The sequence below is a fragment of the Pseudogracilibacillus sp. SE30717A genome (assembly GCF_037071985.1).
GTDB lineage: Bacteria > Bacillota > Bacilli > Bacillales > Amphibacillaceae > Pseudogracilibacillus.
This window is the reverse complement of the sequence record NZ_JAXHDF010000002.1, coordinates 1-230686: the sequence shown is the minus strand read 5'-3', so window position 1 is coordinate 230686 and position 230686 is coordinate 1. Positions and strand designations below refer to the sequence as shown.

Sequence of the window (230686 nt, the reverse complement as noted above, 5' to 3'; positions counted from 1 at the left end):
TAATATGCTAATGGTTTTTAGTAGTTTTTGTCAACCCTCTCATTGCCTGTCTTGCAGCTCGTTGAATTGGATCCCAGCTGCCATTATAAGGAGGGGCATAACTTAAGTCGAGATCCTCAATCTCAAAGATTGTCATTTGATTGAAAAGGGCTGTAGTCAATACATCCACTCGTTTATCGACACCCTTTTCCCCGATAATTTGTCCGCCAAGCAATCGATAATTGTCACTTCTGTAAGTTAGCTTGATATGAATCGGTCGAGATCCTGGATAATAGTGGGCAATGTCCTTCGCCTCAATCTTTACAACGCCATAGGGGATGTTAAATTTATTGGCTTCCCACTCAGATAACCCGGTCTTTCCCAATGACAAATCCATGAATTTTATAATAGATGAACCAGTAATTCCTTTAAATATTCTAGGTTGTCCAGCCATATTCAGCCCAGCTATACGCCCTTGTTTGTTGGCCGTTGTCCCTAGGGGAATATAGTCATCCTGCTCTTTGACCATATGATATTGTAGCGTACAGTCCCCTGCTGCATAAATATCCTTTATATTGGTTTCCATGTAACGATTCGTTTGAATAGCTTCCTTAATCCCCGTAGTAATACCAGTCCCCTTAATAATAGATGTATTCGGCTTAATTCCAGCAGAAATTAATACAAGATCGGTTTTATAAAGATTTTGATCTGTTCGTATGTACTCAACAGACCGAAGACCTTCTATGGCAGTTACATTCTCGTTCAGAATCAATTCAATGTGATGTTTTTCAGCTTCATCGTGGATGTACTGTGCCATATCAGCATCAAACATTTTGGCAACATACGGTCTACTATGAATCAACCGGACATTTTTTCCAAGGGCTCTGAAACTTTCCGCCATTTCAAGGCCAATATATCCCCCACCAATAACTGTCACATTTTGAACTTCTTTAGTAAGATTTTGAATGATTTGATCGGCGTCTGGAATCGTTTTAAGCGTATGTACACCACTAAGACCAATTCCTTTCCAATCGGGAATTATAGGGTTCGCGCCACTGGCAATCAATAATTTATCATATGACATGCGAAACATTTTTCCAGATTGTGTATCCTGACCTGCAACGGTTTTTGTCTTGGGGTCAATGGATTGTACTTCATGATAAATCCTCGCATCGATACCAAATTTATTTTGAAAGGTTTCAACACTTCTTGCAATAAGATCATCGGTTGAAGGAATCAAACCGCTGATGGTATAGGGAAGTCCACACTGTCCATAAGAATAAATGCTACCTCTCTCCAATGTAACAACTTCTGCATCCCGATCATAATTTATAATTTGCATGGCCGCACTCATCCCCGCTGCATCTCCACCAATAATCACATATTTCATAAAATACACCTCGCTCCCTATGTAAAATTTAAAGTCATTAAAGTAAAAACAGTCCGATTATCACTCCCTTATCCTCTTGTTAATAATCCTATATGTCATGCATCAATCGCTATTGCGGAATGTACGGATCCAATTTTCAAATCGTCTCTAACTCTGCGTGATGAATCTTCCAATGTTCGAGTGCTATACGTTCAATGGTTCAATGCTGTTTAATAGTTTCCTATTGAACGAATCTTTACGTATACTACTGCAAATCATAGTAATTGTTAATTTTTCCGTCATTTAACCTTTCATTTTTATTTTACCAATAAAAAACTAAACTGCGAAGTAATAGCCATAGGCTGTCACTTACACAGTTCAGTTTATGCACTCTTTGAGAATCAGTATGATCAATTATGATAAATTTTCACCAACATAGTTATCTAATAGTCAATGATAAACTAATCTCGATAATGTTCAGCCAACGCGTTTGCAGATATAATCGCTTGATATACATCATCTGGAGTGACTGGATGTGGCATATTCTTCATCGTATCCCCTTCTGCACAAGCAATTTCAGCTACTTTCTGCCATTCTTCTTCTCGAAATTCATCAAGACCAAGATCTTTTAATGTTAATGGCAGACCGACCTCTTTTATAAAATTAATAACTGTTTCAATTTCTTCTTTTGGCGCACTTTCCAATACAAGTTGTGTGAGTACGCCAAATACGACTTTTTCACCGTGTTGTGCATGATGGAGTGATGGAACAGCAGTCATTCCGTTATGAATAGCATGGGCAGCAGCTAAACCACCTGCTTCGGCACCGACACCACTTAAATAAATAGTCGCTTCAATTATATTTTCAACTGCTGGAGTGGAAATTCCTTGGTCAACTGCAAGTTTAGCTTGTAAACCATACTCTAAAATTGTCTCATAGCACATTTTAGCTAATCCTAATCCCGAAAGTGATGGTTTTAAATTCGCTAAATTATCACCATTTTTACGGTAACATGCACGTGCTTCAAAATAAGTAGCTAGCGCGTCACCAATACCAGCTACAAAAAAGCGTGTCGGTGCTGCCGCTAATATTTTACTATCGGCTAATACAACGTCTGGATTTGACGGTAAGAACAAGTAATGATCAAATGAACCGTCTGTATTGTAAATAACAGCAAGTGCTGTACACGGAGCATCGGTTGAAGCAATCGTTGGAAAAATGACTACAGGCAATTGCTCATAATAGGCAGTTGCTTTAGCTGTATCTAATGTTTTTCCGCCTCCGATACCTACAATGACATTAGCTCCAGATTTTCTGACCGCTTCACGGTGTTTATCAATTTCTTCTTGGCTAATTTCATAATTGAACATCACAAATTCACTCTTATGTCCTTCTCTCTCAAAGGATTTACCAGCTTCTTCTTTTGCTCGCTCCAGTATAAATTCATCACATATAACATACGCATGGTCGCCATATGTTTTTGTATATATGGATAATTCCCCCAATAAGTCTTGACCCACGAGAAATTTTTTAGGTGATGTAACAGATTTTACTGTTCTTAACATTTAAAGCATTCTCCTTTTATTTTTTCATCTTATTGTTTACGTATAACATTAAAATAATCTAACTACCAATAAATATTCAGCACGAGCATCTTATGATAATTTTCCATCCAGAATAAACTATCCCGTCAAAGGAGATACCCTTCATTGGGACAATCAATCATCTACGTCACCAATCGTTACTTTTGTACTGAAATGTGCAAAATCCAGTGTAGTTGCACGTCCAACAACAATTGCAACTACAGTACTTAGGATAACACGGCCTTCAAAATCTTTTATGTTCATCAACGTTTATGCTTGATGTTTCTCAATTAAATCGACAAACGCATCGACGAAGGATTGTAAGAATTTAACCGTCCCATCATTTTTAATCTTATCGTTTTCATCCAATAAATCAGCCATGCCACCAATATAAGCTTCAGGTTGTTGAAGTATTGGCATATTTAAGAATACTAGTGATTGACGTAAATGGTGGTTAGCACCAAAGCCACTCAAGTTTCCAGGAGATTGGCTAATAATTGCTGCTGGTTTACCATTCCATACATTTGCTCCATAAGGACGAGAACCTACATCTAATGCATTCTTTAGTACAGCAGGTACAGAACGGTTATATTCAGGCGTCACAAATAAAACAGCGTCCATTCCCTTTATATTGTTACGGAAGGTCGTATATTCTGAAGGTACATTATGTTCATCGTCAAAATCCTGATTATATATAACCAAATTTCCTATTTCTATAAATTCTGCATCATATCCTTCGGGGAATAAAGATGCAACATTTATGCTAAGTTTTTTTGAAAAAGATTCTTTTCTAAGACTCCCGACCAAAATGCCAACTTTTGTCATTATACATTTTCCTCTCTGATTTTTATGAATTGGGTAATTACGTAGATTTCTTTTTTATTATCCCTTTAGTATTGCTAATCATTCAAAGAAGAAAAACAATACTCTTTAGTTCTTTTTTACCCACCCTAGCATGTTATTAAAAGTTGGAGTTGTTTCATTAGCTGATTCAACCTCCGTAGTAGTCAATTGATGACCTCTATCTTCCCAATAAAGTTCAACTTTTACATTTGCTTTTCCAATAATGAGTGCAGTTCCAATGATACAGATGGTGAACAAATTGGGTCGTTCGTTATACCCGAAATATAAACTGACTTACCCGTTAAATCAGGTAGTTCTAGCCCTCTTCTTGGAACCATTGAACGATGAAGAATTGCAGCTTTCGATGCATTTTCATAATGAAATAATAAACTTGCTGCAATATTTGCTTCATTTGAGTAACTAAGAGTAATTATCTTATCTCGATCAAATTCATTTTTTTGTTTCTGCTAATCGCCTTTACTATAATTTAACTCAAGTACTGCAAATTCAGTTGGATTAGGCTCCCAAGATTTTATATCCTTTTCGACATACTTTTTTTCTGAATTAATTGCTCTAGTTAAAACAACAAATAACTTCAATGACACTTTTTCTTCCGTTTTCTCTTTAGTTATCCAATACATTACCACTCTTGCCTATTTATAAATGATAGTCTAAGAATGTACATAATTGATGAGATACAATGAAAAAAGACGCTCATTTTAATTGAACGTCTAAAAAATATTATATCTGGTAATTCCATATCCCAGGTCAATTATCACTAAAACATATTTTTAGCTCAATGTTTTGCACTTTACGATTACTTTTAAAAATAGGATAATTAACTCAACTTTAGCTTATCACAAGCTGAAAATTAAAAGTTATGTTCTTAGTATTCTGTGAACATAACAAACGTTGATGTGCTAGATAATATATGAAGTTGTTCTAATAATAGCGTCATCCGAATCATAAACGTGCCTTTTTTCGGAATGAATATATATTATATAAACTAATATAATAAATAACACCACTCCTAAATTCCCATAATGTTCAATGACAAGAAAGTCTAACTTAATATCTCACTTCAACACTAACATAATGTTCGAATAATATTTGCTATCAAGTAAAGAAAAAGCTAATCAATTTAAGAACACCTTGATATACTCTTGCCCCAATTAATTGAGTAATGTTTTTTCAAGAACTATTTTTTGCAATCCGTTATCATCGGTATAAGTTTCAATAACATCAAATCCATTTTTTATGTTCAGTATCAACATATTCCGCCATTTATTCATTGTTTTTGTTTGGACAACTTTATAGCCATTTCCCCTTAAATATTCATGTTGTTTTTCCATTAGAGTTAGAGCAATTCCATGTTTTCTATAATCAGGATGCACTCCACCTAACCAACTATAGAATTTATTATTATCAAGTTCATATCCAATCTTAAATCCAACGACTTTTTGATCGTATAATGCAATATTAAACAATAATTTGGGTTTATTTTTCATTTTGATTAGCAATTCCTTATCATTACCACCAAATACATCACTGTATAGATTTATTATACCATTTAATAATTTGTTGTTTGGGATGGTGTCATAGACAAGGTATTTAATATCCAAAGATACCTCTCTTTTCTTAGCACCCATTAGTTTATTCATAACTGTTTCTTTGTTCTTAAAGCTCGATGCGACATAAAATTTTCTCATATAATCCTCCGCCTATGATAGAATACTTAGTTTAACTTTTTAGTTTTAGATACACCCTCTTAGATTTGAAAATCAGTTTTAATATTTAATTGTAATAGCTAAGACTCTCCATTCCCTGCGGAATCTAGTTCGAATCTCTTCATTTCAGCAACGATTAATCTAATAATCAATTCTTTTAAAGCACATTCACAATTCATAGTGATATCACCGCACCTTTTATTGAGAACAGTTTGTTTACAAAGGTTGAACTTTTCCAAAAACGCCCTGAACCCTGTGTGATTAATTAATAATTGGGGTAGATTCTTTTGGGGATAAGGTGTAATGATTAAAACGAAACCGTCTTAAGTAGGCTTAAGACGGTTAAGTAAGACGCTTATTATAAAGCAATTGTGCTTCAATGACACTGGAGCAAAATGAAACACTTACAAGTGGCTCTCTCTCACATTGCAACAGGAGCCCGAACCTTTAGAGTGATCGTATTCGTCATGGAGGCGCCACCACTCATACCGCGGGGTTTGCGGCCATCCCTCAGGCGAGTCCTCCCAGTCTTCCTGCCGGCCGAACGGTGTCATGTCAAGCCAGTTGTACGTGCCGAAAAGAATGTCGGTCCCGCGGTCCGTTGTGTGGTAAGTGTGAAAGACGTGGTCGTTATCCCAAAGGAAGACACTCACACCACCCTGCTCGCCACCTTCGTGGGTGGCCCCAAAGTCGTAGTTGAAATCGCTGCCGTACGAGGAATATCAGGGGACCGTCCAACCCATGCGCCGTTTATACGGCTTAATCTGCGACAGTGGAGCACGGGACATCAATACCAAGGTGGTGTCTCGGGCATGCATATGGGCTAAGTGGCCGATGTTGTCAACTAATAACGAGCAGCCTGGACAGCGGTGATCCGAACCCGGTTCCATCATGAAGTGATAGACGATGAGCTGGCGTCGCCCGTCAAATAGGTCGAGTAAACTTGCTTTGCCGTCCGGACCCTCAAATGCATAGTCCTTATCAATTCGAACCATCGGTAACCTGCGCCGCTCCGCGGCCAACGCATCTTGCGCACGTCTAGCTTCCTTCTCCTTGACGAGAAGCTCCTTACGCGCTGTGAGCCACTCGTCTTGAGAGACAACTTTTGGAAGTGCAATCTTGTTTTTTGCCAAATTAATGTTTTCCTTGTTCATTGTAATCGTCCTTTCTCTTATAAGATGTAGTTGATACCGAATACTTATGTATAGGGCTTGTAAAGTTCGGTCGAGTTGTCCGTCCGAATCGACGGATCTGCTGACCAGTACCATTTTCAAGGCTCCTTAGTTGCTGAAGTGGGGAAGACCATTCAGATCGCTTCAATGATTGTTAACCGCCCGACGTGTGCCGCAAAATGGCAGGTACGACCACGTCCCAGACCGCCCGAGGCAGTTCGTGTCCCATCTGTTCCAAGGCAATCAATTGGGCATCAGGAATCTCCTTCTCTAGTGCAAGGGCATTGCCGTAGGGAAAGAAGGGGTCCTCGGTGCCATGAATCACGAGTGTAGGGGCACTCACCTCTCCGAGTCGTTCCCTCCAACGATCTCCCTTGTCAATTAGAGGCGGGTTTTTCATACTCGAAACAATGTTTGCGGCTCGATCGAAGATGCGACATGCAAGGTCATATTTAGTCGCTTTGCCAAAGAACTGTGTATTGGAAAGTGCACGTTGAAAATCGACAATGTAATCGATCACTTCCGCCCGATTTGACCAGTCTGGCTCCAGCGCTGTTCCAATGTGTGCCATGAACTCCTCCGAATGTTCTGGAAGGTCGGGATCAGTAGGACCATGAGCGTTGGGTCTTGTTGAAATCAGAGTTAATGTTGTTACCCAATCAGGATAATCAAGTGCCACTAGTTGGCCAATCCATCCTCCTACTCCGAAACCTACGAGATTGGCGTTGGTCAGGCCGAAGGTGTCGAGCAGGCCGACGACGTCCGCAGCCAGGTCGCGGAGGCTGTACTGCGGATCCCCCGGCTCGTAGGTGACGGATCGGCCGAAGTCGCGGGTGTCATAGCGAATAACGAATCGGGAGCCTGCTGCGAGGCGCTCGCAGAACACGTCCTCCCACCAGTGCATTGAACAAGCCAACGGAGCGCCGCTAATAAGGATGATCGCCGGGTCCGCGGGATTTCCGAAAGTCTCGACGCAGAGGTCGACCCCGTTAGCTTGGACTATCCTTTCGTTGTTATATGTCATATCATTTCTCCTCCTTTGTATTGTTTGTCGGCTTGCTTCCTTTGGTATTGTTTTGATCATTTCTATCTAGATCAACCCTTTTCATAAGATTATCATATACACTTGTTGAATATTTCTTTTCGATTGCTCAGTTATAACCTTAGTATATAAAACGGTCGTTTTGTGTCCTTTATAGAAAATCACAAAAATTATTTAAAAAGCTATTTATTCAGTTTATAAACTCATCTATAATTCAAAGTGTATCAAATCATCTTAACAACCCTTTTATAGACGGAAGTGGAGGAAAATTGAAGTTAGGATACGCACGTGTTTCCACTCAGGAACAGTCATTAGAATTGCAAAAGGATTTACTTATTAAGGAAGGGGTTGAACCAGAATACATATTTGAAGAAAAGGTTACGGGCTTTAGTTGATAGTCGTTCAATTCCATTTATTGGACAGATGGCCCCAAAATTTCTGGATGCTACCTTTACCCCAAAAAAAACTAAAATCATCCCCTAAAACTGCGTTTAATAACTAAAATTGTTTCTCTTTTTTAAAGTTCCTTTTTATTGAACAAACTTTCCCTGTTACTATAATAAATTCGATAAAAATAGTGTAAACCTTCTTGGAATAACGCACCCAGTTGAATAAGTACCTTTTCTTCAATTGCATATTTTAGACGAACTAGGAAGTATAGGATTAATTTATTTTCTCTTATTTTTACCGAATTTCTCGTTCCCACGTTTAAAGTTACCTGTAATTTTAGCTAACAATAACTGCACTTCAGTTACATTATCTTCAACTGCTCTGATCCTTGCTATTAGACGCTCAGCCTCCTTATCCTTTACAATTTTAATTTGTTTACCTCTGTAAAATATTATTACCGTTCCATTTTTCGTTATTTGATAAGCGAATGGTTCTTCACTTAATCTGTTTCGTTTATCTATTTCGCTCACTTCACCATCTCCCTAATTAAGTTTCAATATTAATTCAAAAATCATTTGGTGCAATTGTTTTCTTTGAATATTATATTTCACAATATGTGTCAAATGCGATATAAAAAGAATTCATATCTCTTATTAAACTAACCTGCCCCGTTAGCTCAATATCTCTATTTCAATACTAACATAATATTCCAAAAATAATATTAGAAGTTTGTCCAAAAGAAAAAGGCGACCCTACTGTGATCGCCTTGTTTAACTTTTGCACCCTATAGTGTTGTAATAAGGGACGAGTTTCTATTAGCTGGTTAGTTGAAGGAAGACTTCTTCGATTCTAATTAGTACGACTAATGGAATAAATTGCTTGCTCAGCTCCAAACCTGCTAATTGTGCGTTCTAATTTCATACCTAATTTTTCTAAGAGCCTACACGAAGAAATATTTGCGGTTTGTGTTTCAGCAACTATTTTTGAAAGGTTTAATTCATTTAAAGCAAAAATAATTATTAACTGAACTACTTCTGTTGCATAACCTTTTCCCCACCAATTTGGCAAAAATTGATATGATATTTCTAGGAAATGGCCTTCGTGATGAGGGTCAAGAGAAACTAACCCCATAAAATTATCTGTATGTTTTTCTCTAACAACCCAATAAAAAGAGTCATCACTCGAATTAAGCATTTCGTCCAATACTACCTTAATTGAATCTTCCTGACGTATGCCACCAAGAAATTTTCTTACCTCCTGATTTACAAATAATTCTCTGACATCAACATAGTCAGATTTTAGAAAGGTGTTAATAAAACATCGTTTTGTTTTAAACAACTAAAATCATCCCCTAAAACTAAAGTTGTTTCTCTTTTTTAACGTTCCTTTTTATTGAACAAACCTTCCCCGTTACTATAATAAATTCGATAAAAATAGTATTAAACCTTCTGGATTAACGCACCCATTACTTTAAATACATTTATTCACATTACCTGGCAACTAATCAGTTTTATAACTTTTTTATTTATTTCTTATCTCGTTTAAATATGGAATACGTTTATAAATATCTGATACCTTTTCTACAACCTCTAATTTCACTTTATCTCCGCCATTTCCCGTCATAGCAGTATCGACAAATTCATAGATTAATTTTAACAATGATTTAGCATCATCTTCTGTAAGATGATTAACAGCATCTATCGTATTCTTAAACTCATTAGTATGAGTAGTTTCGTTCAACATAATCTCTCCTTTTTTAGGAAAGAATTTTAACTATATATCAGCATCGCTTTTTAATTGCATAAATTCAGGAGTTTGTATAATCTTGCTAAAGAAATCATTTTTCGCCTCCCTATAAACTTCCATATCTTGTCCTTCAAACTTCTTTTTCAATTCATCATACTCATTTCGATACTGATCATTTTGTAGTAAAATATCTCGAAACTTCCAGAAGAAATCAAATTCAGAGCCTATAACAGTCAGTTGTATACCTAAAGGAGGTGTAGCCGTATCATCTTTAAATGCTCTAAACTATTTGTTTTTATACTGCCCTCGTTGGATTCATACATAGCAGAGAGTGCTTTGACAGCTTTATTAAATTGAATTTCGGAAACACGAACCTGTATATCTAAATCTCCTTTAGTAAGACTGTGTGGTATTGCAGTGCTACCAACGTGTTGTACATCAGCATTCGGTATAAGCTCATGGATAAGATTCTTTTGGGAGATGAAAGTTTTCTCCGCATCACATTTAAAATTTCTTTGATTATAAAAGTTTACACGTTCCATCGTCGTCCTCTTTTCCTCACTATAATGCATTTTCACTCATTAAGAATATATGCGAATGCATCATGTTCATCTGTTAGAAGGTTTCTTTTATTACTGCTTACATCACTATAGTCCATTGGATTAGTGATAAACTCTACTTTAAATAAAAAAGATCCATTTTAACGATCTAATTATTGTATTAAAGCACTGTTAGAACAATAATTCTATTAGCTAGTATAGTAGAAGAAGCTCTCTCCTATTTCTCCCAAATATAATAAACAAAAGACAAATTGTTCCCATTCAATACTTCATCAGCGGTTTCTGAGTATTTAAATCCGTTTTTCTCCAAGACCTTCTGAGATGCTATGTTATTAGTTGTTGTCTTCGCTGATATCTGTCTTATACCTAGCTTTGTTGTCTTCTCTAATAATAGCTTCAAGGCTCTACTAGCAACGCCTCTTCCAATATATGCTTCTCCGATTCTATATCCGATCTGACAAACACCCCGTGGTTTTTCAATATCTACTAAGTTTATCCGTCCAATTATACCTTCTTTATTCTTAATTAAGTAAAAGTAGGATAACCCTTGTGCTTGTTCATCCAATAGTGCTTTGTTTTTTTGTTTAAAAACCTCAAAGTTATAGTAGTCATCTCCACGGCTCGGAACCATTTCTTCAAAGTAATCCCTGTTTTTATATTCGAATTCAAATAAATTATCAAAATCTTCAACTTGCAATTTCTTAATTATAATTTTCACCTAAATTACCACCTATCAGTGATTTAATTTAATGTCCTACTAAAAACAAATTTTCTACTGAACTACCTTTAATAATCAATATTATAGTAATTTTACTATTTAATAAAAATTTCCTTCTTTTAAGTACACTTTTTCTAAATCTTATTTAAAACATTTATATTTATCCATGAAACTAAAACCGTACTCCGTTAAGGTTGGAATTAATAAGAATAGGAACCAATCCTACTTGAGCGCTCTTTGTTATCATATATAATCGTCCCCATTATTTGAATAAGTTAATAAAGCTTCCTAATACCCCCTACCAAAAGCTTGCTGGTTTAAAGCCAAATTTGGGATAGTCATAAAAAAATATAGAATGGAGGCCCATTTCTTTCGCCTTTTTTGTCGCAGCACGAATTAATCGACCTCCAATCCCTTTTTTCTGATATACCGATATCACAGATATAGGGCAAGTTTTAAAGAATCCACCGTTTTGTCACCATTTACAATTATATTTTTAGATAAAAGGATATGACCAATAAACATAATTTTATTGATATACAGCAACTAATGAAAGTACTGGAATAAATCCATCAGACTGTCTGATTTACTATACAAGTATATCATCTTCTCTCCCATCACTGAATTCTTCATTTAAAAATGCATTTCTCACAACCTCTTCCGTTGCGTGATAATTGTTATATTCATTTTCCCTCAACCTCTACTATTTCTAATTTCTTTTTGTATTTTTCGAAGGGCTTTTTTTGAACCACGTTCAATATCATGCTGCATTTTCCGAGTTTGATGGTCAATAAACAAATTGTCTAAATCATAACCTTCCGGATACATTTTGCTCGCTGGTATATCTAGTGCAAGTCTTTTTACATTTACGTCAATAAATTCTCCATTAAAAAAAACAACAATATTATGCGAATGATCCATTTCCTTATATACTAAACCAAAATCATCATGTTCTAATAATTTTACACGATCTCCTTTTTTATAGTCGTACTTTTCTTCAATTTTCTTTTTAAGATGTTTGGATTTTGGCTTCCTTATTTTATCTTCATTCACAAGTCCCAAATGATAGTCTTTATTATTCATATATTCTTTTGCTCTCTTTAACACATTTTCTTGGACATTCATTTTTTTAGAAATCCAAAGTGCATTACTTTCACCTGACTCCCCTATCAGTAATTTATACAATGGTTCTAATGTTTCACTATTAAATTGCATTGCCGCATTCATAAAATCAGTATGCAACTCAGAAAAACGTTTAATTTCTCCATAGTGTGTTGTTGCGACTGTAATACATCCCATATGGTAAAATTGTTCTAAAATAGAAATTGCAAGTGCTGCACCTTCATTCGGTTCCGTCCCACTTCCTATTTCATCAAACAGTAAAAGTGTGTTATTATTTGAAGCTCTCATGATTTCTGAAATATTTTTCATATGGGATGAGAAAGTACTTAGTGCATTTTCTATACTTTGATCATCGCCAATATCAACATAAATATTTTCAAATATTGCTACTTCCGTTTCTTTTTTAGCATGAATATGGAATCCAGACATTACTGCCAATGTTAATAAACCTATTGTTTTTAGTACAATTGTTTTTCCACCAGCGTTCGGTCCTGTAATAATTAAACTCCGGTTCTCTTTCCCAATTTTAAAGTCTAATGGTACAACTTCCCCTGTTAATAGTGGATGTTTTGCACCAACTAACTTGATATAGCCATGATCATTTAATTTTGGTTCGATACCATCTATTTGTTTACTAAATTTTGCTTTTGCAAACACCATATCATATTGGCTGATAAGCTCCATATTTATCTTTATTTCATGAATGTGTTCCAATATCATTCCTGACAAAGTTGCTAATATTTGATATTCTTCCATTGCTTCTTCAGCTTTCAAATTTGCAAGCTCTCCATTTAGCTTTGTAACTGTATTTGGTTCGATAAAAACTGTGGAGCCTTTAGAAGAAACCTCTACAATTAATCCGGAAACTTGATTTTTAAAGGAAGCTTTAATTGGAATAGTATATTTATCATCTTTCTTAACTACTAAGAACTCTTGGATATATTTTTTATTAGCACCGCTTTTTAAAAATTTATCTAAACGTTCTTTAATTTTTTCTTCCGTTAAATCAATACTATGTCGTACCTTCTTTAATTGTTTGCTTGCACTAGAGTCAATCCTATTACCTTTAATGGAAAAATTAATTTCTTCTTCTGTTTTGCTAAAATCTGTCATTGAATTCGCATAAGATGCAAGTATGGGAGAAAAAAATTCTTTATCAAGCATAAATTCTTTAACTTTTCTGCAGCCTCTTAAAAAATCCGATATACGAAGCAAATCATTCGATTCTAAAATAACACCTTTTTCTAGTTTTTCAATAATATTTTCAATGTTAGAAACCCCTAAAAAAGGAGCTTGACTTCCTGTATCCAATATCGCTCGTGCCTCAGTAGTCTCATCTAAGCGATTTTGAACTACAGTTAAATTCGTACTTGGATTTAATTTTTCTATCATATTTTTTCCCAATCCGCTTACACAATAAGAACGTACAATTTTTTTCAACTCATTATATTGAAGCTTCTCAAAAGTTTTCTCGTTCATTTTTATTCTCCTCACGAAATGATTAAATTAACATCATACATGAAGATACCTTTATAATTGATTCCAATGAGTGTCGGTCGGTAGATAAAAGTTATACTTTGAAATTTAGATAAAGCAAAAAAACTACGGGGATACCGTAGCTTTTATATTTATAGGAATATGCAATATACACAGAAATAAGCTATTTATAATGTTTATAGCTTTCCTACAGTAATTGCACAATTTATAAAGTATAAAAGGTATCTTCACAGGATTCAAAATAAATCCATGCTGAAATAAAGGGTACACTTTTGTGAAAAAACCCTATTCCGCATTACATTTATTTCAATTTTAATTTTTTCCTATTTAGAACCTAATACACTCACAAAGACACCTCATATTTTATTGAATATTTTTTCTCATTGAAATCAATCTTACAAATAATATTGTACTCATGTTTAATAAAGAATGTCAACTTTATTTTTCATAATAAGAAGTGGCGTAAGGATCTCTTTGGTCTCTTATCAGTTTTTCAATATAGTCATCGGCATTCTTCCTATAAAAGTAACTTACATTGAAACACAACATATGGCAAAGATAATTAAAAACGAATTTGCTTTAGTTGTGTTTTAATCTTATCCCGTTTTTTCCTAACCTTATTCTCTGATCTGGAAGTATATGAATATTTGACATTGAAGCTATTGTTTCAGCAACCTTTTCAATAGTCATTTTTTCTGTATCTATACGATATTGAAATACGTCATTTGATAACCCTTCTATTCATCTATCTATTTGTTTTGCCCCCCATGAATTTTTTGTTTCTCCCCTACTTTTTAATCTCTTTTCTAAAGTTTCCTTAGTAGCCCGTAGCAGTTGACTGTAGTCCCATCAGATCTTAGTTTGCCAATTATTTCGTCAAAATACTGGGGATTAACTAGTCATTGGTACGATAATCCCTTCTATTCGCTATCCGTGTATTTAAGGATATTGTAATTTAACTCACGCCAGATAGTATAATCTTGAAAATCCCTCAAAGTTCTTTAGGAATATTTTTACCGATAAAAAATCCGATAATTTCTGGATCATACACAAATGAATTAGAAATCCTTCTATGTAATTCATAAGCAGTTTGTGTTTTCCCTGAACCAAAAGCCCCATTAACCCAAATAATCAACTAAATCACCTGTCTCTATTTAATTAGAGATCCAGTTAACTCTCTTTACATTTCTCCAAGTCTTTCTATACCCTTGTTTTATAGATACGTGAATTCTCTCCCCACGGGTGATAGCCTATACCAATATATTCAAATCCATATTTTTCATAATAACCGATATGATCTGTACAGAGATATAAATTGTAAAAACCGCCATTCTTTGCGTCTTTTTTCGCCTTTTCCAATAAAATAGCACCATAAGCATTCCCTCTGTATTCCTCTTCAATATATAAGGCACACAGCCAAGGATATAAGTCCATTCGGCTAATAAAATCATTAGTAATAAGACCCGCACAACCAATTATTTTATTGTCATCCATCAACAAATACCATTGTGGCAACGGATTATAAGGGTCAATACAATGTGTTATACTATCCTCATATAACATCATACTTTCTTCACTTGCCCATTTACTTTGAAAATATTTAATTGCTTTGTTCATAAATTCTGGATTTTCTTTTACCGAAATGAGTTTCATTTTTTATACCTCATCATTTAAATTTTCTTTTTAGAAGGAAAGCCTAATCTAATACCAGGCTACTAAGTGAATTGATATTTTTTTAAGGTACTATAATAATTCATTAATTGTATCTTTTAATGCAGTTATGTATGGTCTCCATTTATTGCAACCATGATAAAACGATGTTCATAATTTAATACATAGCCTTTTCTTACTATAGACATTCAACAGCTCATTTTAGAATAAAATAATTTTCATTTCTTAATAGAAGATAAAATTGAAACAAAGACAAATTAGGTGTCCATATTAAAGTTTTACATTAATTATCATTTTCTTCTGATCGTCTTTTCCGTAAATAGTAAAGATAAATTACAGGAATTAGACCACAAATGAATAATATTCCACCCATAATTAATCCATCACGAACATTAAATCCGTCGGTAATTGATACAAAAATTCCAATCACAGCAGAAATAATCACTAATATTAAAATCGAAATATTAAGTCCTTTTTTGGGGTGCTTTGAATTGGTTTCGTGTTCTACACTTATGCTCATGGATAAATATAAAGATACTACCATGGTTATCATAAAAACAAACCATAATGGATTTTCTGTCATTCCTTCCAGTCCTTTAGTGACCAAATCATACCCTAATATGCCTATAATTCCAATGTTTTGTACTAAAAATAATATCCTAATATTTTTCAAGTTTTGCAATTTTAATCGTTCATCGGTAATTTTTTTCAACATTCCGTTCGGTCCTCCTTATCCACCCAAAATAACTCATCTAACGTTTTATGTACGACATCACAAATCGCAAGACACAATTTCAAGGAAGGATTATATTTTCCTTTTTCAATTAAACTAACCGTCTGACGAGTGATACCAACTTTTTCTGCTAATTGCTGCTGGGTTAAGTCTATTTGAACACGAGCTATCTTTACATTATTTTTCATCTATACTAACCACCTCAATATTATTGTAACATATAAATTACAATATTCAATATATATATTACATAGTAAAAGTTATCTAATGGCATTTAAGTCAAAATTAAAAATACGATTATCCAATTCAGATATTATAATATCCCTCATGCACTAAAGATTTTCTACACGATAATTCAAATACGCTTTAATTGTTTTGTCGTCGTAATGCAAAGCATTCTATAGCCGAGGTCGCCTACTTGAATTTAAACTGATCTCTGATCCCATTTCCGAGAAATTTGCGTCTAGACATTGAGAAGCTAACACCTGGGTACCACCAGCAAAACGTGAATTTCAACGTTAAGGAAATTTGAGTAAAAAAATAACCGGTTTTCACCACTGTAAGGTGTAACCGGTAGCATTATTATTCCTGGCACTTCAACAGCCGTAATAACTCTAAGGTAGTTGCTCTCCCTATATAAACCACATCGCGAGCGTACGTATTATTACTTTTGAAGTTCTCCATTTATTGCAACCATGATAAAACGATGTTCATAATTTAATACATAGCCTTTTCTTATTAATTCATTGTAGGCTTTCATCAGTTCATTAAAGTTATCTTTTACTTTAAACTCTGGGAATTCCCACTCTATCACCTTTACATAGTAAATGAGAGCTTCCATGTTAAAAAATTTATGAAAAGGAAAGTATTCATCAGCGAATATAATCTCAAAATTATACTTTTTAAGATCTTCTACCGTATTTTCTAAATTTAATGTTTCGAATTGTGGCTGAAAGTTTGGAATAAGCATATTTGATAAACGGTTTCCATTTAATCCGCCTACCTGTTGTGTAATGAAAACGCCGTTTGGTTTTAGGACTCGTTTTACCTCTCCAACATTAAAAGATTCATGTCTATTGATAATAATATCAAAACTGTTATCGGCATAATCAATGAGGTCATCTTCACCTATTGGAGCCAGCTTTACTCCTAGTGGCTCTAAATTACTTCTTAAAAGTTCAATATTAGGTTGCCACCCTTCTGTAACCGACGTTTTCCTATAAGGATGATTTAAAGAAAGAAGAAATTCCCCTCCTCCATAATTTAAATTATCTATATTATTGCTCCTTTATGTAAAGGATTTTATTCAAGAAAGGCACCCGTTAGCGGAAAATTAAAAATAATGATTGCTATCTTATAATAAGTGGGAATTTTATTCACATTTCCCTCTCCGAATTAACTTAGGAAATTTGTTCTGCTATTTGTCTCAATTCACACACAATGCTACTTCAATAATTACTCTTTTTTGTTCAACAAAACTTTTTATAAAAAATAAGCGTTGCATTATCGTTTATCTTCTTACTAATACCGGTTTTGTTATAGCCCATTTTTTCATATAAATAACAAGTCCGCTTTTCCTCTGATATTGCAGCTAATTCCCAAGTTGTTGCTTGAGGATACATTTCTTCAATTAAAGTTATAGTCCTCTTAGCTATTCCTTTACTTTGATATAGAGGTAGAATAAACATTGGACTTATCCAATATTGTACTTTTTTCCTCCAAAAAACGTAGATCGCACCAACAAGTATATTGTCAGCAACTATTTTATAAAAATCGCCATTAGGATTATTAATTCTCGTTATCACTCTATTCAAAGTCTCATTTGCAGGATTTGTTTCGTAATCCTGGTACTTTTATAAAAGCTTCAACTTGCATGTCAAAAAGCACTTTTGCATCATTATTTGTTGCTTTGGTTAAGCTAACTTTCATTACCCCACCCACTTAATAAATTTAATTTTTTCAACAAGGTATTAATAGAAACCCACTTGTTCGGTAATTAGCCCGGGGATTGATCAGCGTTATTCGATACTATGTCCGATGGTGGTAACAAGGCTAAATTTTTTTATTTCATTAATTTATTCCTTATCCGTTCAAGCTTTAAGCCTATGTTTGATGTTAACTTAATTCTGCTATCTCGGCATGTTGAAAATCGTACTAAATCACGCAATAGAACAACATTTATTTTGGAAGATTCAGTTGCCACGAGACACCGTATCGGTCATTTATCCAACTAAATTTCTTGCTAAAACCGTGGTCACCTAAGGCCATAAGTTCTTGTCCATCTGTAATAAGCTGTTCATAAAGATGATTAATTTCCTTTTCGGAATCACAAGTGATATAGATTGAAAATGAAGGTGTAAAGGAAAACCCATGCTTTATATTACTATCAATGCACATAAATTCTTGTCCCTTTAAGGAGAAGGTCGCATGCATTACCGTTCCTTCTTCTCCAGTTTCATTTGCTCCATAGCGGTAAATCGTAGTAATTTCTGAATCCTCAATGAGTGATGTGTAATATTTCATTGCTTCTTCTGCTTTGCCATTTTGAAACATTAAAAAAGGTGTAACTTTTTTCATTTTTCCAGCTCCTTATATTTGATGGTGTCTACAATCAATTTGTTATATATTCTTTATCGTACTGGTAATGGATGGAAGTAAATCTTTACGAACATAGTATCGAAATGGATTATTTTTATCAAATTTTGTTATTCATAATTAATCTATCATTCAAATCATTCTGTAACAATATCATTTATTTTTCCATATTCGACATCTTCATTAAGTATTAAATACTGTAGATTTTATACATCGATCTCTATAAAAAAGTTTATCGCATTAAAAGGAATGTATTATATTATGTACAGCTTAAGATATACATATATTAACTAATAATTAACATGCTTTTTTTAAAACATTTTTTGCCTTTTAGATGAATAATATAAAAAGTTATTGGCACACTTCATATTGAAGAATTATTTAATAAGGTTGTGTAAAATGACTAAGACATATTCAGTTTTTATTCAAACTTTTCTCCTTTTTTCTATTTTATTTACAAGTAGTAATTATGCATATGCAGAACAAGATATTGTAATAAACATTGATTTATTTGAGAAGAAACTAACTGTGATTGAAAACAATAAGGAAAAAAAGAATTATGATATTGCAATTGGATCGGATCTCTCTCCTACACCAATCGGCACATATAAAATAACTGAAAAGGCATTGTCTTGGGGTGGCGGATTTGGCTCCAGATGGTTAGGGTTAAATGTTCCTTGGGGAATTTATGGAATTCATGGAACAAATAAACCTTATTTAATTGGAGAAAATGTTAGTAGTGGTTGTATTCGCATGCAAAACAAGGATGTAGAAGAATTATATGAAATGATTACTGTTAATACACCTGTATATATTAAAGGTCCGATAATGGGAGTTGGCGAGGGAGAATATAAAAATTTATCGGTTGGATCAAAAGGTAATTTAGTTCAGCTAGTACAACAACGATTAAAAGGTCTAACATTATATGATGGAGAAATTAATGGAATATTCGGGGTTAAAACAGAGGCAGCAGTCAGGGAATTTCAAAAAATGAAAAATTTATCTGTAAATGGAGTAGTCTCTTTTCGTGAATATTTTTTACTTGGATTATTAGAGTAATGTTGATTATTTAAAAATCAAAAAAAGTTTTAAGTATCTTCTATGTACGTAGATACTTAAAACTTTTTCTATTAAAAATTAGAATCAATTGGTCCTGTCCATCCTGCCATTCCGGGTAGTACATTATATACATCCTCAAAACCATTTTCTTGTAAAATGAAGCATGCTTGATTACTCCTGCCACCCGATTTACAAATAATAAAAATTTCTTGATCTTTGTTTAATTCATTACATCTTTTTTCCAATTGTCCCAAAGGAATTAATACTGAACCAGGTATATGGCCTTGAGCATATTCTTCTGTTTCACGAACATCAAGGATAACAATTGTATTTTCTTCTAGTTTCTGCTCTAGCTCCTCGTTTGTAATATGATTTATATATATTTCCATGCTTGAACCCCCAATTAAAATGCATTACAAACATATTTTAAAGGATATATATTTATTTGACCAGCACTTAAGCTTTAATCAATTCAGCCACTGGACGAAAACGTATTCCTAATGTTTTAATTTGCTCGTCAATAAATGGGATATCAAAATTTACTCTCGCATCTTCCAATATACAACTTAAAGAAAGATCACATTTAATTTCGGCTAATTGTCTTGATAGGTGAAACATTTCCATATTCTCTTTCAGTTTACTCTGAATTCCTTTAGTCAACTCTTCCATGCTGTCTAAAATAGTATCTATTGCGCCATACGTTTGTAGTAATTTTAAAGCAGTCTTTTCACCAATACCTTTGACGCCTGGATAATTATCTGCTGAATCTCCTGTAAATCCTTTAAAATCAACTATTTGATGAGGATAGAGACCTCTTTTTTCATAAAAGTTTTTATGGTCAAATACTTCATAATTACCGATACCTTTTTTCATAATGGCTACTTGCACATTATTTTGGACTAGTTGGAGCATATCAAAATCACCAGTTTGGATGATTAATTCGTGATCATCTTTGTACAGATTACACAGAGAACCAATTATATCATCCGCTTCATAGTTTATAAGTCCGATATTAGGTACATTAAATATATCTACTACTTCTTTTACTAAATCGAATTGAGGAATTAATTCTTCCGGTGGTGCTCCCCTATTTGCTTTATATTGATCGTATAATTCAGTACGAAACGTTTTACTTCCCATATCCCAACAACACACTACATGTGTAGGATTAAATGTGTTAATCCCATCTAAAAAATACCTTAAAAACTGATGGACTCCATTTGTCGGCATACCTTCACTATTTCTCATAAAGTTACCGCTATATGCCGTTGCATAATAACCACGAAATAATAATGCCATCCCATCAACCAATAAAATTTTATTTTTCACTTTTGTCATCCTCATATATAACACTCAGCATCGCTTCCAGCTGATTGTATTTTGATTTAAGCATATCTACATCGACTACTTCTGTTAATACTTTAATATTTTGATCGATGACTGAGTTAATTTCAGATTCAATTCGCTCTTTTAAAATATCTGTTTCTTGATCCCATTGACTTTCATATTTATCTTCCATCGTATATTTTTGTAAATCAAGATACTTTTTAGCTAAAGGCTGGAGTGCTTCATAAAATTTATCTTTCATTTTTTCCCGCTCGTTTTGTTCAAAAAATGATCTAGTATTCTTAAATACTTTTAATGCGTCAGTAAATAGTTTCATATCAATCCTATTAAATGCTTGCTCGTATTCAGGTGTATCGATAGAAGGCTCCTTAAAACTTGGGATAATAAATGTTTGATCTACTCTTGTAATCTCTTCTTGAATTTGTTCAAATGTATTTTTTAATAATTCTTTAATATAAGCTTCTATCCGTAAAGAAACAGCTCGAACTTCTTGCAATAACTCATATCCGACATGATCGATAAATTGATTTCTGTTATGCTCTAGTTCAGAAACTGCCTGTCTTCCCGATTTAGTAATTGTTGTCGGGTTAAAATGTTCTGTAAACATATCATGAAATCGAATATAAAGACGTTCAAGAACAAAATGTAATTGGCGCTCAATCCGTTCTTTTAATCGTTGTCCTGATACATCTGTATTTGTGTTATTAATAATATGTTTAAATGTTTCTCTTTTACTATTTAACTGCTCAATATGCTCTTTCTTTACACTTTGATCTAAGTTTGCTGAAGTAATAAAATTACTTAATGTTAATTTAGCACGATTAATATCCCAAATCGCTGCTTGGATTGTTAATGCAGCTAAGTCTTCTTCAATAAATGTATAAAAGTCATTTTCAAAGTTTTTCATCTCTTCATTTAATGGCAGATGATTCACTTTTTCTTCTAAAGAAGCTTTACTGGATACTGGGAAAATCTTTGGATGTCTGATCCCAAATTGTAATAATTGCTCTTCTACATAGTTTAATACAAGTGCTAATTCAGATTTATCTTGTGCAAGATCAGAAGCATTCACAATGAAAAACATTTTATCTAACTCAAATGCTTCTTTAACTCTTCCCAGCTGAATTAAAAAGTCTCTGTCAGCACTAGTAATTGCATGGTTATAATAGGTTACATAAATGATAGCATCAGCCTGTTTGATATAATCAAAAGCGACATTTGTATGCCTTGCATTGACGGAGTCTGCTCCAGGTGTGTCAACTAATGTAATCCCTTTTCTTGTTAAATCACAATCATAATATAGATCTACTGTCTCAATATAACATGCTTTGGATTCATCCGTAACAAAAGCAGCAAACTCTTCTAGTTGAATTGAAATTGTTTTTCCTAATTGATCTTTACGCAATTCATAACCATTTAAAATAGCGAGTAAATAAGATTGATATGTTTTAGTCAGCTCTGGATGTTCATGTATTTGATGTTGTTTAATCCAGTTAATGATCCCCTCGAACGAATCTTCTGTCGGTGATAAATCTTTTGTGATTGTTTTCAAATCATTTACTAATGTGTCTTCATCTTTTAGAGTGATGATGACATTACCGTGTGTATGTTTGTCATTTACCGGTGATATCCTACTGATTACCGCAGTCGTTGGATTAGGAGATACAGGTAAAATCTGTTCTCCAAACAAAGCATTTGAAAAAGAAGATTTTCCGGCGCTAAATGCTCCAAACAAAGCGATTGTCAGTTCTCTGTTTCCCAATTTGTCTTGCTTTTCTTTTAAATCGTTAACAATACTGATAAATCCATCTAATTCAATTAACTCATTTGTTACCTTTTCAATTGTTTCTACCACGTCTTCAATGGAGGTTGTAGAAACCCTTGGGATTTTTGCAGGTTCAATTGGTAAAACTTCTGTTTGCTCAGTTAATGGTTGTGGATCTTTTCTAGTAGGGGTTTTCTCTTTAGAAAATACCTTTCGTGCTTTGATTAATTCTTGTAATTGAGTGATTAATTCCCTATTGTTCCACGGATTTTCGAGTAAACTGTCTAGAAATGTAATTTGCTCATTTAACTGTTCATTTAACTTTTCTTTTGTTTCAGCTATTTGTTGGAGCCCTTCATATTTTGTTTTTTCGGTCTCATAGATTTCAATTTCTTGCTTCCAACTCTTACTAGATACTTCTTCAATGGTTTGAAGTAATTTATTAGCCTGCTGTCTGAAACGTGTTTTAATATCATTACTTATATCATTTGTATAGTTTAAAATATAGTTTCCATTTATTGTAGCACCATCTTTAAGGAAAGAAATCAAATGATCTTTACCGTATGCAACACCAATTTGCTGTGCTTTTTCCCTTAATGATTCATCATTGATATGATAATCATGTAACATCTGGATAAACTTATCTCTTAATTTCCATTGAATGGTTGATTCAATCGTTTTTTGTAATGGGTTTAAAAATGAATCTAAACGTATTTCCTTTTCTTCTTCTGTCTTCTTTTTAGAATTTAAAAAGCCAACTTTAAAATCTTTTTGCTGAGATTCCAAAAAAAGTCCGGCTTGATCACGCAGTTTTGCCGGCATTAAATATGCATTTTTCAACGTTTGGTTAATCTCATCTTCAAACTCTTTGCGAAATTCTATACTACGGTTTTTAATTTCTTTTATTTTTGAATTAATTGTTTCTAATTGTTGTACATCAAATGCATCCTTACTATCCATGTTTAACTCTGCTAATTCATTTGTATTCTCTTCTTCCAAAAACTTTTTATGGTCTTCAATAAGTTCATTCACAGCGACGTCTATTCGATCGGAAAAAGAAGAACGACTAGTTAATAATCCATATAAATCTTCTTTAATCATCTTGATCTGGTTATGTTCGGCTTGTTCATTGATAACAGAAGAGTAATAAATTTTATTCGGAAAAATATTCCATTGATCAAACGTTTGTTTAACTTTACTATCAAACTCTGTGAAAGAAAGTTCTTCATCATTATGTTTATCCACTTGATTTATAATGATATAAAAAGGGATATTTTTATTTTGTATTTCTTGTAAAAAGTAAAGATTTACTTCTGACTGAACGTGATTATAATCCATTACATAATAAAGGATATCAACAATATGAAGTGCAGATTCGGTCATTAAACGATCGGCATCATCTGCTGCATCTATACCAGGTGTATCTAATATCGAACAGTTTTTAGGTAAAATAGCATCAGATGTACTTATTTCGATTTTCTTAATTGTATCTTTATCCATCGCAAAGTCTTTAATCATGTCAATATCGTAAGGTTCTTCATACTCGACTGGAGATGTATTTGTAAAATATACTCGAGCTACTCCTTCACCTGATGTAATTTGAACGATATTTGCACTTGTCGGTATGGGACTTTTAGGTAATACATCCATTCCAAGCAGGTAATTAATCATGGATGACTTCCCTGCTGAAAAATGGCCCGAAAAGCATATATTAAATTGCTTGTTATTCTTTTTATCATATAAATCAATTATTTTATCTGCGTTTTTTTGATCGCCGTTATTTTTTAATGTATCATAGAGCGATGCAAAATGATTATCTGTTAGAGCTGTTAATTTCTTCTGTGCAACTTTCAACATACATTCCCCTTTAACTATCTATCATATGTCTTATTATACGAGAAGAATATGGCTTTTTCTAGTCCAATTAAAAAGAGTCTTTTAAACAAAGACTCTATAATTTATGTGGATTAACTGTTCGATAGTTTCCACCGAAATATAATATTGGTTCGCCGTCCTGAATATTTATATCTGTTACTTTGGCAATGAATATTAAATGATCACCAGCTTTTATTTGTTGTTCTGTTTCACAAGAAATGGTTGCTAATGAATTTTTAATTACGGGAACTCCGTCTTGTTCAATAAAGGCAATTTCTTGATCTTGCTCTTTTTGTCTGGCAAAAATCTTGGAGAGATCTTTTTGATCTTCCTTTAAAACACTGACTCCGAATTTTTTACTGCTTTTTAATTTATCGTACATCCCTGCACGTTCATCTATCGATATTGCAATTAACTTGGGATTTAAAGAAATTGACATAAATGCATTTACTGTCATCCCAGTATAACGATCGTTATCTTTTATAGAAACAACAGTAATACCGGTTGCAAATTTTCCCATAGCATCGCGAAACAATCTTTCATCCATTCAAATTCCCAACCCTTTCTAATCACACCTATTTATTAAAGAATACCATTGTTTATACATGTTTTAAATTTATTTGCTTTCTAGTTTACATAATAATATTATTGTAAATATAAAAAGACACCCTGTTTTATATAAAATCAAGGTGTCAAAACTGATAAAGTTATACAGGATATACTCCGTGCTTTCTTTCCGTAAACATTACGTTTTTGGATTCGTATATTGCATACCGTGCTGAAAGCTCTTCCCGAATTTTATCTGGATCGATAATTGCATCGACGACCAATTCAGAAGCAAGCCGGTATATATCAATATCATCTTTATATTCTTGTTGTTTCTGCTTAATAAAACTTGCTTTTTCCTCTTCTGGAAGGGAAGCAATTTTATTGGCATAAACCGCATTAATTGCTGCTTCCGGACCCATTACAGCAATTTGTGCGGTAGGAAAAGCTAGGGTTGCATCTGATTCAAATGCAGGTCCTGCCATTGCATATAAGCCCGCACCATATGCTTTTCGAACAACGACAGATATTTTTGGAACGGTCGCTTCACTCATCATCGCTAACATTTTAGCGCCATGGCGAATGATTCCTTGCTGTTCTACGCGTGTTCCAATCATAAATCCTGGTACATCCATTAAGAATAACAGTGAAATGTTAAAGGCGTCGCAAAGTTGGATGAATTTAGCAGCTTTATCCGCAGAATCTGGAAATAGTACGCCTCCTTTTACCCGAGGTTGATTAGCAATGATACCTACAACTCTTCCATCAATCCGTGCTAATCCTGTGATTAATTCGGGAGCAAATAACTTTTTAATTTCACAAAAGCTGTCTGCATCAACCATCCGTTCGATTAAATCATGCATATTAAAAGGTGCATTCTGGTTTTCAGGTACAATGTCTTTTATAGATTTTTCAAATGATTTTGCTTCATGAGCTGCTCGTTTGGGTGGCGTAGATTTATAATTTGGTGGGAAATATGTTAAATAAGTACGTGCAAAGTCAATGGCTTCTTCTTCCGTTTTGACCATTACATCCCCACACCCAGAGACAGAACAATGCATTTTTGCTCCACCCATTTCCTCAAGGGAAACTTTTTCACCGATAACCATTTCAGCCATTCTAGGAGACCCTAGATACATGGAAGCATTTCCTTCTACCATGACGACGATATCACAAAACGCCGGAATATAAGCTCCTCCAGCAGCTGATGGACCAAAAAGCAAACAGATTTGTGGAACTCTCCCCGATAATTTTATTTGGTTATGGAAAATTCGACCTGCTCCTCTTCGGCCTGGAAACATTTCGATTTGATCTGTAATTCTCGCTCCTGCCGAATCGACTAAATAGATCATAGGTATTTCTAATTTTAAAGCTGTTTCTTGAATCCGAATAATTTTTTCAACAGTACGCCAACCCCATGAGCCTGCTTTTACTGTTGAATCATTTGCCATCACACAGACTGATTGGCCATTAATCTTCCCAATTCCTGTAACAACCCCGTCTGATGGGAGATCATCTTCCATACAATTCGCAAAAAAAGCATCTTCAATTTCTATGTCTTCATCAAATAAGAGCTCTAATCGTTTACGTACGAATAATTTTCCCTTCGCCTCATTTGCATGATGATATTTTTCTTTCCCACCCTGCTTTATCTTATCTTGCTTTTCGTGAAATTCATTAATATATGACATAGGACTCCTCCTACTTTAATTCCCTTTATACTCAGGTCTTCTTTTTTCTTTAAAAGCTTGTAAACCTTCTAGTCTATCTTCTGTTGGAATTGTCTGTTTATAACATAAATGTTCTATATGTAAACCGGTACGTAGATCTGTTTCCATACCTAAATTAATAGATGCTTTTGCTTGTTTAATAGCAATTGGACCATTGGCAGCTATTTGATTCGCTATGTTTTTAGTTTCGATATCAAGTTGATCATTGTTTACAACAATTTCTACAAGACCAATTTTTTCTGCTTGTTTGGCATCTATAGGTTGTGCAGTATAGATAAGTCGTTTAGCTTGCCCGGGGCTAATTAATCGCGCTAATCGCTGTGTTCCTCCTGCTCCTGGTATAATGGCTAACGAAGTTTCAGTTAACCCCATTTTGACAGTATTTGTCGTAATTCGTATATCACAAGCAAGAGCTAACTCTAAGCCACCACCAAAAGCAACTCCATTAATAGCGGCAATTACTGGAATGGAAAGTTGTTCCACTCGAGTAATTGTCTCGCCGATATAGTTGACAGTTTGAATCACTTTATCGTCGGACATGCCACGACGCTCTTTTAAATCAGCACCCGCACAAAACGCTTTTCCTTTTGCCCCTGTAATAATGATACAGCGTAATGATTGATCGTTTTCAATTTGATAAAGAACATTATTTAATGCATTTAGAAGCTGGACAGATAGCGCATTAGCCGCTTCTGGTCGATTCAATGTGATGATGCCAATATAGTTATCCTCCTTAACAAAGGAAACGAGAGTAGACATCTTATTCCTCCCATCATTATTCGATAATAGCAATTACATCTCCTTCGTTAATAAAATCTCCTTCATTAACTTTAATTTCTTTCACTGTTCCTGCCTCTTCTGTTGCGATTGGAATTTCCATTTTCATTGATTCAAGAATTGCAACATCTTGACCTGCGTCAACTGTATCTCCTTCTTTTACAACAATTTTCCACATGTTTCCTGCCATACTTGCCTTTACTTCTGTCATCATAGCTCTCCTCCAATTTGTTCATTAAAAATATTGTTTAACAAAACTAGTCGGTGTATTACCTACTATAAATTGTTCATGGTTTATTACTTCTAGTAGCATAGGGATATTTGTCTTAATACCTTCAATTCTATAATTTAATAATGCTTCTTTCAAGCGGGAAATTGCTTCTTCTCTTGAACGTCCGTAGACTATCAATTTACTGATCATAGGATCATAAAAAGGAGTTACATTACTATCCTTTTTAACTGAAGATTCGATTCTAATATAGTCATTTACAGGCTCTTCATAAACAACAATTTTTCCAGGTGAAGGAAAAAATGTCTTAGGATCTTCTGCATAAATCCTAGCTTCGATTGAATGTCCTGTCTTCTTAATCTCGCTTTGAGTAACATCTAATTTTTTACCGCTGGCAATGTTGATTTGTTGTTCGACTAAATCAATCCCTGTAATTTCTTCAGTAATTGGATGTTCTACTTGAATTCTTGTATTCATTTCCAAAAAATAGAAGTTCTCTTGTTCATCAACTAAATATTCGATTGTACCTGCATTTGTATATCCAAGCTGCTTTACCGCATTAACAGAAACCTCTCCCATTTCTTCTCTTACTTGTTCAGATAAAAAGATGGCAGGCGCTTCTTCGATTACTTTTTGATTTCTTCTTTGGATAGAACATTCTCTATCAAACAAATGGATGGCGTTTCCAAATTCATCTGCTAAAACTTGTACCTCAACATGTCTCGCATTTTCTAATAACTTTTCAATAAACATAGAGCCATCACCAAAAAAAGTAGCTGCACGTTTAGAGTTATTTTCAAAGGCAGTTTCTAATTCTGACTCATTATTAACAACTTGCATTCCTACTCCACCACCGCCGGCGGATGCTTTTAACATTACAGGAAATCCAATTTGATTTGCAGCTTCTATTGCAGATTCAACATCAGCTACTGCCTCATCCATTCCAGGAATTACAGGTACACCAAATTTACTCATTAATTTTCTTGCGATAATTTTATCTCCCATTTTACTTAAAATATCTGTATCGGGACCAATAAAAATAATGTCTTCTTGTTTACACTTCGCAGCAAACTGACTATTTTCACTCATAAAACCATATCCGGGATGTATTGCACATACATTAGCCTTTTTTGCTATTTGAATAATTTTATCAATATTTAAGTAGCTCTCATTTACTTGGGAAGCGCCCAATAAATAATTTTCATCCGAAAGCTTTACATATGGAGCATATTCATCAGCTTCAGAGAAAACGGCGACCGTATTTATATTCATCTTTTTACATGTACGAATAATTCGACTAGCAATTTCTCCCCGATTGGCAATCAGTATTTTGTTAATCACTGCACACTCTCCTCTCTACACGGAAAAACAATTTGTGTAAGCGCGTTCAACATCAATTAAATGATCAAATATCATTTCCTAGCAACCAAGTTGCCTTGCTATAACAACTCGTTGAATCTCAGAAGTACCTTCACCAATAACAAGTAATTTGGCATCACGTAAATATCTCTCTACTTCATATTCACGCATATAACCATAACCTCCATGTATTTGTATCGCTTGATCTGCTGCACGCACAGCCGTTTCCGTTGCGAACAGTTTAGCGTAGGCGGCTTCTTTTGAATAGGATTTGTTATTATCTTTTAACCAGGCTGCTTTTATTACCATATTTCGAGCTAACTCTACTTCCATTGCCATATCGGCTAATTTAAATTGAATTGCTTGAAAAGAGGAGATCGGCTTACCAAATTGAGTTCTCTCCTTTGCATAACTTAGTGCTTTATCTAAAGAAGCTTGGGCTATTCCAACTCCCAATGCACCGATAGAAATTCTGCCCCCATCTAATGTCGTGAGAAATTGTTTGAAACCAGCCTGAGGATCACCTAATAGATTTGTTTTTGGAACCCGAACATTATCAAGCACTATTTCTGCAGTATCGGAACCACGTACACCCATTTTATCATAATTGCTAGTAATCGTTACGCCCTCTGCATTTGTAGGAACAATAATCGCTGAGATGATATTTCTACCTTTATCATTTTTACCTGTGACAGCAGTGATGATTAACGTTTCGGCAAAACTAGCATTTGTAATAAAGCATTTTTCGCCATTAATAATGAAATCGTCTTCATCCTCAACTGCAGTTGTTTTAGTGCCACCTGCGTCGGAACCAGCATTAGGTTCAGTTAACCCAAAAGATCCAAGTGCTTTTCCAGATGCTAACGGAACTAAGTACTGTTGCTTCTGCTCCTCTGTACCAAACATATAAAGCGGGCTTGCACCGAGTGAAACTGCCGCAGCATAACTTAGACCTGTACTACCACATACTCTAGCAATCTCCTCCGCTGCAAGAGCATAAGAAACCGTATCTCCCCCAGCTCCCCCATACTCTTCGGGAAAAGGAATACCCATGAGACCTAATTCACCCATTTGTTTAAAAATGTCTTCCGGAAATTTTGCTTCTTTATCAATTTCAATTGCACGAGGTTTGATTACGTTTTCTGAAAAATCTCTTACCATTTTCCGAATCATCTCTTGCTCTTTAGTAAATTCGAAGTTCATCTTTTTCCTCCTGTATATCATTTTTAACATTTTTAAAATGTTACCTATGTTATATAGCCTATCAATGAAATTATATTACTTTTTAATCTTCTTGTCACTTGGAGTAAGCCTGACCAATAAATAACGTTAGCATGATCGACATATTCAATAGCATATAATCAAGTGGAATAAAACTTAACGACGAATTAAAAAAAGAAGCCTATATAAGTCTTTATAACTGGAAAATACCTATTAGATCTTTGGTCTAACTGGAGGTTTTCAGAGACTTTAATAATTAGGCTTCTTTTATATAAATTTATACATCAAAAGGTTTTTCATGTTCCGCTTCTCTTATCGAATACTCAACATTTCCTTCGACATCAGAATCAATGATAAAAGAACCATTGCTATTACGATCACTAATTGGCAAACCGTAAGGGGCAACTTTTATCTTATTCTCTTTATCGGTCACTAGAGTAATTTGATCATCTTCACCAACAGAGAAAAATCCAATAATTCGATGTGGTTTAGCTTTTAATTCTCTTAACATCATCATTCCTCGTCGTGCCCTACTCGTTTTTTCAAAAGCGGATAATTTCATTCGTTTACATGCTCCACGCTGGGTTACAACAAATAAATCCGTATATTCTTGCGGATTAATTACTTGTCCGTTAATAACATAATCGTCATCTTTTAACTGAATGGCAATCACACCTAAAGCTCTTTGTCCAACTGGTGATATTTCTGATTCACTGAACCATAGACCGTACCCTCGGTTTGTTGCGATAAATATATCCTGATTTCCATTTGTTTCAAATACATTTACTACTTCATCATTTTTACGTAAGTTTAGAGCAATCAAACTTCGAGAATATCTAGTTGATTGATACAAATCTTGCTCTGTCTTTTTTATCATTCCTTGTTTAGTAACAAATACTAAAAACGAATTCTTTGTATAGTTTCTAACAGGAATACTTTGGACGATTGTTTCTTTAGAATCAAAGGTCGTCACATTGGACAAGTGTATTCCCGTATCCTTCCATCGGATATCGGGTAATTCATGAACAGGGATACAGATGTATTTTCCTGTGTTTGTGAATAGTAAGAGTTGATCGGTTGTATCAACTTCAATGAGACTGACAAGATGATCAGTAGATTTTATAGTCAAGTCTTCTTTATTGGAAGCGGCAAATGACCTCAAACTAGTACGTTTAATATAACCTTCTTTTGTAACTGATACTAATACAGTTTCACTTGGCACAGTTACTTCAATATTAATTTTTATTTCTTCAATTTCCGCCTCAATTGCAGTAATTCGCTTATCACCATAAGTACGTTTAATTCTCCGTAAATCTTTCTTAATCGTATTAAGCAATACTTGAGGATTATTTAAGATTTCTGTAAATATGTTAATTTTCTCTTCTAATTCCTCTTTTTCCTGACTAAGTAGGGTGATATCAGTATTCGTTAAGCGATATAACTGTAAGCTCAATATTGCTTCGGCTTGAGAGTCTGAAAAGTTATATTTTTCGATGATATTATTTTTTGCATCCGCCTTATTTTTAGACTCTCGTATTGTTTGAATTAACTCATCCAATATAGAAATTGCTTTAATGAGTCCATCAACAATATGAACTCTATCTTTCGCTTTATGCAAATCAAATTTAGTTTGTCGTGTTACTACATCGATTTGGTGCTTAATATAGGCATCTAAAATCTCAGAAAGAGAAAGGAGTTTTGGTGTTTTGTCCTGAATGGCAACCATATTGTAATGAAAAACTGTTTGTAGTTCTGTATTTTTATATAAAAAGTTTAAAATTCCTTCACCATCAGCATCTTTTTTTAAATCAATGACGATTCGTAAACCAGTACGATCCGTTTCATCTCTAACTTCTGCTATACCCTCTACTCTTTTTTCCGCATTTAATTCGTCAATTTTTCGAACTAAATTAGCTTTATTTACATCAAAAGGAATTTCTTCAATAACGATTTGCTCACGATTACCTCTCATTTTTTCGATCGTTGCTTTGCCTCTGACAACAACTCGTCCTTTTCCCGTTTTAAATGCTTGCTTTATTCCATCAATTCCTTGAACGATCCCGCCTGTAGGAAAATCAGGTCCTTTTATCTTTGTCATCAAATCATCGAGTGTAGCATTTGGTTTATCAATTTTTAATATGACTGCATCAATCACTTCTTCGATATTATGTGGTGGAATATTTGTGGCATAACCAGCCGAAATTCCAGTTGATCCATTAATTAATAAATTTGGTAATTTTGAAGGAAAGACTAGTGGTTCCTTATTTGTATCATCAAAGTTTGGAATGAAATCAACTGTGTTTTTTTCAATATCACTTAATAATTCCGTTGTAATTTTAGCAAGTCTTGCTTCTGTATAACGCATCGCCGCTGGTGGATCACCGTCTATACTTCCATTATTTCCATGCATCTCTACTAATTCATAACGCATTTTCCAATCTTGGCTAAGTCGCACCATCGCATCGTAAACAGATGTGTCACCATGGGGATGATAGTTACCTATAACAGTTCCTACTGTTTTTGCAGCTTTACGGAAGTTATTTTCATGTGTATTTTTATCTTCATGCATTGCAAATAATATTCGGCGCTGTACAGGTTTTAACCCATCTCTAACATCTGGTAACGCTCGGTCCTGAATGATATATTTACTGTATCTCCCGAATCGATCACCGATTACATCTTCTAAAGGTAAATCGACGTACTGTTTCATTTGAGACATAAAAATTCTCCTTTACTACTATTGGTCATCTATTTTTCTAAAATATTTTCTTCTTCTTCCAGACCAAATTGTACATTTTCTTCTATCCAAGTTCTCCGTGGGGATACTTTATCCCCCATTAATGTAGTCACTCTTCTTTCAGCTTGGGCAACATTATCCATTGTTACACGAATTAATGTTCTGGTTTCAGGATTCATTGTTGTTTCCCATAGCTGATCTGCATTCATTTCACCTAGACCTTTATAACGTTGTATCATATATCCATTTTTAAATGACTTAATCGCTTGTTCCAATTCATGCTCTTCCCAAGCATAGACAACCTGCTCCTTTTTACCTTTGCCTTTAGATATTTTATAAAGCGGTGGCAGTGCAATATATACCTTGCCTGCTTCAATTAAAGGACGCATATAACGATAGAAAAATGTGAGCAATAATACTTGTATGTGAGCGCCATCCGTATCAGCATCAGTCATAATAATCACTTTGTCATATCTTGCATCTTCAACATTAAATTCAGCGCCTACTCCGGCCCCAATTGTATGAATAATGGTTGATATTTCTTCGTTTTTCATAACATCTTCCAGTTTCGCTTTTTCCGTATTAATTACTTTCCCTCTCAATGGAAGAATTGCCTGGAAGACACGATCTCTTCCCTGTTTAGCAGAACCACCCGCAGAATCCCCTTCCACCAAAAACAATTCATTCTTTGAAGTATCTCTAGATTGTGCAGGAGTTAATTTTCCACTTAGTAATGTTTCTTTCCGTTTTCTTTTCTTGCCACCACGTGCTTCTTCTCTTGCCTTTTGAGCAGCTTCTCTAGCTTCTTTTGCTTTTAAAGCTTTATCGATTAGTTTTTTTGCAGTGTCTCGATTTTCCTCAAAAAAATAAGTTAATTTTTCGGATACAATCGAATCTACAACAGATCTCACTTCTGATGTGCCGAGTCTGCCTTTTGTTTGTCCTTCAAATTGGAGCAATTCTTCAGGAACACGTACGGAGACGACAGCAGTCAGTCCTTCTCTTATATCATGACCATCTAAATTCTTATCTTTATCTTTCAAAAATTCATTTCTTCTTGCATAATCATTAAATGTTCTCGTAATAGCAGTTCGTGCACCTACTTCATGAGTGCCCCCGTCCTTTGTACGAACATGGTTAACAAAAGAATGCATATTTTCTACATAACTATCACTAAATTGAAAAGCAAAATCAAGTTCAATTCCATTCTGCTTTCCACTAAAAGACTTTACTTCATGTAAAGCATCCTTACCTTCATTCAAATAATGAATGAAAGAGATTAAGCCATCCTCATAATTGTATATTTCTTCCACATTATCTCGCTCATCATGCAGAGTTATTTTGAGTCCAGGAAAAAGAAAGGCAGACTCTCTTAACCGTTCTGATATAGTATCAAATTTAAAAATAGTTGCAGAGAAGATAGTCGGATCTGGTTTAAAACGTATAGTGGTTCCAGACTTTTTTGTTTTCCCTTGATGTATTAAAGTATCAGTTGGTTTACCTCCATTTTTGAAGTGTTGGTAATATGTGTCCCCATTTCGGAATGTGGTAACTTCTAGCCACTCTGATAAGGCATTGACGACTGCCGCACCTACTCCATGCAGACCACCACTCGCTTTATAGCCTCCTTGTCCAAACTTTCCTCCTGCATGTAACACCGTGAAAATCACTTCGGTTGTTGGTTTACCAGTTTCATGCATGCCAGTGGGAATTCCTCTTCCATTGTCACTGACGGTTATGCTATCGTCTTTATGTAAAGTTACTTTAATTTCATTTCCATAGCCAGAAAGCGCCTCATCAACGGCGTTATCAATAATTTCATATGCTAAATGATGTAATCCTTTACTATCTGTAGACCCAATATACATAGCTGGTCTCTTTCTTACGGCTTCAAGACCTTCTAGTACTTGAATCGATTCTTCTGTATAATTTATGGATGTATCAACCAACGATCATCGACTCCTTTTATAAAAACAATGCTTCATACGCTCATATATTCGTATAAAAATATTATACGCATAAACACTTATTTATCAATCTCTTTTATCTTTATACATACAAACGAATAAAAAGAGATGACTCTCACGTCATCCCTTATACATGTAAATCTATGTAATACTACACTAAAACAGCTTGTGCTACTTTAATACATAGATCCATTATTACAGTATATCCATGATTTTTCAACATATCATATGCTTCGTCATTCTGAACACCCTGTTGTGCCCAAAATACGTTACAATCTAATGTAATAGCTTCTTTAGCGATGTCAGGTAAATACTCTGAACGTCTAAATACATTAATAATGTCTATCTTTTCAGGTATCTCACTTAAAGAAGCATACGCTTTTTCTCCTAAAACTGTGTCTACCTTTGGGTTGACAGGAATTATCTTATAGCCTGCTAATTGCATTGCTTTAGAAATTTGATATGAAGTTCGATCAGGATTATCTGAAAGACCTACTACCGCTATTGTTTTAGCATTATTCAAAACCGTCGCAATTGCTTCATTTGAAGGATTTGGCCTCATCAAATTTAACTCCCCCTAATTAACATGTCTTGTCTTATTTTAGCATAATTTCATAAGTAGAGAAAACGTTGTATAGACATTTATCATTTTCTCTACTATTTGAACATATAGTTTTATGACCATTTATGATAAACTAATAGAAAGAGAAAAATAAATGAAAGTAGGTCAGCTAGTGGATTATATCATTTTCATAATAATTGCTTATTTACTAGGTTCTATTCCGTTTGCATTAATAGTGGGGAAAGTTGGGTATAAAATTGATGTACGAGAGCACGGAAGTGGAAACCTGGGTGCGACTAATGCCTTCCGAGTGCTTGGAAAAAAGGCAGGTATTATCGTTACATTAGCTGACATATTAAAAGGTACGATCGCAACGTTGGTCCCTTTATTTGTTGGCTTGTTTTATGATGTTGAAGTATCACGTTTATTGGTTGGTATTTTTGCGGTGCTTGGGCATACTTACCCTATTTTTGCAAAATTTAAAGGTGGAAAGGCGGTCGCTACGTCGGGCGGTATTATTCTCGGGGTCAATCCACTACTATTTCTTGCAATTTTAGCGACATTTCTTTTGACATTATACTTATTTAAGTACGTCTCACTCGCTTCAATGGTTACGGGAGTTGTAGCAACGATCATTACTTTGTTTCTAAATGATTGGTTATTGTTTATAATGATCTTAAGTTTAACAATCTTTGTACTATACCGTCATAAAGATAATATTAAAAGAATTAAAAATAAAACCGAGCCTAAAATAACATGGATGTAGCTAAGCTCTTTTCATTGAATTTAAACCTTTTAGTAACGTATACTTTTACATAAGGGATAACACTTTAAAATCTTATATAATTTAAGATCCACTGTTATAGATCATATCTATGTGAAAGTATTTTTTAAGTTGAATATAAGTTTAGCTGTTAAATTAAAAGGATTAGTAAAGAAGGCATTAATGTGAAGTATTTATTTATTATGATGGTAAAATTTTATCGAAAAGCGATTAGTCCATTCACTCCTCCATCTTGTAGATTTTATCCAACGTGCTCAGAATATAGTTTACAAGCATATGAGCGATTTGGAGCGATCAAAGGGACTTATTTAACTATTGTTCGAATAGCTAAATGTCATCCGTTTCATCCAGGTGGAGTTGATTTAGTGCCTGAAGGACACAAACATAAAAGAGAACCAGAGAAAAAGTAAAGGATATGCGATTAGCTAATGTAGGAACTTCTACATCTACTAATTAATCAGTATTTCGCCTCTATCTTAAGGATGGCTAAAGTCTTCACATATTTATGAAAATGGAGACTTATAAGTAAAAATATACTCGTTAGAGAATTACTTAGGAGGAATCATTAGCATGGACATAATAATATCTAACGAAGCAGCTGAATGGTATAAAGCAGAATATGAACTGAAAAATAACGCTTCTTTACGCTTTTTTGTCCGTTATGGAGGAATTGGAGGAAATGTACCTGGTTTTTCTCTCGGGGTTAATTTGGAATCACCAATGAACATTCACACCTCTATAACCGTGAATGATATATTATTTTATATTGAGGAATCTGATGCCTGGTATTTTGATGATAAGGACTTATTGATCAAATTAGATGAAAGATTAAATGAACCACAATTTTCTTATGAATAAGAAATTGTGGTTCTTTTCTTATAGACTCAACTTTCGCACCTACAAAGTGAGTTTAAACAGATATATGGATTAACTCGAAAATGCTTCCATTTGATATTTTTACAACCTTACCCTGATAAAACTGTTTTGCACAAAAAACGTAAACTGTGCAGTATTTTATTTTAAGTTCCTCTTCTAAACTTAGATACTGCATCGTTGATTTTCGCTACGAACAATCGCTTTCCGCGGGCAACGCTTCAGCTTCCTCGGAAGCAAAAACCGCTTTCTGCGGGATCTTCAGCTGTTGCTTTTCCCGCAGGAGTCGATTGCCCTCTGCTTCAATCAACTATCTAAACAGAAAAATTTATTTGTATAGCAGAAAACGAATCCAAGCGAAGGAACTATGTTTCGCTCTCCATGAACGGATGTTGAGTCTCCTTGTGCTATGAACCTGCGTAGTCTCATCTAGGCCTATGCTCGAAGTGCTGAAAAAACTATCAACTTTTGAATCAAATGAAAATCGATTCTCATATTTTAAGTAATAATCGTCCGAGTGGGATTAACATACAGTTTTTTATCTAATTTACTATATAAAGTGGGAAAATAATTTTCCAAAATATGTTTTTCAGTGTCCTCACTATGCTCCCATATGAGTCTTCACATATTTCCTCTGCTAGGATGGTAACTATTGACTGAATATAGGAGCCGACTTTCTTTCTATTGAATAAATTTACATGCTAGCGTAGGAAAAATACGAAGACTCCTGCAGGAATAGCAACAGGGGAACACAGACTAAGTACGTCACGTCCTGTGGCAACGTCTGCACTAGTACATCCTGTACGTCGGAAGATCCCTGTAGCTTCTCGTTAACGAGAAGCTACAGAAGCAGATCGCCGTGCCTTCGGTAAAGAAGACACAGTGAAAGCAAGTGTAGCGTTGCTTGAACTGATGCCGCTCTTATGCCTGTGTTGAAAGCGAAGTATTTTTCCGAAGCGACTTCTGGAAATTAATAAAGTTGATGGAGTAATGCACAGTTTATATCAAATGCGAAGATCAAGTATATTAGAATATTCTAACAACCAGTTAATTGAAAATACAACTAAGGAAGTGAATCTCTAAACTTCCCAATACTACCAAGGTTTATTTATCTATTTCTCGCTGCCAAAGTTGAGTTAAAGATTAAACCGTTGGATGTGATTTACCAAGCCTTCTTTTTTTAAAATCTCTTTTTGTTTATTTCCGAAAAGATCAAAATGAGGATACTTATCTCTTTGATGCACCCATTTGATTTGCAACTCATATTGCCTTCCCCATTTCGATAATTTATCTATATCGATGCATCCTACCTTTGTTACTGTAAAACAGCCAGGGAAACGTTCATCCTGCCAATAATGAGTTAAAAAAGCAATTTCTCCATCAAGTACTAGTTGTTGCCATTGTCTAAGTTCTTGGCGATTAATACCGAAAGCCATTATTTTCCCTCATTTACTAAGCTCATGTAGATCGCATGCCACTCTGGATGAGTCTTTCGTAATAAAACGGGTCTAAAAGTATGTTTGTTCACTACTACATGAACTGTTGAGCCTGTAACAAGTATGTTTTCATTTGCATCAAGGACGTGATACCCATATGTAGTTCGAACACCATCATATTTTTCTAGCCATGTTTTAATAAGAACAGTATCTCCATATTTTGCTGGTTTTTTATAAGAAAGTTCAACATCTACTACAGGAGAAACTACTTCGCCTGCTTCCATTTCGGCATAATTAAGTCCGATTTGTTTAATAAAATTTGTTCGACCTACTTCGAACCATACCAAATAATTAGCATGATGTACTACACCCATCTGGTCAGTTTCTGCATATCTGACGTCAATCTCTGTAACATTGCTTTTCATTTTATTACTCCTCCAATACTTCTTATACATGCAATAGTTTAACATAATGTAGCAAATTAAATAAGAGTCTGTATGTAAAGAATAAAAATCGTTGAAGGTTTCTCAAAGAGACCATTTCAACGATTTTTATTAAACGATATATAATTTTACTGGGATCACTGAATTTTTTTAGTGCATTTGATTCCTATGCTCATCTTTTATTTCGTCACGAAAACCTTCAATAGATTCCTTACGCCGTTCGTTCTTTTCGCTTATTTCTTTCTTTTCATGTTCTGGTGCATTTTCCATTCGTTCTTCTGCTTCTCTATAATTTTCAATCGTATCTTGAACCATATCCTGTAGTTTTTCTACATTATCACTACGATCATCCGGTTTTGGTTCATTTTGATACCTTTCCATATAAAGATCACTCCTATTAGAAAATTTAATTATGTATAGCATCTCAACTTAATAAATAATTATGCATGAAAAAAACACCATATAATGAGTTATTTCTCATTATATGGTGTCATCAAACGAAATTATTGAGCCATTCTTTGGCGTAAAACCATTTGTAAAATACCGCCATGACGATAGTAGTCCATTTCAACTTCACTATCGAAACGAACAACGACATTAAACTTAGTTTCTTTTCCTTCTTCGTCTGTAGCAACTACTTCAACTGTATCATTTGGTTTAACTGATTCATCAATTTTAATATTAAGTGCTTCTTTACCTGTTAAACCTAGTTTTTCAGCACTTTGCCCTTTTTCAAATACTAAAGGAAGCACACCCATCATTACAAGGTTTGAACGGTGGATTCTTTCATAACTTTCTGCAATTACTGCTTTAACCCCTAATAAATTGGATCCTTTTGCAGCCCAGTCACGAGAAGATCCCATACCATAATCTTTTCCACCAAGAATGACTAAACCAGTATCTTCTTCTTTATATTTCATCGCCGCATCATAAATAGGCATAATTTCACCTGATGGCCAGTAAGTTGTATATCCACCTTCTGTACCAGGAGCAATTTTGTTTCTAATACGGATGTTTGCGAATGTACCGCGCATCATCACTTCATGGTTTCCTCGACGAGAACCATATGAGTTAAAGTAACGTGGAGTTACTCCTTTTTCTTGTAGATACTTTCCTGCTGGCATATCTTTCGCAATTGCTCCTGCAGGGGAAATATGGTCTGTTGTAATCGAATCACCGAAATATCCAAGTACACGTAAGTTATTTAATGGATCGATTGTTCCAGCCTCTTTTGATAAACCTTCAAAGAATGGTGGGTTCTGAATGTATGTCGATTCGTCTGACCATTCGTATAACGGTTCATCTGTCGTTTCAATTGCATTCCATTTATCATTTGACTCGAATAAATTATCATATTCGGAGCGGAAGATTTCTGGATTTACTACATCATTTACTACTGCTTTAATATCATCCATTGATGGCCAGATATCTTTTAGGTAAATATCATTGCCGTCTTTGTCTTTTCCGATTGGATCCTTATTCAAATCAGTATCAACCGTTCCAGCTAGTGCGTATGCTACAACTAGTGGTGGTGATGCTAAATAATTCGCTTTAGTTAGAGGGTGAATTCTACCTTCAAAGTTACGGTTACCGGAAAGTACAGATGCAACAGTTAGATCAGTATCTATAATAGCTTTTTCAATTTCTTCACGTAATGGACCAGAGTTACCGATACATGTTGTACATCCATAACCAACAGTGTTAAATCCTAAATGATCTAAATATTTAGATAAACCAGAATCATCCAAGTAGCGAGTAACTACAGTAGAACCAGGCGCTAATGATGTTTTTACATAAGCTGGGACATTAAGTCCTTTTTCAACAGCATTTTTCGCCAATAACCCTGCACCTAACATAACGTATGGGTTAGATGTGTTTGTACATGAAGTTATTGCAGCAATTGTAACAGCTCCAGCTTTCATCACGGATGTTTCGCCGTTAGGGTGCTTTACAACAGCTTCTTTATCGAATTCAGATTTATCTAATCCAAAGCCTTGGTTACCATTTGGAGCTGTAACTGCTTTTCTAAATTCTTTTTGCATATCTGTTAATGGAATTCTGTCTTGTGGACGTTTAGGTCCTGCAAGGTTTGGTACCAATTTAGATAGGTCAATTTCAACGACTTCTGTATATTCTGGGTCACCGTCTTCCGATGAGTACCATAAGTTATTTTCTTTACAGTATTTTTCAACTAATGCAATTTTCTCTTCGTCGCGTCCAGTTAAACGTAAGTAGTTTAATGATTCTTCATCAATTGGGAAGAAACCACATGTTGCACCGTATTCTGGAGCCATGTTAGAAATTGTTGCCCGATCTGCTAAAGGCATATCCTTTAATCCAGGTCCGAAATACTCAACAAACTTACCAACTACATTTTTATTACGTAGTGTTTCCGTTACTGTTAGCGCTAAGTCCGTTGCAGTTGTACCTTCAGGGAAACTACCGGTGAACTTAACCCCAATTACTTCAGGAGATGGGAAATAAGATGGTTGACCAAGCATTCCTGCTTCAGCTTCAATTCCACCTACACCCCAACCTAGTACACCAAGACCGTTAACCATCGGTGTGTGGGAATCCGTTCCTACTAATGTATCAGGGAAAGAATCATAACTGCCTTCTTCATTTTGATTCGCGTGAACAACATCAGCTAAATATTCCAAGTTAACTTGGTGAACAATACCTGTAGCTGGTGGTACCGCACGATAGTTTTTAAATGCTTTCTGTGCCCAATGTAAGAACTGGTAACGTTCAGCATTTCTTTCAAATTCTAATTCCATATTTGCTTGTAAAGCATTTTCAGAACCATATTGGTCTACTTGTACAGAGTGGTCAATTACTAGATCAACAGGAACTTCTGGGTTAATTTTGTCAGGATCTCCACCCATATCAACCATAGCTTTACGTAAAGATGCTAAGTCAACAACTGCAGGTACACCTGTGAAGTCTTGTAAAATAACACGGGATGGTTTAAAAGGAACGTCTGTGTTTGCCCCTTTTTTTGTTCCCCAATTTGCAAGCCCCTCTACATGTTCATCTTTAATTACTCTTCCGTCGTATTGGCGAATAACTGATTCTAACAATACACGAATGGAGAATGGTAGGCGCTTTACATTACCTAATTTTGCATCTTCAATTGCTTTTAAATCATAGTAATTATACTTTTTGCCATTTAGTTCAAAACTTTTCTTTGAACGAAACGCTTGTTTATTACTCATAAACTATTATGCCCCTTTCCTACATCAATAAAAGATTACTATTTTTGCGAACATAAATAGTAATCTAAAGGGAGTTACACATACCCTTTTCAATAATAGTTTATACGAAAGAGGGTTAGAAAACAAATGTTTAGGAAGATTATAGATATATTAATAACTTATTTGAATGGATAAAAAAATCTTATATTAAAAGTGGTATCGTAAAAGAAAAAGTTATTTATCATTTATTGATGGAAGGAAAATAGTAAATGTCGTCCCTTTGTCCTGACTAGATGTTACATTTAACATCCCTTGATGTATATCAAGAATATGGTGAGTAATTACTAATCCAAGACCTGTTCCATCTTGTTTAGTAGTAAAAAAAGGATTTTTAATTTGTTCAAGCATGTCATCTGGAACTCCTTGACCTTCATCTGATATATCAATGGCTACATAATTATTTTCCATTCGGGATCGAATCGTAATATTCCCTTCATTTTGCATCGCTTCTGCACCGTTTTTAATTAAATTTATTAAGACTTGTTTGATTTGAGATGCATTACAATTAGTTGTAAAATCTTCTTCCAAATCTAGTTTAAAATGTACGTTTCTCATATTAGTTTGGGTACTCATAATAAATAATACGTCATCGATCATCTTGTTAACGTGTTCCGTTCTTTTTTTACTTTTGAATGGTTTTGCCATATGAAGCAGTTCGGACGTAATTTTCTCTAACTTTTCTATTTCCCCTATCATTACTTTATAATATTCTTCTTTTTGTTGAACACCCGCCTGTACTAATTGCAGAAATCCTTTTAAGGATGTCAGCGGATTACGGATTTCGTGAACTAAACCAGCTGATAATTGTCCTGCAAGTATTAATTTTTCTGAATCTAGCAAGACTTGTTTTAATTCATTGATATAAGTAATATTCTTTAATTTACATATATAATAACATTCTCCTTCAATGGCAAGCTTATCAACAATTCCGTTAAAAAAGTAAGGTTTCCTTTGACTGGAATGTAAGACGATGTTTGGTATGTGCAGTTGGTCATTCCCTTCTTTAAAATGATTTTGTATCAATGTGACCTGCTCTTTAGGCATAAGACTAGTCCATTGCTTACCTATTACGTCACTTACACGCTTGACAAAATATTGTTCAATTAGTTGGGAAACGTAAATGATTTCATTCTTCTTATTCCAAATCACAACAATTGAATCTTTGTCGTTTGCATAGTACCAATTCATTATCTCAGTTGGAAACATCATGTTATGTGTTTCATATTGCTCTAATACATCTGAATCACTAACCATTTTTCCACATCCCCTTACCATAAGCTTTAGAAAATAACATATATCTCTATCTCTATGTTTAGTTGCTTGTATGTATGACTATTAATGTCTATAATTGTAATAACGATGGAGAATTATCTATTTCTCTGGATTATTTTCGTGAATATTGGAAGTATTCAAAATAAATCATATTATATTTTTATATTACCATTCAGATTAAAAAAATGAAATGGTAATCTTCATATTTGTTACATTTTTTAACAATTATTATGTAAAAGGAAGATAAAGATGGGAATCATAATGGATTACTTTATTATTTTTTGGGGCTTCTTATTAATTACCCTTCTAGGCATAGGAGGATTTTTCATGTTTCGCAAGTTTTTAAAACAGCTACCAAAAGAAGATGGCAAATCGGAAATGGATTGGCAACGTTACTATATTGAAAAAACAAAACATATGTGGAAAGAGGATGAAATTAAGTTACTTAACGAATTCGTTTCTCCTGTTCCGGAAATATTCAGGGATGTTGCTAAACAAACTATAGCAAGTAAAATTGGTGAACTTGCCTTAGCTAGAAATAAAAAAGAAATTACACAAGAACTACTAATCGAAGGCTATATTATTGGTACACCTAAAAGAGATCATCGTTTTCTAAGGCGTAAACTTCGTGAGAAAAATATCGACGTTAAGCCCTATGAGCAATTCTTTTCTTTATCCAGAAAAGATTATCGTGATGAATGGAAGTCAAGATATAATAAAAACATACGCTAAAAGCCGCGTATGTTTTTAATTTTTTAATTGATTTTTTAATTGGTTATATTTAAATAGCATTGTAAGTCGCCATGATACGATCATTGCAAAGGCAAGTAAAAAAAACATCCCACTTGTTTCTCCAAATGAAATTGTACCTCCAATAATAATTTTAAATACAGTTCTTACGATTAATAAGCTGAATAATATTATAATAAATGCTTTAGATGGTATTAAATAGATTTGGTTATCTCTAATTTCGAATTTTGTCGTTTTTATTAGAAATATAGAGAAAAATAAACCTACAATACACGCTTCTACTATTTCTATTGGTACTATTCTAAACTCAGGAATCAGGTACATTAGAGCTCCACTACTCATAAAAATAGGAGGTAAAATGATTTTTTTTGTAGTAGTTGGCTTTTTGGCTGCCTTTAAACGTATAAAAATCATTGCAATGGCCATGCCAATTGCACCCACCGAACTTGCTAGTAAAAATAACGGATTATCAAATAATGAAAAGGGCACTTGATGATTCAACTCCTATGATGACGACTTAAATAGATGTATGTATGATTTGATGAACAGTTTCCATCACTCTTTGTTCATCAAAAGGTTTAACAATAAAATCTTTTGCACCTAGTTCTATCGCCTCAACTACGAGCTTTTGTTGCCCCATCGCTGAACACATAATAACGTTAGCAGTCGGATCAAAGCTAAGAATTTCTTTTAAGGCTTGAAGACCGTCCATTACCGGCATAGTAATATCTAATGTAACAAGGTCTGGCGATGTTTTTTTATATAAATCTACACCTTCCACTCCATTTTCGGCCATACCGACTATTGAAAAATTGTTCTTTTGAAATAAATTTGATAATGTCATGCGCATAAATTTGGCATCATCAATTATAAGTACTTTTGCCACAACATTTCCCCCGAATCATTAATAATGTTGCTCATGACTGATCTCGAGCAATAGTAAGAATAATCGTCATCGTTGTCCCGAATACTGTAAAATAAACACCTAAATCAAATAACATTGCTGTAGCAAGTTCAATTTCCCCAATGAATGGTAAATGAAACACTCCGAATGTTTGTGTTAAGAAAGGAACATTAAATAAGAGAGCACCTAACCCTGTAAGTGTCGCGATTAAAAGTCCTAGCGGGATAAAAAATATAAAGTCCACTGGAATAATCTTTCGAACAGTTTTTTCGCCATATGCCATATACATTAATAAGATTGCCGCAGATGTTGTAAGACCGCCAACGAATCCCCCACCCGGAGAATTATGTCCTGCAAGTAATAAATATACAGCAAATCCTAGTAAGATAAATGTTATTAAGGATGCTGTGGAACGAAGTATTAGATCATTTGGTTTGTACATAGTGTAACCCCTTTTATTTAAAACTTATTACCACCATTGTATGCTATTTTCTTCCTGAAATAAAGAAAGTTATTAAAATCCATAAAATCCAGTCCATTCAGCAAGTAATGAGGTTAATTTTGTCATCCAATTAAAAAATAAAGCAACACCAAAGATGATCATAATATACCCCCCTATTTTTACCAACTTCATACTATGTTTTTTAATGAAGTTTAACTTACCTATAAAGAAAGAGAGTATAATAAACGGTATTGCAAAACCAAGAACATAACTTATCATTAAAACCATTGCTTGATCCGGGTTTGTTGCTGCCATAGTAATTACAATCATTAAAATCGGGCCTGTACAAGGTGTCCATCCCATTGAAAAAGCCATCCCGATAATAAATGAACCGAGATACCCTGCAGGTCTATTTTTAAATGTGATTTTCTTGTCTTTCATTAAAAACTCAAAGTTTAGTAAACCTACAATTACAAGACCAAAAAATATAATTAGTATAGCGCCAATTTGCCGGATAATATCTTGATACATCATAAAGAAATCGGCGATGTATGATGTACTAAATCCGATCATAATGAATACACTGGAAAAACCGAGCAAGAATAGAATTGTATGTAACATACTTTTTTTCGTAAGCATTTTATTATCATCATTTATTTCACTTACACTCATTCCAGTAATATAAGATAGAAAGGCTGGAAACAAAGGTAAAACACAAGGTGATATAAATGATAAAAATCCAGCTCCAAATGCTAAAAAGATATTAACTTCAGACATTGTCATCCTCCTTAACCTCTTCTACCATAATTGTAACAGATAAAATGGCAAAAGAATGTAGTTGCTTTTGACAGTTATCCGAACCTTTTTGGATGTTTTTCGTAAGAAATAGTGATAAACATTTCCCGGGTAACCGCACGATTCTGCAATTTTTTTGTTTCAGATGACTAAGTTTGTCGATGAAACATAGATTCTCAATAAACAACTTTTAATGTTATTGCTGTTCCATATATTCTAAATGTCTTTTTTGCTTTTTACGGTACACAATCGTTGATAAGTAAATACTTATTTCATACAAAATAAATAATGGGATCGCAACAGCTAATTGCAAAATAACGTCAGGAGGTGTAACTAATGCTCCGACAATTAGAAGTATGAAGTATGCATATTTTCTTGTTTTACGAAGAAATGCAGGTGTGATGACTCCTAAACTTGTTAAAAACATTATTATAATCGGTATTTCAAATAATATTGCAAACGGAATCGTAATTCTTAAAAGAAACCTGAAATATTTCTCAACGGTAAATAATTCATTAAACATTCCATCATTTAGTGATAATAGGAAAGGTAGTATTAGTTTGATAAACATTAAATATCCAAAAACGAGTCCTATGACAAATAATAAAAAAATAGCTGGAATGTAGGATAAAGATGCTTTACGTTCCGGTTTTGTCAGACCGGGTTTAATAAATAACCAAATTTGCAAGCTTAATATTGGTAATGTTGCAACAATTGCTATTAACCCTGCAATCGTAAAATAAATCCAAATAATATCCCCTGGACTTGTAACTGTTAATTTAAAATCAATATCATTTTCAAAAAAGGAATAAATATCTTTAATAAAGATAAAACCGATTATAAAAAATGCGATAAAAAATAATCCAGTTACGATGAGTCGATTTCTTAGTTCCGACAAATGTCCTACTATATTCATTTCTTTTTCTTGATTAGTACTAGACATTGTCTCCACTCCCTATCTTTACTCTAAGTATTGTTACTGATATAAAAAAGATGTAAGGTTTATTCCTTACACCTATTGATTATTATGCATTTATAGTATGCCATTTTCAGGTCAATTTAAGCCCTTATTATTGTTTACTATTGTTTTCTTTTGAGTCTTTCGCTGTTTCAGTTTCCTCGTCTCCGATAATACCTTTTGTTGCATTTTTAAATTCACGTAACGAATTTCCAGCTGCCTTCCCTATTTCAGGTAATTTAGACGGTCCAAAAATAAGTAATGCTACAACTAATATGAGAATTAAACTCGGTATCCCGATTTGTGCCATTATTTTTCACCCCATCGTGTAATTGTTTAAACAATACTATTCATTCAATCAGTTTTATTGTATAAAAAAGCTTAATAAACTAAAAGAGATTCAATGAAAAATACATAAATAATTCATAATTTATTATAGTAGAAGTGATTATATTAAACAACAAATACCTTTATATTGAATTGTTTCGAACATATTCAATAAAATAATAATCATAAGGATTAGACTCGTTTCTTTCTCCCTTTACCTTTGAAATTTCCTTCCATTGCTTAAGAGAGATTTCTGGGAAAAACACATCTCCTTTAAATGATTCATCGATTAACGTAACATATAGACGATCTGCATAAGGGAGTAATTGCTTAAAAATGTTTCCTCCACCTATGACGAAAAATTCTTCATCAATGTTCTGTTTATTTAATTCAATAATTTGATCAATATCGTTTATTATTTCAACTTCTTTTGGTAAATTCACATTGCCTTGGGACAATACGATATGTTTTCTATTAGGTAATACTCTTCCAATAGATTCAAATGTTTTTCTTCCCATTATAATCGTATGACCTGTTGTAGTCTCTTTAAAAAACTTTAGATCATTTGGTAAATGCCAAGGCATTTTATTATTAAAACCAATTACATTATTTTTATCCATTGCTACTATAAAAGAAATCATTTTTACGTACTCTCCTTTTTATACTGCTACAGGCGCTTTAATAGCTGGATGTGGATCATAACCAATTATTTCAAAATCATTTATATCATAAGCAAATATTGATTCTTTTTCAGTATTAATCTTCAATGTAGGCAAAGATTTAGGATTACGACTTAATTGTAATTTTACTTGTTCAACATGGTTAGCATAAATATGTACATCTCCAAATGTATGTACAAACTCTCCTACTTCTAATTGGCATTCTTTTGCAATTAAGTGAGTTAATAATGCATAACTAGCAATATTAAATGGAACACCAAGAAATACGTCGGCACTTCGTTGATAAAGTTGACAAGATAGAGCACCATCATCTACATAAAACTGGAATAATGTATGACATGGTGGTAGTGCCATATTTGGGATATCTTCAGGATTCCATGCCGATACAAGTAAACGTCTAGAATCAGGGTTTGTTTTAATCAATTCAATTACATCTTTAATTTGATCAATCGTTTCGCCTGTAGATGTCTTCCAGTGCCTCCACTGTTTCCCATATACAAATCCCAAGTCACCATAGTTTTGCGCAAACTGGTCATCCGTCAATATCTTATTCTTAAAAATATCCATCTGTTTTTCATATTCCATTTTAAAATCTTCATCTTTTAGACTTCTGTTTCCGAAGTCATCCATATTAGGGCCCTTATAATTATCGCTTTCCACCCATTTTTTAAATGCCCACTCATTCCATATATTATTATTATGTTGTAATAAATAACGTATATTCGTATCGCCTTTCAAAAACCAAAGCAATTCACTGGCAATTAATCGAAAAGGGACATGTTTTGTCGTTAATAGTGGAAAACCTTCTTTTAAATCAAACCTTATTTGTTTACCAAAAAGGGAATAGGTTCCTGTATTCGTTCGGTCGTTTTTAAAACAACCTTTTTCTAAAATTTCTTCACATAATTGTAAATAGGCTTGTTCATTTTTCATTTGATTTTCTCCTCATAAAAATATTTACTCGAAAAAAATGATAGTAAGATTTTTATTGTACCATATAAAAGATTTTTGTAACACAAACGTAAAGTATGATTACTAAAAATACTTCATATGAATTAACATAAAGCACCCTTAGAAAGGAGTATTTTGTATGCGAACTAAAACAGTTGAAAAAGTAATGAAGAATTCAATTGTTTGCGGGTATGCGATCACTCAGCCATTTGCATTTTATATAGATGCACAACCCATAATACAAGATAAACTCTTAACAGAAGCAGATGGTCTCGCCTATGGTGAAAATAGTAAAATTGTTCGTAATTTACAATACAAATTAACAAAGTTAGGTCATTATGATGATGGTATAGATGGAGTATACGGATTATTGACGGAACATGCAATAAAAGGATTTCAATCATCCCATGAAATTACAGTAACAGGAGCTGCAGATAAGCAAACGATGGAAGCGCTGATTATGGCTGAAAGGCAATCGGAAATCGATGAAATAGCTGAATTAGCACGTACAATTAACTATGATTCTACATATGAAGAAGTAAGAGCAGTGCAGGAGGTTCTTTTTTATTATGGCTATTATACTGGGACCGTAGATGGATTATACGGTCCATTGACAGAAGATGCAGTTAATCAAATTATAAACTTAAACTTGTTATCTCCTCCGCCCACTGATTCGGAAGTTTCCGAGCAGGTTGACAATGAATTGGCAGAACAAATCGCACCAAGCAAAGACAGCCAACTACAAAAAGACGAGGATATAGTCCAATTAAATGTTAATCATGATAACAGTTCTGTTATTCAAGTAGCAAAGTCATATATGGGCACCCCTTATGTTTGGGGAGGCACAACACCGAATGGATTTGATTGTAGCGGTTTTATCCAATTTGTTTATAAACAAAACGATATTATGATCCCGCGTACAGTAAATGAAATTTGGAACTTCTCAACAAATGTTGAATCACCCTCTATTGGCGATTTAGTGTTTTTTGAAACGTATCAGCCTGGACCTTCCCATTTAGGAATCTATTTAGGAAATGGTGATTTTATTCATGCTGGTAGCAGTAATGGTGTGCAAATAAGTAATTTAAGTGATTCCTATTGGTCACCTCGTTACTTAGGAGCAAAAAGGATAAAATAATAAATTGAAATCCATATTAGATGTTGTAGCGCTTGACTCCCTTCATAAAAACCGATATATTGGAAACAAGCAAAGAAGATGTATGGAATCATTAGGAAAGTAGCTTCACATGAAGGTACGTAGTGATCCCACCTTCTACGTGAAGTTACTTTTTTCGTTTTCACTATTTTCTTTGTATTAACACGGTTTTCGTGAAAGAATTTAGGAGGATTGGCTACATGCAAAACGGAGTAGTAAAATGGTTTAATGCAGAAAAAGGTTACGGCTTTATTCAATTGGAAGAAGGAGACGATGTATTCGTACATTACTCTGCTATCCAAGAAGAAGGATTTAAATCTTTAGAAGAAGGTCAAGAAGTAACATTTGAAATTGTTGAAGGCGAACGTGGACCACAAGCGGCGAACGTTACTAAAAACTAACATATTAAAATTTGGAGGCTCCTTTATAGGAAGCCTCCTTTTCATTTGATTTGAAATTACGGTGCTCAGCGTCCTAATGCTCTATCTTCACTCGGAATTCTAATGGAAAGTAACAAGATGTGTAAGATTGGGAATAGTATTGCTGTTTTATACGCGCCAAACATTGCTGGAATGACCAACAATTCAATAAATACTATGACATAATTAGGGTGTTTTATATACTTATATGGCCCTTTTTTTATGTGAATAACCTTCGGCAAAACGATAATTTTTGTATTCCAAAACTTCCCAAGCGATACTATGCACCAGATTCTCCCTATTTGTGCTAATAGGAAAATAAGAAAAAAGTAAATATTAAAAGCATAATTATTTTGCCAATACAGCAGTTGAACTTCCCAAATTAAACAAACAAAAAAAGCCATATGAAGTAGAATAAATAATTTGTAATGTTCTTTTCCTAGTTCAACTCCTCCCCGCTCTCTCATCCACAACTCATTTTTATTCGCAATATATAACTCTGTAAGCCTTTGTCCAATAATAAACAAGATAATTAGATAAAAATAAATCATAGATCCACCCACTCTAATAAGATTAATTCGGAACTAAACCCAGGACCGAGTGCACTTAGTATTCCCAAATCTTCCGAAAATGATCTATTTTGTGATTGTAATATCCATCTTTTTAATACGTAAATGACAGTTGATGAGGACATATTTCCGTGATTTTTTAATACATCGTAAGAAAATCTTAAAAGTTCACGATCAATTGCAAGGGCATGTTCCATTTCTTCTAATACTTTCCTACCACCCGGATGTGCTACGATGGAAGAAATATCTTCCATTTTTCTCCCTGTCTGTTTTAAGAAACGATGTACATGTTCTTTCCAAATTGTTTTTACTAACTTAGGAATTCGTTTTGAAAAAATAACTTCCAATCCATTTGATGTAACATTCCATCCCATTACATCTGTACTGTTCTTTTGTGTAAATGAGCTCGTTTCCTTAATAGTTAATCTTTTCTTTGGCAAAAAAGATTGCAATGGAGACTTCGAGCCAATTAATAAAGTGGCGGCAACACCATCCCCGAATAAGGCCGTTCCAACAATATTACTCGTTGATACATCTTTTTTTTGAAACGTAAGACTGCATAATTCACAACAAACGACAAGAGCTGATTTAGTAGGATGTAGTCGAATCCATTCAGATGCCCTTGCTAACCCCATTGCCCCTCCGGCACATCCTAATCCCCACATTGGTATGCGAACTATATCTTCTCTAAATGGCCGTTCATTTAATAAGTAAGCATCTAACGAAGGCGTAACAATTCCAGTACTTGATACAAATAAAATCATATCAATATCGTTGTAAGAAACAGGTTTATTTAATAGAGTTTTATTTTTTAAACAGTTGTCAATAGCCTCGATACACAGATTTTTTGCGTAGTTAAAATAGTATTGATTTGCCGTAGCAAATGAATGTTCATGCTTTATCCACTCTTCATCAACTACAAACTGCCTTTGCTCTATATTTGCGTTATCAAATACCGGTAGTAATCTATGTAACTTTTTCGTATTAAATATATTTTTGACTAAATGTTTGACTTCGTTTTGTCGTAAATTATTTGATGGTATTCCTAAACCGATCGATCCTATATACACCATTTTCTCACCTTTTTTTTGTTTAGTTTATGAATTATGTAACGTTTTATCCACGAGATCGTCATATTTTATTCACATACTTTTCTAACATAAAGGTTAGTAAATTCGATGGAAATTGAAGCCAAATAGGTTATTGAATAAATTGTGAAACGTTGTCATATAGGCTTTTTCGGCTATTATTTTTGTGTATGATGAATATAAGCAGATCGATTAATTAACCGATTTGCTTTGAAGAATATGATTAATTTATTTTGATGAATTTTTTACGAAAGGAGCGATAAACATGGCAAAGCCTGTCGAAAAAGAGCAACAAGTCGAACAACATGATAATTATGATTTACGGGGAACTTTATTTTCAGTAATTATATTAGCTGCAATTATTTTAATTTCTTGGTTAGGTGTTTGGTACTTATTTATTAGTCGATAAATCACGTATTTAGAAAGGAAGAAATCGTATGAACATGCACAAGTATGAAAAAATTTGGCTTTATCTCGGTTCTGCTACATTATTGTTCTTTTTAATTGTTGTTGGAGTTAGTGCTTTTTACATGGGAAATCAACCTCCTAGTTGCGCGGTTACTTTAGACCCGGAAAAAGTACGGGACCATGAACTATTTAAAGAACCGGGATTAAAACAAATTGGAGAAAATGAATATCAATTAACGATCGTTGCATCTGCTTTTAATTATGATGTGGGAACAGATGATAAGGTTATTGAAGTTCCCAAAGGGGCAACTGTTCATATCTCTTCAACAACGACCGATGTTATTCACGGATTTGAAATTGCAGGAACAAATGTAAATATGATGTTAGAGCCAGGTTATATAAGTACATTAACAAACACATTTAAAAATGCAGGCACATATACCCTTGTTTGTAATGAATATTGTGGTGTAGGTCACCATATGATGGCTGCAACGATTGAGGTGGTAGAATAATGAACTCATTAAAAAGTTTATCAAATAAAGACGCAAAACTTGTAATGGCTCATATGTATGTTGCTTTTATTGCGTTATTCGTCGGGGCAACATGTGGTCTGTTACAAACTTTAGAACGATCAGGAAAATTCACCTTACCTGCTGGAATCGGTTATTATCAGATATTAACTGTTCATGGTGTTGTACTAGGTCTTGTATTAACTACATTCTTCATTTTAGGATTTATGTTAGCTGCTCAAAGTAAAACAACAGGCGGATTTAATAAAACAGAAAGAACGATCTCTTGGATTGGATTTTGGATGATGTTAGTTGGAACGTTATCCGCAGCTACAATGATTCTTTTAAATGAAGCAACTGTATTGTTTACTTTTTACGCTCCATTACAAGCACATGTTTTATTTTATATTGGTTTAGCTTTAGTCATTGTAGGAACATGGTTTGATGGATTTGTAATGTTCAAGCGTCATGCTCGTTTTAAGAAAGAAAATCCTGGAGAAAGAACTCCTTTACTTAGCTTTATGGCTGTCGTTACGATGCTTATGTGGCAAATTGCTTCCATTGGTGTAGCGATCACAGTTGTATTCCAAATGATTCCATGGGCGCTCGGATGGGTTGAAACAATCGATGTATTATTAAGCCGGACATTATTCTGGTATTTCGGTCACCCACTCGTTTATTTCTGGCTCTTACCCGCCTACATGATGTGGTATGCTATTATGCCAAAAATCATCGGTGGTAAAATTTTCTCAGATTCACTTGCACGATTTACGTTTATATTATTGTTATTCTTTTCAATCCCAGTCGGATTCCACCATCAGTTAACTGAGCCTGGTATTGATCCTTTCTGGAAGTTTCTCCAAGTAATCCTGACAATGATTGTAGTTATTCCATCCATGATGACTGCATTTTCTATGTTTGCTACATTTGAATCTAGAGGTCGCGAACTTGGAGCAAAAGGATTATTCGGTTGGTTAAAGAAAATGCCTTGGAAAGATGCTCGCTTCCTTGCACCATTTATCGGAATGTTATTTTTCATTCCTGGTGGAGCAGGCGGTATCATTAATGCTTCTAACCAGATGAACCAAGTCGTTCATAACACGATATGGGTTACAGGGCATTTTCACTTAACGGTTGCAACAACTGTAATGCTTACATTTTTTGGGATAACATATTGGCTTGTTCCTTCTATTACAGGAAGAAAATACACGAAAACTATGAATAAATTAGCGATAGCTCAAACGATTTTTTGGACAGTCGGTATGACAATCATGTCTACGGCTATGCATTGGCAAGGTTTACTAGGTGGTCCTCGCCGTTCTGCTTACTCAGAATATGCTGGAAATGCCGATACTGCTGCATGGGGTAGCTATCAGATTGCACAAGCTGTTGGTGGGTCAATTCTTTTCATTGGAATGATCATCATGATTATTATTTTTATCAATCTTGCATTCTTTGCTCCAAAAGGTCAAGAAGAATTCCCGATTGCTGTTGTCAGCAATCAAGCAGAAAAGACGCCAAAAGTATTCGAAAATTGGCCGTTATGGATTGGAATTACTATTGCTCTAGTATTATTTGCATATACAATCCCACTTATCGACATTATACAAAGTGCCCCTCCGGGAGCAAAAGGGTATAAGCTCTGGTAAGGTTTAAATGTACTAGAACTCACAAAAATTAGAGAGGGGTTCTCCCCTCTCTTTATTTGGAGGTTATATAAATGAAAAAATTTTACATTGCATTTATTAGTATTCTTATTGTAGGAATTGCTGCTGGTGTTTTTTACTTACAAGTTTATCGTCCTGGTACTGCAGAACTTCCAAAAGACGTTGTAATGGAAACTGCTTTTGGTGAAGATTATAATTTTGCTGATATGCCAAAACGTGCACGATTAATTGAATTTATGTATACACAATGTCCTGATGTATGTCCGGTCACAACACTAGAAATGGCAAAATTAAAACATGAACTTGAAGAGGAAGGCGTATTTGGTGATGAAATTGAATTTATAACGATTACTATTGATCCAAAACGAGATACGCAAGATGTGATCAAGGAATATGCGGGAAGGTTTGAAGTTAATTCTTCAGACGATGGATGGATTTTCCTCACAGGTAGTGAAGAAGCTACAAAGGAAATTGCTGATGCTTTAGGTTTCTTGTACAGAGATCCAGGTTCAGGAGAAATTGTACATTCTACTTATGCTTATTTTATGGATGAGAACGATAATTTATTAGAAAAATTCACAATGGGCGAATCATTTGATCGCGAAAGAGCTTATAATCGAATTATGAGAACTATAAATTAAAAAGAACGAGGCTGGGACATCACTAGCCTCAAAATGATAAATACGGTTGTATTTATCAATAAAAGATAAACACAACCGTTTTTTCTCATATTTATATGAAAATGCCTCATTTTCATTGTTAATGACAGAGTGTTTTCTAATATTTACTACCATGTTATGCACCTTGGATTTTCCTCGTAAAGACATACGAGTGAAACCCAAATTAGCTTTCAACAATCAAAAATACCGGCTCCACATCTATTTTACATTTTCCAAAGATTTCACCTGTTTCTTCGTTTGAAAGCTTCTCTCTCACATATTTATTTTGATATTCCTATTATTCATTATAAAATATTTTCTGTTTTTCCCTTTTGCTGCCTATGTATATAAGGAACTTAATGTACATTCTGAACAGTTTTCGCTTTCATAGACTTTAAATATCTTTTAAAGCCATATTTATCTGTTCGGTTAAATCGTATATATAAAATAATCATTGATTATTTGGACAGATAAACGAATATGTTGTTTTCTCGTATTCCTAGTTCGCAGTTTTAAATGGATCATTTATAAAGGTATTTAGCTAAGTTTTCTCCCAGGCTCTTTTTATTAGCTAATTTTTAAGATTGGTTTAATTACTTCACCATTTTTTGAGTCTTCAAACGCATCATTAATTTGATCAAACGGATAGAACTTAACTAATTTATCGAATGGAAACAATCCTTGTTTGTAGTAATCGACCAACTCTGGGATAAATAGCTGTGGTACTGCATCTCCTTCGATAACACCTACCATTGTTTTACCCTCTGCCATAAGATCTTCATGGACATTTAATTCCATATTAGGAGTAAATCCAACAATAGCCAATACGCCAAGTGGGCGCAATGCCTGCAGTGCTTGGCGGACAACAAATGGTACTCCTGTTGTATCAATACCATAATGAGCTCCACCATTTGTAATTTCTTTAATCTTTGCGACAACATCCTCATGTTTACTGTTAATCGTATGGGTTGCACCAAGTTCTTTCGCGATCTCAAGGCGATTGTCATGAATATCCACAGCGATAATATGTTTACATTCTGTTATGTTTGCAGCCATTACAGCACTTAAACCAACTGCCCCGGTACCATAAATTACGATGGTACTTCCAAATTTAGGTTTTAACTTATTTAAAACAGTTCCGCTTCCAGTTTGGATTCCACATCCTAATGGTCCAAGTAACGCGAGATCCACATCTTTATCCACTTTTACGACGTTTCTTTCATTTGCTACAGCATATGTTCCGAAAGAGGACTGTCCAAAAAAAGTAGATAGTTCTTGATCGCCTTGATAGAGGCGGTGGGTACCATCTGCCATAATTCCACCAAAGTTTAATGTTGTAGTATGTACGCAAACTGTTGGGTGTCCAGTTAAACAGTTTTCACAATGCCCACAAGAGGCAAATGAAAGAACAACATGATCTCCGGGTTCAACTGTTTTTACACCTTCACCCACTTTTTCAACAATACCTGAACCTTCATGGCCCAGTACGAGAGGATATGGTGTTGTCGCCTCATCACGGGCAACTGCATCCGTATGGCATACACCCGAAGCGACAATTTTAATTAAAACTTCGTTCGCTGTGGGTCCTTGTAATTCCACTTCTTCGATCTGAAAATCTTCTTTTTGGCCATGGGTTACGGCTGCTTTAATCTTCATCTGATATCATCTCCTAAGAATGTAGTTGCACCAATATAATTGTAAGCCTAGAGTACGGTTATCCACTTTAATAGTCGGTGCTTTTTTGTGTGCCATTGAATCCTTTCTAGTTATCCCACGATGTAAGATGAATATTCCTAAATTAGCAAAAGATGCACTATTTTTATTAATTATTAGCAGAATAATTGATTGTTTTATAACCGAATAAAAAAAGGAATCCAGTATCTACTGAATTCCTTTATTGGTATCTAGCTGAGTTTTTGTCCACGTTCTTTATTTATTTTTTCCAAAATATTGATAATATGTTGTTTCAATAAAGCCGTTAAATAGTTTCCTCTTTTTTGTCGCTTCTTTTCCATACACTTTTTCAAAATTTTTAAAAGAAGTTAAAATATATATGTTCCACGTTTCGTGGTATTGCATTAGTTCTCCTAACGTCTTATATAGATTTGTTACATAGTTTTCGTCTTTTATCCGTTCTCCATAAGGCGGATTCCCAACTAAATAACCATTGTCTTGCTTAATTGACAAATCACTGAGTTGCATTTGTTTCCATGTAATTAAGTCCCCTAGGCCTGCTTCCAGTGCATTATTTTTACTGATTCCGATCATTTTATGGTCAATATCAGAACCAACTATTTCTAATGGTTGATCGTAATTTGCTAAATCTTCTGCTTCTTCAAATGCTTTTTCCCATAATTTATCCTTAATAAAATTCCACTGTTCAGATGCAAATTCCCGATTAAAACCAGGTGCGATATTTTGTCCAATTAAGGCTGCCTCAATTGGAATGGTTCCAGATCCGCAGAAAGGATCGATTAAAAGTTTATCTGGGTTCCAATTCGTTAATGAAATTAAAGCAGCAGCGAGCGTCTCGCGTAATGGTGCATCTCCTTGGCCGATGCGATATCCCCGTTTATGTAATCCAGGTCCAGTTGTATCTATTGTTAAAGTTGCAATATCTTTTAAAAGAGCTACCTCTACTTTGTATAATGGGCCGGTTTCTGGCATTTTATGAGCAATTCCATGTTTTAATTTCAATCGATCCACGATCGCTTTTTTTGTAATTGCTTGACAGTCAGAAACACTAAATAATGTTGATTTATGTGATTTACCAGTCACTGGAAAAGCTCCATCCTCCGGAATAAACCTTTCCCAAGGAAGTGCCTTTACTGCCTCAAACAGTTCATCAAATGTTTTTACCTTAAACTCTCCAACGACTAACTTTACACGATCAGCAACCCGTAACCACAGATTACATCGTGGAATTGCTGATAAAGGAGCTTGAAACGTTATCTTTCCATTATCAACTGTCGGGTTATATCCCAAGTTTCTTACTTCATTTGCAACAATAGATTCTAACCCCATTGCACTCGTTGCAATTAACGTTACTTGTTGTGTCATAAAATATTCCTTTCTACAGTTCATTTCATATTGACTAAAATAAAAAACCTACTAGCAGCTTATCTTTTACTGATAGATAGGTTCTCTAAACAACATATTTAGACCTTCCTGAATACTTTGTAAGCCATGTTCTGTTCCGTTGTACTGCAAACGGTGGTCAGCCTTGTACTTCGGTTGTAATCATTTATCTACAAGATAAACTTGTCCCTCTTTTCGTTCCTTTTTCCTACTAGGAGGATGCCCCTACCATTGTTTGGGTTGCTCACTCATGGGGTTTACCCGTTCCACTTCAGAATGTTTCCATTCGTTTTCGTCACTGTGGCACTTTCAAGGCTTTATTCCATATCTATACAGACTATAGGAATAAACTCCTGCCGTTAACCTAGTTTAGGTTACCTTGACTTATGACTTCATCAAGCATGAACACTACAAACATCTCAGTCTGTGTGAGCATGGACTTTCCTCTACGCAAAAATGCGCAGCGATTACACAAGTATTCATTTAATAGTATAACACAAGTTTACAATTTAATATACAGGAAATTATCCTTCTTTTTCATTTAATTTTTGTCCAAAAACTGCTTTTTCTAAATTTGATAACCGTTTTAGAACATCATAATTTGCTTGTGGTTGTGTAGTTTGCCGGCGAGTTACTGGCTGCTGATGGTCAGAGCTCTTTTTAAAACGCTCATTCTCTTGTCGAAGTCGTTCAATTTCTGCATTTAAAGCTTCGTAATCTTGAATGATAATATCTAAAAATTCGTCTACATCCTCTTCATTATATCCTCGCATCGATTTTTTAAATTCTTTTTCTAATATATCGTTCACACTTAGTTGAACTCTATTTACCGTCATAAAATCACCTCAATAATTTTGTAGGCCTTATTCTCATCCAAACTGCTCGTCTACTAGTCATTTTATTATTATATCTTAAAAATTATGCAAAGTGTCTTTCTATTATTATATCATTAAAAAAGAAAGCTTAAAACAAAGCTTCCTTTAAATCTTCATTTCAATTCTTATTTTCTTGTAATGAAAATGAATAAGGCAATAAATCTTTAACGGTTGTCTCCATTATATTACCTTGTAAATCTGATAAATATATTTGGGCATCGCTTGTGAAAAACTCTGTCATAACTTGACGGCATGCCCCGCAAGGACTTACAGGACCTTCTGTATCGGCTATTACTGCCATGGAGATCAGTTCTATTTCACCTTCAGATATTGCTTTAAATATGGCAGTTCTTTCCGCACAACATGCAAGAGAGAAAGAAGAATTTTCAATATTGCATCCTGAATACACTTTTCCTGACTTTGTAAGTAAAGCGGCACCCACTTTAAAGTTTGAATAAGGGACATATGCATTCTCCAGTGCCTCTTTAGCTGTAAGAATTAGCTTATTTTTCATGTTCAAACTCCTTTATTAACTGATGAAATATGTAACGGCAAGATTTATTCATTTCCATATATCTCCTCTTCCTGACATCTTTATAATAACTATGTAACATTAGAGCTTCCATATTTTCTTTTGTAGAATTGATTTGTTGAGGATGTAATAAATTTGATTTATTCTTTATAAAGATTAATGCAATTTTTTCCCATTCTTCGAGAGCTAAAAAATATGGTTCTGTCTCTTGTTTTACAAAAGTAAAAAATGTTTTATCGTCGCTAGGTTTCTTTCCTTGTTCAAATTCAGTTAGTAATTTATCTAAATAGTTATTTAATTGTTTTGTTAATATTTGAAGATGTTCCATCACTTGCTATCTCCATCCACTATTTTAAGTATTAATATGATTCTGCATTAATGATTGGTTAATAAATTTTTCAGAATAAGCAATTAATTTTGAACGGTCATCATACATATTATATATTTCTCTTCTAACCATTAAACCATATTTAATATCGATTTGTCTAAATTTAATCATTAAATTGGAAATCTCTCTTTCTAACTCTTTATCCGAATAAAGTGGCTTTTCTACTTGAAACTTCCGTAACTGAACAGCTTCCATATTCGACCACCGAACCTTTCTTTTATAGTATTACTAACATGTATTCGGCATTGCCCTACCCTATCCTTTCTATCCGACATAACTGGTTAATAAAATGCAAAATATTTGAAATTCCATACATTAGATTACTTTGTCGAAAATGTGTCCGAATATATTGCAACGATATTATTTAATAGTTAATTAAGTTTTAAGTTTGTTTCTAAACTTTTTTTTCAGTTATAATAAATATGGATACGTACTATAACTTTTTATTGAAAACTGGTATTATTATATGGCGGGCAGGAGGGATTTAATGAAATATCCTGGCGGGATTAGAAAGCAGGCTAATTTCAATAAACAACCTTCTTTGAATGTAGCAAATACGTATAGCAATCGTGGGATGAGTCTTGAGGAAGATATTAATGCTACAAATGAATATTATCTAGAATTAAATAAGGCAATTATTCATAAAAAACCAACACCGATTCAGATTGTTAAAGTCCACTATCCCAAAAGAAGTGCTGCAGTTATTACAGAAGGTTATTTTCAAGCTAAATCAACAACCGATTATAATGGTGTCTATAATGGAAAATATATTGACTTTGAGGCAAAAGAAACGAAAAATAAAACTCTGTTTCCATTGGCGAATATACATGAACATCAATTTAGGCATATGGAATCTATCCTCAATCATGGAGGAATTAGTTTCGGAATCATTCGATTTACAACACATAATGAAACATATTTCATTAAATCAGAAATATTATTATTATATTGGAAACAAATGTTAAAAGACGGACCTAAATCTATCCCTTATTCCATTTTTCAAAAAGAGGGTTGGTTGATCCCGTTTAAGTATCAGGCGAGAGTTGATTATTTAGAGATTATCGATCGGCTCTATTTTTAGAATGGAGGAAGTTTGAATGGCTACAAGTAATTCAAGAACAGCAAGAAGAAGAAAACAACAAAAAACTAAAAAGCCTTTATGGAAAAAAATAGCCACATCTTTATTGCTTATTATTTTGGTGATCGGATTAGCAGGAATGATTGTATTCGCGTATTTTATTGCAACATCTCCAAAACTCGATCCGGAGAAATTGGATGTCCCCTATTCTTCACAATTTTACAATAAAGATGGAGAGCCGTTTGCAGATATAGGTGCTGAAAATAGAATTAAAGTTCGATATGATGACTTACCAGAAGTATTGATCGATGCGGTTACTGCGACTGAAGATGCACGCTTTTTTGAACATAAAGGGATTGACTTACGAAGAATCGCTGGTGCAGTCAAAGCGAATATTCAACATGGTTTCGGATCTGAGGGAGCTAGTACCATTACGCAGCAAGTTGTAGAAAATATGTTTTTAACTCCTGAAAAATCAATTAAATTAAAAGTACAAGAACAATGGTTAGCTTTACAATTAGAACGTCAATATTCTAAGGAACAGATCTTGGAGATGTATCTAAATAAAATATTTTATGGTAGTAATGCATATGGGGTTGCAAAAGCAGCCGAAATTTATTTTGGTATTGAAGATTTACAAGATCTATCTTTAACTCAAGCGGCAATGTTAGCTGGTTTACCACAACGGCCTACTGCATATAATCCTTTTGAAAATCCTGATTTAATGCAGGAACGTGTAGATACAGTTTTAAAATTAATGGTTCGTCACGGGAAAATAACCCAGGAAGAAGCAGATGAAGCGAGAAAAGTCGATGTGGCAAGCGTATTGACAGATAAAAAACCAAAATCATTTCCATATGACGCATTTATTCAACAAGTAGAAAGAGAATTAGATGAAAAATTAGATGGTGTAGATATTAACTCAGCAGGTTTAAAGATTTATACTACACTGGATACTAGTGTTCAAGACCATGTAGAGTTTTTATTAACAGATGGCGATTCAAATCCGATAAATTATCCAGATGATGAATTATTAGCAGGTATGGTCGTTGTAGATACAAAATCTGGCGCAATACGAGCAGTTGGCGGGAGTAGAAACCGAGAAACACCTTTCGGCTCTAACTACGCAATTGATGCTTATAGACAACCAGGTTCAACGATCAAACCAATTTTAGCCTTTGGACCTGCAATCGAATATGAAAAATGGTCAACTTATCATCAAATTAACGATGACAAACCATATGAAGCGGGTGGATCCAATCCAATCCGTAACTGGAATCGACAGTATCAGGGTTGGATGTCAGCACGCTATGCATTAGCTCAATCATTAAACGTTCCCGCAGTTAAAACATTCGAAGAAGTTGGTGCAGATCGTGCAAAAGAATTTGCAGAGGGCTTAGGGATAGACTTTGCCGACGAACAGTTAAATGTAAGAGATGTTATTGGAGGCACAAAAACAAATGTCTCCCCTCTCCAATTAGCTGGTGCATTTAGTGCTTTTGGAAATGAAGGAATTTATATACAACCACATGCAGTGACAAAAGTAGAATTTCCAGATGGATCAGTAGTGGATTTAAAACCAGAACCTGAAGCAGCCATGTCAGATTATACAGCATATATGGTTACAGACATGCTAAAATCTGTTCTTAGCAGTGGAACAGGTACACAAGCAAATATTCCTGGAATGCCTGTAGCTGGAAAGACTGGAACAACAAATATAGAAGGTAAATCTGGAGCAAATAACTCATGGTTTGCTGGATATACGACAAACTATTCCATTGCCATTTGGACTGGATATGAAGAAAATAACCGAATAATCGAGAATACTAAAATTCCGCATGAACTTTTTAAAAATACGATGACGGAAATTTCAAAAGATATTGAGACACCGGACTTCACTAAACCGGAATCTGTTGTAGAGGTTGCAGTTGAAAAAGGATCAAACCCACCTGCATTGCCAAGCGATCATACGCCAAAAGAAAACATTGTAACCGAACTATTTGTTAAAGGAACTGAGCCAAAAACAGTATCTGAAAAATTTGATCAACTTGATCCTGTAAGTAATCTTTCAGCAGTTTACAGTGAGGATAAGCAAGCAATTGACGTTTCATGGGATTATAGTAAAGATGAAGAAAGTAACATATCTTTCGAAGTAGCTTATAAAGTCGGGGATGGTGACTTTAAACAGCTAACGACAACAAATGATTTAGCAGTAAGTATCACAGAACCTGAATCAGGTGAATCATACACAATTCAAGTAACTGCAATTGATAATGATAACAACATGAAAAGTGAACCGAAATCTACTTCAGTCACAGTATCGGGTGGAGAAGATGAAGACGACGACTCTGACGGTGAAGACTTACCTGCAGTAGATGGATTAAATGCAAGTTATAATTCTGCAAATAATTCAATTAAAGCATCATGGCAATATAATGGCCCGCCAGCTCAATTTGAAGTAGATATTAATGGACAAAAGCAGACAGTCCAATCGAATAATGTTCAAATTAATGGTGCTTCACCTGGAACAACTTATACTATAACCGTTACGCCAATAGCTGATGGGGCTCGAGGAGAATCGAGAAGTACGAGTATAACAGTTGAAGGAAATAAAGAAGATAATTCTGGAAATAATGACGAGCAAGAGAACAACGGAGGCAACGAGGATAACGAAGGCAATAGAGAAGAAGAAAATGACAACGAGGATAATTCTGATGAATAAATAAAGTATTCTCTGCTTATGAATAATTAAAATGGTTTCGAATATCTTATAACGATATTCGAAACCATTTTTTGTTTTCTATTATACTTAGGAAAATGATACTCATAGAAATTCTGCAATTTATTTTAGTGTACTCTTTATTTTATAATATTATTTTTTTGTTGCATGTTCAGTTTCTACTTTGTTAGCTCTTCTCATTCTTTTTTTGCCTTCCCTACATACCGTTAATAATGGACATTCTGGACAATTCGGATTTGCTGCTTTACAATGATATCGTCCAAAGAAAATAAAACGGTGATGTGAAACACTCCACTCATCTTCCGGTATTTTTTTCATTAATGTTTCTTCTACTTGCAATACCGAATCCTTCCATCGGCAAAAGGCTAATCGCTTTGCAACTCGTTCAACATGAGTATCCACTGCAATGGCAGGTTTATTAAAAGCAACTGACATAACTACGTTAGCTGTTTTCCTTCCCACTCCGGCAAGTTGAACTAGTTCTTCTCTTGTTTCTGGCACAATACCATTATAATCATGTATAAGTTTTTTACATAATTTTTGAATGTTTTTTGCTTTTGTTCGATATAATCCGATCGATCTAATATCTTGTTCCAATTCAGAAAGTTTTACAGCTAAAAAATCTTCAGGAGTTTTATATTTATCAAACAACTTTTCCGTAACTTTATTAACATTTACGTCGGTCGTTTGAGCCGATAACAAGACTGCTATTAATAATTCAAAAGGATTATCATGAATAAGTTCACAATGTGCGTTTGGAAACATTTCAGCCATTTGGTCTAAACAAAATCGTATTTGAGTCTTATTTAACATGGATTACTCTCCCCCTTCTAGCCAGTTAAAATAAACGGAAGTATCTCTTTTCTGTGTAGTATATTGCTTTTTAATTTGACGATTTCTAAATGACTTGCTTTCTTCTCTTGCTTGTTCTACCGTATGGATCCCTTTTCTTTTCCATTCGCGTAAAATTCGATCTATGTATTTAAAATTTAATTTTCCTAACAAAACAGATTCACGTAATGCCGCTTTAATTAATGAAGGGGCCAGATGATCCTCATCCAACCAAACGTTGATCGTTTCTATTTCAAATGGAGATAAAGGTCTTCCAAATTCTTGTTCGAATAGAATGAAGATTGTTCCCTCTGTTTGTTCAATATTAGTATTTTCAGTAAAAAGCTTTTCCCACAATGGATCTAAGCTATATGCTTCACTTAATTGATTTTGTTCATTTCGCAATTCTTTAATTTCTAAAACATTTCTTTGGATTAACTTACGTAAATTATTCACACATTCTGATTCTGAGATCGTTAACGTTGATGCAATTTCAGAAGGTGTTGGAAATTCATTATTTTCCTGTAAAAACCGATGTATTTGTAGGAGTAACACAACGTCTTGTTCATTTAACCCGATAGAACGATAATCGGTTAATAGTTGAATTGGTATGGATAATTGATTTATAAAAATATGTTGAAAGGAAAGTTTTTTTGTCATATCATACACCCCTGTTTATAAGTATAACATGAAAATCAAAATAAAAATTCCTTATAAACAATAAGGAATTTTTAAGATTTAATTATGTTGTAATGAGTTTTTTACAAAACGTTCAATTCGTATAGCCGCTTCTTCTAATAAATTCATTGATGTTGCGTACGATAAGCGAACATTGTTTGGTGCTCCAAATCCTGATCCAGGTACTAAAGCAACTTTTTCTGCTTCTAATAATGCTGCTACCCAATCATCAACTGAATCATATCCACCTAGGCTTGCCGCCCTCTCTACATTAGGAAATATATAAAATGCGCCTTTTGGTTTATCACATGATATTCCTGGTATTGAGGTAATTAATTGATAAAATTTATCTAGTCGCGATGAGAAAACTTCTTTCATTTCTTGATTGATTTCTTCATTCTCTTTTTTATTATTATACGCTTCTAGTGCTGCATATTGTGCAATCGATGTCGGATTCGATGTGGCATGGGAAGCATGATTTGTCATTGCTTCAATAATATATGCAGGACCTGCAGCATAACCAATTCTCCAACCGGTCATTGCATGCGATTTACTAACTCCATTAATAATCACAGTTTGTTCTTTTAATTCATTAGATAAAGAAGCGATCGATACATGTTTCTCTTCGGTATAGATTAACTTTTCATAGATTTCATCGGAGATAATTAATATATTATGCTTAACACAAACTTCTCCTAATTGTTGCAATTCATCTTTTGTATACATCATACCTGTCGGATTGCTCGGTGAATTTATAATGACTGCTTTTGTTTTCGACGTAATAACGGATTCCAATTGTTCTTTAGTAATTTTAAAATTATTGGCTTCTAATCCTTCGACGTAAACAGGATTTCCCCCCGCTAATTTAACATGTTCCGGATAACTTACCCAGTACGGTGTCGGTACAATCACTTCGTCACCTTCATTTAAAATAACTTGACATAATGCGTATAATGCATATTTTGCGCCGACTGTCACAATAATTTGGTTTAATTCGTACTCTAACTGATTATCAATCTTAAATTTATTTATAATAGCTTTTTTTAACTCAGGAATACCGCCTGATGGTGTATATTTAGTAAAACCTTTATCCATTGAAGTTTTTGCTGCCTTGATAATATACTCAGGTGTATTAAAGTCAGGCTCCCCAACACCTAAACCAATTACATCGTATCCCTGATCTTTTAGTTCCTTCGCTTTAGCAGAAATAGCTAATGTAGAAGATGGACTTAATGCTTGAACTCTATTTGATAATTCCAAAATTATTCAACCTCTCTTACTATACTTTCTAAGTAATTTTAACTGTTCAAACGTTGTTCCGTCCTTTAATGAGATGTACTCGATAACATATCGATTGGAATGATCTGTATAGGTAAGTTCCCACAAAGGATGTTCGTCAATCATCGCTGGAGAAGAATGAAGTAAAGTACATTGTGAACAATTTTTTTGCCATTCATTTTCTATTTGCTCTATTGACACCAAATCATTTACTGGAAGGATAATTAAGTCGTTTTTTGTCAAAGATTTCTTAAGTGGAACAAAAACAAATGATTGCTTTCCATTCCCATCGCTTCCTAATAGTATATGAAATGCTTCTTTCTCTTGAAATTGATAAATTTCATCAATTTTTGTTAAATCTGTTTCATTTAAAACAAATTGCTCCGTCTTTTCGCCATCTGTAATTTTTGATTTTTCAATTTGGATATACGTATAAATGAAAAACGTTAATATAAGTAAAAATAGTAAGACTGCAACTAATATGAATATTCGCTTCCAATTTAACCAATAATTGATTTGCTTCATAAACTATTCACCAAATGTCCACCTATCAATTTTATCACCACTATTTTATAAAGTAAAAGACATGTATGATAAGTACTTAAAAAACTCTTATCTGCTTTAGATAAGAGCTCTGTTTACAGAATAGTAAGCGGTGGTTCTTCTTCAATAAATTGTTCTATTTGATTTTTTTCATTCATAATAGCTATTTTAGGACGATGTGATGTTAAATTTTCTTCAGAAACAGTTGCGTAAGATATAATAATAATAATATCATCCTTTTGAACTAGTCTAGCTGCTGCTCCGTTTAAACAAATTATTCCGCTGCCTCTTTCACCCGGGATTACATATGTTTCGAGTCTCGCACCATTATTATTATTTACAATTTGAACTTTCTCGTTGGGCAAGATGTCCACTTGATCTAAAATATCTTGATCAATTGTAATGCTCCCAACATAATTTAAATTTGCTTCAGTTATACGAGCTCGATGAATTTTTGATTTCATCATTGTACGAAACACTTAAAATTTCCCCCTTAATTTATACGATCTAATTGTGAACCATCTGGATTGAGGATGATATTATCAATTAATCGTGCTTTTTTAAATTTAACCGCTACAGCTAGGATAATTTGCTCATTAATAATAACAACATTTTCTAAGTTTGGAAAACTTAACAATTCCACATAGTCTATTGAACCTTTTGTTGATGTACGAATGAAATTTTCTACTTCTTTTATAATAGTAACAGGATTTTTGATTCCGTCAACTATTAATTTCTGTCCCAACTTTAATGCTGAATATAGTGCCGTAGCGTCTGTTCTTTCCATAGACGATAAATAGACATTTCGACTACTTTTCGCTAATCCATCTGATTCTCTAACTGTTGGAAGACCGATTAATTGGATTGGAAAATTTAATTCTGAAATCAATGAATTAACCATCGCAAATTGTTGGGCATCTTTTAATCCGAAATATGCATTTGTCGGTTGAGTCATATGAAATAGTTTTGTTAATACAGTAATAACTCCATCGAAATGACCTGGTCTTGATTTTCCACATAATACATTTGACCCTTTACCAATAGTCATATTAATACTCATTTCATCCGGGTACATTTCATTAACAGTTGGAATGAATAAAATACTTACTCCTGCTTGTTTGGCAACTTCAGCGTCTTTTTGCTCATCCCTTGGATATTGATCAAAATCTTCATTTGGACCAAACTGGAGTGGATTTACAAAAATGCTCATTATGACGATATCATTTTCCTTTTTTGCTGTCTCAACGAGTGAAAGATGTCCTTCATGTAAATAACCCATAGTTGGTACAAAACCGACTTTTTTATCTTTTAATAATTCCATTTCTTTCATCATAGTTTGTACAGTACGTATAATTTTCATGACTTTTTCTCACTTTATCCTTTTGGTAATAAATCTTTTTTTTGAATACGGTATGAATGTTCTTCTAATGGAAAATTATTTCCTTTTACATCTTGTACATAATTTTCTAATGCTTGAGTGCCGTATAAATTAAAGTTAGCGTATGTCTTAACAAATTTAGGTAAATGACTTACTCCATATTGCAGAAGATCGTGATACACCAAAACTTGACCATCACAATCTGCTCCAGCTCCAATTCCAATTGTAGGAATATCTATTTCCTCTGTAACTAATTTTCCAAGTTCCTGAGGAATACATTCTAATACAAGTGCGACGGCACCTGCTGCAGCAAGCCTATTTGCATCTTCAAGTAATTTTTTACTTGCAGCTTCATCTTTTCCTTGAACCTTATATCCTCCTAAAACATTCACAGTTTGCGGAGTTAAACCTAAATGTCCTACTACTGGTATCCCACCATCTGTAAGCCTTTCTGTTAACGTTATGATTTCTTCAGAAGCACCTTCAATTTTTAATGCTTGGGCATCTGTTTGCTGAAAAATTTTCGTAGCATTCATGATAGACTGTTCTAAAGAAGCATGATAAGACATAAAAGGCATATCCACTACTACAATTGTATTTGTAGCTCCACGTCTTACAGATTTTGCGTGGTGGATCATATCATCAACCGTGACTTGTGTAGTAGACGAATAACCTAATACAACCATTCCAAGTGAATCCCCGACTAATATAACATCCGCTCCAGCCGCTTCGACATGTTTTGCCGACGGATAGTCGTATGCAGTGAGCATGGCTATCTTCTCTTTATTCATTTTCATTTTTGCTAAATCATTAATATTTAACATGATATCCTCCTTAAAACCATGAAATTTCACCGGAATACACTTTTTCAATTATTCCAGTGTCTGTTTTTGCTAAAAGAGCTCCATCTTCAGCTATGCCTAAAAACAAACCTTCCCATCGTTTATTACCTGAATTAATTTGAAGACGTTCATTTAATCTAAATCCATAATTTTCCCAGTTTTGTTTTACCTCTTTAAATCCATTGTCTATATAATGCATATACTTTGATTCAAATGTTTCAATAATTTGCTGAATCATTGGCAGCATTTCCCACTCTTGGCCTGTTTCAATCCGTAAAGATGTAGCTTTATTTAGAATATCGTCAGGTAAATCAGATTGATCCTGATTAATATTTATCCCCATACCTACAATAACATATAAAACATGGTCTTGTTCTGCTTGCATCTCTGTTAATATTCCAGCCATTTTTCGACTATCAATTAAAATATCGTTCGGCCATTTAATTTGTGGTTTTATTTTAGCATATTGGTCGATTACATTTGCTAATACAGTAGCCGTTAATAATGTTAACTGAGGGGCTAAATATGGTAAGATGGTTGGTCTTAAAATGACACTCATCCAAATACCTTTTCCTTTTTGGGAGTGCCAATTACGATCAACTCTCCCTTTTCCCTTAGTTTGTTCATCAGCAATTACAATAGTACCATGTTCTGCTCCATCCAGCGCTAATTCATGCGCTAAACGTTGAGTGGAAGTAATGGAGTCACGATAGACAATTTTTTTGCCTAACCAGTCAGTCTGTAAGCCCCAAGAAATAGTATTTTCACTTATTTTATTTGGATAGCTAATTATTCGATACCCTTTTTTAGCCTTTCCCTCAATCTCATATCCATCTTTTTTTAATTCGTTCATATGTTTCCATATAGCACTTCTTGAAATATTTAGTTGTTCAGATAAAAGTTGTCCTGAAATATATTGAGCCTCATTTTTTGATAATAATTCAATTAATTTATTTCGGGTGGATGACATATAATCCACTCCTTTATTTTAGGTTTTTTATTTTCCAAGTAACGCATTACAACACGATATTCTAAATCCTCTAATAGCTTGTTCATCCACGGTCCCTTTTTAAAATCGGGGAAAACAGTGTGTAAGTCATGTCCATCGAAATCTAAGTCTACTCTCTTTTGGATAGGTAATTGTTTTTTATACGTAGTTAATTCGTTGGATGAATAGTTTAAATCATTACTGATTATTTTAACTAGATGAGTAAAAGCTTTAACGTTTGAATAATGTAAACGATAAATTAGCCAAGCATCCAATCCGCTTTTGTAGTAGTATTCAATTGACTCGGATAAATTAATTGCTTCAGATCTTACCTTGTTTGAACATTTCCATTCTTTCACCCACTGTGAGATAGATATACTTTTATCTAAATAATGTAATAGTGCGATTACTTCCGCGAAAGAATGAAAAGCTGTTAATGGCGGAAGTTTTTTAATCAATGATTTATGATTTTTAAAAATGGGTAAATATTTGAAAGCTTCCACTTCGATCAAATAGTTTAACCCATTTTGAACATATTCTCCCTGAAATAACTTCGTGATTTCGATCGTTAATCTTTCGACCGCTACTGTTTCGATTTCTTTCTGTTGCTGTCTCATTTGGAGAAATGTATTCTTCTCAATTTGAAATCCGAGTTGACTTGCAAAACGTAATGCGCGTATGATACGTAAAGGATCTTCTAAAAATCGATCTTTTGGATTACCGACAGAGCGAATGATCCTTTGTTCAATATCAGCTCTCCCATTGAAAAGATCAATAATCTCGCCTTCTTTATTCATTGCTAAAGAGTTAATGGTAAAGTCCCTTCTTTTTAAATCATCGTCAATATTGTTAATAAAAATTACTTCGTCTGGATGTCTTTGATCGGAGTATGTTCCCTCTTTTCGAAATGTAGTCACTTCGTATGATTTTCCTTTGTATCTTACGACGACCGTGCCATGCTCTACACCTACAGGGATCACTTTTTCAAATAATTCTTGTACTTTTTCAGGTGAAGCAGATGTAGCGATATCTACATCTTTGATCTCTCTTTGAAGCAGCGAGTCCCTCACACACCCTCCGACAAAGTATGCTTCATATCCATTGTTTTCTAATCTAGTAATAACTTCAGCTGCCTCTTCAAAAATATTCATTAACATTGTTATTCACCTTTTATAGTATCTGACAGTAATTTTTTGTATAACATAATATATTGCTCAACAATATGTTCAGAATGAAATAGTGTCTGGGCTCTGTTCAACGCTTGCGCGGAAAATTTTTTTAATAACTTTTCATCATTTAATAAAGAAATAGCGTAATTAGCTGCAGTTTCTGTATCCCCAAGCTCCACGATATATCCTGTTTCACCATGGGATATTACTTCTGGAATCCCACCAATGTTCGTTCCAATCGTTGAAACTTCACAAGCCATTGCCTCTAGTAAAACTAGACCAAAACTCTCTTGTTCAGACATTAAAAGTTTTAAATCCGAAATGGATAGTAAATCACTAATGTTTTTTTGCCTTCCTAAAAAAACGACTTTTTCTGTCAGCGCTAATTTATTGACTAATTCAAATGCTGTTTGTAGCTCTGGTCCATCACCTACTAAAAGTAGTTTAGATTTAACATGCTTTTGAATCTTTTCAAACGTATAGATAACATCTTGAATACGTTTCACTTTTCTAAAATTAGAAATATGTATGATAACTTTTTCATCCGGATGAATTTCGTAATAATCTTTAATATAATCCTTGTCTTTTTTGTAATATTCTTTCTCATTCACAAAATTATAAATGACTTCGATCTTCTTTTTAACTTTTAATTGTTGTAACGTTTGTTTAACTAGCTCGTTTGATACAGCTGTAACTGCATCTGATTGCTCAATGCCATATGCAATCATCCTTTTAAATATGCGATCGATGCCAAGAACAGTGATATCCGTACCATGTAATGTGGTAACGATTTTAACGTCATGAGATGCAATATCTCTTGCTAGAATTGCACTAATTGCATGAGGCATCGCATAATGGACATGTAAAATATCAATTTTTTCCCTGTCTATTACATCAGCCATTTTCGCTGCTAATGCTAAATCATATGGTGGGTATTGAAAGACAGGGTAATGGCTAATTTCTACTTCATGGAAATAAATATCCGGATGAATGGAATCTAAACGAAAAGGTAAGCTGGAGGTTATAAAATGAATTTCAAATCCTCTTTCGGCTAACAACTTACCTAATTCAGTTGCAATGATGCCTGATCCACCTATGGTAGGATAACATGTAATACCGATTTTTTTCATCGTTTGGCACCATTCAGTTTCTTTTCTTTAATGATCTTTCTCCACGTAAAATCACCACGTTCTAACCCGTGAATCATTATTTCTGCCGCTGCAATATTAGTTGCAAGCGGAATGAGATGAACGTCACATAATCGCATTAATGCACTTACGTCTGGCTCGTGAGGTTGTGCAGTTAGTGGGTCTCTAAAAAATATAATCATATCCATTTCATTATTGGCAACTAATGCCCCAATTTGCTGATCACCACCTAGTGGTCCAGATTGAAACTTTTGAATGGATAATTTTGTAGCTTCTTCTATTTTAGTTCCTGTAGTTCCTGTAGCATATAAGTCATGTTCTTTCAATACATGTTCATAAGCAATACTAAATTCAATCATATCACTCTTTTTTTTGTCATGAGCAATTAATGCAATATTCATAAAAACCCCACCGATCATTATTTATTTAATCTAGATCCATCACCTGTTCTAGACCATAAACCAATTTATTTAATTTAGTAACTTCGTTCATTGCAAGTGCTAATCCATCCATAAAAGATTCTCGATGGAAAGAATCGTGCTTGATCGTAAGAAGTTGACTTTTGCTTCCAAAAACAACTTCCTGATGAGCAACTAATCCCGGTAACCTCATACTGTGTACACGAATGCCATCAATATTTCCACCACGAGAGCCTTGTATACTTTCATATTCCTCTGGGTGTCCTTGTGTTTTAGACTTACGGGATTCTTTAATCATTTCAATTGTTTTCATGGCTGTTCCGGATGGTGCATCTATTTTATTATCATGATGTTTTTCAATTATTTCTACGTCAGGAAAATACTTTGCTGCCATTTTAGAAAATAACATCATTAGGACAGCTCCCAATGCGAAATTAGGTGCAATGATACAACCAGTATTATTTTGTTCTGCTAAAATAGATAATTCATCTATTTGTTCTCCCGAAAATCCTGATGTACCGACTACTGCCGCAATTTTGTGTTCTAATGCACATTTTGTATGTTCGAACCCAATCTGAGGGATAGTCAGATCCACAAATATATCAGGCTTCAGCTCCTCAAAACATGTTTTCGCATCAACATAGATGGGAATATTATTTTCACATATATGATTAATTTCATTTAATGTTTTTCCATTATTCTTCCGATCGATACAAGCAACTAATGTAAATAGATGTTCATTTGTAATCATTTTGATTGCTTCCGTACCCATCTTCCCTCTCGGTCCTGCTAATACAACGTTCAGTGCCATAATAAATCCTCCTCAAGATGCTTGTTCATTGATCAATTTTTGTCCAACGATCTTTATCTCTTGTGTTTATTTTTGTAATAGTCTGGTGAAAAGCTTTCGAAAGATCTAAGTCTAAAGAATTTGTAAAACAAGCGAGAACAAATAAAATGTCACCAATTTCCTCTTCAATTGTTTTTGATTTTTCCGTTAGCTTTTTAGGTTTTTCACCATATGTATGATTAATTTCTCGAGCTAACTCTCCGACCTCTTCGGATAATCGGGCTACTAGAGCAAGCGGTGAAAAATAACCTTCTTTGAATTGTGAAATGTACTGATCTACTTCTTGTTCAATTTCTTTTGTCGAATATACTCGATTCTTTTTCATAGAAACTCCTTAAATTAATGGATAATTTATATTTATGTTAGCTAAAAGATCGTGATTTGACAAATTATTTAGCTGAATCATTTGATGTTACCATTGTATCATACCTATATTTTGACTATACTAATTTACGATGGTATGGAAGGAGAGAGACTATGTTTGGATTAAGATTAAAAAATATCTTTTTTATTCTCATAGGTGCTGCTATTTTTTCGTTCGGTATTGTACATTTTAATATGCAAAATCAATTAGGAGAAGGTGGTTTTACGGGGATCACTTTATTACTATATTTTTTGTGGAAATGGGACCCGGCTATTACGAATATTGTTTTGAACATTCCTGTATTTTTTGTCGGTTGGAAAGTGCTGGGGAGAACAACGTTTCTGTATACCCTAATTGGTACATTTTCGGTTTCATTCTTTTTGTTTGTTTTTCAAATAAATCCTTATCCAATTGATTTGGAATCAGATATGACGTTAGCTGCTCTTTTTGCAGGAGTATTTATTGGTGTTGGACTGGGAATAATTTTTCGATATGGAGGTACTACTGGAGGAGTTGATATAATTGCTCGGATAGTGAACAAATATGTTGGTTGGAGTATGGGAAGAACGATGTTTATGTTTGATTTTCTTGTTATCACGATTTCCATATTTACTTACTTGAACTTAGTAAAAGGTATGTATACACTTCTCATTGTTTATATTGGTGCCCGTGTAATAGATTTTATTCAGGAAGGTGCATATTCGGCGCGGGGAGCAACTATTATTTCTAAAAAATATACAGAAATTGCAGATAAAATTAATAAAGAAATGGACCGAGGAGTAACTGTTTTAAGTGGAAGGGGTTATTTCACACAAGATGAGCAAAACGTTATTTACTGTATTGTCGGAAAAAATGAAATTGTTAAATTAAAAAGCATCATTAATAATATAGATCCTTATGCATTTGTTTCTGTGACTTCAGTACATGAAGTGTTAGGAGAAGGATTTACCCTAGATGAAAAGAAACAACCATTGAATATGTAACTGAACAACAATATACATAATTGAACGTTATACTATAAATGTAAACGTTATTATCTACGTTCTTTTAATGTAGAATATAGATAGACCGTACAGTATTTTATAAAAAAGTTATGCGTATAACTCACTACGAAAATACACTGCGCTTTCCGTGGGCGGCTGTTGAGCCTCCTCGGGCTTTGCCCTGTGGGGTCTCACCGATGCCTTTCCTCCCACAGGAGTCTCCGTGTATTTTCTACGCTATATTACAGTAATTCTAACTAGTGTAGGCAGAATACGTAGACTCCTGTAGGAATAGCACGAGTCCGAAGACCCCGCAGGAAGCGGTATTTGCTTCCGAGGAGGCTGAGGCCGTGCCCACGGTAAAGGAGACACAGTGCAAGCAAGTGATAGCGTTGCTTGAACTGATGTCGCTCTTATGCCTGTGGTGAAAGCAAGTATTCTGCCGAAGCTGTTTATACCAAATTGTTTGGGTTACATCATAGTTTATATCATTGAACATTATTAATTAAAAATACTTATAAAAAAATCCGAAGTATTCATACTGAACTGCACCCTGTCAAGTAGACAGTGAAAAAACAAAAAATCTATGCAACAGTCTGGTACCGATATTCCAACGGTGTCAGGCTGTTTAATTTCTCCTGGTAACGTTCTTCATTATAAAATTGGATATACCGATCAATATCCTCTACTAAGTCATCGTAACTCTTGTATTGCCTCAGATCATAACGCTCACTCTTAAAATGCCCAAAAAAGCTTTCCACAAGCGCATTATCAATACATTTTCCAACACGGGACATACTGCGTGTAATCCCAGCTTCTGTCGTCACAAAGCGATATTCCTTCGATGTATATTGAGTGCCTCGGTCGCTATGTAGTAAAGGGGTGGCATCTGGATTTGCTTCCAGTGCTACTTTAATTGTTTCCATTACCAGCTTGTTATCATTATGGTGCCCAACTTTATAGGCAACAATCGAACCATCATAAAGGTCTTTGATGACACTTAAGTAAGCTTTATTGCTCAAACTATATTTTAAATGTGTAATATCTGTTACCCATTTTTGATTTGGTTTGTCTGCCGTGAATTCTCGATTAAGAATATTTTCCTCGATGTTGACATAACTTGTTTTGGTGGAATATCCATTGGAACGACGTATAAAAGATTTTAAGCCTAATGAAATCATCAAACGACGAATTCGTTTCAGATTATATCGTTTCTCGTACTTGCGCTGAATAACCATCCTTATTCGCCGATAACCATAGATCCCTCCGACCTGTTTAAAAATCTCTTGAATTTTCTTCATCAGCCATACATTTTCTTTTTCTTGATCCCCTGATGTATGATGCAACCATTTATAATATCCAGAGCGGGACACTTTTAAAATATCACATAATAATTGAATCGGAATGCCTGTTTCTTCATGATATTCATGAATCGCTTGAAATTCCGGGAGTTGTTTCCCTAATCGTGCGATCCCCTCCTTTCGATTTCCTTTAACTTTTTTATGAGACCATTTTCTGCCTCCAAATATTGATTACGGTGTTCTAGTTCCTTAATTCGAAGCTGTAATTTTTCCTCTTCTGTTAGATTAGGCTTGGATTCTAACGTTTTTCCGCGACGATCCTGAAGGGCCTGCTCTCCATCTTTTACATATTTACGAACCCAGCTGTATACTTGTTGATATGAAACGCCATATTTCTCCGCTGCTTGATGATAATTGGTATTATTTGCAATCGTATATTGTACAATCTCTACCCTTTCTTTGAAGGTAGTTTTACGCCCCTGACTCATTTTATCGCTTCCTTTACTCGTGGATTTTATCTCTTCTCCACTAGTATAAAGCTTTATCCAGCCACGTAAAACGGAATGCGTTGAAATGTTAAATTCCTTACACGTTGTTCTTAAACTATGCCCTTGGATAAGATGGTATTCTACCGCCTGTTTTTTCAATTCTGCAGGATATTGCTTCCAGTTTTTTGATTCTTTCAAGCCGTCTATCCCATCCGCTTGGTATTTACGAACCCACCATTCCATCGTATCTATATTCACTTCATATTCTCTTGCCAAAGCACTTATTGACTTTTTCTTTTCTATAACGCTTTGTACTCCTCGAATCCGTTCATCTAAAGTATGCTTCGTTGTCCTGTTAGACATATAAATACTCCCTTCATAGTAGGAGAGAATTTTTATTATTTCTCTGTCTACTATAAAGGGAGCATATCAAATCTTTCGGATTTTTCTTGAACTAAAATATATTTAGTTTTTAATTAATCATTATTTGCAAAGATAAAAATGAAACGGATTAATTCTGCTACTGCTACTAGTGCTGCTGCTACGTATGTTAAAGCTGCCGCATTTAATACTTTTTTCGTTTCACGTTCTTCGCTATTTTGAATTATTCCAGTCATTACTAATTGGTCCATCGCACGATTTGAAGCATTGAATTCAACAGGTAATGTAACAAGTTGGAACAATACTGCAAATGTCATAAAAATAATACCAATTAATACAAGATTCATCATACCAAATATGAAACCAGCTATTATGATAAATATTGCAGAATTGGATCCAAATGATGCTAATGGCACAAGAGAAGTTCTAAACTTCAAAAAAGCATATTCTTCTGCATCTTGAATGGCGTGGCCAACTTCGTGAGCTGCAACTGCAGCGGCAGCCATGGAATGTCCGTGAAAATTACCGCTTGATAATCGAACCACTTTTTGACGAGGATCATAATGATCAGATAATACCCCTTTGACTTCTTCAATCTGTACATCATATAATCCATTATCATCTAATATTTTTCTAGCTACTTGTGCACCAGTCATATGAGATGATGTTGCAATTTTTGAATATTTATTATACGTATTTTTAACTCTCATTTGTGCCCACATAGGAATTATAAGCAATAGAGCAATATATATTAAATAAGTTCCTAAAGACATCGCTAATTCCTCCAAATAGTTTTGATTGTTAGTTATATTTCCTTATAGTCAATATTAGTCAAATTATGAAAGTAAGTCAATTATTTGGACCTCTTTTTTTTGTTTTTTTCATATGCTCTATATTTTCTCCAACTTACATAAGATAATGTAATCATTATGAGGCCACCAATTAGCATAATCATCCAATAAAAAGGAACGATTGTAGATACGTGTACTTCATTAACTTGATTGCCACGTGCATACGTTTCATTTAGTTGGATTAGACTAAATAATATAATAATGACCCCTATGAGAAGAGAACATATAAATAGGACGAATTTATTATTAAAGAAAGAAATAGAGATCACCCCACTTTGAACTTAATGCTATCATTAAATATATGTGAGGTAATTTTAATATATGTAAAATCGTACTCAAAAATTAAATTCTTTTTTTTGATTTATAGTTAATTGATATGTAATCAAAATAGTGAACACAGATAACCAAAAAGTAAAATATCCTATTTCATTCATGTAAATAGTCAACTTATCATAAATAGGCATCATTCCAAACACATAGTCAATAATATCATTATGTAATAAAACTAATCCTGCGACGGTTAAATGCTTTAGTTTAATTTTATAATACGGTACGTAAAGTAATCCTTGTATAGCCATTGCTCCATGAGAAGCAATTAACATATACCCTTGCCATTCAAGTGAACCATTTATGATCAATGTAAATATATTCATGACAACAGCCCATATTCCGTACTTAAATAGAGATGTAATTGCTAAAGCTTCTATATAAGGAACGTTTTTATTGAATATAAAAAACAAGAGAAAAATAGTGAAAAATAAACTCGCCGTTGGACTGTCAGGTACAAATGGGATAAAAATTAGTGGGGTTATTTTTAATTGACTCTCATACCAAATATAACCATAAATAGTTCCAAATAAATTGATAATAAATAATAAAATTAAAAATGGTTTATATACAAGTAAATATTTAATATTCAAAAATCTCACCTTCTTTCAAAATAGGCTCATCATTCGATATGGATAGAAAAGCACCTTTGCCATTTGATTACGGCAAAGGTGCTTAACTAATTCATTATTCTTCTGCATCTTCATTTACAGAGATTATAAAATCAACTAACTGTTCTAATTCTTCATCTGTGCCAGAGAACATTCCTGGTGGCATGTCTCCAATTCCTTCTACAGCGATTGTAGCAATTTCATCCGGACCTTCTTCAATTCCTATTAATGATGGTCCAGAGGCTCCTCCTTCTAATGAGTCACCATGACATCCTAAGCAACTATTTTCATAAACAGCATACCCAGGATGTTCTACATCAATCTCAGCCATTTCATCTGGATGGATCGGTTTGTTATCAGCTGCTTTTTTCTCCCAATCAACTACAGATGCTGATTCGTATGTTAGCCACATGACAGAAGCTAAACCAAGAATCATCATTGCAACTGCAATTGGTCGTTTTGGTGGTCTTCTACCTGGTCCATTATCAAGGAATGGAGCGAGTAGAAGCCCGCCGAAAGCTAATCCAGGTAAAATGAGTATACCAAATAAAGTATATGGTCCACTCGCAAAGTCGTATTTTAATAATTCATATAAGAATAAGAAATACCAATCGGGTAGCGGAATATAACTAGCGTTTGTTGGATCAGCAACCCCTTCTAATGGAGGTGGTGCAGCAATTGTTGCACAAAGGAATCCAATCAAAAACACGGACCCAACGAGCCACTCTTTTAGTAAGAAGTTAGGCCAAAATGCTTCCGTCCGACCAGGATATTCTGAATAATCTTTAGGTACTGTTGACGTTTTATCAGCGGAAATTCGAGAGTCACCGACAAAACGCATCCCTTTACCTTTCTTCACAGCTTTCCCTCCTTTTATAGTGGTCCAGCAATACCTTGTCTACGTATTAAGATAAAGTGTACTGCAAGTAACGCAAATAATGCGCCAGGTAAGAAGAATACGTGAATTGCAAAGAACCTCGTTAACGTCTGTGCTCCTACAATTGTCGGGTCACCTGCTAACAACGTTTTTAGTTCTGAACCAATAAACGGTACTTGTTCAGCAATTTCAAGACCTACCTGAGTAGCAAAATATGCTTTGTTATCCCACGGTAATAAGTAACCTGTAAATCCAAGTCCAAGCATAACAAAGAAGATTAATACTCCTACCATCCAGTTTAACTCACGTGGCTTTTTGTATGCTCCTTGGAAAAATACACGCATTGTATGTAATAGTAACATGACAATAATTACACTCGCACCCCAGTGGTGCATCCCACGAACAATTTGTCCATGTGCAACTTGACTCTGCAAATAATATACTGATTTCCATGCATTTTCAATATCAGGTACATAATACATTGTTAAAAACATACCTGAGAGAACCTGAATGACTACAACGAAGAATGTTAGACCACCGAAACAATATACAAACGCAGAGAAGTGGTATGCTGGGTTAACATGTTCAGGTACTTCATGATCAGCAATATCACGCCAAATTGGCGCAACATCAATTCGTTCGTCAATCCAATCATATAATTTTTGAATCATACCTTATTATGCCTCCTTTCTTGGTATTGGATCGCCAAGGAACAACATTCCATTTTCAACTTTTTGTTCATATACATCTAGTGGTGCTAATGGTGGCGTATGCGGAACATTTGTACCGTCTTTATAATAGCGACCATCATGACATGGACAGAAAAATTCATTTGGATAATCTTCACTGCCTTCCCAAGAAACGAAACAGCCTAGGTGTTTACATACTGGGGAAAATGCTTGAATATCACCATTTTCATCTTTGAATACCCATGCTGTACGATTAATGTTAGACCGATACCAGCCATCAACTTGTTCAACTTCCCAGTCAACTCGTTGTGGTGTATCCGTAATATCATCTACAGATAGTTTAACATTTGCTAAATCTCCTTTTTCTCCTGCACTTTGAAGAACTGGATCAACAGCAAATCGTAACATAGGTACAAGCATACCTGCAGCCATAAAGCCACCTAAACCAGTTAAAGAATAGTTTAGAAATTGTCTACGGGATACTTGTTGCTTTTTGTCACTCATGGTTTTCCCCCCTCTTACTCGTTTTTCACGGACAGATTTTAAAATTTTATTACTAGGACAATTCAATAATAGCTTAAAGTTTAGAGTCGGTCAATTATTAATACAAAATGTAACAAATAATTTGTAATTCGTTCTTTGTTTAGTGTTATATAGTATAATTTACCAATAAGAACGAATCAATTCACTAATTTGTTCGACTTGGCTCCGAATGAGTTTAACCGCTTCTTCAGATTTTATATTACTTGGCTTCATAGCCGGTAACCAAAGCAATTCACAATCTAAATTTTTCTCGATCTTTTTCCATTGATTATCTAAGGTGATGGCAAAGATCAAAGTGAATGGTTGTTCTTTTATATCATTAATCCATTGGTTTAATCGTTCCGCTTCTTGTTCTAAATTAGCTTTTTTTAAGTACGAATACGTAGGTGATAAAAGAACCCTTCCACTTAACTCTTTTTCTATTTCATTTGTATAAATCGATAATACTTCTTTTTGAAATGCATCTTTCTCAAAACTCGCTTCTTGAGACATATGAAATGTTTCTAAAGGAATGATTAGCGTATCAATATATTCTTTAGCTTGTACATATTTTTTTAAATCATCAGTAATCCATTTCAATTTTATTTTCCTTTCTCATTTTATGCTGTCATTTAAAAGTGCCTTTAATTTAGTTGAGTAATAGAAAAAACTTTGTTTGTCACCCTTCTGTAATGCCTCATCAATTTTTTCTTCAAAATATTGTTTTTTACCTTTTACCAATAAGAATTGAAGAAGATCGTTTGCATATTGACTATCTTTTTCTGTTTGAATTTTTTCTTCTTCTAATACGCATTTATATAATGGGTGCGACTCACATTCAGGAAAATTGATTTGTACATAAAAAGCTTCTTCATAGTATAGATGTAATTCATGATAAGCAGTATATACGTCTTCTGTTTGAATCGCTCCTTTAAAAAACGTAAATGAGGTATTGTTTGATTCTTGAGTTGAAATGATTACTCCTTTTGGACAATGTTCAATATTTCTAACAAAATGAATATTTAATAATGCTTGTTCATCCTCTAGCAAATCTTCTAAAAACCAGTTAATGTCATCCGAGTGTATATCAAAATATCTGATAAACCATTTTAGAAAATACTTCTTCGCTTGGATCGAAATAGGTAATTGCATTAGATCATGTTCAACTCCTTTCTACCTGATAATCGTACCATATTTTAGTCATTTATTGAAAATTTTAATCGTTCTACAAATGAAATTGTTTCCTCATCCATAGGGTCAAGAGCAATGTATTGATCCAAAGTATTTATTGCTTCCCTTTGCATTCCTTCTTCAACTAAAAAGTAACCATATTCCTTTAGGAAATCTTTATCATATGATAATGGGATATATGCTTCTTCGTATGCATTTAGTGCTTTTGAAAATTCTTCTTCCTCTTTAAATGCTCTAGCTAATTCCCAGTCATATAAAGGATCACTTGCCCCCATCTTCTGTATATCATGAACTAAATCTATAATATTAGCGTATTGTCCATCTTCTTTATACAGCCTAATTAATAATAAGACCGCTTCACGATAGTCGCTATCTAATAAAATAGCTTCTTTTAAGAAATCAATACTTTCTTCTTGCTTTTGTAATGAGAGAGCTATTTGTGCCGCTAAGAAATATAATTCTTTATTAAATTCATCGTACATAAGGCCTTGTTGGATAATCGAATATGCATCTTCCATCAATCCTTCATCTTTTAAAGCTGTAGCAAGTTCAGTATATACCGTATGATAATTCGGATCTTTTTCAATTAATTGTTTCCAGATGTTAATAGCAATATCGTTTCTACCTTCTCGGAATGCTGTAAATCCATATTTAAATAATGTATCTGGATCTTTATTGTCTATTTTTTCATAGTAGGTTAAAGCAGTTTGATAATGCCCTAGAAGCGCATGAGATTCAGCTAATCTTTCATTAATGGAGACATTATTTATTTCTTCTTCTTTTACAATTACTTTTTCATAAAATGGGATTGCTCTATTGTATTGACCGATGGAAAATAACAATTCTCCTAAAGCAAAATCAATTACTATTTCATCAGGTGCCAACTGTTTTGCTTCAAGTAACTTTTGCTCAGATACTTCAAACAGTCCTTGGGTTTGATATAGGTCTGCCAAATGGAGTAAGGATTGTAAGTAATAAGAGTCATCTTCATTAATACCATTTAACAAATCAATGGCGGATTCATCTTTTTCTAAATCAATATACATCTCAGATAACTTAGTAATGAGCTGCCCTTCTTGAGGGTATATATCTAATAATTTCTTCAAAAGGACAACAGCATCTTCAATGAAACCCCAATCATAATACAATTCGGACACTATAAATTTTTCTTCGTCTGTTGCATCTAGAACAAAGCGTTTCAACGTATCACGTGCTTCATCAACATTTCCATTATTCATTAGTTGAATAGCATAATCTAATTCATCCATGTTTATTCACATCCTTTTACTACTTCATTATCATCATAAGACAAGATTACCCTCACGTAAAAGAAAAGCTTTTAAATAATGAAAAAGAGAATCTACATATGCAGATTCTACTTTTTTTCTCTTTTTATACGATTCAAATCTTGGAAAAAGTTAGGGTATGAAATTCCAATTGAAGCTGTTTCATCTAATATGACATTATTTTCTGATATTAATGAAGCAATCACACCCATCATAGCAATACGGTGATCACTATAACTTTTTATTTTACCGCCTTTAAGTGGTGTTTTTCCATGGATAATCAATCCATCAGGTTTTTCCTCTATGTTTGCACCTAAAGTCCGTAAGACGTCCATTACCGCTTTAATTCGATCTGTTTCTTTCACTCTTAATTCTTCAGCGTCTTTTATTATTGTAGTCCCCTCTGCCTGAGTAGCAAGCAAAGCAATAACTGGAATTTCATCAATTAGTCTAGGTATTAAGTTTTTTTCAATAATCGTACCATTTAATTGATTGTAAGTTATTGTTATATCTCCCAATAATTCTCCACCGATCTCCTTCTTATTTGAAATAGCAATATTTGCTCCCATGCTTTCCAAGACATCGATTATTCCAGATCTTGTTTTATTAAGTCCAACATTTTTAAGTGTTAAACGACTATTTGGCACGATTGCTCCTGCTACTAAGAAAAATGCAGCGGAAGAAATATCTCCTGGTACGGTAATATTTACTGGTGATAATTCGTTCTTATTCGTTACTTTGACGGTTAATCCTTCAATGCTAATATCAGCTCCAAAAGCACGCAACATATTTTCGGTATGGTCTCTAGTTTTTGCTTTTTCAATAATCGTAGTTTCACCATCTGTAAATATACCTGCTAATAAGATAGCAGATTTTACTTGAGCACTTTTCACTGGGAGTTCATAACGGATTCCCTTTAAACTTGTTCCTCGAATTGAAAGTGGCAAGTATTCCCCATTTTCTCTTCCATCTATTTTTGCACCCATCTCTCGTAAAGGGTTGACAACCCTATTCATCGGTCGAATAGTTAAAAAAGGATCTCCATATATAACAGAATAGAATGGAAGTGCAGATAAAATACCCAGCATTAAGCGAGCTGTAGTGCCAGAGTTGCCAAAATAAAGTGGTACAGTAGGTTCCTGTAAGGAGTGTGCCCCCTTACTAGTAATCAAAACATCTGTACCTGATTGCTCGATAGATACTCCCATTTTTCGAAAAATATCGATTGTATGTAAACAATCTTCTCCATCTAAAAAGTTTTTAATGACAGTTTTACCTTTTGCGAGAGAGCCTAACATGATTGCACGATGAGAAATTGATTTATCTCCAGGTATGTTCAATTCGCCTTGAATTGGTTTTTTTAAAGGTAAGAAGGATGTATTAGCCAAAATATCCATTCCTTTCATTTGTTATGCTTCGATCGTAACGTCATAGTTATTGTTCTTTAACACATTATATGCTCGTTGTTGATCTTTTTGATTTGTTACGCTTAAGCGAAGTGCTCCATTTATACTATCTCTGATTTCTAAAATTCTAATGTTTCGAATACTAATTTCCTCATCAGCTAATAGTTGTACAACTGAAGCAATAGCGCCTGGTTGGTCTTTTACATCAACATAAACATCATAAAATGAAGGCAAGGCACCTCTGGTCGTTTTTTCTCCAAGGCCATCGCGATATTTTTTAGCTTGATCCAAGTATACAATCATTTCTTCTTTGTTATTTTTGTCTAAGAATTCTTTTAAAGTGACCATTTCATTAATCCAATCTTGTAACAATCGCGACATTTGCTCTCCATTATGTTGAAAGATATCTTGCCACATCTTTGGATTACTTGACGCAATTCTTGTAATATCTCTAAATCCCCCTGCGGCAAGTTCAGGTAAATATTGATGCATTTGCTCCCACTTTTTTGCTTGATGTACGAGAGAAGAAGCGATTAGGTGGGGAAAATGAGAAATTACGCTCGTCATTTCATCATGTTCTTCAGGATTTAAGATAAGGAAATTGCTTTTGGTCTCTTTTAATACTTCTTTTAAAACTTCAATTTTACCATTAGAACACGATGTAGTCGGTGTCAGAACATAAATTGCATTTTCAAATAAATGTCCTTTTGCAGCTTGAATACCTGCTTTATGTGAACCAGCCATTGGGTGCCCACCAATAAAGGTTATTCGATTGTTTATCATTTCGTTTGCAGCTTGCAAAATTGAGCCTTTGACGGAACTAACATCAGATAAAATAATGTCATGATTTAGCTCAATTGTATCCATTTTTTTCATCAGTTTAATGGTTTCCGAAATGGGTGCTGCTAAAATGACAATTTTCGCTTGCTTTACTGCCTCTTCAAAATTAGTATAACTCTCGTCAATTATTTGCTCTTCTAGTGCAATTTGAAGAGTTTCTTTTTGTAAATCAAATCCTAAAATGTGGTTTTCAGGTGACTTTTTCATCGCTAACGCTAATGAACCACCAATCAAACCGAGTCCTGCTACTAATATCTTTCGCTTCATTTGATTACCCCATCATTTATTTCAGTGTGCAAATTGTAAATGACTATTTGCAAATCTTTCATATCATCTTCATTTCCGATCGTTATTCTTACTGTATTTGGATAACCTAGTAAATTTCCAGAACGTACGATGAATCCATTTTTTAATAAGTAAAAAGCAGTTTTATCAGCATCAACAGGTGTTTTAACTAGCAAAAAATTAGTGTGTGATTCATTATATTTCCATTGAATGGAATCTAAAAAATGTTGAAATTCTTGTTTTACTTTATTGTTTAATTTTCTAGTTTTTTCAATGAATTCATCGTCATTAAGCGCAGTTAAAGCAGCAAATTGTGAATAAGAAGTCGTATTGAACGGTCCCCTAACAATGTTCAATTTTTCTGCCAATTCTTCGCTTGCTACTCCATATCCCACTCGTAATCCTGCTAAACCATAAATTTTAGAAAAAGTTCTAAGTACAATTAAATTAGGATATTTTAATAAGTTCTCGTTTAATGATAGTCGGTCTTCGTAAGATACAAACTCATAATACGCTTCATCTAGTACGACGATAACATCATTTGGACATTTATTCATAAATAAATTAAAATCGTCTTTAGAAATTAATTCACCAGTTGGATTATCGGGAGAACAGAGCCAGACCACTTTAGTAGATGAATTAATAGCAGCTGCCATGCTTAATAGATCATGCCTGCCATTTAAAGTCGGTATTTCTCTTATTTCTGCCCCTTCAATAAGTGAATGATGCCTATATTGAGGAAAAGTTGGTCCGGCCATTACTGTATTTGTACCAGGATATAAGAAGGCACGACAAATAAAAGTAATTATCTCATCAGATCCACTTCCAAATACAAGCTGATCCTCTTCAATATGGAGCTTTTCCGCTAATTTTGTACGTAATTCATAGGAATAACCATCAGGATAAAACTCGTAATCTTTAAAATGTATATCTAATTCTTCTTTTACCTTATTTGAAAAGCCATATGGATTTTCATTTGATGCTAGTTTAACAATTTTTTCAATATCATATTTTTTTTGTACTTCTGAAATTTGCATTCCTTGCTTATAAGCTGACATTTGATTTAATATTTCTTTTCCAACCATTTAAACACCTTCTTCTTGAGTTAAATCTGGTCGCAATTTTATTGCCTCGTTAAAAAATACATGATGGATTTCATTTTGCGATAACTCTGTTTCTGCTACCATCATTACTCGAATACATAATGGTAAACTGTTTGGAACATTTATTTCCCTCATACACATTACAGGTACATGTGTCCAACCGTTCATTTGTCTAGCTACTTTGGCTGGAAATCCTGCATTTAAATCATCAGTAACTGAAAACAAAACATGGGAAATGTCTTCAGGCTCAATATTATTTTTTTCTACAATTTCTATGATGAGTTTTTTTGTCTCAGCCATAATTTCTGATTCTTTATTTTCAACTACTGTTGTAGCTCCTCTAAACCCTCGTATCATGTGGCATTCAACTCCTTTTTGAATGACTCTAGTGCTGTTTGTATTTCCTGATCGGTTAATTGTACTGCTTCTGGTTCAGCCACATTTTTTAATAATACCATTTGTATTTGTTGTTTCTCTGCTTTTTTATCTAGACGCATTACGTCGATAATATCCTCATTAGAGACATCATCAAATGTTAATGGATAGTTATTTTTCCTTAACCAGTTATATAGCTCTTTGTAAGGAAGTGTAGCTCTATATTTTTGTTCACTTACTCGTATAGAAAACAGCATACCTATCGCAACTGCTTCTCCGTGGGTGATTTTTCCGTACCCTAATTTCGTTTCCAATGCATGTGCTAACGTATGTCCGAAGTTTAAGAATTTTCGAATGCTGGATTCCTTTTCATCTTGTTCAACGATAGTTGCTTTAATTTTAATACCTAAGTAGAGAAATCTCATAAGTTGGTCTGAAGTAATTTTTTTCAGATCGATTGTAAGTAATTCATGTAAGAATTGCTCATCACTAATATAAGCTTCTTTTATTAGTTCAGCATATCCTGAGCGAATTTCATGTTCTGGGAGTGTACTCAATGTATTTACGTCATAAATAACAGCTCTAGGCGGATAAAAGTTGCCAATTAAATTTTTTCCCTTTTCATGATTAATTGCTACCTTACCGCCAACACTACTATCATGGGCTAAAATAGTTGTTGGTATTTGAATATAGTCAATCCCTCGCATAAACGTTGCTGCAACAAATCCAGCTAAATCTCCTACAACCCCACCACCTAGTGCTAAAATTAAAGAATTTCGATCTAATCCATTTTCAATAGCAATAGTTTGCAAGTGATAAAAACTATCAATATTTTTGGAAGCTTCACCACTAGGGATGATTGTAGAAAAAACATTCATACTATTTAGGTTATCCGTTATTTCTTCAAGATATAATGATGCAACATGATCGTCCGTTATTATTAAAATAGAAGAATAATCTTTCTTAATAAGCTCTTTAATTTTAAAACGTAAATTTTCCCCAATATATACAGGATATGAATGAGTTGATGTTTGAACGTTCAATTCATTCATTTAGAAACACCTGATTTCTTCTCGATAGTCATCTATAGCTTTCTTAAGTTGTGGAAATTGATTACTAGTAAATTCTTCAGTGAGCGCTTTTGCTAATTCGAATGCAATGACATGTTCCATAACGACAGCTGCTGCGGGAACTGCACATGAATCAGAACGCTCAATACTAGCATTAAACGGTTCTTTTGTATCGATATCAACACTTTGTAATGGTTTATATAAGGTTGGGATTGGTTTCATTACTCCTCTAATAACTAACGGCATTCCTGTTGTCATTCCACCTTCAAACCCACCGAGTCGGTTTGTTTTGCGGTAATAACCATCTTCTTTACTCCAGGCAATTTCATCATGGACTTCACTACCATTTTTTCGAGCAGCGTCAAAGCCTATTCCAATTTCTGCTCCTTTAAAAGCGTTAATGCTCATTACACTAGCAGCTAATTTAGCGTCCAATTTCCGGTCATAATGTACATATGATCCTATTCCGGCAGGCATACCTTCAACATATACTTCACAAACTCCTCCGATAGAATCTCCGTCTTTTTTCGCTTGATCAATCCTGTCCATCATTGCTTGTTCGACTGTTTTGTCCAATACTCTTACAGGAGAAGCTTCAGAGATATCGATACGCTCTTTCATTGATAGACCTTCTTGATCTTCTGCTCTTATCCCGGCAATTTCTTTCACGTATCCCACTACTTCAATACCTAACTGCTTTAACATTATTTTAGCGACTGCACCTGCAGCTACTCTTACTGTTGTTTCTCTAGCTGATGAACGTTCTAGCACATTGCGCATATCACGATGGCCATATTTCAATGCTCCGTTGAGATCAGCATGCCCAGGTCTTGGACGTGTGACTACACGTCTGATTTTTTCATCTTCCTCAATTGGATCCTCACCCATTATATTAACCCAACTCTTAAAATCATCATTGTTAACTACTAAAGCAATAGGTGAACCTAATGTGTACCCATGACGCACGCCACTAGTAATTTCAACAAGATCCTTTTCTATTTGCATTCTCCGACCTCTACCATGTCCTTTTTGTCTTCGGAGCAAAGATTCATCAATATCTTCTTTTAGTAGTGGCATGCGAGCAGGTATACCTTCTATGATCGTCGTTAATTTTTTCCCATGTGATTCTCCTGAAGTTAAATAACGCATTTTCATTCCTCATTTCTATGTACAATTCATGATTTTTTTTGATAAAAAAAAGTATCGTATAAACTTAATTGAAAGTTGTTTGGATTAAAAATTTGTTCCGTACTACCAACAAACAGAAAGCCATTTTGATTTAATGCTTGGCCGAAACGTTCATAAATAAAATTTTTAGCAGGATCCGTAAAATAGATCAACACATTACGGCAAACAATTAAGTCAACATTAGACGGATAAGGGTCATTTAATAAATTGTGTTTTTTGAAGGTAACAATTGATTTTAACTGTTCGTTAACATAATACTTATTGTTTTTAAATAAAAAGTATTTTGACTTTTTATGTTCTGGTAATTCTTTTAGAGCAGAAGCATTATATACTCCTTGTTTCGCTTTCTTTAAAACATTTTCGTCTATATCCGTAGCAATGATCGATACATCTATATCATTAAAATGTTCCTTCAGCATAATTGAAAGACTATAAGGTTCATCTCCTGTAGAGCATGCAGCACTCCAAATAGTCAACTTTTTTTTATTTTTTGTTAATTCAGGCAAAACTTTGCTCCGCAAAACATCCCATCGTTTAGGATTACGATAAAATTCGGAGACATTAATAGTAAGCCGATCCAAAAATTCTTTTAACAATTCGTCATTTTTACAAATTGCATTAAAATAAGCTGAAAAATCGGCGTATCCTCTTTTATTCCGTAAAGAAGTCAATCTTCGTTTCATTTGAGCTTCTTTATATAAACTTAAGTCAATATCAAACTTTTCATTAATTTTGTGTGTAAAACTAGTATAATCCCCCACTGTTATACAAGCCTCTCTCAAAATAAATAATAGAAAGCCTCCGTTAAGAACAGAGGCCAAAAATAGTTATTAGTAAATCCATGTGTTGTCTTGTTTTGTGTAAGTAACAAGCTCTTTTTCGTTGAAGAAGAGATTAATTTCTCTTTCTGCACTTTCCAGAGAATCGGAACCATGGATAATATTTTTACCAACAGTAACTGCATAGTCCCCTCGGATTGATCCAGGTGCTGCTTCTGTAGGATTTGTTGCGCCAATCATGAGACGAGCAGTTTTAATTACATTCTCACCTTCCCATACCATTGCAAATACAGGTCCTGAAGTGATAAACTCGACTAATTCACCAAAGAAAGGGCGCTCTTTATGTTCACCATAATGTTCTTCCGCTAACTCGGTAGGAATCTGCATTAATTTTGCTCCCGCTAACGTAAAACCTTTCTTTTCAAAACGATTAACAATTTCTCCAATTAACCCGCGTTGTACTCCGTCAGGTTTTACCATAATAAAAGTCTTTTCCATACTATATTCTCCTCTACTTTCCATCATAATTTCTACGATCAAAATTTTTATGATCGATAAAAATTTTATCAAATTATGTAACATAATACAATTAAACTAAGAACGTCTTTTACCAATAATACTTGCAATTGTCTGTAACGTTCTTTTTGCTTTAGTATTTTTTAAAGTTTGTATTGATTGGATCCCTTTTTGTAAATACAAGTTACTTAAACGATACGATTCTTCAATTGCATCAGTTTGCTTTAATAAGAAAAGTAAATGTTTAATACGTTCCTCATCAATTTGATTTGACGATTGAAAAACGTGGACAAGTTCATCCATAAATTCTTGATCATTCATTGCAAAAAAAATAGGAAGTGTTATATTCCCTTGTATTAAATCGCTGCCAGTCGGTTTTCCAAGTTCCTCGGAAGAAGCTGTAAAATCTAAAATATCATCGATGATCTGAAAAGACATACCAACATTATATCCATATCGATAAAGTTGATTTGCTTGTTTCATCGTTGCACCCGAGGCAATTGCTCCTAATTTACAACTAATCGCAATTAACAATGCAGTCTTTCTTTTAATTCGACGTAAGTAATCTTTAATGCCTTGATTGACATTATACTTGTCCTCAATTTGAGCAATTTCACCTTCTACTACTTTAACAAGTGTTTTGGACAGAGAATGATGAACTGTTGGAATTTTAACCGTGGTAATTACTTCTAAAGCCCTTGCTAAAATGTAGTCACCCGTATACATAGCGACACGATTTCCATATAAATATTTGATCGTCGGTTTCCCTCTCCTTAATTCTGCATCATCTACGACATCATCATGTACTAAGGTAGCCATATGAATAAGCTCTAAAGCAACCGCTACAGATTTTATTTGCTCTATATTTTCGTTATAATTTCCGAACTGAGCAGATAACAAGACAAAAACTGGACGGATTCGTTTTCCACCAGCCTGTAATAATTGAAGGGAGGCCTCACGCAATATGGGATGTTCTGCTTCGATTGTTTCAGTTAACATATGTTCTATATCTTGTAAATCTTTCTTCAAAAAGCCATATATATTCGCAAGTTTCATACTCTTCACCTTTTTAATATACTCTTCTCCGCACTACTTTGTTGCCATATGCATTGCCGCAACCCCACCAGTGTAACTCTTAATGGCAACCTGGGTAAACCCTGCTTCCAGAAACATTTTTTTTAGTTTTTGTTTATCAGGAAAATTTTTGGTAGATTCATGAAGCCACGAATATTCATCGTAACTTTTCGCGAATATTTTTCCAAATAACGGCATAATAAAACGGAAATAAAAAAAATAAAGTTGTCTAAATCCTGGCATTGTAGGTTGAGAAGTCTCTAAACAGACTACTTTCCCACCTTTTTTTGTTACTCGATACATTTCATTCAACACCGTCTCGTAATCAGGAACGTTTCTTAGTCCAAAACCGATAGTTACGTAATCAAACGTTTCATCATCAAAAGGTAACTCCATTGCATTACCTTGAATAAACTCTAAATGAGGTATTTGCAATGCTTCTTTCTTTTCATGTGCAACTTTGAGCATATTATTACTGAAATCTAATCCGAATACTTCGCCTTCTTCACCTACCGCTTTTGTTAATGAAATTGCCCAATCACCAGTTCCAGTACAAACATCGAGTATTTTACTTCCTTTTGCCACATTCATTCGATTCATTACATCTCTTCGCCATGCTACATGACGATTAAATGAAATAATAGAGTTCATCGAATCATAATTTTGAGATATCTTTTCAAATACATGATGAACTTTTTCTTCTTTAGAACTTTCAGTCATCTGCTATCCTTCTTCCGCTACAGTTATATTAAAAGATAATTTAATTTTGTTTCTAATCGTATTTCTAAATGAGGAATATTGATCAGGTAAAGACAACAATAATCTATCTAGAATTTGTTCTCTATTTTCTATTAGCTGTTCCATTTCAGTATCAAAATAACTTTCATTTTTTTCTTTTTTAATGAATTCTCTTATATGCGAAAACTTGTTTTCTTTTAAGAGTTCTTTTTCTCTATAGAGCCTATTAATAAGCAAAACTTCTTTGATAACAGGAATGAGTTCATAATTACTATCTAAAAAGAGAGCTACTTCGGTAAATAAGATAGACTCAATGTTTTTTAAGGTTATTAATAACTCATCAATTGAATGGAGATTTTTGTAAAACAAAACCATTTTCTGCTCATTTATCTTTTGGATCGCTGTTGCTAATACTTGAATCATTTCTATATCTTCAATTTCTGATAAAAGCAAATAATATAATCCGCTATAATAATCTCCCGCTAAAACAGATAATTGTTTTTCGGTTAACCCCATTTCCCGTGATCCATTACTTGGCAGTAATTCGTGGGTGTCTAAGGCTATTTGAACTAACATAATAGTAATAACATAGTGTTGTTTTCGATTTGTAGCGATATTTAAATCTTTATAGAGATAATGTAATATAGATAGCTTGTCAAAATCAATTAAGGGCTTTTGAATATATTTTTCCACATATGAATGACTTATCTTTTTTTCAATCATGTATTTTAATTGGTTTGTTTCCTTACTCAATGTGTGCACGCTAACCACCTATGCCCTTTCATGCAATGATTACTCATAGTATAGCATAATATAGCTATATGAAGCGAGAATCGATATACGTATAATCGATTTTTAATATATCTAATTTACTATCACTTATTATAACAGTATTGTCAATCAATATAGGATATTCGGGTCGAGAAAAATACAATCTGCTAGTAAATGGGTTAGTATAAATCATTACACAAACAAAAAAGGGCACGTATGGTTAACGTGCCCTAATTGTATGCTCTATGTAAATTAGCTTTTAACAGCTTCCTTTAGAGCTTTACCAGCTTTGAATGCTGGAACTTTGCTTGCTGGAATTTGAATTTCTTCACCAGTTTGAGGATTACGCCCTTTACGTGCTGATCTTTCGCGCACCTCAAAGTTTCCAAATCCGATAATTTGTACTTTTTCACCATCTTTAAGTGAATCCATGACAGAATCGAACACTGCATCTACAGCTTTCGCTGCATCCTTTTTAGAAAGTTCGCTTTTTTCGGCTACTGCATTGATTAAATCTGTTTTGTTCATGACATTCACCTCCTCCCGAAATATATAATTTGCAAATTACAAATTATAAAGCTATCATCATTTGTTCACCAATTTGCCTATTTTTATACTTCAATAGATAATAAACTGATGATAAAGCTTATACTAACTGACTTTATCATAAAATTCAACACAAAATAACGTTTTTTCACGAATTTATTCAAAATTTCTTCGTTCTGTTACAATTTCATAAAGAAACAGCAAAGATCATACGTCAGATGACCCTTTGCTGTTAGATTTTTTTATATATTCTCAAAATAAAAACAGCTGAAACAGCTGTTATAAAATAATTGCTATTAATCCTCCCGACCCTTCATTAATTATTCTTTCTAACGTATCTTTTAATTTATATCTTGCATTTTCAGGCATTAATGAAATTTTCGCTTGAATACCTTCACGTACAATGGAATTTAACGATCGACCAAAGATATCTGAGTTCCAAATCGATAATGGATCTTCTTCAAAATCTTGCATTAAATATTTAACTAACTCTTCACTTTGCTTTTCAGTGCCTATAATCGGTGCAAATTCACTTTCAACTTCTACTTTTATCATATGAATAGAAGGTGCTACAGCTTTTAATCTGACACCAAATCTTGATCCTTGCTTTATAATCTCCGGTTCATCTAGTACCATATCTTGGATGGACGGTGCAGCAATTCCATATCCAGTTTGTTTTACCATTTGTAAAGCACCAGCAATCTGATCATATTCTCGTTTAGCATGGGTAAAATCTTGCATCAAGGAGAGTAAATGATCTTTTCCCCTAATTTCTTCTCCGACTATTTCTTTTAAAATGTTCTCATATAAGTTTTCGGGAGCGAATAAATCAATTTCTGCAATTCCTTCTCCCATTTCCATTCCGGAAATTTGAGCATGGTCAATATATTCGAAATCAGAAAATTCATTTACAATCGTATTTACGTCTCGAAGCCGCTTAATGCTTCGCACAGTTGTCTGTATTGCATCTTGGTAGTTAAGTTTTAGCCAGTGGTTATCATGAAGCACCATTACCCAGCTTGGCAAATTAACATTTACTTCTAGTACAGGAAATTCATATAAAGATTCTCTTAGAACGTTATAAACATCATGTTCATTCATTGTTTCGATGCTCATCGATAATACTGGTACATCGTGTTCTGCAGCTAATTCTTGGCGTAATAACTCTGTTTCTTGAGATGTAGGTCGAGCCGAGTTTATGATCATAATAAAAGGTTTTCCAACTTCTTTTAATTCATTTACAACTTTTGTTTCTGCTTCAATGTAATGTGATCTAGGTATATCACCAATTGTTCCATCCGTTGTTATAACTATTCCAATTGTAGAATGTTCCTGAATTACTTTTCTTGTACCTATTTCAGCAGCATCATGAAATGGAATCGGATCCTCATACCAAGGGGTGTTAATCATTCTCGGTCCATCTTCATCTTCAAATCCCTTGGCCCCATCTACAGCATAACCGACACAATCAACGAGACGAACATTTACGTCTAATCCATCTTCAATATTAATTGACACTGCTTGATTTGGTACGAATTTGGGCTCTGTCGTCATTATCGTCTTTCCGGCTGCGCTTTGAGGCAATTCATCGTGCGCCCGAATGCGATCATTCTCCTCTAGTATATTTGGTAAAACAACTAACTCCATAAAGCGCTTGATGAATGTTGATTTACCCGTTCTTACTGCTCCAACTATTCCTAAATAAACATCCCCGTTCGTTCGTTTAGAAATATCTTTAAAAATATCAATCTTATCCAAGTAGTTCCCTCCTCTTCCAAATACAAAAAAATTTACAAACCAAGACCAATACTAATATAGTCTATGATGTTGTCCTATTAAAATATGACTTTAAAAACTAAAAATCATTATGTAAATAAATTATTAAAAACCCCTTGTAACACGATATGCTACAAGGGGAGAATTATACATATTATTCTATTAAAAATACTGGTTCGTTGTTTTCTATCGTATATGGTAAGGAATATGCAGGAACAAAAGGATAATTATTTTCTAAAATCGGACGAATATCATCACCATTTTTATAATTATGATCAAATTCATTTAAAGCTTGTTGCAAATCAATCCGATAATCGATAAATATGTCACCGTCTGTATTAATTAATAAAGGTAAATTAACTTTTGTAAATGGACTTATTACATGGGGTTCTGACTTATATCCTAGTTTTTTATAATTTAATTTATAAATGTCTGTATCAATTTGTTCACCAAAAGGCGGATAAATGTTTTTCGAACGATATATATCTAATTTTACATAGACTTCTCTAATTTTTTCGGTTACTCGGAGGTCGATTAGTTTTACTTTTGGATCATCTTCAGGAGTAACGATTGTATATTGGTAAATACCACCATTTTCATATGCTGTCCCTGGTATTTCCGAAATCAATTGGTTATCTTTTAAAAGAGAAAAATCTATTAAATATTTTTCATAAATATCTACATCATTTTCTTTTGTTTTAATAGGAACCAAGCCATTTGTTTGTTCTTTATATTGGAGTACAGCGGATTGGACCATATCTAACTGTGCTTCATTAGGCATTTGATTTTTTGCCAAGTCATTTTGCGGATATAAACATCCACTCAGAAACGTTATGATTAGAATTGGAAGTGTAAGTATGTATAGTTTTTTTGTCATAATATGCCTCCTTAGTAGTTAGCCTGTAGGCCCGCTTAATACAACGAATACAACAATAAATCCACCAATAATAAAGGAAATATAAGCAATAATTGAGACAATGATACTAAATATACCTGTTAATTTCCTTCTACTTAATGTTATTAAAGCAATTGCTACTATTAAAAGACCTATCCCTACAAAAGAGATGATCTCTTTTATTTCTGCTGCGCTCATTACTTCACTCCTAGTATTCACTCTCAATATGTTAGATTGTTAACTATTCTTCATTTTTACATAAACTAATATAGCAAATCAATTTATTCACTCTTTTATTATTCACATTCTAATAATAGTACTTATTTTGTCATAAAAAACTGGAATGACTGTAAGAAGCCATCCCAGACTGACTAAACAATACCCGGCATCTCTATTTAAGTTTACTGTTGCGTTTTATAATATGCATCTTTTAATTCATTTGTATCTTCTAACGCCTAATAATTTGAATTTATTAAAAAAATCGTTCTAATGATTCCATTGATGATGGAATTTCATTATTAATAATTGAACGTACAATTTGATCTTCTTTCTCTTTAGAAATTGGACGATTTGCCATACTTGACAAACGACGGACTAGAGATCTAACTGTTGATTCATCTGATAAGTCTTGAAATTGAATTGCATGTGCAATATTGTATATTTCATCAACTGAAATATTAGAACTTTCTTCTATTTTATTCATTATTTTTTTTGCGTCTTGATCCACTTTACATTCCCCTCCCTGCTATCACTCAAAAGTAGTATATGCAGAGAAAGATTAATTTGTTTATGTCATATATCCTGTTAAATGAATGAGGAATAATCATCCATTTCCTCTTTTTTGTCCCTTTTCATTAATTGTTCAACAACCAATTTGGGATCTTTATTATTGAATAAGACGTCATATATTCCGTTTGTAATTGGCATATCAACTTGCTGACTTTTTCCAAGTTGATATGCTGCTTTAGTTGTTCTCACGCCTTCTACAACCATGTTCATTTGTTGTAAGACCTCGTCCAATGATTTTCCTTTACCTAGTAGATTCCCAGCTCGCCAATTCCTGCTATGAGCACTGGTAGATGTTACAATTAAATCTCCAACTCCACATAACCCTAAGAAGGTTAAAGGGTTGGCCCCTAGAGCTGTTCCAAGCCGTGTAATTTCAGCTAATCCTCGCGTAATTAAAGCAGACTTCGCGTTATCGCCGAAACCAAGTCCATCGGAAATACCAGCTCCTAGAGCAATAATATTTTTTAAAGCCCCTCCCAGTTCCACTCCGATGACATCTGAACTTGTATAAACTCGAAAAAATTCATTGCTAAACATGTTTTGAATAAATTTAGCATTTTCCCTATTTTTTGAAGCAACTGTTACAGTTGTAGGATGTCGTAATGCAACTTCCTCTGCATGGCTTGGCCCTGATAAGGTTACAATATTATCTTCTCCATACTCTGGGATTTCTTCTCCAATTATCTCGGAAATTCGCTTAAACGTATCCGGCTCGATCCCTTTTGACGCATGAACGATTGTAGTCTTTTCTTTCAAGGAGTTTCTAACTAAACTGCATACTTCGCGAATTGCACTAGAAGGCACAACAAAAACTACTGCCTCTGCATCATTAACTGCAGCATGAAGATCATAAAAACCGCGTAGGTTATTAGGCAATTGAACATTTAAATACCGTTTATTCAAATGGTAATTATTGATCTCATCTGCCTGTTCTTTACGATGTGACCACAAGCGAACATCATGACCGTTATCGGCTAGTACGATAGCTAAAGCAGTCCCCCAACTGCCAGCTCCTAATACTGCTACTTTTCCCATATTTTATTCTCCTTTTATTATGATCGTTTTCTACCAATTATCTTAATTGGAGTACCTGTATAACCAAATGATTCTCTAATCCGATTTTCAATAAAACGTTTAAATGAAAAATGCATTAATTCAGGATCATTAACAAAGACAACAAATGTTGGTGGCTTTACAGCAACTTGAGTAGTGTATAAAACTTTCAAACGTTTCCCTTTAATCGTTGGAGTAGGATTTACAGCGAGTGCATCCATAATTACATCATTCAACACGTTTGTTGGAATTCTTTTTGTATGATTCTCGCTAGCCAATTTAATAATCGGGATTAATCTTTGTAAGCGTCTTTTCGTTTTTGCAGATAAAAATACAATTGGAGCATAATTCAAAAATTGAAACTGTGTTCTTATCTCCTCTTCAAATTGCTTCATTACCTTTTCACCAGGATCTACAGTATCCCATTTATTAACAACAATGACAATTGCTCGTCCGGCATCGTGGGCATATCCGGCTATTGTTTTATCTTGCTCTCTAATACCCGTATCCGCGTCTAACACAACTAATACAACATCAGAGCGATCTATTGCCTTTAATGCACGAAGAACACTATATTTCTCGGTTGATTCATAAACTTTTCCACGTTTACGAATCCCGGCTGTATCGATAATAACAAAATCTTGGTTATCTTTATGTATGAATGTATCAATTGCGTCCCTTGTCGTTCCTTCTATATCACTAACAATTACCCGTTCCTCATTTAATATCGCATTTACTAAAGATGATTTCCCGACATTCGGGCGCCCAATGACACTAAAGTAAATGGAATCATCATCCTTTTCTTCATCCTCTAACTGAGGAAAATTACGAATTACTTCGTCTAATAAATCGCCTAACCCTAATCCATGGGTTCCAGATATCGGGTAAGGTTCACCGAATCCTAATGCATAAAATTCATAAATTCGGTCACGCATTTCTGGATTATCAATTTTGTTAACAGCCAGTACGGTAGGTTTTTTCGACTTGTATAATAGTTTAGCAACTTCCTCATCAGCGGCTGTAACACCATCTCTGCCATTTACCAAAAAAATAATCACATCTGCTTCATCAATGGCAATTTCCGCTTGATTTCTAATTTTAGTTAATAAAGGCTCGTCCGATAATTCAATCCCGCCAGTATCTATAATATTAAATTGAGTAGTTAACCATTCTACCTCAGCATAAATGCGATCTCTTGTAACTCCTGGTATATCTTCAACAATGGAAACTCTTTCTCCGACTAACCGATTAAATATAGTCGATTTTCCAACATTTGGTCTCCCTACAATAGCTACAGTAGCTTTTCTCATGAAAGGCCATCCTTCCTACATCAAAATATATATATTAAAATCTTTATTCATTTTAACAAAGTCGTTCATTTATAACAATTTGTTATATAATATTACGCTATTTTTCTACGTAAAAAAGTCGAAAGCTTACTGATCGAGCTTTGAAAAAATCGGTTCATTATAATAAATAAAATGATTAAACTAATTTGGATGAAAAATGTTCTATCTCCCATTACATCATTTAATCGATAACTGATCACAATAAATTCATATAGAAGTTGGCCAAAGGTAATAGCGACCAATGCTACAGCAATTTGTTCGTAAAACTCATGGATAAGTACCAATATAAGGATTGCACTTATCACGGAGATCATAAAAAATGAAGGCATAAAAAACCAGACGGGAGTAATCTTCCGCCAAATTAATAATGATACATACCCTAGCATTACGGAAAAAGTAGCAAACATCTTATAAAAAGTGAATTCATTGACAGTATAAAAAATAATTGCTCCAATAATTAATAGAAAAAATGTGATAGAAAAAGTTATATTAGAAAATATGATTGTTATATTAGTACAACAGATCAACAATAAAATCCAACTAACTAAAACTGAACGTGCGCTTCCAATAGCCATAAAAAAATACACTAGGATAAAAATAATCCAGATTAACCAATAATATAAAAATTCTTCATACAATTTATCTCACCTACTTTTCATATCAGTATGTATGAAATGTAGGTTGTTTATACGATTGATACATGTAATATATTTTTAAAACAATCGGATAAGCCTCTTTAAACATCATGTTAAACTTAATTCATGAATGGAAATTTTAAGCGTATATTAAGTAGAGGTCAAAGTTAAAAGAGCCTCTCCGAAATGGAAAAGCTCTAGATCAAAGATTACTGTTTATCTTTATTGTTTATATTCATCGAGTTTATCACCAATCATATCGCCAAGTTGAAAACTGGATGATTCTTCTTCTCTTTCGTATTGTTCTATCTCACCTTTTTCTTTATCTAACTCGATTTCCTTAATGCTCAATGAGATACGTTGTTCTCCTTCATCCACGCTTAGGACTTTTGCAGTGATTTCTTGCCCAACTTCTAATACCTCTTCAGGAGTACCGATGTGACGGTTAGCGATTTGAGAAATATGTACAAGTCCTTCTACACCATCTTCAATCTCTACAAAGGCTCCAAAGTTTACAAGACGTTTAACAATTCCTTTTACTTTGTCTCCTTCTTTAATACGCTCTTCAATACCTGACCATGGGCCTGGTAATGTGTTTTTGTAAGATAAAGATATTCGATCATTATCTAAATCGACTGATAAAACTTCTACTTTTATCTTATCTCCTTCTGATAATACATCAGATACTTTATCTACATGGGTATGAGCTAATTCAGATATATGGACTAGTCCATCTACTCCGCCAATATCGACGAACGCACCAAAATCTGTTATACGCTGCACTGTGCCTTCCACAACATGGCCAGGTTCTAATGACTCAAGAATTTCTGCTTTTTTCTTTGATTGTTCTTCTTCGATAACTGCTCTATGAGATAATATAATTCTATTTTGTTCTTTATCCAAATCAACTATTTTTACTTCCAATGATTTGTTTTTATAATCGGAAAAGTCTTCTACAAAATAAGTTTCGACTAATGAAGCGGGGATAAAACCTCTTAGTCCTACATCCACAACAAGTCCACCTTTTACGACTTCCTTAACTTCTGTCACAAATGTTTCATTGTTATCATATTTTTCTTGTAGTTCTTCCCATGCTTTTTCTGCATCCACCATTTTTTTAGAAAGAATAATTTCTTCATCTTCAACTTTCTTTACTTTTAATGTTAATTCTTCTCCATCTTTCACTACATCGTTTGGATTTTCTACATGCAAATTGGATAATTCACTTATAGGAATAATTCCTTCTGACTTCTGTCCGATATCAACTAATACTTGTTTTTCATCAACTTTTACCACAGTTCCTGTAACAGTACTTCCAACTTGTAATTCATTGTTTGATTCCGCCATATGTATTCACTCCTAAACACAATTTAAAAAACAATCTATTTATTTGTAGAAAAACTAACATTTTCCTTTTATCTAAGTATAACATGAAAACCACTTTGTTAATAACTTCTTACAATAAATACAATTTGTCAAGTAAATTATTTTATAAAGAGTCTAGATATTCGTTTACTTTTCCTAATATATTGTCTGTAACTTGCTCAATTGATAATGAAGTAGTATCAATCGCAATGGCATCTTTTGCTTGAATTAGTGGTGAAACTGTTCTATTTGAATCTCGTTCATCTCTTTCCTTAATTTCTTCTTTTAACTTTTCTAAATTAGTGGGAATTCCTCTTCTAATATTTTCATTATATCTTCTTTTTGCTCTTTCTTCGACAGAAGCTATTAAAAATATTTTAACTTCTGCATGAGGTAGTACATGAGTTCCTATGTCCCTTCCATCCATGACAACACTGACATCATCAGCGAGGTGTTTTTGTCTTTCTACCATTTCTTCACGAATTAACGGATGCTTTGCAATAAATGAAACAGAGTTTGACACAGCTTCCGAACGAATCGAATCAGTAACATCTGTACCATCTAAAAATACTTTTTGAGTAGTATATTCCCCATTTTGAGTTAAAGTAATCTTAGTTTTTTTAAGCAATTCATATAAGGCTGTTTCATCTTCTATATTAATGTTTTGATTAATTGCTTTTAATGTTAGAGCACGATACATAGCTCCTGTATCAATATAAACAATAGATAGCTGTTTGGCGATTTTTTTTGCAACCGTACTTTTACCGGCAGCTGCAGGTCCATCTATTGCAATTCTTATTAGTCTATCTTTCATTTATTCATTCCCCCTACCAATATGAAACTAACCTAATTGTATGAAAAAACTTGGCAAAATGCCAAGTTAACGTGTTTATTATTTTAATGTATTTCTTTTTTCCTTAACTCCCTTTGTTTATTAAAACAATAATACATAATTTTGTCTTGCTCAGTTGTACCATTAAACAAAAATTTTATAGATATCATATGTACTCCTGCACTCTGATGAATTCGGATAATCTCTGCATTTGTGTTAAAATACTCGTAATTGGCTGAATCCATTTTCAGAACAAAATATATCTGAACGATTTGTTTTTGTTTAAGTTTCAATTTAGAAGGTACTATTACACATGCTCCTCCTGCACTAATATCGTAAGTTACGGAAGTAAATGGTGCAAAAGAAGTATCTGGGCAATGTAGGGCGATATCAATAGAAGTTTCGATTCGGACAAATTCTCGCCGTTGTATTTTACGTATCTCTTCTTTTTTTGGTATAGGGATCGCTAATGCTGGGACAGTTAATTTGTTATACTGCAAAATATTCGATGTAAATTCGTATACTTTTCCTTTTTCCATAAATGTGATAATTAAAGGTTGCTCAAGTGGTATGAACACACTTTTATTCGTCATTATTTCAATTGGATAATCAACAAATATTAAATTATTAGCTGTATCAATTATTTTACAACGATAAGATGAATTATCCGAATTTGGATTGGTAATAACAATTGAATCACCGATATTCATTTTTACACCTTCCGATTCTTTTAGGTAATTTAACCTATTAACTAATTCTATTATGACATAAATTGTCTTAAAACGGAAGTGTGTTAGGTAATTTATACTATTATTTAGCGCAAGAGCTCTCGAACTCTTGCGCTCCTTTACAACGATTTGTTTATAAACTAGCCTCGAAATTTGTTTCGGTTCCACTTAATTTTTCTACTTTTTCTTCCATACCGTCCTCTGCATTAATAAAAATGCGGTATGTTTCATTTTCTAATATTCCGAGGAATTCATACGTTAATACTTCTTCATGTAGATCATTTTCAATTAAAGCAAGATGTTCTTCTTCAATTTTCACGTTCTTGTTAACAAAATCTTTTGCTTCTTCGATAGACAATGTAGGTTCCGGTATTTTTCTATCGTGATGATTCATTAAAAAGTTCTTAGCATTAAAACCAACTATATCCCCATTATCTAAAGCAACTTTTATCACCATGGAGTCAGGATAAATTCGTACGTTATTTTGTGAATAGACAAATGAAAAAACACCCGTATTATCGAATTGTTGACTTTGTAAAGGGATCATATCTTTAAAATCAAATGTTTTGATATAATCTTCTGCTTTCATTAATCCATCATTTAGTGAAAGTTTCGGTTCATTTATAGGGCGATCAACTAAAATTTGGATAGGATGTGCACCTTTCTGTGTGATATCCATATAAACACTTTTACCATCTTTATATGAAACAGAATACATTGGAACATCGGCACCTTCACCAGATTTAGTAACAATTAAGTTAACGTTATCGTTAATGGAGAATAGATTTTTACTGAAATCCCTTATTTCATTTTCACTTTTCCATTCCCCTGGTACGTAGTTAAATGAATGGTTCTTTGTTGAAATTTCCATTAATGAAGAGCCTTCGTCTCCTTCTGCAAACTCTCCAACTTTCTTTTCTACCGTTTTAAACCCATCAATGATGGTATTATCTTTTTGTTCTTCTTCTGTTGCAAGTGCTAATTCTACGTCCATCCACCGTAAATTATTTTGTAAGGAAGTATATTGCACTTGTCTTAATTCATCTTTGATGTCTGCTGCCTGCGAATACAATTTTTCTAAAGTATTTATTTCTTTATCTGTCAATGGCTTGTCATTTAAGTCTCTAATTGCAGTGCGATAAGTGAAATCCCCAATTTGTGATAAAAATTCCTCTGTTTTATTAAATGGTAATAATGTTAATGGAAGTTGTCCTACATTTGATAATGCTTGAGAGCTTAAACGCCATATATCGACAAATTGTGGTGAAAGTCTCTCACCGGAGTTCATTGCTAATGATGTACCGATCTTATCATGAAGTAAATCCATATGATATGATAACTCATGAAAAGATCGTTGATAATTGTTCTCTGCATGTATGAGTAACGCATTTTTTTCTTCATGTTCTTTGTAACCCCAATAGCCTAGACCCGCAATTCCAATGGATAAAACTGCAATAATTATTGAGCGAATCATTTTATCAAAACCTTTCTATTTACAGAATATATGTTTCCCGATTTGCTTAATTTGTGGGCGGGTCCATATCCATGCTGAAGTAGCTGTCTCTGGATTAAAATAATAAAGTGCATTTCCAGTTGGGTCCCATCCATTAATTGCATCTAAAACAGCTCTTTCTGCTGTTTCGTTTGGCGTTAACCATATTTGTCCATCTGCTACCGCCGTAAAAGCTCTTGGTTCAAAAATTACTCCTGATACCGTATTAGGAAATGTAGGGCTTTTTGTTCTGTTCAAGATCACTGCTGCCACCGCAACTTGTCCTTCATAAGGCTCTCCTCTTGCTTCACCGTGAACTGCATTAGCCATTAATTTAATATCATTTTGTGAAAAACCCTGTGGTACATTTACTGCACCAGTTTGTTGGGCAGGTTTATTTTGTTGGTTTGTTGGTTGTTTAGCCGGTTGTTTATTTGTTTGATTTCCTTGTTGAGCATTTGATGGTGGTTTCTTTGTTTTGTACATATTTTGCTTCACTTCTTGTTCATTGTATTCGGTTGCTTTGACTAATTTATCCTTTGTCTTTGCGCCAGCCATACCATCAATATCCATACCGAACTCATACTGAAAGTTACGTAAAGCCCAATATGTACGCCAATCGAATACACCATTAATTTCCCCCGTATAAAACCCAATATGTTTTAATCTAGCCTGAAGTTCTATCACATCATCTCCAACCGCTCCATGTTGAAGTATTTGGGGACTAAATGCATTTACTTGTTTCTGTAAAAATGTTGGCCCATTGATCGATAATGTAATAAGAATTAATACAAGTAAAATTTTTCGGTAATTCATACTCTTTCCTCCAAGTCAAAAAGTTGTAATAGTATTTTCTGATTAATTATCCTTTTTATTCATTTTCGTTACGTATTTTTCTAACTTAATATTAAATAACTTAACTTTCACAGCGTGAAATAGCTAAATAAACCTTGGTATTATTAGGATGTATAGAGATTCACTTCCTATCAATTAACTGGTTATTTGAAAATACTATATTCAAAAAAGATATTTCATGTCGCATTTGATGAAAACTGTACAGTAACTTTAGAAAGTAATTAACTTACCGCTACGGAAATATGTCTCGCTTTCCATGGGCGGCTGATGAGCCTCCTTGTGCTACGCACTGCGTAGTCTCATCTAGGCCTATGCTCCCCTAGGAGTCTCCACATATTTCCTACGCTAGGATGATCATAATAGTATGATGTATGTTTCAATTTTTCTATTGGTTGTTTATAGCGAAGGACCATTGACTCCTGTGGGAACAGCACGTGTCCGAAGTCTCCGCAGAGTGGTTTTCTCAAGGAGGCTGAGGCCGTACCCACGGAAAGCAATGGTCTGTAGCGGAATTCAACCTAGTAGTTATTGCACAGTTTACGTTTTTTGTGCAATATAGTTTTATCATGATAAGGTTGTCAAGATATCAATTAGAAGCATTTTCGGGTTAATCTACGTATCTATTTAGACACACTTTGTTGGTGAGAATTCGGTAAATAAATAAAAAACCTTCTACTTTTAACTTGTAGAAGGTTCCTAATTTTATTCATTTTTCATTATCGATTTGACAATTTTACTGCCATGCCATCTCCCATTTTCAATAAATGTTTCGTTGCCATTATATCCAGAAATGATAACTCCTGCGACATAAAGATTTGGTATATTTGTCTCAAATGTCTCTTCATTTTTCACTGGCTTACCGCTTTGTCTATCCACTTGAACGCCAATTCGTTTTAGAAAAGATATATCAGGCTGATAACCTGTCATGGCAAACACTACATCATTTTTTATACAAAACGTTTGATTTCCTACTTCATATATCGCTTCTTGTTCTCGTATTTCTTTAACATTCGCATTAAATATCATCTTTATTTTTTGTTTCTGAACGAGTGCATCAAAATCGGGTAGAATCCAAGGTTTAATACTTTTCGAATAGGATGCTCCTCTATATAAAACTGTTATATTGGCTCCTGCTTGATATAATGCTAAGGCCGCATCGATAGCAGAGTTTTTACCTCCGATAATAGCCACATCCAAACCATAGTATGGATGAGCTTCCTTAAAGTAATGCTTTACTTTAGGAAGTGATTCCCCAGGTACTCCTATATATTGCGGTTGATCATAATAACCAGTGGCTAAAATAACATTTTTAGCATAATATGTTTTTGTTCTGTTATTTTTAATCGTTTTAACTTCGAATATTTTATTCTTTTTTATGATATCTGTTGCTTTTTCATACGCATGAACCCGAATATTATTTCGGCTGACAACATCACGATAGTATGCTAAGGCGTCATTACGAACAGGCTTATATTTCTCAGTAACAAAAGGGATATTTCCAATTTCTAGATTACGACTAGTACTAAAGAAAGTCTGATGTGTTGGATAACGATAAATGGTATGAACAATATTTCCTTTTTCTATAATAAGTGGGTTAATATCGTGTTTTTGTAGCTCTAGAGCACAGGCTAAACCGCACGGACCTGCCCCGATAATAATCGTGTGTTCCATTCTGAATTTCCTCTCTTAAAAATAGTTATAAATAAAAGAAAAGAATCTGCAAAAACTGCTTTATGAGAGTTACAATACCGAGCGAAAATCTCTGTAACTCTACTCGCAGAACATGCAGATTCATCTGTGATAATACTTTATATTACTGAAATACGTTTATACCCAGCCGCGGAATCTAGAAGCTTCAGCCATTTTTCTAACTCCTACCATATAAGCCGCTAGACGCATGTCAACATTTCTTGTTTGAGCAGTATTATAAATAGTTTCGAAAGATCTTTTCATTACGTCATATAACTTTTCTTCAATTTCCTCTTCTGGCCAATAATAACCTTGGTTATTTTGTACCCATTCAAAATACGATACAGTAACTCCTCCAGATGAGGCTAATACATCCGGTACTAGAAGCTTTCCTCGCTCCGTTAATATTTTGGTTGCTTCCATTGTTGTTGGACCATTCGCTGCTTCAACAATTATGTCAGCTTTTATATTAGGAGCATTTTCTTCAGTGATTTGATTTTGTACTGCTGCAGGAACCAAAATATCACAATCTAATTCTAATAATTCTTTATTTGTAATTGTATTTTTAAATAACGTTGTCACTGTTCCAAAACTATCTCTGCGATCTAATAAGTAATCGATATCTAATCCTTCGGGATCGTGTAGAGCTCCATAAGCATCTGAAATTCCTACCACTTTAGCACCTGCTTCATGGAGAAATTTAGATAGGAAACTCCCAGCATTACCAAACCCTTGAACAACAATTCTAGCCCCTTCAAGTTCAAAACCACGTTTTTTCGCAGCTTCTTCAATACAAATGGTAACCCCTTTGGCAGTAGCGGATTCTCGACCATGTGAACCCCCAAGAACAATTGGTTTACCAGTAATAAAACCAGGATTATTAAATTCGTCTATTCGACTATATTCATCCATCATCCATGCCATAATCTGTGAATTTGTAAATACATCAGGAGCTGGAATATCTTTTGTAGGACCAACAAACTGACTGATTGCTCGTACATACCCTCTACTGAGACTTTCTAATTCACGAAAAGACATTTCACGAGGATCGCAAATAATCCCACCTTTTCCGCCTCCATATGGTAAATCAACAATCCCTGCTTTTAAGCTCATCCATATAGCCAACGCATTCACTTCAGTTTCGGTTACATCGGGATGGAATCTAACGCCACCTTTTGTAGGTCCAACTGCATCATTATGTTGAGCACGAAAGCCGGTAAACACTTTGACCGACCCATCATCCATTCGGACAGGAATTCTAACTTTTAACATTCTTAAAGAATCTTTCAGTAGTTCGTAGACTTCTTCAGGATAACCTAACTTATCCAAAGCTTCTTTTACAACAGTCCTTGTTGATGATAAAATATTCGACTTTTCATTTGCTTCTTTACTGGAATCTGCTGCTTTTTCGGCTACCATGAGTTTACCTCCTATGATTAACATATAAAATGTAAATAATAGCTATTCTTTAGTGTTAGTATACACCTTTAAGTCAAATATGCAATATTAAAATACTTGATATGATTGATTTCCCTTTTAAGCTGCTATTAAAACAAATTAACCTACTGTTAACTGAACAAATCTCTCAATCATTTCTTCGTAACTCAGATTATTTTTGCTAGCGGAATCTGGGAATAAACTTGTCGGTGTCATACCAGGGAGTGTGTTTACTTCCAATATATAAGGTATACCGTCGTCTGTTAATAAAAAGTCTGCTCTGGAATATGTTTCACATCCAAGTACTTGGTGAGCTTGAACGGCATAGCGTTTAATACGTTCCGTTATCTTTTCATCTATTCTTGCTGGGATAATGTGTTCACTACCGCCTTGAGAATATTTTGATTCATAATCATATAATTCATTCTTAGGGATAATTTCAATGATCGGAAGAGCAACTTCTTCATTCATTTTTCCCATAATTGGTACAGTTAATTCTTTCCCTTTAATAAATTCTTCGACAAGGATATACTCATCACTTTTAATAGCTTTTTCAATAGCAACTTCAGTTTGGCTCTCTTCCTCTACTATAGTTAAACCTAATGTTGAGCCCTCTCTATTTGGCTTGATCACGAATGGAAATGTGAAATTGCTATGTATTTCTTTTACATAGTCTTTGATCGATGAATCCTTTGTTATTTGATACCTTTCCCCTTTCGCAATAGGTATTTGTTTTGTAGCAAATAACTGCTTAGCTTTAAATTTATCCATAGCCAATGCAGAGGCCATGACGCCTGAACCTACGTAAGGAATTTGTAACATATCGAGCAAGCCTTGAATACTTCCATCTTCTCCATACTTACCATGAAGACCAATAAAAACCAAATCTACTTTTAGCTCAATAATTTCATGTAATCGTTTTGGATGAAAGTCGATTCCTATTACTTCATGACCATTCTTTTTTAGAGCTTCTACTATTCCCTTACTTGAAGAAATAGAAACGTCCCTTTCTTTAGAAACTCCACCATAAAGGACAGCTATTTTCAACGTGTCCACTCCTAACCTAATTAATAATTAAAATAAATTTTGAGCCAATTTAATAAGAATTCAACTAAGAATTGCCCTTATAATTCAATTCATGAGGCAAGTTATTATCCTTATACAAAAATAAATCGACTCAAGTTATTAAGTTAATAATAGCATTTTTTTTTCTATTACACTATTATATGTTGGCATATTTAAAATGTACTTTTTAATGAAATCACTTGACACTCTGCTCTCGTCTGTAAGCGAAACGGTAATAACGTATAACCATAACCTTCTGTAATAATTACATAGGTGTTTTTATATTTAAATAGCCCGCCATTTTCATAAAAACCATGACCAACTATGCGAATTTGTCCTCCGTGTGTATGACCGGCCAACACAAGATCAAATTGTGATTTATACTTATCTTTTAATTCATAGAAGGAGCTTGGCTTATGCGTAAGTAAAATGGTGAATCCGTCATCTAATTTTTCCCAATCTAGGTCTGGCACTTTTTCACTATCGGCATAATAATTAAAACCAATTAAATTAATTTTTGAATCTCCAATAATTAAAGGAACCACCTTGTCTTCTAAAATAATAACACCTTCTTGATGAAGAAGATTAATTAATGTTTCTTTATCTATTTCGAGGTCATTATTTCCCCAGACAAAATAAATTGGTACGTTGAATTGTTTTAACTTTATAATATTTTCACGCAATCGAGATAATGGAACATAACGTTCAATGAAGTCTCCACCAATGAAAATTACATTAATTGGTTCTTTGACTTTTTGCAAAGTTAAATCTTTTATCTTTCTTCTATGTACATCGGCAATGAAAAAGATTCTATAATTATTAAATTGGGTAGGAATTTTTTCGTGTGTTACAGAAAAACGAGTGATAAAGTCTTTATGTGCTTTATAAACCATATATATAACGAATAGAATACATACGGAAAGAATCCCTAAAACAATTTTGAGCAACGATGTTTCCCCCATTCTCGGGATTTAATTAAAGAAATGGATTAATTTTTCACCAGCAACGAAATAAATAAGTGTTACTATAATAATAAGCAAAATCAAAACGCTAAATAATCGCATTAAAGGCGAATTAAAACTTACATTTACTTTTTGTTTAGGTTTTGTATGAACCTCACTTCTAGGGGGTAAGTTTAATACATCTACTTCTATATAGTCGTTGCTCGTTTCCTCATCTTTACTCTCTTGTTGGTCAATTGGCTGATTTGTTACTTCAGCAAACAATTGTTGTAATTTCTCTGCTTGATTCTCTTCATGTTCCATGGTCATTGAGAAGCACCTCACATTTTATATTTAATATAAATTCCAAGTAAAAAGTCGACAGTAAAATGAAAAGCAATTACAACCAATAAGTTCTCTGTTACATTAAATAAATATCCTAAAATAAAACTAATTAAAAATACTAAGATTAATAATAGTGGTTTTTTTAAATATCTGAAATGTACTAGTGCAAATAAGGTGCTCGCAAATAAATACCCGAATGATGTTTGAATCACACCTCGAAAAAGAAATTCTTCTGATATTGCAACTACAATTGATATGAGAAATATATTTCCCAATGATTGGTTTTTGAATACTTTCTCATTAATACCTCCGTCATCAAAATATCTGGGAGGAACAACAGAATAAAGAATAATTTCTATGATAACGATCGCTATCGCCGGGATAATGCCTAACATGATGATTTGTTTAGCATCTAGATGAAAGTATAGAAACCAGTTACTTAAATGTGGGAAAAAGAAAAAACTTAAACATATACTTATTATAAAGAAGATACATTGTGATAATAACAGTTGCTTTCTTAACTCTTCATCCGACATGTTCTTAATAATTTCCGCCTGTTTCATCTTTATCTCCTATAAGTAATTTTTGAGCTAACTTTTCTTGCCAATTATTAGTAGCATCATCCATCTGTTCCTCCATACCTAGCTGTTCATACTGTTTTAAGGAAAATCCACAATGGCTGCAACAGTCTGTCTCTCTTTGTTGCATGGAGTTCTGAAAATTTTTATATAGTTCTTTTCTTAAACAATTAGAGGAATGAATCCACTTGGTCATCTCGTTAAATTGATTAAATTTATTTTGTATTCGTAGTGTGCAGAACTGTTTTATTTTTTTTAATGAGATGTTCCACTCATCTTCATCATATAAAATCTCATTTAATTTTATCATACCATGTGTTTCAAATTGGTATTGAAGAAATCTCCATTTTGTTTCCTCTATTTGAAACAAATTATTTATTTCTTCCCGTTCTTCAGGTACTTTTTTTTCTTCTAAAAATAATGTATGTAATTTATTAATCACATGCATTATTTCCTGTTCGGAAGGAATCTCATTTTTAATGATTTGTAAAGGTACATGCTCATCTCCATTACGATATAGTACAATACTGGCACTATCTTTCCCATCTCGACCAGCTCGTCCAATTTCTTGAATAAAAGATTCAATTTGAGTAGGTATATGGTAATGAATGACGAAGCGAATGTTTTTTTTATTAATACCCATCCCAAAAGCGCTTGTACAGCAAACAGCATCCAGTTGGTCATTCATAAACTGCTGTTGTATTTTTAAACGGTCACTATTTTCCATCCCGCCATGATAATAAGCAACTTTTCTATTAGGGATATTCCGAGACAAAAGATGAGCAATTTTTTCCGTCATTTTTCTGCTTGAAAAATAAATGATTGTAGGTTGTCGGTATGTTGTTAATAGCGAAGAAAGAATCGATAGTTTTTTTTCTTCGCCTCCAGTAATTTTATGGACAATTAATGAAATATTTGGTCGATCCATTGGAAATACATGCATTTTCATGTCTGGGCATTTTAATTTATTCTTAATATCATTCTGTACCTCGTTTGTTGCTGTTCCTGTTAAAGCTAGAACGGTAGGCCTTCCTAATATATTTATAATGTTTGCTAATCGTAAATAATCGGGTCTAAAATCATATCCCCACTGGGAAATGCAATGGGCTTCATCAATAACAAATAAAGCTACATTGATTTGTTTAAACCTAGATAAAATTGATTCTTGCTGTAATAGTTCTGGAGAAACATAAACAAGTTTATAATGATGTAGTTGATTTAGTGTTTGTACTCTTTCAATCTTGCTTTGAAGACTATGTAAAGCAACTACTTCTTTATAATAGAAAGATTTAACTTGTCGAACTTGATCGATCATCAACGAAATTAATGGGGATACGACAACAGTGATTCCCGGCAACATTACCGCTGGTAGTTGATAACATAAGGACTTACCGGAACCTGTTCTTAAAATTCCTAATACATCGTCTCCATTTAAAACACTTTCAATGATTTCTTTTTGCCCTTCTTGAAAATGTTTATAGTTAAAATATTTTTGTAAATTAGCGTAAAGATTTTTCACCGTAAACACTTTATTCACTTCCGTTTATAGCTCATTTAACTTTGATAATACAAGCCGGATTTGAAAATAACTTATATTTTGATCTATATTATCCTTTATTTCTTTTAGCTTATAAGACTTTACAACATTGATAGCTTGTAAAATTTCTTTACGATACGTATCTGGAACATAGGCCGATAGATTAAAGTTCTCATCATACAATGCTATTTCAACAAGGTGGTCATAAATCGTATTCAATTTAAGTTGTCTTGTACGAGCAATTTCTTGTAAGGACAAACTTTTCTTTAATAAATGATTTGTATATTTGGCTGATTCAGTCAAGTTATTCTGAGGAAGTAAGTCTTTTCCTATTGTAAATAATAACTTATATTCCTTCATTTTATTCAATATCAAATGAACAGTATTAATTGTTATAATGTGAACATCTTCAAGGGTATACCCCGATTTTATAGCTAGTTGTTCCTTTGTAAGCCCAATAGATTTATAACTAGTAAACTGACTTATAAATAGTGACGGATGGTCAGGTGGCAAAAATGTTAGAATGGAGGCAAGTTCCTTATAAAGCAAGTTTAAGTTCTCGCTAATATTGTATCTTGTCTTACGATAGTATTTTTTCACCCAATCCTCTATTTCTTTATTCTCTATAATTGGAATATAAGTAGAGTTTTTCTTTTTACTATTAGTCCAAACTTGTATAAGCAGTAAAAGCCGTGCAAAATATATTTGGTCATAAGACCGATAAGAATTTCCATCTAAAAAAGTTGTTTCTAACTGGTTATGTACTACCACTTCTGTCCCTTTTTCAGTAAGGGTATAATCATTAGAATTATCATTTGAATATAGTAGTCCTTGATCGACAAAATCATGTATGTAAGTATAAAATCGTTCCTTCGATAAATCTTTATAAATACCGTAAAAAGAGGTTAAATCATAAAGTTGTGCATCTTGAATCGTCTGTATGGATTGCTTTCCTTGCAGTAAATAATATACAGCAGAAATAGAACGATCTTTTTGCATTCTTAAGTAGCATGTCAATAAAATATGCGCAAACAACAACCAGACCTCCTCTTAGCTTTGAGTATATTTTACTATATGTTATCCAAACTTCAAAACTTCTTCATTTGATTTCCTAAGTCACTTTCAGTTATGAAATTGATCCTACTGACAAAACTTTCTCTTAAATAAAAAAGAACTCATCCTCGGATGAGTTCCAAATATGAATTATTTCATTAATTGTTGTTGAATAGGAAATCGATTTTTCGCATACTTTTTTAATAAATGTGTAATGATCGGATACAATAACATAATAAAAATTACATTACCTATTGCGTGATACGTATCAAATGGCAGCCCTACAATATAATATGGCCAGAACTTTCCTGCTACTTGATACGTTGTCAGAGAAATGATAACCCCGTAAAAATATCCACTCAAAATACCTATTAAACCGATAACAGACAATGGGATTCGCGGGAAGTATTTTCCAATTATACCACTAATAACTCCAATTAATCCCCATGAAATCACTTGCCAAATTGTCCAAATACCCATACCTAATAAGATATTTGATAAAAATGTAATAATTAACGCGAGTATTAGAGCGGATCCCGGACCAATTAAAATTCCACAAATAATAATTAATGCTGTGACAGGTTGCACATTAGGTATAAAAGCAAGTACAGAACGACCGACAATGCCTAATGCGGCAAATATTGCAAGTAAGGTTAGTTTATATGTATTCAAAACGGTTTATTCCCACGCTTGTAAATCAAAAACAACGTGGTCTCCATCTTCTAATTCATACTCTGTAGCACCAACCATCGCCATTTCATCATTCACAAAATACATCCAAGCTTTTTGTTCATCTTCTTCCGGTGCTACACCGTCGATGGAATTAATAAATCCGCCATCTTCTTCAATATCAAAATTTTCCTTCATTACATCCATTAGAATCTCATTCTCTTCAATTTGAATTTCTTTTTCTGATAGTATTTCTTTTCCTTCATCTTTAGATATAGTGACAAGAACTTGAGTCTCTTGTACTTCTTCTGTCTCTTGATTCGCATTTTCTTCCTGTGTTGTATTTGCGCTATCATTGGAACAACCAATAAGTAAAAATAATGTACTCACTACTGTAAAAATAGAAACCAACCATTTCTTCATTTTAATACTCTCCTTTTTTAGACATAAAAATTAGAAGTACGTTTTCCTTCGAAACGACATTCTTTTTTAGAATTAAGGCAGGTATTCTGACTTCGTAATTCATCCTACTCCAAGCACCTTCCCGTATAATACAGTGGTTTTTCGCTTGTTTCGTCCTTACTTACAGTTGCGAGGACAGTTCTAGATTTTCACTAGATTCCCTATTATGCACAAGTGCACCTTAATTCTTTCCTTGGTATTTAATTTTATTGTGGAATTTTAAAACTGAATGTTGTACCTTCATTTACCTTACTTTTAACTTGAATCGTTCCTTCATGAGCTGAAACAATATGTTTGGCAATTGCAAGACCAAGTCCTGTACCCTTTTTCTTCTTATTCCTAGTCCGAGATTTATCGGCCTTATAAAAACGTTCGAAAATAAATGATAAATCTTCTTCAGGAATACCGCTACCATTATCTTCGACTTCAACATAAAAGTAGCCGTCTTTGGAACGAACAAGAATATGAACAAAACCATCTGGCTTCGTATGTCCCAGTGCATTGTCAATTAAATTAGTGAAAACTTGTTCAATTCTATCTTGGTCAATTGTAATGATATTCTTTTCAATCTCTTTTGTCAATCGTAATTGAATATTATTTTCATCTGCCATTCCAATGAATTTTTTATAAATTCGTTCAATAAATTGTTCTACATCAATAGATTCTAAGTTTAATTCAATATGGCCTGCTTCCATACGTCCAATATCTAATAATTCATTTACTAGACGTCCCATTCGAAGAGATTCTTCATGAATAATACTTGCGAGTTCATTTTTTTCAACTGTAGACTCGGCAATATCATCAACAATAGCCTCACTATAACCTTGCATTAACGCAATAGGCGTTCTTAATTCATGAGAGACGTTTGAAATAAAGTCTTTTCGTAATTTATCTAACTGCCGTTCTTCGGTCATATCTCTAATAACGGCTACTGCTCCGCGTACATATGAATTATCATATAATGGGGTCATAATCATTACCCAATCTCGACCTTGTAAATTGAGTTCTTGCAAAACTTCTTTTTCTTCTTTGATAACTTTTTGAAGAATTAATTGTAAGTCATCAGGAAGTTGGTCCTCATATTCATCAAAGCGAACATTATTTTCAAAATACCAATCTTGTATAAATTGTTCAGCAGGCGGGTTAATAACAATGATTTTACCTTCTCGTGTTAATGTAATTACCCCATCGGCCATCGAATTTACAATACTTGTTAACTGCTCTTTCTCTTGTCGAAGTGCATTGATATGGAAATTAAGCTGTTTACCCATTCGATTAAATGCAATTGCTAATTCACCAATTTCATCGTGGGTTAAAACAGGTAATTTAGTATTAAATTCACCTTTCGCTAAATCAATTGCTGCCTTCCTCATTTGTATTAATGGAGCAGTAATTCTTGTAGACAGGAAGAATGCAAAAATAGTTGTTAGCAGAATGGCAATCGCTGCTGCGACAAAAATTATTTTTGTCGTTTCCGCTTTCGTCTGATTTATTACGTCTAGTGACTGAAATACAAAGATTGCTCCGCCTTTATGAGGGATTGGAGTCCCAATGACCATTATTTCTGTTTCGTCTTCTAGAATGGTCATTTTTTCATTGTAAGGTGTATGCTCAGTAATAGCCTTCATTAAACTAGGATTGTTTTCAGGTGATATAGCATCTAGATTTAACAAATGTTGATTCGTTGTCTCAGATGCCCATATCTCCCCATCTTCAAAATAAATTATAACTCTACTTGTAGGATCTTTTACTCGCTCAACCATTTCAGTTATCAATGGTTTTTCATCATGTTCTTCTACTAACATGGACATTTTAGAGGCAGATTGCACCATTGCTTTTTCGGCTTCTTGCACGTGAAAACCTTCAAAAAATTCTAATAATAATATGGTAAGGATAAATAAGACAAAAGAAACTAGCAATAATATCGTTATTGCTAGTTTTCCTACTACACTACGCCAAAACATTACTTATCCTCTACCTCAAGTTTATATCCGATTCCCCATACTGTAACGATCATTTTAGCAGCTTCTTTCGATATGCTCGTTAACTTTTCACGTAACCGTTTAACATGCGTATCGACTGTTCTAAGATCGCCAAAGAATTCATACTGCCATACTTCTTTTAAAAGGTCTTCACGTTTGTAAACTTTGTCAGGTGATTGAGCTAAAAATACAAGTAATTCATACTCTTTTGGAGTTAATTGTACTTCTTGGTTATTTGATGTAACACGGTAAGCATCTAAATCTATTGTTAAATGTGGAAAAACTATTAAATTATTTGTATGTGAAGCCCCGTCTTGGAGTGCAGTACTACTTGTCCGTCGCAAAACAGCTTTGACTCGCAAAACAACTTCTCTTGGACTAAAAGGCTTTACAATATAGTCATCTGCACCTACTTCGAAGCCTTGCACTCTATTTGATTCTTCACCCTTAGCCGTTAGCATAATAACTGGAGTCATTTTTTCTTTACGCAATTCTGTACATACTTCAATGCCATCCATTTCAGGCATCATTATGTCTAATAAAATAACATCATAATCATTTTCCAACGCCAAATCTAAGGCTTGCCGGCCGTTTTCTGCTTCTTCAACGATAAAATTATCTCGCTCTAAATACATACGTATTAATCTTCTGATTCGTTCTTCATCATCGACAACTAACACTTTCTGATTATCGTCCATTTGAAAAACCCTCCTCTTTCACCTAGCTACACTTTAGTATAATTGAATTTCTGTTAAAAGTATAAATTTTATATCCAATTAGTAATTTTTATGAGCTTACGCATATGAATGCAGTCCGGCTAAGATAAGGTTAACAACGATAATATTAAACATGATAATTGCAAACCCTATTACAGCTAACCAAGCGGATTTTTCTCCATGCCAACCTCTTGATAGTCTTAAGTGTAGGAAAGCAGCATAGAAGAACCAAGTGATAAGAGCCCATACTTCTTTAGGGTCCCATCCCCAGAATCTGTCCCAAGCAATTTGGGCCCAGATTGCAGCAAAAATGAGTCCTCCTAACGTAAACAATGGGAATCCGATTGCCACTGAACGATACATTATTTCATCAACGAGATGCGGTTTAACATTTTTCAAAAATGGTTGAACCCATGCCCCAATTCTTTTTCGTAAGACAAGTCGGATTAATCCATATAAGATGCTACCTGTTAAAAATGACCAAATTAATGTATTTAATTTTTTTGGAGCATCTTTTCCTTGCATCCAATCAGGAGCATTAAATAATGGTGACATTTTATCTTCGGTCAATAACTCTCCACCTTTTGGTCCGGCTATTGCAGGTAAGTGATAATCCATTTGAACAACTCTACCGTCTTTAGGAACTTCAAACGACGCGTTATAATCCATGGCATTAAATGTAGTTGTAGTAATGATAAATCCTAAAGCAACAATCAAGGAATAGAGAATTATTTCTAACCATAATGTTTTTTTGTTAAAAATTGTCTGGTCAATCTGTTTGATCAAATAAATTAATCCCGCAACGAAACTGACCGCTAAAACCCCTTGAGACAAAGATACAGTGATTACGTGTATAAATAACCAATGACTTTGTAAAGATGGAACAAGTGGTGAAATTTCAGATGGAAACATACTTGCATATGCGATAATTAACATCGATATAGGAAGTGCAAATAAGCCCAATATACTTAGTCGATAAATAAAGTATATAATGATAAATGCAAGTACTAAACTCATCCCTAAAAATGTTACAAATTCAAACATATTACTAACCGGAGCATGTCCTCCAGCTGCCCATCGAGTAAAGAAGTATACAAGTTGAGCTAAAAATCCAATGATAGTAAGTGAAATAGCGATCGTTCCTGCAAACCCTTTTTTCGTCATATCTGCAGTCCGTTTATCTCGGATAGTCGCTCCGAAGAAGATCGTAGCGATTAAGTAAACAACAAACGCAGTATAAAGAGCTGTACTGCTTATACTTGTTAAATCATTCATTAATATGTCCTCCTAGGCCTCTTTTTCTACTTCTTCCTGGTCAATGACCATTTGAATATCTGTGCCTTCGATTGCCTTTTCAATGTCTTTTTTAAGTCCAAACCAATTTTTATTTGTGTGTGCAGCTAGTAATATTCCTTGTTCTTTTGGATTAATCCATATTCGGCGATGATGCCAATACATGCCTTGTACAACTCCAATCATAAATATTGCTGCTCCAACGATAAAGAGAGGCAACGTGTAATCACGTCTAACGGTAATACCACTGGCATATCGCATTTCAAAATCTAAAATTCCTAATTTATATTTATTTTCTCCAGTAGCATCAATGTTTTTTCCAATTCCAACAAAGCTTACTTCCCCTTGATCTGAATTTGGAGGGAATACATTAAATACGAATGCTGGGTTTCTTGGAAACTTAGAAACTGATCTAGGTTCTCCATCCTCTAATTCATAATCAGGGTAATACTGTGTAACTTGTACTTTAATTCCATTGTCTAGATCATAGGTTTTTTCAGGTGAAGTTAAATCAATAGTCAGTTCTCCTAAAGCCTTTTGATCAGCATCAGCTTTTTCATAGACTTTAAATGTCATATTAGCAAATTCATTCTCTTGATATCCAGATTGATATAATGTGTATCCATCAAACTTTAATGGTTCATTCATCCGGATAGAACTTTCCTTCACTTTTTCTAACTCTGGTTCTTGTCCGACAATCTGATTATCTTTTGCTTTATAAATAATGGCATCTGTTTGGTAATTTTTATGTACCAGTTGGCCCTTTCTTTCCATGGCTGCTTTAAAACGTTCATCATTTTCGTCATATAATTCTAACAAAAATCGTTTGTTTTCAATATAATATTCCCCATCCGTACCCGGAATCAGTTTTTGCTCTCCTTCTCTTACCCATACATATTCATCTAAATAGAGAAACGGCGTCATCCTTAAAAGGGCAGCAATTAAAATAATGATTAATCCAATATGATTCACATATGGTCCCCAACGAGAAAACCTGTTTTTTTCCGCAAGAATATTGCCATCCTTCTCAACAATTTTATACCGCTGTTTCTTTAAATTAGATACAAATGCTTTCTTATGTTCATCAGAAACAACATCTGTTTTACTAAATAATCTTTGTCTGCTAAGAAAAGTATTATGCCGTTTAGGTTGCTGAATTTTTAAAGCACGGTATAAAGGAACAAAACGATCAATACTACAAATAACTAAAGAGACTCCAATTAACGCAATTAAAATCATATACCACCAAGAACTATATAAATCATACAAGCCTAATTGATAATAGATTTTTCCTGGAAGTCCATACCAATCTTCATAAAAAACAGCCGGATCACGATTCTCGGCTTCCGGAGGAATGTACATTTCCTGAGGGAAAATAGTTCCTAGTCCAGATGCAATTAGTGCAATTATAATTAGCATTACTCCTACTTTTACAGATGAAAAAAAGTTCCATGTTTTATCAATGATTGTTCGATTATATGTTTGTGATCTTCTTGCTGTACCATCATAACGCATATTTAATAATTTAGTTTTATCATTTCCATCAATGTGTTGGTTCTCTTCAATTGGTTTCCCACATGATTCACAGAGAACCGTACCTTCAGGATTAACATGCCCACATTCGCACTTTATCTTATCCATCAAAATCCCTCACTAAAGTTATAAATTACTACGGTTGTATTTCTTTAAAGTAACTTTCCAATTTCTCTAATGTTAATGCTCCAGCGACCTTGTCCACAATTTCACCTTCCGAGTTAATAAAAAAGGTGCTCGGAATTGGCCCGACATTATATAAATCCATTACTTCAGTTTTTTTATCATGAAGTACAGGGAATGTCAGGTCATATTTGTCAATAAATTGGTGAATTACTAAATCACTCGCATCTAAACTAACTGCTACAATCTCAATGTCATCTTTATATTCCGGGTACAGGGATTCCATATATGGCATTTCAACTTCACATGGTTTACAATACGTTGCCCAAAAATTAAGCATTACTCCTTTTCCTTCAAGGTCACTTAGACGTATCTTTTCAAGATCATTGTTTTCATTTATTTGTAACAGTTCAAAGTCTGGAGCTTTATCTCCTACTTTGTAAATTTCTTTATCTTTATTTAAGTTTGTAACTAATGCAAATACTACTGCACCTACTAGTATTGCCAAAACAACCGTCCTAAATATAAAACGTTTCTTCATTTTATTGCGTTTATTTTTTCGCGCATCTTCAAGGACCATCTTGATCACTCCCAAACACATTATAACACTTATTAGTAAGTAATATTTGTCTATTGTTTAACATTTTTAGACGCTTGCATTGTTAATTGGTGAACTTCCTGACGTGTTAAAGGGCGGAAACGACCTGGTTGAAGCTGTTTTAGTGTAAGTGAACCATATCTTTCTCGCTTAAGCTTCAATATCGGATGACCAATCTGATCCATCATTCTTCTTATATGACGATTTTTACCTTCATGTAAAGTGATTTCTAAGATCATCGTTTCCTTTTTTTTATCAACAGAAATTACTTTATAGTTCATAGCTTTTAATAGTTCCCCATTATCTGTGACGCCTTTAATCATTCGATTGAGAGAGCTCTTACTAGGTATACCCTTAACTTTAGCGACATACACTTTTTCAATTTCATGCTTGGGATGCATTAATAAATGAGCAAAGTCACCATCATTCGTAAGCAGCAATATTCCTGAAGTAGTATAATCTAAGCGCCCGATTGGGAATATTCTTTGCTGGACGTCTTCCATCAAATCAATCACTGTTTCTCTTCCTCGATCATCTTCTACTGCTGAGATAAAGCCACGTGGTTTATATAATAAATAATAAACAAATTTTTCTTTCTCTATTGGAACATCATCTACTGCAATCTCATCCTTAGGAGAGACTTTTGTACCTAGAGTTGTGACTACTTTGCTATTTACTTTTACCCTCCCAGAAATGATTAATTCTTCAGCTTTTCTTCTTGAGGTAAGTCCACTTTGGGCAATCACTTTTTGTAGTCTTTCCAAATTAGTTGACATTGTATCACCATTTCTTTATTTAATATGTATTATTGTATAAAAAATAGAAATTCAAACATGGACACATCTATTCGCTAGTGACCATTAAATAATCATAGCACAATTAAAAGCGGGAACAAAAGTGAAAGAACCTTGAATATAAAGAGAATTAATAAACGTACACAAAAAAGAAAAAACGTTAGATGATATATCTAACGAATAACTTGTGTATTTATTTTTATCCATTTATGTATTCTAGAGATTTCGAGAGTGAAGTTTTAATTAATTTTGCTTAAAATAGTATTCTCAACTTTCGCAACGTGAAATAGATAAATAAACCTTTGTAATACTGGGAAATTTAGTGATCCACTTCCTTAGTTGTTTTTTCAATTATCTAGTTGATTGAAAATATAACTCTATACCAAGGTATTTTATCGTCGCATTTGATATAGACTGTTCAGTAGTGAAAATTTGTAAACCGTGTAACTGCATCGTTGATTTCCGCCTTCAGGCAGTTTGCTTTCACCACAGGCATAAGAGTGACATCATTTCAAGCTACGCTAACACTCGCTTTCACTGTGTCTCCTTTACCGTGGGCACGGCTTCAGCCTCCTCGGAAGCAAAGACCACTTCCTACGGGGTCTTCAGACTCGTGCTGTTCCCACAGGAGTCGACTGCCCTCCGGCTTCAATCACCATTGTGATAGTAGTATCAAAACGTGCAGAGCTGTTAACAGGCACACTCAGCGAAGGAAATATGTGAAGACTTCTGCGGGAGGAAAGGCCTCGGTGAGACCCTGCCCCGGCAAGGGGTATGCAGACGTTGCCCTCAAAGGGCGATTTTAGTCTGCCTTCCTTCAATAGTTGAGGAGGCTCAACAGCCGCCCGCGAAAAGCGTAGCATATTTCCGTAGCGGTAAGGTAATTACTTTCCAAAATTACTGCACAGTTTATATCTTTTGTGAAACATCTTGATCATGAAAGGTTTGTCAAGAGAATAATTGGAAGCCTGTTCAAGTTAATCCGCGTATGTGTTTAAACTCACTTTGTTGGTGTGACAGTTAAGAGTCTATTCTATCCAAAAACTAATTTCACAATAATAATTGCTACTGAAATCCCAACTAAATCTGCAAGTAAACCTACTTTCAAAGCATAACGCATCTTCTTAATACCAACTGCTCCAAAATAAATTGTAATAATATATAATGTTGTATCTGTACTACCTTGCATTGTTGCTGCTAATCTCCCAATAAATGAATCTGGACCATAATGTTGGGTTAATTCAGTTGTCATTCCAAGAGCGGCGGTTCCTGAAATAGGACGGATTAGTGCTAAGGGGACAATTTCAGGAGGAACACCGATCAATACTAACAGCGGTGTAATAAGATTTATAAACGCCTCTAAAGCCCCTGAACTTCTTAAAATAGAAATAGCTACAATCATACCGAGGAGAAAAGGCAGCAGAGAAAAAGCCATTTGTATCCCCTCTTTTCCTCCTTCAACAAATAACTCATAAGAAGGTAACTTTTTGTATGAGGCAATTACTAAGACTATTAATATAAAACAAGGAATAATATACGTGCTTACGGATGTAATAATACTCATTTATAATCCCTCTTTATCTTTAGTCATATGGTAAAAAAAACGATCTAGTAAAACTGCAGATAAGGAAGAAAAAATGGTTGCAATAATTGTAGTACCCACTATTTCAGTAGGAGCGACAGAATCATATTGCATTCGTATTGCGATAACAGTTGTCGGTATTAATGTTAAACTGGAAGTGTTTAGTGCTAAAAATGTAATCATTGATCGAGAAGCAATTGGTGAGTTGCTAAGCTTTTTCATTTCTTCCATTGCTTTTAGACCCATAGGGGTAGCTGCATTTCCCAAGCCAAACATATTCGCTGTTAAGTTTGATAAAATATAGCCAATCGCTGGATGGTCTTTAGGGATCTCAGGAAACAATCTATAAATGACTGGTCTAAATATTATTGCCAATACGTTTAATATCCCAGCAGTTTCTGCAATTTTCATGATTCCCAACCAAAATACGAGAATACTGATCAGACCAATTGATAAAGTTACTGCCTCATTAGCGCTTTGAAATAATGCTTGATTTACCTGGTCCATCGTCCCATTAAAAATAGCATAGACTATACCAATGATCGCCATAAAAGCCCAGATTAAATTAACCATCTTTATCAAACCCTAAAAGACTTTTAACCATTTCAATTAAATGACTCGTAAATGAATCGTTACCCGTTTCGGAGTAATAAACAGGAACTTCTAAAAGTTTTTCACCATCTAACAAATAGGTAATGGTCCCAATTTTTGTTTCCTCTGAAGTAGTTTCACTCACATCTTTGATAATGGCTTTTTTTCTAAGACTTGTATATTCTTCTTTTCTAAGTGGCAACAATATATCATCCTTGATAAGCCCCGTTATTAACGATTCTCCTGAAACAAATATTCTCTGTCCCTTACTTTCCAATTTAACTAATGAATGTTCATTAAATCCCCATTCAAATAGAGCTGTATGATCATTCCAATCGTCTGGTCCATCTAATGTCACTACTATTAACGATAATGAATCTTTTTCGGCTGTAGTAACAAGAGTTCTACCGGCTTTTTTCGTAAAACCAGTTTTTCCTCCGGTACAATAGTTATAGTATTGAGTTAATAGTTTGTTCTTATTAATCCATTTATACGTTCTATCTTCGGATTGATAGTTTTCAGATGCAGAAATTTCTTTGAAAATATCATTCTCCATGGCATTTCTCATAAGTATGGCGATATCATATGCAGAAGAAAAATGCCCGTCCTCATCGAGTCCATGAGGGTTCGCAAAATGTGTATTAGTCATACCTAAGTAACGCGCTTTTTCATTCATTAATAAAGTGAAGCCTTCAACACTTCCACCAATATGTTCAGCTATTGCTACTGAAGCATCATTCCCAGAGCGTAGCATAAGCCCATATAGTAAGTCCTTCAATGACATTTTTTCATTTTCTTGAAGGTAAATGGAGGATCCTTCAGTATGTACGGCTCGCTTACTCACTTTAACCATGTCGTCTAAGTTACCTTGTTCAATAGCAATTATTGCAGTCATTACTTTTGTTATACTTGCGATAGGTCGTTTTTCATGAGCCTCTTTTTCAAATAAGATTCTCCCAGAACTTGCTTCAATCAATACTGCATTATTAGCCGAAACAGACAATTCCTCAACTGATTGTCCAATTGGCGGAAATAAAAAAAAGAACAAGATAAAAAATAAAATTGTGCGAATCAAAAATAGGCGCATAAATTTCCTCCTATCCAATGGATATAGTCTATTTTATGCGCCTTAACATGACATATGATATATTTCTTATTTAAGCTTACTTTTCCTCGCGTTGAAAAAATAAATCTGCCTCTTTTTCTATGATAGATGGATCAAATTCACTTGATAAAGGTGGTAGCTCTTCTATGGAAGATAGCCCAAAATAAGTTAAAAATTCAGCTGTTGTTCCGAATAGAACTGGCCTACCAATCCCTTCCTTTCTTCCCACGCTTTCAATTAAAGAGCGTGCAAGTAATGTTTGAACCGCATAATCACTATTGACGCCTCTAATCTCTTCAATTTCTACCCTAGTTATCGGTTGTTTATAAGCAATAATTGCTAATGTTTCAAGTGTTGCCTGTGACATTCTGGTTGAACGTGGATTTTGTAAAAGTTTTTTATAATAATCATTATGCTCAGGTTTTGTAGTCAGATGAAAGACTTCATTTGATTGGATGATAGTCATTCCACGGTTGATATGTTCATAATCAAATTTTAACTCTTCAATTAAATGTTCGACTGTTTCTTCAGCAACCTCTAATACTTTGGCAATTTGATTACTTGTGATTCCTTCATCTCCACTAGCAAATAATAATCCTTCAACAATCCCTTTATATTTAATTGTTTTAACCACTTTTGGCCTCCATTCTGCTTATTAAAATAGGCTGAAAGTGCACATCTTGTTTACAATAAATTTTATTGTTTTTAATTAATTGTAATACTGCTAAAAAAGTAGTAACTATATGGGTCCGATTTGGGAAAGGAAACAATTGATCGAATTCAATTGGATGGTCTGATTTAATTATTAAATTCAGGACTTCTTCCATCCTTTGTTCAATAGAAATTTCCATTCGATTTATTTTTGTTTCCAACGGAGCTCTCCATTGTTTTCGTTTAAGAACATTTCCAAGTGCATTGATCATATCATATATTGACACTTCTCCATTGTTAGTTGAATAATCATTAATAAATTGGTCATCAAATTGGATAGGTGTTCGGGTATACAGTTGGTTTTCTTCCAACTCTTTTTCCTTTAATTCTTCTGCAGCTAATTTATATTTTCTGTATTCAATCAGTCTTGCAATTAATTCATCACGAGGATCCTCTTCATATTCATCCTCATATTCTATTTCTTTTTTGGGTAATAACATGGCACTTTTAATTTCAAGTAAGGTTGCTGCCATTACTAAATATTCACTTGCTACATTTAATTCAATTTCCTGCATGGCAGTAACATAGTTCATATATTGCTCGGTTATTTCAGAGACTGGGATATCATAAATATCAATTTCTAATTCATTCACTAAATGTAATAGTAGATCGAGTGGGCCCTCAAATGTATCTAATTTAACTTGATAAGAACCGTTCATACGTTCATCCTCATTCCAAATTTATATACAAAGATAATTATAATGTATTTTAGCATATATGCCTATACATCCAGTCACCTATCCTCATACGTTATTACTGTAAGATGATTAAACCCCCAAATTTAAAGGAGGAATAGTAATGGGTTATGATGGCGGTTGTGGACGCGGATTTGGTTATGGCGGTGGTTTTGCGTTAATCGTTGTATTGTTTATCCTTCTCATTATTGTTGGTGCAGCTTGGTTATAAAAGAATATTCTTCAGCAAGGCGTAATCCTTGCTGGAGATAATTCATTACAAGTTAATTTCTACATTCACGAATGAGTTCCATGGAATAAAAAACCAGCCTATTTGGCTGGTTTTATTCAAAATTTTTATTTGTTAATTGGTCTGATCCTCTTCGTTATTGGGATCTTTGGAACACTTTTGAAAAAATTGCTGTGTTAACTCATTTCCACAGACATCATATTTTTCTCCATAGATTGCTTTTATTTCTTCCACAATTTTTTTGCCAATACCTATATTACGATAAGAAGGATTCACAGAAATATGTTGAACTACTACATTAAGTTCATCTTCAATTTTCAATCCAATAGCTCCTACTACATCATCATCTTCTCTCCATAAGTAAAGATGCCAGTTAGGATTTGTATCATATTCTTTCATCGTCTGCTGAAGTTGCTTTACATCTTTTTCTACTGGCATAAAGGATAATAAGCCCATTGCAATCTTTTCATGGTTTTTTTTATAACGAATTAACATAAAAAACCCCTCATTAAATTTACTTTAAATATCTTTAAAACAATTTACTGTTTCCATTATATATTTCTCTGTTAATAATGTGAATTATTTTATAAATATTTAACTATTTTGATTCACTTGTCGTAGTTTCGTTTTAACATTAATTTACATATAGTATACCCGTCTGATTGCTTTTGTCCAATTTTTATAGGTATTAAATTGATAAAAAAAATCCATACATTAAATAAGAAAAATATGTATACAACATTAGCAGAAATAAAAGCATGATACACGATAAAAAGTAAAGTCGCTAATAGTAAACTAAACATAGGACCGAGGAGAGCAATAATTATCTTTTCTTTTTTGCTAAACCTTTCTTCTCGTATGGAAGCGACATAACTATTTACTAGAAAAAAGGTATAAATCGTTATGTGAATATTTTGCCAACGCGCTGCCCATAATTTGTTTCCTACTCCTAAAGATAATTGGATAGAAGACGCTTGAAATATTTTTGCTCCAACTGCATGTCCAATCTCGTGAAATAGTAAACTAAAAGGAGCAATTAGAAGAAATAATAGTAAAAAATCAATTGCTATCATTTTTAAGCTTGTACGCTAATTTCCTCAATAATGTCTCCATTTTGCATATTCTTCGCATGCTCTACTCCATTTGTTACTTGTCCGAATACTGTATGAACACCATCTAAATGTGGCTGAGGCTCATGAACAATAAAAAATTGACAACTGCCTGTGTCTTTTCCTGCATGTGCCATAGATAAAGCCCCTTCCACATGGTTATGCGGATTGCCTTCAGTTTCACACTTGATTGTATGACCAGCATTTCCTGTTCCGTTTCCGACTGGACAGCCTCCTTGACTTACAAACCCCGGGATTACTCGGTGAAATGTTAACCCATTATAAAAACCTTCATTAGCAAGTTTCTCAAAATTTTCTACCGTTTTAGGTGCAGCATCCTCATATAATTCGAAATCTATTTTGTCACCATTTTTCATTAAAATATAACCTGTTTTCATTATAACCAAACTCTCCTTTATTATAGCTATTATCCATCACATTGTGATCAAAATTGGAATAAGCTCATTTTATCTAAATATACATTCTACACTACAACGTATTATTCTTCCAGAACTATAGTTGTCTTACAAGTAAGATAAATCATTTTTTACAATATCTGCAACTGTTTCACGTTTTACCACTAATTTTGATTTTCCGTTTTCAACGAAGACAACAGCAGGTCTGGTAAACCGATTGTAATTACTTGCCATAGAGTAACCATAAGCACCTGTTGAAAATACTGCTAAAATATCATTATGTTCTATTTCTGGAACTTTAAGATCCCATATTAACATATCTCCAGATTCACAACATTTTCCTGCAATTGAAACTTCCTTCGTAACCGGCATTTTCACTTTATTAGCAATTACCGCATCGTATTTTGCTTCATAAAGTGCTGGACGAATATTATCTGCCATCCCACCGTCGATTGCAACATAATCTCTTACATCCGGTATTTCTTTCATTGAACCAACTGTGTATAAGGTAATTCCAGCATTACCTACGATAGATCTTCCTGGTTCAATCCATATTTCAGGCAGGGCCATTTGAAGTTTATTTACTTCTTTTTGTACAGCTTTCACAATTTCGGAAACATGTTTCTTATGAGGAATTGGCTCATCATCCTTTGTGTACCTGATGCCGAATCCACCACCAAAATTCATTACTTCAGGGATGAAATTATATTCTTTTTTCCATTCAGAAATTAATTCAAACAATATTTCTACTGCTAACGTAAAGCTTTTCGTAGTAAAAATCTGTGAACCAATATGTGAGTGCAGACCTTTTAATTTAATGCGTTGATGATTTATAAGCCGCTCAAATGCTTTTTGTGCCTGACCGTTTTGTAAGTTAAAACCAAATTTAGAATCTTCATTTCCTGTCATAATATATTGATGTGTTTCAGATTCAATTCCTGGAGTAACTCGAATTAAAACATCTATTTCTTTTTGGTGCTTTTCAAGTAACATTTCTAATAATTCAATTTCGTAAAAATTATCGATAATAATGCAACCGATATTATTTTCAATAGCCATTTCAATTTCCGCTTTACTTTTATTGTTACCGTGTAGGTGAATTTTTTCAACCGGGAAATCTGCTTTTAATGCTGTATATAACTCACCAGCTGATACTACATCTAAGCTTAAGCCTTCTTGTTTGATTACTTGCAAAATAGCTACAGACGAAAATGCTTTACTTGCATAGGTCACTTGCGCTTTGACATTTAAGCTCCGAAAAGTATTCACAAATGTTCGACAGTTTTCTCTAATCTTTTCTACATCGTAAACATAAAGTGGAGTACCATATTCTTTTGCTAAGTCAACTGCATCTAATTGTCCAATTTTTAAGTGTCCTTTTTCATTAACTGAAAATGAATGATTATCAATGATCATCTAAATCCTCCGTGAATAACGTTCTTGTATGGTATAAGATAGTACCATAACGATGTTAAAAACGAAAGAATATTAGCTTATGTGAGCTTAAAAATTAATAATAGAAATAGCTTGTTATGTTGATTTTAAATTATTAATTGTTAATGATCTTTATTTTAACTCTCGTAGCGTGAATTGATAAATAAAACTTGGAAGTATTAAGAAGTTTAGTGATTCACTTCCTAAATTATTTCCGAGTAACTGGTTGCTTAAAAATACTACTATATTCCAAGATTTTATTGTTGTATTTGATATAAACTGTGACGTAGTTTATTTTAAATTCCCTCTTCCAAATATAGATACCGCATCGTTGATTTGCGCTCCGGACAATCGCTTTCACCACAGGCATAAGAGCGACATCAGTTCAAGCAACGCTACCACTTGCTTTCACTGTGTCTCCTTTACCCGCGGGCAACGCTTCAGCGGCCGTATTCATTTTATTTATCCATTTATTTAAATATTATTTTTGCCTGATTCTATCTTTTGGGTGAACAATGCTTGGTCGACTATGTACAAAAGGTACAGGAATTCTTAAAATAAAACGTAATAAAGCAATAGCGTCAAAAGGGATAAGTGGCCAAAAATATGGTGTTTTTAATGTTTTTAAATTTACCCAAAATAAAATACTGAGCGTAAATCCGATTAAAAAACCATTTAACCCAAAGAACATGGTCATTAATAATAAAAATAGCTTTACAATTTTATTAGCTACACTTAACTCATAACTAGGTGTAACATACGTTCCAATTGTGCTGATTGCAACATATAAAATTACCTCTGGACTAAAAAGACCTACAGTTATGGCAATATCTCCTATTAATACCGCTGCAATTAAACCAAGTGCCGTTGCAAGTGGAGTTGGCGTATGTACCGCAGCCATTCGCAAAAATTCTACACCAATATCAGCTAATATTATTTGTAATGGAATTGGAATATGACCAGTCTCCTTTGGTCCAATAAATGACAAGGCATTAGGTAGTAAATCTGGTTCTAAAACAAATAATAACCATACTGGAGTCAAAAAAAGTGAAGCAATTACTGCTAAAATACGAAACCACCTAGTAAACGTACCAACCATTGGAGTTTGTCTATATTCCTCTGCATGTTCCAAATGATCAAAAAATGTCGTTGGCATAATGACAACACTAGGAGATGTATCTACAATGACTACGACATAACCTGACAAAATATGGTGTGCTGCTACATCTGGCCTTTCTGTATACCGCACTAGCGGGAATGGATTCCAATTATAATCGACGAATAATTCTGTAAGTGCTTTATCTGCCATGACAAGACCATCTATATCTATTTTCTGAATCTTTTCTTTTACCAAATTTACATATTCTTCATTTGCTATATCATTAATATAACATACACAAACATCTGTTTTTGATCGTTTACCAACACGAAGCATTTCATTTCTAAGCCGTTTATCCCGTATCCTTCTTCGGATCAAACCTGTACTTTCTACTACATTTTCAGTAAAACCATCTCTCGATCCTCTAATTACTCGTTCGGTATCTGGTTCCTCAGGTTGTCTACCCGGATAATTTCTAACATCAACTACAAAAGCATTTCTTTCTCCGTCTACAAAAATGACAATTAAACCCGATAATAATTGATCTGTTACCTCATCGATTTTATTGATTTGTGTTACCTGCTGGTTAACTAAACGATTTTTAATGATGTCGAACATTTTATCTTCTTCAGATTCAAAATCGTTCGTTTCGATCAGTTCTCTCAAAATTTGGACAATAGTCATATCATCAACTATCCCATTTACATAATATAATTGAATTTCATTTTCTAAAATGATTAACTCTCTAAATCCAATATCATAGGAAATTGTTGCTCCTACTTCAGTTTTCATATATTTTTCATTTATTTTTAAATCTTTCGATACGTACTCTAGTGTCTTGTATTGACCCATTCTACTGCTCCTTTTTCTTACTTATCTGACTAAATATAACCATTGAAATAACGACCCAGTGATTTTGCCGAAAACGATCGCCATTAACAGTAAGAATATATATTTTTCTAATCCGATACGTTTAGACAACAATGGAAACACGTTTAATATTTCAGTTAATGCTGCTGCAAGCATACCATTGAAAATTCCATGAATTGCTCCCCAAAATAGCAACATCATCATTGGTTGATCCCATGTAATAGTTGTAAATGATAAATAAGTACCGAATAATACCCCTAAAATAACAGATGAAGCATATATATTTACGAGTTTCACCGATTTCGATATTTGAACTAATCTAGGGATTACTCCTAAAACAGTTAAGATGGCAACAAATCCGCCTCCAATGATTACTCCGCTCGAAAAGCCGACCATTACTTCAACTAGTTTATAAATATCGTTCTTCCTCATTTAAATTATTTTCATGATAAGCAATATAGTTATCTACATCTTTTTGGTAGTTAAAAATTTCCACCTCTAGTGGACTTGGCTCTTCGTTGAAACGTTTTTTAAACCATTGATTTAAAAATAAGACCATCCCAACTCCTAAACCAATGGAATAAGGGATTTGAATCCATAATGGAAATTCTTCTTTTTTACCTGTAAATATATAATGAATTCTTTGTTGAACTTCCTGCATACTGACATCATAATGAAAATTGATAATCGTCATAGCAGATCCAATGAAAAGTATCAGCCACACAAAACTGATAAGAATTATTGGCGGATTCATAGCTTTTTCTTTCACATGTACAATGGTCTCATTGTATCCGACTAATTCAAATTCTAAATTAGGATATACCTTATTAAAATGGCTTATTATTAGAAAGCAATCGATAAGAACATAGTCATTATCTTCTTCCTTTATTCGATAAATATGTGTATTTTCAATTTTTTCCTTTTCTGGTCCAGTTGTAGATATAAAGGCAATATCTTTTAATTTAAGAGTAGATCCTGGAAGTACCGTTGTTTTCTTTTTCATGCGTAAATAAACAATATTATTCATAAGTATTCACACCCTTTTCATGAGCAAAATAGATTGTATGAATACAAATAGTATGTGTAAAAAAATAAGTAGTATGCAATATAATTTTCTTCAAAAAAACTTTTATAATCAGCAATAAGGTCAGTAGACTATATATCTTCCATTGTTATTATGTTTCATACAGACTATACTTATTTTCTCAGACAACAAAAAAGTTAGTCCCCATTCTACGAATACGAACTAACTCTAAAATTAATCTTTATTGATTCATTTTTTCTTTCATATCTTCTAATATTTTTTTCTCCAGCCTAGATACTTGTACCTGTGAAATTCCTAGCCGTTTGGCAACTTGAGATTGTGTCTTATCTTTATAGTAACGTAAGTATACAATCAATCTTTCTCTTTCTTCCAGGCTACGTATTGCTTCTTCTAATGATAACCTATCAAACCAATGTTTATCATCATTTGCTATTTGATCTAATAATGTAATTGGTTCGCCACCATTTTCATAGACTGTTTCATGAATGGAATGTGGGTATTTAATGGCATCTTGAGCTTGCGCAACCTCTTCAGGTGTTATTTCTAACGCGTCAGCTACTTCTTGAACTGTAGGTGAACGATTTAATGTCTTTGTTAATTCTTCCTTTTTCACTCTAATTTTATTTCCTAATTCTTTAATAGAGCGACTCACTTTTATTGTTCCATCATCCCGAATAAAACGCTGAATCTCACCTATTATCATTGGTACTGCATAGGTTGAAAAACGTACTTCATATGTTAAATCAAATTTATCTATTGACTTAATTAATCCAATGCTACCAATTTGAAATAGATCATCCGGTTCATAACCCCGATTAATAAACCTTTGTACCACCGACCAAACGAGCCGAACATTTTTTTCAACTAAGAGATCTCTAGCCTCTTTATCTCCTTGCTGACTCCTATCTATGAGTTCTCTAACCTGCTCATTCGTTAACATGTTCTTGTCATTATTTTCTTTCACATGTACATTCATTTTGCTCACCTAATGACAAACAGTTTTCGTCTTTGTTAATTGTTTTTTCATTATAAGCGTCGTTCCATGACCTGTTTTTGAAAAAACTTCTAAAGAATCCATAAAGCTTTCCATAATCGTAAAACCCATACCAGATCTTTCCAACTGGGGTTTTGACGTAAAAAGTGGTTCTTTTGCTTCATGAATATTTTCAATACCTACACCTTGATCACTAATTATTAATTCTAATTCATTATTTTTAAATATCGTACATTTAATTTTAATATGACAAGTCGTTTTACCCTCATAACCATGAATTATCGAATTAGTAACTGCCTCTGATACGACTGTTTTAATTTCTGTTAACTCATCCATAGTTGGATCTAATTGAGTTATAAATGCACCAACAGTTGCTCTAGCAAAAGCTTCATTTTCACTTACACTTAAAAAGGTTAATTCCATTTCATTTTTCACGATGCCACCCCCAAGGAATCTAATGCAAATTGTTCATTTTCAGCTAGACGAATAATTTTAAATAGACCAGACATTTCAAAGATACGTCTTATAGCCGGATTTAACGAACAAACAACTAACTCACCACCCATATGGATAATTTCTTTATAACGTCCCAACAACACACCAATTCCAGAACTATCCATAAAGGTCATCTCTTCTAAGTTAAGAATTACATGTTGGACTCGTTCCTCTCTTAATTTTCTTTGCCATGTTTCCCTTAAAATAACTGCTTCGTGATGATCCAATTCCCCGCTCAGTCGAACGACTAAAACATTTTCTATTACTTTAAAGTCAGATGTTAAACTCACTTGTTCTTCAGCCTCCTATCTGTTCATACTAACTTTTTTCGTGATAGTTAAAGTGAATTCCTTCATTTAGACAAAACTAGTAATTTTTCTATAAATTTATTTAGATTCAACTAAATTTTGCTATGTTTTTTATTGAGCGTTTCATTAAATCGAAAAAGGAAGCTACCTCTACTTCTTCTTCAACAATTAAAGGTGATTCAATGATAAGTTCATTGTCTTTCTTAATAAGCAATGTACCTACTTCATCACCTAAATGAATTGGAAGGTCAACATTATTGTTCATTTTAATCTCTGTAGTAAATGGTTGATCAGACTCCCCTTTTTTGTGAAGTAAGCTAATTGGTTCACTCGTTTTCACATCATATGTTAAGTTTTTTGATTGCAGATGTCGTAGATTTGTAACTGTTTCTCCTTTATCAAATAGCTTTTCGGATTCGTAATGACTGAATGCATAATCAATTAAATTCATTGTCATTGTATTTCGGTTTTTAGCAGTATCGGCACCCATTACTACTGCAACTACTCTCATATCATCTTTCTTTGCTGTAGCCGTTAAACAAAATTTCGCCTCACTTGTGTAACCTGTTTTTAATCCATCTACATAAGGATAAAATCGTACTAATTTATTCGTATTAACGAGCCAAAACTCATTTTCTTTCCCTTTGCGTAAATAATCTTCATAAATTGAAGTGTAATTAACAATATCTTCATATTTTAATAACTCTTTCGCGATCATTGCCATGTCATATGCTGTAGAATAATGTTCTTTTGCTGGTAAACCAGAAGAATTTTGAAATTTGGTATTTTTTAAATTTAATTGCTCTACTTTTTTATTCATTAAGTTAACGAACGCCTCTTCGGTTCCTGCAATTCGTTCTGCCAAAGTGACACTTGCATCATTTCCTGAAGCAATAGCTACTGCCTTTATTAGATCTTCAACTGACATCTGCTCTCCTTCAGATAGAAATACTTGAGACCCTCCCATAGAAGAAGCTCGTTCGCTGACAGTTACCATTTCATCTAATGTTAATTTCTTATGTTCAATCGCTTCCATAACCAGAAGTAATGTCATTACTTTTGTCATACTTGCAGGGGGTAGTTTTTGATGAGCATTTTTTTCATAAATTATCTCACCTGTATCACGTTCAATAAGCAGAGACGCTTTCGCATCTTTTGTTAATTCTAATTCTGTCTTCTGTTCTTCAGCCCCGACAGGACTAAATACAAATATTGCAATGAATAGAGCCATGCCTATGATATATGTATATCGTTTCATCTGTTTCCCTCCAACTAATCATATATACATAGGATGACCATTTTTAAAGATCTTTATAACTATTAAATAAATAAAAACATGTATTTTACTACCATACATGTTTTTAAACTATTTTTAATTAATCGTTTCTAATATTAAAGAATCCTTTATTTCGTAATTATCTATTTCAAAACTAGTATCTAATATTCTTTCAATATGAGAAACATCTGAATTGTTTGAGTGAATTGTAAAAAGTGGATCACCTTTAGATACAGTGTTCCCTAATTTTTTATGCACTAAAATACCGACAGCTAAATCAATGACGGAATTTTTCGTTTGTCTGCCTGCTCCCAGTGCCATTGCTGCTTTTCCTAATTGATCAGCAATTAATCGAGTTAGATAACCACTTTCTTTTGCATAATAGATGGTTTTATATGTAGCTTGTGGTAATAAAGAAGGTTCATCGACTACTCTCTCGTCTCCACCTTGCGCTTTAATAAATGTTTTAAAATATTCGGCTGCTCGACCATTTTCAATGTTTTTAAGTAATATGTCTTTCGCTTCTTTAATAGAATCAGCTTTGTTTGCTAAAACTAACATATGACTCCCGAGTTCAACCGATAACTCAGTTAAATCTTTCGGACCTTTCCCTTTTAAGGTTTCGATTGCTTCTTTAACTTCTAAAGCATTTCCGACAGCATAACCCAATGGTTGTTCCATATTAGAAATAATTGCTACTGTTTTTTTGCCGACCATGGTACCGATTTCTACCATTGTTTCCGCCAGTATTTTCGCATCTCGCTTATTTTTCATAAAAGCCCCTGCACCTGTTTTAACATCTAGTACAATTGCGTCTGCTCCTGATGCAATTTTTTTACTCATTATTGAACTAGCTATAAGGGGGATCGAATTTACTGTCGCCGTTACATCTCTTAAGCTATATAACAATTTATCGGCCGGGGCCAGCTTTTCAGATTGCCCAATAATAGCTAGATGATTTTTCTTTACGAGCTCTACAAATTTATCATTTTCTATTTCAACATGAAATCCTTTAATAGACTCAAGTTTATCGATCGTGCCCCCAGTATGTCCTAATCCTCTACCACTCATTTTTGCAACATACACTCCTGCAGAAGCAACTAATGGTCCTAATATTAACGTAGTCGTATCTCCCACTCCACCTGTTGAATGTTTATCTACTTTTATACCTGGAATCTGACTAAGATCAACTATTTCTCCACTTCTTACCATTTCCATTGTTAAATCTGCGCTTTCTCTAGGATTCATCCCTTTAAAGTAAATGGCCATTAATAGTGCGCTCATTTGATAATCTGGAATTGTTCCATTTGTATAGTTTTTGATAATAAATTGAATTTCTGAAGATGTTAACTCAAATCCATCACGTTTTTTTTCGATTACATCATACATATGCATTCGTAATCACCTATTTTCACTAATTTGATGTAAAAAGCTGTCTCCATGTTGTGGTAATTTTATTTTGAAATTATCTGCAATTGTAGCCCCAACATCTGAGAACGTTTTTCGTATTGGTATTTCTTTCCCTTGTTGAAGACCTTTATAATAAGTTAATAGTGGTACATATTCTCTCGTATGGTCGGTTCCATGGTGAGTAGGATCATTACCATGATCTGCTGTAAGGATTAACAGATCGTCGTCTTCAAGGGAGGACAAAATGCCTGACAATTGTCTGTCAAACTGCTCTAATGCTTCCCCATAACCTTTTGGATCACGTCGATGTCCATAAACCGCATCAAAATCAACTAAGTTTAGGAAACAGAGACCTTGAAACTGTTTTTGTACTACATTCGCTAATTTTATCATCCCATCGTCATTATTAATTGTTCGTATTGACTCGGTAATTCCTTCCCCATCAAAAATGTCAGAAATTTTCCCTAACGCAATGACATCATAATTAGCATTCTTTAATTCATCCATTACGGTTGTACCAAATGGTTTCAGAGCATAGTCATGTCGATTAGAAGTTCTCGTAAATGCCCCTAACTCTCCGATAAATGGGCGAGCAATGACTCTTCCAACTAAATATTTTTCATCAAGGGTCAGTTCTCGGGCAATTTCACATATTTTATATTGTTCTTCCAAAGATATAATTTCTTCATGAGCAGCAATCTGTAAAACAGAATCAGCGGACGTATAAACAATTAAAGCTCCTGTATCCATATGCTCTTTCCCTAATTCATCTATAATTGCAGTGCCTGAAGCTGGTTTATTTCCAATGATCTTTCTTCCCGTCCGTTCACTTAACTCATTAATCAGTTCTTCTGGAAAACCTTCAGGAAACGTTTGAAACGGTTTATCAATACGTAAGCCCATTAGTTCCCAATGGCCAGTCATCGTATCTTTTCCAGCAGATACTTCCATCATCTTTGTATAATAACTTAAAGGTTTTTCTGTTGTTTGAATTCCCTTGAGTTCTTTAAGATTTCCAAGCCCTAATTTTTCTAAATTAGGTAAATAGATTCCATCCATAAAGTCAGCTATATTGCCCAATGTATCTGCTCCAATATCATTATACTTTTCTGCGTCGGGAGCTTGTCCAATTCCAACGGAGTCCAACACTACTAAAAATACACGTTTAAATGGTCTCATTCTCTCACCTTTTCTTTTATCCATGATATATATTCTATATTTCTAAAAAATAGTTATGCACGTGGATGAAATTGTTGATACATATCTTTCAATCTTCTTTTTGAAATATGTGTATATATTTGTGTCGTAGATATATCTGCATGACCTAACATCTCTTGAACAGACCGTAAGTCTGCGCCATTTTCCAATAAGTGAGTTGCAAATGAGTGGCGGAGGGTATGCGGTGTAATCTCTTTAGTTAATCCCTTTTGTTGCGCTAATGCTTTAATTATTTTCCAAAATCCTTGTCTGGATAAAGGTCTACCATGATGGTTTACAAATAATGTCGTTTCCGATTTATTCTTTTTTAACAATTCACTTCTCGCGTTATGAAGGTACACTTCAAGTGCATGTTTTGCAAGATCACCAACTGGAATAATTCTTTCCTTATCTCCCTTCCCGACACAACGTACAAAACCCATTGTCAAATGCAGATCTGCTGACTGTAAACTAATTAATTCTGTCACTCGTAAACCTGTAGCATACATCAGCTCCAACATCGCTTTATTTCTAATAGTAAGCGGACTAGTATCTGGTACATCTAGTAGTTTATCAACTTCTTCAGATGAGAGTATTTGTGGAAACAAACGATCAAGTTTTGGCGTCTCGATATGTAAGCTTGCATCTTGATCAACGATCCGATCACGCACTAAAAATTGATGAAAAGATCGAATAGAGGAAATCATTCTTGAAATTGTCGCAGTAGACTTACCAGACTTTTTTATTTTATATAAAAACTCTACAATATCACTACGTTTTATTTGATTCCAATCTTCTATACTATTTTTCTCTTTAATAAAAGTCATATATTGAACTAAGTCGCGACGATAAGAAACAATTGTATTTTCTGCAAGTCCACGTTCAATTTGTAAATAATGAAAAAAATCATCTACTGCATCTTTTAACATATTTATTCTCCTAATCGAAAAAATAAATGGAGTCTATCAATAAATCTTTCTTCTTCACTGAAAACTTTTACAGCTGGTCCTTCAGGTTGATCATATCGATGGTATTGCTCGTATTCATTATGCATGGCGCGTAATCCATAATAAAATAAAAATGTACAACCTAAGAAAATTATTGTAACTTTACATACATCCCATATAATCCGTTTCATTTCTTAAGCACCTTTCTAAAGAATCTTCTATTAGAAAGATATGCCAAAAAAATGTAATTATATACCTTCATTTTACATGATTATCAAAATAGTTGCATGTAAATTACTGCATACCATTGCAATTAAAGAAAAAACGAACATTCATTTAAACATAAATGAAAGTCCGTTATTAATTGACTTCGACAGCTGCCTTTTGACATTGCTTACAAATACCATGAAATGTCAGCCTATGGTCTTTTACTTGGAATTGCCATTCGTCTTCTACAATTTTTTCTACATCACTAAGTAAGTCTTCAATAATCTCTTCTACAGAACCACATTCCATACACACTAGATGGTGATGAAAATGTTCTACACCCTCTTTGCGTAAATCATATCGAGAGACTCCGTCTCCAAAATTAATTTTATCGACAATCTTTAATTCGGACAAAAGTTCTAGTGTTCTGTACACCGTTGCCAAACCTATGTCGGGCGCTTTCTCTTTTACGAGTAAAAATACTTCTTCTGCACTTAAATGATCTTCCTCACGTTCCAAGAGTACAGTTAATGTAGCCTCTCTTTGCGGAGTAAGCTTATAGCCCTTTGCATGTAATTGTTTTTTAATTCTCTCTATTCGCTGCTTCATGGAATTACCCCTCCATCTATCACTTTAATTATAGGCAGACATGAAACAGCTGTCAAAAAATTATCATTTTAAAAAGAGTTTTATTTAATAATTACTCAACTTTACGGCGTGAAATAGATAAATAAACCTTGGTAGTATTAAGAAGGTTAGAGATTCACTTCCTTAGTTATATTTTCAATTAATTGCTTGAAAATAAAACTATATTCCAAAATATTTCGTCATAGCATTTGATGTAAACTGTGTAATAACTGCATCACCTTTATTTTAAAGTCGCTTCAGAAAAATACTTCGCTTTCCGCAGGCACGGCCTCAGCTTCTGTAATTTCTCGTTAACAAGAAACTACAGGGATCTTCCGACGTACAGGATGTACTAGTGCAGACGTTGCCACAGGACGTGGCGTACTTAGTCTGCGTTCCCCTGTCGCTGTTCCTGCAGGAGTCTTTGTATTTTCCCTACGCTAGCATGTAAATTTTTTTCAATAAAGAAAGCATTGTTGTTGCTAGTTTCCTAAATTATGTCAACAGTGACTATCCAAGCGGAGGAAATATGCTAAGCTTTCACCATAGGCATAAGAGCGAAATCTGCTCAAGCTACGTTTACACTTGCTTTCACAGTGTCTCCTTTATCGCCGGGCGGCTGCCCGCCTCCAATATGCTACGCATTGCGTAGACTCCTATAGGCCTATGCTCCCATAGGAGTCTCCACATATTTCATTCACTGGGCGTGCTTGGTAAACAGCTCTGCACATTTTGATACTACTATCACAATGGTTGATTGAAACCGGAGGGCAGTCGACTCCTGTGGGAATAGCGCGAGTCTGAAGACCCCACAGGAAGCGGTCTTTGCTTCCGAGGAGGCTGAAGCCGTGCCCACGGAAAGCGAACTGCACGAAGGCGGAAATCAACGGTGCAGTTACAAGGTTTACAAATTTTCACTACTGCATAGTTTACGTTTTTTGTGCAAATTCGAATTAATCCATGTATCTGTTTAAACTCAGTTTGTTGTGCGAAAGATGAGATAATTATATTATACTGATAATGATTGTATAGCTTGTTTTCAAAATCGATTTAAAAGCTTCATTTGACAAAAACGTTTCAATCACCGAACCTCCGAATGCAATAATGATTAAAAGTAAAAAGACAGCTGTATATTGGAAAAATGGTCTTCCAAGGGAATGTGAAATAGGACGACCAAATAATTTATTTAGTAATGCTAGAGAAAAGATCATCGATAAACTACCCGCAACAATATAAATAGGAATAATGATTATATTTTGTGGAGCGATAGCAACAGATGCTAAGAGCAACCCTTTACCACCTAATTGGTTTACGATAAATCCGACAGAAAAACCAATTACTAAGCCTTTTACAAATACTAATATCCATACAATCGGTACTCCAATTATCGTTAATCCTAATATAAATAATAGAAATAAATACTTTAGATGGAAAAAGAAGCTTCGTTTTAAAATATCTGTACTAGCAATTGTTTCTTCCCCATTAATTTGATTAAAGTAGCGATCTAAGTGAAAAAATAAATCTTGTTTTTGGATAAAATTCATACTATTTACTGTGATTGCCCCGAAGATCACTCCAGTTAAGAATAAAGTTACCATAAAAATATAAATAGTCATATTATCTTTGACGTGATTAATTAGTAGATTTTTTTTAAGATACATTATTATTCCTCCACCCTAGTAAACCCTTAGTATTTAATAGATATGAAAAAAATCTATTTATCATTACAAGAATTTACTATTTTAGAAAAATAAATTGCATCCGCTATTAATTAATTGGCTTATTTATTGTTATCCGCCCGTATTTACCTCCACCGCCAGCTTCTATATTATGTTCACCATTTCTCATATCAATGATAAGGTCAGCTAATTTAAGCGGTATAACCTCTTTTAATTGTTCGTAGGATACATGATGGACTACATTCATTTCCGTGTGAAAATGATCCAGAAGTTTTTCAAACGTTTTAGGTCCTAATCCAGGTAGATATTCTAACGGTATTTGATAATAATATGGTGGACGTTCCACCTTCGGATTAAAAGAATCCTGCAATTGCTTAATTCGGTCATAAACACCATTAGTAATTTTTTTTGAAAAACAATGTGGACAGTACTCATTGTTAAAATCGACATGCTTATTACACTGTTGGCAAACGGTTAGATAATATTTACCAAGCTTAGGATTCATTCCATAATTAGCAACGATTTCTCTCCCTTTAGATGAATGTAATGCCAAGTAAAATTCTTTAAAGGAAGGTTTCTTCATTTTAATGATTTGATATTCACGAGCTATTTTTTGTAAAGAATGACTGTCTGAGTTTGTTAAAAACGTGTAGGAATGTAATTCTTTAATTTGATCAGCCATCATTGTATCGGAACTTAAGCCAAGTTCAATACCATCAATTAAGTCAGGATCAAATACTTCTACCAGTGATTTATCAACACCTTTACCGTACAAACTTTTAAAAGGTGTAAATACATGAGCTGGAATAAAAATACCTGATAATTCCTTTACTTTATATTGTAATTCTTTACCAGTTCCATAATATCTTTGGGAACTTAAACTGACATTTTTCATTTTTGTTGATAACCATTTTGTAAATTTATGAATGGAGTTTAATGTAGGAAAATAACATAATACATGGATTGGAGCCTTGCATTGTTCGTCATATACTTCAATTTCCGCACCCATGATCAATAGTACATCTTCAAATTTAATTCCTCCATCGACTAATTGTTGTGCTTGTCCATTCTCTAATAATTGAAAGATTTCTTGTTGTACAGCAGGAGATTGACAATCAATAACTCCGATCATTTCAATCCCTTTTCTTCTACTAGACTCCTTTAATATACTTGTTAATGTTAATTTACTGGACGCAGTAATTTTTACTGGACCATTGTATATATCTCTACCTATATGAATATGCATGTCTGCAAAGTAATTATTTAACATATTATCTCATTCCTAGTAATTTTAAATATGCAATAGCATATACCGTTTTTGCATCATAAATCAGTTTATCGGTCATATACTGTTCCGCTTCAGGGAGTGTTAATTCTATTAATTCGATAAATTCGTCTTCATCACAAGCGACCTCATTTTTTAATTTTTGTAATTGATCTGTAAAATAGATATGAATAATTTCATTACTAAAGCCCGGTGAAGTAAAGAAAGAAGTAACATAGGTTAACGTATCTGTTGTATACCCTGTTTCCTCTTCCAGCTCTCTTTTTGCTGTTACTTCTGGCGCTTCATCCAATTCAATTTTGCCTGCTGGTATTTCAATAAGGGATCTATCTAAAGGTTTACGGAATTGTTCTACAAAAATTATTTTACCATCTGATGTTACAGGTATCACAGCAACTGCTCCTGGATGTTTTACAATCTCACGCTTTGATACGTTTCCATCAGGAAGTTTTACTTCATCTACTTGAACTGATATAATTTTCCCATCAAAAATCTTTTCGGTTGTTAATGTTTTTTCTTCAAATTTTCTCATAAGTAACCTCTCATTTATTATAGTTATATATATTTTAACATATTTAGCGCTATTTTTAGTTGTGATTAGAACTTGTAGTTCGTACAATAAACTTATCATATTAAGGAGGTCGTTATCGATGCGTAAGAATCGGGTTGGACGATCAGATATCTTTATTTCTCCTTTGTCTTTAGGTTGTATGTCTTTACCACTTGAAAATATGAAACTTGCTGAGAAAATAGTAAATTATGCACTTGAAAGAGGGATTAACCATCTTGATACAGCTGACTTATATCAATTTGGAGAAAATGAAAAAATAATAGGCAACATCGTAAAGAACCGTCGTGAAGAAGTTGTTCTTACCACAAAAGTTGGAAATCATTTTGATAAAGATGAGAAAACCTGGTATTGGGATCCTACTAAACAATATATAAAACAAGCTGTAGAAGCTAGTCTAAAACGTTTAGGTACAGATTATATTGACCTTTATCTACTTCATGGTGGAACAATTGATGATCCTATTGATGAAACAATTGAAGCGTTTGAAGAATTAAAACAAGCCGGTACCATTCGTGCCTATGGCATTTCTTCTATCCGACCAAACGTCATAAAAGAATATGTAAAAAAATCAAATATAGACGTTGTTATGATGCAATACAATATGTTAGATAGACGACCAGAGAGTTTATTTGATTTATTACAAAAAAATAAGATAAGTGTGTTAGCTCGCGGACCATTGGCAAAAGGATTATTAAGCGAGCAAGCTGAACATTACATTAATAAAAAAGGAAAAGATGGTTATTTAGCGTATACGCAAAACGAGCTTTACGAGACCATACAAAAAATACAGCTTTTTAATGAGCCTTTGGCGAAATTAGCGTTACAGTATATTTTAAATTCATCACCTGTAATTAGTGCTGTGTTTGGTGTAAGTACATTAGCTCAATTAGAAGAGAATTTAAATTATATGAACGAACTTTCAATGAATGAATGTAAACTTGAAAAAATTAAGAAATTAACGAAGTCGTTTTATTATAATGCTCACGTGTGAAAGAAAAATAAAAGCTATCTATTCTATAAAACGAGTAGATAGCTTTATTTAAGTCGGAAAAAGTCATCTTCTTTTACCTTTGATAAAATCATCTCTTACATCATCTTTATTTTCTTCCTTAAATCTGCCATGACGTTCATTCTTTTCCCCATGTTCACTTGTACTTACTTTTACATTTACTTTTGTTTCTCCAATCACTTTGACCACAAATTCTCTTTCCACTTCCACAGCAATCCTATTTCCATGGTCTTCAATTTTACACTGTAAACAATTCGGCTGCTGAACAACCTTAGCGATCACATCATAATCATCATGTAAGCAATTCTCATCCCTATTTGATAGTTCTATTTCGTCACAGTAGTCAACCGTTTCAGAAACAACTTCTGTTTTTGTATTATCATTAAAGGAATACCAAATATTTATATCATAACTACCATGTACTTCAACAATATCGGGTGTTTTTTTCTTTGCATGATATCGATGATTAATTACCCAGCACCCTAATATGCTGGATGGTTTATGTGATGGTGTTATATGGTTACATGATTTTGTTAATTTCCGACCTCTTCCACATACCGCTTTCGTTATAATCTCTCTATAGTCACTATCAAGAAAAGTCATTGTTACGTATACCTCCTCTTTTGTCATAGTCATTTTATGCAAGACAAATACCTAAGGTGCATACGGAATAAATAAATCTAAAATTTTACATAAGATTAGTGACAAGATAGAAAAAGGAGATTGAACATAACTAAACTGTTCATGTTAAAGTTAAATTGAGGCAGAATCCGAGCAGTCGCACAGTTTATGGAAAGAATATATCTCAAAAAAAAGTAGCCAATCGAAATTGGAAAGACAAACTACTAAGTTTGGTCCAATTTCTGACTTGGCTACATACTTATTAATTACCGCAAGATGATTTGTTTTTTAACTTAGATCCTGTTTCACCAGATAATAAATCTCCATTTGTATCACGGATAACATGATTAGTTACTTCTCGCGCAATTGTTCCTGATACGAGTTGTAACACATCATTAACAACGACTTGAATTTCTTTAAATTCCTGAACAATTGGAATGCTGTCTAATTCTTCTTGAACAGTATCTATTTCAGTTTCAACTTTATTAAGTGCTTCCGTTTTTTCATAAGCTTGTAAATTTACTGCTTGTTTTTGTAATCTCTTAATACGTGAAATTAAACGTTGAATCTTTTCATTTTCGTTAATCTTAGCTTCAACTTCTTTAAAACGTTCAATTTCTTCGGTTTTTGCAAGCATAGATGCTAGTTCTTTCGCTTCATTTATTACTTCTTTTCTAGTATATTGTGCCATATTAGTTCACCTCAATAGCCTTTTTCACAAGTTCTCCGTTTAATGACCATGTTTTTGCTTCTGTAATTTTTACTTCAACTATTTTACCAATAATAGACTTTGGTCCTTTAAAATTAACTACTTTGTTTTTCTCTGTATAACCTGCAAGAACAGTATCATCTTTTTTACTTTCTCCTTCAACGAGCACTTTCACTGTCTTTCCTTCATATGATTTCATAGAAGCGGCAGATTGCTTATTTACTAATTCATTTAATCGCTGAAGTCGTTCTTTTTTCACATCCATCGGAATGTCGTCCTTTTGTACTGCTGCAGGTGTCCCTTCTCTTGGAGAATAGATAAATGTATATGCCGCTTCAAAACCGACTTCTTCCATTAATGACATTGTTTCTTCAAATTGCTCATCTGTTTCGTTTGGAAAGCCAACAATGATGTCTGTCGTCAGCGTGACATTCGGGATAGCTTTTTTAATTTTTTTCACTAATTCCAAATAGGATTCTCTCGTATATTTACGGTTCATTTTTCTTAAAATATAACTACTGCCTGATTGTACAGGTAAATGAATATGATCTAATAAATTTCCACCTTGGGCTAACACTTCAATTAAATGATCGTCAAAATCCCGAGGATGTGAAGTTGTAAATCTTACACGTGGAATATCAATTTTATGCATATCATTCATCAGATCAGCAAATTTATAATCAATATCTTCAAAATCTTTCCCATAAGCATTAACATTTTGTCCAAGTAAAGTAACTTCTTGATAACCTTGAGCAGCTAAATGTCTGACCTCTTGAATAATATCTTCAGGTCTTCGGCTCCGTTCTTTACCGCGAGTCATTGGCACAATACAATACGTACAGAATTTATCACATCCATACATAATATTTACCCATGCCTTAATTTTTCCGTGTCTCACTTTTGGAAGGTTTTCAATAATGTCTCCTTCTTTAGACCAAACTTCTACAACTTGCGCTTTGCTGAACATAGCTTCTTGAATTAGATTTGGTAAACGGTGAATATTGTGAGTGCCAAAAATCAGATCTACCTGCTGATGTTTTTTTAGAATTCGATTTACGACCGATTCTTGTTGAGACATACATCCACAAACGCCAATAATTAAATCAGGTTTTTCCACTTTTAATGATTTCAGATGTCCAATTTCACCAAACACTTTGTTTTCTGCGTTCTCTCTAATAGCACAAGTATTCAATAAAATAATATCCGAATCTTCTGCTCTTTCTGTAGGCTCATAACCCATCTCCGTTAAGATACCAGCCATTACTTCTGTATCATGTTCGTTCATCTGGCATCCATATGTTCGAATAAGAAACTTCTTACCTTCTCCTATTTGACGGAGATTATCCGATATTTCAAAATCATAATGGACTTCTATTTTATCTCGTCCTCGTTTACGTGCTTTTTTTATATCTGGTGGAGTATACGTTGTTTGAAAATAATGAGCAAAGTCTTCTGTTGTTTTTTCGGATAATGGTTTGTCCTTAGTGGATTTTCTGTCCATGGACAAATCCTGCTTAATTTGCGCTTGCTCTTTACGTTGTTGCTCGTTCATTATTTAGCTCCTTCCTTATTCGTAAAAACATATATTCATCTAACTAGTATATAATCTTTACGATAATTACACAACGAATGATGTTATCAGATTCCTTTTTTTATATCATTATGTATGACTGAAGTTTGAACAAACTAAAAACTACCTCATTATATAAAAATAAGGTAGCTTTCTCTCATTATCTTTTTATGAATTAAATGATTCTAACGCGGCTCTACAATCAACTTAATTGCAGTTCTCTCTTCACTATCAATTAATATGTCTGTAAATGCAGGAATGCAAATTAAATCAACTCCGCTTGGTGCGACAAATCCTCTAGCAATTGCCACAGCTTTAATTGCCTGGTTTAAAGCCCCTGCACCTATTGCTTGTAATTCCGCTGTACCATTTTCTCTTAATACATTTGCTAATGCTCCTGCTACTGAATTCGGATTTGACTTTGCTGAAACTTTTAAAACGTCCATTACTTAGTACCTCCTCCATTAACTAATATAGATTTATTGCTACTATATTCTAAGAAATGATACCTTATTACTTAATTATGCATGAATTACCATAAATTACAACTGTTCTTTTAGGTTTTTCTTTTAAAATAAGGAATTGAAGAGAACAAAGATTACATCATCCATAAAAAGGATGATCTTCATTTATAAGTATCCGTTTTATATCGATCGCTTTACCAGAAGTTTGATCAATTGAAATAACACATCCGTTTAATTGATTTCTACCTTTTTTATCGACTTCAAATCGGGTAGGCATATTTGATAAAAATCGATTAATAACCGATTCTTTTTCCACTCCTAAAATACCATCATACGGTCCTGTCATTCCCACATCAGTTATATATGCTGTTCCTTCAGGTAATATACGTTCATCAGCAGTTTGTGTATGTGTATGTGTTCCAACAACTGCACTAACACGACCATCCACATACCATCCAAACGCTTGTTTCTCACTTGTAGCTTCTGCATGAAAATCAATAAAAATAATATTTGTGCGCTTTTTTGCAATGCGGATTAATTCATCCGCTTTTTTAAATGGATCATCATGTGGATCCAAAAATGTTCTACCTTGTAAATTAATGATAGCAATCTCTAACTGATTACTTTTTACGAAGACAATCCCTTTTCCAGGGTTATTTTCAGGAAAATTTGCTGGACGAATTAAATAATTTGCATCGTCTATAAAATCAATAATTTCTTTTTTATTCCAAGTATGGTTTCCCAAAGTAATTGCTTGGACACCTAAATTCATAAATTCTTTATAAATTTTTTCTGTTATTCCTTTTCCTGCTGCAGCGTTTTCACCATTTACAACGGTAATGATAGGTCGGTATTTATCTTTTAGACGTGGTAAATAACTTGAGAGCATATCCCTGCCTGGAGAACCTACAATGTCACCAATAAATAAAATATTCATTATACTTTTAAGCTCCTTACTCATTCATACATTACACAACTTTCGCACCAACAAAGTGAGTTTAAACGGATACGTGGATTAACTCAAAATGCTTCCAGTTGATATCTTGAAAACCTTATCATGATTAAACTGTTTTGCACAAAAAACGTAAACTATGCAATAGTGAAAATTTGTAAACCTTGTAACAGCACCGTTGATTTCCGCCTTCGGACAGTTCGCTTTCACCACAGGTATAAGAGCGACATTAGTTCAAGCTACGCTAACACTCGCTTTTACTGTGTCTCCTTTACCGTAGGCACGGCTTCAGGCTCCTTGCCCCGACAAGGGGTATGCCGACGTTGTCCGCAAAGGACGATCTTAGTCAGCCATTATTAATTACAGCTGTGGGGTCTTCAGACTCGTGGGACTGCCACTATCGTTCGTCCCATCGAGAACCATTTGCTTTTTCCACAAATGTTTTCGGTGGGACGAAAGCGGAGCTACAGTCCCAGGAGTCGACTGCCCTCCGGCATCAATCAACCATTGTGATAGTAGTATCAAAATGTGCAGAGTTGTTTACCAAGCACGCCCAGCGAAGGAAATACACGGAGACTCCTACGGGAGGAAAGGACTAGGTGAGACAACGCAGTGCGTAGCACAAGGAAGGCTCATCAGCCGCCCGTGGAAAGCGGAGTGTATTTCCGTAGCATTAAGGTGATTACTTTCTAAAATTACTATACAGTTTACATCAAATGCGACGATAAAATATCTTGGAATATAGCTGTATTTTCAAGTACCAGGTAATTGAAAATACAACTAAGGAAGTGAATCTCTAAACTTCTTAATACTACCAAGGTTTATTTATCTATTTAATGCTGAGAAAGTTGAGTACATTATTTTTATATTATTATCAAAATGTATAAAAAAAAGCGGCATTTCTACCGCTTTTTAATATCTTTCTATTCAATTAGCTTTTACCTATCGCTCTTACTTTGCATATTCCACAGCTCTTGTTTCTCGAATAACTGTCACTTTAATATGACCTGGGAATTCCAATTCTCCCTCTATACGTTTTCGGATGTTTCTTGCAATATGCGTTGCCGCTGCATCATCAATTTCATCTGGTTTAACCATAATACGTATTTCACGACCAGCTTGAATTGCATATGACTTTTCAACGCCAGTAAAGGAATCAGAAATTTCCTCTAATTTTTCCAAGCGCTTAATATAGTTCTCAAGGGTCTCGCTTCTGGCTCCCGGTCTTGCAGCTGACAATGCATCTGCTGCTGCAACTAGAACTGAGATAACGGAAGTTGCTTCTTCGTCCCCATGATGGGAAGCAATTGCATTAATCACGACAGGGTTCTCTTTATACTTTATCGCTAATTCCTTACCTATTTCAACGTGACTACCTTCCACTTCATGGTCAATTGCTTTTCCAATGTCGTGGAGTAAACCTGCCCTTCTAGCTAGCACTTCGTCCTCACCTAATTCGGCTGCAAGCAGTCCGGTTAGGTAGGCAACTTCCATCGAATGCTTCAACACATTTTGACCATAGCTAGTACGATATTTTAATCGGCCAAGTATTTTAATCAGATCTGGGTGTAAACCATGTACACCAACTTCAAAAGTTGTTTCTTCTCCGATCTCCCGGATATGTTCATCCACTTCACGTCTTGCTTTATCGACCATTTCTTCAATTCGTGCAGGATGAATTCTACCATCCTGAACTAACTTTTCTAATGCAAGACGTGCAATTTCGCGTCTGATCGGATCAAATCCTGATAAAATAACGGCTTCTGGTGTATCATCGATAATTAAATCTATCCCAGTTAATGTTTCAAGGGTCCGAATGTTTCGACCTTCGCGTCCGATAATTCGACCTTTCATTTCATCGTTTGGCAAGTTTATTACCGATACAGTAGTTTCAGCTACATGATCTGCGGCACATCGTTGTAAAGCGAGTGATAATAAATGTTTTGCTTTTTTATCTGCTTCTTCTTTAGTGCGATTTTCCGCCTCCTTGATCATTATTGCTGTTTCCTGTTTTAAATCATTTTCTACACGCGTTAAAATAACTTGTTTTGCTTGGTCATTTGTATATCCAGAAATGCGTTCAAGCTCCGTTTGTTGCTTAACTAGTACAGCTTCCACTTTGCTTTCCATTTCTTCAATTTGTTGTTGTTTTTCTGCTAGATTTTGCTCTCTTTTTTCTAAAGAAAGTTCACGCTTATCAAACGTTACACTTTTCTTGTCTAGAATTTCTTCTTTTTGGATTAAACGATCTTCCTGTTTTTGAATCTCTAAACGACGTTCACGTAATTCTTCCTCAGCTTGCTGACGAAATACATGACTTTCTTCTTTTGCTTCAAGCAGTGCTTCTTTTTTAGCAGCATCTGCATTCCGACGTGCTTCATCAACAATTTGTTTTGCTAAATTTTCTGCACTCGAAATTTTAGCTTCTGCAATTGATTTACGAATCAGATAACCAACAACAATACCGACGATTAGGACTAGGGCGAGCAAAATGGAGATGAGTATAGGATTGTCCACGTTCTTCACCTCCTATTGCTATGAAATTGTTAAATTCATTATTGTCGGCATATACCATATCAATAAGGTTTAAATTGTATAACTGAAATTATAAAATTATACAACTTAATTTTAATTGTACCAATAATCATTGTCAATAGAAAGGTTTTTCTATTATTAAATTAAAAAAACCCTTACTCTCATTGAAACAATGAAAAGTAAAGGTTATTCAAGTTAAATCTCAGTTTCTTCTTCAATCAATTCAGTGGGAAAATCAGCGGATTCAGGTGTTTCATCTAATTGGTAATGATCACGGATAGCTTGATGAATTTCTTCTGCCATTGCTTCATTTTCAAGTAAGAATTGTTTTGCATTTTCTCTTCCTTGTCCTAATCTTTCACCGTTGTAAGAATACCAAGCACCACTTTTTTCAACAACATCAAGCTCGGCACCGATATCTAATATTTCACCTTCACGTGAAATTCCTTCTCCGTACATAATATCTACCATTGCCTGTTTAAATGGAGGTGCGACCTTATTTTTCACAACTTTAATTCTTGTTTTATTTCCAACCATTTCAGTTCCTTGTTTTAGCGTTTCGGCACGTCGCACTTCTAGTCTTACAGATGAATAGAATTTGAGCGCTCGTCCTCCAGGTGTTGTTTCTGGATTACCAAACATTACTCCAACTTTTTCACGAATCTGGTTAATAAAAATCGCAATTGTTTTCGACTTATTAATCGCACCGGACAGTTTACGTAATGCCTGAGACATTAATCGAGCTTGCAATCCAACATGCGCATCACCCATTTCGCCTTCAATTTCAGCACTTGGTACTAATGCTGCGACGGAGTCAACAACAATAATATCGATCGCACCGCTTCGTACGAGAGCTTCCGCAATCTCCAGTGCTTGTTCACCAGTATCTGGCTGAGAAAGTAATAACTCATCAATATTTACTCCAAGTGCTCTTGCATAATTTGGATCAAGGGCATGTTCTGCATCAATGAATGCCGCTTGGCCACCCATTTTTTGTGCTTCTGCAATTGCATGTAGAGCGACGGTTGTTTTACCTGATGATTCAGGCCCGTATATCTCAATAACACGACCTTTCGGGTAGCCTCCAATTCCTAATGCCACATCAAGTGCTAAAGATCCACTTGGGATTGTATCTATTTTACGTTCTGCATCTTCACCTAGTTTCATAACAGAACCTTTTCCAAATTGTTTTTCAATTTTTCGTAACGCTTCATCTAATGCTTTTTGTTTATCGCTCAATACGTTTACCTCCCCTAATTAACTATATATATCATACCTTTTTTTCTATTAATATACAAATAATATGCGAATGCACGTTCTAGGTTTTTTGCTCCTAAATCTACTTGAAAATTCATTAATGTAATATTATAACGTTATGAAATTTCTAAAATCTATCAAAAATATGTAGTAAAAATACTATTTTAAGTAATTAAACAAAATTTCTAATCCTTTTAATACTGTTCGATTACGGATTTGATTTCGATCCCCTTGAAAATAACATTTCTCTACATGCTCATATCCTTCTTTATCATAAATACTAATATATACAGTACCGACTTGTTTACCTTCAGCCTTAAGCGGGCCAGCTACACCCGTAAAACTAATTCCTATATCTGCATTTAAAATTTCCGAAGCGTTTTTAGCTAACTCACTTGCACATTCTTCACTTACCGTGCCATATTCCTGAAGCGTTTGATCAGACACTTTCAAAACATTACGCTTTACCTCAGGATCGTAACATACAATTCCTCCAGCAAATATAGTTGAAGCACCATTTAAAGAAACGAAACGATCGGCAAATAATCCACCTGTTAAACTTTCGGCTGCAGCTATACGTTTATGCTGTGATTGAAGTAATGAGAAAATCATTTCTTCTAATCGTTCCTCGTTAATTCCAAAGAAATAATTGCCAACTTCTTTTAAAATAGTTGTTTTTGTTCGTTCTAATAATTCATTCGCTTCGTCATGAGTTACAGCTTTAGCCGTTAAACGAATGGTTACTCCATCTTGTTGAGCAAGCGGTGCTATTGTAGGATTTTGTTGTGTCGCAATTATTTTACTTAATTTATGTTCAAGAGCTGATTCCCCAATTCCGGTAAATTTTAGTACCATGGATTGTAGAATCATCTCTCCATTTCTCTCTTTTAAAAAAGGAAGAACGCCATCCAAAAACAATTGTTTCATTTCTCTTGGAACTCCAGGGAGAAAAATCCACGTTACATCGTCATAATCAACAATATTTCCCGGAGCCATTCCAACTTTATTCGTTAATACTGTTGAATCTTTAAATACTCTGGCTTGCCTTTTATTATTAGGTGTCATGGTCGTTTGTTGCTGTTCATAAAATTGTTCAATTTTTCTCAGTGCTTCAGGCTCTTCAACGATTGGAATGTCACTTATTTTTTGAAAAGCTTCACGCGATAAATCATCTTCTGTAGGACCTAATCCACCAGTAATTATGACGACATTCGAGCGTTTTTTTGCCTGTTTAAAAATAGTTGTAATTCTATCTAAATTATCTCCAACGACTGTATGGTAAAACGTATTAATTCCACTCGCTGCAAGCTGCTCAGATACCCACTGCGCATTCGTATTTGCGATTTGTCCAAGTAGTAATTCTGTTCCGACTGCAATAATCTCAGTATTTAATGTTTTTTTCATTTTGAATCCCTCATTACATGCCAATTTTTAATAAAATATTCAATTCCAGACCAAGTCGTCAAAATCAATGCAATATATAGGAGGATTGTATCAAACGGGATAGCTAGATAAGAAAATGGATAATTATGTAGTAATAAAAATGCAATCGAGCTTATTTGCGATACGGTTTTTAACTTACCCATATTACTTGCAGCTAAAACTACCCCTTCTCCAGCTGCAACTAACCTTAAACCAGTTACTGCAAATTCTCGACTAATAATTAATATTACAATCCATGCAGCAGCTAAATCTAATTCAACCAATAAGATATATGCAGCGGATACAAGTAATTTATCTGCTAAAGGGTCTAAAAATTTACCCATATTTGTCACTAAATGATATTTTCTAGCATAATATCCATCAAGCCAATCTGTTAAAGATGCAACTAAAAATATTAATGCTGCTACGAAATGGGAAACAGGTAAAGAGGTTGTTCCAATTGACCATTCTCCCCAGTTAAAATCTACACTAAGTATAATAATAAAAATTGGGATTAAACAAATTCGTGATAATGTTATTTTGTTTGGTATATTCATTACTTCAATCACCTTTCTACAAAAAGTCTTTATAAAATAATACCCTTTTAAAAAAGATCCTACTCTAAATAAAGTTGTCCTAGCTGAAAAAAGCCCCTCATATCGACTAGAGGGGCGATTAGGTTATTCATTATGTTTTAAGTTGATCCATAATTTTTGATGAACTTTCTCTTGTGCGTCAATTGGATATTCTAATGGTACTCCATTTATATTAATTGTTAGTCCTGTTGTATTTCCGATATTAAAGAAAATTCTTTCTTCATTTGAAACATCAATTGTCTCGCCTTCAACACTTGGATCTAACGTAACTGCTAAATAAGTTGTATCACTAGCTCCTTTTACGTCAACATAAACCGAGTCAGTAACATCAAAAGTCACTTCAACTTGTTCACCCGAATAAGTAAAATCAAGTTCGGATACTGGAGAGTTTCCTGTTCCCGTTTCTACTACTGTAAAACTAGATGAGTCATTTGGTTGTTCATTTTCCGTATCCTTATCATTTTCCTGATTAACCTGATCTTCTTCATCCGCACCATCTTCTGCGTCCGGTTCATCTACACTACGGATAATTTCATCATTCTCCTGATGATCTTCTACTTTATCATCTGAATTCAATAAAGTTTTTTGGTATAGCGTCCATGCAACAAAAATAATACCTATAACTAATATAATAACGATAACGGAAGGCAGAAGAGAAAAAATTGAAGTACCGCCTTTTGACGGCCTGGTACGCCTAGATCTCTCCATCCTAGTATATTGAACAGTTTGTTCTTCTTCCGTTTGAATTTTACCTTCATCGAATTCCTGTAGTAATTCATTAGGGTCCAAGCCTACAGCCTGAGCGTATTCTTTAATAAAGGCACGAGCGTAAAAACGTCCAGGCAAAGCATGATAATCATCATTTTCAATTGCTACTAAATATCTCTTTTGAATTTTAGTAATTTCTTGAATATCATCAAGAGATAAATTATTTTCCACCCTCGATTCTTTAAGTATTTCTCCAATTCCCATTATTTAACACCATCCATTTTAAAATTCAAACATTGAAAAGCCTGCATGAGGGCCATTTTGGTTGTCTATCGATTCGTAGGTAATCTCTTCATTCTCATCACGTCGAATCTCAATAATATAATCAAAATCATCGATTGTATATTGAGTTGTTTGAATAAATATATCCGGATGCTCCACAACTTTTGTTGCCGGTAGCTGCATAATTTCTCTAATTAATTGCCAGTGCTGTTCACTAGCTCTTTGCTGGGAAACTACTCCATCAATAATATATATGTAATCTTCCCCATATTCTCCTTCAATTAACTGATTACGTACAGTTTGCTTTAATAATGTACTCGATACAAATAACCATTTTTTATTAGCACTCACACTTCCTGCAACGATTGATTCTGTTTTTCCTACCCGAGGCATGCCACGCACCCCGATTAATTTATGTCCTTTACTCGTAAAAAGTTCTGACATAAAATCAACTAATAATCCAAATTCCTCGCGAACGAAGCGTACTGTTTTTCGGTCTTCTGCGTCTCTATGGATGTATTTCCCGTGTCTTACAGCCAATCTATCACGCAACTTAGGTTTTCTAAGCTTCGTTATCTTAATTGTATCAACTTGTTCTAAAATCGTTTTTAGACGTTCAATATGTTCATCATGTTGAGATAGCAATAACATACCTCTTCTAGAGTTTTCTATACCATTAATCATAATAATATTAATTGATAGCATGCCTAATAAAGAAGATATATCTCCTAATAAACCAGGTCGATTATATTGTAACTCATACTCAAAATACCATTCTGTTTTATCCATTACAATATCCTCTTTTCTTCATATTCACGTCCTCCTAATTTTACCTAATCATATCCCTAATTGCAATATAATCCGTCTTTTTAATGAGATATTAATACTAATTTAATCTATATGCTAACGAATCAATTTCATAACTCAAAACAACCGTCAGTATGTATACAGATAGAAACTAGTGATTAACCTCCGGTCGATGCTTATGAGCGGGCCAAGTATAAATAAAAAGAAGCTAATTAAACCTAGCTTCTTTTTATTTAATCTAATTATTGTTTTTGTACTAATTTGATCATAGTACTTGCAAGTGCTTTTTGTTCCTCTGGTGAAGCTGCATTCCAAAGCTCCTGTAATACTCTTTCTTCCTTATTCTCTGGCTCAACATGTTGACTTAAATAATCACCTACATGTTGTGCAACGTTTGTAATTGACTGGTTACTCATTCCATGATCTTTTGCTTGATCTATTTTATTTGCTAAGAATTCTTTCCAAGTTGAGAAATTATCTAAAACAGACATTGTATAACCTCCTTATTTTTACGTTTAGTATTTATCATACAATCATTTATTATGCATGATCTAATTGGAGTTTTTGGTCTGTTTTTCATCACCAACCACCTGTAATATTGATAATTTCTCCTTGAACATAATTCGAGCGATCGTCCATTAAGAAGCTTACCGTATGTGCAACATCACTTGTTAAGCCTACTCGATTTAATGGTATATGAGCAATCAGGTCCTCCTTTTCTTCATTTAAAAGATGGTCGTTCATTTTCGTATCAATAAATCCAGGACTTACAGCGTTTACAGAGATACCGCTAGGTCCAACTTCCTTTGCTAAAGCGCGGACAAAGCTGTTTTGTGCGCCTTTAACAGAGGAATAAATAACCTCATTACTTGCTCCTACATCTCCCCAAATAGAAGTGATAAAAATTATTTTACCTTGTTTATTTTTAATCATGTCAGGTAAAAAATGTTGAACAACTAACCAAGGAGATTTAACATGTAGTGAAAGCATTTCATCCATCACATTCTCTGAGACATCCTGAAACAACCCGAAATGTGCTGTTCCACTCACATAAATAATGGCATCGATTGAATAAAAAATATTACTGCAAAGCTGACGTACTTCTTCACCGTTTCGCAAATCAGCTTGAACAGTCTGTAAAATTACCTCTTCAGGTAACTGATTTATTAATGCGTTAATTGACATTTTGTTTTGGTGATAATGGAGAATTAAAGAATACCCCTCTTCGGCTAACTGTTTACATATAGTACTTCCAATATCCCCGCTTGCCCCTAAGACTAATACATTTTTCTTTCTATTCATATACTCACCTTATGCTTCATTTTCAATTTTACAGACAGTTAAACGTTCCTCATCGATCCATTTCGCTAAAAAAGCATTCAATTCCTGTACATTTAAATCTTGAATAAAAGAGAATTGTTTAAAAAAATCATTTTCTGAAAAATAATAATTAATATATTGATTTGCAATAAACTCCAAAGAATTCATTGATCTTAACAATTGTCCAATTCGCTTCTTTTTCATAACAGAAAATTCCACTTCACTAATTGTCAAGCCATTTGTGCTTAATAATAAATGTTTCACTCGATTTGCAAATTCGTTAGGATGTTCCGTATTACTGCTAATTAGTGAAAAGCTGAATGTTTCCTCAACGGTTGTACTATATTCAAAACTATCATCAATTAAATTTTCTTCGTATAATTGCTCATAAAAAGTCCCGCTAGGTGAAAAGAAATAATCTAACAACATACCCTGAAATGTTTCCCGTTTTAAAAAGTTTTCATCGCTTAATTGTTTATTAAATTCTTTAATTCCTATCGTTACTTTTGGAATAGAAACAGGTAAATTAATCACACTTTCTTTTTTAAATACACTTACAGGCTCATCTGGTACCTCACGTTTTATAATTGATATTGGTGGAAAATTTTTATCGTTTTGATTTTTCTTAATCATATTAAATAACTTTGTATAATCAAAATTACCAATTACAAATAACACCATGTTGGAGGGATGATAGAAAGTATTATAACAAGTATATAGGTCATCTTTTGTTATGGTGTTTATCGATGAAACAGTTCCGGCAATATCAATATTCACCGGGTTGTTTTTAAACATATTTTTAATTGTCCCCATAAACGATTGCCAGTCAGGTTGATCATCGTACATCTTAATTTCTTGTGCAATGATACCTTTCTCTTTTTCCACCGATTCATTTGAAAAGAAAGGGCTTTGCACAAAATCAAGTAATGTTGTCACATTTTCTTCTACCATTTTAGTCGCCGAAAATAGATAAGCTGTTTTTGTAAAAGATGTATAGGCATTTGGAGAGGCACCTTGTTTGAGAAAATCAGTAAACACGTCTCGATCTTCTTTTTCGAATAACTTATGTTCTAAAAAATGAGCGACCCCATCGGGTACAGTTACTTCTTCTTCTGTTTGAATTGGGATGAACGTTCGATCAATGGAGCCATAATTAGTCATGAAGATACCATACGTTTTTGCTACATCTTGTTTAGGCAGTAGAAAAACTTGTAAACCGTTAGGTAACTTCTCTTCGTATATCGTTTCTTTTATTGTTTTATAAGAGAGCTTATTCAAATCTTTTCACCACCTTGATTTGTTAATAAATATACGGTATCTAACTCAATGCCTTTTGCGACCTGTTCAATCTGGCTTTTTGACACTTTATTAATATTTTCAATAAATTGAGTCGGAGACAATGATTTATTACCAACAACTTGCTGATACAATAATTCAATCGTTCCTTGGGGGTGATCCAAAGTTTCTTGTATTTCACTAATGATCAAGCTTTTTATTTCTTCTATTTCAGATTCAGAAAAAGCACCTAGCTTCATTTCATTCATTTGTTCTTCAATGATACTTCGAGCTTTTTCAAAGTTTTCTGCTTCGATCCCACTAAATACAAGAAGTAGTCCTTTATGACTTTCAATCCTTGAAGATGCATAATAGGCTAAACTATTTTTTTCTCGTACGTTAATAAAAAGTTTGGAACTTGGGAAACCTCCGAAAAGTCCATTAAATACTTGTAAAGCAAAATAATTTTCATCCTGATATGTACAATTCGTCCGATAGCCAATATGAAGTTTCGCCTGTTGAATGGGCTGGGTCTCAATTATTTCTTTATTATTAACTATTTCTTTAGAGTCATCGACTATTTTATCGTCTATAGTAGAAATTTCTCGAACAAATATATCGGTAAGTTTATCTTGCATTAATTCCTTATTAAAATCACCAACAATATATATGTCCATTCGATCCTCTTTAAGCATAGTCTGATAATATTCATACATTTTTTCACCGTTTAAATCAGGCAAATCATCAACATATCCATTTGTATGTATGTGGTAAAGTTCGTTCTTACACATTTCATCGATAAGGCGCATATTTGCATAGGCAAGTTTGTCGTCGTAAATAGATTGAATCTTATTCTTTAGCGTTAATTTTTCCCGTTCTACTATTTTATTTTGAAACGCATTTGCCTCTGTCCGAGGATTAAAAATTATTTCTTTTAGAAGTTGAAGAGCTTCTTCCATTACTTGAGATTCATTACTAATATAGTTTTCATTCGCAACATCTAAACGGAAGCTAATGATATGATTGTTCCCTTTTTTTGCTCCGTCAATAGACAATACAGCACCATACAGTTCGTCTAATTTCATCATCAACTTTTTTTCAGATGGATAGTTTTTCGTACCTTGCTGTAATATGAATGGCAAAAGCGCACGCTTTGTAATGGTCTGACGATCTAATTTAGCCATACATTTAACAACAATTGTAACTGTTTTAAATTTTTGCGTAGGTAAAGTATGAAAATGAATATTGTTTTTATATATTACTTTTTCATTTAAATCCATAATTAAATACTCTCCTTTCCTTATGTTTTGAGAATACCCTTAATGTAACATATTTACTACTATTTTATACAAAAATAAATGCTACTAAGAAAGTTCATAGTAGCATAACATGCATTTTATATAATTATCTTGTACCTTTAATATAAGGGTCTCCTAAAGCACGAGGTGCTTCAGCTCTACCAATAAATCCTGCTAACGCCAAGATTGTCAAAACATATGGAGCAATCAATAAAAAGACTTGTGGTACATTAGCCAATAATGGTATTCCTGAACTTATAACACTTAAACTTTGAGCAAAACCAAAGAAAAGAGCTGCCCCCATTGCGCCTAAAGGATGCCATTTTCCGAAGATAACAGCAGCTAAAGACATAAACCCTTGTCCTACTATGGTGGATTGAGAAAAGTTTAAAGCGATTGTAAGTGCAAAAACAGAACCGCCTAATCCTCCCATTAAACCTGAAATAATTACAGCAATATATCTCATACGATACACATTAATTCCATTCGTATCTGCAGCCATTGGGTGCTCACCAACCGCACGAAGGCGTAAACCGAATGGAGTTTTATAAAGTACGTACCAAGCTACAACTGCTAATATAATCGCTAAATAAGAAGTTAAATAAATACCTTTGAAGAAAATTGGACCTATTATCGGGATATCGGATAAGAATGGAATATTTGTTGTGTAAAAAGGTCTAGAAACCATATCCGTTTGACCTTTTTGATACCATTCCTTCGTTAAAAAGACACCCAATCCAAGTGCCAAAAAGTTAATTGCAATCCCACTCACCACATGATCTGCACGTAATGTTACCGTAGCAACTGCATGAATGATTGCAAACACACCTGAAACAAGCATTGCAACTATAATGGAGATCCATGGAGTCCAAGAACCTAATACATCAGCAAACGTTAAATTGAATACAATCCCTACGAAAGCACCCATTACCATAAGACCCTCTAGTCCAATATTTACAACACCTGACCGCTCACTAAAAACACCACCTAAAGCTGTAAAAATTAAAGGTGCTGAAAAAAATAGAGCCGGTGGTATAATTGATTGCAGTAAGTCAACCATCTAATTATCCCCCTTCTTAAAACGAAGTATGATCCATCTGATCATATAACTGGATGCTACGAAAAAGATAATAAAAGCAATAATGACATCAACCAGTTCACTTGGCACACCGGCTTCAGTTGGCATATTTAAAGCCCCTACTTTTAAGACTCCAAATAATATAGCAGCTAAGATAACACCAATAGCTGTATTAGCCCCCAATAAGGCGACAGCAATTCCATCGAAACCTAAATTTGTAAAGCCAGCTTGAATAGACATGTTTCCGAACGTTCCTAAACCTTCCATTGATCCAGCTAACCCTGCAAAAGCACCTGAGATTACCATTGCTAAAATAATATTTTTACTCACATTCATCCCAGCATATTGCGATGCATGTTTGTTAAAACCTACTGAGCGGATCTCATATCCTATCGTTGTTTTATCAATTATAAACCACATAATAAATGCTGCAAATAATGCAATTAAAATACCATAATGCATTCGTGAAAAAGAAGTAAATGTTGCCAACCATTCTGAAGATAGTGAGGCTGTGGCAGCAATCTTTTCGGTTTTATCCGCTTGTTCTGTCAAAACGTTTCTAATAATAGAGTTTGCACTATAAAGAGCAATATAGTTAAACATGATCGTAACGATAACTTCATGAACGCCTAACTTTGCTTTTAATAGTCCAGGGATAAAAGCGATAGCCGCTCCTGCAAGAGCTGCAACGAGCATTGCTAAAGGAAGGTGAATATACATAGGCGCCTCAATAGATGTCCCAATCCAGACTGCTGCTAACCAACCGGCAATTACTTGTCCTTCCGCTCCTATGTTAAAAAGTCCAGCTCTAAATGCAAATGCAACAGCTAATCCTGTTAAAATATAAGGAGTAACCTGTCGCATTGTTTCTCCAAAAAAATACAGATCACCAAATGCACCTTTCCAGAGCGCAGCATAACCACTAATTGGGTTATAACCATATATCAACATAATTATAGCGCCCGCTAAAAGACCGATAAAAACGGAAATCAGCGGAACTAAAATATTAAATAATCTATTTGACGTCACTCTGTTCCACCTACCTTTTTACGCTCACTACCAGCCATTAATAATCCTAATTCCTGTTCATTTGTTTCCTCAGGTCTTACATCAGCAACTATTTTACCGTCAAAGATTACTACAATTCGATCACTTACATTTAAAATCTCATCTAATTCAAAGGATAATAATAATACTGCTCGTCCTTTATCTCTTTCTTCAACTAGCTTTCGATGAATAAATTCAATTGCCCCAACATCTAACCCTCTCGTCGGCTGAGCTGCTATAAGTAAATCTGGAGAACGATCGACTTCACGTCCAATAATCACTTTTTGTTGATTTCCACCAGATAAAGCACTTGTCTTCGTATGAATGGATGGGGTCCGAACATCATATTCCTCTACAATTCGTTTTGCATACTCATTTATATTCTCATATTGCAGCATCTTTTTCTTTGAGTAGGGATGTTGATAGTATGTTTGTAAAACAGTATTTTCACTGACTGGAAAATCTAATATCAATCCAAATTTTTGTCGGTCTTGTGGGATATGTGCCAGTCCTTTTTCAGTGATTTCTCGAGGTTTTAAATTAGTGATTGGAGTATCTCCCAATAAAATGGAACCAGATTCGGTCTTTTTCAAACCTGCAATTGCTTCAATTAATTCTGTTTGCCCATTTCCATCAATACCGGCAATTCCAACGATCTCATTTTCCCGTACTTCTAAGTCTAAACCTTTAACAATCGGTACATTACGACTGTCATTAACATGAAGATCATCCACTTTTAGCACAACTTTACCTGGAGTAGCTTCATCTTTCTCTGTTTTAAAACTAATCGATCGTCCTACCATAAGGGAAGCTAATTCATCTACTGTTGTTTCTTCAACATTAACAGTTCCAATTCCTACTCCTTTTCTAATTACGGTACAACGATCACACGCTTTCATTATTTCCTTTAATTTATGTGTAATTAAAATAATTGATTTTCCTTCATCTACTAATGATTGTATAATTTCAAAGAGTTCATTAATTTCTTGTGGGGTTAAAACAGCAGTTGGTTCATCTAAAATAAGTACATCAGCACCTCGATATAACATTTTCAATATTTCCACTCGTTGCTGCATACCAACAGAAATATCACGAATTTTAGCTCGTGGATCAACTCGTAATCCGTATTTATCGGAAAGTTCTTGTACTTCTTTTTCTGCTTTTCGTAGATTAATTTTTCCGTATTTAGTTGGTTCACTTCCGAGGATAATATTCTGTGCTACTGTAAATGGTTCAACTAACATAAAATGTTGGTGGACCATACCAATCCCTAAATCATTTGCAATATTAGGATTTGTTATATCTACCTTTTCGCCCTTTATTCTTATTTCGCCTTTTTCAGGTTGATATAGGCCAAAGAGAACATTCATAAGTGTTGATTTTCCTGCACCATTTTCGCCTAACAGTGCATGGATCTCTCCTTTTTTTACCTGAAGAGTGATATTATCATTTGCGACAACACCTGGGAATTCCTTACGAATATTTAACATTTCGATTACGTATTCCATTTTCTATCACATCCCTTGCCTACTATTAAAGATCAATTCAATTAAAGAAAAAGAAGCTGGGGCAAACGTATTTTATCAAAAAAAAGACGAACTATGCTCGATGTAAGACAGCTTCGGAAATATACTTCGCTTTCCTCGGACACGGCCTTAGCTTCTGTAGCTCCTCATTCTAGGTCGCTACAGGGATCTTCGGACTCGTGCTTTATCCATAGGAGTCTACGTATATTTCCTACGCTTAACTAACATATTGTTCGTCCTTTCAGTTGCTCGTTTTATTTATATCCCAGCCACATAATATATTTTATTCTAAACCTTTTTCAAACTCTTCTAATTCTGCTCGTGATTTTGGTACTTCGATTTCTCCATTTTTAATTTTTTCTTCCCATTCACTTACTGCAGATTTAATATCATCTGTAAATGCTTCTTCATTCGTGTCAGCAACTGAGATACCTTCATCTTCTAAACCAAAGACGATATTTTCTCCACCTGGGAAGTTTCCTGCCATTGCTTCATTTGTAACTTCATGAACAGAAATGTCCACACGTTTCACCATTGAAGTCAATGTAACACTTGACGATTTATCGGAAATTAATCCTTCTTCATACTGGTCACGGTCAACACCAATTACCCAAATTTCGCGATCAGGATCATTTTGTTTAATATCCTTCGCTTGTGCGAACACTCCGTTTCCTGTGTTTCCTGCAGCATGATAAATAATGTCAATATCACTATTATACATATTTGATGCAATTAATTTTCCTTTATCTACTGCGTTAAAATCTTCCGCGTATTGAATTTGAACTTCGATGTCTGGATTTACTGATTTAGCTCCTGCAACGAATCCTACTTCAAATTTATTAATAAGGTCTGAGTCAACCCCACCTAAAAATCCAAGTTTATTCGTTTTTGTTTTCATAGCTGCAGCCACCCCTGCTAAAAAAGAACCTTCATGCTCAGCAAAAGTAATGCTTGCAATATTCGGACCTTCGACAACAGTATCTACAATCGCAAAATAATTGTCAGGATATTGTTCTGCAATATCTGCAACAGCATCTTCAAGTAAGAATCCTACTCCAAAGACTAAATTAAAATCATTTTTTACTAATCTAGTAAAGTTAGGTAAGTAGTCACTATCGTCTTCTGATTGTGCATAATCATATCCCGATGCACCTTTTTCTAATCCATGTTCTTCACCCCATGCTTCTAACCCTTCCCATGCAGATTGGTTAAAAGACTTGTCATCGATTCCTCCAGTGTCAGTTACCATTGCAACAGAAAAATCTCCTGCTTCTTCTGTTGCATCTTCAGAATTTTCATCATTATTTGTACCTGAATTAGTTTCCTTTTTATCACTTGAACCACACGCTACTAACAACATACCTAAAGCAAATAATACTAGTAATGGTAAAAGGAATTTACTTTTTTTCATCACTATACCTCCAATTTAATAAATACTTTCACTAAAAGTACAATTTGCCCCCCTTTTACAAGCATCTGGAAAACATTGTAATAGAGTATAACATTTTATGTATATTTGTCATACTGCTACAATTTAATATACCATGATAAAATGGATTTGAGAATCTATATTTATGTATTAAGAGGATTCTTCCGCTTTTGGTTCTACTAACACTACACGAGGTTTATTTCCTTCATATGGACCGACAATTCCTCTATCTTCCATCGCATCTATTAATCTAGCAGCTCTTGTATATCCGATTCGAAACCTTCGTTGTAACATAGAAACACTTGCACTTTGCATCTCTAAAACTAATTGTACAGCATCATCAAATAATTCATCTTCTATTTCATCTACAACATCTGATTGTTCTTCTGGAATCATATCTTCTTGATAAGATGCTTTTTGTTCGTTAATACAGTGAGTCACTACTCGCTCTACTTCTTCATCTGAAAGAAATGCTCCCTGGACACGAGTAGGTTTAGACCTTCCAACTGGAATATAGAGCATGTCCCCTCTTCCTAATAATTTCTCCGCTCCGCCAATATCTAAAATGGTCCGTGAATCAACTTGCGAAGAAACGCTAAAAGCTATTCTCGATGGAATATTTGCTTTAATGACCCCTGTAATGACATCAACTGAAGGCCTTTGAGTTGCAATAATTAAATGAATCCCAGCAGCCCTAGCCATTTGAGCTAATCTTGTAATGGAATCTTCTACATCTTTTGAAGCGACCATCATGAGATCTGCCAATTCATCAACCAATACAACGATATACGGTAGTAAGGGATGATCATCCCCCGTTAAATTATTTTGTTTTTTAATATAGTTATTATATCCTTCGAGATTTCTAGTCCCAGACTCAGAAAATAATTCATATCGGTATTCCATTTCCTGAACTACTTTTTTTAGAGCCATTGAAGCTTTTTTAGGGTCTGTAACTACAGGTGTCAATAAATGAGGGATCCCATTATACACATTTAGCTCAACTTTTTTAGGATCTATCATCATCATTTTTACCTCATTCGGTTTGGCACGCATAAGTATTGAAGTAATTATTCCATTAATACAAACACTTTTACCACTGCCAGTTGCCCCGGCAATTAAGAGATGGGGCATTTTATTCAATTCACCTTCAACTGTGTCTCCTGAAATATCTCTTCCTAAAACGAATAATAACTTTTTATTTCGATTACTAGAAAGATCCATCACTTCACGTAAGGATACTGGTGCAACTTCTTGATTCGGGACTTCAATTCCTACAGCAGATTTCCCTGGAATAGGTGCTTCGATCCGTATATCTTGTGCTGCTAAAGCTAATGCTAGATCGTCGTGTAAACTTAATATCTTACTTACCTTTACTCCCGCTTCCGGATATACTTCATACTTCGTAACGGCTGGCCCTACATGGGCTTTCGTGATTTTTGCTTTCACACCAAAACTTTCGAATGTTTGTTCTAAAATATGAACCGTTTTTTGAATTTGAGATTTTTCTCGTTGCTGACTATGTTTTACAGGTTCAGCCAACAGTTCAATCGATGGTAAAACATAATGATCATTTTTCTCATTATTCCGATCCACTACTGTTACATCTAAGTCATTTAACTCTTCCTCTGGCTCTATTTCTTCTTCCATTGGCATTGCAAGTTGTCCATTATTAGTCTCATCATAGGAAAACTGAACATCAAGATCTTCGGTTGGTTTTTTCAGTTCTTTTATTTCATCTTCTTGCTCCGGTTCGGCTTCATACGATGTTGGTGCTCCAGTTCTTTCTTCTTTTTTTGGTTTTTTCTTTTTTATAGTCTCTTGGAGCTTTTTCCATCTATCAGACATTTTTTCTCTAGTTTTTAAATAAAAATTTCCAATTGATAGATTCGTCATAAAAATGATGCCGATCAAAATAGAAAAAACAGCAACTATTTTGGCTCCTGCAGCCGAAAAAAGATAATAATTAGCAGCAAAAAGGACTCCACCAATTATACCTCCTCCTAATTGACTGCTTACTCCCCTATCATTGATAAAAGCGATAAAATGATCCCAAGTAGCTTTTAAAATAGATGTACTAGCAGGATCTATTAATAATTTTTCAAACGTCTGTATATGTGTGAATAATAGAATGCCTAAAAGTAAAATTAAAAAGCCTATTTTTCGTTTAGTGAAAAATGTTGGAAACCTTCTTTTAATTACTAAAATTATTCCAATTACTAGTAGAATAATCGAAGCAATAAAATACCAAACGCCAAGTAATAATCTAAATATATTTTCTAAACTAGTTGGAATAAATCCTTCGCTGATCATCGAAGCACCACTGCCAAATATGGATAAAAAGATAAAAAGAAGTCCGAGTAGTTCGTATTGAAGCTGTTTAGCTAATCCCTTTTTATTTCTCCGCTTTTTCTTTGCCATTTTTTCACCTCTAAACTTAGGTGGATATTATAATGAATATTAAACCCCTGCCATTTAGGCAAGGGTCGTATGTACTTGTGCTGCGCCTCTAGTATACCATATTATTTCTTAACGTAGTAATCTATCATTAACGTTTATTGTCAACTTAATTTTCTGTGATATTTTCTCTTTTAAGAATCGAACCAGGTATGAATGTATCGTCTAAGAAATCTTGCGGTTCTGTCGATAACAATTGTAAAACTTGGTAGTCACCATGCTCATTCTTTCTTACAGAGATTGATTTCCCTTGATACGTCACTATTTGTACATTCTCCTTATCCGACGGAAAAATTTCTTCTCTTTCCAAAGGTGTATAATGAATCATTCGGAATCACTACTTTCAAGATTGTTTTGCTTCATTTCGTTAATTAATTCATTTAATTTCTGCATGGCATCTTTCACTCCGCCAACATCGTCAATTAAATTATATTTTACCGCTTCTATACCAACCAAATTCGTTCCAATGTCTCGTGTTAAATTACCTTTTGCAAACATTAATTCTTTAAAGTCTTCTTCAGCAATATTCGAATGATTAACAACGAATTGAATAACTCGATCTTGCATTTTATCCAAATACTCAAATGTTTGTGGCACACCTATAACAAGGCCAGTTAAACGAATTGGATGAATCGTCATTGTTGCGGTGGAGGCGATGAACGAATAATCTGCTGATACAGCTATTGGTACCCCTATGGAATGTCCTCCTCCTAAAACGATCGATACTGTCGGCTTGGACATAGTAGCAATCATTTCTGATAAAGCTAATCCAGCTTCTACATCTCCCCCAACAGTATTGAGTAAAATGACGACCCCTTCAATTTTGGGGTTTTGTTCAATTGCAATAAGCTGAGGCAAGATATGTTCATATTTTGTCGTCTTATTCTGTGGCGGTAATTGCATATGCCCCTCTACTTGTCCTATTATCGTTAACACGTGAATATTTGATTCAGGCATAGCAGGTACGTTTGTCTGCCCTAATTCTTTTATTTTTTCTACGATAGCGGAAGGTGAAATCTCTTCCTCGTCTATTTCCTGTTCATTATCTCGTTCTTTATTCAATGGTTTATTCAACTCCTTCTTCTATTAACTAATTTTAGTATGAACAAAACAAAATAGTTCATACTAAATTGCTAAAAAGAAGGCTTTAAACCAATAATTTATGTTATTTGGCTAAACTTTCGCACCAACATAGTGAGTTTATCCAGATACGAGGATTAACTCGAAAATACCTCCATTTGGTATCTTGACAACCTTATCATAATAGAACTATTTTGCACAAAAAACGTCAACTGTGCAAAGTGAAAATTTGTAAACCTTGTAACTGCACCGTTGATTTACGCCTTCGAACAGTTCGCTTTCACCACAGGCATAAAAGCGACATCAGTTCAAGCAACGCTAACACTCGCTTTCACTGTGTCTCCTTTACCGTAGGCACGGCGATCTGCTTCTGTAGCTTCTTGTTAACGAGAAGCTATAGGGTTCTTCCGATGTACAGGATGTACTAGTGCAGACGTTGCCCCAGGACGTGGCATACTTAGTCTGTGTTCCCCTGTCGCTGATCCTGCAGGAGTCTTTGTATTTTTCTTACGCTAGCATGTAAATTTTATTGAATAACATAAAGTATTTTTGTTGTTTTCATTATCTAAATTCAGTCAACAGTGACCATCTTAGCGGCGGAAATATGTGGAGACTCCTATGGGAGCATAGGCCTAGATGAGACTATGCAGTGCGTAGCACAAGGAGGCTCAACAGCCGCCCATGGTAAAGGAGACACTGTGAATGCAAGCGTAAGCGCAGCTCTAACAGATGTCGCTCTTATGCCCGTGGTGAAAGCGAAACATATTTCCGCAGCGGTTAATCAGCTCATTCAAAATTGTAATTACTGCACAGTTTATATTAAATGCGATGATGAAATATCGGTATATAGTTGTATTTTCAAGCAACCAGTTAATTGAAAAAAAGAACCTGCCATATAGTTTCTACATTCCCATAACTTTTGAAGGGATACGGGATGATCAACCAATGAACAGATTCTTTGATTAGGTTTTTATTCAAACTACATAATTAATTCTTTTAAAACTAATTGCTCCTCAGGTGAAAGATCTACGAGCGGTAATCTGACCGATCCAACATCCAATCCTTTAAATTTGAGAGCTGCCTTCGTTGGAGCTGGGGACGGTGCCATGAATAAGCCTTTCATAATAGGCAAAATATTTTGATGAATTTCAGCTGATTTACGAACATTGCCTGAAAAAAAGGTTTTCACCATTTGATTCAGCTCATTTCCAATGATGTGGGAGGCTACTGAAACAATACCCGAACCACCGACAGAAAGAATTGGCAATGTTAAACTATCGTCTCCACTATATACGGAGAAATTTTCCTTCGTACTAGTAATAATTTCTGACACCTGATCTAAATTACCACTTGCTTCTTTTACCGCTACAATATTGCTAATCTCACTTAACTGTACAATTGTTTGAGCTTCGATATGAACCCCACATCTGCTTGGTATATTGTAAAGCATGATTGGAAGATCCGTCTCGGCAGCAATCGTTTTAAAATGTTCAAAGATTCCAATTTGATTAGGCCGATTGTAATACGGAGCAACGAGCATAATCCCGTCAACTCCTAATTCAGTAGCTTTTTTCGTAAGCTGTACTGAACTATTTGTATCATTTGAACCTGTTCCAGCTAAGACAGGCACTCTTTTATTAACAACAGCTACGACGCGTTTGTATATTTCTTCCATTTCTACAGGTGATAATGTCGGTGATTCCCCGGTAGTCCCTGTCACTACTAATCCTTCTGTACCATTATCTAATAAATATTCGATAAGTTTCGTCATAGTAGGAAAGTCAACTTGATTATCTTGTGTAAATGGTGTAACCATTGCTGTTAGTACATGACCAAAATGCATGTCATTTCACCCTTTTCTAATCGTCCATGAGGCCTATTGAGTCGTTTCTTTTTCTCTTTCTGTTATTTTGTTTAACTCAAAAGCTTCATGCAATGCATTAATAGCTGATTTTAAGTGCTTCTCATCAATAAGAACCCAAATGGTTGTATGACTATCGGCGGATTGTAAAATCTGTACACTATTTTTTACTAGCGCATCCGCTATTTTGGCTGCAACACCTGGAATTCCTGTCATTCCAGCTCCTACTGCAGAGACTTTAGCACAATTATTTCTAACACTTACTGCGAAACCTTTCTCCTTCAATAGTAATGTCGCTTTATCCGCTACTATTGAAGGCACGGTATAAATAGCATTTGTTGGTGAAATATTAATGAAATCTACAGAGATATCTGCCTCTGCCATCGTCTTAAAAATAGTAGCTTGAGCTTCTAAATCATCTTCATTAACAGTTACATTAAGTTGAGTAATCGAATCAATATGAGCAATACCCGTAACTAATCGATCTGGAATATCTATGCCTATTTTATCAACTCGAGAAGATGTTATTAATGTTCCTTCATTATTAGAATATGTCGACCGAATACGAAGTGGAATTTTTGCTTGCATCGCAATTTCCACTGCTCTCGGATGAATAACTTTAGCACCTTGATAAGCTAAATTACAGATTTCAGTATATGTGACTACATCAATCCGTTGAGCTGAGTCAACAACACGCGGATCTGCTGTCATAATACCTTCTACATCAGTAAATATCTCTATACATTCAGCCTGAAGTGACGCACCAAATGCTGCTGCACTCGTATCACTTCCACCACGGCCAATTGTTGTAATATCGCCCGATTCCGTTCTACCTTGAAATCCGGCAACGACAACTACGTCATGGTTTTTAAGTTCATGCTTGATTCGATCAGGTTTTACCTGTTTAATTTTAGCTTCATTGTAATTCTCATTCGTAATTAATCCAGCCTGAGCACCACTTAATGCTGTTGCGGAAACTTGATGTTGACGTAACTCATTAGATAAAACCACAGAAGCAATCGTCTCACCGCATGACATCAGCATATCTAGTTCCCGTTTTGAATTATTAGTTGTTGGGTGATCAACCATTTTGAGAAGCGTATCTGTAGCATATGGGTCTGGATTTCTACCTAGCGCAGAAACTACTACAACTAGTTTATAATCTTTTGCAAGTGCACGTTTAATCTGTTGAATCACATGTACCCGATTTTCTTTTGTTTGTACAGACGTTCCACCAAATTTTTGAATAAGCAATCGCATTCTCTTATCATACCTCAACTTTATAATTTTTTTAAACTAACTCATTTTTAACAAGTGCTTGTGCAATTTGAACTGTATTCCACGCAGCACCTTTTACTAGATTATCAGAAACGATCCATAGATGAAACCCATTATTATTGTCTAAATCTTTACGAATTCTTCCGACAAACACTTCTTTTTTATCGGCTGCGCTCAAAGGTGTAGGATATGTTTGTGTAGATGGATCGTCTTCTACTATAATCCCACTCCCATTAGCTAGTGTTTTTCTAATTTCTTCCACTGTGACATTTGATTCTTTCGTCTCAATATATACACTTTCAGAATGTGAAGTAAAAACAGGAAGTCTAACACATGTAGCAGCTACAGGTAATTCAGGCTCATGCATAATTTTCTTCGTCTCGTTAATCATTTTTAATTCTTCTTTTGTATACCCATTATCAGTGAATACATCAATTTGAGGTAACGCATTAAAAGCAATTGGGTAATGTTTTTTATCTGACCCCGCTGGTAAAATTTCTGCAGTCATTTCTTCATCATTTAAATATTGTTTTGTTTGGTTTGTTAACTCATTTTGAGCATCTAATCCTGCTCCTGATACAGCTTGGTAAGTAGATACTATGATTCTTTGTAATCCATATGCATCTTGAATAGGTTTTAAAGCTGCTACCATTTGAATGGTTGAACAATTTGGATTTGCAATAATTCCTTGATGATTTTTTAAATCACTCTCGTTTACTTCAGGTACGACTAAAGGTACATTCTCATCCATTCGAAAAGCACTTGTGTTATCAATAACAATTGCCCCGCTTTTCACTGCTTCTGGAGCAAAACGTTCAGTTACAGCCCCACCTGCTGAAAAAAATGCAATATCAATATCATTGAAACTATCAGCAGTTGCTTCTTCAACTGTAATTTCCTTATTATTAAATGTAATTGTTGTTCCAGCTGATCTTTTAGATGATAATAATTTAATATTGTTCACCTGGAATGGTTTTTCTTCTAAATATTGAATTATTTTTTGTCCTACCGCTCCTGTAGCACCAACAACCGCTACATTATATTGCTTATCGTTTGTCATGTAATTAATTACTCCTTCCAAATCGTGTGAACATTTTTATTTTAGTCTCTAAATTAGACTTTACTGTTTATTTTAACATATTTTAATTCGAATAAGGAATAATAATGGGTTGAATTTGTTTATACTCCAGAGCTTCTTGTACTGTCGGGATTAATAAATCCATATGGGCTACAAGTGAAGTTGGCTTTTTATATGGATTATCCTGACCAAATGGAATGAAATATATTAATTTACTATTCATTAACCGCATTAAATTAACACCATTTAAACCTAACGCATCGTTCGTCGAAACACCAAGTACTACTGATCTCCTGTTTCTTAATGTCGCTTTAGCAGCCATAAGTACGGGAGAGTCTGTAAGCGCATTCGCAAATTTACTTAATGAATTACCAGTTAAAGGGGCAATTACCATACAATCAAGCGGTTCTTTTGGACCGAGTGGTTCTGCCTCTTGTATGGTTGAAATAACCCGACGATTTGTAATTGATTCTATCCTTTCTATATGTTCTTCCGCTTTTCCAAACTTTGTATCCGTGTTTCTCACTGTATAAGATACAATTGGAATAACTTCTGCTTCTTCTTCCATTAACCTTCCTAATTGTGGGTAAACAGCGTCATAGGTACAATGGGAACCTGTTAAGCCAAAACCGATTCTCTTACCTTTTAAAGACATGGAAAAATCAAACCTTTCATCTTTAATCAATCTATCTGTGTTAAATATTCCTTAACAATGTATGTTCTTTAAAATAGTTCTGTTCCATTTAACTAAAATGTTGGCTTTTTACCTAGATAAGAATTAAATAATAAAGAAACGAATATTTAACAAATGCCTTCTATAAACACAAATAAATATGATTTTTTATACTATTATTTCTCTGGTTGGAAGTTAGTCTTATAAATTGTAAAAATACAAAACAACTCTAGCGATGGAAATAGATTTGAATATTACCGTAGACATAAGAGGAACATCTTCCAATGCTGGGTATTACTTGTTTTATACTATCTTATCTTTCGCAAAAGCGGGTATGAGTTCCGACGTTTTAGAACGTACTTATACCGATGAACTCATATACGCTTTTCATTTAATACCTCACTTAGTCTATAAAACAGAAAAAATCCGCATTGATCAAAAATTATTGCATCAATGCGGATTTACAATGGTTCACGTTCTCGTTTCTATTATTCTTCAAATTCAATTAATATAATATCTTGACCTATTTTTTTTATCATTTCCCAAGTGATTATAGATTCCGTTTCTTCTTTTTTTAATCCAAACCATTTATAAGTAGGTACAATAAATGACTCTATCTTTCCAGTTTTTGTGTTAATTTGTAAATCTGTTTGCCCCAATACCCCAAGACGTTCTCCAGTATTAATACTTATAATCTCTTTCCCACTAATATCTTTAAATCGCATTGCACTTCCCTCCTGTATTTTTATACAATAAAACAGGGAGAAATATATTTATGGTAGGATGATTGATTGTGCATATTCTTTTAGAAAGATATCTTGCAACACTTTATTAATCGTTGGTTGATCAACTTGGTCGATTTCTTCAATTATATCATCAAGAGTTCTCTGTCTCCCTAATAATAGTTCATTTTTTCCATTCCGGCTCATTCTACTATTAGTGCTCTCTAAACTTAACATCATATTGCCTTTTAATTGTTCCTTACTATTCATAAATTCTTTTTCAGTTATTCCTTTTTCGACAAAATCTGTAACAATTTCATGTATTGTTTTTTGCAAAAGATCTACACGGTCTTTATTTGTCCCGGCATATATCGCTAACATGCCACTGTCTGAATAAGTGAGAAGATAGGAAAAAACTGAATACGCTAATCCATGCTTTTCTCTTACTTCTTGGAATAATCGTGAACTCATTCCTCCACCTAGTATGCTGTTTATAATTAACAGGGCTGGAATATTCAAATCATTCAACGCTAGGCTTGGATAGCCAATACACAGATGCGCCTGTTCCGTCTTTTTATTTTTTATCATTCTATTCGCTCTAAATATTGGTTTTTCTATTACAGTTTTCTTTTCTACACGATTAAATGATCGAAAGTAATCTTCAATTGTATGAATAAATTCCGATTGTACATTCCCGGCAACAGAAACAACAATATTATTGGGTGTATAAAAGTTTTCCATATATTCATTTAATGTCTGTTTAGTAAAAGTATTGATCTGTTCTTCTGTCCCAATAATAGGTTTCCCTAGCGGATGATCGCCATAAGCTGCTTCTGAGAGTAAGTCATGTACATGGTCATCAGGAGTATCTTCATACATCTTTATTTCTTCCATAACAACCTTTTTTTCTCTTTCAATTTCTTCTTCTAAAAAAGTAGAATTAAATAACATATCAGTTAATACTTCTAAAGCATGTTCTTTGTATGTATCTAAAACACGTGCATAAAAACATGTGTATTCTTTTGAAGTAAAAGCATTCACCTGACCACCTATTGAATCAAAGGCTTCAGCTATTTGTTTAGCAGTTCGAGTTTTTGTCCCTTTAAAAAGCATATGCTCTAAAAAATGGGATATCCCATTATCAATTTCTGTTTCTTGTCTTGACCCGGTTAATACCCATATTCCAATCGTTACTGATCGAACTGTTGGAACAGATTCTAAAACAACACGTAATCCGTTTTGACATCTATATGTTTCAATCATGGTAGTTCCCCCTGCATATCTATTATCTATTTTCACTTAATAAATTTTCAATTGTTCCTATCTCTAAATCTTTTTGTTTTATCTCGGTTATTAGAGGGGATAGCCCTTGCGCAACAGACTCTGTAGGATGCATTAAAACCGTTGCACCTGGATGAATATTTTTCATAACTCGGTTAATCATAACAGAAATGGAAGGATTCTTCCAATCAATCGTATCGACTGTCCAAAGGATCGTTTCCATTTCTAGCTCGTCTGCAATTTTAACTACTTCATCATTAAAGCTACCGCTAGGAGGCGCAAACCATTTAGGTTTTGTCCCAATAATCGCTTCAATAATGTCATTTGTACTTTCAATTTGTTCTCTTATTTGTTCAGAAGACATTTTTGCCATATCTGGATGATTATACGCATGATTTCCTATACTATGATCTTGCTCATAAATCATTTTAACAATATCTTTATTTTCTTTTGCCCACTTTCCCTCAATAAAGAACGTTGCCTTTATGTTCTCTTTTTTTAATGTTTTAAGAATACTTGGGATGTGTTCCGTACCCCAAGATATATTAATTAAAAATGCAACCATCTCTTTTTCAGGGTGTCCTCGGTATATTGGGGCCGCAGACAATTCCTCTAAAGATACAGATGGCTTTATCGAATCAAAAACTAACAGCGAAGAATCAAATTTCCCTTCTTTCTTCATATTTGCATATGACTTCTCAACATTAACAGTTCGCCCATTTCTGCCAGGAGTCTTTTTCCACACGTCATCAATATACGCATCTTGGGCTTCCTCATTATACTTGCTTGCACTTAATTTAATTTCTTGGAGCAGCTCATTTGATTCTTTTGAAACAACTAAAACTTCTCCTTTAGTTTTTGAGACGAAAAAAACATTTTTATCTGCAGTAAGTACAGTTACTAATAGTAATATTGTGAAAACAGCATACAATTTTTCAAATTTTAATTCTTTCATTTCTTCACCCCTTGTCCTAGTTTATGAACAAGGGGAATGGTATATGACTTAACAATATAGGTTAGTCAGATTAAATGAAAAATGATTTTTATCTTAACCTTCATCATGATAAAGCTGTCATGCAGAAAAATATAAATTGCGACTTAATTAAAATGCAATGCAAATTTGAAAAAAACTCGGAATATAGTTGTACAATTGTATTGAGCAAACAAGTACATGAAAATCAACTAAGGAAATGAATCTCCAAACTCCATTCAATTTCAAACTGTAATAACCAAGTAAAATTAAGATCAATCGTTCAAAAAATTAAAAAAGAAACTGGGTTTCCAGCTTCTATTTTTCATACAATTATTTACTTAATTTTTCTTTACTTTCTCTTTCCTCTTGGAGGACATCTTTACGAGAAAGGTTGACTCTTCCTTGTTGATCAATTTCTTTTACTTTAACCATGATTTTATCTCCGATGGAAACAACGTCTTCTACTTTGTTTGTCCGTTTATCTTGAAGTTGAGAAATATGAACGAGTCCGTCTTTGCCTTTAAATAACTCGACGAATGCTCCGAATTTTTCAATTCGTTTTACAGTTCCTAAATAAATTTGACCAACTTCGACTTCTCGAACGAGATCCTCGATAATCTTCTTCGCTTTTTCATTCATTTCTTGGTCTGTTGAAGCGATAAAGACGGTACCATCTTGCTCAATATCAATCTTAACACCAGTTTCTTCAATGATTTGATTAATTTGCTTACCACTTGGACCTATGACATCTCTAATTTTGTCTGGATTAATTTTCATGGTAATTATTTTTGGCGCATAATCAGATAATTTTTCATTCGGCTTGTTAATTGTCTGTAACATCGAATCTAAAATCTTTAGTCGCCCTATTTTAGCTTGCTCTAATGATTCTTTGAGAATTTCTTTTGATAATCCATCAATCTTTATATCCATTTGGATGGCGGTAATACCTTTTTCAGTTCCAGCAACTTTAAAGTCCATATCACCTAGTGCGTCTTCTAATCCTTGGATATCAGATAAAATAGAATAATGTTCTCCAGTTTTCACTAATCCCATAGCTATACCTGCTACAGGCGCTTTAATTGGTACACCTGCATCCATCATTGCTAATGTACTTGCACAAATACTTGCTTGTGAAGACGAACCATTCGATTCTAATACTTCAGACACCAGACGTATTGTATATGGAAATGCTTCATCACTTGGGATTACTTTTTCTAAAGCTCTTTCACCTAATGCTCCATGACCGATTTCCCTACGCCCTGGACCTCTGATTGGTCCGGTCTCTCCTACACTGAATTGTGGGAAATTATAATGGTGCATAAATCGTTTTGACTCTTCTAAATCTAAACCATCTAAAATCTGCACATCACCAAGCGCTCCAAGTGTGCAGACACTAAGTACTTGAGTTTGTCCTCGTGTAAATAAACCAGAACCATGCGTTCTCGGTAAAATATTAACTCTTGAAGAAAGCGGGCGGATTTCGTCTGTTCTTCGTCCATCAGGGCGAACTTTTTCTTCTGTAATTAATCTTCTTACTTCTTCTTTTAACAATTCATCTAACGTAAGCTTCACATGCTTAATCGTTTCTTCATCTTCGTCTTCATACATTGCTAAAGCTTCTTCTTTCACAGCTTGTATGGCATCTTCACGAGCATGTTTCTCTTTTACTTGAATTGCTTCATCCAACTTATCCTTAACTTGGCTCACGACATCTTGTTTGATTTGTGAATCAATTTCAAACACCTTAATTTCAGATTTTTCAGCGCCTACTTTTTCGACGATCTCTTCTTGAAATTCCACCAAACGGATAATCTCTTCATGTGCAAACATGATTGCATCTAAAATAATATCTTCTGGTATTTCATTCGCACCAGCTTCAACCATGTTAATAGCATCTTTAGTGCCAGCCACTGTTAATTCAAGATCACTTTTTTCTTGTTCTTCAATGGAGGGGTTAATAATAAATTTACCATCAACTCGTCCAATGTTTACACCTGCAATTGGTCCACTAAATGGAATATCAGAAATTGATAATGCAATTGATGAACCTATCATAGCTGCAATTTCTGAAGAACAATCCTGATCAACACTCATAACTGTACTAATTACCTGAACTTCATTTCTGAATCCATCAGGAAAAAGTGGGCGAATTGGTCGATCGATCAGACGAGAAGACAGTATTGCTTTTTCACTTGGTCTTCCTTCTCGTTTAATAAACCCTCCCGGTATTTTTCCTACTGCATAAAGTCGTTCTTCATAGTTTACGGTCAATGGAAAAAATGGTAAATCCTTCGGTTCTTTTGATGCGGTTACTGTTGCTAAGACAGAAGTGTCTCCGTAATGTATCATACAAGCTCCATTTGCCTGCTTTGCTAATTCTCCTACTTCGACTGTAAACTTACTGCCGTTAATTGTTGTAGAGAATATTTGTTTTTCATCCGACATATATATTAGTACTCCTTTCAGTCCCTTATAGTCTATATTTTATCGATTATAATATCTCTTGTAAATTTTATCCGTTTGCCTTTAGTATAGGTTAAGTTACAAGTTTTTAATATGTAGGTTTAATTTATTCTATCAGCATTGTATAAAATTAGTTGACAGCATTATTTTTATAAAAAAAAGCAGGATTTCTCCTGCTTCCTTCCATTATCTACGTAAGCCGAGTTTTTGAATAACTTCACGATAACGTGTTACGTCATTTTTACGTAAATAATTTAATAAATTACGACGTTTACCAACCATCTTCAACAAACCACGACGTGAATGATGGTCTTTTTTATGCATGCGTAAATGTTCGTTTAAATTATTAATTTCATCTGTTAGTATTGCAATTTGAACTTCTGGTGATCCAGTGTCATTTTCATGTACTTTAAATTCATTAATAATTTCTAATTTACGTTCTTTTGAAATAGCCATTTTTGGCCCACCTCCTATAATGTCTTTGCATATCCCCATTCCCCCAGCAAACGTCGGAGTAACATTTTGCCAAGCGAAGGTTCTACAAAGTATAGAGTACCTTGTTTGAAGACAAATTGCAAGAAATACAATAAAATTATTGAAAATATTCTTGAACGGTATATTCATCTTGTTTTAACTGTTTAATCAACTCATCAACACCTGCAAACTTCTTCTCTTCTCTTATAAAGTGATCCCATAAAACAGTAATATTCTTACTGTATAAATCGTCATTAAAATCAAAGATGTGAATTTCGATAGAAGGTGTTACTTCGTTTTCATGAAAGGTAGGTTTCACTCCTAAATTAGCCATCCCTTTAAAAAGCTTTTTATTGTATTTAACTCTAACAGCATAGACGCCTTGTTTTGGGATAAGTTTTTCATCATCAATTTTTAAATTTGCTGTTGGAAATCCAATTTGGCGGCCACGCTTTTCCCCTTCTATTACTATTCCTTCCGTCTCATAAGCACGTCCCAATAATTTTTTTACCTTTTCAACATTTCCTGTCGATAAGCTATGGCGAATTTCTGTCGAACTCACTTTTTCTCCATCTAATTTTACCGGTTCTATAGACGTCGTAGTAAATTTACCCTTACTGAATGAATTAATATTATTCATATTTCCAGCGCCTTTATGACCAAATGAAAAATCAAACCCTGCTACAAGATGGACAATATTTAGACCAATAATAAAATGATCTACAAATCCTTGGGGGGATAGATTCGCTAAATCTCTGTCAAAAGTAATTAAATACAGCTTATCTACTCCCATGTCTTTTAATAGTTGTTCCTTTTCTGCATTTGGTGTAATATATTGCATTGGCTTTTCGGGACGATTTAAGACTTCTTTTGGGTGAGGATAAAAGGAAATAACGGCACTCTCTTTACCTTCATCTCTTGCTAATTTAATAGCTTCTTGAATGACTGCTTGATGCCCCTTATGTAATCCATCAAAAAAACCCGCAGCAGCAATCGTTTCAGGGATCTCCGTTTTATTAAACGTGTGAGGATAGGTAAGTCGGATAATTTGCATATTATTCACCTACGTTCTTATAGATATTAAAAACCCGTTCAGGTTTTATTTCTTCATTTTTATGTAGCTTGTAAATTGCTAATAATTCATTATGATGCATTACCTTAAAAGATTCGGTCTTGAACTTCTGAGAAGGTAGTGGAAACTTTTGCCCTTGTAATATTTTGGCTTTAGTTTTCTCATCTACTTGCATCGTATCTAAATGATTTAATCCTCGATCAACAGGTAACAATATATCCTCTAATCTATTTTCATCAACTGCTTTTTCTAGTTCATCAAAAGTGTACGTATCATCTATATGAAATGAATCGCTCTCTATTCGTTTTAAATATGCCATATGAGCTGGATAACCTAGCTTTTTTCCAATATCTACACAAAGAGTTCTAATATATGTCCCTTTAGAACAAGTAACTTTTATTCGGAATTTATCATTAATTAGATAATCATTTAATCGTTTTCTTTCAATCTGAAAAATGGTTACATTTCTTTGTGGTCTCTCTACATTAATGCCTGCTCTAGCATACTCATATAATCGTTTCCCTTTAACTTTAACTGCTGAATACATTGGAGGTATTTGAATGATATCCCCTTTAAATTTTTGGAGAACCTTTTCAATTTCTTCATCGGTAGGAGGTGATGAAACTTCTTTTTGCTCAATCACATCTCCCTCCTTATCTTCAGTAGTTGTAGCTTTTCCAAGTGCAACATCTGCAATATAAACCTTTTTTAAATGAAGTACATAAGGTATTATTTTCGTTGCCTCACCTATGCATATTGGCAAAACACCTTCTACCTCAGGGTCTAATGTACCAGTATGTCCTACTTTCTTGATGTGTAATAGTTTTCTAACTCTCATCACACAATCATGGGAAGTTAATCCTTTCGGTTTATGTAAAGGTAATATTCCATTCATGAAAATATCCTCCTAATAAAAAAGCGGATAAAAATCTGACCCAAACAATATAAGGGTCAGATTTTCTTTATTCTTTGTTCAGTTTACGGAGAATTGAATCAATTCGATTTCCATACTCATGTGCTTCATCAAATTGAAAGACAATTTCCGGTGTTTTTCTTAAACGAATCCGTTTGCCCACTTCAGAACGAATAAATCCGCTAGCTTTCGATAAACCGATCAAGGTCTCCTGCTTTTTCTCTTCATCGCCTAAAACAGAGATAAACACTGTAGCATGTTGCAAGTCGTTGGTAAGTTCCACATCTGTTACTGTAACAAAACCAACCCGTGGATCTTTTATTTTTTGGTTTAAAATTTCGCCAACTTCTTTTTTCATTTGTTCAGCAACTCGGTTTGTTCGCATATTTTCCATTTCTTTCACCTCATAATGTATGACATGATAGAAAACATAAATTATAATCGATCAATTGTAGTGATTGTTCTTTCTAATTCAGGATCATTATCAATCATTTTAATGACCTCTTGGATAATTTTTTCCGCGTATAACAGTTCATTCGCAACCGTAACAATGGCTAATTTGGTTCGTTGCCAGAGATCTTGAAAATCAATTTCAGAAATGGAAACGTTAAAATCTTTTCGGATTTTTGCAATTAACCTTTTAATAACGGAACGCTTATCTTTAAGAGAATGCGTATTGTAAATATGGCATTCTACTTCCGCGTAAACAATCATGTTCTGTCGATTTCCTCCATAATAAATGCTTCGATGATGTCGCCATTCTTAATATCATTAAAGTCTTTAATCGTTATACCACACTCATAATTCTGTACAACTTCACGGACATCATCTTTGAAGCGTTTTAACGCAAGTATTTCACCTTCGTATAAAACTACTCCATTACGAATTAATCTTACACTTGAATTACGAGTAATTTTACCATTAATAACATAGCTTCCTGCGATTGTACCAATTTTTGATACCTTAAATGTCTCTCTAACCTCAGCTTGCCCTATCACTTTTTCTTCGTATTCAGGGTCAAGTAACCCTTTCATCGCTGCTTCCATTTCTTCAATCGCTTTATAAATAACACGGTGTAAACGAACATCCACTTTTTCAGATTCTGCTGCTTTTTGTGCATTTACATCTGGTCGAACATTAAAGCCTATTACGACTGCATTAGACGCAGAAGCTAAAATAACATCTGACTCAGTTATTGCTCCAACACCTGTATGGATAATGTTTATATTGACATTTTCCACTTCGATTTTCTTTAATGAAGCAGCTAATGCTTCGGCAGACCCTTGGACGTCAGCCTTAATAATAACATTTAAATCCTTCATTTCACCTTGTTTTATATGTTCAAATAAATCATCTAAACTAATTTTATTTTGAGAACCGCGACTTTCAACAATATGCTGTTGTTGACGAGTTTCTCCAATTTGTCTAGCTTTTTTCTCATCTTTAAAGACTAAAAACTGGTCTCCAGCTTGTGGTACAATATTTAATCCTGTGATTTCAACTGGTGTAGAAGGTCCTGCTTTTTCAATTCGTTGTCCAACATCATTCACCATTGCTCTAACACGGCCATACGTATTTCCTACTACAATTGAATCACCTACTGATAATGTTCCATCTTGTACAAGTAAACTTGCTACTGCACCGCGACCTTTATCCAATTGTGCATCAATAACCGTACCGAATGCTGGTTTATTTGGATTTGCCTTCAATTCTTCCATTTCAGATACAAGTAAAATCATCTCAAGTAACTCATTAATACCTTCCCCGTTAATAGCAGATATAGGTACAAAAATCGTATCTCCTCCCCAATCTTCCGGGATTAATTGATACTCTGTTAGTTCTTGCATTACTCGATCAGGGTTAGCTGTTTCTTTATCCATTTTATTCACTGCAATAATAATTGGAACTTCAGCAGCTTTTGCGTGATTAATCGCTTCAACTGTCTGGGGCATTACACCATCGTCTGCAGCGACAACTAATATAGCAATATCAGTAACTTGTGCTCCTCGAGATCTCATACTTGTGAATGCTTCGTGTCCAGGTGTATCAAGAAATGTAATTTTCTTTCCATTATTCTCTGCTTGATAAGCTCCGATATGTTGTGTAATACCTCCAGCTTCACCTGCTGTCACTTTCGTATGACGAATCGAATCCAACAAAGTAGTTTTACCATGGTCTACATGTCCCATTATTGTAACGACAGCTGGACGCTCTTGTAAATCTGTTTCGTCATCTTCTTTACGATATTTATCAAAATCCGTATCTTCAAGTATAATTTCTTTTTCTACAGTTACTCCATAGTCACTACAAATTAATTCTACTGCATCATCATCTAAGTCTTGATTTTTTGTAGCCATTATCCCTAAAAACATTAATTTTTTAATGATTTCTGAGACATCTTTATGAAGTTTCTCCGCTAAATCATTTACAGTTAATGTGTCGCTATAAACAATATGGTCAGGAGTTTCTTGTTTTTGTTGTTGCTTATTATTTTCTGCAACATTTTTATTATTATTTCTATGAATTCGTTTGTTTTGTTTGTTTTTTTGCTTTTGTTTTTGTTTTGGCCTATTATCTTTTTTATTATTTTCTTGTTTAGGTTTAGAACTAGTTGTCTTAGTTCCAGATTGTTCACTCTTATTGGTCTTATTTTCCGATTGTTTATTGAACGTTTTATCTAATTTACTTTTTGTATCTGGATTAATCGAAGACATATGATTAGAAACTTCAATATTCATTTTCTTTAATTCATCGATAACTTCTTTACTTGTTACATTATTTTGCTTTGCGTATTCATATATTCGCATTTTAGTCATACGTTCACCCCCAAAATTATTTACAAGAGTAGAGTCTTTAGTTTTGCCGCAAATCCGTCATCCAAAATAGCAACTGCAACTCTCTCTGGTTTTCCCAAAGCCTTCCCTAAGGTATAACGATCTTCTACCTCAACATACGGGATGTGAAAGGACGAACATTTATCAGTTAATTTTTTTTTCGTACTTTCACTAATATCATTAGAAATTAATACTAATTTAGCTTTCTTATTTCGAATATCATTGATGATGTTCTCTTCACCTATTGAGCATTTTCTAGCTCTATAGGCTAACCCAATAATATTTAAATAACTAGTGTTCATTTTATTCGCCTGCAATTTTCTTAAGATCACTATATAAAGAAGGATCAATTTTAACTTGAAATACTTTTTCTAACACCTTTTGTTGTTCTGCCTGTTCAAATACGTCTTTATCAATTGAAATATAAGCTCCACGACCGTTCTGTTTTCCAGTCGGATCGATAAATACTTCTCCTTCCTTATTACGGACGATGCGAAGCATTTCTTTTTTAGGTTTTAATTCATTCGTAACTATACATTTTCTTTGAGGTATTTTTCTTTGTTTACTCATATTAAAAACCCCCTATTAATCGAATAAATAATTATCCTTTTCATCATCTTCTTCATCCTGTAACCAATTATGATCATCAAGCAATTCTTTTTCATCTGTTTCTTTATCTTTTAATAAATTCTCACCGTCAAAATCATTGGTCACAAATTCATTATTCTTTTGTTCAGTTAATAATCCTTCTTCTTTAGCAACAGTCTCACTTTTAATATCAATTTTCCAGCCAGTTAATTTTGCAGCCAATCGGGCGTTTTGGCCTCGTTTTCCAATTGCAAGTGATAACTGATAATCAGGAACAATTACAGTTGTCGCTTTATTTTCCTCATCAACCTGAACATCGATGACTTTAGATGGACTTAATGCATTCGATACATAAACGACTGGGTCTTCGGACCATTCAACTATATCAATTTTTTCATCGTTCAATTCATCCACCACTGCTTGCACTCGTTGTCCTTTTGGACCTACACAAGAGCCTACTGGATCTATTTCAGGATTACTTGCATAGACGGATATTTTTGAGCGATCTCCAGCTTCCCGTGAGATAGATTTAATTTCTACGATGCCGTCGTATATTTCAGGAACTTCCATTTCAAACAATCTTTTTAGTAAACCGGGATGCGAACGTGAAATAAAGATTTGTGGACCTTTATTTGTATTTTCAACCTTTGTTACAAATACTTTGATCCGATCATGAATCTTGTACTCTTCTGTTGCGATCTGTTCTGATCGTGCTAATTTTGCTTCAATTTTCCCTAAATCAACATAAACAAAATTAGGATCAATCCGCTGAATTATTCCTGTCATGACATCTTCTTCTCGATCTGCATACTCATTATAAATCACACCACGCTCAGCTTCTCTTACTCGTTGTGTCACTACTTGCTTAGCTGCTTGAGCTGCAATTCTCCCAAAGTTTTTTGGAGTTACTTCAATTTCAACAATATCGTCAATTTCATAACCTAAATTAATCTCTCTTGCATCTTCCAAAGAGATTTCTTCAAGTTCATCTTCAACTTCTTCTACAACTGTCTTCCGAGCATGTATTTGCATTGTTCCCGATTCTTCATCAAACTTTACAGAAACATTTCCTGCTGTTTTAAAATTTTTCTTATATGCCGAAATCAATGCTGCTTCCAATGCTTCTAATAAGGTTTCTTTATCAATCCCTTTTTCTTTCTCCAAATAATTTATAGCATTAAACAACTCACTGCTCAACTCTAATCATCCCCCTTTTTTATAACACCACAGCAAGTCTTGCTTTCGCAATTTTGTCATAAGGAATTTGTACCTGCTTCATGCGATGTTTGAACTTATAATTGACCGTCGCAATATTATTCGAGAAATCTGTTAAAATTCCTTCATATTCTTTTTCACCGTCTATATGGACATATAGAGAAACATACACATTTTTCCCAACATGCATCGCAAAATCTTGTGCTGTTTTAAGTGGTTTCTCTGCTCCTGGTGAACTAACTTCTAAATAGTATGCCTCTTTAATAGGATCGTGTTCATCAAGTTTTTCACTTAATTGCTCAGACACAATACTGCATTCTGTTAAATCAACTCCACCATCTTTGTCAATGTAAACTCGTAAGAAATAATTTTTTCCCTCATTTACATATTCAAGATCTTCCAATGTCAAATTTCGCTCAAGTAAAATTGGTTCAAGAAGTTCTTTAACTTTTACCAAAATTCCTTCACTCACATTCATTCCTCCTCAACATGTCTTTATATTAGTATGAACAATGATTGGTATTTTCATTTTAATGAATAAAAAGCATGTATCATCTTACCGATTTACAGTATTGAGTCACCCAAATCTTGTACATCGCAAACATAAAACCCCCGCCGAAACGATGGCAAGGGGAATTTTACGCTGATTATAGAAGAAAGAGTGGGAAAACCCACTCTTTTGACTTGGCATTATAACGACTTTCCTGTATCAGTATAGCATAGAACATTTTTGAAAACAAATAATTCTAATTTTAGAAAAAAGAAAGCTGATTTTCTTCTTCCATTCCTTCTAAACAGCCATGTGAATCTAAAAATTGAAGTACAGTTTTAGAGATTTTACTTCTTTCTCTTAAATCTTCTTTTGACAAAAATTCGCCATCTTCTCTCGCTCTTACAATATTTAATGCAGCATTTGTTCCCAATCCATCCACAGCATTAAATGGCGGGATTAAGGAATTTCCTTCGACAATAAATTCCGTTGCACTAGAACGATACAGATCTACACGTTGAAAATTAAATCCACGTTCACACATTTCCAAAGCAACTTCTAAAACAGTCATCAAACTTCTTTCTTTAGGTGGAGCGTCGTTTCCTTTTTCTTTAATCCCTTTTATTCTATTTCGTAAGGCTTCTGATCCCCTTACCATCGTATCAAGCTCAAAGTCACTAGCTCTAATAGAAAAATAAGCCGCATAAAAGAATATTGGATAATGTACCTTAAAATAAGCAATTCTGACAGCCATAAGTACATAGGCGGCAGCATGAGCTTTGGGGAACATATATTTGATTTTCTTACAGGATTCGACATACCAATCAGGTACTTGATGCTTTTTCATTTCGTCAATCCATTCATCTTGTAACCCTCTACCTTTTCGAACAGATTCCATAATTTTAAAGGCTAACGATGCTTCAAGACCTTTTTGCATTAAATAGACCATGATATCGTCTCGACATCCAATTACATCTCCAATTTCACAAATACCATCATTAATTAGCTCTTGTGCGTTTCCAAGCCATACATCTGTACCATGAGATAGGCCTGAAATGATAACCAGTTCCGCGAATGAATTAGGTTTGGTTTCTTCTAACATCTGCCGGACAAAAGAAGTACCAAATTCAGGAACTCCCAATGTACCTGTTTTACAATCAATTTGTTCCGGCTTTAATCCAATAGATTCTGTGCTGGAGAAAATGCTCATAACTTCTTCATCATCGATTGGTATTTCTTTCGGATCAATACCACTTAAATCTTGAAGCTTTCTTATAACTGTTGGATCATCATGACCAAGTATATCTAGTTTAAGTAAGTTATCTTCAATAGAATGGAAATCAAAATGAGTTGTACGCCATTCACTGTTTCTATCATCAGCCGGAAACTGTATAGGTGTAAAATCATAAATTTCTTTATCATTTGGTACTACGATAATTCCACCAGGGTGTTGTCCGGTTGTTCGTTTTACTCCGGTACATCCATGGACAAGCCGATCTACTTCCGCGCCTTTAAAATGAATATTTTTATCGTTTGCATATCCTTTTACATATCCATAAGCTGTTTTTGTTGCGATCGTTCCGATGGTCCCTGCTCTAAATACATAATCTTCTCCGAATAATTCTTTCGTGTAATTATGGGCTACCGGTTGGTATGCACCAGAGAAGTTTAAATCAATATCAGGTACTTTATCTCCTTTAAAACCTAAAAATGTTTCAAACGGTATATCCTGACCATCTTTCTTATAAGGTTTTTTACAGGTCTCACAATTTTTATCCGGTAAATCATATCCACTTGCATACGAGCCATCTGTATAGAATTCACTGTAATGACATGACGTACAAACATAATGGGCCGGTAATGGATTTACTTCTGTAATCTCGGTTAACGTAGCAACAAGCGATGAGCCAACAGATCCTCTCGATCCAACGAGGTAGCCATCCAATAACGATTTTTTAACGAGTTTGTGAGAGATTAAATAGATTACTGCAAACCCATGCCCTATGATACTATCCAATTCTTTCTTTATTCGGGATTCTACTATTTCAGGTAATGGACTACCGTATATCGACTCTGCATTTTCATATGTAAGTCTACGAACTTCTTCTTCGGCACCATCAATACTCGGCGTATATAAGTCACTTTTGATTGGTGAAATTTTATCAATTTTATCTGCAATTAAATTAGAGTTTGTGACAACCAGTTCGTAAGCCTTCTCCTTTCCTAAAAATTCGAACGCATCAAGCATTTCTTCCGTTGTTCGGAAAGGTGTATTTGGTAAGGTAACACGATTAAGTGGATTCCCTTTTTGGGATGCAATCAGTATTTCACGATATTGCTTTTCATGTTCTTCAATATAATGAGTGTTTCCTGTTGCAACTACTAATTTATTTGTTCGTTTCCCTAATTCAATAATATTACGAATTACATCAATAATTTGCGCTTCTGATTGAACAATTTCTCTATCTAATAAATGAGAATAATTTTCCGGTGGTTGAACTTCCAAATAGTCGTAAAACTCTGCAACTTCTTCTGTCTCATCGATAGATTTTTGAGTCAACGTCTCAAATACTTCTCCATGGTCACAAGCAGAGCCAACTAATAAGCCTTCTCTCATTTTATTTAGTAGCGAACGTGGAATTCGTGGCATGCGGTAAAAATACTCTGTGTGTGAGTACGAGATCAATTTATATAAATTTTTTAAACCGACTTCATTCTGTGCTAATAAAATACAATGATGAGGACGTGAATGCTGATAACTATCGCCTTCTCCCATATGATCATTTAATTGGTTAATATTAGTAATCTCTCTTTCTTCTAGTCGTTCTACTAATTTCCAAAATAAATAACCCGTTGCTTCTGCATCATAAATAGCACGGTGGTGTTGAGTCAGTTCAACATCTAAATGTTTACATAATGTATTTAATCTGTGGTTTCCTAATTCAGGTAAGAGAAATCTTGCTAATTCAAGTGTATCAATGATCGGATTTTTAATTCGTGGTATATCAATCTTCATATAACCTTGATTTAAAAATCCAATATCAAACGTAGCATTATGGGCTACTAAAACACTATCTCCGACCCAATCGTGGAATTTTTTTAACACGTCATCAACTTCTGGTGCCCCTACTAACATGTCATCCGTTATACCAGTTATTTCAATGATTTTATCAGGTAAAGTGCGATGGGGATTTGCAAAACTTTCAAAACGATCAACTATCTCTCCGTTATATAGTTTAACTCCTGCCAATTCAATAATTGTATCATATACCGAAGAAAGTCCGGTCGTCTCCACGTCAAACACAACATAAGTACTTTCTTGTAGAGTTAAATCTTTTGAATTATAAGCAATAGGTACACCATCATCAACAAGGTTTGCTTCTACTCCATATATTACTTTAATATCATTTGCTTTAGCAGCTCCATGTGCTTCTGGAAATCCTTGGACTGCAGCATGATCTGTAATTGCTATTGCAGAATGTCCCCATTTTGCAGCTTGTTCAATAAGTCGTGAAGGACTAACTACAGCATCTAACTGACTCATAGTCGTGTGAGCATGCAATTCTACTCTCTTTTCTTCTGCTCTATCCATACGTAGTTCAACACTAATTTGTTGAATATCATTTGCCATCATCGTTAATTCATTCGAATATAAATCCGTTTGTATCCGTCCACGTGCTTTTATCCAAATACCTTCTTTTGCTTGCGAAAAAACCGCTTCGTCTTCATCATTTCGTGAAAACATCTTAATCTCTAATGAATCAGAGTAATCAGTGGCCTTCATAATTAAAAGGCTTCGACCAGAGCGTAATTTCCTCACTTCAGAGAGAAATACATATCCTTGAACAGTAAACCGTCTCTCTTCTTCTATAATTTCTTCCATCCGACTTGGTTCGTCTTGAATATCGTATCCGATTTTAAACGGGGCATCTTTAACTTGTTTATCATGTTGTTCTTGTCTTTCTTTTTGTTGTTTTGCAGCATTTTGGACAATTTGTCTATCCTCTTGGCTCGTCATTTTCCGAAAGTCTTCTAAATCTTTCTTTTCGGTTGTAACTTCAAAATTTAAGTTATATTTTTGCAAACCGGCATGAAAACAATACTGTTGAAAAGTTTCTTCCATCCTTCTTTTCAATGTTACAGCTTCTGCTTCTGCTTTAACATTAAACGTCAGGTTAGATAAATGGATAGCTGGAGTTTGACTCAAAATCTCTAAGTGATTTGGTAATATTTCTGGCATTGTTTTTAAAAAATGCCTCCAGTAAAGTTCAAGTTCATTTTGTTCGCATTCCTGGTTTTGGCACTGTATAGTTAATCGAATTGATGCAATCTCTTTAAAGGATGTGCATAGTCGTTCATAAAATAATTGATATACTTCGTATGGTAAAACACGTTCTAATCGAACATAAAAATGCCACATTTTTTGTTCTTTATAAACAACAAGCTTAGTAATTTGGCCAGAATTAAAATAGGTTTCTTTAATTTGATCTGGAAGCTGTAACTGTTCTAATAATATACTCATCTTTTTTTCATATGACAGGCTCATAACTAATACCTCCAGTAAAATTAACTAGAAATAAAACATGGCTTTCTTGACATGGTGAAAGAAAGCCAAATTAACAGATGGTCTAATTTTGAAATGTTTTGTTTATAAAAATAAACGTTGGATATCGTTCCAAGTGACTACTATCATAAGTAACATTAATAAAGCAAAACCGATAACATGAAAAATACCTTCTTTTTGTGGATCAATAGGTTTTCCACGTACCGCTTCAATCCCGACAAATAATAATCTACCCCCATCCAAGGCTGGTAATGGGACAAGATTTATAATTCCCAAATTGATACTTAGCATTGCGGTCCACATTAAATAATTCATAAATCCAGTTTGAACTACTTGGTCAGTTACATCATATATACCGACTGGTCCCGACAACATATCAATTGATAATTGTCCTGTAATTAACATAAATAAGTTAACTAAAATTAATTTAGTCGTTTCATATGTTTGTAGAAAACCATATTTAAATGTTCCTAAAAAAGATTTTTCAAAAGCTAGTGTAACACCAACTTGACCGATTGTTACTTCTCCATTCGTCACCTCTTTTGGCGAAACGGACATCGATTCTGTCTGACTATCCCTTTTAACGACGATATCGACGCTTTTTCCAGGACTTTCTTGGATTATTGAAGTGAATTCTTGCCAAGTTGTAATTGAACTGCCTTCAACTTGAATTACCTCGTCCCCAGATTCAAGCCCGGCTTCCGCAGCAGGACTATCCGGCTGGACCTCTCCGATTAATGCTCGATCAGCAGGTACTCCTTGAACAAGTCCGATAATCACAAAAATAAGTATCGCTAATATAAAGTTCATCATCGGACCAGCAAACAGCTGCATTGCTCGTTGACCAACTGTTTTGGATGCGAATTGTCTATCATATGGTGCTATTTGAGTTTCTCTTTCATCCATGAGGAAGAAAGCTTTTCGATCGACCGAAAAGCGCTGAAGATTCGATTCATCTCCCAAATTATAACCATCAATCGTTAAATTATGATCTAGGTCGATCGCTTCCACTTCGATTAAATGTGCATTAGGGTGTTTATCTTTATTGTTTACGATTATTTTGTTCACTTTTCCGTCTTCATTGAATTCAAGTCCAATATGATGTCCAGGCTTTAAATCAATGATTTCAGGATCATCTCCTGCAACCCTAACATATCCGCCAATCGGTAGTAAGCGAATTGTATATAATGTTTCATTTTTCGTAAAAGAAAAGATCTTAGGACCAAAACCGATCGCAAACTCCCTAGCTAACATCCCGGCACGTTTGGCAAAAATTAAATGACCCCATTCATGAACAGATACTAATAATCCAAACATAAGTATAAACGCAATAACCGTATTCAAACAAAACACTCCTTTTCGGTATTAACCGTAAGTAAACTAACAAATTATTCAATAACTCAACCTTTGCAGTGTGAAATAGATAAATAAAATTCCTTAGTTGTATTTTCAATTAACTGATAGCTTGAAAATGCAACAACATTCAAAGATATTTTATCGTCGTATTTGATAAAAACTGTGCAGTAACTGCTAGGTTGTTTTCCGCTACGGACCATTGCTTTCACCACAGGCATAAGAGCGACATCTGGGACTGCCCCAATCGTTCGTCCCATCAAGAACCATTTGCTGTTCCTGCAGGAGTCTTCGTATTTCCCTGCGCTAGTTAGAATCTTTAGCATTCTATAACAGCGTAGAAAATACACGGAGACTCCTGTGGGAGGAAAGGCCTCGGTGAGACTACGAAGTGCGGTGCACGAAGGAGGCTCAACAGCCGCCCACGGAAAGCGAAGTGTATTTTCGTAGCGAGTTATACGCTTTCTCTTTAAATTCATTTTGTTGCAGCGAAAGTTGAGTAATAAAAAGTATAGCCACTAAAAAAATTGAATAATATGTAAAATGATCAGGACAAATAGTAAGCTATCCAGACGGTCTAATATTCCACCATGTCCAGGAAATATTTTTCCAAAATCCTTTACTTTATAGTGACGCTTAATTGCAGATGCTACTAAATCTCCAAGTTGTCCTACAATTGAAATTACGATCGCGATTACGATTACTGCTGTAAATGATTTATCAAAAGGATATATTAACTGAAATAGAATAGAGACAATTACCCCAAATAAGATTCCACCAATTGCCCCACCTATCGTTTTATTTGGACTTATCTCCGGCCATAATTTCCTTTTACCGAAAAATTTCCCAATAAAATATGCTCCCGAATCTGTTGCCCAAATAATAAACAATATAAATAAGAAATAATTCAACCCTTCTATTCTTGCAACTAATAAATAATAAAATGCCGTTCCGATGAAGGTTGTAGCTAATAATAAAAAACTGGCATGATCAAAAGTAAATTTGTTCTTTGAAAAAACAGTCATTGCTAACAAAACAGCAATAAACAAAATAATGATATCAAATTTTGTCACTACAAAACTTGATATAGTAATTTCTCCATGTGGATAAAGCAGCATCCAGAGAAATACAATGGAAATCAATAGATAAGTCGTTTGTTTTCGCTTATTGTACATACGTGTAAGCTCAAATAGTGCAATAGATGCTAATACATATGTAATCAATAAAAAAGGCCAACTACCATATAGTATTATAGGCACTACGATAATTATTCCTATAATTGCAGTTAATAGTCGCTGTTTCATTCATGAGTCAACTCCCTCATATTCCTCCGTAACGTCTTTTCCGATTTTGGTAATCACAGATAGCCTGCTTAAATATTTCCTCATTAAAATCTGGCCATAAAGTGTCTGTAAACCAAAACTCCGAATAAGCAAGTTGCCATAATAAAAAATTACTTAATCGTTGTTCCCCACTTGTACGGATGAGTAAATCAGGATCTTGTAATTCTTTCGTGTATAAATAATTCGATAATAGGTCTTCGTCTATGGATTCTTTTTTAAGCTTTCCTTCATCAACATCTGAAACAATTTGTTTCATTGCTTGAATAATTTCATATCTACTCCCATAGTTTAATGCAAAATTTAATAATAGACCATCATTATATTTAGTCTTTTCCTTGGCATAATTAATCGCTTTTCTCGTATGTTCTGGTAAAGAACTAAATTCCCCTATCGTTTCAATCTTAACGTTATTCTCCATCAGTTCTGGTAAATAGATATGTAAAAATTCTTTTGGGAGCTTCATTAAAAAATCTACTTCTGGCTTTGGCCGTTTCCAATTTTCTGTTGAAAAGGCATATAAAGTTAGTACCTTAACCTTATAGTTTACAGCGGCTCTTACAATTCTTTGAACTACATCCATTCCCTCTTTATGACCAGCGATACGAGGTAGTCCTTTTCTACTAGCCCACCTGCCATTTCCGTCCATTATGATTGCAATATGTTCTGGAATATTATCCGGCTTTATTTCCTCGGTCTTTTTCTGCTTTTTATTAAAAAAAGGTAACCTGATAGACATCATTTGTCCCCCAAAAGGATTGAACTCAGCAATTGAACTTACATTTAGTACTTGCGTATACAGAATGTAATTATATCTTTATTTTGAGTAGTAATCCTTAGTCGTTATTTAGAATTATAATCGATTTCCTTTTATAAAGTGAAATAAAAGCCCTCTTTAAAAAAGAGGGCTGTTTTATCAATTTTCCCTGCAATATTTCGCATATACTTTGCTTTTTCTTGATCTGATTGAATAATTCAAATCCTACTTGAACTTAAGTTAAATTTTCAATCAGATTTTTAATACGAATCTTCTTTAAACTTCCATTATTTCAGCTTCTTTAACCTTTGCAAGTTGGTCAATGTCAGCAATAAAATTATCCGTTACTTTTTGTACACTATCTTGGTTAGTTCGTAATTCGTCTTCTGTAATATCTCCATCTTTTTCAAGCTTTTTAAGCTGTTCATTTGCATCGCGGCGAATATTTCGAATTTGCACTTTCGATTCTTCAGAATATTTGCCGACTACTTTTGTTAAATCTTTCCTTCTTTCCTCAGTTAAAGCAGGTATGTTAATACGGATTACATTTCCATCACTAGAAGGCGAGAGACCAAGATCAGCTTTTTGAATAGCTTTTTCTATCTCACCTATAGCAGTTTTATCAAAAGGCGTAATAACAAGTAACCGAGCTTCCGGAGCCCCTACTTGTGCTAATTGATTTAACGGTGTAGGTGCTCCATAATAATCTACGAATACATTATCGAGTATGCTTGGGTTTGCTCGTCCAGCACGAACAGTCGCTAAATTTCTTGTAAAAGCTTGAACTGCAGTTTCCATTTTTTCACGCATATCTATTATTACATCATTTGACATCTTTTATTTCCCCCTTATTGTCGTTCCAAGAACTTCTCCTTGAACTACCCTTTTAATATTTCCTTCTTCAGTAATGGAAAATACAATTAGCGGAATATCATTATCCATACATAATGATGATGCCGTTGAATCCATTACTTCAAGTCCTTCGTTCAACATATCCATATAGGACAGTTTATCATATTTTTTCGCTTGTTTGTTCACTTTCGGGTCATCATTATACACACCATCTACATTATTTTTAGCCATTAAAATAACCTCGGCTTCAATCTCAGCAGCTCTTAATGCGGCAGTTGTATCTGTAGAAAAGTATGGATTCCCTGTGCCCGCAGCAAAGATTACAACGCGTTTCTTTTCTAGATGTCGAATTGCTTTTCTTCTAATATAGGGTTCTGCAACCTGTCGCATTTCAATCGAAGTCTGTACTCTTGTCGGTATTCCCATCGATTCTAAACTATCCTGCAAAGCAAGAGAATTCATTACGGTTGCTAACATTCCCATATAGTCTGCATTGGCTCTATCCATACCCATTTCACTACCTATTTTTCCACGCCAAATATTACCTCCACCGACTACAATAGCAATTTCTATCCCTAATTCTGCAATTTCTTTAACTTGTCTGGCAATTGACTGTATAACTGTAGGTTCTATTCCATATCCTTTTTCGCCACTTAGGGCTTCCCCACTTAACTTTAATACAATTCTATGATAACGCGCTGTCATAATAACCTCCAAAACGAAAAATTTATTGTTTATGTAATTATATCATGAAGAAATAGGGAACACCACGGTGTCCCCTATATTGTCATTACTTTTTCATTTGACTCATAACTTCTTCAGCAAAGTCCTCTTCTTTCTTTTCAATTCCTTCGCCTACTTCATAACGTACAAATTCCTTAACAGAAGCACCTTTATCAGCAACGAACTTCTTAACTTTAATATCGGAATCTTTGACAAATTGTTGATCTAACAAGCAAATTTCTTCAAAGAATTTACCTAAGCGGCCTTCAACCATTTTTTCAACAATCTTCTCAGGTTTTCCTTCATTCAATGCTTGTTCTTTTAGAATTTGTCTTTCGCGATTAACTTCATCTTCTGCAACGTCGTCGCGAGAAACATATTTTGGATTAGCTGCAGCAATGTGCATTGCAACATCTCTAGCTACTTCTTCATCATTTGTACCTTCAACTAATACTAATGCCCCAATACGGCCACCCATATGCAAGTATGATCCAAATACGTCATTATCTGTTTTGTTTAAAAGAGCAAATCGACGTAATGTAATTTTTTCACCGATTGTTGCGACAACCGAGTTGATGTACTCTTCAATCGTTTGATTCGATTCAGCAATCGTTTGTTTTAGTGCTTCTTCAAGGCTTGCAGGTTTTACGGCAACAATATGTTTTGCCAAATCTGCAACTAACTTTTGGAACTTATCATTTTTTGTAACAAAATCAGTTTCACAGTTTACTTCTAATAAAACAGCGTCATTGCCGGAAGTTTCAATAAATGTTGCTCCTTCAGCTGCAATTCGACCAGCTTTTTTTGCTGCTTGCGCTGCACCACTTTTACGTAAAAAGTCAATTGCTTCTTCCATATTTCCGTTAGTTTCAGTAAGTGCCTTTTTACAATCCATCATTCCTGCACCAGTTTTTTCACGTAATTCTTTAACCATTTTCGCAGTAATTGCCATTGTATAATCCTCCCATTTTCTGTTGACTTATCAAACTAAATGTAACATTACAATTCAATTTATTATTCATTTTTTTCTTATTATCTTCATATTAGTCATCTTATTCCATAACCAAACAATAAATCTTTAAAAAAGGTGATAAAAGGTTATCCCCTTATCACCTCTAAACATCTTTCCTAAAATCTTACTCTTCTACTGCTACTTCTTTAGTTGAAGCTTCTTTAGATTCTTCGGCTACTTCTTCTTTTTGGTCTGATTTAGTTTCATCTAACTCAGTACCTTGTCTACCTTCTACTACTGCATCGGCAATTTTAGATGTTAATAACTTAACCGCACGAATTGCATCATCATTTGCTGGAATTACATAATCAATTTCATCTGGATCACAGTTCGTATCAACAATCCCGATAATTGGGATGTTTAATTTACGAGCTTCTGCAATTGCAATGCTTTCTTTACGTGGATCAATTACGAAAATAGCATCCGGTAATTTCTTCATATCTTTTATTCCGCCTAAAAACTTTAATAGACGGTCTTTTTCTTTTAATAATTCAACAGTTTCTTTTTTAGGAAGAACCTCAAATGTACCGTCTTCTTCCATACGCTCAATCGCTTTTAGACGATTAATACGTTTACGAATTGTTTGGAAGTTTGTTAATGTTCCACCAAGCCAGCGTTGGTTCACATAAAACATACCTGAACGATTTGCTTCTTCTTTAACTGATTCTTGCGCTTGTTTTTTAGTACCTACAAAGAGGACCGTTCCACCCTCTTCTGATAACTGTCTAACGAAATTATAAGCTTCCTCGATTTTTTTAACAGTTTTCTGTAAATCGATAATATAAATTCCGTTTCTTTCTGTGAAGATGTATTTCTTCATTTTTGGGTTCCAGCGACGTGTCTGGTGACCAAAATGTACCCCAGCCTCTAAAAGCTGTTTCATTGAAATAACTGACATAATAATTTCCTCCTTCGGTTTCTCCTCCGTTTAAATCTTATTTGTATATCACCTATTGGCACCAATATACAAATCATTAAACGTGTGTAATATATTGTTAATCAATTATTACCATTTTTAAAATTAACATATTGAATAAAAATTATCAAGCTTTTAGTCTAATTTTTGTTCATTTTTAAAATAAGTTCTACTTCTGTCTTGCCACGATTTAATTTTTTTGCAATTTCTTCTTTTGAATAGCCATTCTGATATAAATGAAAAATTTGTCCTTCAGTAGACGTTTCTAATTGGTCTTCCATTTTATATTTTGGAATGTAATTTGCTTTCGACTCATTTTTTATCGCCTCATTAGGCACTGGACGTGTTACAAATTCCTGTTTTGATTGTGATAATTGTTGCTCTTTAAGGCGAATTTGTAATTGCTCATTTTCTTCTTTTATTTCATGCAGAAATTTAGATAGTAATTGATTGAGCTGTTTTTCTTGGTCTTGGTTATTCATTTGCGTTTGTTGGTACAATCGATAAACAACTGTAAGAAGGATAATATGGAGTAAAAAGCTGATGATAAATAATAAAGAAATCAAATTTAATCCCTTCTATCCACTAAAGTCAATATTCTTTCCTAAGTAAGGATGGTCAATAGGCTGAGCATTTTCAACCTTTATTTTATTTTTCTGTTTTTGTTTCTGTTTTTGTTTTTCGCTGCTGTCCTTGTCTTCTGTACTGTCTTGAACATTTTCATACTCATTTACTTTTCCTCGATTAATAACTTCTTCACGTAATTGTTGCTGAGTTAATGTTTCTTGAAATTGTTGACCTTGTCTCATCAATTGTTCTTGCATTTTACCAGCATCTTGTGACCTGGGAATAGCAACTTGTAACTCAATTGATTTAAATCCCATACGTATCCCATCCCCAAAAGAGTAGTATGATCATCTTTCTTAATTTCAAGTTGTACACACTTAATGAGGAACAATACTTACCTCATTTTTATTAAGTTTAATCGTAACAAAAACATAGTTTTGATCTATTTTTCGTTTATATTTTCCAAATGTTACAATAACATTTGAATAAATGGTGCCTTTTACCCGAAGAGAGGCATCTGCCGCATTAGCAATTGTATCATTCAATTCACTTATACGTTGTTCAATCAAATCTAATTGTTCGTGAGATTTATTTAGGGCATTTTTTAATTTTAATAATGTAATTGTCGACTTTTTCATATGGTCGGGAGGACTTTTTTCGATATTATCAATTAAAAAATTAAGCTTATCTATATTTGGTAAAAGTTCTTCTTTTTTACTTTCTAATTGTTGTAGTTTCACTTCAGATTTTTTATCCAATCCAAATGATAATATCGTTAATGTATTCATACGGTTGCCAACATCTTTTACCTTTATCATTTCTCCTGCATGTGAAACGCCGCCAATTATATTACCATTTTTGCATACTATTGTCTTCGCTGCGTTACAATCGCTATGAAGAATAGAATTATCGACAAATATATTTCCGCCAGAGATAATATTTCCTTGATTTACATAACCAATATGGACGTCTTTTCCAGCCTCAATTAACCCAGACTTTAAGCCGGCCATACCTTCTGAAATAAATACAGATCCCCCAGCGATAATATTTGCTGCTTCAACTAGACCAAAAATCTTTATGTCTCCTGCCGCTTTAATTGTAAAACCAGTTGGAACGTTTCCACGGATAACTACTGTACCGACAAAATCAATATTCCCTGTTTTCATCGAAATATCTTCAAAAATTTCGTAAACAGTTTCTACATAAATCGACTTTGAGTTAATGTTTACTTGTCCTCTTTCAGTTGCATAGTAAGATTGATCTTGTTCATTAAATTCAACATTTTTTCCTGCTCTAAGAAAGACGGGTTTTCCGGGTTTAGAGAGTATTTCCTTCCCTCTTACGTTCCGACCATTTTCTCCATCTGTGGGTGGAATTATTGTAGCTAATTTATCCTCTTTTTCTACTGTAGGAATCCGCATAACTTCTCTAAAGTCCCATTCATCAGTACGTTTTACTTCAGTCGACATGTCGAATTCGTACTTAATCTGACCATCTGTGCCATTTTTAGGTTGTTGTCCAATTGCAATTTTTATTGGAAAATCGGTTAAGGAAACTTTTGATACGAGTTTGTTTTTCTCTTCCTCTATAATTCCAAATTGTATATGTTGCTCATTTAGAAATTCTATTAATTCTTCTTCGGCAATTTCTAATTGTAATAAGTCAACAATTTTTTCTTCATTGTACCACAATTCCGCACTCATTTGATCACTAGCTATTTTTGTATAAAAAAATTTATTTAAGACTGTCATATTATTTCTCCTTTTTCCCCTGAAGGAGTTTAATTTATATGGCTTTTTTTCTTGTTAATGTATCTTTTAATTTGAAAATAGCTCTTTTATGAATTTGTGAAATTCTCGATGTAGTTAAATTCAATACATGTCCAATTTCTGTTAATGTTAGTTCTTCATGATAAAACAGACTAATCACTAATTGTTCATTTTCGTTTAATTGTTTAATATATTTTACGAGTTCTTGATTTTGTTCGGATTGTATAACCGATTGATCGGGAGTCACTGTTTGATCATCAACAATCATATGCGTCAAATCATCTGTTTCATCTGAATCCTGTGTTTTATAAGAAGCGTCTATTGAAAGTACATTTGCTGCCAGCGTGTTTACTACGATGTCTTCTACTTCTTCTGGTTCTTTCCCAATTGCTTGTGCAATTTCTTGTGAATTGGGAGTTCTCATCAGACGTTGTTCAAGTTCTTGCGTAACTTTTTCAATTTTTTTAGATTGTTCCCGTAATGTTCTTGGTAACCAATCTTCTTTTCTTAGACCATCAATAATTGATCCACGCACTCTTATTGTTGCATATGTATCGAATTTTAAATTTCTGTCAGGCTCAAATTTATGAAGCGCATCATAAAGACCCATTAATCCCATACTTTTTAAATCATTTTTATCGATACTTACTGGTAAATAACTAGCAATTCGTTCAACATGGAATTGAACTAAATACATATAGTAATTAATTAATTCGTTAGCTGCTTGTTCATCGCTATGATTCATCCATTTAGTCCACAATGTTTGTACATCACGGGAGTCCTCTGCGTCCATTTTAGCTCCTCCCCCATTATATATTTAATTTTTGTTAAATATATTTTTCACCTTTATTAACAGTTCGTATCTTCAATTTACCCGTAAAAGGATCAAACTCTATCGTTCTACCTTTGTTACCACCGACATCTGTGGCAATAATTGGTATACGATGTTTATCTAAACGGTGTTGCACTGCTTCTACATTTCGAGGTCCAATCCGCATCACATCCGTACCATTACTTAATTGGAACATCTGTGCGCCACCTGCAATCTTTGCTCTTAGACTATATTTTCTTGCATGATTAGCAATCAATTTATCAATTAATATATCGATTGCTGTATCTGCATACTTATATTTATTATCATTTACTTTTTCCAGATTCGCTTTTGGCAACATAATATGAGCTAATCCGGCAATCTTAACGGAAGAATCATAGATTACGATACCCACACAGGATCCGAGACCAGAAGTACGTATCTTCAACGGTGCTCTTGCTATATTTAAATCTGCAATACCAACTCTTACTACTTGTTCTAATTCAACTTTCATACTCAGTACCTAAAGAGGCAAATAGTTTAGGAATTGAAGTAGGATCAGGAATCAATAAGAAGTGACCTTTCGCACTTTCTTCAACTTTATTACCGGTAATTTTAGTATCTATAATAATTGCATAGTCTGTCACTTCCGACAACTCTACTAATCCAGTTACTAAGGTCGCAGCCGCCATATCGATGCTTAAATATGGTACAGTAGTAGTCATATTTAAATTTGTCATGTCAGCTAAAGCCGATAAATATGATCCTGTTAAAATATTTGCAATTTCTTGTAAGGTTGATAATGCGATTTCATCTATTTCTTCATTTAACATCAATTTAATTGATGTATCCATAGTCATTTGCCGAATCAAATCTTCTGCCTCTTCAATTGTAAGTACGAAATAAACTGTTCCAGTAATTTCTCCTCTAATCCGAAACAAAATAGCTACAATGAGCTTTTCAGGACCTCCAATAACTTCCATCATTTCATTAATTGTCATAACTTCAACAGAGGGAATTTCCATCATTACTTGTTTGTTAATTAATTTTGACATAGAAGTCGTTGCGTTCCCGGCTCCAATATTGCCAATTTCACGTAAAACATCTTTTTGAATATTGGTTAGCTTTATTGTTTTCATTTTTAACCTTCCATTGTTTTTAAATCATTTATTTCAGCTTTATTTAAAACTTTTTGTAAATCCAGTAAAATAAGCAACCGTTCATCAAGTTTAATTACCCCACTAATATAATCGACAACAACGGAGCCAATTGCTTCAGGAGAAGGTTCAATATGATCAGGTTGAATATCAATTACATCATTCGCACTGTCTACAATTAAACCAACTGTAATATCTTCCAAGCTAACAATAATAATTCTAGTCTGTTCCGTAAATTCAGTTGATTTATGATAAAATCTTTCTTTTAAATCAATTACCGGAGTTACAATACCTCTTAAATTTATAACTCCTTTTACAAACTCCGGCATATTTGGCACTCTTGTTATCGGTAGTACTTTTTCAATAGCACCAACATGTTGCACTAATAATGCATATTCTTCCTCTTCCAGCTGATAAACAATTACTTTATTTTCGAGTAAGCCAGTTTCACTCATCTTCATTACCCTCCTTCTCTTATTTAACTAGTGCATTACTATCGATAATTAACGCAACTTCTCCATCACCTAAAATAGTTGCACCAGAAATTGCAAACACATTTGTTAAGTAATTTCCTAAAGATTTTAAAACAACTTCTTGTTGACCAATAAATGAATCTACAACTAATCCCGCCACTTTATTACCTTTACGCACAATAACGATTGATACATATTCATCTTCTTCATCCTCCTCGTGAGGAACATCAAAGATTTTATTTAAGAAAGTTAATGGGATTACTTTCCCACGAAAATCGATCACTTTATTGTGATGAGCACTAAATATGTCTTTCTTTTTCAAGATGGCAGTTTCGATAATTGATGACAACGGGATTGCATATTTTTCATTTTGAAGTTCTACTAACAAGACAGATATAATCGATAACGTTAGTGGTAATTGAATCGAAAACGTCGATCCTTCTCCAGGAATAGCATCAATTGAAATTGATCCACCTAGCGATTCAATTGTATTTTTTACAACATCTAATCCTACTCCACGACCTGATACATCAGATATTTCTTCGTTTGTTGAGAATCCACTTGCTAAGATTAGTTCAAAAATCTGTTGGTCTGTAAGAAGCTCAGCTTCACTACTAGAAATAACTCCTTTTTCAATCGCTTTGTTTTTAACTTTCTCTTTATTAATTCCTGAACCGTCATCAGAGATTTCAACAAATACGTGGTTACCACTATGATAAGCTTCTAATATGATTTTTCCTTGTTCAGGTTTTCCAAGTTCTGCACGCCTACTTGGTGTTTCAATCCCATGATCCATTGCATTTCGGATTAAATGAACGAGTGGATCCCCTATTTCATCTATGACTGTTCGATCAAGTTCTGTTTCGGCTCCAATAACTTCGATTTCAACTTCTTTTCCTAAGTCACGGGCTAATTGACGGATCATTCTAGGAAAACGATTAAATACAGTATCAATTGGAACCATTCGCATTGTTAAGATAATATTTTGCAGATCACTTGAAACTCTCGACATCCGTTCAACTGTTTCTTGTAATTCATAGTGATTCAAGTCAGAAGAGATTTGTTCAAGTCTTCCACGATCAATAACCAGTTCCTCAAATAAATTCATTAAAATATCGAGTCGTTCAATATTAACTCGAATTGTTTTAGATTGAGCACCTTTCCCTGTTTGTTGCATTTTCGTATTATTATCCGCTTTTTTTGACTCACGATTATTATCTTTCTCTGGTTTCACTTCTGTTACTTGTTCTTGGATCTTATCCTGTACTTCTTTATAATCTTCTATGGAAAAAGGAGTAATGTTGACTTGTTCAACTTCGGACACCTTCATTATTTTAGCTTGCAATTCTTGAGGATCCTCTTTTGTCACAAACATAATAGAAAAGGAAAAGTCAAAATTTTCTTCTTCAAGATCATTGACGGTTGGATTGGAATGAATCACTTCTCCCGATTTCTCAAGCAACTCAAATACCATATAAACACGGGCACCTTTTAATAAACAATCTTCTCTAAGATGCACTTCAATTTCATAATTATCAAAACCACGATCTTTTGATTCGCCTAAAATAGTAAGTTGGAATTCATCTAAATCGTCGATCGTGTTACTATTAACTTTGTCTTCTTTCTTCTCTTTTTTAGATGTAACTATAGCGCTCTCACCTTTTTCAATTAGATCAAGCTGGCTAATAATTTCTTCTACATCACGTTTACCATTACCTCCATTTGAAATATCTTCAACCATGGCATTCAAATGGTCGACTGCATGAAATAATGAATCCATCATTTCAGTTTGGACAACTATCTTATCATCACGTATACCGTCAAAAATGTTTTCCAGTTTGTGTGTCAACCCAGCTAAATCATCAAATTCCATCGTAGCGGACATTCCTTTTAACGTATGGGCAGCTCTAAATATTTCCTCAATAATCTCTTTTTCTTTAGGATTTTTCTCTAATTCAAGCAATTGTTGGTACAGCATATCTAAATGTTCCATACTTTCATCAATGAAAATATCTAAATACTGTGACGTCTCCAAGTTAATTCCCCCTATTTTTTCGTATAATCAATTAACGCCTGAGCAATATTGTCTATTCTTAATACATCGGTCACAAAATTTGTTTCGATTACAGATTTAGGCATCCCGTTAATAATTGCCGTCTCTTTTGATTCGGCAATAATAATCGCTTCTCGTTGAGATTCTTTAATCGTTTTTACACCTTCTGCACCGTCCTTACCCATACCTGTTAACACAACAGCAATCTTATGTATGTTCTTGATCTTAGCTACAGAATCAAATAAAATATTTACTGATGGACGATGACCTAATCGCTCTTCTTCTTGAGTTATCTCTATAGATAGTTTAGAGTTAGTCTCTATGACTTTCATATGGTAATTTCCAGGAGCAACATATACAGTTCCTCGACGAATAATCTCTCCATGTTCCGCCTCTTTTACATGAATATTCCCAATTTTATTTAACCTTTCTGCTAATGATTTTGTAAATCCGGCAGGCATATGTTGAACAATTAGGATTGGTGTTGCAAAGTTACTAGGAAGATGCTGAATGACCATATGCAGAGCTCTAGGGCCTCCTGTTGAAGATCCGATAGCTATCAAAGCTTTATCAGGATATGAACCTTTTGGCGGTACTTTATTTGTAATGACCTTTGATGGCTTATTTTGCAGCTTAATTGATCGACTTTTCTTTCCATGTGAAGCTTGGATCACTTTATGAAAAATTTCTTTTTCCTTCGACATCAATTCTTGTTTAATTTTTTGATCCAATTTAATAAAATCGATTGCCCCTTGAGATAAGGCTTGTACAGTTTTTGCCGTTTGAAAAACGGTGTTCTCCGCAATCATCAGTATAGGTACCATGATCGATTGTAAGATGATCTTAACTGGAAGTTCATCCTTTTCTCCTTTAATGTTAACGTCTAACAATACAACATGAGGTTTATCTGTTATGATGCTATTTAATCCATCTGTTAAAGATGTGAACAATTGAATGTTCTTCATTTTTGGATTAGATAGGAGCATTGATTTTAACGCCTTTGCAAAAACCTCTGATCGATCAATTATGACTACATTAATTTCTTGCATTTTCGTTACCTCTCCGTAATAACCGTTTTAATCGTTGAACAAAAGATGAAGATTTCAGTTGATTTATATTATTTTTTTCGTACAAATAATTGTTTACTATTTCTTCCACCGCTATCGACACAGCTGCTCGTTTATCATACAAAATATATGGAGTTTGATTAAGAACGGCTTTATGAACTGTTTTATCATCCGGTAACATCCCCAGCTTAGAAATATTACATTTTAAAAATTTTGAAACCAGTTCAGCAAATCTTTCTAGGACTTGTTCTCCTTCTATTGTACTTTCACATCGATTAATTAAGACGGAAAATGGTACATCAGACTGCTTTAATGTAATATGCTTAATCATGCTGTAAGCGTCCATAATGGCGGTAGGCTCGGTCGTCGTGATTACAAAACATTCATCTGCAGCAAGCACGAATGATAAACTGCTGGGAGTAGCACCGGCACCTAAATCAAAGAGAATATAATCATATTCATATACTGCCTTCTCGTACTCCGAAAAAAAATACTCAAGTTTGTCCTCACCTAAATCCAATAATTTATTTAAGCTAGTCCCACCAGTAATATAAGATAAGTCAAAAGGTCCTAGTTCTATAATATCATGAAGTGGCATAAATTCATTAAATAAATTAGCAATTGAGTACTTTGTCTGATTACCTAACAAAATATCTATATTTCCCATTCCTACATCTAAATCAATTAATAAGACTTTTTTACCTTTTTTTTGTAAGGAAATCGAAAAATTTAAAGCCGTGTTCGATTTCCCTACCCCACCTTTACCACTTACAATGGCGATTGTTTTTGCTTGCTTATTTTCTCGTCCTAAACGTTTACGCAAGCGTTCTGCTTGATCATGCATATTCATACCCACTTATCAATAATTTACTAATAAAATCCTTATCCGGCTTCATTATATCATCAGGTACATCCTGCCCATTTGTTATATAAGCAATGTCTTTATTTTCGCCAATTCCAATATTAAGAATTGAACCAAATGTAGCAGTTTCATCCATTTTAGTAAAGATAACTTTTTCAAAAGCTATTTCCTTAAATTGATTGTAGGTTGATAAAATATCAGATGCTTTAGCAGTCAAAGCTAACACTAAGCATGTTTCCATTTTAAATTGTTCAAAATCAACCAACTGTTGAAGTTCCTTTACATAACGAGGATCTCTAAAGTTTCTTCCAGCTGTATCAACAAAAATTAAGTCGTAATCTGAAAAACTAATTAATGCATTTCTGTAATCTTCTAATGAATACGCAACTTCTACTGGAACATTTAAGATTCTCGCATACGTCTTTAACTGTTCTATTGCTGCGATTCTATATGTATCTGCAGTAATAAAAGCAACTTTTTTCTGCTTTTCCAGCATACTTAGGGCAGCAACCTTAGCTAATGTAGTTGTTTTACCAACACCAGTAGGACCAACGAATTGAATAATCTGTTTTTTATATGATAATCCATCAAGAGAAAGATGTTCTAAACTGCGCTTGAGCTCGATTTTTAATTGCCGAACAATTTTTTCTTTACTTATCTCATCCGGGTGCAATTCTTTCTCTATGCCTTTAATAATCTTCAGTGCAATTTGCTCATTGACATCCTGATCCAATAGATACATATATGCATGTTCAAGCATAGGCGGAAAGTTATTTTTAGATTGAAATGATTGTGTCTCAAGCAGATGTTGAAGCTGTTTTATTTCTTCTAAGACAATTTTATTTTCTGTCATTTTATTTATATTCTGAACCGTATGATCAATAACTGGTTTTGTTGACTGATTTGTTTTACGTATGGTCGGTTCCTCATCTAATGCTGCGATAACTTCGATACTTTTCTTTTGAAACAATCCGAAAATACCACCAGATTTTTTTTCTTTACTGTTTAATATAACTGCATTAGAGCCTAATTCTTTTCTAATTTTATTCATCGCTTCCGGCATGTTTTTAGCAATAAACTTTTTTACTTTCATGCTACATTCACCACCCCGACACTTTGTACTTGTACATTTGGCTCTAATTCATTATAAGATAATACGGTAATATTCGATAAAGAGCGGTCTAATAGTTGCTTTACATACATCCGAATTGTTGGTGAACATAAAAGAACAATATTTTCGTGTTGTATCATAGCTTTTTCAACTTCTTGATAAACATTTTTGATAATCTGCTCTTGGTTATGCGGATCTAAAGCTAAATAATTACCATGCTCTGTTTGTTGAACACCACTAGTTATAATATTTTCTATTTCATTAGACAAAGTGATCACTTTCAATGAATTACTATCTCCTACAAATTGTTTGGTTATTTGGATAGATAAAGCTTGTCTCACATACTCGGCCAACAAGTCAGTATCATTTGTCATTTTTCCGTAATCTGCAAGTGTTTCAAAAATTACTGGTAGATTTCGAATAGAGATATTTTCTTTAAGGAGTTTTCCTAATACCTTTTGAATATCCCCTATTGAGAGAGGATCTGGCGTCACTTCTTCGACTAAGATCGGATATTCTTCTTTTAAATGATCTATTAATTCTTTTGTTTCCTGTCTTCCCAGTAAAACATGTGCATTGCGCTTCATTTCTTCTGTTAAATGGGTTGAAACAACTGATGGTGGATCTACTACAGTATAACCGAACAACTCTGCTTCATCTTTTTTATCTTCACTAATCCATTTTGCTGGTAAACCAAACGCAGGCTCTTTTGTATCAATTCCATCAATATTATCGTCATTTAAGTCAGGAGTCATTGCCATATAATGGTCTAGTAGCAATTCACCCTTAGCCACTTCATTTCCCTTGATTTTTAAACAGTATTCATTAGGCTCCAATTGGATATTATCTCTTATTCTAACTACAGGGATCACAACCCCTAATTCAATCGCTAGCTGTCTACGTATCATGACGATTCGATCTAATAAATCTCCACCTTGACTCGTATCCACTAAAGGAATAAGTGCATAACCAAATTCAAATTCAATTGGATCAACATTTAATAAATTAATAACATTTTCGGACCTTTTCATACCTTCACTATCTTCTTGATCCATCTCTTCTTCTGCAATTTCGGGAACATCTTTTGCTTGTTGTAATAAGACATACCCACTTATCGCTAATATTAAAGCAATAGTTGTAGTTAAAAGGAAATTTATTGGCGTTAAACCTAATAAGAAAATTGTTCCCGCTGCTATAAACAAGAGTTTAGGAAATTGGAGTAACTGTCCAGTAACATCAGTACCTAAATTTCCTTCTGTTGTAACACGTGTAACAACAATCCCTGTTGCTGTAGCAATTAATAAGGCAGGTATTTGACTCACTAAACCGTCTCCCACCGTTAAGCGCATAAATGTATTAATCGCTTCTTGGAAAGTCATATCCATTTGTACCATCCCAATAATGAGTCCAAATAAAATATTTATAAGAACAATAATTATTCCTGCGATGGCATCTCCTTTAACAAACTTTGATGCTCCATCCATAGCGCCATGAAAATCAGCTTCATTTTCTACCTTTTCTCTTCTTTCTCTAGCCTCTTGTTCAGAAATCAATCCAGCATTTAAGTCTGCATCGATACTCATCTGTTTTCCTGGCATTGCATCCAATGTAAAGCGCGCAGAAACCTCTGACACTCGTTCTGCTCCTTTCGTAATAACGATATATTGAATGATTACAAGAATGATAAATACGACAAATCCTACTAATGGATTGTTTCCAATAACAAAGGAACCAAATGTGTCAACTACTCCACCAGCTTCCGCTTTCGATAGGATCGATCTTGTAGTAGAAACGTTTAAGCCGAGTCGAAATAGTGTTAATAAGAGTAATAATGAAGGAAAAATAGAAAACTGTAACGCCTCTTGAGTATTCATAGACACTAATATTACAAGTAACGCTAGCGAAATATTACATAAAATAAGCACACTTAACAGCCATCCTGGTAAAGGGATAACTAACATTATTATGATTAAAATAACTGCTAATAGGACGGATAAATCTCTTATTTTCATTCATATTCCCCTAACTAATTAACCTTTTTTTCAAGTTTATATACAAATGCTAAAATTTCTGCAACTGCTTGATAGAATTGCTCTGGAATTACCTCATTAATATCAACCAAACTGTACAGTGATTGGGCTAATGGTTTGTTTTCTACCGTCATTACATCATTTTCTTTTGCGATTTCTTTAATTTTCAGGGCAGTTTTGTCTGTTCCTTTTGCTACAACTATCGGTGCTGCAGCTACTGTTTCATCATATTTAATCGCTATCGCATAATGGGTAGGGTTAGTAATAACTACATCAGCTTTTGGGACTTCCTCCATCATTCTCTGCATTGCAATCTGTCTTTGTTTTTCTCTTAACTTTGACTTAATAAGCGGATCTCCCTCGATATTTTTATGTTCATCCTTTATATCTTGTTTCGACATCCGAATATTCTTTTCAAAATCATACTTCTGATACATATAGTCAAGTACAGCTAAAAATAAAAGAGCAATTGTAGCCGCAATCCCCATTGTAATCGTCACTCGTCCAAAAAAAGCTACTGCATTAATTGGATTTTTTAAAGCAAGCATCATCATTTCATCTTTAAATATCCAAATTACTGCGAAAGTAATACTACCTATTAAAGCAATTTTTAAAAATGATTTTAATAATTCAACTAGTGCTCTAATCGAAAAAATTCTTTTTGCACCTTTTATCGGGTCTATTTTTTTTAAGTCAAATTTTAAAGGTTCTGTTGTAAATAAAAAACCTACCTGCAGTAAATTTGCTGCAATTGATATGATAAATGCGATGATCATTATCGGTGCAACAATCATTGCAAATTGTATTATGACTTCTTTTAACAACTTCATTATCGATTGTTCGGTGATATCCCAATGAATATATTCACTAAAAGAAGATGTATAAAGAGAAATCATGTGTTCCTTCATAAAGGAACCTAAAACAGTTAGTGTTATAAAAGAAAATAGTAAAAGTAATGCAGTGTTTATATCCTGACTTTTAGCAACGCGACCTTTTTTTCTTTCATCTTCTCGTTTTTTCGGAGTAGCCTTTTCAGTTTTTTCACCTGCAAAAAACTGGAGATCTAAATTCAAATGCATATTAGCCACCTCCGAGAATGAGCATTAAATCACGCATTGTTTCAAACATAGTTTCAAATAAAAGTTTAGTGAGCATAACATAGATTGACATAAAAAAAAGTAGGACCGAAAAGCTTACAGCAATTTTTAATGGCAGCCCTACTACAAAAACATTCAGCTGCGGCACAGTCCTTGCAATAATTCCTAACGCTACATCGACTAGAAATAAGCAACCAACTAATGGAATGGACATTTGAAACGCAATTAAAAACATCTTGTTGAATGTACGAATAATAAATTCACTGAAGACGTCGTTAAATGTTAAAAACCGATCGAGCGGAATAAAATGATAACTATTTATAATTCCATCTATTAATAAATAATGCCCATTAACCGATAATAAAAAAAGAAGGGCAAAAATATAAAAATACTGTCCAATTAACGGACTTTGAGCACCTGTCTGTGGATCAATCACATTTGCCACAGCAAAACCCATTTGAAAATCAATAAATCCACCAGCAATTTGAACTGCCGCAATAATAATATAAGCTATTAATCCTATTAACAACCCGACAATTACCTCTTTGATCAAGAGAAAGAAAAAAAGGTGATCAATCTCGAGAAATAAATTATCCATCGTCGTTACAATAACGAGACTTAAGAAAAAGCTGAATCCAATCTTGAACATCGTTGGTATTGTACGATACGAAAATAATGGTAATGTAATAAAAAATGACAATACTCTAGCAAACACTAACAAAAATGTTGGAATATATGATAATTCAATTATATTTAACATGACTTACCCTACAAATAGATTAATATTCTGATATAAATCAGTAGTAAATTCAACGAGTTTTGAAAGCATCCAAGGCCCAAAAAACACAATTCCAACGAGAACAGCAATGATTTTTGGAATAAACGCTAATGTTTGTTCCTGTATTTGTGTTGTCGCTTGAAATATGCTGACAAGTAATCCTACAGCAAGAGCAAGTAATAATATGGGACCAGCAACTAATAAGATTGTATAAATACCTCTTTCTGCAAGTGTTAATACAAGTTCATTACTCAAGCGAAAACACCTTCTTTATCTTTTTAAAAACCTTGCAACAAGGAATGGGTAATTAAATACCATCCATCGACTAAAATAAACAATAATATTTTAAATGGTAATGAGATCATTACCGGCGGTAGCATCATCATCCCCATAGACATGAGAACACTAGCGACTGCCATATCAATAATTAAAAATGGAATAAAAATCATAAATCCCATTTGAAATGCGGTTTTCAATTCACTAATAGCAAAGGCTGGCACCAATGCTGTTAATGGGATATCTTGCACTGATTGCGGTGCATCTTGATTTGTATAATTCAAAAATAAAGCTAAATCTTTTTGTCGTGTATGTTGAGACATAAATTCTTTTATCGGTAAACTTGCACTTTCATAAGCTTCGTCTAACGTCATTTCTTCCTCAAATAATGGCTGAAGTGCTTCTGAGTAAATTTCATTAAAGGTAGGAGCCATTATAAAGAATGTTAAAAACAAAGCAAGTCCTATAAGCACTTGATTAGGCGGCATTTGTTGAGTTGCAAGCGATGTTCTTACAAACGATAATACAATAATAATCCTAGTAAAACTTGTCATTAATATTAAAATGCCTGGTGCAATTGAGAGTACCGTTAATAATAAAATTAATTTTACAGAAGTAGAGATGGCAGAAGGATCAGAACTTGAAAAAATATTTATTAAATCATCCATGTTCAATCATCCTTCTCTCTATACTTATCAATCATCGTTGTTCGATTTTCTTTTAACTTATTCAATTCATGTTGAAGGGAAGCGGTAAAGTTTGCATTTTCTTTTGCTGCCATATCTTCAGTTGATGAAGAATTATTTTTTTTAAATACATTCTGCAGGAAAGATACCGTCTCATTTTCTTTTTCTTGCTGTTGAAATAAAGTATCTTTTATTTCTTCATCTGTTAATTCTTGCAACATTTCTACATTATCTCCAACACCAATAATATAAACTTTGTCTCCGATGCGAACTAGTTGAATTGATTTATTTTGTCCAACAGATATTCCGCCTAGATTATCTAACACATTATTATTCATATGAAGTTTATTCCGCTTTTTTATAATAGTTAAAATAAAATAAATTAATGCTAAAACAAGAAGTAAGGCAAAAATCATTTTTACAAAATTAAAAACTATCGAAGGAGAATTTGTACTTTCAACCACAGCATCGTCTTCATTTTCCTGTATATTATCTAGCTGTTGCTGATCAAACTCTTCTAAGCAGTCTTTACCAGTTTCTAAACATTCCTTTACATTTGTTTCTGCATAAATTTGCATTAAATTTGTATTAAATAAATAAAGACAAAATAAACAAGAAAAAATGATGCATAATTTTCTTCCCATTCTGCTCACTCACTTCTAAGCTAACGCTTTGGATACTGCTTCGATCACCCGATCTGCTTGGAATGGTTTAACAATAAAATCTTTTGCTCCTGCTTGAATCGCATCGATTACCATAGCTTGTTGTCCCATCGCTGAACACATAATTATGGTTGCATCAGGATTAATTGCTTTAATTTCTTTTAATGCAGTAATTCCATCTTTTTCAGGCATCGTAATATCCATTGTTACTAAGTCTGGATTTAGTTCTTGATATTTCTCTACTGCTACATCACCATTTTCGGCTTCCCCAACAACGTTATATCCGTTTTTAACTAAAATATCTTTAATCATCATTCTCATAAAAGCTGCATCATCAACAATTAACACACTTTGTGCCATCTAATATCACCTCATATAATTAGTTAAGTTTCATTAAACGATCTCTTTGGCTTACGATATCAGTAACTCTTACACCAAAATTTTCGTCGATTACTACAACTTCACCTTTTGCGATTAGTTTGTTATTTACTAATACATCGACAGGTTCACCTGCTAATTTATCTAGTTCTAAGACAGACCCAGGAGATAAATCAAGAATATCTTCTACTGTTTGCTTTGTTCTCCCAAGTTCTACGGTTACTTTTAATGGAATATCAAGTAACATATCCAAATTTCTTTGATTATGCTGTGATAAGTCAACTGTTTCAAATTCCGAAAATGATGCTGACTGAATTGTAGAGTCATGACTTACTTGACTACCAATATGTTGAGATGTAGCATGATCAGTTTGAGCAGGCTGTCTTTCCGGATTTGCATTAGCTTGAACTTCAGGTTTAACCTGTTTTTGTTCTTGTATTTGCTCTGGAGCAATTGTAGCTGCTACTTCTTCTACCTCTTCAGGTTCCAATAATTGATTCACTAAAACTTTTGCAAAATCTAATGGGATTAGCTGCATAATATTAGAATCAATTAACTCTCCTATTTTTAATTGAAAAGAAACTCGAACAAATACATCCCCATCAATTTTCCCATGTACTTCTTCTAATTTATCAATATCTTCATATTCTACTAGTGGTGGTGATATATCAACACGCTTATTAAATACTGTTGACATACTGGTTGCAGAAGCACCCATCATTTGATTCATTGCTTCTTGAACTGCACTTAGTTCAATTTCTGTGAGTTCTTCTTTTGGAGTTAATCCGTCTCCACCGAGCATAATATCGGAAATAATCGCCGCATCTTGTGCTTTAATCAGAAAAATATTTTCACCGTCAAATCCATCACTATAATCTACTTGTAAGCTAATATGCTCGTAAGGAAAAACCTCTGTTATCCCAGTTTTCTTAACAATTGAAACAGAAGGTGTTGTGATTTCAACTTTCTGATTTAATAATGTCGATAACGTAGTAGCAGAACTACCTAATGATATATTCCCAATTTCTCCAAGTGTATCTTTTTCAAGTGGAGTTAAATAAGCGTCTGAGTGAGTCTGATCGGCTTCCTCTTCCTCGATATCATCTGTTATATTTAATAGTGCATCAATTTCATCTTGTGATAACATACCGTCATCCATCATAATAACTCCCCTCCTTAATTTCTTCTAAAACTTGAACAGCAATTTTTTTATTTACTTTTCCAGCTTGAACAAGCATTTTAGGCTTATCATTAACTACAAGCTGAAGTGGCTCATCAATCGATTGGTTTAATTTAATAACATCATTAGGTTTTAAATTTAAAAGTTGGTCGACAGTAATAGATGTATTCCCTAATAAAGTTTTTGCATCAACCTTCACTTGCTTAATATGACGAGTGATTTGATTGTACGTTTCTGGATCTCTATCTTTCGTCGTTTCCATCCAATAATGGACGGATAATTTTGGTATAATCGGCTCTAATACAATATGTGGAATACAAATATTAATCATTCCACTAACATCACCTATTTGGGTCGTTAATGATACAACAACTACTGTCTCGTTAGGAGATACCATTTGTAAAAACTGTGGATTCACTTCAAAATCTTCTAAAACAGGATTAATATCCACAATCGTACTCCAAGCTTCTTCTAAGTTTACAATCGATTTCTCAAATAATTGTGACATAATAATTGTCTCAATTTCTGTTAAACTATCAACCTGCTTATTACTCTTACCCTTTCCTCCTAAAACACGATCCATCATACTATATGCGATATTTGGATTAACTTCCATTAATACTCTTCCCTCTAACGGTTCAAAGCTATAAACGTTTAATATCGTGATATTCGGAATAGACCGAATGAACTCTTCATAAGGTATCTGATCTACAGAGGCAACAGAGATATTAACATATGTACGTAATTGTGCAGAAAAGAATGTTGTCAGAAGTCGTGCATAATTCTCATGAACCCGAGAAATGCTCCGAATCTGATCTTTAGAAAATCGTAACGCTCGTTTAAAATCATAAACACGAACTTTTTGTTCATTTTCTTCCTTTTTAAGTTCTTCTGCATCCATTTCGCCAGATGTAATTGCGGATAATAAAGCGTCTATTTCATTCTGTGATAGTATCTCTTCTGGCAAAAAAATCACCTCCTATAGGAGTAATCGTACTACTGTAAAATTTTACTAACGGTATATACATCAGTGATTGTTCCATCTGTCATCACTTCGTTTAATTTTGTTTGTATGGTAGATTCTAATTCAGTTAAATTAGATTTAAACGATTCTTCCTCCATTAATGATAATTCTTTTATTAAAATATTTTTTGTTTGAAATTCTCTTTTTTCTAATTCTTTTAATCCTTGTTTTCCGTCCGTGATGATTTGAAACTGAATGCGAACAAATTTGCCATCTTCCAAATCTGTAGTAACCTCAGGTGTCTCATAGGAATAGGCATTTATATCATCAATTGAACGACTTTCTCCTTTTGTACTCTCTCCACCAATATTAATAAAAACGATAAGTCCTGCAATTACAGCAACCATTAGTACAGTAAAAGATATTATCATTGTTTTCACTAAGCTGTTCATTCTTTCACCCACTCTTTATTCGTTCCAAATAATCCAATTGTTTGGTAATACTCGGTTATTTTATGTAACACTTCAGAAGCTTCAGATTTAACGACGATTTTTTTTCCATTAGTTAACGTAATCGTCGTATCAGGCAATGACTGAATTTGCTCAATCATAAAAGCATTTAACAAAAATGTTTCCCCATTTAATCTTTTCAGTTCAATCATTATTGGCGGGGATGTTAATGAACATCCCCTACCTCCTTATTATCGTTTTAAGTTTACTAGTTCTTGTAAAATTTCATCAGATGTCGTGATAATTCTCGTATTTGCTTGGAAACCACGCTGAGAAACGATCATTTCAGTGAATTCTTCAGCAAGATCTACGTTGGACATTTCTAATGCTTTTTCAATAATTTTACCCACGCCGTCTTGATCCGGAACAGCTAAGCCAGTGAATCCAGCATTTCCTGTCATCAAGTATAGATTACTTCCTACTTTTTCAAGCCCAGCCGGGTTTGAAAAATTTGCAAGTAAAATTTGACCTGCAACTTTAGGTTCTCCGTCTTCATCAATGTAATTAATCGTACCATCTGGGGCGATACTATAACTTTGAGCAGTTGGTGGAATGTTTAACCTTCCTTCCGTTTCACCTATTTCGGTACCGTCTTCAGTTGGTTGTAATCCTTGTAAATAATATCCATCAGTATTAACAATGTTTCCATCATTATCAAAATAGAAGTTACCTGCACGAGTATAATAACTTGTATCACCTTGTTGGACTAGAAACATTCCATTACCTTCAATAGCAAAATCCAACCCTATGCCTGTTGATTGACGGAAACCTTGTGTATGGACATTGTCAATCGAACCGACTTGTGAACCAAGACCGACTTGCATTGGATTAACTCCTCCACGGTTGGCAGTTGCTCCTTGTGCCCCTCTAGTTGTCTGAGACATCATATCCTGAAATGTTACACGGCCCTTCTTAAATCCTAATGTATTTACGTTAGCAATATTATTTCCAATCACATCTAACTTTGTTTGAAATCCTCGCATTCCTGAAATTCCTGAATACATTGAACGTAACATTATTTTTCCCCCTTATATTAGCAACTACATCAATCAGTCAGTAGTTGTTTAAGCTTCCCTATATGGGTCCAGCTTATATTAAAATAGTTCCGTTTATATTGGTAAATATTTTATCAGTAGCCGTTTTACTATCCACTGCAGTAACAACAATATTGTTTTTTGTGTTTACAACAAGAGCGACATCTTCTAGAACAACGAGCGCATCTGTTACTCCTTTACCTTTTGCTTCATTCATTTTTTCACTAATTTGATTCCATTTTTCATTGCTTATATAAATATTTCTTTCATGTAATCTACTTTTCGCATGATTACTTAATTTCACTTCGGACACAGACGATAACACTTGTTTAAACGAAGTGTTAGCTTTAGGAGCTTTCTTTATGATCGCTTCTTTAGGAAAATGATGATGAAGCGGATGAACATAATTATTCATCTGGTGTTTCCTCTTTTTTTGGATCATTTACCTTCATTACACCGTCTGCATAAACTTCTTCCCCATTTTCTAATTCTAAGATTGCCCATCCATCTTTTTGACTAACTGCAATGACAGTACTTGTAACAATCTTTTTTTCACCTGTTTCTTCATCTTCCATTTGATAAGTAACTTCTTTTCCAATCATATGACTATACTGAATTACTGGAGAAACAAGTTGATTTTCGACTAACATATCTATTGACCTGGCCATATACATCATTTGCTCAAGTTGTGAAAAAGTAGCCATTTGTGCAATAAACTCTTTATCATCCATTGGATTTAATGGATCCTGGTTTTGTAATTGAGTCATCAAAATTTTAATAAACTCATCTTTACCCAAATTTGGATTAGGGGTCCGATCTATTGATTGGTTTGATAAATATAAAGACGGATCAATTTTATTCACTTACTAATTCCTCCTCTGCAAATCGTTGAAACCATGTTTGAAAATCTTCATCCGAATCATCCTGACTGTTCAAATCATCAAGATGTTCGTCGGTTTCCTCATGTTCATTTTCATTTTTTTCTTCATCGGATTCCTTATAAAAAAATTCATCTTCACTAATTAATTCATTTCGTTCAATAACTACTTGGTGAGGAGAAAACATATGTTTCAATTGATGAATATTAGATTCTAACATTTCTCGAGCTACTTGGCTTGAAACAATAATCTTAACAGCCATTTCTCCGTCCACTTGTACAAATCGTACTGTCATATTTCCAAGATTTTCGGGCTGGAGTGTAATGGTTAACTGATTTCTTCCATTAGACGATTTCATAAATTGACTTTCTCGAACAATAGTTTGAAACTTACTAAGTAAATCATCGCTAACTCGTTCTACCCTATCTAATTGCTGAACATGGATCGTATATTGTTGAACTTCTGTTAGCGGAACCGCTTGTGAATATCGAGTTGGTATAATAGGTTCAGGCTGCTCCTCAACGTCATCTGAATATCTTTCTATCGCATTTTGCAACCATTGACTAACCATTGATTTATTAATACTTGAATCAGATGTATATATGTTTTGTTGTGCAAAGAAATTTCTTTTTTCAATTGTGTTAAGCAAATGTTTCCAAATAGCAGATTCTTTTTCTGTTAATTCATTTTTCAAAACACTCTCTACTTCTTCTTCAGTTAAATGCCCTTTTGAAGAGTTCCATTCTTCAATAATTATTAGAAGGCGGTTTACTAATTTACTAGTTGGAGTGGATAAAGACTCAGCTACTGCTTTTAGAAATACTGAAACTTCACTAGCTATGTCTTTAATCTGTTGGAAGTGAGGCGTTGAATTCTCCATTTCTTTGCTTTGACTATGATCGAGTTCAACATCCTTGTTTTCCTCTTCCAGTATTTCATCATTAACCGATACATTTATCTGATTGTCATGTAGTAAAGTAAGAACAGTTGAAATGTCAAGACTAGTTTCTGCCTTATCAGAATCATTTAACCCATATGACATATCTTCATCTTTAATATCCTCTTGAAAAAGATTTCCTTCCATTAAAGAATCATCAACAACCGTTTCTTCACCAGTATGATCATTTTCACTAGAAACATAATCATTATTTGCTTCTACTAATAGTGAGCTAAAGCTATTTTGTCCATCTTTTTCTACTGGATCTATGACTATAGTTGATTCGGTTGAAGATTTCGCTGTAATTGGTGCATTTACCATTACATTCATTTTTTCACCCCCTCTCCAAATTCACTATACTAACGATTCATCATTTCTTTTGTTAGTTCAGCAGCTTGCTTCGGTTCCATTTCCGCGAGAATGGCTCCTCGTACATCGCCCGACAAATTTGCTAAAATAGGTACAGCGATGTTTTTATCTAAATTTTGGATGATTGGCGCCGCCTTCTCGGGATCCATTTTACGAAATGAAGCAGCAGTTTGTTTTATTTCTTCTTCTTCTTGTTCAGCTGAAATAACTGTTTCTGCTTCAGATTCCGTTCTATTTTCTAGCCGTTTAATATCCATTTCTAAATCAGCAATTATACCTTCTAAACTATCAATCTCTTTGTTTAAATCTTCAATTTCTTCCCTCTGTGTTACAATTGTTTCATCGGCTTTATTTAGTTTATTCTCCATTTGTTTATCCTCTTTTGATGAAACTAAGGATGAAACGACTGGTATGTTTTTTTCCTTTATCCAATTCTGCACATCCTCTCCTAAAAACGGCAAAGTAAACAATGCGATGCCAATTATTACAACGAAAGGAATAACTATAGCAAAAAAGAACAATAAAATTGGATTACTAGTTTGTTTTTTTTCCTTATTTTTCTTTACCATATTGTCACCTAATTTTGAACATGGTTCGTATATTGTCTAATTGATATTTCGTCCATTTCAATCATTTCTAATTTTTTTTCCGTCTCGAATTGCAATTGTTCTCTCTTTTCTATCATTTTTTCAACCTTTTTCACTTCTACATGTGCTTCTGTTAATTTAAGCTGTTTTAGTTCCATTTCCTTTCTTGCTTGTTGTACCTGCTGCTGTAACGCAACTATTTTTTTATTTAGTGTATCAATATATACTGATTGCTCTTTTATAACTGTTATCGTTACCTCAGTCTTCATATATTTCTCTAGTCCAAGTTCAGCTTGTTCCTTTGTTTTAAGCGCATGGTAAAGCTTCTTTGCAGCTTTCTCAAAGTAGTCAACTGCCTTTAACTGTTCCATTTGTGCATCCTGTTTTTCTTGTTCTCGAACATGTAATATTTTGTGTAATACTGCTGTTTGAGCCATTATGAACCCCCACCAGAAAGTAATATTTTCTGCATTTTATCCACTGATTCATGAAATTTTTCTGTCTCTGTAGTTCCTTGCCTTAAAAATTCTTGAATGATTGGGTAATAGACAATTGATTCATCAATATTAGTATTTGTGCCATGTTTATATGCACCAATATTTATCAATTCACTATTTTCTTCATAAACTGCCATCAGATTTCTAATACTTTTTGCCGCTGTTAAATGATCTTCATCTACAATCTGGTTCATAACCCTACTTACTGATTTAAGAACGTTGATAGCAGGAAATTGACCTATCTCTGCTAAACTTCTATCCAAAACAAAATGCCCATCCAGAATTCCTCTAACCGCATCAGCGATTGGTTCATTCATATCATCACCATCAACTAAGACTGTGTAAAAAGCGGTGATAGTTCCATATTCATTAGTGCCCGTTCTCTCTAACAGTTTCGGTAAAATCGCGAACACGGAAGGTGTGTATCCTTTTGTGGTCGGAGGTTCACCTATAGCCAGTCCTATTTCACGCTGAGCCATAGCAACACGAGTTACGGAATCCATCATAAGATTTACATTGAGACCAAGATTTCGGAAATACTCACTTATCGCTGTTGCTGTGTACGCCCCTTTCATCCGCATAAGGGCCGGCTGATCCGATGTTGCTACAACGATAACTGACTTTTTAAGTCCTTCTTCTCCAAGGTCATTCTCAATAAATTCCCTGACTTCTCTTCCACGCTCTCCAATTAATGCAATAACATTCACATCTGCTTCACTATTGCGAGCTATCATACCTAAAAGAGTACTTTTCCCAACTCCACTTCCGGCAAATATTCCGACTCTTTGTCCTTTTCCTACTGTTAAAAGTGCATCAATAGCCTTTACGCCTACTTGGATTGGTTCATCAATAGGTGGACGTATCATTGGATTAGGGGGTGCTTGATCGGTCGCAACTTTTTTTAAGCCTTTTGGTAAATTTGTTTGATCCAGTTTATTACCTAATGCATCAACAGTGTGCCCAATCAGACTGCGTCCTACTTTGATTGTTAAAGGTTTACGTGTAGATTCCACGAGACAACCCGGACCAATTTCGTTCACTTCTGTGTATGGCATTAAAATTACTTTTTCATTATTAAAGCCGACTACTTCTGATAAAATGGGTTGTTGTAATGGAGTATCAGAATGGATTAAGCAAACTTCCCCAATATTAGCTGCTGGTCCGAGTGATTCAATCATTAATCCAACGATCCGTATTACTTTTCCATATCTTTTATATGTATCAGCTTGTTCAATTACAGTTGTTAAAGCCTGTATATCCATTATAGTTTCTCCGATATTTTTTCTTCTAACGCAAGTCGGATCTGCTGTAACTGAGAATCAATGCCGACATCCATTTGACCAAATGGATGTTTGATCGTACAATCTCCTGAATTTAACTGCTGATCCATATAAATGGAGAGTAATTCTCCATCTTCTAGTAATTGTTCCAGTTCTTCTTTTTGCTTAAGAATAAATTGGTAATCTTCAGGGTGAACGTAAATCGTTACCTGTGATTTGTCTTTTAAATCTTCAATTGCCTCCCGAACCATACTTGTAAAATTTTCTGGTTTTTTATCAATCTTTTTTCTAATAATTTTCTCCGCAGCTGAAATAGCTAATTGAATGATCGTTAATTCGTATTTTGCTACCGTACGATGATAATCATTTGTTGCAGATTCTACAATTTTATTCGCTTCTTCTATTTGAGATTGATACGTACTTACAGCCTTTTCTTGCCCTTCATCAAACCCAATCTTATATCCTGTTTGCTTTGCCAGTTCTTGTTCCTTGTTCTTTTGGATTTGCCAATCTCTTTTCTCTTTATCGATTGCCTCTTTAAGATCATGCAAAAGTTTTTCTTTCTGATGCTCCAGTGATGCCAGCTGTCGTTTAGTATTCTCCACTTTCATCTGTAGGGATATATACTTTTCTTCTGCATTTTTATCTGTAGTACTGATTTGTTCTTTTTGCAAAGCTGCGACTTTTTTTAACGAAATCACTTTATGGTTCAATGGGTTTTTTTCATTGATTATTTTAGACAATGATATCGTCTCCTCCACCACGAGCGATGACAATTTCACCAATCTCGTCTAATCTTCTAATTGTCCCAACGATTCTCGTCTGCGCTTCTTCAACATCTTTTAAACGTACTGGTCCCATATACTCCATTTCTTCTTTAAATGTTTCTGCCATTCTTTGAGACATGTTTTTAAAGATAACATCTTTTACTTCATCACTTGCTACCCGTAAAGCTAATCTTAAATCCTCATTTTCTACTTCTCTAATAACACGCTGAATTGCTCGATTATCGAGGATGACTATATCATCAAAAATAAACATACGCTTTTTAATTTCTTCGGCTAATTCTGGATCTTGTACTTCAAGCGCATCTAAAATAGTTCTTTCGGTGCTTCGATCAACTTCATTAAGTACCTCGACAACTGCTTGAATGCCGCCTGTCTGGGTATAATTATCAGTAAGTGAGCTAGAGATATTTTTTTCTAACACCTGTTCAATTTCTGTAATAATATCAGGTGGTGTAGAATCCATCGTTGCAATCCGACTAGCTATATCAGCTTGAACTTCTTCTTCTAATTCCGAAAGAATTTGACCTGCTTGCTCTGGATCCAAGTAAGAAAGTACGAGAGCAATCGTTTGAGGATGCTCCCCTTGAATAAAGTTTAATACTTGATGAGGATCTGCTTTTCTAGCAAAATCAAAAGGTCTTACTTGCAACGAAGAGGTCAAACGGTTAATAATATTCATCGCCTCTTGTTTACCAAACGCCTTTTCTAACACAGTCTTGGCATACCCCACTCCGCCTTGAGAAATATAATCTTGTGCAATAGCAATCTGATGAAATTGTTCAAGTATATCTTCTTTCAGAACACTATCCACTTTTTGTACAGATGAAATCTCTAAGCTTAGTCTTTCAATTTCTTCTTCTGATAAGTGTTTATATACTTCGGCTGATACATCGGGACCTAAGGAGATTAATAGAATGGCAGCTTTTTGTCTTCCACTTAATTGTTTCATCTTTCTAGATATTGTCATCTCCTCCTAGTCTTCAGAAATCCAACTTCTAAGTAACTTTGCAAAATCTTCCGGTTTTTCTTTTGCCATTTTTTCAAGCTGCTCTTTTTGAACATCGCTCTCAGTTCTTGGTTGACTACCTATATCTTCAACTTCAACGTCTTCTAGTGAAGCTGCTAATTCATCTGCCACTTCCTCAGTTTCTTCCGTTCTTCTATTTCTGATTAGAAGCACGATTAACAGAATAATGACTACGAGTAGAATTCCTCCAGCAACATAAACCCATGCCGGAATCATCGGTATCGCGTTACCCGTTTGATTTATATCCTTGCCATTAAATTCTTGAAACACAATAGAAACTTTTTCTTCAGGGTTTATCTCCCCATACTCTTTATCAATCGATGTCATAATCATAGAATTTAAAATGGAGGTAATTCCTTGTTCTACTGTATTTTGTTCCTGTTGAGTTAAATATTGCAGTTCATCGTTTTCAATTCCCCGAACGCTGTCCACTACGACTTGGATACCAAGATCACGTATTTTATATGGTGTTTCTGCAATATCCTTATGAATCCTATTCAATTCATAATTGATTGTATCTTTTACTAGTTCATAGTCTCCGTCTTGCCCTTCAACTAATCCAGGGTAATTAGCTATATCTTCATCACCAGTTCCAGGTACTCCACCTGCTGCTTGATTGCCTTCAAAAGTTTCTGTAATGCTTTCAACACTAACTGGAATACCTTCCATATTGTCAATATCTACTGGTTCTACTAATTCTTCTATTCTTTTTTCATTTGTAAAATCAACATCTGATGTAACAGAGACTACCACGCGATCCATGCCAACCATTACACCTAACATTTGTTGTAATCTTTTTTGAATATCTCGTTCAATGTCTCGCTTAATTCCTTGTTTATCTGAATATTCCTCAACGACTCCATTTCCATTTGCTTGTTCGAAGTATTCAAAGTTTTGGTTCATAATAACAATGTTTTCAGCCGGTAAGTTTGGCACTGCTTTAGATACTAAATGATATAAAGACTCAATTTGATTTCCTTTAAATTCATAACCAAACTGTGTATGTAAAACAATGGATGCACTTGCCTCTTCAACTGAATCACTGACAAAGACAGATTGCTGCGGTAAATTAATCATTACTTGTGCATCTTCAATACCCTCAATACCTTTAATTAGATTCGCTAATTCCGTCTGCATTGCATCTAACTTCATAATATTAAATTCATTATCCGTAATTCCCCAAGATGTATTCTCACTGAAAAAAGAATAATCAATATTTCCACTATGAGGAATTCCTTGTCCAGCTAATTCAACTAATAGTTGCTCACTTTGTTCCTCAGGGACTTTAATAGTTGTTCCTCCGCCTTCTAATTCGTAAGGAATATTTTTGGCATCAAGTTCTTCTTTAATTTGTCCGACCTCTTGAACAGATAAATTCGTATAAAGAGGTACATAATTAGTTGAGGATGTGATAACTGTGATAACAGCTATTAAAACAACTAAAATACTTGATATAGAAATAAAAGCTATTTTTTGCTTTTTTGAACTGTTACTCCATAATAATTTGATTTGCTGTGTAAAACGCTCTAGTTTTTCCCTCATATACTCCCACCGTACTTTATGTAATAAAAAACTATAATTGCTTGAATCAAAATAAAATAATACGGCATCGTATTATACTTGCATCCTCATCATTTCGTTATAAGTGTCGATAACCTTTTGTTGAATCTGTACTGCTGATTCAACCATAATATTTGCTTTCTTTGCAGTAATCATCACATCATGTAAATTATCTATTTTTCCTTGTGCTAATAATTCTGTTTTCTTATTTGAACTATGTTCCGCTTTACTAACCTGATCAATTGCCACTTTTAACGTGTTAGCAAAACTGTACTGACCCTGATTATTTTGTTCCACATTCTGTATCATCTTATCGCTTAATGGTAATGCATTATTAATTGCTTGAATTTGATCACTCAATTTTTCACATCCTCTTCTTATTCATTATCTACCAATTTCTAATGCTTTTAGTAACATGTCTTTCGTGGCATTGATTGAAGTGATATTTGCTTCATAAGATCTAGTAGCACTCATTAAATCCACCATTTCTTTTAATGGATCAACATTTGGAAAATAAACATACCCTTCTTCATTAGCATCTGGGTGTGCGGGATCAAATACGGCTCTAAAAGGTTGTCTATCTTCTATAATGCCAGTAACTTTCACACCTTTAGTACTGCTCTCAGTTCCATATCTTGCTTTATTTAAGAACGACTTGAAGTCATTTGACCCTGGCTGCATAACAACCATTTTACGTCGATATGGTTCAATTTCCCCATTTTCATTTACAGTCGCCCTAGTGGTATTGGCATTTGCGATATTCGAAGATGTGACATCCATACGAAGACGCTCAGCTGTTAATGAACTTGCACTAATGTTTAGCGCATTAAAAATAGACACTATTACCTACCCCCTCTGATTACCGTTTGCATTGTGTTAAACTTTCCATTCAGCCTGTCTACCATGCTTCGATAGTAAATTTGGTTTTTAGCTAGATTCGCCATTTCTTTATCAACATCTACATTGTTACCATTGTGTGAATACATTGTATTATTATTGATGACTGTTTTATAGCCATTGGATAACGTAGAAAATGGCAAATGTTTTGGATGAGTTCTTTTTGCAGAAAGATGATCAATTTCTTCGCTAAGAACATTTTTGAATATTACATCTTTTGATTTATAGTTCGGAGTATCTACGTTAGCTATATTGTTTGAGATCACGTTATTTCGTTCGGTTGAATAGCTTAACGCCTTCTCAATAGAGCTATATGTCTGATCAAATAATCTCATTTTTAATTCTCCTAACTTATTTTCCCTGCAATTTTTTGTCTTTTTTTATCGAATTCACCATTATTTTAGACGAAATTATGCCTAAAGTCTACTATATTCTAAAGAATTATAGGACAAATCCACTAAATTGATTCCAAATAACTAGTTTGACTTCAAAAAATTTACATATTTACTTTTAAAATCATACTTTATGCCTATTAATATTTCAACTAAATCTACGAAATTGTAAACCGGTAATTTTTTATCACTTAAAGAATACCATTGGTTCAAAACATTTTTTATTAGTTCTTTTTTATCAGATTAGATTGCCTACGTCCTAATTTCATGGAATTCTTACTCTATAAACTTCAAATTTTTATATATTGTCGGGATAATAAATCCTTTAACTTCAATCTAAAAGATACATATCTTAAGCATTATCACTTAATCATCTTAGAATCCTATATACATGTAATTAATTTGTAATGCTGTTCTAAGCTCTTTCTTCCAGTTTTCAAATATTCATCTATTACTTTTTAAATGATATAAATCATATCGCATCGTATAGATTGTTTATAAATCCATAAGGCAAACTGACTTCTTTATAAAACATGCATTATTGCTGCGAAAAAATAGAGACATCTTTAAAATTTTTTTCGGAGCTCAATTCAGGAAAGAAGGCTCTTTGTCAAATGTGGTGGTGTATACGAAGTTGCTGAAATGGATAAATTCTTTATAGAAAATTATGTAGTGCACTCCGCAGCTCAAATATGTTTCGCTATCCGTGGGCGAGTGTCGAGCCTCCTCGGGCGTAGCCCTGTGGGGTCTCGCCGATCTCTTTCTTCCCACTGGAGTCTACACATATTTGGGTTGCTAATTATTGTGAATGATCCTACTTGTAAGACATCCTTTTTCATCTACTTCTGTATTTCCGCTTTCTCTTTTTGTTTTTCCTTTTTTTAAATTACAGACCTAATCCTTGTCTCCATAGTATTTTTTTACGTAGTCTTTCGAAGCTTTTAATGTCGTATGACATACGTTTAATCACCATAGCGTAATAAGGAAGACCACCACATTCAGTATAGAGCTGGAAAGAATCTATTTTCAAC

Annotated in this window: 240 protein-coding genes, 1 other RNA gene, 5 pseudogenes and 1 riboswitch; of the genes and pseudogenes, 17 read left to right on the top strand and 229 right to left on the bottom strand. The window is 34.1% G+C overall.

Annotation, left to right across the window (positions count from 1 at the left end):
• Positions 1-7 precede the first annotated feature (7 nt).
• The 9 genes and pseudogenes from SPD48_RS03930 to SPD48_RS03890 form a co-directional block, all read right to left on the bottom strand.
• Positions 8-1369: an FAD-dependent oxidoreductase gene (locus SPD48_RS03930; protein WP_336256755.1), complete on the bottom strand. Its 1362-nt coding sequence runs from the start codon at positions 1367-1369 to the stop codon at positions 8-10.
• 440 nt (positions 1370-1809) lie between these two features.
• Positions 1810-2913, bottom strand: a complete 1104-nt coding sequence (locus tag SPD48_RS03925; protein WP_336256754.1) for a glycerol dehydrogenase — start codon at positions 2911-2913, stop codon at positions 1810-1812.
• A 153-nt stretch (positions 2914-3066) separates the two neighbouring features.
• A complete protein-coding gene (locus SPD48_RS03920) occupies positions 3067-3195 on the bottom strand; it encodes a hypothetical protein (RefSeq protein WP_336256753.1) in 129 nt (42 codons plus the stop codon).
• Positions 3196-3201: 6 nt separating this feature from the next.
• A complete protein-coding gene (locus tag SPD48_RS03915; RefSeq protein ID WP_336256752.1) occupies positions 3202-3756 on the bottom strand; it encodes an NADPH-dependent FMN reductase in 555 nt (184 codons plus the stop codon).
• Between the two features lie 105 nt (positions 3757-3861).
• A pseudogene (locus SPD48_RS03910) lies at positions 3862-4226 on the bottom strand (alpha/beta hydrolase); the annotation flags it as partial.
• An 18-nt stretch (positions 4227-4244) separates the two neighbouring features.
• A pseudogene (locus tag SPD48_RS03905) lies at positions 4245-4415 on the bottom strand (MarR family transcriptional regulator); the annotation flags it as partial.
• 531 nt (positions 4416-4946) lie between these two features.
• A complete protein-coding gene (locus SPD48_RS03900; protein ID WP_336256751.1) occupies positions 4947-5483 on the bottom strand; it encodes a GNAT family N-acetyltransferase in 537 nt (178 codons plus the stop codon).
• A 422-nt stretch (positions 5484-5905) separates the two neighbouring features.
• Positions 5906-6655 (bottom strand): annotated as a pseudogene (locus SPD48_RS03895) (DUF899 domain-containing protein).
• 172 nt (positions 6656-6827) lie between these two features.
• Positions 6828-7697 carry an alpha/beta fold hydrolase gene (locus tag SPD48_RS03890; RefSeq protein WP_336256750.1) on the bottom strand — a complete coding sequence of 290 codons (870 nt, stop codon included), beginning with the start codon at positions 7695-7697 and terminating at the stop codon, positions 6828-6830.
• Between the two features lie 287 nt (positions 7698-7984).
• Here SPD48_RS03890 and SPD48_RS03885 point away from each other — a divergent pair, with 287 nt between their 5' ends.
• Positions 7985-8110 carry a recombinase family protein gene (locus SPD48_RS03885; RefSeq protein ID WP_336256749.1) on the top strand — a complete coding sequence of 42 codons (126 nt, stop codon included), beginning with the start codon at positions 7985-7987 and terminating at the stop codon, positions 8108-8110.
• Between the two features lie 273 nt (positions 8111-8383).
• On the opposite strand, the gene SPD48_RS03880 is transcribed toward SPD48_RS03885, so the two are convergent.
• From SPD48_RS03880 to SPD48_RS03810, 15 genes and pseudogenes are all read right to left on the bottom strand, one after another.
• Positions 8384-8635, bottom strand: a complete 252-nt coding sequence (locus SPD48_RS03880; protein ID WP_336256748.1) for a hypothetical protein — start codon at positions 8633-8635, stop codon at positions 8384-8386.
• A 319-nt stretch (positions 8636-8954) separates the two neighbouring features.
• Positions 8955-9443 carry a GNAT family N-acetyltransferase gene (locus tag SPD48_RS03875; RefSeq protein ID WP_336256747.1) on the bottom strand — a complete coding sequence of 163 codons (489 nt, stop codon included), beginning with the start codon at positions 9441-9443 and terminating at the stop codon, positions 8955-8957.
• A 183-nt stretch (positions 9444-9626) separates the two neighbouring features.
• Positions 9627-9845, bottom strand: a complete 219-nt coding sequence (locus tag SPD48_RS03870) for a hypothetical protein (RefSeq protein WP_336256746.1) — start codon at positions 9843-9845, stop codon at positions 9627-9629.
• Between the two features lie 33 nt (positions 9846-9878).
• Positions 9879-10040, bottom strand: a complete 162-nt coding sequence (locus tag SPD48_RS03865; RefSeq protein WP_336257008.1) for a hypothetical protein — start codon at positions 10038-10040, stop codon at positions 9879-9881.
• A gap of 56 nt (positions 10041-10096) precedes the next feature.
• The gene (locus SPD48_RS03860; RefSeq protein WP_336256745.1) at positions 10097-10393 is read right to left on the bottom strand and encodes a GrpB family protein; all 297 of its coding nucleotides are present in this window, start codon (positions 10391-10393) and stop codon (positions 10097-10099) included.
• A 235-nt stretch (positions 10394-10628) separates the two neighbouring features.
• A complete protein-coding gene (locus SPD48_RS03855) occupies positions 10629-11129 on the bottom strand; it encodes a GNAT family N-acetyltransferase (protein ID WP_336256744.1) in 501 nt (166 codons plus the stop codon).
• Between the two features lie 298 nt (positions 11130-11427).
• On the bottom strand, positions 11428-11568 hold the full coding sequence (locus SPD48_RS03850) for a GNAT family N-acetyltransferase (RefSeq protein WP_336256743.1): 141 nt from the start codon (positions 11566-11568) through the stop codon (positions 11428-11430).
• A 254-nt stretch (positions 11569-11822) separates the two neighbouring features.
• Positions 11823-13730, bottom strand: coding sequence for an endonuclease MutS2 (locus SPD48_RS03845; RefSeq protein WP_336256742.1), 1908 nt, complete (start codon positions 13728-13730; stop codon positions 11823-11825).
• A gap of 580 nt (positions 13731-14310) precedes the next feature.
• Positions 14311-14883, bottom strand: a pseudogene (locus tag SPD48_RS19900) (tunicamycin resistance protein).
• Between the two features lie 65 nt (positions 14884-14948).
• Positions 14949-15401, bottom strand: a complete 453-nt coding sequence (locus SPD48_RS03835) for a GNAT family N-acetyltransferase (protein ID WP_336256740.1) — start codon at positions 15399-15401, stop codon at positions 14949-14951.
• A gap of 301 nt (positions 15402-15702) precedes the next feature.
• The gene (locus SPD48_RS03830) at positions 15703-16131 is read right to left on the bottom strand and encodes a hypothetical protein (protein ID WP_336257007.1); all 429 of its coding nucleotides are present in this window, start codon (positions 16129-16131) and stop codon (positions 15703-15705) included.
• Positions 16128-16340, bottom strand: a complete 213-nt coding sequence (locus SPD48_RS03825; protein ID WP_336256739.1) for a helix-turn-helix transcriptional regulator — start codon at positions 16338-16340, stop codon at positions 16128-16130. The genes SPD48_RS03830 and SPD48_RS03825 overlap by 4 nt, the downstream gene beginning before the upstream one ends.
• A gap of 476 nt (positions 16341-16816) precedes the next feature.
• Positions 16817-17122, bottom strand: a complete 306-nt coding sequence (locus SPD48_RS03820; RefSeq protein WP_336256738.1) for a hypothetical protein — start codon at positions 17120-17122, stop codon at positions 16817-16819.
• Between the two features lie 499 nt (positions 17123-17621).
• Positions 17622-17957, bottom strand: coding sequence for a GNAT family N-acetyltransferase (locus SPD48_RS03815; protein ID WP_442962102.1), 336 nt, complete (start codon positions 17955-17957; stop codon positions 17622-17624).
• Positions 17958-18330: 373 nt separating this feature from the next.
• Entirely contained in the window at positions 18331-18729 is a 399-nt protein-coding gene (locus SPD48_RS03810; RefSeq protein WP_336256737.1) for a VOC family protein, read from the bottom strand.
• 417 nt (positions 18730-19146) lie between these two features.
• On the opposite strand from SPD48_RS03810, the gene SPD48_RS03805 reads away from it, so the two are divergent.
• Complete coding sequence (locus SPD48_RS03805) at positions 19147-19806, top strand: L,D-transpeptidase family protein (protein WP_336256736.1); 660 nt, start codon at positions 19147-19149, stop codon at positions 19804-19806.
• A 71-nt stretch (positions 19807-19877) separates the two neighbouring features.
• Here SPD48_RS03805 and SPD48_RS03800 read toward each other — a convergent pair whose 3' ends face one another.
• The 12 genes from SPD48_RS03800 to SPD48_RS03745 form a co-directional block, all read right to left on the bottom strand.
• Complete coding sequence (locus SPD48_RS03800; RefSeq protein ID WP_336256735.1) at positions 19878-20195, bottom strand: rhodanese-like domain-containing protein; 318 nt, start codon at positions 20193-20195, stop codon at positions 19878-19880.
• A gap of 67 nt (positions 20196-20262) precedes the next feature.
• The gene (locus SPD48_RS03795) at positions 20263-21144 is read right to left on the bottom strand and encodes a 5'-3' exonuclease (protein WP_336256734.1); all 882 of its coding nucleotides are present in this window, start codon (positions 21142-21144) and stop codon (positions 20263-20265) included.
• On the bottom strand, positions 21125-24772 hold the full coding sequence (locus tag SPD48_RS03790; RefSeq protein WP_336256733.1) for a dynamin family protein: 3648 nt from the start codon (positions 24770-24772) through the stop codon (positions 21125-21127). The genes SPD48_RS03795 and SPD48_RS03790 overlap by 20 nt, the downstream gene beginning before the upstream one ends.
• A gap of 97 nt (positions 24773-24869) precedes the next feature.
• A complete protein-coding gene (locus SPD48_RS03785) occupies positions 24870-25340 on the bottom strand; it encodes a flavin reductase family protein (RefSeq protein WP_336256732.1) in 471 nt (156 codons plus the stop codon).
• A 160-nt stretch (positions 25341-25500) separates the two neighbouring features.
• Positions 25501-27030, bottom strand: a complete 1530-nt coding sequence (locus SPD48_RS03780; protein WP_336256731.1) for an acyl-CoA carboxylase subunit beta — start codon at positions 27028-27030, stop codon at positions 25501-25503.
• Between the two features lie 15 nt (positions 27031-27045).
• Positions 27046-27828, bottom strand: a complete 783-nt coding sequence (locus SPD48_RS03775) for an enoyl-CoA hydratase (RefSeq protein WP_336256730.1) — start codon at positions 27826-27828, stop codon at positions 27046-27048.
• 16 nt (positions 27829-27844) lie between these two features.
• Entirely contained in the window at positions 27845-28057 is a 213-nt protein-coding gene (locus SPD48_RS03770; protein ID WP_336256729.1) for an acetyl-CoA carboxylase biotin carboxyl carrier protein subunit, read from the bottom strand.
• Positions 28058-28081: 24 nt separating this feature from the next.
• Entirely contained in the window at positions 28082-29416 is a 1335-nt protein-coding gene (locus SPD48_RS03765) for an acetyl-CoA carboxylase biotin carboxylase subunit (protein WP_336256728.1), read from the bottom strand.
• Positions 29417-29494: 78 nt separating this feature from the next.
• Entirely contained in the window at positions 29495-30637 is a 1143-nt protein-coding gene (locus SPD48_RS03760; RefSeq protein ID WP_336256727.1) for an acyl-CoA dehydrogenase family protein, read from the bottom strand.
• A gap of 295 nt (positions 30638-30932) precedes the next feature.
• The gene (gene parC, locus SPD48_RS03755; RefSeq protein WP_336256726.1) at positions 30933-33374 is read right to left on the bottom strand and encodes a DNA topoisomerase IV subunit A; all 2442 of its coding nucleotides are present in this window, start codon (positions 33372-33374) and stop codon (positions 30933-30935) included.
• Positions 33375-33403: 29 nt separating this feature from the next.
• A complete protein-coding gene (gene parE / locus SPD48_RS03750; protein ID WP_336256725.1) occupies positions 33404-35341 on the bottom strand; it encodes a DNA topoisomerase IV subunit B in 1938 nt (645 codons plus the stop codon).
• Positions 35342-35510: 169 nt separating this feature from the next.
• Positions 35511-35921, bottom strand: a complete 411-nt coding sequence (locus SPD48_RS03745; protein WP_336257006.1) for a CoA-binding protein — start codon at positions 35919-35921, stop codon at positions 35511-35513.
• Between the two features lie 172 nt (positions 35922-36093).
• Between SPD48_RS03745 and plsY the strand changes: the two genes are divergently transcribed.
• From plsY to SPD48_RS03730, 3 genes are all read left to right on the top strand, one after another.
• The gene (gene plsY, locus SPD48_RS03740; RefSeq protein ID WP_336257005.1) at positions 36094-36687 is read left to right on the top strand and encodes a glycerol-3-phosphate 1-O-acyltransferase PlsY; all 594 of its coding nucleotides are present in this window, start codon (positions 36094-36096) and stop codon (positions 36685-36687) included.
• Between the two features lie 182 nt (positions 36688-36869).
• Complete coding sequence (gene yidD / locus SPD48_RS03735) at positions 36870-37115, top strand: membrane protein insertion efficiency factor YidD (RefSeq protein WP_336256724.1); 246 nt, start codon at positions 36870-36872, stop codon at positions 37113-37115.
• Between the two features lie 160 nt (positions 37116-37275).
• Positions 37276-37563, top strand: coding sequence for a HesB/YadR/YfhF family protein (locus SPD48_RS03730; protein WP_336256723.1), 288 nt, complete (start codon positions 37276-37278; stop codon positions 37561-37563).
• 1151 nt (positions 37564-38714) lie between these two features.
• Here the strand turns inward: SPD48_RS03730 and SPD48_RS03725 are convergent.
• From SPD48_RS03725 to SPD48_RS03705, 5 genes are all read right to left on the bottom strand, one after another.
• Complete coding sequence (locus tag SPD48_RS03725) at positions 38715-39014, bottom strand: hypothetical protein (RefSeq protein WP_336256722.1); 300 nt, start codon at positions 39012-39014, stop codon at positions 38715-38717.
• Positions 39014-39439 (bottom strand): acyl-CoA thioesterase, encoded by a 426-nt coding sequence (locus tag SPD48_RS03720; protein ID WP_336256721.1) that lies wholly within the window; start codon positions 39437-39439, stop codon positions 39014-39016. The genes SPD48_RS03725 and SPD48_RS03720 overlap by 1 nt, the downstream gene beginning before the upstream one ends.
• 168 nt (positions 39440-39607) lie before the next feature.
• Entirely contained in the window at positions 39608-39838 is a 231-nt protein-coding gene (gene tlp, locus SPD48_RS03715; RefSeq protein ID WP_336256720.1) for a small acid-soluble spore protein Tlp, read from the bottom strand.
• A 122-nt stretch (positions 39839-39960) separates the two neighbouring features.
• Entirely contained in the window at positions 39961-42672 is a 2712-nt protein-coding gene (acnA, locus tag SPD48_RS03710) for an aconitate hydratase AcnA (protein ID WP_336256719.1), read from the bottom strand.
• Between the two features lie 213 nt (positions 42673-42885).
• Positions 42886-43965 (bottom strand): ATP-binding protein, encoded by a 1080-nt coding sequence (locus SPD48_RS03705; RefSeq protein WP_336256718.1) that lies wholly within the window; start codon positions 43963-43965, stop codon positions 42886-42888.
• Positions 43966-44232: 267 nt separating this feature from the next.
• Between SPD48_RS03705 and SPD48_RS03700 the strand changes: the two genes are divergently transcribed.
• Positions 44233-44715 (top strand): DUF2621 family protein, encoded by a 483-nt coding sequence (locus tag SPD48_RS03700; protein WP_336256717.1) that lies wholly within the window; start codon positions 44233-44235, stop codon positions 44713-44715.
• A 15-nt stretch (positions 44716-44730) separates the two neighbouring features.
• Here SPD48_RS03700 and SPD48_RS03695 read toward each other — a convergent pair whose 3' ends face one another.
• The 8 genes from SPD48_RS03695 to SPD48_RS03660 form a co-directional block, all read right to left on the bottom strand.
• Complete coding sequence (locus SPD48_RS03695) at positions 44731-45222, bottom strand: CcdC family protein (RefSeq protein WP_336256716.1); 492 nt, start codon at positions 45220-45222, stop codon at positions 44731-44733.
• A 28-nt stretch (positions 45223-45250) separates the two neighbouring features.
• Positions 45251-45619 carry a response regulator gene (locus SPD48_RS03690; protein ID WP_336256715.1) on the bottom strand — a complete coding sequence of 123 codons (369 nt, stop codon included), beginning with the start codon at positions 45617-45619 and terminating at the stop codon, positions 45251-45253.
• A gap of 31 nt (positions 45620-45650) precedes the next feature.
• A complete protein-coding gene (locus tag SPD48_RS03685; RefSeq protein WP_336256714.1) occupies positions 45651-46079 on the bottom strand; it encodes a Na(+)/H(+) antiporter subunit B in 429 nt (142 codons plus the stop codon).
• Between the two features lie 72 nt (positions 46080-46151).
• The gene (locus SPD48_RS03680; RefSeq protein ID WP_336256713.1) at positions 46152-46856 is read right to left on the bottom strand and encodes a cytochrome c biogenesis CcdA family protein; all 705 of its coding nucleotides are present in this window, start codon (positions 46854-46856) and stop codon (positions 46152-46154) included.
• Positions 46857-47070: 214 nt separating this feature from the next.
• Positions 47071-47817 (bottom strand): twin-arginine translocase subunit TatC, encoded by a 747-nt coding sequence (gene tatC, locus SPD48_RS03675; protein ID WP_336256712.1) that lies wholly within the window; start codon positions 47815-47817, stop codon positions 47071-47073.
• 127 nt (positions 47818-47944) lie between these two features.
• A complete protein-coding gene (gene tatA, locus SPD48_RS03670; RefSeq protein ID WP_336257004.1) occupies positions 47945-48145 on the bottom strand; it encodes a twin-arginine translocase TatA/TatE family subunit in 201 nt (66 codons plus the stop codon).
• Positions 48146-48302: 157 nt separating this feature from the next.
• Positions 48303-48800, bottom strand: coding sequence for a dihydrofolate reductase (locus SPD48_RS03665; RefSeq protein ID WP_336256711.1), 498 nt, complete (start codon positions 48798-48800; stop codon positions 48303-48305).
• An 18-nt stretch (positions 48801-48818) separates the two neighbouring features.
• Positions 48819-49772, bottom strand: a complete 954-nt coding sequence (locus SPD48_RS03660; RefSeq protein WP_336256710.1) for a thymidylate synthase — start codon at positions 49770-49772, stop codon at positions 48819-48821.
• A 157-nt stretch (positions 49773-49929) separates the two neighbouring features.
• Here SPD48_RS03660 and SPD48_RS03655 point away from each other — a divergent pair, with 157 nt between their 5' ends.
• Both SPD48_RS03655 and SPD48_RS03650 read left to right on the top strand, forming a co-directional pair.
• Positions 49930-50928 (top strand): C40 family peptidase, encoded by a 999-nt coding sequence (locus SPD48_RS03655; protein WP_336256709.1) that lies wholly within the window; start codon positions 49930-49932, stop codon positions 50926-50928.
• Positions 50929-51146: 218 nt separating this feature from the next.
• Positions 51147-51347, top strand: a complete 201-nt coding sequence (locus SPD48_RS03650; protein WP_336256708.1) for a cold-shock protein — start codon at positions 51147-51149, stop codon at positions 51345-51347.
• A gap of 65 nt (positions 51348-51412) precedes the next feature.
• On the opposite strand, the gene SPD48_RS03645 is transcribed toward SPD48_RS03650, so the two are convergent.
• Both SPD48_RS03645 and SPD48_RS03640 read right to left on the bottom strand, forming a co-directional pair.
• Entirely contained in the window at positions 51413-51916 is a 504-nt protein-coding gene (locus SPD48_RS03645) for an isoprenylcysteine carboxyl methyltransferase family protein (RefSeq protein WP_336256707.1), read from the bottom strand.
• Positions 51913-53007, bottom strand: a complete 1095-nt coding sequence (locus SPD48_RS03640) for a type III polyketide synthase (protein WP_336256706.1) — start codon at positions 53005-53007, stop codon at positions 51913-51915. Before SPD48_RS03640 ends, SPD48_RS03645 begins: the two co-directional genes overlap by 4 nt.
• A 280-nt stretch (positions 53008-53287) precedes the next feature.
• Here SPD48_RS03640 and SPD48_RS03635 point away from each other — a divergent pair, with 280 nt between their 5' ends.
• The 4 genes from SPD48_RS03635 to SPD48_RS03620 all read left to right on the top strand — a co-directional run bounded on the left by SPD48_RS03635 (position 53288) and on the right by SPD48_RS03620 (position 56247).
• Complete coding sequence (locus SPD48_RS03635; RefSeq protein ID WP_336256705.1) at positions 53288-53431, top strand: cytochrome c oxidase subunit 2A; 144 nt, start codon at positions 53288-53290, stop codon at positions 53429-53431.
• A 28-nt stretch (positions 53432-53459) separates the two neighbouring features.
• Complete coding sequence (locus SPD48_RS03630; protein ID WP_336256704.1) at positions 53460-53942, top strand: cytochrome c oxidase subunit II; 483 nt, start codon at positions 53460-53462, stop codon at positions 53940-53942.
• Positions 53942-55588 carry a b(o/a)3-type cytochrome-c oxidase subunit 1 gene (locus SPD48_RS03625; RefSeq protein WP_336256703.1) on the top strand — a complete coding sequence of 549 codons (1647 nt, stop codon included), beginning with the start codon at positions 53942-53944 and terminating at the stop codon, positions 55586-55588. The genes SPD48_RS03630 and SPD48_RS03625 overlap by 1 nt, the downstream gene beginning before the upstream one ends.
• Positions 55589-55659: 71 nt before the next feature.
• Positions 55660-56247, top strand: coding sequence for an SCO family protein (locus SPD48_RS03620; protein WP_336256702.1), 588 nt, complete (start codon positions 55660-55662; stop codon positions 56245-56247).
• 585 nt (positions 56248-56832) lie between these two features.
• On the opposite strand, the gene SPD48_RS03615 is transcribed toward SPD48_RS03620, so the two are convergent.
• The 7 genes from SPD48_RS03615 to SPD48_RS03585 all read right to left on the bottom strand — a co-directional run bounded on the left by SPD48_RS03615 (position 56833) and on the right by SPD48_RS03585 (position 61333).
• Complete coding sequence (locus SPD48_RS03615; RefSeq protein ID WP_336256701.1) at positions 56833-57921, bottom strand: NAD(P)-dependent alcohol dehydrogenase; 1089 nt, start codon at positions 57919-57921, stop codon at positions 56833-56835.
• Between the two features lie 273 nt (positions 57922-58194).
• Positions 58195-59325, bottom strand: coding sequence for a THUMP domain-containing class I SAM-dependent RNA methyltransferase (locus tag SPD48_RS03610; RefSeq protein WP_336256700.1), 1131 nt, complete (start codon positions 59323-59325; stop codon positions 58195-58197).
• A gap of 115 nt (positions 59326-59440) precedes the next feature.
• An RNA gene (gene rnpB / locus SPD48_RS03605) (RNase P RNA component class B) lies at positions 59441-59822 on the bottom strand.
• A gap of 45 nt (positions 59823-59867) precedes the next feature.
• Complete coding sequence (gene gpsB, locus SPD48_RS03600; RefSeq protein WP_336256699.1) at positions 59868-60179, bottom strand: cell division regulator GpsB; 312 nt, start codon at positions 60177-60179, stop codon at positions 59868-59870.
• Between the two features lie 157 nt (positions 60180-60336).
• Positions 60337-60732, bottom strand: a complete 396-nt coding sequence (locus tag SPD48_RS03595; RefSeq protein WP_442962101.1) for a cytidine deaminase — start codon at positions 60730-60732, stop codon at positions 60337-60339.
• Positions 60722-61078, bottom strand: a complete 357-nt coding sequence (locus tag SPD48_RS03590) for a DUF1798 family protein (RefSeq protein WP_336256697.1) — start codon at positions 61076-61078, stop codon at positions 60722-60724. Before SPD48_RS03590 ends, SPD48_RS03595 begins: the two co-directional genes overlap by 11 nt.
• 24 nt (positions 61079-61102) lie before the next feature.
• On the bottom strand, positions 61103-61333 hold the full coding sequence (locus SPD48_RS03585) for a hypothetical protein (RefSeq protein WP_336256696.1): 231 nt from the start codon (positions 61331-61333) through the stop codon (positions 61103-61105).
• 292 nt (positions 61334-61625) lie between these two features.
• Here SPD48_RS03585 and recU point away from each other — a divergent pair, with 292 nt between their 5' ends.
• Together recU and SPD48_RS03575 are read left to right on the top strand one after the other, a co-directional pair.
• Positions 61626-62219: a Holliday junction resolvase RecU gene (gene recU, locus SPD48_RS03580; RefSeq protein WP_336256695.1), complete on the top strand. Its 594-nt coding sequence runs from the start codon at positions 61626-61628 to the stop codon at positions 62217-62219.
• A gap of 16 nt (positions 62220-62235) precedes the next feature.
• Entirely contained in the window at positions 62236-64938 is a 2703-nt protein-coding gene (locus tag SPD48_RS03575) for a PBP1A family penicillin-binding protein (RefSeq protein WP_336256694.1), read from the top strand.
• 150 nt (positions 64939-65088) lie between these two features.
• On the opposite strand, the gene nth is transcribed toward SPD48_RS03575, so the two are convergent.
• The 13 genes from nth to SPD48_RS03510 all read right to left on the bottom strand — a co-directional run bounded on the left by nth (position 65089) and on the right by SPD48_RS03510 (position 75405).
• Entirely contained in the window at positions 65089-65769 is a 681-nt protein-coding gene (gene nth / locus SPD48_RS03570) for an endonuclease III (RefSeq protein WP_336256693.1), read from the bottom strand.
• Positions 65770-65772: 3 nt separating this feature from the next.
• Complete coding sequence (locus SPD48_RS03565) at positions 65773-66447, bottom strand: DnaD domain-containing protein (protein WP_336256692.1); 675 nt, start codon at positions 66445-66447, stop codon at positions 65773-65775.
• Between the two features lie 78 nt (positions 66448-66525).
• Positions 66526-67725, bottom strand: a complete 1200-nt coding sequence (locus SPD48_RS03560) for a pyridoxal phosphate-dependent aminotransferase (RefSeq protein ID WP_336256691.1) — start codon at positions 67723-67725, stop codon at positions 66526-66528.
• Positions 67726-67731: 6 nt separating this feature from the next.
• Positions 67732-68268 carry a cell wall elongation regulator TseB-like domain-containing protein gene (locus SPD48_RS03555; RefSeq protein WP_336256690.1) on the bottom strand — a complete coding sequence of 179 codons (537 nt, stop codon included), beginning with the start codon at positions 68266-68268 and terminating at the stop codon, positions 67732-67734.
• A 113-nt stretch (positions 68269-68381) separates the two neighbouring features.
• Positions 68382-68765 carry an aspartate 1-decarboxylase gene (panD, locus tag SPD48_RS03550; protein ID WP_336256689.1) on the bottom strand — a complete coding sequence of 128 codons (384 nt, stop codon included), beginning with the start codon at positions 68763-68765 and terminating at the stop codon, positions 68382-68384.
• Positions 68766-68779: 14 nt separating this feature from the next.
• Positions 68780-69646 (bottom strand): pantoate--beta-alanine ligase, encoded by an 867-nt coding sequence (gene panC / locus SPD48_RS03545; protein ID WP_336256688.1) that lies wholly within the window; start codon positions 69644-69646, stop codon positions 68780-68782.
• Between the two features lie 14 nt (positions 69647-69660).
• Positions 69661-70488: a 3-methyl-2-oxobutanoate hydroxymethyltransferase gene (gene panB / locus SPD48_RS03540; RefSeq protein WP_336256687.1), complete on the bottom strand. Its 828-nt coding sequence runs from the start codon at positions 70486-70488 to the stop codon at positions 69661-69663.
• A 10-nt stretch (positions 70489-70498) separates the two neighbouring features.
• Complete coding sequence (locus tag SPD48_RS03535; RefSeq protein WP_336256686.1) at positions 70499-71476, bottom strand: biotin--[acetyl-CoA-carboxylase] ligase; 978 nt, start codon at positions 71474-71476, stop codon at positions 70499-70501.
• Complete coding sequence (locus tag SPD48_RS03530; protein ID WP_336256685.1) at positions 71452-72651, bottom strand: CCA tRNA nucleotidyltransferase; 1200 nt, start codon at positions 72649-72651, stop codon at positions 71452-71454. The genes SPD48_RS03535 and SPD48_RS03530 overlap by 25 nt, the downstream gene beginning before the upstream one ends.
• Before the next feature lie 2 nt (positions 72652-72653).
• Positions 72654-73793: an N-acetyl-alpha-D-glucosaminyl L-malate synthase BshA gene (gene bshA / locus SPD48_RS03525; RefSeq protein WP_336256684.1), complete on the bottom strand. Its 1140-nt coding sequence runs from the start codon at positions 73791-73793 to the stop codon at positions 72654-72656.
• On the bottom strand, positions 73790-74212 hold the full coding sequence (gene mgsA / locus SPD48_RS03520; RefSeq protein ID WP_336256683.1) for a methylglyoxal synthase: 423 nt from the start codon (positions 74210-74212) through the stop codon (positions 73790-73792). The genes bshA and mgsA overlap by 4 nt, the downstream gene beginning before the upstream one ends.
• Before the next feature lie 25 nt (positions 74213-74237).
• The gene (gene dapB, locus SPD48_RS03515; RefSeq protein ID WP_336256682.1) at positions 74238-75041 is read right to left on the bottom strand and encodes a 4-hydroxy-tetrahydrodipicolinate reductase; all 804 of its coding nucleotides are present in this window, start codon (positions 75039-75041) and stop codon (positions 74238-74240) included.
• Positions 75042-75066: 25 nt separating this feature from the next.
• Positions 75067-75405, bottom strand: coding sequence for a nucleotide pyrophosphohydrolase (locus tag SPD48_RS03510; protein ID WP_336256681.1), 339 nt, complete (start codon positions 75403-75405; stop codon positions 75067-75069).
• Positions 75406-75557: 152 nt separating this feature from the next.
• Here SPD48_RS03510 and SPD48_RS03505 point away from each other — a divergent pair, with 152 nt between their 5' ends.
• Entirely contained in the window at positions 75558-76427 is an 870-nt protein-coding gene (locus SPD48_RS03505; protein WP_336256680.1) for a YitT family protein, read from the top strand.
• Between the two features lie 584 nt (positions 76428-77011).
• On the opposite strand, the pseudogene SPD48_RS03500 reads toward SPD48_RS03505, so the two are convergent.
• From SPD48_RS03500 to SPD48_RS03235, 55 genes and pseudogenes are all read right to left on the bottom strand, one after another.
• Positions 77012-78579, bottom strand: a pseudogene (locus SPD48_RS03500) (IS3 family transposase).
• A gap of 113 nt (positions 78580-78692) precedes the next feature.
• The gene (locus SPD48_RS03495) at positions 78693-79370 is read right to left on the bottom strand and encodes a zinc metallopeptidase (protein WP_336256679.1); all 678 of its coding nucleotides are present in this window, start codon (positions 79368-79370) and stop codon (positions 78693-78695) included.
• Between the two features lie 80 nt (positions 79371-79450).
• Positions 79451-79546 (bottom strand): sporulation protein YpjB, encoded by a 96-nt coding sequence (locus SPD48_RS19895; RefSeq protein WP_442962108.1) that lies wholly within the window; start codon positions 79544-79546, stop codon positions 79451-79453.
• Between the two features lie 237 nt (positions 79547-79783).
• Positions 79784-80368 (bottom strand): DUF1405 domain-containing protein, encoded by a 585-nt coding sequence (locus SPD48_RS03490; protein WP_336256678.1) that lies wholly within the window; start codon positions 80366-80368, stop codon positions 79784-79786.
• Positions 80369-80462: 94 nt separating this feature from the next.
• Positions 80463-81245: a menaquinol-cytochrome c reductase cytochrome b/c subunit gene (locus SPD48_RS03485; protein WP_336256677.1), complete on the bottom strand. Its 783-nt coding sequence runs from the start codon at positions 81243-81245 to the stop codon at positions 80463-80465.
• 14 nt (positions 81246-81259) lie between these two features.
• Positions 81260-81934: a menaquinol-cytochrome c reductase cytochrome b subunit gene (qcrB, locus tag SPD48_RS03480; RefSeq protein WP_336256676.1), complete on the bottom strand. Its 675-nt coding sequence runs from the start codon at positions 81932-81934 to the stop codon at positions 81260-81262.
• 6 nt (positions 81935-81940) lie between these two features.
• A complete protein-coding gene (locus SPD48_RS03475) occupies positions 81941-82456 on the bottom strand; it encodes a QcrA and Rieske domain-containing protein (protein WP_336256675.1) in 516 nt (171 codons plus the stop codon).
• 159 nt (positions 82457-82615) lie between these two features.
• Complete coding sequence (locus SPD48_RS03470) at positions 82616-83074, bottom strand: DUF2487 family protein (protein ID WP_336256674.1); 459 nt, start codon at positions 83072-83074, stop codon at positions 82616-82618.
• 15 nt (positions 83075-83089) lie between these two features.
• On the bottom strand, positions 83090-83626 hold the full coding sequence (locus SPD48_RS03465) for a YpiB family protein (protein ID WP_336256673.1): 537 nt from the start codon (positions 83624-83626) through the stop codon (positions 83090-83092).
• Between the two features lie 44 nt (positions 83627-83670).
• Complete coding sequence (locus SPD48_RS03460) at positions 83671-84933, bottom strand: tetratricopeptide repeat protein (RefSeq protein ID WP_336256672.1); 1263 nt, start codon at positions 84931-84933, stop codon at positions 83671-83673.
• 107 nt (positions 84934-85040) lie between these two features.
• Positions 85041-86339: a 3-phosphoshikimate 1-carboxyvinyltransferase gene (gene aroA / locus SPD48_RS03455; RefSeq protein ID WP_336256671.1), complete on the bottom strand. Its 1299-nt coding sequence runs from the start codon at positions 86337-86339 to the stop codon at positions 85041-85043.
• Positions 86340-86360: 21 nt separating this feature from the next.
• Positions 86361-87464: a prephenate dehydrogenase gene (locus tag SPD48_RS03450; protein ID WP_336256670.1), complete on the bottom strand. Its 1104-nt coding sequence runs from the start codon at positions 87462-87464 to the stop codon at positions 86361-86363.
• A complete protein-coding gene (hisC, locus tag SPD48_RS03445; RefSeq protein WP_336256669.1) occupies positions 87461-88567 on the bottom strand; it encodes a histidinol-phosphate transaminase in 1107 nt (368 codons plus the stop codon). Before hisC ends, SPD48_RS03450 begins: the two co-directional genes overlap by 4 nt.
• Positions 88568-88942, bottom strand: coding sequence for a chorismate mutase (gene aroH / locus SPD48_RS03440; RefSeq protein WP_336256668.1), 375 nt, complete (start codon positions 88940-88942; stop codon positions 88568-88570). It lies immediately after the preceding gene.
• Positions 88939-90012: a 3-dehydroquinate synthase gene (gene aroB, locus SPD48_RS03435; protein ID WP_336256667.1), complete on the bottom strand. Its 1074-nt coding sequence runs from the start codon at positions 90010-90012 to the stop codon at positions 88939-88941. The genes aroH and aroB overlap by 4 nt, the downstream gene beginning before the upstream one ends.
• Positions 90013-91179 carry a chorismate synthase gene (gene aroC / locus SPD48_RS03430; RefSeq protein WP_336256666.1) on the bottom strand — a complete coding sequence of 389 codons (1167 nt, stop codon included), beginning with the start codon at positions 91177-91179 and terminating at the stop codon, positions 90013-90015. It lies immediately after the preceding gene.
• A 26-nt stretch (positions 91180-91205) separates the two neighbouring features.
• On the bottom strand, positions 91206-91979 hold the full coding sequence (locus SPD48_RS03425; protein ID WP_336256665.1) for a CheR family methyltransferase: 774 nt from the start codon (positions 91977-91979) through the stop codon (positions 91206-91208).
• A gap of 69 nt (positions 91980-92048) precedes the next feature.
• A complete protein-coding gene (gene ndk, locus SPD48_RS03420) occupies positions 92049-92495 on the bottom strand; it encodes a nucleoside-diphosphate kinase (protein WP_336256664.1) in 447 nt (148 codons plus the stop codon).
• Positions 92496-92591: 96 nt separating this feature from the next.
• Positions 92592-93569 carry a heptaprenyl diphosphate synthase component II gene (gene hepT, locus SPD48_RS03415; protein WP_336256663.1) on the bottom strand — a complete coding sequence of 326 codons (978 nt, stop codon included), beginning with the start codon at positions 93567-93569 and terminating at the stop codon, positions 92592-92594.
• Positions 93570-93602: 33 nt separating this feature from the next.
• Positions 93603-94307, bottom strand: a complete 705-nt coding sequence (locus tag SPD48_RS03410) for a demethylmenaquinone methyltransferase (RefSeq protein WP_336256662.1) — start codon at positions 94305-94307, stop codon at positions 93603-93605.
• 3 nt (positions 94308-94310) lie between these two features.
• Entirely contained in the window at positions 94311-95078 is a 768-nt protein-coding gene (locus SPD48_RS03405; protein WP_336256661.1) for a heptaprenyl diphosphate synthase component 1, read from the bottom strand.
• Between the two features lie 270 nt (positions 95079-95348).
• Positions 95349-95624: an HU family DNA-binding protein gene (locus SPD48_RS03400; RefSeq protein WP_336256660.1), complete on the bottom strand. Its 276-nt coding sequence runs from the start codon at positions 95622-95624 to the stop codon at positions 95349-95351.
• Between the two features lie 297 nt (positions 95625-95921).
• Complete coding sequence (spoIVA, locus tag SPD48_RS03395; RefSeq protein WP_336256659.1) at positions 95922-97400, bottom strand: stage IV sporulation protein A; 1479 nt, start codon at positions 97398-97400, stop codon at positions 95922-95924.
• A 172-nt stretch (positions 97401-97572) separates the two neighbouring features.
• Positions 97573-98295, bottom strand: coding sequence for a hypothetical protein (locus SPD48_RS03390; protein WP_336256658.1), 723 nt, complete (start codon positions 98293-98295; stop codon positions 97573-97575).
• An 18-nt stretch (positions 98296-98313) separates the two neighbouring features.
• A complete protein-coding gene (locus SPD48_RS03385) occupies positions 98314-98511 on the bottom strand; it encodes a DUF2768 domain-containing protein (protein WP_336256657.1) in 198 nt (65 codons plus the stop codon).
• Between the two features lie 274 nt (positions 98512-98785).
• Complete coding sequence (locus SPD48_RS03380) at positions 98786-99040, bottom strand: stage VI sporulation protein F (protein ID WP_336256656.1); 255 nt, start codon at positions 99038-99040, stop codon at positions 98786-98788.
• 77 nt (positions 99041-99117) lie between these two features.
• Positions 99118-100137, bottom strand: a complete 1020-nt coding sequence (locus tag SPD48_RS03375; protein ID WP_336256655.1) for an NAD(P)H-dependent glycerol-3-phosphate dehydrogenase — start codon at positions 100135-100137, stop codon at positions 99118-99120.
• 17 nt (positions 100138-100154) lie between these two features.
• Complete coding sequence (gene der / locus SPD48_RS03370) at positions 100155-101465, bottom strand: ribosome biogenesis GTPase Der (RefSeq protein ID WP_336256654.1); 1311 nt, start codon at positions 101463-101465, stop codon at positions 100155-100157.
• A gap of 92 nt (positions 101466-101557) precedes the next feature.
• Entirely contained in the window at positions 101558-102142 is a 585-nt protein-coding gene (locus SPD48_RS03365) for a YphA family membrane protein (RefSeq protein ID WP_336256653.1), read from the bottom strand.
• Positions 102143-102361: 219 nt separating this feature from the next.
• A complete protein-coding gene (gene rpsA / locus SPD48_RS03360) occupies positions 102362-103486 on the bottom strand; it encodes a 30S ribosomal protein S1 (protein ID WP_336256652.1) in 1125 nt (374 codons plus the stop codon).
• A gap of 142 nt (positions 103487-103628) precedes the next feature.
• Entirely contained in the window at positions 103629-104318 is a 690-nt protein-coding gene (gene cmk, locus SPD48_RS03355) for a (d)CMP kinase (protein ID WP_336256651.1), read from the bottom strand.
• 83 nt (positions 104319-104401) lie between these two features.
• The gene (locus SPD48_RS03350) at positions 104402-105046 is read right to left on the bottom strand and encodes a flagellar brake protein (RefSeq protein WP_336256650.1); all 645 of its coding nucleotides are present in this window, start codon (positions 105044-105046) and stop codon (positions 104402-104404) included.
• A 151-nt stretch (positions 105047-105197) separates the two neighbouring features.
• Positions 105198-106538, bottom strand: a complete 1341-nt coding sequence (gene ypeB, locus SPD48_RS03345; RefSeq protein ID WP_336256649.1) for a germination protein YpeB — start codon at positions 106536-106538, stop codon at positions 105198-105200.
• Between the two features lie 15 nt (positions 106539-106553).
• On the bottom strand, positions 106554-107372 hold the full coding sequence (gene sleB, locus SPD48_RS03340) for a spore cortex-lytic enzyme (RefSeq protein ID WP_336256648.1): 819 nt from the start codon (positions 107370-107372) through the stop codon (positions 106554-106556).
• A gap of 741 nt (positions 107373-108113) precedes the next feature.
• Positions 108114-109082, bottom strand: a complete 969-nt coding sequence (locus SPD48_RS03335) for a YpdA family putative bacillithiol disulfide reductase (RefSeq protein ID WP_336256647.1) — start codon at positions 109080-109082, stop codon at positions 108114-108116.
• A gap of 156 nt (positions 109083-109238) precedes the next feature.
• On the bottom strand, positions 109239-110519 hold the full coding sequence (locus SPD48_RS03330) for a Glu/Leu/Phe/Val family dehydrogenase (protein WP_336256646.1): 1281 nt from the start codon (positions 110517-110519) through the stop codon (positions 109239-109241).
• Between the two features lie 138 nt (positions 110520-110657).
• Entirely contained in the window at positions 110658-111584 is a 927-nt protein-coding gene (locus tag SPD48_RS03325) for a D-alanine--D-alanine ligase (protein ID WP_336256645.1), read from the bottom strand.
• 191 nt (positions 111585-111775) lie between these two features.
• Positions 111776-112549 (bottom strand): metallophosphoesterase, encoded by a 774-nt coding sequence (locus SPD48_RS03320; protein ID WP_336256644.1) that lies wholly within the window; start codon positions 112547-112549, stop codon positions 111776-111778.
• A 24-nt stretch (positions 112550-112573) separates the two neighbouring features.
• Positions 112574-112873: a hypothetical protein gene (locus tag SPD48_RS03315; protein WP_336256643.1), complete on the bottom strand. Its 300-nt coding sequence runs from the start codon at positions 112871-112873 to the stop codon at positions 112574-112576.
• Between the two features lie 11 nt (positions 112874-112884).
• Positions 112885-113451: a CPBP family intramembrane glutamic endopeptidase gene (locus SPD48_RS03310; RefSeq protein WP_336256642.1), complete on the bottom strand. Its 567-nt coding sequence runs from the start codon at positions 113449-113451 to the stop codon at positions 112885-112887.
• Positions 113429-114994: a RecQ family ATP-dependent DNA helicase gene (locus SPD48_RS03305; protein ID WP_336256641.1), complete on the bottom strand. Its 1566-nt coding sequence runs from the start codon at positions 114992-114994 to the stop codon at positions 113429-113431. The genes SPD48_RS03310 and SPD48_RS03305 overlap by 23 nt, the downstream gene beginning before the upstream one ends.
• 15 nt (positions 114995-115009) lie before the next feature.
• Positions 115010-116038 carry a helix-turn-helix domain-containing protein gene (locus SPD48_RS03300; RefSeq protein WP_336256640.1) on the bottom strand — a complete coding sequence of 343 codons (1029 nt, stop codon included), beginning with the start codon at positions 116036-116038 and terminating at the stop codon, positions 115010-115012.
• 168 nt (positions 116039-116206) lie between these two features.
• On the bottom strand, positions 116207-116728 hold the full coding sequence (locus tag SPD48_RS03295; protein ID WP_336256639.1) for an ECF transporter S component: 522 nt from the start codon (positions 116726-116728) through the stop codon (positions 116207-116209).
• Positions 116729-116734: 6 nt separating this feature from the next.
• Positions 116735-117148 carry a DUF4430 domain-containing protein gene (locus SPD48_RS03290; protein ID WP_336256638.1) on the bottom strand — a complete coding sequence of 138 codons (414 nt, stop codon included), beginning with the start codon at positions 117146-117148 and terminating at the stop codon, positions 116735-116737.
• 59 nt (positions 117149-117207) lie between these two features.
• Positions 117208-117386, bottom strand: a riboswitch (cobalamin riboswitch).
• Between the two features lie 7 nt (positions 117387-117393).
• Positions 117394-119151, bottom strand: a complete 1758-nt coding sequence (locus SPD48_RS03285; RefSeq protein WP_336256637.1) for an ATP-binding protein — start codon at positions 119149-119151, stop codon at positions 117394-117396.
• Entirely contained in the window at positions 119151-119867 is a 717-nt protein-coding gene (locus SPD48_RS03280; RefSeq protein WP_336256636.1) for a response regulator transcription factor, read from the bottom strand. Before SPD48_RS03280 ends, SPD48_RS03285 begins: the two co-directional genes overlap by 1 nt.
• A 96-nt stretch (positions 119868-119963) precedes the next feature.
• Positions 119964-121160 (bottom strand): c-type cytochrome biogenesis protein CcsB, encoded by a 1197-nt coding sequence (ccsB, locus tag SPD48_RS03275; protein ID WP_336256635.1) that lies wholly within the window; start codon positions 121158-121160, stop codon positions 119964-119966.
• A 12-nt stretch (positions 121161-121172) separates the two neighbouring features.
• Complete coding sequence (resB, locus tag SPD48_RS03270) at positions 121173-122819, bottom strand: cytochrome c biogenesis protein ResB (RefSeq protein WP_336256634.1); 1647 nt, start codon at positions 122817-122819, stop codon at positions 121173-121175.
• A 28-nt stretch (positions 122820-122847) separates the two neighbouring features.
• Positions 122848-123414, bottom strand: coding sequence for a thiol-disulfide oxidoreductase ResA (gene resA / locus SPD48_RS03265; RefSeq protein WP_336256633.1), 567 nt, complete (start codon positions 123412-123414; stop codon positions 122848-122850).
• 50 nt (positions 123415-123464) lie between these two features.
• Positions 123465-124208 (bottom strand): pseudouridine synthase, encoded by a 744-nt coding sequence (locus SPD48_RS03260; RefSeq protein ID WP_336256632.1) that lies wholly within the window; start codon positions 124206-124208, stop codon positions 123465-123467.
• A gap of 1051 nt (positions 124209-125259) precedes the next feature.
• A complete protein-coding gene (locus tag SPD48_RS03255; protein WP_336256631.1) occupies positions 125260-125790 on the bottom strand; it encodes a spore maturation protein in 531 nt (176 codons plus the stop codon).
• On the bottom strand, positions 125791-126381 hold the full coding sequence (locus tag SPD48_RS03250; RefSeq protein WP_336256630.1) for a nucleoside recognition domain-containing protein: 591 nt from the start codon (positions 126379-126381) through the stop codon (positions 125791-125793).
• Positions 126374-127486, bottom strand: coding sequence for a D-alanyl-D-alanine carboxypeptidase family protein (locus SPD48_RS03245; protein ID WP_336256629.1), 1113 nt, complete (start codon positions 127484-127486; stop codon positions 126374-126376). Before SPD48_RS03245 ends, SPD48_RS03250 begins: the two co-directional genes overlap by 8 nt.
• 76 nt (positions 127487-127562) lie before the next feature.
• Complete coding sequence (scpB, locus tag SPD48_RS03240; protein WP_336256628.1) at positions 127563-128138, bottom strand: SMC-Scp complex subunit ScpB; 576 nt, start codon at positions 128136-128138, stop codon at positions 127563-127565.
• A complete protein-coding gene (locus tag SPD48_RS03235; RefSeq protein ID WP_336256627.1) occupies positions 128131-128874 on the bottom strand; it encodes a segregation/condensation protein A in 744 nt (247 codons plus the stop codon). The genes scpB and SPD48_RS03235 overlap by 8 nt, the downstream gene beginning before the upstream one ends.
• Positions 128875-129013: 139 nt before the next feature.
• On the opposite strand from SPD48_RS03235, the gene SPD48_RS03230 reads away from it, so the two are divergent.
• Positions 129014-129121, top strand: coding sequence for a YjcZ family sporulation protein (locus tag SPD48_RS03230; protein WP_336256626.1), 108 nt, complete (start codon positions 129014-129016; stop codon positions 129119-129121).
• A gap of 132 nt (positions 129122-129253) precedes the next feature.
• On the opposite strand, the gene SPD48_RS03225 is transcribed toward SPD48_RS03230, so the two are convergent.
• From SPD48_RS03225 to SPD48_RS03135, 19 genes are all read right to left on the bottom strand, one after another.
• Positions 129254-129634, bottom strand: a complete 381-nt coding sequence (locus SPD48_RS03225) for a GNAT family N-acetyltransferase (protein ID WP_336256625.1) — start codon at positions 129632-129634, stop codon at positions 129254-129256.
• A 113-nt stretch (positions 129635-129747) separates the two neighbouring features.
• Positions 129748-130212 (bottom strand): M50 family metallopeptidase, encoded by a 465-nt coding sequence (locus tag SPD48_RS03220; protein WP_336256624.1) that lies wholly within the window; start codon positions 130210-130212, stop codon positions 129748-129750.
• A gap of 2 nt (positions 130213-130214) precedes the next feature.
• On the bottom strand, positions 130215-130646 hold the full coding sequence (locus SPD48_RS03215; RefSeq protein WP_336256623.1) for a peptidylprolyl isomerase: 432 nt from the start codon (positions 130644-130646) through the stop codon (positions 130215-130217).
• Positions 130647-130772: 126 nt separating this feature from the next.
• Positions 130773-132080 carry a diaminopimelate decarboxylase gene (gene lysA, locus SPD48_RS03210; RefSeq protein ID WP_336256622.1) on the bottom strand — a complete coding sequence of 436 codons (1308 nt, stop codon included), beginning with the start codon at positions 132078-132080 and terminating at the stop codon, positions 130773-130775.
• Between the two features lie 499 nt (positions 132081-132579).
• Positions 132580-134049: a spore germination protein gene (locus SPD48_RS03205; protein ID WP_336256621.1), complete on the bottom strand. Its 1470-nt coding sequence runs from the start codon at positions 134047-134049 to the stop codon at positions 132580-132582.
• 21 nt (positions 134050-134070) lie between these two features.
• Positions 134071-134499 (bottom strand): stage V sporulation protein AB, encoded by a 429-nt coding sequence (locus SPD48_RS03200; RefSeq protein ID WP_336256620.1) that lies wholly within the window; start codon positions 134497-134499, stop codon positions 134071-134073.
• On the bottom strand, positions 134477-135094 hold the full coding sequence (locus SPD48_RS03195; RefSeq protein ID WP_336256619.1) for a stage V sporulation protein AA: 618 nt from the start codon (positions 135092-135094) through the stop codon (positions 134477-134479). Before SPD48_RS03195 ends, SPD48_RS03200 begins: the two co-directional genes overlap by 23 nt.
• 238 nt (positions 135095-135332) lie before the next feature.
• The gene (gene sigF / locus SPD48_RS03190) at positions 135333-136088 is read right to left on the bottom strand and encodes an RNA polymerase sporulation sigma factor SigF (protein ID WP_336256618.1); all 756 of its coding nucleotides are present in this window, start codon (positions 136086-136088) and stop codon (positions 135333-135335) included.
• A gap of 9 nt (positions 136089-136097) precedes the next feature.
• Positions 136098-136541, bottom strand: coding sequence for an anti-sigma F factor (gene spoIIAB / locus SPD48_RS03185; protein WP_336256617.1), 444 nt, complete (start codon positions 136539-136541; stop codon positions 136098-136100).
• Complete coding sequence (gene spoIIAA, locus SPD48_RS03180; protein WP_336256616.1) at positions 136538-136891, bottom strand: anti-sigma F factor antagonist; 354 nt, start codon at positions 136889-136891, stop codon at positions 136538-136540. Before spoIIAA ends, spoIIAB begins: the two co-directional genes overlap by 4 nt.
• Positions 136892-136997: 106 nt before the next feature.
• Positions 136998-138167 (bottom strand): D-alanyl-D-alanine carboxypeptidase family protein, encoded by a 1170-nt coding sequence (locus SPD48_RS03175; RefSeq protein ID WP_336256615.1) that lies wholly within the window; start codon positions 138165-138167, stop codon positions 136998-137000.
• 114 nt (positions 138168-138281) lie between these two features.
• Positions 138282-139580, bottom strand: coding sequence for a pyrimidine-nucleoside phosphorylase (locus SPD48_RS03170; RefSeq protein ID WP_336256614.1), 1299 nt, complete (start codon positions 139578-139580; stop codon positions 138282-138284).
• A gap of 6 nt (positions 139581-139586) precedes the next feature.
• The gene (deoB, locus tag SPD48_RS03165; protein ID WP_336257003.1) at positions 139587-140774 is read right to left on the bottom strand and encodes a phosphopentomutase; all 1188 of its coding nucleotides are present in this window, start codon (positions 140772-140774) and stop codon (positions 139587-139589) included.
• Positions 140775-140827: 53 nt separating this feature from the next.
• Positions 140828-141721: a site-specific tyrosine recombinase XerD gene (gene xerD, locus SPD48_RS03160; protein ID WP_336256613.1), complete on the bottom strand. Its 894-nt coding sequence runs from the start codon at positions 141719-141721 to the stop codon at positions 140828-140830.
• A gap of 2 nt (positions 141722-141723) precedes the next feature.
• Complete coding sequence (locus SPD48_RS03155) at positions 141724-141930, bottom strand: YqzK family protein (protein ID WP_336256612.1); 207 nt, start codon at positions 141928-141930, stop codon at positions 141724-141726.
• 169 nt (positions 141931-142099) lie between these two features.
• Entirely contained in the window at positions 142100-142555 is a 456-nt protein-coding gene (gene fur / locus SPD48_RS03150; protein ID WP_336256611.1) for a ferric iron uptake transcriptional regulator, read from the bottom strand.
• Positions 142556-143577: 1022 nt separating this feature from the next.
• Entirely contained in the window at positions 143578-144234 is a 657-nt protein-coding gene (gene spoIIM, locus SPD48_RS03145; protein ID WP_336256610.1) for a stage II sporulation protein M, read from the bottom strand.
• 106 nt (positions 144235-144340) lie between these two features.
• A complete protein-coding gene (locus tag SPD48_RS03140; RefSeq protein WP_336256609.1) occupies positions 144341-145522 on the bottom strand; it encodes an endonuclease Q family protein in 1182 nt (393 codons plus the stop codon).
• A 1-nt stretch (position 145523) separates the two neighbouring features.
• Positions 145524-146069 carry an NUDIX hydrolase gene (locus tag SPD48_RS03135; protein WP_336256608.1) on the bottom strand — a complete coding sequence of 182 codons (546 nt, stop codon included), beginning with the start codon at positions 146067-146069 and terminating at the stop codon, positions 145524-145526.
• A gap of 118 nt (positions 146070-146187) precedes the next feature.
• On the opposite strand from SPD48_RS03135, the gene SPD48_RS03130 reads away from it, so the two are divergent.
• On the top strand, positions 146188-147099 hold the full coding sequence (locus SPD48_RS03130) for an aldo/keto reductase (RefSeq protein WP_336256607.1): 912 nt from the start codon (positions 146188-146190) through the stop codon (positions 147097-147099).
• A gap of 63 nt (positions 147100-147162) precedes the next feature.
• Here SPD48_RS03130 and cotE read toward each other — a convergent pair whose 3' ends face one another.
• The 84 genes from cotE to flgB all read right to left on the bottom strand — a co-directional run bounded on the left by cotE (position 147163) and on the right by flgB (position 229598).
• Positions 147163-147720: an outer spore coat protein CotE gene (cotE, locus tag SPD48_RS03125; protein WP_336256606.1), complete on the bottom strand. Its 558-nt coding sequence runs from the start codon at positions 147718-147720 to the stop codon at positions 147163-147165.
• A 280-nt stretch (positions 147721-148000) separates the two neighbouring features.
• Positions 148001-148429, bottom strand: a complete 429-nt coding sequence (locus SPD48_RS03120) for a RicAFT regulatory complex protein RicA family protein (protein WP_336256605.1) — start codon at positions 148427-148429, stop codon at positions 148001-148003.
• 1 nt (position 148430) lies between these two features.
• Complete coding sequence (miaB, locus tag SPD48_RS03115) at positions 148431-149948, bottom strand: tRNA (N6-isopentenyl adenosine(37)-C2)-methylthiotransferase MiaB (RefSeq protein WP_442962107.1); 1518 nt, start codon at positions 149946-149948, stop codon at positions 148431-148433.
• Positions 149949-150202: 254 nt separating this feature from the next.
• A complete protein-coding gene (locus tag SPD48_RS03110; RefSeq protein ID WP_336256603.1) occupies positions 150203-150463 on the bottom strand; it encodes a stage V sporulation protein S in 261 nt (86 codons plus the stop codon).
• 157 nt (positions 150464-150620) lie between these two features.
• Positions 150621-151418 (bottom strand): TIGR00282 family metallophosphoesterase, encoded by a 798-nt coding sequence (locus SPD48_RS03105; RefSeq protein WP_336256602.1) that lies wholly within the window; start codon positions 151416-151418, stop codon positions 150621-150623.
• A gap of 966 nt (positions 151419-152384) precedes the next feature.
• Complete coding sequence (gene rny / locus SPD48_RS03100) at positions 152385-153950, bottom strand: ribonuclease Y (protein ID WP_336256601.1); 1566 nt, start codon at positions 153948-153950, stop codon at positions 152385-152387.
• A 213-nt stretch (positions 153951-154163) separates the two neighbouring features.
• Positions 154164-155207, bottom strand: coding sequence for a recombinase RecA (gene recA / locus SPD48_RS03095; protein WP_336256600.1), 1044 nt, complete (start codon positions 155205-155207; stop codon positions 154164-154166).
• A 177-nt stretch (positions 155208-155384) separates the two neighbouring features.
• Positions 155385-156629, bottom strand: a complete 1245-nt coding sequence (locus SPD48_RS03090) for a competence/damage-inducible protein A (RefSeq protein ID WP_336256599.1) — start codon at positions 156627-156629, stop codon at positions 155385-155387.
• On the bottom strand, positions 156626-157204 hold the full coding sequence (gene pgsA / locus SPD48_RS03085; RefSeq protein ID WP_336256598.1) for a CDP-diacylglycerol--glycerol-3-phosphate 3-phosphatidyltransferase: 579 nt from the start codon (positions 157202-157204) through the stop codon (positions 156626-156628). The genes SPD48_RS03090 and pgsA overlap by 4 nt, the downstream gene beginning before the upstream one ends.
• A 123-nt stretch (positions 157205-157327) precedes the next feature.
• Positions 157328-158215, bottom strand: a complete 888-nt coding sequence (locus SPD48_RS03080; RefSeq protein ID WP_336256597.1) for a helix-turn-helix domain-containing protein — start codon at positions 158213-158215, stop codon at positions 157328-157330.
• An 18-nt stretch (positions 158216-158233) separates the two neighbouring features.
• Positions 158234-159022, bottom strand: a complete 789-nt coding sequence (locus tag SPD48_RS03075; RefSeq protein ID WP_336256596.1) for a YmfK family protein — start codon at positions 159020-159022, stop codon at positions 158234-158236.
• Between the two features lie 260 nt (positions 159023-159282).
• Positions 159283-159531 carry a DUF3243 domain-containing protein gene (locus tag SPD48_RS03070; protein WP_336256595.1) on the bottom strand — a complete coding sequence of 83 codons (249 nt, stop codon included), beginning with the start codon at positions 159529-159531 and terminating at the stop codon, positions 159283-159285.
• A gap of 88 nt (positions 159532-159619) precedes the next feature.
• Positions 159620-160342 (bottom strand): elongation factor P 5-aminopentanone reductase, encoded by a 723-nt coding sequence (gene ymfI, locus SPD48_RS03065; RefSeq protein ID WP_336256594.1) that lies wholly within the window; start codon positions 160340-160342, stop codon positions 159620-159622.
• 9 nt (positions 160343-160351) lie between these two features.
• Positions 160352-161638, bottom strand: coding sequence for an EF-P 5-aminopentanol modification-associated protein YfmH (yfmH, locus tag SPD48_RS03060; protein WP_336256593.1), 1287 nt, complete (start codon positions 161636-161638; stop codon positions 160352-160354).
• Positions 161635-162915: an EF-P 5-aminopentanol modification-associated protein YfmF gene (yfmF, locus tag SPD48_RS03055; RefSeq protein WP_336256592.1), complete on the bottom strand. Its 1281-nt coding sequence runs from the start codon at positions 162913-162915 to the stop codon at positions 161635-161637. Before yfmF ends, yfmH begins: the two co-directional genes overlap by 4 nt.
• A 124-nt stretch (positions 162916-163039) precedes the next feature.
• Entirely contained in the window at positions 163040-163993 is a 954-nt protein-coding gene (locus SPD48_RS03050) for an ABC transporter permease (protein ID WP_336256591.1), read from the bottom strand.
• Positions 163994-165040: an ABC transporter permease gene (locus SPD48_RS03045; protein ID WP_336256590.1), complete on the bottom strand. Its 1047-nt coding sequence runs from the start codon at positions 165038-165040 to the stop codon at positions 163994-163996.
• The gene (locus tag SPD48_RS03040; protein WP_336256589.1) at positions 165037-166566 is read right to left on the bottom strand and encodes an ABC transporter ATP-binding protein; all 1530 of its coding nucleotides are present in this window, start codon (positions 166564-166566) and stop codon (positions 165037-165039) included. The genes SPD48_RS03045 and SPD48_RS03040 overlap by 4 nt, the downstream gene beginning before the upstream one ends.
• A gap of 301 nt (positions 166567-166867) precedes the next feature.
• A complete protein-coding gene (locus SPD48_RS03035; RefSeq protein WP_336256588.1) occupies positions 166868-167995 on the bottom strand; it encodes a BMP family lipoprotein in 1128 nt (375 codons plus the stop codon).
• A gap of 168 nt (positions 167996-168163) precedes the next feature.
• On the bottom strand, positions 168164-170431 hold the full coding sequence (locus tag SPD48_RS03030; RefSeq protein ID WP_336256587.1) for a DNA translocase FtsK: 2268 nt from the start codon (positions 170429-170431) through the stop codon (positions 168164-168166).
• 145 nt (positions 170432-170576) lie between these two features.
• Complete coding sequence (locus SPD48_RS03025; RefSeq protein ID WP_336256586.1) at positions 170577-170795, bottom strand: YlzJ-like family protein; 219 nt, start codon at positions 170793-170795, stop codon at positions 170577-170579.
• The gene (locus tag SPD48_RS03020) at positions 170792-171529 is read right to left on the bottom strand and encodes a ClpP family protease (protein WP_442962100.1); all 738 of its coding nucleotides are present in this window, start codon (positions 171527-171529) and stop codon (positions 170792-170794) included. The genes SPD48_RS03025 and SPD48_RS03020 overlap by 4 nt, the downstream gene beginning before the upstream one ends.
• Positions 171530-172526: 997 nt before the next feature.
• Entirely contained in the window at positions 172527-173390 is an 864-nt protein-coding gene (gene dapA / locus SPD48_RS03015) for a 4-hydroxy-tetrahydrodipicolinate synthase (protein ID WP_336256584.1), read from the bottom strand.
• Positions 173391-173423: 33 nt separating this feature from the next.
• The gene (dapG, locus tag SPD48_RS03010; RefSeq protein ID WP_336256583.1) at positions 173424-174668 is read right to left on the bottom strand and encodes an aspartate kinase; all 1245 of its coding nucleotides are present in this window, start codon (positions 174666-174668) and stop codon (positions 173424-173426) included.
• A 31-nt stretch (positions 174669-174699) separates the two neighbouring features.
• Entirely contained in the window at positions 174700-175746 is a 1047-nt protein-coding gene (gene asd, locus SPD48_RS03005) for an aspartate-semialdehyde dehydrogenase (RefSeq protein ID WP_336256582.1), read from the bottom strand.
• 82 nt (positions 175747-175828) lie between these two features.
• On the bottom strand, positions 175829-176419 hold the full coding sequence (dpaB, locus tag SPD48_RS03000) for a dipicolinate synthase subunit B (RefSeq protein WP_336256581.1): 591 nt from the start codon (positions 176417-176419) through the stop codon (positions 175829-175831).
• A gap of 506 nt (positions 176420-176925) precedes the next feature.
• On the bottom strand, positions 176926-177162 hold the full coding sequence (locus tag SPD48_RS02995) for a YlmC/YmxH family sporulation protein (RefSeq protein ID WP_336256580.1): 237 nt from the start codon (positions 177160-177162) through the stop codon (positions 176926-176928).
• A gap of 48 nt (positions 177163-177210) precedes the next feature.
• Complete coding sequence (locus SPD48_RS02990; protein WP_336256579.1) at positions 177211-178422, bottom strand: M16 family metallopeptidase; 1212 nt, start codon at positions 178420-178422, stop codon at positions 177211-177213.
• Positions 178423-178444: 22 nt separating this feature from the next.
• On the bottom strand, positions 178445-179395 hold the full coding sequence (locus tag SPD48_RS02985; RefSeq protein ID WP_336256578.1) for a polysaccharide deacetylase family protein: 951 nt from the start codon (positions 179393-179395) through the stop codon (positions 178445-178447).
• A gap of 348 nt (positions 179396-179743) precedes the next feature.
• Positions 179744-181858 (bottom strand): polyribonucleotide nucleotidyltransferase, encoded by a 2115-nt coding sequence (pnp, locus tag SPD48_RS02980; protein ID WP_336256577.1) that lies wholly within the window; start codon positions 181856-181858, stop codon positions 179744-179746.
• 204 nt (positions 181859-182062) lie between these two features.
• A complete protein-coding gene (gene rpsO, locus SPD48_RS02975; protein ID WP_336256576.1) occupies positions 182063-182332 on the bottom strand; it encodes a 30S ribosomal protein S15 in 270 nt (89 codons plus the stop codon).
• A 136-nt stretch (positions 182333-182468) separates the two neighbouring features.
• Positions 182469-183404: a bifunctional riboflavin kinase/FAD synthetase gene (locus SPD48_RS02970; protein WP_336256575.1), complete on the bottom strand. Its 936-nt coding sequence runs from the start codon at positions 183402-183404 to the stop codon at positions 182469-182471.
• Position 183405: 1 nt separating this feature from the next.
• Positions 183406-184317: a tRNA pseudouridine(55) synthase TruB gene (gene truB, locus SPD48_RS02965; protein WP_336256574.1), complete on the bottom strand. Its 912-nt coding sequence runs from the start codon at positions 184315-184317 to the stop codon at positions 183406-183408.
• 67 nt (positions 184318-184384) lie between these two features.
• A complete protein-coding gene (rbfA, locus tag SPD48_RS02960) occupies positions 184385-184729 on the bottom strand; it encodes a 30S ribosome-binding factor RbfA (RefSeq protein ID WP_336256573.1) in 345 nt (114 codons plus the stop codon).
• A 41-nt stretch (positions 184730-184770) separates the two neighbouring features.
• On the bottom strand, positions 184771-185049 hold the full coding sequence (locus SPD48_RS02955; protein ID WP_336256572.1) for a DUF503 domain-containing protein: 279 nt from the start codon (positions 185047-185049) through the stop codon (positions 184771-184773).
• The gene (gene infB / locus SPD48_RS02950; RefSeq protein WP_336256571.1) at positions 185046-187151 is read right to left on the bottom strand and encodes a translation initiation factor IF-2; all 2106 of its coding nucleotides are present in this window, start codon (positions 187149-187151) and stop codon (positions 185046-185048) included. Before infB ends, SPD48_RS02955 begins: the two co-directional genes overlap by 4 nt.
• A gap of 20 nt (positions 187152-187171) precedes the next feature.
• Positions 187172-187471 carry a YlxQ family RNA-binding protein gene (locus SPD48_RS02945; RefSeq protein WP_336256570.1) on the bottom strand — a complete coding sequence of 100 codons (300 nt, stop codon included), beginning with the start codon at positions 187469-187471 and terminating at the stop codon, positions 187172-187174.
• Position 187472: 1 nt separating this feature from the next.
• A complete protein-coding gene (rnpM, locus tag SPD48_RS02940; RefSeq protein ID WP_336256569.1) occupies positions 187473-187739 on the bottom strand; it encodes an RNase P modulator RnpM in 267 nt (88 codons plus the stop codon).
• Positions 187740-187754: 15 nt separating this feature from the next.
• Positions 187755-188954 carry a transcription termination factor NusA gene (gene nusA, locus SPD48_RS02935; protein ID WP_336256568.1) on the bottom strand — a complete coding sequence of 400 codons (1200 nt, stop codon included), beginning with the start codon at positions 188952-188954 and terminating at the stop codon, positions 187755-187757.
• A 19-nt stretch (positions 188955-188973) separates the two neighbouring features.
• Positions 188974-189444 carry a ribosome maturation factor RimP gene (rimP, locus tag SPD48_RS02930; RefSeq protein WP_442962099.1) on the bottom strand — a complete coding sequence of 157 codons (471 nt, stop codon included), beginning with the start codon at positions 189442-189444 and terminating at the stop codon, positions 188974-188976.
• Positions 189445-189724: 280 nt separating this feature from the next.
• Positions 189725-194008 carry a PolC-type DNA polymerase III gene (locus SPD48_RS02925; RefSeq protein ID WP_336256566.1) on the bottom strand — a complete coding sequence of 1428 codons (4284 nt, stop codon included), beginning with the start codon at positions 194006-194008 and terminating at the stop codon, positions 189725-189727.
• Between the two features lie 102 nt (positions 194009-194110).
• Entirely contained in the window at positions 194111-195370 is a 1260-nt protein-coding gene (gene rseP, locus SPD48_RS02920) for an RIP metalloprotease RseP (RefSeq protein ID WP_336256565.1), read from the bottom strand.
• Between the two features lie 56 nt (positions 195371-195426).
• Complete coding sequence (locus SPD48_RS02915) at positions 195427-195639, bottom strand: hypothetical protein (protein WP_336256564.1); 213 nt, start codon at positions 195637-195639, stop codon at positions 195427-195429.
• Positions 195640-195897: 258 nt separating this feature from the next.
• Positions 195898-196683, bottom strand: a complete 786-nt coding sequence (locus tag SPD48_RS02910) for a phosphatidate cytidylyltransferase (protein ID WP_336256563.1) — start codon at positions 196681-196683, stop codon at positions 195898-195900.
• A gap of 16 nt (positions 196684-196699) precedes the next feature.
• On the bottom strand, positions 196700-197458 hold the full coding sequence (locus SPD48_RS02905) for an isoprenyl transferase (protein ID WP_336256562.1): 759 nt from the start codon (positions 197456-197458) through the stop codon (positions 196700-196702).
• A 294-nt stretch (positions 197459-197752) separates the two neighbouring features.
• Positions 197753-198310, bottom strand: coding sequence for a ribosome recycling factor (gene frr, locus SPD48_RS02900; protein ID WP_336256561.1), 558 nt, complete (start codon positions 198308-198310; stop codon positions 197753-197755).
• Between the two features lie 3 nt (positions 198311-198313).
• The gene (gene pyrH, locus SPD48_RS02895) at positions 198314-199036 is read right to left on the bottom strand and encodes a UMP kinase (protein ID WP_336257002.1); all 723 of its coding nucleotides are present in this window, start codon (positions 199034-199036) and stop codon (positions 198314-198316) included.
• An 82-nt stretch (positions 199037-199118) separates the two neighbouring features.
• A complete protein-coding gene (gene tsf, locus SPD48_RS02890) occupies positions 199119-200003 on the bottom strand; it encodes a translation elongation factor Ts (RefSeq protein ID WP_336256560.1) in 885 nt (294 codons plus the stop codon).
• A 184-nt stretch (positions 200004-200187) separates the two neighbouring features.
• Entirely contained in the window at positions 200188-200961 is a 774-nt protein-coding gene (gene rpsB, locus SPD48_RS02885; protein WP_336256559.1) for a 30S ribosomal protein S2, read from the bottom strand.
• A 158-nt stretch (positions 200962-201119) separates the two neighbouring features.
• Positions 201120-201545 carry a DUF6115 domain-containing protein gene (locus SPD48_RS02880; protein ID WP_336256558.1) on the bottom strand — a complete coding sequence of 142 codons (426 nt, stop codon included), beginning with the start codon at positions 201543-201545 and terminating at the stop codon, positions 201120-201122.
• 12 nt (positions 201546-201557) lie between these two features.
• A complete protein-coding gene (locus tag SPD48_RS02875) occupies positions 201558-201863 on the bottom strand; it encodes a hypothetical protein (RefSeq protein ID WP_336256557.1) in 306 nt (101 codons plus the stop codon).
• Between the two features lie 60 nt (positions 201864-201923).
• The gene (locus tag SPD48_RS02870) at positions 201924-203297 is read right to left on the bottom strand and encodes a DUF342 domain-containing protein (protein ID WP_336256556.1); all 1374 of its coding nucleotides are present in this window, start codon (positions 203295-203297) and stop codon (positions 201924-201926) included.
• A gap of 34 nt (positions 203298-203331) precedes the next feature.
• On the bottom strand, positions 203332-204108 hold the full coding sequence (locus tag SPD48_RS02865) for a FliA/WhiG family RNA polymerase sigma factor (RefSeq protein ID WP_336256554.1): 777 nt from the start codon (positions 204106-204108) through the stop codon (positions 203332-203334).
• A 34-nt stretch (positions 204109-204142) separates the two neighbouring features.
• Positions 204143-204640 carry a chemotaxis protein CheD gene (locus SPD48_RS02860; RefSeq protein WP_336256553.1) on the bottom strand — a complete coding sequence of 166 codons (498 nt, stop codon included), beginning with the start codon at positions 204638-204640 and terminating at the stop codon, positions 204143-204145.
• Positions 204630-205265: a chemotaxis protein CheC gene (locus tag SPD48_RS02855; RefSeq protein WP_336256552.1), complete on the bottom strand. Its 636-nt coding sequence runs from the start codon at positions 205263-205265 to the stop codon at positions 204630-204632. The genes SPD48_RS02860 and SPD48_RS02855 overlap by 11 nt, the downstream gene beginning before the upstream one ends.
• 2 nt (positions 205266-205267) lie before the next feature.
• Positions 205268-205738, bottom strand: a complete 471-nt coding sequence (locus SPD48_RS02850) for a chemotaxis protein CheW (RefSeq protein ID WP_336256551.1) — start codon at positions 205736-205738, stop codon at positions 205268-205270.
• A gap of 19 nt (positions 205739-205757) precedes the next feature.
• Entirely contained in the window at positions 205758-207791 is a 2034-nt protein-coding gene (locus SPD48_RS02845; protein WP_336256550.1) for a chemotaxis protein CheA, read from the bottom strand.
• Positions 207792-207802: 11 nt separating this feature from the next.
• Positions 207803-208858, bottom strand: coding sequence for a chemotaxis-specific protein-glutamate methyltransferase CheB (gene cheB / locus SPD48_RS02840; protein WP_336256549.1), 1056 nt, complete (start codon positions 208856-208858; stop codon positions 207803-207805).
• Positions 208845-209720 (bottom strand): MinD/ParA family protein, encoded by an 876-nt coding sequence (locus SPD48_RS02835; RefSeq protein ID WP_336256548.1) that lies wholly within the window; start codon positions 209718-209720, stop codon positions 208845-208847. Before SPD48_RS02835 ends, cheB begins: the two co-directional genes overlap by 14 nt.
• Positions 209713-210831 (bottom strand): flagellar biosynthesis protein FlhF, encoded by a 1119-nt coding sequence (gene flhF, locus SPD48_RS02830; protein ID WP_336256547.1) that lies wholly within the window; start codon positions 210829-210831, stop codon positions 209713-209715. Before flhF ends, SPD48_RS02835 begins: the two co-directional genes overlap by 8 nt.
• Positions 210828-212861 (bottom strand): flagellar biosynthesis protein FlhA, encoded by a 2034-nt coding sequence (gene flhA, locus SPD48_RS02825; protein ID WP_336256546.1) that lies wholly within the window; start codon positions 212859-212861, stop codon positions 210828-210830. The genes flhF and flhA overlap by 4 nt, the downstream gene beginning before the upstream one ends.
• 14 nt (positions 212862-212875) lie before the next feature.
• Complete coding sequence (gene flhB / locus SPD48_RS02820) at positions 212876-213958, bottom strand: flagellar biosynthesis protein FlhB (RefSeq protein ID WP_336256545.1); 1083 nt, start codon at positions 213956-213958, stop codon at positions 212876-212878.
• 1 nt (position 213959) lies between these two features.
• Positions 213960-214736: a flagellar biosynthetic protein FliR gene (gene fliR / locus SPD48_RS02815; RefSeq protein WP_336256544.1), complete on the bottom strand. Its 777-nt coding sequence runs from the start codon at positions 214734-214736 to the stop codon at positions 213960-213962.
• Between the two features lie 3 nt (positions 214737-214739).
• Positions 214740-215009 carry a flagellar biosynthesis protein FliQ gene (gene fliQ / locus SPD48_RS02810; protein WP_336256543.1) on the bottom strand — a complete coding sequence of 90 codons (270 nt, stop codon included), beginning with the start codon at positions 215007-215009 and terminating at the stop codon, positions 214740-214742.
• Positions 215010-215032: 23 nt separating this feature from the next.
• Positions 215033-215698 carry a flagellar type III secretion system pore protein FliP gene (gene fliP / locus SPD48_RS02805; protein ID WP_336256542.1) on the bottom strand — a complete coding sequence of 222 codons (666 nt, stop codon included), beginning with the start codon at positions 215696-215698 and terminating at the stop codon, positions 215033-215035.
• 2 nt (positions 215699-215700) lie between these two features.
• Entirely contained in the window at positions 215701-216360 is a 660-nt protein-coding gene (locus SPD48_RS02800) for a flagellar biosynthetic protein FliO (protein ID WP_336256541.1), read from the bottom strand.
• A 15-nt stretch (positions 216361-216375) separates the two neighbouring features.
• Positions 216376-216738, bottom strand: coding sequence for a response regulator (locus tag SPD48_RS02795; RefSeq protein ID WP_336256540.1), 363 nt, complete (start codon positions 216736-216738; stop codon positions 216376-216378).
• A gap of 19 nt (positions 216739-216757) precedes the next feature.
• On the bottom strand, positions 216758-217918 hold the full coding sequence (fliY, locus tag SPD48_RS02790) for a flagellar motor switch phosphatase FliY (RefSeq protein ID WP_336256539.1): 1161 nt from the start codon (positions 217916-217918) through the stop codon (positions 216758-216760).
• Complete coding sequence (gene fliM, locus SPD48_RS02785; protein ID WP_336256538.1) at positions 217908-218903, bottom strand: flagellar motor switch protein FliM; 996 nt, start codon at positions 218901-218903, stop codon at positions 217908-217910. Before fliM ends, fliY begins: the two co-directional genes overlap by 11 nt.
• 29 nt (positions 218904-218932) lie before the next feature.
• A complete protein-coding gene (locus tag SPD48_RS02780) occupies positions 218933-219352 on the bottom strand; it encodes a flagellar basal body-associated FliL family protein (protein WP_336256537.1) in 420 nt (139 codons plus the stop codon).
• Complete coding sequence (locus tag SPD48_RS02775; protein WP_336256536.1) at positions 219349-219561, bottom strand: flagellar FlbD family protein; 213 nt, start codon at positions 219559-219561, stop codon at positions 219349-219351. Before SPD48_RS02775 ends, SPD48_RS02780 begins: the two co-directional genes overlap by 4 nt.
• Before the next feature lie 39 nt (positions 219562-219600).
• Complete coding sequence (gene flgG / locus SPD48_RS02770; protein WP_336256535.1) at positions 219601-220425, bottom strand: flagellar basal body rod protein FlgG; 825 nt, start codon at positions 220423-220425, stop codon at positions 219601-219603.
• Between the two features lie 73 nt (positions 220426-220498).
• Positions 220499-220858: a TIGR02530 family flagellar biosynthesis protein gene (locus tag SPD48_RS02765; protein WP_336256534.1), complete on the bottom strand. Its 360-nt coding sequence runs from the start codon at positions 220856-220858 to the stop codon at positions 220499-220501.
• Positions 220851-221306, bottom strand: a complete 456-nt coding sequence (gene flgD, locus SPD48_RS02760; protein WP_336256533.1) for a flagellar hook assembly protein FlgD — start codon at positions 221304-221306, stop codon at positions 220851-220853. Before flgD ends, SPD48_RS02765 begins: the two co-directional genes overlap by 8 nt.
• The gene (locus tag SPD48_RS02755; protein ID WP_336256532.1) at positions 221299-222588 is read right to left on the bottom strand and encodes a flagellar hook-length control protein FliK; all 1290 of its coding nucleotides are present in this window, start codon (positions 222586-222588) and stop codon (positions 221299-221301) included. Before SPD48_RS02755 ends, flgD begins: the two co-directional genes overlap by 8 nt.
• Before the next feature lie 29 nt (positions 222589-222617).
• Complete coding sequence (locus tag SPD48_RS02750; protein ID WP_336256531.1) at positions 222618-223196, bottom strand: MotE family protein; 579 nt, start codon at positions 223194-223196, stop codon at positions 222618-222620.
• Positions 223197-223204: 8 nt separating this feature from the next.
• Positions 223205-223651, bottom strand: a complete 447-nt coding sequence (gene fliJ / locus SPD48_RS02745; protein WP_336256530.1) for a flagellar export protein FliJ — start codon at positions 223649-223651, stop codon at positions 223205-223207.
• The gene (gene fliI, locus SPD48_RS02740) at positions 223651-224973 is read right to left on the bottom strand and encodes a flagellar protein export ATPase FliI (protein ID WP_336256529.1); all 1323 of its coding nucleotides are present in this window, start codon (positions 224971-224973) and stop codon (positions 223651-223653) included. The genes fliJ and fliI overlap by 1 nt, the downstream gene beginning before the upstream one ends.
• Positions 224973-225734 (bottom strand): flagellar assembly protein FliH, encoded by a 762-nt coding sequence (gene fliH / locus SPD48_RS02735; protein WP_336256528.1) that lies wholly within the window; start codon positions 225732-225734, stop codon positions 224973-224975. Before fliH ends, fliI begins: the two co-directional genes overlap by 1 nt.
• Positions 225727-226746, bottom strand: coding sequence for a flagellar motor switch protein FliG (gene fliG, locus SPD48_RS02730; protein WP_442962098.1), 1020 nt, complete (start codon positions 226744-226746; stop codon positions 225727-225729). The genes fliH and fliG overlap by 8 nt, the downstream gene beginning before the upstream one ends.
• Before the next feature lie 6 nt (positions 226747-226752).
• Entirely contained in the window at positions 226753-228348 is a 1596-nt protein-coding gene (gene fliF, locus SPD48_RS02725) for a flagellar basal-body MS-ring/collar protein FliF (RefSeq protein ID WP_336256527.1), read from the bottom strand.
• 72 nt (positions 228349-228420) lie between these two features.
• Entirely contained in the window at positions 228421-228726 is a 306-nt protein-coding gene (fliE, locus tag SPD48_RS02720) for a flagellar hook-basal body complex protein FliE (protein WP_336256526.1), read from the bottom strand.
• Between the two features lie 24 nt (positions 228727-228750).
• A complete protein-coding gene (gene flgC, locus SPD48_RS02715; RefSeq protein ID WP_336256525.1) occupies positions 228751-229206 on the bottom strand; it encodes a flagellar basal body rod protein FlgC in 456 nt (151 codons plus the stop codon).
• A gap of 2 nt (positions 229207-229208) precedes the next feature.
• On the bottom strand, positions 229209-229598 hold the full coding sequence (gene flgB, locus SPD48_RS02710) for a flagellar basal body rod protein FlgB (protein WP_336256524.1): 390 nt from the start codon (positions 229596-229598) through the stop codon (positions 229209-229211).
• Between the last annotated feature and the right edge of the window lie 1088 nt (positions 229599-230686).

Coding starts and splice junctions, on each gene's coding strand:
- SPD48_RS03375 (WP_336256655.1), bottom strand. CDS start 100,137: ATGGGAAAAGTAGCAGTATTAGGAGCTGGCAGTTGGGGGACTGCTTTA.
- nth (WP_336256693.1), bottom strand. CDS start 65,769: ATGTTAAATAAGACTCAAATACGATTTTGTTTAGACCAAATGGCTGAA.
- SPD48_RS02855 (WP_336256552.1), bottom strand. CDS start 205,265: ATGAAAACAATAAAGCTAACCAATATTCAAAAAGATGTTTTACGTGAA.
- aroH (WP_336256668.1), bottom strand. CDS start 88,942: ATGATACGAGGGTTTAGAGGAGCTACAACAGTAGTTGAAAATAAAGAA.
- rpsA (WP_336256652.1), bottom strand. CDS start 103,486: ATGGCGGAATCAAACAATGAATTACAAGTTGGAAGTACTGTTACAGGA.
- tlp (WP_336256720.1), bottom strand. CDS start 39,838: ATGGAAAGGTATCAAAATGAACCAAAACCGGATGATCGTAGTGATAAT.
- resA (WP_336256633.1), bottom strand. CDS start 123,414: ATGGTCCTTGAAGATGCGCGAAAAAATAAACGCAATAAAATGAAGAAA.
- lysA (WP_336256622.1), bottom strand. CDS start 132,080: ATGATCATTGATAATCATTCATTTTCAGTTAATGAAAAAGGACACTTA.
- SPD48_RS03900 (WP_336256751.1), bottom strand. CDS start 5,483: ATGAGAAAATTTTATGTCGCATCGAGCTTTAAGAACAAAGAAACAGTT.
- recU (WP_336256695.1), top strand. CDS start 61,626: ATGAAATATCCTGGCGGGATTAGAAAGCAGGCTAATTTCAATAAACAA.
- SPD48_RS03130 (WP_336256607.1), top strand. CDS start 146,188: ATGCGTAAGAATCGGGTTGGACGATCAGATATCTTTATTTCTCCTTTG.
- SPD48_RS03035 (WP_336256588.1), bottom strand. CDS start 167,995: ATGAAAAAAAGTAAATTCCTTTTACCATTACTAGTATTATTTGCTTTA.
- SPD48_RS02775 (WP_336256536.1), bottom strand. CDS start 219,561: ATGATTGAACTGAAAAGATTAAATGGGGAAACATTTTTGTTAAATGCT.
- SPD48_RS03495 (WP_336256679.1), bottom strand. CDS start 79,370: ATGTCTTTAGGAACTTATTTAATATATATTGCTCTATTGCTTATAATT.
- rpsB (WP_336256559.1), bottom strand. CDS start 200,961: ATGTCAGTTATTTCAATGAAACAGCTTTTAGAGGCTGGGGTACATTTT.
- SPD48_RS03630 (WP_336256704.1), top strand. CDS start 53,460: ATGAACATGCACAAGTATGAAAAAATTTGGCTTTATCTCGGTTCTGCT.
- hepT (WP_336256663.1), bottom strand. CDS start 93,569: ATGAAACTTGCGAATATATATGGCTTTTTGAAGAAAGATTTACAAGAT.
- flhB (WP_336256545.1), bottom strand. CDS start 213,958: ATGCATTTGAATTTAGATCTCCAGTTTTTTGCAGGTGAAAAAACTGAA.
- cotE (WP_336256606.1), bottom strand. CDS start 147,720: ATGACTTTTCTTGATAGTGACTATAGAGAGATTATAACGAAAGCGGTA.
- SPD48_RS03660 (WP_336256710.1), bottom strand. CDS start 49,772: ATGAAAAATGAACAAGCCTATTTACAATTATGTGAAGAAATTTTAGAA.
- SPD48_RS03050 (WP_336256591.1), bottom strand. CDS start 163,993: ATGGTTGACTTACTGCAATCAATTATACCACCGGCTCTATTTTTTTCA.
- SPD48_RS02955 (WP_336256572.1), bottom strand. CDS start 185,049: ATGATTGTTTACGCGGAAGTAGAATGCCATATTTACAATACGCATTCT.
- parC (WP_336256726.1), bottom strand. CDS start 33,374: ATGTCTCAAATGAAACAGTACGTCGATTTACCTTTAGAAGATGTAATC.
- SPD48_RS02985 (WP_336256578.1), bottom strand. CDS start 179,395: ATGAAAGAATTAAAATTTGAAAAATTGTATGCTGTTTTCACAATATTA.
- deoB (WP_336257003.1), bottom strand. CDS start 140,774: ATGAGACCATTTAAACGTGTATTTTTAGTAGTGTTGGACTCCGTTGGA.
- sleB (WP_336256648.1), bottom strand. CDS start 107,372: ATGAATTACCGAAAAATTTTACTTGTATTAATTCTTATTACATTATCG.
- SPD48_RS03645 (WP_336256707.1), bottom strand. CDS start 51,916: ATGATTTATTTTTATCTAATTATCTTGTTTATTATTGGACAAAGGCTT.
- SPD48_RS03745 (WP_336257006.1), bottom strand. CDS start 35,921: ATGAGGCCAAATCCTTCAAATGAAGCAATTGCGACGGTTTTGAATAAT.
- panC (WP_336256688.1), bottom strand. CDS start 69,646: ATGAAAATTATACGTACTGTACAAACTATGATGAAAGAAATGGAATTA.
- SPD48_RS03040 (WP_336256589.1), bottom strand. CDS start 166,566: ATGGAATACGTAATCGAAATGTTAAATATTCGTAAGGAATTCCCAGGT.
- xerD (WP_336256613.1), bottom strand. CDS start 141,721: ATGTTAAAAGATGCAGTAGATGATTTTTTTCATTATTTACAAATTGAA.
- panB (WP_336256687.1), bottom strand. CDS start 70,488: ATGTTAAATATTAATGATTTAGCAAAAATGAAAATGAATAAAGAGAAG.
- cheB (WP_336256549.1), bottom strand. CDS start 208,858: ATGCAAGAAATTAATGTAGTCATAATTGATCGATCAGAGGTTTTTGCA.
- SPD48_RS03250 (WP_336256630.1), bottom strand. CDS start 126,381: ATGGTTAATTTAATCTGGGCTTTTATGGCGATCATTGGTATAGTCTAT.
- SPD48_RS03400 (WP_336256660.1), bottom strand. CDS start 95,624: ATGAACAAAACAGATTTAATCAATGCAGTAGCCGAAAAAAGCGAACTT.
- SPD48_RS02800 (WP_336256541.1), bottom strand. CDS start 216,360: ATGGGAAGAAAATTATGCATCATTTTTTCTTGTTTATTTTGTCTTTAT.
- acnA (WP_336256719.1), bottom strand. CDS start 42,672: ATGAGTAATAAACAAGCGTTTCGTTCAAAGAAAAGTTTTGAACTAAAT.
- SPD48_RS03155 (WP_336256612.1), bottom strand. CDS start 141,930: ATGAAACGGATTATATGGGATGTATGTAAAGTTACAATAATTTTCTTA.
- SPD48_RS03235 (WP_336256627.1), bottom strand. CDS start 128,874: ATGAACGGTTCTTATCAAGTTAAATTAGATACATTTGAGGGCCCACTC.
- SPD48_RS03075 (WP_336256596.1), bottom strand. CDS start 159,022: ATGGATAAAACAGAATGGTATTTTGAGTATGAGTTACAATATAATCGA.
- SPD48_RS03535 (WP_336256686.1), bottom strand. CDS start 71,476: ATGTCATCCACCCGAAATAAATTAATTGAATTATTATCAAAAAATGAG.
- gpsB (WP_336256699.1), bottom strand. CDS start 60,179: ATGACGGTAAATAGAGTTCAACTAAGTGTGAACGATATATTAGAAAAA.
- flgB (WP_336256524.1), bottom strand. CDS start 229,598: ATGAGATTATTTGATCAGACATATAGCTCTATTGAGAAGGCGTTAAGC.
- infB (WP_336256571.1), bottom strand. CDS start 187,151: ATGACTAAAATGCGAATATATGAATACGCAAAGCAAAATAATGTAACA.
- SPD48_RS03135 (WP_336256608.1), bottom strand. CDS start 146,069: ATGAGAAAATTTGAAGAAAAAACATTAACAACCGAAAAGATTTTTGAT.
- SPD48_RS03615 (WP_336256701.1), bottom strand. CDS start 57,921: ATGAAGATTAAAGCAGCCGTAACCCATGGCCAAAAAGAAGATTTTCAG.
- SPD48_RS02905 (WP_336256562.1), bottom strand. CDS start 197,458: ATGTCTATCAGGTTACCTTTTTTTAATAAAAAGCAGAAAAAGACCGAG.
- resB (WP_336256634.1), bottom strand. CDS start 122,819: ATGGATAAGATAAAGTGCGAATGTGGGCATGTTAATCCTGAAGGTACG.
- SPD48_RS03245 (WP_336256629.1), bottom strand. CDS start 127,486: ATGCGCCTATTTTTGATTCGCACAATTTTATTTTTTATCTTGTTCTTT.
- SPD48_RS03290 (WP_336256638.1), bottom strand. CDS start 117,148: ATGAAGAAATGGTTGGTTTCTATTTTTACAGTAGTGAGTACATTATTT.
- SPD48_RS03260 (WP_336256632.1), bottom strand. CDS start 124,208: ATGTCAACTAATTTGGAAAGACTACAAAAAGTGATTGCCCAAAGTGGA.
- fliI (WP_336256529.1), bottom strand. CDS start 224,973: ATGGATATACAGGCTTTAACAACTGTAATTGAACAAGCTGATACATAT.
- SPD48_RS02875 (WP_336256557.1), bottom strand. CDS start 201,863: ATGGGATTTAAATCAATTGAGTTACAAGTTGCTATTCCCAGGTCACAA.
- SPD48_RS03330 (WP_336256646.1), bottom strand. CDS start 110,519: ATGGTAGCCGAAAAAGCAGCAGATTCCAGTAAAGAAGCAAATGAAAAG.
- SPD48_RS03585 (WP_336256696.1), bottom strand. CDS start 61,333: ATGGAAGCTGTTCAGTTACGGAAGTTTCAAGTAGAAAAGCCACTTTAT.
- SPD48_RS03860 (WP_336256745.1), bottom strand. CDS start 10,393: ATGGAACGTGTAAACTTTTATAATCAAAGAAATTTTAAATGTGATGCG.
- SPD48_RS02945 (WP_336256570.1), bottom strand. CDS start 187,471: ATGAACACTAGTTATTTAAATATTATTGGGTTAGCCTATAGAGCTAGA.
- dapB (WP_336256682.1), bottom strand. CDS start 75,041: ATGGCACTGAACGTTGTATTAGCAGGACCGAGAGGGAAGATGGGTACG.
- SPD48_RS02750 (WP_336256531.1), bottom strand. CDS start 223,196: ATGGTAAAGAAAAATAAGGAAAAAAAACAAACTAGTAATCCAATTTTA.
- bshA (WP_336256684.1), bottom strand. CDS start 73,793: ATGAAAAAAATCGGTATTACATGTTATCCTACCATAGGTGGATCAGGC.
- SPD48_RS03625 (WP_336256703.1), top strand. CDS start 53,942: ATGAACTCATTAAAAAGTTTATCAAATAAAGACGCAAAACTTGTAATG.
- SPD48_RS03930 (WP_336256755.1), bottom strand. CDS start 1,369: ATGAAATATGTGATTATTGGTGGAGATGCAGCGGGGATGAGTGCGGCC.
- SPD48_RS02780 (WP_336256537.1), bottom strand. CDS start 219,352: ATGAACAGCTTAGTGAAAACAATGATAATATCTTTTACTGTACTAATG.
- fliF (WP_336256527.1), bottom strand. CDS start 228,348: ATGAGGGAAAAACTAGAGCGTTTTACACAGCAAATCAAATTATTATGG.
- SPD48_RS02915 (WP_336256564.1), bottom strand. CDS start 195,639: ATGGGACGAACGATTGGGGCAGTCCCAGATGTCGCTCTTATGCCTGTG.
- SPD48_RS03110 (WP_336256603.1), bottom strand. CDS start 150,463: ATGGACGTTTTAAAAGTTTCAGCAAAGTCAAATCCGAATTCAGTAGCA.
- SPD48_RS03310 (WP_336256642.1), bottom strand. CDS start 113,451: ATGAAACAGGCGGAAATTATTAAGAACATGTCGGATGAAGAGTTAAGA.
- dapG (WP_336256583.1), bottom strand. CDS start 174,668: ATGCGATTGCTTATTCAAAAATTTGGTGGAACGTCTGTACAAACAAAA.
- SPD48_RS03080 (WP_336256597.1), bottom strand. CDS start 158,215: ATGGGAATTGGAGAAATACTTAAAGAATCGAGGGTGGAAAATAATTTA.
- SPD48_RS03665 (WP_336256711.1), bottom strand. CDS start 48,800: ATGATTTCTTTTATAGTAGCAATGGATAAAAATAATGTAATTGGTTTT.
- SPD48_RS03785 (WP_336256732.1), bottom strand. CDS start 25,340: ATGGATGAAAGATTGTTTCGCGATGCTATGGGAAAATTTGCAACCGGT.
- SPD48_RS03215 (WP_336256623.1), bottom strand. CDS start 130,646: ATGAAAACAGGTTATATTTTAATGAAAAATGGTGACAAAATAGATTTC.
- fur (WP_336256611.1), bottom strand. CDS start 142,555: ATGAAGCAGCGAATAGAGAGAATTAAAAAACAATTACATGCAAAGGGC.
- dapA (WP_336256584.1), bottom strand. CDS start 173,390: ATGCATTTTGGTCATGTACTAACAGCAATGGTTACACCATTTACACAA.
- SPD48_RS03820 (WP_336256738.1), bottom strand. CDS start 17,122: ATGCTTATTCCAAACTTTCAGCCACAATTCGAAACATTAAATTTAGAA.
- tsf (WP_336256560.1), bottom strand. CDS start 200,003: ATGGCAATTACTGCGAAAATGGTTAAAGAATTACGTGAAAAAACTGGT.
- rbfA (WP_336256573.1), bottom strand. CDS start 184,729: ATGGAAAATATGCGAACAAACCGAGTTGCTGAACAAATGAAAAAAGAA.
- SPD48_RS03650 (WP_336256708.1), top strand. CDS start 51,147: ATGCAAAACGGAGTAGTAAAATGGTTTAATGCAGAAAAAGGTTACGGC.
- fliY (WP_336256539.1), bottom strand. CDS start 217,918: ATGATGGATGACGGTATGTTATCACAAGATGAAATTGATGCACTATTA.
- ypeB (WP_336256649.1), bottom strand. CDS start 106,538: ATGATTCGCTCAATAATTATTGCAGTTTTATCCATTGGAATTGCGGGT.
- flhA (WP_336256546.1), bottom strand. CDS start 212,861: ATGAAAATAAGAGATTTATCCGTCCTATTAGCAGTTATTTTAATCATA.
- SPD48_RS03705 (WP_336256718.1), bottom strand. CDS start 43,965: ATGGTTAGTGATTCAGATGTATTAGAGCAATATGAAACACATAACATG.
- mgsA (WP_336256683.1), bottom strand. CDS start 74,212: ATGAATATTGCATTAATTGCTCATGACAAAAAAAAGAGTGATATGATT.
- SPD48_RS03225 (WP_336256625.1), bottom strand. CDS start 129,634: ATGTTAATTCGTTATAAAAAAAACCATGAAAAGATTGCAATGGGCTTA.
- SPD48_RS03780 (WP_336256731.1), bottom strand. CDS start 27,030: ATGTCATATATTAATGAATTTCACGAAAAGCAAGATAAGATAAAGCAG.
- SPD48_RS02850 (WP_336256551.1), bottom strand. CDS start 205,738: ATGAGTGAAACTGGCTTACTCGAAAATAAAGTAATTGTTTATCAGCTG.
- miaB (WP_442962107.1), bottom strand. CDS start 149,948: ATGGACAGAAAATCCACTAAGGACAAACCATTATCCGAAAAAACAACA.
- ccsB (WP_336256635.1), bottom strand. CDS start 121,160: ATGAATGATTTAACAAGTATAAGCAGTACAGCTCTTTATACTGCGTTT.
- SPD48_RS03730 (WP_336256723.1), top strand. CDS start 37,276: ATGGACATAATAATATCTAACGAAGCAGCTGAATGGTATAAAGCAGAA.
- SPD48_RS03505 (WP_336256680.1), top strand. CDS start 75,558: ATGTTTGGATTAAGATTAAAAAATATCTTTTTTATTCTCATAGGTGCT.
- SPD48_RS03175 (WP_336256615.1), bottom strand. CDS start 138,167: ATGAAACGATATACATATATCATAGGCATGGCTCTATTCATTGCAATA.
- SPD48_RS03315 (WP_336256643.1), bottom strand. CDS start 112,873: ATGACCATGGAACATGAAGAGAATCAAGCAGAGAAATTACAACAATTG.
- fliR (WP_336256544.1), bottom strand. CDS start 214,736: ATGTTAAATATAATTGAATTATCATATATTCCAACATTTTTGTTAGTG.
- SPD48_RS03915 (WP_336256752.1), bottom strand. CDS start 3,756: ATGACAAAAGTTGGCATTTTGGTCGGGAGTCTTAGAAAAGAATCTTTT.
- SPD48_RS03590 (WP_336256697.1), bottom strand. CDS start 61,078: ATGGAACATCTTCAAATATTAACAAAACAATTAAATAACTATTTAGAT.
- SPD48_RS03680 (WP_336256713.1), bottom strand. CDS start 46,856: ATGTCTGAAGTTAATATCTTTTTAGCATTTGGAGCTGGATTTTTATCA.
- flhF (WP_336256547.1), bottom strand. CDS start 210,831: ATGAAAGTAAAAAAGTTTATTGCTAAAAACATGCCGGAAGCGATGAAT.
- SPD48_RS03800 (WP_336256735.1), bottom strand. CDS start 20,195: ATGGAAATATATATAAATCATATTACAAACGAGGAGCTAGAGCAGAAA.
- SPD48_RS02925 (WP_336256566.1), bottom strand. CDS start 194,008: ATGAGCCTGTCATATGAAAAAAAGATGAGTATATTATTAGAACAGTTA.
- SPD48_RS03725 (WP_336256722.1), bottom strand. CDS start 39,014: ATGGCTTTCGGTATTAATCGCCAAGAACTTAGACAATGGCAACAACTA.
- der (WP_336256654.1), bottom strand. CDS start 101,465: ATGAGAAAAGCTACTGTAGCTATTGTAGGGAGACCAAATGTTGGAAAA.
- SPD48_RS03845 (WP_336256742.1), bottom strand. CDS start 13,730: ATGAACGAGAAAACTTTTGAGAAGCTTCAATATAATGAGTTGAAAAAA.
- SPD48_RS03825 (WP_336256739.1), bottom strand. CDS start 16,340: ATGAAAAATAATGTAAAGATAGCTCGTGTTCAAATAGACTTAACCCAG.
- aroB (WP_336256667.1), bottom strand. CDS start 90,012: ATGAATGAATTGAACGTTCAAACATCAACTCATTCATATCCTGTATAT.
- hisC (WP_336256669.1), bottom strand. CDS start 88,567: ATGGTTGGAAAAGAAATATTAAATCAAATGTCAGCTTATAAGCAAGGA.
- tatC (WP_336256712.1), bottom strand. CDS start 47,817: ATGTCTAGTACTAATCAAGAAAAAGAAATGAATATAGTAGGACATTTG.
- SPD48_RS03385 (WP_336256657.1), bottom strand. CDS start 98,511: ATGAGCGCAGCAGAAATAAAAGAGATCATCTCTTTTGTAGGGATAGGT.
- SPD48_RS03925 (WP_336256754.1), bottom strand. CDS start 2,913: ATGTTAAGAACAGTAAAATCTGTTACATCACCTAAAAAATTTCTCGTG.
- SPD48_RS03795 (WP_336256734.1), bottom strand. CDS start 21,144: ATGACAAAAGTGAAAAATAAAATTTTATTGGTTGATGGGATGGCATTA.
- SPD48_RS02795 (WP_336256540.1), bottom strand. CDS start 216,738: ATGGCACAAAGTGTGTTAATTGTTGATGATGCAGCTTTTATGAGAATG.
- frr (WP_336256561.1), bottom strand. CDS start 198,310: ATGTCAAATGATGTAATAATAGATATGCGTGAAAAAATGGAAACTGCA.
- pnp (WP_336256577.1), bottom strand. CDS start 181,858: ATGTCGGATGAAAAACAAATATTCTCTACAACAATTAACGGCAGTAAG.
- SPD48_RS03920 (WP_336256753.1), bottom strand. CDS start 3,195: ATGAACATAAAAGATTTTGAAGGCCGTGTTATCCTAAGTACTGTAGTT.
- SPD48_RS03070 (WP_336256595.1), bottom strand. CDS start 159,531: ATGTCTGTTTTAGATAATTTCTCAACTTGGAAAGAATTCTTAGCAAAT.
- asd (WP_336256582.1), bottom strand. CDS start 175,746: ATGACAAACGATAAGCAATATAATGTAGCGGTTGTTGGTGCTACAGGA.
- SPD48_RS03555 (WP_336256690.1), bottom strand. CDS start 68,268: ATGAAGCAAATCAATTATTGGTTAAATTGGAAGCGAATATTCATATTA.
- SPD48_RS03255 (WP_336256631.1), bottom strand. CDS start 125,790: ATGAGTATTATTACATCCGTAAGCACGTATATTATTCCTTGTTTTATA.
- SPD48_RS02990 (WP_336256579.1), bottom strand. CDS start 178,422: ATGATTGAAACATATAGATGTCAAAACGGATTACGTGTTGTTTTAGAA.
- SPD48_RS03770 (WP_336256729.1), bottom strand. CDS start 28,057: ATGACAGAAGTAAAGGCAAGTATGGCAGGAAACATGTGGAAAATTGTT.
- SPD48_RS02835 (WP_336256548.1), bottom strand. CDS start 209,720: ATGCATGATCAAGCAGAACGCTTGCGTAAACGTTTAGGACGAGAAAAT.
- SPD48_RS02870 (WP_336256556.1), bottom strand. CDS start 203,297: ATGACAGTCTTAAATAAATTTTTTTATACAAAAATAGCTAGTGATCAA.
- fliG (WP_442962098.1), bottom strand. CDS start 226,746: ATGACAATATCTAGAAAGATGAAACAATTAAGTGGAAGACAAAAAGCT.
- SPD48_RS02910 (WP_336256563.1), bottom strand. CDS start 196,683: ATGAAACAGCGACTATTAACTGCAATTATAGGAATAATTATCGTAGTG.
- SPD48_RS03805 (WP_336256736.1), top strand. CDS start 19,147: ATGACTAAGACATATTCAGTTTTTATTCAAACTTTTCTCCTTTTTTCT.
- SPD48_RS03510 (WP_336256681.1), bottom strand. CDS start 75,405: ATGAAAAAGAATCGAGTATATTCGACAAAAGAAATTGAACAAGAAGTA.
- SPD48_RS03655 (WP_336256709.1), top strand. CDS start 49,930: ATGCGAACTAAAACAGTTGAAAAAGTAATGAAGAATTCAATTGTTTGC.
- SPD48_RS03530 (WP_336256685.1), bottom strand. CDS start 72,651: ATGTTAATGAATATTTTTGAAGAGGCAGCTGAAGTTATTACTAGATTA.
- SPD48_RS03685 (WP_336256714.1), bottom strand. CDS start 46,079: ATGTACAAACCAAATGATCTAATACTTCGTTCCACAGCATCCTTAATA.
- SPD48_RS03030 (WP_336256587.1), bottom strand. CDS start 170,431: ATGGCAAAGAAAAAGCGGAGAAATAAAAAGGGATTAGCTAAACAGCTT.
- SPD48_RS03205 (WP_336256621.1), bottom strand. CDS start 134,049: ATGGGTCAATACAAGACACTAGAGTACGTATCGAAAGATTTAAAAATA.
- SPD48_RS03475 (WP_336256675.1), bottom strand. CDS start 82,456: ATGAGTGACAAAAAGCAACAAGTATCCCGTAGACAATTTCTAAACTAT.
- SPD48_RS03390 (WP_336256658.1), bottom strand. CDS start 98,295: ATGACAAAAAAACTATACATACTTACACTTCCAATTCTAATCATAACG.
- SPD48_RS03610 (WP_336256700.1), bottom strand. CDS start 59,325: ATGACACAACAAGTAACGTTAATTGCAACGAGTGCAATGGGGTTAGAA.
- cmk (WP_336256651.1), bottom strand. CDS start 104,318: ATGAAAGATAGACTAATAAGAATTGCAATAGATGGACCTGCAGCTGCC.
- SPD48_RS03595 (WP_442962101.1), bottom strand. CDS start 60,732: ATGAAAAATAAGCTAATTCTTACAGCTAAAGAGGCACTGGAGAATGCA.
- yfmF (WP_336256592.1), bottom strand. CDS start 162,915: ATGGATTTAAATGAAAAAGTAATATATAAAAACAATATTCATTTTCAT.
- SPD48_RS03465 (WP_336256673.1), bottom strand. CDS start 83,626: ATGCAATTACCTATTTCGATCCAAGCGAAGAAGTATTTTCTAAAATGG.
- ndk (WP_336256664.1), bottom strand. CDS start 92,495: ATGGAAAAGACTTTTATTATGGTAAAACCTGACGGAGTACAACGCGGG.
- SPD48_RS03220 (WP_336256624.1), bottom strand. CDS start 130,212: ATGATAGCAATTGATTTTTTACTATTATTTCTTCTAATTGCTCCTTTT.
- aroC (WP_336256666.1), bottom strand. CDS start 91,179: ATGCGTTATTTAACTTCAGGAGAATCACATGGGAAAAAATTAACGACG.
- qcrB (WP_336256676.1), bottom strand. CDS start 81,934: ATGATTCAAAAATTATATGATTGGATTGACGAACGAATTGATGTTGCG.
- SPD48_RS02865 (WP_336256554.1), bottom strand. CDS start 204,108: ATGGACGCAGAGGACTCCCGTGATGTACAAACATTGTGGACTAAATGG.
- SPD48_RS19895 (WP_442962108.1), bottom strand. CDS start 79,546: ATGCTAATTGGTGGCCTCATAATGATTACATTATCTTATGTAAGTTGG.
- SPD48_RS03120 (WP_336256605.1), bottom strand. CDS start 148,429: ATGGCACAATATACTAGAAAAGAAGTAATAAATGAAGCGAAAGAACTA.
- SPD48_RS03835 (WP_336256740.1), bottom strand. CDS start 15,401: ATGAAACTCATTTCGGTAAAAGAAAATCCAGAATTTATGAACAAAGCA.
- fliJ (WP_336256530.1), bottom strand. CDS start 223,651: ATGGCTCAAACAGCAGTATTACACAAAATATTACATGTTCGAGAACAA.
- SPD48_RS03565 (WP_336256692.1), bottom strand. CDS start 66,447: ATGACAAAAAAACTTTCCTTTCAACATATTTTTATAAATCAATTATCC.
- SPD48_RS03140 (WP_336256609.1), bottom strand. CDS start 145,522: ATGTTAAATAATTACTTTGCAGACATGCATATTCATATAGGTAGAGAT.
- SPD48_RS03280 (WP_336256636.1), bottom strand. CDS start 119,867: ATGGACGATAATCAGAAAGTGTTAGTTGTCGATGATGAAGAACGAATC.
- SPD48_RS03810 (WP_336256737.1), bottom strand. CDS start 18,729: ATGAAAAAAGTTACACCTTTTTTAATGTTTCAAAATGGCAAAGCAGAA.
- SPD48_RS03090 (WP_336256599.1), bottom strand. CDS start 156,629: ATGAAAAAAACATTAAATACTGAGATTATTGCAGTCGGAACAGAATTA.
- dpaB (WP_336256581.1), bottom strand. CDS start 176,419: ATGTCTTTAAAAGGTAAGAGAATCGGTTTTGGCTTAACAGGTTCCCAT.
- SPD48_RS03350 (WP_336256650.1), bottom strand. CDS start 105,046: ATGAATATCGGTGATTCAATTGTTATTACCAATCCAAATTCGGATAAT.
- SPD48_RS03335 (WP_336256647.1), bottom strand. CDS start 109,082: ATGGAACACACGATTATTATCGGGGCAGGTCCGTGCGGTTTAGCCTGT.
- flgG (WP_336256535.1), bottom strand. CDS start 220,425: ATGTTACGTTCAATGTATTCAGGAATTTCAGGAATGCGAGGATTTCAA.
- rnpM (WP_336256569.1), bottom strand. CDS start 187,739: ATGAGTAAACAAAGAAAAATACCTCAAAGAAAATGTATAGTTACGAAT.
- SPD48_RS02765 (WP_336256534.1), bottom strand. CDS start 220,858: ATGAATAATTATGTTCATCCGCTTCATCATCATTTTCCTAAAGAAGCG.
- SPD48_RS03700 (WP_336256717.1), top strand. CDS start 44,233: ATGGGAATCATAATGGATTACTTTATTATTTTTTGGGGCTTCTTATTA.
- SPD48_RS03760 (WP_336256727.1), bottom strand. CDS start 30,637: ATGAACTTCGAATTTACTAAAGAGCAAGAGATGATTCGGAAAATGGTA.
- SPD48_RS03170 (WP_336256614.1), bottom strand. CDS start 139,580: ATGCATATGTATGATGTAATCGAAAAAAAACGTGATGGATTTGAGTTA.
- SPD48_RS03460 (WP_336256672.1), bottom strand. CDS start 84,933: ATGGATGAATTAGATTATGCTATTCAACTAATGAATAATGGAAATGTT.
- SPD48_RS03230 (WP_336256626.1), top strand. CDS start 129,014: ATGGGTTATGATGGCGGTTGTGGACGCGGATTTGGTTATGGCGGTGGT.
- pgsA (WP_336256598.1), bottom strand. CDS start 157,204: ATGAATATACCAAACAAAATAACATTATCACGAATTTGTTTAATCCCA.
- SPD48_RS03640 (WP_336256706.1), bottom strand. CDS start 53,007: ATGGTGTATATAGGATCGATCGGTTTAGGAATACCATCAAATAATTTA.
- spoIIM (WP_336256610.1), bottom strand. CDS start 144,234: ATGTATCTTAAAAAAAATCTACTAATTAATCACGTCAAAGATAATATG.
- SPD48_RS03890 (WP_336256750.1), bottom strand. CDS start 7,697: ATGACATATAACAACGAAAGGATAGTCCAAGCTAACGGGGTCGACCTC.
- SPD48_RS03575 (WP_336256694.1), top strand. CDS start 62,236: ATGGCTACAAGTAATTCAAGAACAGCAAGAAGAAGAAAACAACAAAAA.
- SPD48_RS03775 (WP_336256730.1), bottom strand. CDS start 27,828: ATGTCTACTCTCGTTTCCTTTGTTAAGGAGGATAACTATATTGGCATC.
- rpsO (WP_336256576.1), bottom strand. CDS start 182,332: ATGGCTATTTCAAAAGAACGTAAATTAGAAATTATTAATGAATTTAAA.
- SPD48_RS02860 (WP_336256553.1), bottom strand. CDS start 204,640: ATGAAAGTTGAATTAGAACAAGTAGTAAGAGTTGGTATTGCAGATTTA.
- SPD48_RS03200 (WP_336256620.1), bottom strand. CDS start 134,499: ATGAGGAAGAACGATATTTATAAACTAGTTGAAGTAATGGTCGGCTTT.
- fliP (WP_336256542.1), bottom strand. CDS start 215,698: ATGGATGATTTAATAAATATTTTTTCAAGTTCTGATCCTTCTGCCATC.
- SPD48_RS02995 (WP_336256580.1), bottom strand. CDS start 177,162: ATGCGATTTAAAGATATTAGTGGGAAAGAGATTATAAGTATTAATACT.
- SPD48_RS02755 (WP_336256532.1), bottom strand. CDS start 222,588: ATGAATGTAATGGTAAATGCACCAATTACAGCGAAATCTTCAACCGAA.
- SPD48_RS03720 (WP_336256721.1), bottom strand. CDS start 39,439: ATGAAAAGCAATGTTACAGAGATTGACGTCAGATATGCAGAAACTGAC.
- ymfI (WP_336256594.1), bottom strand. CDS start 160,342: ATGAATAGAAAGAAAAATGTATTAGTCTTAGGGGCAAGCGGGGATATT.
- SPD48_RS03105 (WP_336256602.1), bottom strand. CDS start 151,418: ATGAATATTTTATTTATTGGTGACATTGTAGGTTCTCCAGGCAGGGAT.
- SPD48_RS03025 (WP_336256586.1), bottom strand. CDS start 170,795: ATGATTCATTATACACCTTTGGAAAGAGAAGAAATTTTTCCGTCGGAT.
- truB (WP_336256574.1), bottom strand. CDS start 184,317: ATGAATGGAATATTACCTTTACATAAACCGAAAGGATTAACTTCCCAT.
- sigF (WP_336256618.1), bottom strand. CDS start 136,088: ATGAATGTACATGTGAAAGAAAATAATGACAAGAACATGTTAACGAAT.
- SPD48_RS03285 (WP_336256637.1), bottom strand. CDS start 119,151: ATGTTTTGGCGTAGTGTAGTAGGAAAACTAGCAATAACGATATTATTG.
- SPD48_RS03620 (WP_336256702.1), top strand. CDS start 55,660: ATGAAAAAATTTTACATTGCATTTATTAGTATTCTTATTGTAGGAATT.
- SPD48_RS03450 (WP_336256670.1), bottom strand. CDS start 87,464: ATGAAGCGAAAGATATTAGTAGCAGGACTCGGTTTGATTGGTGGTTCA.
- SPD48_RS03195 (WP_336256619.1), bottom strand. CDS start 135,094: ATGAATAATATTGTTTATTTACGCATGAAAAAGAAAACAACGGTACTT.
- SPD48_RS03410 (WP_336256662.1), bottom strand. CDS start 94,307: ATGACTGAAAGTTCTAAAGAAGAAAAAGTTCATCATGTATTTGAAAAG.
- SPD48_RS03635 (WP_336256705.1), top strand. CDS start 53,288: ATGGCAAAGCCTGTCGAAAAAGAGCAACAAGTCGAACAACATGATAAT.
- SPD48_RS02970 (WP_336256575.1), bottom strand. CDS start 183,404: ATGCAAATTATCCGACTTACCTATCCTCACACGTTTAATAAAACGGAG.